This window comes from Enterococcus sp. DIV0187 (genome assembly GCF_051713785.1).
Taxonomy (GTDB): Bacteria; Bacillota; Bacilli; order Lactobacillales; family Enterococcaceae; genus Enterococcus_A; species Enterococcus_A avium.
The window spans coordinates 2,538,701-2,769,386 of sequence record NZ_JBIOQO010000001.1; the positions used below are offsets into that span (position 1 = coordinate 2,538,701).

Annotated in this window: 226 protein-coding genes, 1 tRNA gene, 4 pseudogenes, 1 riboswitch and 1 other annotated feature (1 of these 233 only partly in view); of the genes and pseudogenes, 60 read left to right on the plus strand and 171 right to left on the minus strand. The window is 39.7% G+C overall.

Annotated elements, in window-relative coordinates; all coding sequences use genetic code 11:
• Positions 1-876, plus strand: a protein-coding gene (locus IGI52_RS12405) for an IS3 family transposase (RefSeq protein WP_438781480.1) (it extends 254 nt beyond the left edge of the window). Within the gene, positions 1-876 belong to an annotated coding region that runs on past the window's edge; the region does not span the whole gene.
• 479 nt (positions 877-1,355) lie between these two features.
• Here IGI52_RS12405 and IGI52_RS12410 read toward each other — a convergent pair.
• The 6 genes from IGI52_RS12410 to IGI52_RS12435 all read right to left on the minus strand — a co-directional run bounded on the left by IGI52_RS12410 (position 1,356) and on the right by IGI52_RS12435 (position 7,202).
• The gene (locus IGI52_RS12410) at positions 1,356-1,673 is read right to left on the minus strand and encodes a hypothetical protein (protein WP_438781481.1); all 318 of its coding nucleotides are present in this window, start codon (positions 1,671-1,673) and stop codon (positions 1,356-1,358) included.
• Positions 1,674-2,210: 537 nt separating this feature from the next.
• Positions 2,211-5,039, minus strand: a complete 2,829-nt coding sequence (locus IGI52_RS12415; protein ID WP_438782251.1) for a DNA primase family protein — start codon at positions 5,037-5,039, stop codon at positions 2,211-2,213.
• A 126-nt stretch (positions 5,040-5,165) separates the two neighbouring features.
• Complete coding sequence (locus IGI52_RS12420; RefSeq protein ID WP_438781482.1) at positions 5,166-5,882, minus strand: hypothetical protein; 717 nt, start codon at positions 5,880-5,882, stop codon at positions 5,166-5,168.
• Between the two features lie 144 nt (positions 5,883-6,026).
• Positions 6,027-6,449, minus strand: coding sequence for a hypothetical protein (locus IGI52_RS12425; RefSeq protein ID WP_438781483.1), 423 nt, complete (start codon positions 6,447-6,449; stop codon positions 6,027-6,029).
• 192 nt (positions 6,450-6,641) lie between these two features.
• Entirely contained in the window at positions 6,642-6,950 is a 309-nt protein-coding gene (locus IGI52_RS12430; RefSeq protein ID WP_438781484.1) for a helix-turn-helix domain-containing protein, read from the minus strand.
• A 39-nt stretch (positions 6,951-6,989) separates the two neighbouring features.
• Entirely contained in the window at positions 6,990-7,202 is a 213-nt protein-coding gene (locus tag IGI52_RS12435; protein WP_438781485.1) for a hypothetical protein, read from the minus strand.
• A gap of 215 nt (positions 7,203-7,417) precedes the next feature.
• Between IGI52_RS12435 and IGI52_RS12440 the strand changes: the two genes are divergently transcribed.
• The 3 genes from IGI52_RS12440 to IGI52_RS12450 all read left to right on the plus strand — a co-directional run bounded on the left by IGI52_RS12440 (position 7,418) and on the right by IGI52_RS12450 (position 10,101).
• Positions 7,418-8,110 (plus strand): helix-turn-helix domain-containing protein, encoded by a 693-nt coding sequence (locus IGI52_RS12440; protein WP_438781486.1) that lies wholly within the window; start codon positions 7,418-7,420, stop codon positions 8,108-8,110.
• A gap of 130 nt (positions 8,111-8,240) precedes the next feature.
• Positions 8,241-9,452 carry a tyrosine-type recombinase/integrase gene (locus IGI52_RS12445; protein ID WP_438781487.1) on the plus strand — a complete coding sequence of 404 codons (1,212 nt, stop codon included), beginning with the start codon at positions 8,241-8,243 and terminating at the stop codon, positions 9,450-9,452.
• A 322-nt stretch (positions 9,453-9,774) separates the two neighbouring features.
• On the plus strand, positions 9,775-10,101 hold the full coding sequence (locus IGI52_RS12450; protein ID WP_438781488.1) for a hypothetical protein: 327 nt from the start codon (positions 9,775-9,777) through the stop codon (positions 10,099-10,101).
• Positions 10,102-10,625: 524 nt separating this feature from the next.
• Here IGI52_RS12450 and IGI52_RS12455 read toward each other — a convergent pair.
• The 13 genes from IGI52_RS12455 to IGI52_RS12515 all read right to left on the minus strand — a co-directional run bounded on the left by IGI52_RS12455 (position 10,626) and on the right by IGI52_RS12515 (position 29,291).
• Entirely contained in the window at positions 10,626-10,799 is a 174-nt protein-coding gene (locus tag IGI52_RS12455) for a DUF960 family protein (protein ID WP_438781489.1), read from the minus strand.
• 348 nt (positions 10,800-11,147) lie between these two features.
• Complete coding sequence (locus IGI52_RS12460; RefSeq protein WP_438781490.1) at positions 11,148-12,131, minus strand: nuclear transport factor 2 family protein; 984 nt, start codon at positions 12,129-12,131, stop codon at positions 11,148-11,150.
• Positions 12,132-12,194: 63 nt separating this feature from the next.
• A complete protein-coding gene (locus IGI52_RS12465) occupies positions 12,195-14,261 on the minus strand; it encodes a glucose PTS transporter subunit IIA (protein ID WP_438781491.1) in 2,067 nt (688 codons plus the stop codon).
• Between the two features lie 16 nt (positions 14,262-14,277).
• A complete protein-coding gene (locus IGI52_RS12470) occupies positions 14,278-15,468 on the minus strand; it encodes an iron-containing alcohol dehydrogenase (protein WP_438781492.1) in 1,191 nt (396 codons plus the stop codon).
• A 335-nt stretch (positions 15,469-15,803) separates the two neighbouring features.
• Positions 15,804-16,598, minus strand: a complete 795-nt coding sequence (locus IGI52_RS12475) for an HAD family hydrolase (protein WP_438781493.1) — start codon at positions 16,596-16,598, stop codon at positions 15,804-15,806.
• Positions 16,582-18,021: a glycoside hydrolase family 1 protein gene (locus IGI52_RS12480; RefSeq protein WP_438781494.1), complete on the minus strand. Its 1,440-nt coding sequence runs from the start codon at positions 18,019-18,021 to the stop codon at positions 16,582-16,584. The genes IGI52_RS12475 and IGI52_RS12480 overlap by 17 nt, the downstream gene beginning before the upstream one ends.
• Before the next feature lie 10 nt (positions 18,022-18,031).
• Positions 18,032-19,228 (minus strand): iron-containing alcohol dehydrogenase, encoded by a 1,197-nt coding sequence (locus IGI52_RS12485; RefSeq protein ID WP_438781496.1) that lies wholly within the window; start codon positions 19,226-19,228, stop codon positions 18,032-18,034.
• Between the two features lie 171 nt (positions 19,229-19,399).
• A complete protein-coding gene (locus IGI52_RS12490; RefSeq protein WP_438781497.1) occupies positions 19,400-20,152 on the minus strand; it encodes a DeoR/GlpR family DNA-binding transcription regulator in 753 nt (250 codons plus the stop codon).
• A 75-nt stretch (positions 20,153-20,227) separates the two neighbouring features.
• Positions 20,228-22,159, minus strand: a complete 1,932-nt coding sequence (locus tag IGI52_RS12495; protein WP_438781498.1) for an NAD(P)/FAD-dependent oxidoreductase — start codon at positions 22,157-22,159, stop codon at positions 20,228-20,230.
• 138 nt (positions 22,160-22,297) lie between these two features.
• Positions 22,298-24,361: a glucose PTS transporter subunit IIA gene (locus tag IGI52_RS12500; protein ID WP_438781500.1), complete on the minus strand. Its 2,064-nt coding sequence runs from the start codon at positions 24,359-24,361 to the stop codon at positions 22,298-22,300.
• A gap of 23 nt (positions 24,362-24,384) precedes the next feature.
• Positions 24,385-26,310: an NAD(P)/FAD-dependent oxidoreductase gene (locus IGI52_RS12505; protein WP_438781501.1), complete on the minus strand. Its 1,926-nt coding sequence runs from the start codon at positions 26,308-26,310 to the stop codon at positions 24,385-24,387.
• 118 nt (positions 26,311-26,428) lie between these two features.
• On the minus strand, positions 26,429-27,232 hold the full coding sequence (locus IGI52_RS12510) for an SDR family NAD(P)-dependent oxidoreductase (protein ID WP_438781502.1): 804 nt from the start codon (positions 27,230-27,232) through the stop codon (positions 26,429-26,431).
• Between the two features lie 10 nt (positions 27,233-27,242).
• Positions 27,243-29,291 (minus strand): glucose PTS transporter subunit IIA, encoded by a 2,049-nt coding sequence (locus IGI52_RS12515; RefSeq protein ID WP_438781504.1) that lies wholly within the window; start codon positions 29,289-29,291, stop codon positions 27,243-27,245.
• Between the two features lie 209 nt (positions 29,292-29,500).
• On the opposite strand from IGI52_RS12515, the gene IGI52_RS12520 reads away from it, so the two are divergent.
• The 7 genes from IGI52_RS12520 to IGI52_RS12550 all read left to right on the plus strand — a co-directional run bounded on the left by IGI52_RS12520 (position 29,501) and on the right by IGI52_RS12550 (position 35,803).
• Complete coding sequence (locus IGI52_RS12520; RefSeq protein WP_438781505.1) at positions 29,501-30,289, plus strand: N-acyl homoserine lactonase family protein; 789 nt, start codon at positions 29,501-29,503, stop codon at positions 30,287-30,289.
• A gap of 21 nt (positions 30,290-30,310) precedes the next feature.
• Positions 30,311-31,144 (plus strand): SDR family NAD(P)-dependent oxidoreductase, encoded by an 834-nt coding sequence (locus tag IGI52_RS12525; RefSeq protein ID WP_438781506.1) that lies wholly within the window; start codon positions 30,311-30,313, stop codon positions 31,142-31,144.
• 200 nt (positions 31,145-31,344) lie between these two features.
• Positions 31,345-32,088, plus strand: a complete 744-nt coding sequence (locus tag IGI52_RS12530; protein ID WP_438781507.1) for a DeoR/GlpR family DNA-binding transcription regulator — start codon at positions 31,345-31,347, stop codon at positions 32,086-32,088.
• A complete protein-coding gene (locus IGI52_RS12535) occupies positions 32,075-32,812 on the plus strand; it encodes a DeoR/GlpR family DNA-binding transcription regulator (protein ID WP_438781508.1) in 738 nt (245 codons plus the stop codon). Before IGI52_RS12530 ends, IGI52_RS12535 begins: the two co-directional genes overlap by 14 nt.
• Before the next feature lie 1,572 nt (positions 32,813-34,384).
• Entirely contained in the window at positions 34,385-34,633 is a 249-nt protein-coding gene (locus IGI52_RS12540) for a hypothetical protein (protein WP_438781509.1), read from the plus strand.
• Positions 34,623-35,084 carry a JAB domain-containing protein gene (locus IGI52_RS12545; RefSeq protein WP_438781510.1) on the plus strand — a complete coding sequence of 154 codons (462 nt, stop codon included), beginning with the start codon at positions 34,623-34,625 and terminating at the stop codon, positions 35,082-35,084. Before IGI52_RS12540 ends, IGI52_RS12545 begins: the two co-directional genes overlap by 11 nt.
• 470 nt (positions 35,085-35,554) lie before the next feature.
• Entirely contained in the window at positions 35,555-35,803 is a 249-nt protein-coding gene (locus IGI52_RS12550) for a hypothetical protein (protein ID WP_438781511.1), read from the plus strand.
• Positions 35,804-36,018: 215 nt separating this feature from the next.
• Here the strand turns inward: IGI52_RS12550 and IGI52_RS12555 are convergent, their stop codons facing one another.
• Positions 36,019-36,285 carry a helix-turn-helix domain-containing protein gene (locus IGI52_RS12555; protein ID WP_438781512.1) on the minus strand — a complete coding sequence of 89 codons (267 nt, stop codon included), beginning with the start codon at positions 36,283-36,285 and terminating at the stop codon, positions 36,019-36,021.
• Between the two features lie 172 nt (positions 36,286-36,457).
• On the opposite strand from IGI52_RS12555, the gene IGI52_RS12560 reads away from it, so the two are divergent.
• From IGI52_RS12560 to IGI52_RS12595, 8 genes and pseudogenes are all read left to right on the plus strand, one after another.
• Positions 36,458-38,479, plus strand: coding sequence for a MucBP domain-containing protein (locus IGI52_RS12560; RefSeq protein ID WP_438781513.1), 2,022 nt, complete (start codon positions 36,458-36,460; stop codon positions 38,477-38,479).
• Positions 38,480-38,496: 17 nt separating this feature from the next.
• Entirely contained in the window at positions 38,497-39,378 is an 882-nt protein-coding gene (locus IGI52_RS12565; protein WP_438781514.1) for a hypothetical protein, read from the plus strand.
• Between the two features lie 115 nt (positions 39,379-39,493).
• Positions 39,494-40,845: pseudogene (locus tag IGI52_RS12570) on the plus strand (Y-family DNA polymerase).
• Between the two features lie 24 nt (positions 40,846-40,869).
• Positions 40,870-41,274 (plus strand): hypothetical protein, encoded by a 405-nt coding sequence (locus IGI52_RS12575; protein ID WP_438781515.1) that lies wholly within the window; start codon positions 40,870-40,872, stop codon positions 41,272-41,274.
• Positions 41,274-41,573 (plus strand): DUF5960 family protein, encoded by a 300-nt coding sequence (locus tag IGI52_RS12580; protein ID WP_438781517.1) that lies wholly within the window; start codon positions 41,274-41,276, stop codon positions 41,571-41,573. The genes IGI52_RS12575 and IGI52_RS12580 overlap by 1 nt, the downstream gene beginning before the upstream one ends.
• A 4-nt stretch (positions 41,574-41,577) precedes the next feature.
• A complete protein-coding gene (locus IGI52_RS12585) occupies positions 41,578-41,802 on the plus strand; it encodes a hypothetical protein (RefSeq protein ID WP_438781518.1) in 225 nt (74 codons plus the stop codon).
• A gap of 63 nt (positions 41,803-41,865) precedes the next feature.
• Positions 41,866-42,471 (plus strand): hypothetical protein, encoded by a 606-nt coding sequence (locus IGI52_RS12590; protein ID WP_438781519.1) that lies wholly within the window; start codon positions 41,866-41,868, stop codon positions 42,469-42,471.
• 59 nt (positions 42,472-42,530) lie between these two features.
• Positions 42,531-42,716: a hypothetical protein gene (locus tag IGI52_RS12595; protein WP_438781521.1), complete on the plus strand. Its 186-nt coding sequence runs from the start codon at positions 42,531-42,533 to the stop codon at positions 42,714-42,716.
• Between the two features lie 64 nt (positions 42,717-42,780).
• Here the strand turns inward: IGI52_RS12595 and IGI52_RS12600 are convergent.
• The 12 genes and pseudogenes from IGI52_RS12600 to IGI52_RS12655 all read right to left on the minus strand — a co-directional run.
• Positions 42,781-43,773, minus strand: a pseudogene (locus IGI52_RS12600) (SH3 domain-containing protein); the annotation flags it as partial.
• 205 nt (positions 43,774-43,978) lie between these two features.
• Positions 43,979-44,431: a hypothetical protein gene (locus tag IGI52_RS12605; RefSeq protein ID WP_438781522.1), complete on the minus strand. Its 453-nt coding sequence runs from the start codon at positions 44,429-44,431 to the stop codon at positions 43,979-43,981.
• 266 nt (positions 44,432-44,697) lie between these two features.
• The gene (locus IGI52_RS12610) at positions 44,698-45,144 is read right to left on the minus strand and encodes a hypothetical protein (RefSeq protein WP_438781523.1); all 447 of its coding nucleotides are present in this window, start codon (positions 45,142-45,144) and stop codon (positions 44,698-44,700) included.
• Between the two features lie 15 nt (positions 45,145-45,159).
• Positions 45,160-45,552, minus strand: coding sequence for a hypothetical protein (locus tag IGI52_RS12615; protein ID WP_438781524.1), 393 nt, complete (start codon positions 45,550-45,552; stop codon positions 45,160-45,162).
• Between the two features lie 143 nt (positions 45,553-45,695).
• Entirely contained in the window at positions 45,696-46,262 is a 567-nt protein-coding gene (locus tag IGI52_RS12620; RefSeq protein ID WP_438781525.1) for a hypothetical protein, read from the minus strand.
• 436 nt (positions 46,263-46,698) lie between these two features.
• Positions 46,699-48,198 carry a DNA primase family protein gene (locus tag IGI52_RS12625; protein WP_438781526.1) on the minus strand — a complete coding sequence of 500 codons (1,500 nt, stop codon included), beginning with the start codon at positions 48,196-48,198 and terminating at the stop codon, positions 46,699-46,701.
• Positions 48,188-49,276 carry a hypothetical protein gene (locus tag IGI52_RS12630; RefSeq protein WP_438781527.1) on the minus strand — a complete coding sequence of 363 codons (1,089 nt, stop codon included), beginning with the start codon at positions 49,274-49,276 and terminating at the stop codon, positions 48,188-48,190. The genes IGI52_RS12625 and IGI52_RS12630 overlap by 11 nt, the downstream gene beginning before the upstream one ends.
• Entirely contained in the window at positions 49,269-49,997 is a 729-nt protein-coding gene (locus tag IGI52_RS12635) for an ssDNA-binding protein (RefSeq protein ID WP_438781529.1), read from the minus strand. Before IGI52_RS12635 ends, IGI52_RS12630 begins: the two co-directional genes overlap by 8 nt.
• A 34-nt stretch (positions 49,998-50,031) precedes the next feature.
• Complete coding sequence (locus IGI52_RS12640) at positions 50,032-50,316, minus strand: hypothetical protein (RefSeq protein WP_438781531.1); 285 nt, start codon at positions 50,314-50,316, stop codon at positions 50,032-50,034.
• 106 nt (positions 50,317-50,422) lie between these two features.
• Positions 50,423-50,986 carry a hypothetical protein gene (locus tag IGI52_RS12645; RefSeq protein WP_438781532.1) on the minus strand — a complete coding sequence of 188 codons (564 nt, stop codon included), beginning with the start codon at positions 50,984-50,986 and terminating at the stop codon, positions 50,423-50,425.
• 57 nt (positions 50,987-51,043) lie between these two features.
• Positions 51,044-51,343 (minus strand): helix-turn-helix domain-containing protein, encoded by a 300-nt coding sequence (locus IGI52_RS12650; RefSeq protein WP_438781533.1) that lies wholly within the window; start codon positions 51,341-51,343, stop codon positions 51,044-51,046.
• A 50-nt stretch (positions 51,344-51,393) separates the two neighbouring features.
• The gene (locus IGI52_RS12655; RefSeq protein ID WP_438781534.1) at positions 51,394-51,615 is read right to left on the minus strand and encodes a hypothetical protein; all 222 of its coding nucleotides are present in this window, start codon (positions 51,613-51,615) and stop codon (positions 51,394-51,396) included.
• A 174-nt stretch (positions 51,616-51,789) separates the two neighbouring features.
• On the opposite strand from IGI52_RS12655, the gene IGI52_RS12660 reads away from it, so the two are divergent.
• Both IGI52_RS12660 and IGI52_RS12665 read left to right on the plus strand, forming a co-directional pair.
• Positions 51,790-52,467 carry a helix-turn-helix domain-containing protein gene (locus tag IGI52_RS12660; protein WP_438781535.1) on the plus strand — a complete coding sequence of 226 codons (678 nt, stop codon included), beginning with the start codon at positions 51,790-51,792 and terminating at the stop codon, positions 52,465-52,467.
• A 128-nt stretch (positions 52,468-52,595) separates the two neighbouring features.
• Complete coding sequence (locus IGI52_RS12665) at positions 52,596-53,792, plus strand: site-specific integrase (protein ID WP_438781536.1); 1,197 nt, start codon at positions 52,596-52,598, stop codon at positions 53,790-53,792.
• A gap of 379 nt (positions 53,793-54,171) precedes the next feature.
• Here IGI52_RS12665 and queA read toward each other — a convergent pair whose 3' ends face one another.
• Positions 54,172-55,203, minus strand: coding sequence for a tRNA preQ1(34) S-adenosylmethionine ribosyltransferase-isomerase QueA (gene queA, locus IGI52_RS12670; protein WP_438781538.1), 1,032 nt, complete (start codon positions 55,201-55,203; stop codon positions 54,172-54,174).
• A 427-nt stretch (positions 55,204-55,630) separates the two neighbouring features.
• On the opposite strand from queA, the gene IGI52_RS12675 reads away from it, so the two are divergent.
• The 4 genes from IGI52_RS12675 to IGI52_RS12690 are packed head-to-tail and all read left to right on the plus strand — an operon-like array spanning position 55,631 to position 59,030.
• Positions 55,631-56,803 (plus strand): betaine/proline/choline family ABC transporter ATP-binding protein, encoded by a 1,173-nt coding sequence (locus IGI52_RS12675; protein ID WP_016179556.1) that lies wholly within the window; start codon positions 55,631-55,633, stop codon positions 56,801-56,803.
• 2 nt (positions 56,804-56,805) lie between these two features.
• A complete protein-coding gene (locus tag IGI52_RS12680; protein WP_016179555.1) occupies positions 56,806-57,441 on the plus strand; it encodes an ABC transporter permease in 636 nt (211 codons plus the stop codon).
• 3 nt (positions 57,442-57,444) lie between these two features.
• On the plus strand, positions 57,445-58,362 hold the full coding sequence (locus tag IGI52_RS12685) for an osmoprotectant ABC transporter substrate-binding protein (protein ID WP_049220566.1): 918 nt from the start codon (positions 57,445-57,447) through the stop codon (positions 58,360-58,362).
• A 5-nt stretch (positions 58,363-58,367) separates the two neighbouring features.
• Positions 58,368-59,030 carry an ABC transporter permease gene (locus IGI52_RS12690; RefSeq protein ID WP_016179553.1) on the plus strand — a complete coding sequence of 221 codons (663 nt, stop codon included), beginning with the start codon at positions 58,368-58,370 and terminating at the stop codon, positions 59,028-59,030.
• Positions 59,031-59,084: 54 nt separating this feature from the next.
• Here the strand turns inward: IGI52_RS12690 and IGI52_RS12695 are convergent, their stop codons facing one another.
• Positions 59,085-60,503, minus strand: a complete 1,419-nt coding sequence (locus tag IGI52_RS12695) for a glycoside hydrolase family 1 protein (RefSeq protein WP_049220564.1) — start codon at positions 60,501-60,503, stop codon at positions 59,085-59,087.
• A 26-nt stretch (positions 60,504-60,529) separates the two neighbouring features.
• Positions 60,530-61,840, minus strand: a complete 1,311-nt coding sequence (locus IGI52_RS12700) for a PTS sugar transporter subunit IIC (protein WP_438781539.1) — start codon at positions 61,838-61,840, stop codon at positions 60,530-60,532.
• Between the two features lie 230 nt (positions 61,841-62,070).
• Here IGI52_RS12700 and IGI52_RS12705 point away from each other — a divergent pair, with 230 nt between their 5' ends.
• Complete coding sequence (locus IGI52_RS12705) at positions 62,071-62,796, plus strand: GntR family transcriptional regulator (RefSeq protein ID WP_049220560.1); 726 nt, start codon at positions 62,071-62,073, stop codon at positions 62,794-62,796.
• A gap of 95 nt (positions 62,797-62,891) precedes the next feature.
• Here IGI52_RS12705 and IGI52_RS12710 read toward each other — a convergent pair whose 3' ends face one another.
• From IGI52_RS12710 to IGI52_RS12735, 6 genes are all read right to left on the minus strand, one after another.
• A complete protein-coding gene (locus IGI52_RS12710; protein ID WP_049220558.1) occupies positions 62,892-63,827 on the minus strand; it encodes a sugar-binding transcriptional regulator in 936 nt (311 codons plus the stop codon).
• 40 nt (positions 63,828-63,867) lie between these two features.
• On the minus strand, positions 63,868-64,674 hold the full coding sequence (locus IGI52_RS12715; protein ID WP_049220556.1) for a Cof-type HAD-IIB family hydrolase: 807 nt from the start codon (positions 64,672-64,674) through the stop codon (positions 63,868-63,870).
• 52 nt (positions 64,675-64,726) lie between these two features.
• Positions 64,727-65,032: a PTS sugar transporter subunit IIB gene (locus IGI52_RS12720; RefSeq protein ID WP_048718959.1), complete on the minus strand. Its 306-nt coding sequence runs from the start codon at positions 65,030-65,032 to the stop codon at positions 64,727-64,729.
• 92 nt (positions 65,033-65,124) lie between these two features.
• Positions 65,125-65,589, minus strand: a complete 465-nt coding sequence (locus IGI52_RS12725; RefSeq protein WP_016179546.1) for a PTS sugar transporter subunit IIA — start codon at positions 65,587-65,589, stop codon at positions 65,125-65,127.
• A gap of 14 nt (positions 65,590-65,603) precedes the next feature.
• Positions 65,604-66,644 carry a zinc-dependent alcohol dehydrogenase gene (locus tag IGI52_RS12730; protein WP_049220554.1) on the minus strand — a complete coding sequence of 347 codons (1,041 nt, stop codon included), beginning with the start codon at positions 66,642-66,644 and terminating at the stop codon, positions 65,604-65,606.
• Positions 66,641-68,044, minus strand: a complete 1,404-nt coding sequence (locus IGI52_RS12735) for a PTS galactitol transporter subunit IIC (RefSeq protein ID WP_048718953.1) — start codon at positions 68,042-68,044, stop codon at positions 66,641-66,643. Before IGI52_RS12735 ends, IGI52_RS12730 begins: the two co-directional genes overlap by 4 nt.
• Before the next feature lie 214 nt (positions 68,045-68,258).
• On the opposite strand from IGI52_RS12735, the gene IGI52_RS12740 reads away from it, so the two are divergent.
• Genes IGI52_RS12740 through IGI52_RS12750 form a run of 3 tightly spaced genes read left to right on the plus strand, consistent with a single transcriptional unit; the run spans position 68,259 to position 70,868 of the window.
• The gene (locus IGI52_RS12740; protein ID WP_049220551.1) at positions 68,259-68,912 is read left to right on the plus strand and encodes an L-ribulose-5-phosphate 4-epimerase; all 654 of its coding nucleotides are present in this window, start codon (positions 68,259-68,261) and stop codon (positions 68,910-68,912) included.
• Positions 68,913-68,950: 38 nt separating this feature from the next.
• Positions 68,951-69,856: a transketolase gene (locus tag IGI52_RS12745; protein ID WP_049220549.1), complete on the plus strand. Its 906-nt coding sequence runs from the start codon at positions 68,951-68,953 to the stop codon at positions 69,854-69,856.
• Positions 69,857-69,878: 22 nt separating this feature from the next.
• Positions 69,879-70,868 carry a transketolase family protein gene (locus IGI52_RS12750; RefSeq protein ID WP_049220546.1) on the plus strand — a complete coding sequence of 330 codons (990 nt, stop codon included), beginning with the start codon at positions 69,879-69,881 and terminating at the stop codon, positions 70,866-70,868.
• Positions 70,869-70,910: 42 nt separating this feature from the next.
• On the opposite strand, the gene IGI52_RS12755 is transcribed toward IGI52_RS12750, so the two are convergent.
• Positions 70,911-71,951, minus strand: coding sequence for a 2-hydroxyacid dehydrogenase (locus tag IGI52_RS12755; RefSeq protein WP_049220544.1), 1,041 nt, complete (start codon positions 71,949-71,951; stop codon positions 70,911-70,913).
• Between the two features lie 26 nt (positions 71,952-71,977).
• The gene (locus IGI52_RS12760; RefSeq protein ID WP_204371494.1) at positions 71,978-72,616 is read right to left on the minus strand and encodes an L-fuculose-phosphate aldolase; all 639 of its coding nucleotides are present in this window, start codon (positions 72,614-72,616) and stop codon (positions 71,978-71,980) included.
• A gap of 279 nt (positions 72,617-72,895) precedes the next feature.
• Between IGI52_RS12760 and IGI52_RS12765 the strand changes: the two genes are divergently transcribed.
• Positions 72,896-73,915 (plus strand): DUF4947 domain-containing protein, encoded by a 1,020-nt coding sequence (locus tag IGI52_RS12765; protein ID WP_438781541.1) that lies wholly within the window; start codon positions 72,896-72,898, stop codon positions 73,913-73,915.
• Positions 73,905-74,483, plus strand: a complete 579-nt coding sequence (locus IGI52_RS12770) for a hypothetical protein (protein WP_049220539.1) — start codon at positions 73,905-73,907, stop codon at positions 74,481-74,483. The genes IGI52_RS12765 and IGI52_RS12770 overlap by 11 nt, the downstream gene beginning before the upstream one ends.
• A 61-nt stretch (positions 74,484-74,544) precedes the next feature.
• Here IGI52_RS12770 and IGI52_RS12775 read toward each other — a convergent pair whose 3' ends face one another.
• The 11 genes from IGI52_RS12775 to IGI52_RS12825 all read right to left on the minus strand — a co-directional run bounded on the left by IGI52_RS12775 (position 74,545) and on the right by IGI52_RS12825 (position 91,618).
• On the minus strand, positions 74,545-76,389 hold the full coding sequence (locus tag IGI52_RS12775) for an ABC transporter ATP-binding protein (protein WP_016179536.1): 1,845 nt from the start codon (positions 76,387-76,389) through the stop codon (positions 74,545-74,547).
• 15 nt (positions 76,390-76,404) lie between these two features.
• The gene (locus tag IGI52_RS12780; RefSeq protein WP_049221822.1) at positions 76,405-78,786 is read right to left on the minus strand and encodes an ABC transporter ATP-binding protein; all 2,382 of its coding nucleotides are present in this window, start codon (positions 78,784-78,786) and stop codon (positions 76,405-76,407) included.
• Positions 78,786-79,232 (minus strand): MarR family winged helix-turn-helix transcriptional regulator, encoded by a 447-nt coding sequence (locus tag IGI52_RS12785; RefSeq protein WP_016179534.1) that lies wholly within the window; start codon positions 79,230-79,232, stop codon positions 78,786-78,788. The genes IGI52_RS12780 and IGI52_RS12785 overlap by 1 nt, the downstream gene beginning before the upstream one ends.
• A gap of 206 nt (positions 79,233-79,438) precedes the next feature.
• Positions 79,439-81,262, minus strand: coding sequence for an APC family permease (locus tag IGI52_RS12790; RefSeq protein ID WP_049221823.1), 1,824 nt, complete (start codon positions 81,260-81,262; stop codon positions 79,439-79,441).
• 239 nt (positions 81,263-81,501) lie between these two features.
• Positions 81,502-84,237 (minus strand): YhgE/Pip domain-containing protein, encoded by a 2,736-nt coding sequence (locus tag IGI52_RS12795; protein ID WP_053089566.1) that lies wholly within the window; start codon positions 84,235-84,237, stop codon positions 81,502-81,504.
• 154 nt (positions 84,238-84,391) lie between these two features.
• Positions 84,392-84,709: a hypothetical protein gene (locus IGI52_RS12800; protein WP_102866061.1), complete on the minus strand. Its 318-nt coding sequence runs from the start codon at positions 84,707-84,709 to the stop codon at positions 84,392-84,394.
• A 1-nt stretch (position 84,710) separates the two neighbouring features.
• A complete protein-coding gene (locus IGI52_RS12805; protein ID WP_049221827.1) occupies positions 84,711-85,643 on the minus strand; it encodes an NADP-dependent oxidoreductase in 933 nt (310 codons plus the stop codon).
• Between the two features lie 2 nt (positions 85,644-85,645).
• Entirely contained in the window at positions 85,646-86,104 is a 459-nt protein-coding gene (locus IGI52_RS12810) for a GNAT family N-acetyltransferase (protein WP_049221829.1), read from the minus strand.
• Positions 86,105-86,256: 152 nt separating this feature from the next.
• On the minus strand, positions 86,257-88,137 hold the full coding sequence (locus IGI52_RS12815) for an ABC transporter ATP-binding protein (protein WP_016179528.1): 1,881 nt from the start codon (positions 88,135-88,137) through the stop codon (positions 86,257-86,259).
• On the minus strand, positions 88,127-89,866 hold the full coding sequence (locus IGI52_RS12820) for an ABC transporter ATP-binding protein (protein WP_049221831.1): 1,740 nt from the start codon (positions 89,864-89,866) through the stop codon (positions 88,127-88,129). Before IGI52_RS12820 ends, IGI52_RS12815 begins: the two co-directional genes overlap by 11 nt.
• Before the next feature lie 297 nt (positions 89,867-90,163).
• Complete coding sequence (locus IGI52_RS12825; RefSeq protein ID WP_048720299.1) at positions 90,164-91,618, minus strand: helix-turn-helix domain-containing protein; 1,455 nt, start codon at positions 91,616-91,618, stop codon at positions 90,164-90,166.
• A gap of 243 nt (positions 91,619-91,861) precedes the next feature.
• On the opposite strand from IGI52_RS12825, the gene IGI52_RS12830 reads away from it, so the two are divergent.
• Complete coding sequence (locus IGI52_RS12830; RefSeq protein ID WP_016179523.1) at positions 91,862-92,890, plus strand: sortase domain-containing protein; 1,029 nt, start codon at positions 91,862-91,864, stop codon at positions 92,888-92,890.
• 20 nt (positions 92,891-92,910) lie between these two features.
• Here the strand turns inward: IGI52_RS12830 and IGI52_RS12835 are convergent, their stop codons facing one another.
• The 11 genes from IGI52_RS12835 to IGI52_RS12885 form a co-directional block, all read right to left on the minus strand.
• Positions 92,911-93,126 carry a hypothetical protein gene (locus IGI52_RS12835; protein ID WP_016179522.1) on the minus strand — a complete coding sequence of 72 codons (216 nt, stop codon included), beginning with the start codon at positions 93,124-93,126 and terminating at the stop codon, positions 92,911-92,913.
• A complete protein-coding gene (locus tag IGI52_RS12840; protein ID WP_016179521.1) occupies positions 93,101-93,418 on the minus strand; it encodes a helix-turn-helix domain-containing protein in 318 nt (105 codons plus the stop codon). The genes IGI52_RS12835 and IGI52_RS12840 overlap by 26 nt, the downstream gene beginning before the upstream one ends.
• A gap of 270 nt (positions 93,419-93,688) precedes the next feature.
• Positions 93,689-94,060 (minus strand): type II toxin-antitoxin system PemK/MazF family toxin, encoded by a 372-nt coding sequence (locus tag IGI52_RS12845; RefSeq protein ID WP_016179520.1) that lies wholly within the window; start codon positions 94,058-94,060, stop codon positions 93,689-93,691.
• 36 nt (positions 94,061-94,096) lie between these two features.
• Positions 94,097-95,224 (minus strand): alanine racemase, encoded by a 1,128-nt coding sequence (gene alr / locus IGI52_RS12850; RefSeq protein ID WP_434239955.1) that lies wholly within the window; start codon positions 95,222-95,224, stop codon positions 94,097-94,099.
• Between the two features lie 19 nt (positions 95,225-95,243).
• A complete protein-coding gene (acpS, locus tag IGI52_RS12855; protein ID WP_016179518.1) occupies positions 95,244-95,594 on the minus strand; it encodes a holo-ACP synthase in 351 nt (116 codons plus the stop codon).
• Positions 95,595-95,740: 146 nt separating this feature from the next.
• On the minus strand, positions 95,741-97,291 hold the full coding sequence (gene cshA / locus IGI52_RS12860; RefSeq protein WP_048720287.1) for a degradosome RNA helicase CshA: 1,551 nt from the start codon (positions 97,289-97,291) through the stop codon (positions 95,741-95,743).
• 331 nt (positions 97,292-97,622) lie between these two features.
• Positions 97,623-98,978, minus strand: a complete 1,356-nt coding sequence (locus IGI52_RS12865) for a UDP-N-acetylmuramoyl-tripeptide--D-alanyl-D-alanine ligase (protein ID WP_438781545.1) — start codon at positions 98,976-98,978, stop codon at positions 97,623-97,625.
• Positions 98,979-99,142: 164 nt separating this feature from the next.
• Positions 99,143-100,207 carry a D-alanine--D-alanine ligase gene (locus IGI52_RS12870; protein WP_016179515.1) on the minus strand — a complete coding sequence of 355 codons (1,065 nt, stop codon included), beginning with the start codon at positions 100,205-100,207 and terminating at the stop codon, positions 99,143-99,145.
• A 100-nt stretch (positions 100,208-100,307) separates the two neighbouring features.
• Positions 100,308-100,757 carry a YaiI/YqxD family protein gene (locus tag IGI52_RS12875; RefSeq protein ID WP_016179514.1) on the minus strand — a complete coding sequence of 150 codons (450 nt, stop codon included), beginning with the start codon at positions 100,755-100,757 and terminating at the stop codon, positions 100,308-100,310.
• Positions 100,741-102,087 carry a hypothetical protein gene (locus tag IGI52_RS12880; RefSeq protein ID WP_438781546.1) on the minus strand — a complete coding sequence of 449 codons (1,347 nt, stop codon included), beginning with the start codon at positions 102,085-102,087 and terminating at the stop codon, positions 100,741-100,743. Before IGI52_RS12880 ends, IGI52_RS12875 begins: the two co-directional genes overlap by 17 nt.
• 27 nt (positions 102,088-102,114) lie before the next feature.
• Positions 102,115-103,014, minus strand: a complete 900-nt coding sequence (locus IGI52_RS12885) for a metallophosphoesterase (protein ID WP_438781547.1) — start codon at positions 103,012-103,014, stop codon at positions 102,115-102,117.
• 187 nt (positions 103,015-103,201) lie between these two features.
• On the opposite strand from IGI52_RS12885, the gene IGI52_RS12890 reads away from it, so the two are divergent.
• A complete protein-coding gene (locus tag IGI52_RS12890) occupies positions 103,202-103,603 on the plus strand; it encodes a hypothetical protein (RefSeq protein WP_016179511.1) in 402 nt (133 codons plus the stop codon).
• Positions 103,604-103,649: 46 nt separating this feature from the next.
• Positions 103,650-104,195, plus strand: coding sequence for a TIGR00730 family Rossman fold protein (locus IGI52_RS12895; protein WP_434239968.1), 546 nt, complete (start codon positions 103,650-103,652; stop codon positions 104,193-104,195).
• 34 nt (positions 104,196-104,229) lie between these two features.
• Here IGI52_RS12895 and gshAB read toward each other — a convergent pair whose 3' ends face one another.
• Entirely contained in the window at positions 104,230-106,491 is a 2,262-nt protein-coding gene (gene gshAB, locus IGI52_RS12900) for a bifunctional glutamate--cysteine ligase GshA/glutathione synthetase GshB (protein ID WP_438781548.1), read from the minus strand.
• Positions 106,492-106,663: 172 nt separating this feature from the next.
• Between gshAB and IGI52_RS12905 the strand changes: the two genes are divergently transcribed.
• A complete protein-coding gene (locus IGI52_RS12905; RefSeq protein WP_016179508.1) occupies positions 106,664-106,861 on the plus strand; it encodes a hypothetical protein in 198 nt (65 codons plus the stop codon).
• Between the two features lie 95 nt (positions 106,862-106,956).
• On the opposite strand, the gene ftsY is transcribed toward IGI52_RS12905, so the two are convergent.
• The 4 genes from ftsY to rnc are packed head-to-tail and all read right to left on the minus strand — an operon-like array spanning position 106,957 to position 113,488.
• Entirely contained in the window at positions 106,957-108,339 is a 1,383-nt protein-coding gene (gene ftsY / locus IGI52_RS12910; protein ID WP_438781549.1) for a signal recognition particle-docking protein FtsY, read from the minus strand.
• Positions 108,340-108,351: 12 nt separating this feature from the next.
• Positions 108,352-109,167, minus strand: coding sequence for a Cof-type HAD-IIB family hydrolase (locus IGI52_RS12915; RefSeq protein WP_016179506.1), 816 nt, complete (start codon positions 109,165-109,167; stop codon positions 108,352-108,354).
• Positions 109,164-112,757: a chromosome segregation protein SMC gene (gene smc / locus IGI52_RS12920; RefSeq protein WP_438781550.1), complete on the minus strand. Its 3,594-nt coding sequence runs from the start codon at positions 112,755-112,757 to the stop codon at positions 109,164-109,166. Before smc ends, IGI52_RS12915 begins: the two co-directional genes overlap by 4 nt.
• A 35-nt stretch (positions 112,758-112,792) precedes the next feature.
• On the minus strand, positions 112,793-113,488 hold the full coding sequence (rnc, locus tag IGI52_RS12925) for a ribonuclease III (RefSeq protein ID WP_016179504.1): 696 nt from the start codon (positions 113,486-113,488) through the stop codon (positions 112,793-112,795).
• A gap of 167 nt (positions 113,489-113,655) precedes the next feature.
• Here rnc and IGI52_RS12930 point away from each other — a divergent pair, with 167 nt between their 5' ends.
• Together IGI52_RS12930 and IGI52_RS12935 are read left to right on the plus strand one after the other, a co-directional pair.
• Positions 113,656-114,159: a cysteine hydrolase family protein gene (locus IGI52_RS12930; RefSeq protein ID WP_127978050.1), complete on the plus strand. Its 504-nt coding sequence runs from the start codon at positions 113,656-113,658 to the stop codon at positions 114,157-114,159.
• A 43-nt stretch (positions 114,160-114,202) separates the two neighbouring features.
• The gene (locus IGI52_RS12935; protein ID WP_438781551.1) at positions 114,203-114,808 is read left to right on the plus strand and encodes an HAD family hydrolase; all 606 of its coding nucleotides are present in this window, start codon (positions 114,203-114,205) and stop codon (positions 114,806-114,808) included.
• A gap of 46 nt (positions 114,809-114,854) precedes the next feature.
• Here IGI52_RS12935 and acpP read toward each other — a convergent pair whose 3' ends face one another.
• From acpP to IGI52_RS12960, 5 genes are all read right to left on the minus strand, one after another.
• Entirely contained in the window at positions 114,855-115,100 is a 246-nt protein-coding gene (gene acpP, locus IGI52_RS12940; RefSeq protein WP_034875629.1) for an acyl carrier protein, read from the minus strand.
• Between the two features lie 117 nt (positions 115,101-115,217).
• On the minus strand, positions 115,218-116,219 hold the full coding sequence (gene plsX / locus IGI52_RS12945) for a phosphate acyltransferase PlsX (protein WP_311894367.1): 1,002 nt from the start codon (positions 116,217-116,219) through the stop codon (positions 115,218-115,220).
• 250 nt (positions 116,220-116,469) lie between these two features.
• Complete coding sequence (gene recG / locus IGI52_RS12950; protein WP_438781553.1) at positions 116,470-118,503, minus strand: ATP-dependent DNA helicase RecG; 2,034 nt, start codon at positions 118,501-118,503, stop codon at positions 116,470-116,472.
• Between the two features lie 144 nt (positions 118,504-118,647).
• On the minus strand, positions 118,648-120,330 hold the full coding sequence (locus IGI52_RS12955; RefSeq protein WP_016179498.1) for a DAK2 domain-containing protein: 1,683 nt from the start codon (positions 120,328-120,330) through the stop codon (positions 118,648-118,650).
• 29 nt (positions 120,331-120,359) lie between these two features.
• Positions 120,360-120,722 (minus strand): Asp23/Gls24 family envelope stress response protein, encoded by a 363-nt coding sequence (locus IGI52_RS12960; RefSeq protein ID WP_010742791.1) that lies wholly within the window; start codon positions 120,720-120,722, stop codon positions 120,360-120,362.
• A 323-nt stretch (positions 120,723-121,045) separates the two neighbouring features.
• On the opposite strand from IGI52_RS12960, the gene rpmB reads away from it, so the two are divergent.
• Positions 121,046-121,234, plus strand: coding sequence for a 50S ribosomal protein L28 (rpmB, locus tag IGI52_RS12965; RefSeq protein WP_010747188.1), 189 nt, complete (start codon positions 121,046-121,048; stop codon positions 121,232-121,234).
• Between the two features lie 385 nt (positions 121,235-121,619).
• Positions 121,620-124,214 carry a YfhO family protein gene (locus IGI52_RS12970; protein WP_438781554.1) on the plus strand — a complete coding sequence of 865 codons (2,595 nt, stop codon included), beginning with the start codon at positions 121,620-121,622 and terminating at the stop codon, positions 124,212-124,214.
• Positions 124,215-124,258: 44 nt separating this feature from the next.
• On the opposite strand, the gene IGI52_RS12975 is transcribed toward IGI52_RS12970, so the two are convergent.
• The 6 genes and pseudogenes from IGI52_RS12975 to rihB form a co-directional block, all read right to left on the minus strand.
• Positions 124,259-125,212, minus strand: a complete 954-nt coding sequence (locus IGI52_RS12975) for an ABC transporter permease (RefSeq protein ID WP_016179496.1) — start codon at positions 125,210-125,212, stop codon at positions 124,259-124,261.
• Positions 125,209-126,336 carry an ABC transporter permease gene (locus IGI52_RS12980; protein WP_271819427.1) on the minus strand — a complete coding sequence of 376 codons (1,128 nt, stop codon included), beginning with the start codon at positions 126,334-126,336 and terminating at the stop codon, positions 125,209-125,211. The genes IGI52_RS12975 and IGI52_RS12980 overlap by 4 nt, the downstream gene beginning before the upstream one ends.
• Entirely contained in the window at positions 126,329-127,891 is a 1,563-nt protein-coding gene (locus tag IGI52_RS12985; RefSeq protein ID WP_438781555.1) for an ABC transporter ATP-binding protein, read from the minus strand. The genes IGI52_RS12980 and IGI52_RS12985 overlap by 8 nt, the downstream gene beginning before the upstream one ends.
• A 60-nt stretch (positions 127,892-127,951) precedes the next feature.
• Positions 127,952-129,038 (minus strand): annotated as a pseudogene (locus IGI52_RS12990) (BMP family lipoprotein).
• Positions 129,039-129,090: 52 nt separating this feature from the next.
• Entirely contained in the window at positions 129,091-129,951 is an 861-nt protein-coding gene (gene rbsK, locus IGI52_RS12995; protein ID WP_311871705.1) for a ribokinase, read from the minus strand.
• A gap of 121 nt (positions 129,952-130,072) precedes the next feature.
• Positions 130,073-131,026 carry a ribosylpyrimidine nucleosidase gene (gene rihB, locus IGI52_RS13000; RefSeq protein WP_016179491.1) on the minus strand — a complete coding sequence of 318 codons (954 nt, stop codon included), beginning with the start codon at positions 131,024-131,026 and terminating at the stop codon, positions 130,073-130,075.
• 101 nt (positions 131,027-131,127) lie between these two features.
• Between rihB and yeiL the strand changes: the two genes are divergently transcribed.
• Entirely contained in the window at positions 131,128-131,799 is a 672-nt protein-coding gene (yeiL, locus tag IGI52_RS13005) for a transcriptional regulator YeiL (protein ID WP_311871703.1), read from the plus strand.
• Positions 131,800-131,848: 49 nt separating this feature from the next.
• On the opposite strand, the gene truA is transcribed toward yeiL, so the two are convergent.
• From truA to rpsL, 38 genes are all read right to left on the minus strand, one after another.
• Positions 131,849-132,595 carry a tRNA pseudouridine(38-40) synthase TruA gene (truA, locus tag IGI52_RS13010; protein ID WP_311871701.1) on the minus strand — a complete coding sequence of 249 codons (747 nt, stop codon included), beginning with the start codon at positions 132,593-132,595 and terminating at the stop codon, positions 131,849-131,851.
• 98 nt (positions 132,596-132,693) lie between these two features.
• Positions 132,694-133,266: a DUF6434 domain-containing protein gene (locus IGI52_RS13015; RefSeq protein WP_102872008.1), complete on the minus strand. Its 573-nt coding sequence runs from the start codon at positions 133,264-133,266 to the stop codon at positions 132,694-132,696.
• Between the two features lie 112 nt (positions 133,267-133,378).
• Complete coding sequence (locus IGI52_RS13020) at positions 133,379-134,176, minus strand: energy-coupling factor transporter transmembrane component T family protein (protein ID WP_176674366.1); 798 nt, start codon at positions 134,174-134,176, stop codon at positions 133,379-133,381.
• Complete coding sequence (locus IGI52_RS13025) at positions 134,166-135,035, minus strand: energy-coupling factor ABC transporter ATP-binding protein (RefSeq protein ID WP_048717852.1); 870 nt, start codon at positions 135,033-135,035, stop codon at positions 134,166-134,168. The genes IGI52_RS13020 and IGI52_RS13025 overlap by 11 nt, the downstream gene beginning before the upstream one ends.
• The gene (locus IGI52_RS13030) at positions 135,011-135,847 is read right to left on the minus strand and encodes an energy-coupling factor ABC transporter ATP-binding protein (RefSeq protein ID WP_016179485.1); all 837 of its coding nucleotides are present in this window, start codon (positions 135,845-135,847) and stop codon (positions 135,011-135,013) included. Before IGI52_RS13030 ends, IGI52_RS13025 begins: the two co-directional genes overlap by 25 nt.
• 253 nt (positions 135,848-136,100) lie before the next feature.
• Positions 136,101-136,481 (minus strand): 50S ribosomal protein L17, encoded by a 381-nt coding sequence (gene rplQ, locus IGI52_RS13035; RefSeq protein WP_016179484.1) that lies wholly within the window; start codon positions 136,479-136,481, stop codon positions 136,101-136,103.
• A 27-nt stretch (positions 136,482-136,508) separates the two neighbouring features.
• Positions 136,509-137,447 carry a DNA-directed RNA polymerase subunit alpha gene (locus tag IGI52_RS13040; RefSeq protein WP_010747196.1) on the minus strand — a complete coding sequence of 313 codons (939 nt, stop codon included), beginning with the start codon at positions 137,445-137,447 and terminating at the stop codon, positions 136,509-136,511.
• Positions 137,448-137,526: 79 nt separating this feature from the next.
• Positions 137,527-137,916 (minus strand): 30S ribosomal protein S11, encoded by a 390-nt coding sequence (gene rpsK, locus IGI52_RS13045; RefSeq protein ID WP_016179483.1) that lies wholly within the window; start codon positions 137,914-137,916, stop codon positions 137,527-137,529.
• 24 nt (positions 137,917-137,940) lie between these two features.
• Positions 137,941-138,306 carry a 30S ribosomal protein S13 gene (rpsM, locus tag IGI52_RS13050; RefSeq protein WP_016179482.1) on the minus strand — a complete coding sequence of 122 codons (366 nt, stop codon included), beginning with the start codon at positions 138,304-138,306 and terminating at the stop codon, positions 137,941-137,943.
• An 18-nt stretch (positions 138,307-138,324) separates the two neighbouring features.
• Positions 138,325-138,441, minus strand: a complete 117-nt coding sequence (gene rpmJ / locus IGI52_RS13055) for a 50S ribosomal protein L36 (protein ID WP_010742772.1) — start codon at positions 138,439-138,441, stop codon at positions 138,325-138,327.
• 33 nt (positions 138,442-138,474) lie between these two features.
• Positions 138,475-138,693: a translation initiation factor IF-1 gene (infA, locus tag IGI52_RS13060; RefSeq protein WP_010742771.1), complete on the minus strand. Its 219-nt coding sequence runs from the start codon at positions 138,691-138,693 to the stop codon at positions 138,475-138,477.
• A gap of 177 nt (positions 138,694-138,870) precedes the next feature.
• Complete coding sequence (locus IGI52_RS13065) at positions 138,871-139,518, minus strand: adenylate kinase (protein WP_016179481.1); 648 nt, start codon at positions 139,516-139,518, stop codon at positions 138,871-138,873.
• Between the two features lie 62 nt (positions 139,519-139,580).
• Positions 139,581-140,882, minus strand: coding sequence for a preprotein translocase subunit SecY (secY, locus tag IGI52_RS13070; protein ID WP_049220108.1), 1,302 nt, complete (start codon positions 140,880-140,882; stop codon positions 139,581-139,583).
• The gene (gene rplO / locus IGI52_RS13075) at positions 140,882-141,322 is read right to left on the minus strand and encodes a 50S ribosomal protein L15 (protein WP_010742768.1); all 441 of its coding nucleotides are present in this window, start codon (positions 141,320-141,322) and stop codon (positions 140,882-140,884) included. The genes secY and rplO overlap by 1 nt, the downstream gene beginning before the upstream one ends.
• A gap of 40 nt (positions 141,323-141,362) precedes the next feature.
• Positions 141,363-141,542, minus strand: coding sequence for a 50S ribosomal protein L30 (rpmD, locus tag IGI52_RS13080; RefSeq protein ID WP_010747202.1), 180 nt, complete (start codon positions 141,540-141,542; stop codon positions 141,363-141,365).
• 14 nt (positions 141,543-141,556) lie between these two features.
• On the minus strand, positions 141,557-142,057 hold the full coding sequence (rpsE, locus tag IGI52_RS13085) for a 30S ribosomal protein S5 (protein ID WP_010747203.1): 501 nt from the start codon (positions 142,055-142,057) through the stop codon (positions 141,557-141,559).
• A 20-nt stretch (positions 142,058-142,077) separates the two neighbouring features.
• Positions 142,078-142,434 (minus strand): 50S ribosomal protein L18, encoded by a 357-nt coding sequence (rplR, locus tag IGI52_RS13090; RefSeq protein WP_016179479.1) that lies wholly within the window; start codon positions 142,432-142,434, stop codon positions 142,078-142,080.
• A 52-nt stretch (positions 142,435-142,486) separates the two neighbouring features.
• Positions 142,487-143,023, minus strand: coding sequence for a 50S ribosomal protein L6 (gene rplF, locus IGI52_RS13095; protein WP_048717845.1), 537 nt, complete (start codon positions 143,021-143,023; stop codon positions 142,487-142,489).
• Between the two features lie 31 nt (positions 143,024-143,054).
• Positions 143,055-143,453 carry a 30S ribosomal protein S8 gene (rpsH, locus tag IGI52_RS13100; protein WP_016179477.1) on the minus strand — a complete coding sequence of 133 codons (399 nt, stop codon included), beginning with the start codon at positions 143,451-143,453 and terminating at the stop codon, positions 143,055-143,057.
• Positions 143,454-143,485: 32 nt separating this feature from the next.
• Entirely contained in the window at positions 143,486-143,671 is a 186-nt protein-coding gene (locus IGI52_RS13105) for a type Z 30S ribosomal protein S14 (RefSeq protein ID WP_028020384.1), read from the minus strand.
• A gap of 17 nt (positions 143,672-143,688) precedes the next feature.
• Positions 143,689-144,228 carry a 50S ribosomal protein L5 gene (gene rplE, locus IGI52_RS13110; RefSeq protein ID WP_010742762.1) on the minus strand — a complete coding sequence of 180 codons (540 nt, stop codon included), beginning with the start codon at positions 144,226-144,228 and terminating at the stop codon, positions 143,689-143,691.
• Positions 144,229-144,254: 26 nt separating this feature from the next.
• Positions 144,255-144,566, minus strand: a complete 312-nt coding sequence (gene rplX / locus IGI52_RS13115; RefSeq protein WP_016179476.1) for a 50S ribosomal protein L24 — start codon at positions 144,564-144,566, stop codon at positions 144,255-144,257.
• 35 nt (positions 144,567-144,601) lie between these two features.
• On the minus strand, positions 144,602-144,970 hold the full coding sequence (gene rplN, locus IGI52_RS13120) for a 50S ribosomal protein L14 (protein WP_010742760.1): 369 nt from the start codon (positions 144,968-144,970) through the stop codon (positions 144,602-144,604).
• A gap of 55 nt (positions 144,971-145,025) precedes the next feature.
• Complete coding sequence (gene rpsQ / locus IGI52_RS13125; protein WP_010742759.1) at positions 145,026-145,292, minus strand: 30S ribosomal protein S17; 267 nt, start codon at positions 145,290-145,292, stop codon at positions 145,026-145,028.
• Between the two features lie 21 nt (positions 145,293-145,313).
• Positions 145,314-145,505, minus strand: coding sequence for a 50S ribosomal protein L29 (gene rpmC, locus IGI52_RS13130; RefSeq protein ID WP_010747210.1), 192 nt, complete (start codon positions 145,503-145,505; stop codon positions 145,314-145,316).
• Positions 145,495-145,929 carry a 50S ribosomal protein L16 gene (gene rplP / locus IGI52_RS13135; protein ID WP_010747211.1) on the minus strand — a complete coding sequence of 145 codons (435 nt, stop codon included), beginning with the start codon at positions 145,927-145,929 and terminating at the stop codon, positions 145,495-145,497. Before rplP ends, rpmC begins: the two co-directional genes overlap by 11 nt.
• 2 nt (positions 145,930-145,931) lie before the next feature.
• Positions 145,932-146,588, minus strand: a complete 657-nt coding sequence (rpsC, locus tag IGI52_RS13140; RefSeq protein WP_010747212.1) for a 30S ribosomal protein S3 — start codon at positions 146,586-146,588, stop codon at positions 145,932-145,934.
• A 13-nt stretch (positions 146,589-146,601) separates the two neighbouring features.
• Positions 146,602-146,949, minus strand: coding sequence for a 50S ribosomal protein L22 (rplV, locus tag IGI52_RS13145; protein ID WP_010742755.1), 348 nt, complete (start codon positions 146,947-146,949; stop codon positions 146,602-146,604).
• Positions 146,950-146,970: 21 nt separating this feature from the next.
• A complete protein-coding gene (gene rpsS, locus IGI52_RS13150) occupies positions 146,971-147,249 on the minus strand; it encodes a 30S ribosomal protein S19 (RefSeq protein WP_049220104.1) in 279 nt (92 codons plus the stop codon).
• A 42-nt stretch (positions 147,250-147,291) separates the two neighbouring features.
• A complete protein-coding gene (gene rplB / locus IGI52_RS13155; RefSeq protein WP_016179474.1) occupies positions 147,292-148,125 on the minus strand; it encodes a 50S ribosomal protein L2 in 834 nt (277 codons plus the stop codon).
• A gap of 39 nt (positions 148,126-148,164) precedes the next feature.
• Complete coding sequence (locus tag IGI52_RS13160; protein ID WP_048717840.1) at positions 148,165-148,452, minus strand: 50S ribosomal protein L23; 288 nt, start codon at positions 148,450-148,452, stop codon at positions 148,165-148,167.
• Entirely contained in the window at positions 148,452-149,075 is a 624-nt protein-coding gene (rplD, locus tag IGI52_RS13165; RefSeq protein ID WP_048717838.1) for a 50S ribosomal protein L4, read from the minus strand. Before rplD ends, IGI52_RS13160 begins: the two co-directional genes overlap by 1 nt.
• Before the next feature lie 28 nt (positions 149,076-149,103).
• Positions 149,104-149,733, minus strand: coding sequence for a 50S ribosomal protein L3 (gene rplC, locus IGI52_RS13170; RefSeq protein WP_016179472.1), 630 nt, complete (start codon positions 149,731-149,733; stop codon positions 149,104-149,106).
• A gap of 22 nt (positions 149,734-149,755) precedes the next feature.
• Positions 149,756-150,064, minus strand: coding sequence for a 30S ribosomal protein S10 (gene rpsJ, locus IGI52_RS13175; RefSeq protein ID WP_010756438.1), 309 nt, complete (start codon positions 150,062-150,064; stop codon positions 149,756-149,758).
• A gap of 394 nt (positions 150,065-150,458) precedes the next feature.
• A complete protein-coding gene (tuf, locus tag IGI52_RS13180; protein WP_016179470.1) occupies positions 150,459-151,646 on the minus strand; it encodes an elongation factor Tu in 1,188 nt (395 codons plus the stop codon).
• A 164-nt stretch (positions 151,647-151,810) separates the two neighbouring features.
• The gene (fusA, locus tag IGI52_RS13185; RefSeq protein ID WP_016179469.1) at positions 151,811-153,895 is read right to left on the minus strand and encodes an elongation factor G; all 2,085 of its coding nucleotides are present in this window, start codon (positions 153,893-153,895) and stop codon (positions 151,811-151,813) included.
• An 80-nt stretch (positions 153,896-153,975) separates the two neighbouring features.
• Positions 153,976-154,446: a 30S ribosomal protein S7 gene (gene rpsG / locus IGI52_RS13190; RefSeq protein WP_016179468.1), complete on the minus strand. Its 471-nt coding sequence runs from the start codon at positions 154,444-154,446 to the stop codon at positions 153,976-153,978.
• A 44-nt stretch (positions 154,447-154,490) separates the two neighbouring features.
• Complete coding sequence (gene rpsL / locus IGI52_RS13195) at positions 154,491-154,904, minus strand: 30S ribosomal protein S12 (RefSeq protein ID WP_010742744.1); 414 nt, start codon at positions 154,902-154,904, stop codon at positions 154,491-154,493.
• 410 nt (positions 154,905-155,314) lie between these two features.
• On the opposite strand from rpsL, the gene rpiA reads away from it, so the two are divergent.
• From rpiA to IGI52_RS13210, 3 genes are all read left to right on the plus strand, one after another.
• The gene (gene rpiA / locus IGI52_RS13200) at positions 155,315-155,995 is read left to right on the plus strand and encodes a ribose-5-phosphate isomerase RpiA (protein WP_048717833.1); all 681 of its coding nucleotides are present in this window, start codon (positions 155,315-155,317) and stop codon (positions 155,993-155,995) included.
• A 126-nt stretch (positions 155,996-156,121) separates the two neighbouring features.
• Positions 156,122-156,808, plus strand: coding sequence for a 2,3-diphosphoglycerate-dependent phosphoglycerate mutase (locus IGI52_RS13205; RefSeq protein WP_016179466.1), 687 nt, complete (start codon positions 156,122-156,124; stop codon positions 156,806-156,808).
• A 102-nt stretch (positions 156,809-156,910) separates the two neighbouring features.
• Positions 156,911-156,994, plus strand: a tRNA-Leu gene (locus IGI52_RS13210).
• Positions 156,995-157,043: 49 nt separating this feature from the next.
• On the opposite strand, the gene udk is transcribed toward IGI52_RS13210, so the two are convergent.
• The 3 genes and pseudogenes from udk to IGI52_RS13225 all read right to left on the minus strand — a co-directional run bounded on the left by udk (position 157,044) and on the right by IGI52_RS13225 (position 159,155).
• Positions 157,044-157,670: a uridine kinase gene (gene udk / locus IGI52_RS13215; protein WP_311922371.1), complete on the minus strand. Its 627-nt coding sequence runs from the start codon at positions 157,668-157,670 to the stop codon at positions 157,044-157,046.
• A gap of 70 nt (positions 157,671-157,740) precedes the next feature.
• Positions 157,741-158,427, minus strand: a pseudogene (locus IGI52_RS13220) (YjjG family noncanonical pyrimidine nucleotidase).
• Between the two features lie 11 nt (positions 158,428-158,438).
• Positions 158,439-159,155, minus strand: coding sequence for a 16S rRNA pseudouridine(516) synthase (locus IGI52_RS13225; RefSeq protein WP_311871654.1), 717 nt, complete (start codon positions 159,153-159,155; stop codon positions 158,439-158,441).
• Between the two features lie 482 nt (positions 159,156-159,637).
• Between IGI52_RS13225 and IGI52_RS13230 the strand changes: the two genes are divergently transcribed.
• The 3 genes from IGI52_RS13230 to IGI52_RS13240 all read left to right on the plus strand — a co-directional run bounded on the left by IGI52_RS13230 (position 159,638) and on the right by IGI52_RS13240 (position 162,300).
• Positions 159,638-160,255 carry a 50S ribosomal protein L25/general stress protein Ctc gene (locus IGI52_RS13230; RefSeq protein ID WP_048717826.1) on the plus strand — a complete coding sequence of 206 codons (618 nt, stop codon included), beginning with the start codon at positions 159,638-159,640 and terminating at the stop codon, positions 160,253-160,255.
• 210 nt (positions 160,256-160,465) lie between these two features.
• Positions 160,466-160,789: a DUF960 domain-containing protein gene (locus tag IGI52_RS13235; RefSeq protein ID WP_016179461.1), complete on the plus strand. Its 324-nt coding sequence runs from the start codon at positions 160,466-160,468 to the stop codon at positions 160,787-160,789.
• 122 nt (positions 160,790-160,911) lie between these two features.
• Positions 160,912-162,300, plus strand: a complete 1,389-nt coding sequence (locus IGI52_RS13240; protein WP_016179460.1) for an MATE family efflux transporter — start codon at positions 160,912-160,914, stop codon at positions 162,298-162,300.
• Between the two features lie 3 nt (positions 162,301-162,303).
• Here the strand turns inward: IGI52_RS13240 and IGI52_RS13245 are convergent, their stop codons facing one another.
• The 4 genes from IGI52_RS13245 to rpsO form a co-directional block, all read right to left on the minus strand.
• On the minus strand, positions 162,304-162,837 hold the full coding sequence (locus IGI52_RS13245; protein ID WP_016179459.1) for a hypothetical protein: 534 nt from the start codon (positions 162,835-162,837) through the stop codon (positions 162,304-162,306).
• Positions 162,838-163,013: 176 nt separating this feature from the next.
• Positions 163,014-165,017 (minus strand): KUP/HAK/KT family potassium transporter, encoded by a 2,004-nt coding sequence (locus IGI52_RS13250; protein ID WP_016179458.1) that lies wholly within the window; start codon positions 165,015-165,017, stop codon positions 163,014-163,016.
• A gap of 384 nt (positions 165,018-165,401) precedes the next feature.
• The gene (gene pnp, locus IGI52_RS13255) at positions 165,402-167,525 is read right to left on the minus strand and encodes a polyribonucleotide nucleotidyltransferase (protein ID WP_311871656.1); all 2,124 of its coding nucleotides are present in this window, start codon (positions 167,523-167,525) and stop codon (positions 165,402-165,404) included.
• 395 nt (positions 167,526-167,920) lie between these two features.
• Complete coding sequence (rpsO, locus tag IGI52_RS13260; RefSeq protein WP_010742732.1) at positions 167,921-168,190, minus strand: 30S ribosomal protein S15; 270 nt, start codon at positions 168,188-168,190, stop codon at positions 167,921-167,923.
• Positions 168,191-168,458: 268 nt separating this feature from the next.
• Here rpsO and def point away from each other — a divergent pair, with 268 nt between their 5' ends.
• Positions 168,459-169,022 carry a peptide deformylase gene (def, locus tag IGI52_RS13265; protein WP_016179456.1) on the plus strand — a complete coding sequence of 188 codons (564 nt, stop codon included), beginning with the start codon at positions 168,459-168,461 and terminating at the stop codon, positions 169,020-169,022.
• Between the two features lie 169 nt (positions 169,023-169,191).
• On the opposite strand, the gene IGI52_RS13270 is transcribed toward def, so the two are convergent.
• Genes IGI52_RS13270 through IGI52_RS13280 form a run of 3 tightly spaced genes read right to left on the minus strand, consistent with a single transcriptional unit; the run spans position 169,192 to position 171,307 of the window.
• Positions 169,192-169,719, minus strand: coding sequence for a transcription repressor NadR (locus IGI52_RS13270; protein WP_016179455.1), 528 nt, complete (start codon positions 169,717-169,719; stop codon positions 169,192-169,194).
• A 1-nt stretch (position 169,720) separates the two neighbouring features.
• On the minus strand, positions 169,721-170,554 hold the full coding sequence (locus tag IGI52_RS13275; RefSeq protein WP_016179454.1) for a chorismate mutase: 834 nt from the start codon (positions 170,552-170,554) through the stop codon (positions 169,721-169,723).
• A 54-nt stretch (positions 170,555-170,608) separates the two neighbouring features.
• Complete coding sequence (locus IGI52_RS13280) at positions 170,609-171,307, minus strand: NAD-dependent protein deacylase (RefSeq protein WP_311871657.1); 699 nt, start codon at positions 171,305-171,307, stop codon at positions 170,609-170,611.
• A gap of 356 nt (positions 171,308-171,663) precedes the next feature.
• A riboswitch (Lysine riboswitch) is annotated at positions 171,664-171,837 on the plus strand.
• 124 nt (positions 171,838-171,961) lie between these two features.
• On the opposite strand from IGI52_RS13280, the gene IGI52_RS13285 reads away from it, so the two are divergent.
• Positions 171,962-173,560, plus strand: a complete 1,599-nt coding sequence (locus IGI52_RS13285; protein ID WP_048717818.1) for an ABC transporter permease subunit — start codon at positions 171,962-171,964, stop codon at positions 173,558-173,560.
• A 27-nt stretch (positions 173,561-173,587) separates the two neighbouring features.
• Entirely contained in the window at positions 173,588-174,331 is a 744-nt protein-coding gene (locus IGI52_RS13290) for an amino acid ABC transporter ATP-binding protein (protein WP_438781564.1), read from the plus strand.
• Between the two features lie 17 nt (positions 174,332-174,348).
• On the opposite strand, the gene IGI52_RS13295 is transcribed toward IGI52_RS13290, so the two are convergent.
• Complete coding sequence (locus IGI52_RS13295; protein WP_016179450.1) at positions 174,349-174,954, minus strand: TMEM175 family protein; 606 nt, start codon at positions 174,952-174,954, stop codon at positions 174,349-174,351.
• Between the two features lie 395 nt (positions 174,955-175,349).
• Between IGI52_RS13295 and IGI52_RS13300 the strand changes: the two genes are divergently transcribed.
• Positions 175,350-176,600, plus strand: a complete 1,251-nt coding sequence (locus IGI52_RS13300; protein ID WP_002346915.1) for an IS110 family transposase — start codon at positions 175,350-175,352, stop codon at positions 176,598-176,600.
• A 295-nt stretch (positions 176,601-176,895) separates the two neighbouring features.
• Positions 176,896-178,398 carry a helix-turn-helix domain-containing protein gene (locus tag IGI52_RS13305; protein ID WP_016179449.1) on the plus strand — a complete coding sequence of 501 codons (1,503 nt, stop codon included), beginning with the start codon at positions 176,896-176,898 and terminating at the stop codon, positions 178,396-178,398.
• 1,334 nt (positions 178,399-179,732) lie between these two features.
• Here the strand turns inward: IGI52_RS13305 and IGI52_RS13310 are convergent.
• From IGI52_RS13310 to ispE, 9 genes are all read right to left on the minus strand, one after another.
• The gene (locus IGI52_RS13310; protein ID WP_311871658.1) at positions 179,733-180,452 is read right to left on the minus strand and encodes an ABC transporter ATP-binding protein; all 720 of its coding nucleotides are present in this window, start codon (positions 180,450-180,452) and stop codon (positions 179,733-179,735) included.
• Between the two features lie 4 nt (positions 180,453-180,456).
• Entirely contained in the window at positions 180,457-182,883 is a 2,427-nt protein-coding gene (locus IGI52_RS13315) for a hypothetical protein (protein WP_311871659.1), read from the minus strand.
• A gap of 154 nt (positions 182,884-183,037) precedes the next feature.
• On the minus strand, positions 183,038-184,009 hold the full coding sequence (locus IGI52_RS13320; RefSeq protein ID WP_016179446.1) for a ribose-phosphate diphosphokinase: 972 nt from the start codon (positions 184,007-184,009) through the stop codon (positions 183,038-183,040).
• 97 nt (positions 184,010-184,106) lie between these two features.
• Positions 184,107-185,474, minus strand: a complete 1,368-nt coding sequence (gene glmU, locus IGI52_RS13325) for a bifunctional UDP-N-acetylglucosamine diphosphorylase/glucosamine-1-phosphate N-acetyltransferase GlmU (protein ID WP_438781567.1) — start codon at positions 185,472-185,474, stop codon at positions 184,107-184,109.
• 159 nt (positions 185,475-185,633) lie between these two features.
• Positions 185,634-186,452 carry a pur operon repressor gene (gene purR, locus IGI52_RS13330; protein ID WP_016179444.1) on the minus strand — a complete coding sequence of 273 codons (819 nt, stop codon included), beginning with the start codon at positions 186,450-186,452 and terminating at the stop codon, positions 185,634-185,636.
• A 336-nt stretch (positions 186,453-186,788) separates the two neighbouring features.
• Positions 186,789-187,619 carry a metal ABC transporter permease gene (locus IGI52_RS13335; RefSeq protein WP_016179443.1) on the minus strand — a complete coding sequence of 277 codons (831 nt, stop codon included), beginning with the start codon at positions 187,617-187,619 and terminating at the stop codon, positions 186,789-186,791.
• A complete protein-coding gene (locus IGI52_RS13340) occupies positions 187,592-188,272 on the minus strand; it encodes a metal ABC transporter ATP-binding protein (protein WP_172702532.1) in 681 nt (226 codons plus the stop codon). The genes IGI52_RS13335 and IGI52_RS13340 overlap by 28 nt, the downstream gene beginning before the upstream one ends.
• Positions 188,273-188,289: 17 nt before the next feature.
• Positions 188,290-189,255, minus strand: coding sequence for a metal ABC transporter substrate-binding protein (locus IGI52_RS13345; protein WP_207486499.1), 966 nt, complete (start codon positions 189,253-189,255; stop codon positions 188,290-188,292).
• Between the two features lie 333 nt (positions 189,256-189,588).
• Positions 189,589-190,440 (minus strand): 4-(cytidine 5'-diphospho)-2-C-methyl-D-erythritol kinase, encoded by an 852-nt coding sequence (gene ispE, locus IGI52_RS13350; RefSeq protein WP_218109305.1) that lies wholly within the window; start codon positions 190,438-190,440, stop codon positions 189,589-189,591.
• Between the two features lie 178 nt (positions 190,441-190,618).
• Here ispE and IGI52_RS13355 point away from each other — a divergent pair, with 178 nt between their 5' ends.
• Complete coding sequence (locus IGI52_RS13355) at positions 190,619-191,023, plus strand: Hsp20/alpha crystallin family protein (RefSeq protein ID WP_016179439.1); 405 nt, start codon at positions 190,619-190,621, stop codon at positions 191,021-191,023.
• A 44-nt stretch (positions 191,024-191,067) separates the two neighbouring features.
• Here IGI52_RS13355 and mprF read toward each other — a convergent pair whose 3' ends face one another.
• On the minus strand, positions 191,068-193,629 hold the full coding sequence (gene mprF, locus IGI52_RS13360; protein ID WP_438781570.1) for a bifunctional lysylphosphatidylglycerol flippase/synthetase MprF: 2,562 nt from the start codon (positions 193,627-193,629) through the stop codon (positions 191,068-191,070).
• 371 nt (positions 193,630-194,000) lie between these two features.
• Between mprF and IGI52_RS13365 the strand changes: the two genes are divergently transcribed.
• Positions 194,001-194,300: a bacteriocin immunity protein gene (locus IGI52_RS13365; protein ID WP_311871662.1), complete on the plus strand. Its 300-nt coding sequence runs from the start codon at positions 194,001-194,003 to the stop codon at positions 194,298-194,300.
• 129 nt (positions 194,301-194,429) lie between these two features.
• On the opposite strand, the gene rny is transcribed toward IGI52_RS13365, so the two are convergent.
• The 8 genes from rny to yfmF form a co-directional block, all read right to left on the minus strand.
• On the minus strand, positions 194,430-195,986 hold the full coding sequence (gene rny / locus IGI52_RS13370) for a ribonuclease Y (protein ID WP_311871663.1): 1,557 nt from the start codon (positions 195,984-195,986) through the stop codon (positions 194,430-194,432).
• A 253-nt stretch (positions 195,987-196,239) separates the two neighbouring features.
• On the minus strand, positions 196,240-197,289 hold the full coding sequence (recA, locus tag IGI52_RS13375; RefSeq protein ID WP_216406199.1) for a recombinase RecA: 1,050 nt from the start codon (positions 197,287-197,289) through the stop codon (positions 196,240-196,242).
• 124 nt (positions 197,290-197,413) lie between these two features.
• Positions 197,414-198,661, minus strand: a complete 1,248-nt coding sequence (locus IGI52_RS13380; protein WP_311871666.1) for a competence/damage-inducible protein A — start codon at positions 198,659-198,661, stop codon at positions 197,414-197,416.
• Between the two features lie 123 nt (positions 198,662-198,784).
• Entirely contained in the window at positions 198,785-199,366 is a 582-nt protein-coding gene (pgsA, locus tag IGI52_RS13385) for a CDP-diacylglycerol--glycerol-3-phosphate 3-phosphatidyltransferase (RefSeq protein ID WP_216406203.1), read from the minus strand.
• Positions 199,367-199,400: 34 nt separating this feature from the next.
• Positions 199,401-200,264, minus strand: coding sequence for a RodZ domain-containing protein (locus tag IGI52_RS13390; protein ID WP_216406205.1), 864 nt, complete (start codon positions 200,262-200,264; stop codon positions 199,401-199,403).
• Between the two features lie 124 nt (positions 200,265-200,388).
• A complete protein-coding gene (ymfI, locus tag IGI52_RS13395) occupies positions 200,389-201,114 on the minus strand; it encodes an elongation factor P 5-aminopentanone reductase (RefSeq protein ID WP_311871667.1) in 726 nt (241 codons plus the stop codon).
• Positions 201,115-201,141: 27 nt separating this feature from the next.
• On the minus strand, positions 201,142-202,440 hold the full coding sequence (gene yfmH, locus IGI52_RS13400; protein ID WP_311871668.1) for an EF-P 5-aminopentanol modification-associated protein YfmH: 1,299 nt from the start codon (positions 202,438-202,440) through the stop codon (positions 201,142-201,144).
• Positions 202,433-203,695 carry an EF-P 5-aminopentanol modification-associated protein YfmF gene (gene yfmF / locus IGI52_RS13405; protein WP_311871669.1) on the minus strand — a complete coding sequence of 421 codons (1,263 nt, stop codon included), beginning with the start codon at positions 203,693-203,695 and terminating at the stop codon, positions 202,433-202,435. The genes yfmH and yfmF overlap by 8 nt, the downstream gene beginning before the upstream one ends.
• A 410-nt stretch (positions 203,696-204,105) precedes the next feature.
• Between yfmF and mscL the strand changes: the two genes are divergently transcribed.
• The gene (gene mscL, locus IGI52_RS13410) at positions 204,106-204,552 is read left to right on the plus strand and encodes a large conductance mechanosensitive channel protein MscL (RefSeq protein ID WP_311871670.1); all 447 of its coding nucleotides are present in this window, start codon (positions 204,106-204,108) and stop codon (positions 204,550-204,552) included.
• Between the two features lie 28 nt (positions 204,553-204,580).
• On the opposite strand, the gene IGI52_RS13415 is transcribed toward mscL, so the two are convergent.
• The 13 genes from IGI52_RS13415 to IGI52_RS13475 form a co-directional block, all read right to left on the minus strand.
• Positions 204,581-204,826, minus strand: a complete 246-nt coding sequence (locus IGI52_RS13415) for a Veg family protein (RefSeq protein WP_010782106.1) — start codon at positions 204,824-204,826, stop codon at positions 204,581-204,583.
• A gap of 105 nt (positions 204,827-204,931) precedes the next feature.
• Complete coding sequence (locus tag IGI52_RS13420) at positions 204,932-205,489, minus strand: sigma-70 family RNA polymerase sigma factor (RefSeq protein ID WP_016179427.1); 558 nt, start codon at positions 205,487-205,489, stop codon at positions 204,932-204,934.
• Positions 205,490-205,558: 69 nt separating this feature from the next.
• A complete protein-coding gene (locus IGI52_RS13425; RefSeq protein WP_016179426.1) occupies positions 205,559-206,086 on the minus strand; it encodes an NYN domain-containing protein in 528 nt (175 codons plus the stop codon).
• Positions 206,086-206,916 carry a 23S rRNA (guanosine(2251)-2'-O)-methyltransferase RlmB gene (gene rlmB, locus IGI52_RS13430; RefSeq protein WP_438781576.1) on the minus strand — a complete coding sequence of 277 codons (831 nt, stop codon included), beginning with the start codon at positions 206,914-206,916 and terminating at the stop codon, positions 206,086-206,088. The genes IGI52_RS13425 and rlmB overlap by 1 nt, the downstream gene beginning before the upstream one ends.
• Entirely contained in the window at positions 206,906-207,304 is a 399-nt protein-coding gene (locus IGI52_RS13435) for a Mini-ribonuclease 3 (RefSeq protein WP_048722466.1), read from the minus strand. The genes rlmB and IGI52_RS13435 overlap by 11 nt, the downstream gene beginning before the upstream one ends.
• Positions 207,304-208,713 carry a cysteine--tRNA ligase gene (gene cysS, locus IGI52_RS13440; protein ID WP_102872021.1) on the minus strand — a complete coding sequence of 470 codons (1,410 nt, stop codon included), beginning with the start codon at positions 208,711-208,713 and terminating at the stop codon, positions 207,304-207,306. Before cysS ends, IGI52_RS13435 begins: the two co-directional genes overlap by 1 nt.
• Positions 208,706-209,239, minus strand: coding sequence for a serine O-acetyltransferase EpsC (epsC, locus tag IGI52_RS13445; protein ID WP_016179422.1), 534 nt, complete (start codon positions 209,237-209,239; stop codon positions 208,706-208,708). Before epsC ends, cysS begins: the two co-directional genes overlap by 8 nt.
• Before the next feature lie 253 nt (positions 209,240-209,492).
• Positions 209,493-209,690: a binding site (T-box leader), on the minus strand.
• On the minus strand, positions 209,687-211,144 hold the full coding sequence (gltX, locus tag IGI52_RS13450; protein ID WP_049220166.1) for a glutamate--tRNA ligase: 1,458 nt from the start codon (positions 211,142-211,144) through the stop codon (positions 209,687-209,689). It overlaps the preceding feature by 4 nt.
• Positions 211,145-211,248: 104 nt before the next feature.
• On the minus strand, positions 211,249-212,403 hold the full coding sequence (locus IGI52_RS13455) for a PIN/TRAM domain-containing protein (protein ID WP_048722474.1): 1,155 nt from the start codon (positions 212,401-212,403) through the stop codon (positions 211,249-211,251).
• Positions 212,404-212,494: 91 nt separating this feature from the next.
• Entirely contained in the window at positions 212,495-213,868 is a 1,374-nt protein-coding gene (gene radA, locus IGI52_RS13460; protein ID WP_048722477.1) for a DNA repair protein RadA, read from the minus strand.
• 28 nt (positions 213,869-213,896) lie between these two features.
• The gene (locus IGI52_RS13465; protein ID WP_311871672.1) at positions 213,897-214,403 is read right to left on the minus strand and encodes a dUTP diphosphatase; all 507 of its coding nucleotides are present in this window, start codon (positions 214,401-214,403) and stop codon (positions 213,897-213,899) included.
• 109 nt (positions 214,404-214,512) lie between these two features.
• Positions 214,513-216,312 (minus strand): glycerophosphodiester phosphodiesterase, encoded by a 1,800-nt coding sequence (locus tag IGI52_RS13470; protein WP_311871673.1) that lies wholly within the window; start codon positions 216,310-216,312, stop codon positions 214,513-214,515.
• 602 nt (positions 216,313-216,914) lie between these two features.
• Positions 216,915-217,871, minus strand: coding sequence for a cation diffusion facilitator family transporter (locus IGI52_RS13475; RefSeq protein ID WP_311871674.1), 957 nt, complete (start codon positions 217,869-217,871; stop codon positions 216,915-216,917).
• A gap of 138 nt (positions 217,872-218,009) precedes the next feature.
• Here IGI52_RS13475 and IGI52_RS13480 point away from each other — a divergent pair, with 138 nt between their 5' ends.
• Complete coding sequence (locus IGI52_RS13480; RefSeq protein ID WP_311871675.1) at positions 218,010-218,381, plus strand: TIGR02328 family protein; 372 nt, start codon at positions 218,010-218,012, stop codon at positions 218,379-218,381.
• On the opposite strand, the gene IGI52_RS13485 is transcribed toward IGI52_RS13480, so the two are convergent.
• Together IGI52_RS13485 and IGI52_RS13490 are read right to left on the minus strand one after the other, a co-directional pair.
• Positions 218,371-219,117: a TIGR03915 family putative DNA repair protein gene (locus tag IGI52_RS13485; protein ID WP_137438877.1), complete on the minus strand. Its 747-nt coding sequence runs from the start codon at positions 219,115-219,117 to the stop codon at positions 218,371-218,373. The genes IGI52_RS13480 and IGI52_RS13485 overlap by 11 nt on opposite strands.
• A 5-nt stretch (positions 219,118-219,122) precedes the next feature.
• Positions 219,123-220,418: a putative DNA modification/repair radical SAM protein gene (locus IGI52_RS13490; protein ID WP_311871676.1), complete on the minus strand. Its 1,296-nt coding sequence runs from the start codon at positions 220,416-220,418 to the stop codon at positions 219,123-219,125.
• 258 nt (positions 220,419-220,676) lie between these two features.
• On the opposite strand from IGI52_RS13490, the gene IGI52_RS13495 reads away from it, so the two are divergent.
• Positions 220,677-220,892, plus strand: coding sequence for a zinc ribbon domain-containing protein (locus IGI52_RS13495; protein ID WP_016179412.1), 216 nt, complete (start codon positions 220,677-220,679; stop codon positions 220,890-220,892).
• A 47-nt stretch (positions 220,893-220,939) separates the two neighbouring features.
• Here IGI52_RS13495 and IGI52_RS13500 read toward each other — a convergent pair whose 3' ends face one another.
• Positions 220,940-222,253, minus strand: coding sequence for a C39 family peptidase (locus IGI52_RS13500; protein WP_227131669.1), 1,314 nt, complete (start codon positions 222,251-222,253; stop codon positions 220,940-220,942).
• A 474-nt stretch (positions 222,254-222,727) separates the two neighbouring features.
• Between IGI52_RS13500 and IGI52_RS13505 the strand changes: the two genes are divergently transcribed.
• Genes IGI52_RS13505 through IGI52_RS13515 form a run of 3 tightly spaced genes read left to right on the plus strand, consistent with a single transcriptional unit; the run spans position 222,728 to position 224,572 of the window.
• A complete protein-coding gene (locus IGI52_RS13505) occupies positions 222,728-223,192 on the plus strand; it encodes a helix-turn-helix domain-containing protein (RefSeq protein ID WP_016179410.1) in 465 nt (154 codons plus the stop codon).
• A complete protein-coding gene (locus tag IGI52_RS13510) occupies positions 223,189-223,938 on the plus strand; it encodes an ABC transporter ATP-binding protein (protein WP_218109306.1) in 750 nt (249 codons plus the stop codon). The genes IGI52_RS13505 and IGI52_RS13510 overlap by 4 nt, the downstream gene beginning before the upstream one ends.
• Positions 223,928-224,572 carry an ABC-2 transporter permease gene (locus tag IGI52_RS13515; RefSeq protein ID WP_311871678.1) on the plus strand — a complete coding sequence of 215 codons (645 nt, stop codon included), beginning with the start codon at positions 223,928-223,930 and terminating at the stop codon, positions 224,570-224,572. Before IGI52_RS13510 ends, IGI52_RS13515 begins: the two co-directional genes overlap by 11 nt.
• A gap of 61 nt (positions 224,573-224,633) precedes the next feature.
• On the opposite strand, the gene IGI52_RS13520 is transcribed toward IGI52_RS13515, so the two are convergent.
• Positions 224,634-224,945: a hypothetical protein gene (locus IGI52_RS13520; protein ID WP_311871680.1), complete on the minus strand. Its 312-nt coding sequence runs from the start codon at positions 224,943-224,945 to the stop codon at positions 224,634-224,636.
• A gap of 163 nt (positions 224,946-225,108) precedes the next feature.
• A complete protein-coding gene (locus tag IGI52_RS13525; protein WP_048721189.1) occupies positions 225,109-225,948 on the minus strand; it encodes an aldo/keto reductase in 840 nt (279 codons plus the stop codon).
• A 183-nt stretch (positions 225,949-226,131) separates the two neighbouring features.
• Here IGI52_RS13525 and IGI52_RS13530 point away from each other — a divergent pair, with 183 nt between their 5' ends.
• Positions 226,132-226,425, plus strand: coding sequence for a hypothetical protein (locus tag IGI52_RS13530; protein ID WP_049218795.1), 294 nt, complete (start codon positions 226,132-226,134; stop codon positions 226,423-226,425).
• Between the two features lie 16 nt (positions 226,426-226,441).
• Here the strand turns inward: IGI52_RS13530 and IGI52_RS13535 are convergent, their stop codons facing one another.
• From IGI52_RS13535 to IGI52_RS13555, 5 genes are all read right to left on the minus strand, one after another.
• Entirely contained in the window at positions 226,442-226,825 is a 384-nt protein-coding gene (locus tag IGI52_RS13535; protein WP_167494422.1) for an MmcQ/YjbR family DNA-binding protein, read from the minus strand.
• A 107-nt stretch (positions 226,826-226,932) separates the two neighbouring features.
• The gene (locus tag IGI52_RS13540; RefSeq protein ID WP_225844368.1) at positions 226,933-227,649 is read right to left on the minus strand and encodes an ABC transporter permease; all 717 of its coding nucleotides are present in this window, start codon (positions 227,647-227,649) and stop codon (positions 226,933-226,935) included.
• 1 nt (position 227,650) lies between these two features.
• Positions 227,651-228,571, minus strand: a complete 921-nt coding sequence (locus IGI52_RS13545; protein ID WP_207487550.1) for an ABC transporter ATP-binding protein — start codon at positions 228,569-228,571, stop codon at positions 227,651-227,653.
• A 78-nt stretch (positions 228,572-228,649) separates the two neighbouring features.
• Positions 228,650-229,558, minus strand: coding sequence for a sensor histidine kinase (locus tag IGI52_RS13550; RefSeq protein ID WP_321139490.1), 909 nt, complete (start codon positions 229,556-229,558; stop codon positions 228,650-228,652).
• Positions 229,559-230,260 carry a response regulator transcription factor gene (locus IGI52_RS13555; RefSeq protein WP_311871685.1) on the minus strand — a complete coding sequence of 234 codons (702 nt, stop codon included), beginning with the start codon at positions 230,258-230,260 and terminating at the stop codon, positions 229,559-229,561.
• Between the last annotated feature and the right edge of the window lie 426 nt (positions 230,261-230,686).

Below are 230,686 nucleotides of genomic sequence, written 5' to 3' on the forward strand. Positions count from 1 at the left end.
CACAGTAAAATCATCTTCATCAAAAATGAAAGTAATGAGTATCCGACTCGGATGCTCTTGCGAGTAATGGAAGTATCACCAAGCACGTATTACAAGGAGCTTAAACATAAACCTAGTCATCGCGAGCTTGAGAACGAACAAATCGATCAGGCAATCCTGTCCATCTACACAGACAGCAAGAAGCGCTATGGTGCATGGAAAATTCATCATCAACTGATTGAGCAAGGCTTTGATTTATCGATAAAACGTGTGCAGAAAAGGATGCGTATCCTCGGCATCCATTCGATCACCGTAAAAAAATATCGACCAACCAAGGCTTCTAAAGAGCGTATTGAAGAACGGTCAAATATTTTAAACCAAGATTTTTCAACAACCAGCATCAATCAAAAATGGGCCGCTGATATCACGTATATCTCAACTTCAAAAGACGGCTGGACCTATTTAGCTTCTGTAATCGACCTTTATTCGAAAAAAATTATTGGCTACACCTATGCCAAAGAGATGACAACGGAAATCGTGATGAGTGCGTTAGAATCGGCGATTCAAGAACAACAACCAACAGACGGACTGATCATCCAAACAGACCTTGGTTCGCAGTATACGAGCACCGATTTTGAAAAAGCGCTACGCGAGAACAAGATGACGCACTCCTACAGTCGTAAAGGGACGCCTTATGATAACTCCTGTATCGAATCATTTCACGCAGCATTAAAGAAAGAAGAAGTCTACCAAACGACGTATCATTCGTTTGAAGAAGCCCGATTAGAGCTGTTTCAATATATTGAAGGATGGTACAACCGCAAGCGGATACATGGGGCCATCGGTTATCGAACACCACAACAAGCAGAAGACCAAGCTCGGCAGAAAACGCAATAGCTACTCCCATTTTTTGAACGAATCCACGAGAATTTCTTTTCATGGCTTCAGAGAATGGTCAAACGGTTTTGGTTTGACGATTGTCTGAAACCATGAAGCAACTCGAGAGTGGATTGGTTTCAAAAAAACTCTCGATAAATGCGTCCACTTTATTGACACAGATCCACGTCTCCTTTTTCTCGTTCTTTAAGTAATGTCCCATCATAAATATTAGTAAAATATTGCTTACAGATTGTCACATAGTCTTTTTCAATCTGTTCACACTCGTCGGAACAATCGATACGTACAAGTTCTTCGTAGAAAAATTGTACATATTCAATATATTCAACAAACAAATCAACATATGAATTTTGAAAGCACCAATTTTTCTGTATCAAAGTCTCACATATATCTAGTGAGTGAGATAAATACCAATCTATTAGTTCTACATACGAGTATGAAAATGAGAGTGTTTTTCCATTTTCGCAATCGTGTGGATCCTATACATCTGTTGCTAAATCAATGTAATAATCATCTGTGTCATGAAAACGTAAATAATTTGTTTTTATATTATCTACAATATCATCAACATCATATCGATTTTGGACGGTTAAGTATTCTATATTAATCAACACATCTTCCCACTCTGTTGATTTTCGATGGGTCTGTAAAAATAATCTCATACACCACAAAATCGGAGTAAAATGGTCGATTGTTTGTTGAATTAGTAATTGCATTTTACTTGTCTCATTCATCATCAACATATCTAAATCTCGCTCCTTTGTGTTAAAAATCGAGGTGTCTCGAAAGAATCGCATCATATCAACGTATTTTAACTATTTTTCATTTTGAAGGCACCCCAAGACACCTTTGAAAGTGACAAATATGCTGATATTTCAACTGTTTTGGTAATCGGGGTGTCTCGAATTTAAAATTTACGTTTCGCTTTATATTTCTATACTCTCATCTGTATATGTGTAGTGCTTTTTTATATAAATTAATCTAATATATAGAATATCAAGACACCTCACCCTGAAAGGCCTGTTATTCCAATGGTTACAGCATTTTTCGAGGTGTCTTGGAGGTACCTTGAGGTGTCTCGTCACAAATCAACGCGTCTCTCTGATATGGGGTAAAACATTGATGTGACAACGTTTTCAACCACTTTTAGTATGGTGCATTGAGGTGCCTCAAGTGCCTTTGCTCAAGACACCTTCGATTAAATAACATATACTGACAATATACTGAGTATATTGTAAATATATTAATGCAATTAAATTGTCAGAATATTCAGTCCTCTTATGAATTTCAACAAATCACGTCAAGACACCTCGCGACACCATTTCAATTCTAAATTATCCATTAAACCCAAATTCTTGCCACGTTCCTTGTTTCGCACGTACTGTTCTACCATCAGGTGATGTGATGCCTCTTAGCAAATATCCGGCTTTTTTGATCTTAAAGCCTCTATATCCTTGCAAGACCCGTCCAAAACGTTTAATCCTAGTTTTCTCCATCCCATGAGCACTCATTTCTCGCGCAAAGTTGTTTTCACCAAGTTTTACTTGGCCATTCATATCCATTGTTGTACGATACATGTCATACATTGCTTGATAATGAATAACATCATCAGCATCATCAGTTTTTTCAAAGAACTCATTTTCTTCTTCAATGAATTGACCTAAAATATCCATTGAATTGATCCATTCGTTTGTGTCAGCTTCAACCTTTGCAGGTAATTTCCAGAAGTTCGTATTGTTGTCTTCACACCATTCCACCATTTCACGATACGCAGCCATGGCTGCATTGAAAACGCCTGCAAGCATTTCTGGTGAATTTTGAATTTTTTTGTGGATGTCATGGAATTTAGGATCATTTTGCGATCGATCTGTAGGTACACAGCGCAAGTAATGAAATCTACGTAGTAACGCTGATAGGTTGTCTTTAAACGATAATTCTCCATTTCCGACGAAAATTAATTTTGCAAGATTTGGTCTAAATTCTGCATCTTTACCCTTTTTTTCCATTGAAATGCTGTCGCCACCACTTAAAATCTTCAACATTTCAGAAAACTTATGAAAACCAGATTTTGTATCAGAGTCAATGTTCGCAGTTTTTCCGATCAAACTACCTGCGGCGAACTTGTCTGATGTCAATGACGTTAACTTCACAGCAGAAACAGCACTCAGATCAGGATCAGCATCGTACGCGTTTAGCAATGTTTGTAAAATAGTGATGAACGTACCTTTACCAATTCCGCCTTCACCGTTGATCAGCAAAATGTGTTGGTATTTGTACGTAGATGTCATACAATAACCCATCCATGCAAGCACGAACTCGCGCTGCTCGGGGCCAAACAAATGATCTAAGAAATCTAAGAAAAGTTGGCATTCAGCATCTTTATTGTATTTAATGGTAGGAAAATTCATGATTGCATACAATGATGAGTCAAACTCGTTATTAAATTCACCTGTAGTTGTATTGAAAATACCATTTTTCAACACAATCTTTTCTTCATCCGCCAACGGAAAGCAGACCGAACGTACGTTCTTGTTTTCTTGACGATACAAAGCTCGTGTATCTTTTACTGTCCGCGCAATATCAGCCTCTTTGCCTAAAGCCCATAAATATTGGGTGCGGATCTTGTCATCAAGCCAACTTTGACCGTTTTTTATCCAAACACCTGATTTTTCATCATAGTAATAGTCGTCTTTTTTGCTGTCAGGATTTGCCCAGTAGACACCTTGATTGTATTTATAGAATGTCGCCGCGACAACTGATGGTTGAAAAACGGGCTTGCCTTTTTCATATTGAAGCCACTCGTCTTCATACATGTTTCCGACTTTTGCTTCACTATCACTATCAGTATTTATGCTCTCATTTTGTTTTGCTCTCGCCTCACGTTTACGTTCTTCTGCCAACTTTACGACCTCCTCACAGTTTTCTCGTATAAACTTATTCATTTTTTTCATGGACTCGTCATCATCACCGAATTTGTGGATGCGCACAAGATCGAAACTATTATGTGCATGACCATTGTTTGACGGGTCTGTCGCATGTCGACTGTAAACTAGCTCCGTATCCTGATAATATTGCAACCCGCCTTGTGATGATCCATTGATGTATGTGTATCTATTAATAGTATAATCTGTATATACATCACTCAGGAATTCTTCAATCGCCAAATCTGGTGGAAATGCTGTATTGAAAGCCCCAATCAGACCAGGTTTTTGACTTTGTTCTGTTAACTCACCGTCTCCGCGCCCTTTCGCACTTGCGATGAGTGGTTCAAGAACCTTATTCTCATGTTTTGATTGAGGCCAGTTTTCTCTATCTGTGATGTCTATACCATCATTTTTCATTGCATTAACTAAATCATCTGTTTTCAAAATATCTGCTAAATTTACTGCTGATCTAAACCAACCGTTGCTACAAGTTGAAGGATAATACATCAAACGCGCAACTTCATGACATGTATGATCAAACATATCAATACCAAGTTTGCTTGCAATAAAGCGTGATACTGCAACACTTGTGAGCATATCAGTGTAATCCACAAGTTCACCTTTTTTATTCTTAATCTTAACGTTATCTTCTACGATTTCCCGATCGAAAGGCAACATGATACGCATGCGAGGCTTTTGCTGTGTGGCATTACGAGATGTATATACAAAGAAGAAAACATCGTAGTCAAAAATTGATTTTAAAACTTCTTGAATGTGAGTAAACATTTCATCAAAAGTGCGTTGCGTACCGGATCGTTGCGGTTCGTCAATATCAAATGTCAGCATTGTTCTTGTTCGAATGTTTTCGCTTTTACGATTACTATCATTTACCCATAGCGTTGATCCAACGATTGCAGAACCATTTTTCAAAGCGCCACGTTCATCATCAGACAGTGATTCGTAAGATTTTTCTGTTATTTTGTCAACGCGCAGTTCTGTAGTTGTTTTAAATAATTCAACTAGATCAAACTTTCGAGTATGCCAATTTTTGTCAAATTTCGATTTGCCAACGGTCGCTTCAATTTCAATGTCAGCAAATCTCGATGTCCGCGGATCAGCCGTTTTAACAATATCGTTGCTGAATGAATCAATATCATCTTGCGTACCGTCCATGATCCAACGCGCATTGAGATTTTTATGATGTGATAAATTATCAAACAACATCTCTTGTTTTACCATCTTTCTCAATCCCTTTACTTTCTTATTTCTCAACGTGCGTAATTTTGTTTTCGTATTCATGCTGAGATTAAACAGCGAGAGGGAATCGAACCCACCATTTCGCTACCAAGCCGCTGTGCTGTTTTTCTAGTTTTGATTCAGTAATTCCGCAATCAGTTCATCACGTTTTGCAATTGCTTCACGATATGCTGATTCCATTTTCGAAGTTGCATTAAATTCTGCTTTCGCATATACCTTGTCGCGCTCGATCTTCAAATTTTCGTCTGCCGTATTTTCATATGCTTTTGCAATCTGACTTAATTTTTTCATATGTTTTTCTGCGACTTTTTCGATTTTAGCATCTGCATTTTTTACTTTTTCTTTTAAAACATCAATATTTGTAGCGTCAGCAAAAGGATCAAAAACGGCAGGTAGCTCATGAAGTTCTTTATATTCTTCTTCAACGATTTCACAAATGTCACTATCTAGCTGATCAACATGCAGATACCAATCGTCAGCTAAAATATCAGAATTTTCCTTTTGAAGTGAGTTGTAAACATCTTCCTCGTTTGATTGATATGCCGCCAATTCTGTATCAATTTCTGCTCGTAAATCTCTGATCTCATATAATAATTTGCATCGTTTTTCGAAAACATCGAGCAGTTGTTTTGTTAACATCAACTCACTATCTCGCTTAACATCGATTTCTTGTTGATTGTTCCTTTTCCGCCAAAAAATTGCTGATTTTACGTCAACAAATTCTTTCAGCTCAGCTCTCACTGCGACTTCATCACCAACATTTTCTGCTTCTTTTTCTTCTATTTCATCCATTTTTCGTTTTAGTTCTTCAATGTAATTTTCCATTCTCTTATACCTGCTTTCATTTTTTTTTGGTCGCAGCTTTCATCTTCATCTGTTTTCGTCATATTTGTTTTCATCTCATGTTGCGCCAAAAACGCAGCGAGGAATTGAACCCCGCCTTTTGCTACCAAGCTGCGTCTTTGCTGTTTACCAAAATTTTCTATTGATGTGAGCGACTGTGTTATAAAAGTTTACAGTTCCGAGTCTGCGCATCAGCTTGTTTTTAATCATTTTTAGTTCCGTTGTTGATGCTTCGTTGAATACTTTCTCAAAGCCATCAACGTCCAATTCAACAACAGTTGCTTTCCAGAAGTTGCTTCGTTTGTACTTGTTTAGCTCTTTCAATTCTGCTTCAACTGCTGCTGCGTGATCTTCACGTTTTTTGAACCCTCGAAAATGACTTTCTTCTTGAACGTTACTCCAGCGGTCAACCCACACGATTCTAAAAAGGACGATTGTGTCGAAACCTAGCGCTTTTCGGATCGACACGATTGAATGAATGTCAATTGATTCTGTAATTTCGCTGTAGTCTATAATGTTTGTTTTTGTGTTTGCAGTTGTATTTTCCATTTGGAAAATCTCCCTTCTTGTTTCCGTTTTATTTGCGAACTTTCTTATTCACATATACCGCGCGTAGGAATCGAACCTGCCATTTTTTTTGACACCAGACCGCGGTTTTGGAGCTATTCTGTTGTCAAAGATCAAGCTGCCACAACTGCTACTATGAATTTGACTTCAAGTGACGAATCAGTGTGGTTCCGATCAAGTTTTCGTACCAATTTTGTGATTGCTCATGAATCTGTCGATGTCTTCTCTGTCATACATTGTTCTGCTGCTGTCATTGATCTGAATGACTTGCAGGCCTTTTTGTACGAACGAGTTAACTGTATGAGCTGAAACGTTTAGATACGCGCAAACTTCCTTTTGATTCATGTAACGTTGTTGTTGTGTTTGCACTTTGTTTTCATCATTTGTTTTTATACTTTCGTTTTGTATTAACTCGTCTTTCACTTTTTGAAAAACGATGTTTGCTAATCCGTTGATTGTTTGTTCATCCAATGTGATGTTCATCTTTATCGCCTCTTTCATTTATACGTATATTTCGCATATTCAATCGTAAAAAAATTTGATTTTTTCTGCATCTGTCATCTGTAAAAATTCAGCAATGGTTGCTTTTTCCTTCGTTGTGAATTTAACTTCATTGTTGATCTTTCGCGATACAACTGATTTTGATTTTTTTATCAGATTAGCTATATTTTGTTGAGATATACCAGCTTCACTCATCTTATTTAGTAAAAGCTGTTCTTTGTGTTGTGTTTTCATGTCGTCACCTCATTTGTTTTGTCGTAAACATCTTATCTACATTTATAGTATAGCATCTAGATGTATATTACGCAACTACAATAGAGTATATTTTGTATATTGATTTTATTTTACTTTTCATGATATACTAAAATTGCAAAAACGGCTGAAATATCATCTTAATTAACAGTGTCGCATTTATTAAGAAAAGTTTAAGGAAGGGTTTTGATGTCAAAATGGCAAAGTTAAGTAAAGAAGCAAAGACAAAATATCAGCAAGCACTTGGATACGTGCTGAAGGGTTATAGAGAGATGCGAAATATTACAATGAATGAATTAGCTGATAAAATAGGAAAAACGCAAGCAACTGTATCACGATATGAAACTGGAGAAATTGGTATCACAAAACCCACGTTATCAAGAATTGTCAACATCTTACAGATACCTGATTCTGATCTACCACAAATTTCAACATTTGAGGACTTTAAAGATGATGATGCAGGTATTGAAATGATGTTAGCGATGAATGACAAAAGTGTCGTTCAATTAGATCAAATAGAATCAGTCGTAATACCAAGGTCATTCACAGAGAAATATCAATCAACTATGCTGATGAAGATAGAAACAACAAATTTAGAACCACGGTTATTCCGCGATTCCATTGCTATTATTGATCTCGATGGTGCTGCGAAAAACAATACATTAGTATATTGTATTTATGATGATCAAGAAATGATTTGTAAATATGAAGTGACAGATCAATCTTTTCTTTTAACATCAGATATATCTCAAAATGGAAAGGACTATTTTGAAGCAACAGGTGATTCAAAAACATTTGTGATCAACAAACACGATCCGCGCGAACGCCGTAAACTGAACATTATTGGTGTAATTGTAGGCTATATGTCAGATATTAACAAGCTACCATAAATTTTTTTCTTCTATATATGAAAAAAAGGAGGCATCATGTAAATGATCAAATCATTTTCCAATCATCATCCTGAAGTCAGAGTCTAGCCCACGGCGGGCTGGCTCAAAACCGAAAGGGTGAGCAAAAACCATGGCATCGATTAAGAAACAAAAAAACGGAACGTATACTGTGCAAGTTTCCGCAGGTAAAAATCCAGTTACAGGTAAGTACGCAATAGCAAAACGTCGTAGCATAAAAACCAAAAAAGAAGCAACATTGATTGCTGCTGAGATTGAACGACAAGTAGCCGCTGGCGAATATTGGCAAAACTCAAAAAAAGAAAATTTAACGTACAAAGATGCGTACGAAATATGGATAGAAAAGTTTGAACAAACAAGAGAACCTGCGACGACTAAGAAAGTAAAAGGTATGTATAAGAACCATTTTCTCCCAAAATTTGGGCACATGAAATTAGATGAAATAACACCTTTCATGATCAACGACTACTCAGTAGAGCTGTCGCGACGATTTGTGTGCTGTGATCTGATGTTTCGCCGATTTGTTGAACCATTTTATCTAGCGCACAAATTGGAAATGATAACGAAGAATCCAGCGAAAAATGTTGATACACCAAGAAAAAAAGCAGGTTCAGAGCGTTCCAAAATTGATGATTTTTACGAAGAAGAAGAACTTGATTTGTTCTTAAAAATCTCTAAGCAGTTAGCAGAAAAGAACTACAAGCGAAACTATAAGCAGTATGCATTTCACGTTTTATTAGCACTCTCTGGCGCTCGTTCACAAGAAGTTCGTGCTCAAATGTGGAAAGATCTAAATTTCAAATCAGAAACAATGTACATTCACAGAGCTGTTACAACTAGCGAAAAAGGTGAGTATATTGCTGAACGCACGAAAAATAAATCATCAACGAGACACATTTCGATTGATGCGGAAACGCTTAATGTGATGGAAAAATGGCGCGAAATACAGCAATCAAGATATCCCAATTGGAATGAAAACTGGCTTATTTTCACAAATAATCGCGATACGGATGGTACTCGTTTTTTGAGTACGACTGGCATTCGCAAATGGCGCGTCAGAATTCAGGATTTGATGGACAAAGAAGCTGGTGAAAAGCTGAAAAGAATCGATGGTCACGGATTTCGTCACACTCACATCTCATTACTCGTACAAAATGGAGTCACGCTCAAAGCGGTCGCAGATCGCGTAGGACACGTCGATACATCTATGGTAGGTAAAATCTACGCACACACTACAAAACGCTCTGAGGATCAACTGAGAGGAGCATTAACAACACTGCTACCATCATTTCGCAGTAATGATAAAGACGACGAAAATTTATAAAAATAATTTGAATTTAGCCAAAATTTTAGCCACTAAAAAATTAATATCTCAAAAACGTTGCTATATCAGCATTTATACAAATTGTGCCAGGCTTATCGAGAGCCTGGCTTTTTTGTGTTTATGTTTGTAGTTTGTTGAAACGACAGCGATTCTACGCTGTTTCCAAAAATTCGAATATCAAAAGTTTGCACTGTTTTGCAGAGTATTGAAGGTAAAGTTAAGCCAAAGTTAAGCCACTTTTTTGATCAGCTCTAAATGAATAAATCATGGGCTTCACCCCTATCAATATGGTGATAAACCAAATTATAGGAGCGTGGTATAAATGGCTTTCAACTATGATCAACAACGTAAAATGTATTTGCACAACAAAATTTCCCATGAAGAATTCTATTTGGAATTAGCAGATGCAATTACTTTTGGTGACTTAGAAACGTTAGTCCCTGCTGATGCATGCAAATCTCGTGATCCATATATGAATGATATTCCTCTCAAACTTTGGGATTATAGATTTCCAGCAGTCCGTATACTTCTAAGTCGCGCCATTAATCAAGGACGAGTCATCAAGCGATCAAATGGTTTATCAGTAGCAGAATCTGTATGTATTTTAAAGGCGGTCGCTCGCGAATGCACCGCTTCACAATTGGTATAATTAAAAGATCACGGTATCAATCACCGTACGCATAAGAGGATGGCCATTTAGCTGTCCTCTCTTTTTACACGAGCAAAAAAACTCTACAGTTAATATCGACTCAATTTCTAAAGTCCAGCTTTTCTAATTAAAGGAATAATTATAAATCTAGATTCACCCACTGCTTTCATGATTTCTGCAATAATTATTGAATCAACACTAGAGCGTGAAGCATCTTTAGATGGTTTTTTCACCCTTTCTCATATTTTCCTACGCAATTTCTTCTGCCTTTTTTCATTCTAATATCTGATTAATTATTTTCAAATTGAACCTCTCCTAACATATTTTTCTTAACTTTAGAATATCAGCTTATCTGTTCAATATAACCTTTACTCCTGTTAAGAAAACCACCTTAACCAAACCATTCAGTTTGATTGGTGACAAATCCATAAAGTATTGGCAAAGTTATGTAATTTCACATATATGCGCTCTTCAATTACATTCTAAAACAACCCATTCTATACATTCTTGTACCTTACTTTTTTTCATTTGAAATTTTTTTGTTGATCATCACGATTGAATCCAAAGACTTGTAAGTAATCCACGTTCACTTCTGATTCCTTTAATTTTTCATAACTCAATAGCCAGAAACGTAGCTGCATTTCTTTTAGTAATTGTCCGTTTACCCTTATCGTTAGGTAGCGATTTTCTTGTGTCAAACAATGCTATTTCCTCCTTAAGCATAAAAATAACCCAATCATCGATTAACAAGATTGGGCATCAGGGTAATAATGTATTTATGAAATGAATTTCTTCATAGTTGTAAAAAATGGGAAGCCAGGATTTTATAATCGTCAATGCTCCCGCTGATAATGTATCAGTAATCATATGCTTAATTCCAAATAGAAGATAGCTCTTTTACATTTGATCAAAAATGCCTAAATTATAAAATAGGTCGAGTATGATCATGATGGCAATTACTAAAGCACCCAGCAAAAAAATTACTGAGTGCTTTTTACTATTCTAATATCAGGTTATTGCAAGATGGATACAACAAAATATTTTAGTTAATCACAAAATTCTTTATAACTTCCCAAATCAATCGTTCCTAAGAAATAATCCAATCTGAAAACTTTCCAAATACCATTCTCTTTTCTTAACTTCAACTCGTAACGAGCATCCGCGTAAACTTTCTCAGCATTTTCTTTTGTGATACTGATTGGATGATTACTTTGCTTATGACCTGCCATACGATGAAGCTTCACATACGCCATATCACCTTTAAGTTCAATAGAATCCAAAGTCACTGGATGATCCCAGTAACTATTCGCTTGGCGTTTGAATTTCAGCGTTTGCATAAACTCTCTTTTATCCATCGCACCCCATGGAGCCATATTTACTGTCAAATCATCTGAAAGAGTTTCGGTTAGAAGTGTGAAAGTAAGAGTATCAATGCCAAATGCATATTTTGAAAAGGCTTCAAGAACTTTTTCTTCCTCCACTTTCACATCATCATCTTCCTTAATTCTTTCCCATGGATTGTCAAGGTCTCCAGAAATGACAGGTAAATGAATGCCGAAATAGTACTTTAGATCTTGCTTTTCGAAATACCATTTTTCTACAAATTCTTTGTACTCTCCTTGACATTCGACAATATCTAATCGCATCTCAACAATTCGCCAACCAGTATCTGTCTTTTCCCATTTGTTTGTGACCAAGGCGCTAAAGTCTAATACACGGACGTCATCATATTCATAAACTCCGGCACGACAAACTAAAGTACTTGATTGCTGAGCTATTTTTCCTGATAATCTTGAAACATAGTTACATGGAATGATGTGGAAAAAATCTGGTTTTGGTGTCTCCTCCATAAAATCCTTCATACCTAAAACACCATGTTGACTTCCGCAAGGATATTTCTCAACAGTACTCAAGTAACAGGCCGCTTCAGAAACAAAAACCTCATCTAAAAGATCGCTGTTTTGATTTTTCCATGCTTGAGTAAATTTCTCAAAATTCTCTTTAATTTCTAAATAATCTTCTCTGCTCATAGTTTTTCTCCTATATATTCACTAAAATTCACTGATCAATATTTCATATTAACTCTTTTAAGTCTATTCAAATTTAACATTTAGCGGTTCTCCTGATACCAGATTTTTCACATCTGGTGTCGACACATGTTCTTCATTTAGATTAACGAAAACCACCGGAGAAACCATGGATGGGGCTTTAAACTGAACATCTTCAATATCAACGCGCATTAAAGGTTGGCCTGCTTCAACTACATCGCCTTCTTTAACAAATACAACAAATCCTTCTCCTTTGAGTTCCACCGTGTCTAATCCGATGTGAATTAAAATCTCTTTTCCTAAATCAGAAACGATGCCAATTGCATGTTTTGTTGGAAAGACACTTGAGATTCTTCCATTTACTGGTGAAACAACATTTCCATCAGATAACTTAATAGCAAATCCATCACCCATCATCTTCTTTGAGAATACCTCATCTGGTACATCACTCAGTTTTACTAATTCACCTGTCATAGGTGATACGATAATTTCATCACCTGTATACGCATTCTCAGATTTTTGATTATTCAATGTTTCAATACTGATTGCGTCATCCGCAATTAATTTTCCTTCCAAAATATCATTGATATTGTTAGCGATTTTTGCTGAAGCACTTCCAAATACAACTTGAACATTATTCGCACCAACCTTAATCGCTGCTGTCGCTCCCAATCCTTCAAACATATCCATTTCTACTAAGTTTATATCGTTAATATTTGCTCTCACACGGGTTACACAATTTGTTATTGTCCGAATATTTTCTTTCCCACCTAAATATTTTAAAACACTAACAGCTAATGAACCTTTATCTGAAGACTGCTCAGTAATTATATTGTCCTCCATGATCTTTCCTCTACCAGGAGTTAAGATATTGAATTTTCTAATTAAGAATCTAAATGTAAAGTAGAAGGCCACGGAGAACGCTAACCCGACTGGGATCAGCAAGTACCAATTAGTCGTATCCGGTATGACTCCATATAAGAAGAAATCTAAAATATTACCTGCTAATGACGTTCCTACACGAATATTTAGTAAATCCATAATCGCGTAACCTAAACCGACAAATACACTATATACTACCCAGAGCATTGGAGAAATAAAGAGGAACACAAATTCAATTGGTTCGCTGATACCTGTTAAAAATCCTGTTACTGCCGCTCCTAAAAGTAAGCCAATAATCTTCTTTCTATTCTCGAATTTTGCTTCCTTGTACATCGCATAAGCGATAGCTGGGGCACCGAACATCCCAGCGACGTAGGAGCCTGTCATAAACCCACCAGCAGTCATCGGTCGGAAACCTTCTGCCATCTGTGCAAAGAAGATTGGCAAATCTCCATGTAAAACTTGTCCAGCCGCGTCTGTAAACGAACCAACTTGGAAATAGAAAATTGGCCAAATTAAATGTTGCAATCCAAACGCTTGAACCAAACGCATCACTGATCCGTATAAGAATACCGCTAAAAAGCGTAAATTAGTTGTCGCTACCCAATTTGAGAAACCGTCCAAGACATTTTGAATTGGCGGCCAAACAACTAAAAGAACTAACCCAAGAATAATACCAGCTACTGCAGTGATGATGGGAATAAATTTCTCACCTTGGAAAAACTCAAGAAGTGTCGGGAACTCCACGTCCTTAAACTTTTTGTATAAGTTATAAGCAATAACACCAATAAGTACACCACTTAAAACTCCGGTATTTAATGTTGGAATACCTAATACCGTCCCAAAACGGTTTGATTGTTCAACAGTCATTTCCGTTGTGACGCCGCCAAAAGAACTAATTGTCAGGTTCATCGTTAAAAATCCGACTAAAGCAGATAAACCAGCTATCCCTTTGTTGCCACTTAATACGACCGCGGCACTAACAGCAAACAAAACAGATAGATTTCCAATAATCAAATTACCAAATGCAATCATAAATGCTGAAAGTCCAGTAAAAAATCCATTTGTTAGAAAAGGAAGTGCCTTAACAATTGCCTCTTGCGTCATTCCGGTTCCCAAACCAAGCATAATCCCAGCAATCGGTAGGATTGCAATAACAGGCATAATCGCTGGTCCGATCTTGTGAATACCGGAAGCAACAGTATCTTTTATTTTTTTTACATTCTCCATTTTCTTCCTCCCCCACTTAAACTTGGTTTAAGGTTTCTTGATAGATCGATGTCGCTTCTTCCTCTTTAATCAATCTTGTATTGATTTGACAACACTTTTCTTTTACAGCGTCCTTCACTAATAAAGGAATGTCTTTTTCTGAAATCCAATCCGATAATTTAGGAAAATCAATATCTTGTAATAATTTTCTCAAAGAGTTTACTGCCTCATCTGCTGCTTCTACATCGTTCAAATTGCTTATATCAACTCCCATTGCCTGAGCGATCTTAGCAAATCGATCTGGTGCTGCATACTTATTAAACTCCATCACTTCCGGCAGCATCATACCTACACACTCTCCATGAGGGATATGGAAATGGGCTCCTAGAGGTGTTCCTAACCCATGTGCCCCACCAGAACCAGCTGACAACACTAAGCCTGCCATTGTACTACCTAGCATTACATTTTTTCTCGCTTCATACAAATTACCAAGGCTGCATGCTTGACGCAAATTTTGAGAAATTAGCTTAATCGCTTCAAGTGCAATCGTATCAGAAATGATCGTCGATCCTTGCGCTGTAACGATTCGTTCAGAAGTATACATCTCAATCGCGTGAGCTAATGCGTCGATGCCTGTTGCCGCAGTCATTCTTTTCGGCAACCCCAATGTAAGTACCGGATCAATTAAAGCCACCTTAGAAACAAGGATATTTCCGCCGATTGTTCGTTTCTTATTTTGAGCTTTGTCTGTAATAACACTGTAAGGAGACACTTCACTTCCTGTCCCACTGGTTGTTGGGATTGAAATGACCGGTAGTCCCTCATTTATAAAAACTTTCCCGCCCTCAGGACTGTTATCATACTCTAATATACTGCCTTCATTAGTAACCATCATGGCAATGGCTTTTCCTGCATCCATGACACTGCCACCGCCTACAGAAATAATTGCATCACAGTGATTCTTTTTAGCAATCTCCGTTCCTTTTTCTACTAACTTGCTTGCAGGATCTGCTGTAATTTCATTAAAAACCGTATAGTCATAATTGCTGATAGATAATGTTTTTTTTACATTATCCAGCAACCCATTTTGCTCAATACCTTGATCAGTTACAATCAATGCATTCTTCTTCTTCAAAAGTGACAACTCATTTGCCACTTGATTTGAGGAATTTTTACCTATAGTAATTTTAACACTTCCGATAGTAATAGAATTTGTTTCCTTCAACATAGTTAAACGTCTCCTTCTCAATATAAAGCAACAAGCGTTTTCATTTTCTAATCAACGGCCATTGATTTAATCATATTATAATCATTGAACAATCGATTGTCAATCACCAATTGATCATAAAGGAGTGATTATACTAATTAGCATCTATTTATGATCAATATATCGACGATAGAAATCATTTTCCAATCATTTTAATCTAGATCAATTATTCACGTGTACACTCTTATTAAAAATCGTAAGTTATCTCTTAATTTATTTAGCAAGTTAAAAACCTGCACTCAATTAAGATAGAGTGCAGGTTTCCGTTGATTTGATTGGAAATATCTTTTAGTATCCTATTTAGAAAAGTACTCAACTAATGCAGAAAAAACACCATCTTCATGTACAGGGGCAGTCACATAATCCGCAATTCCTTTTATCTCATTCGAACTATTTCCCATAGCAATTCCTATATCAGCATATTTCAACATTTCATAATCATTATTTGAATCACCGAAAGCAATACAGAAATTGATCGACTTGTATTCCTTCATATAGTTCAACCCGCTATATTTGTTAATGCCTCTTAGCATCAGATCAGCAAAATACGACTCTCCATGAACTACGTTAATCTCGTCAACAGTATTAAATAAATCGAGTTCTTCCTTTTTGCCATATACCATCATGGCGGTTACCTCTGTTGGATCGATAATTGTGTGGCCTAGAACTTCTGGTATCTCGAGTCCAAAGTATTGGTGTGCTATTTTAACCAGATCATCGCATTCACGCGTGAGGTATCTTTTGATGCTTGTTTTGATTTCCATACATAAATCATTTTCATTTGCTATCTCCAATAATCTCGTATATATCGCTTCTGGATAGTTATGGGAAAAGAGCATGCTGCCGTCGCAATCGTAAACCATTTGTCCGTTATTACAAATGAATCCGTCCCACTTAATCGCTTGTTTTATCTCTTTCGGGATTGCTCGAAAGGTTCTCCCGGTATTGATAAAGAGACTGTATTCTTTCTGTTGCATGCATTTTAGCGTCTGAACCAATTTTTCAGACAATTTTGGGTCATTATTATTCCAAAGCGTTCCGTCTAAATCAAAAAACATTCCTTTTTCTGCCATACTATTTTTCACTTCCATTTGTTTCAATCACCTTCTTATACCAATAAAAGGATTTCTTGCGTAAACGATTTCCAGTACCTTTTAACTCATTATCGAAATCCACATAGATAAATCCATATCGTTTGGACATTTCACCTGTTGAGGCACTGATCAGATCAATACATCCCCATGCAGTATATCCCATTACATTTACGCCATCGCATAATGCCTCTTCAATGGCAAGAAGATGTTGTCTAATGTAGTCGATACGGTAGTCATCTTCGATCGAACCATCCTCTTTGATCTGATCAATCGCACCAAATCCATTCTCAACTACGAATAATGGCAGCTTGTATCTATCGTAAAGTTCATTCAGTGCGATCCTCAACCCCAGTGGATCGATTTCCCAACCCCATTCACTGCTTTTCAAAAAGGGGTTCCTTACTCCACCAAGAATATTCCCCGCTACAATCTCCAAACTAGAATCAACCACATTTTTTGTCGTGGACATATAGTAGCTAAAACCAATATAATCTATCGTGTTGTCCTTCAAAATTGCTAGTTCTTCAGAAGTGATATCCAACTTGGCTACATTTAGATCACAGTACATTCTTTTCGCATAATAAGGATATTCCCCGTTGACCTGAACATCAATGCAATATTGATTAAATTCTTGATTACTTTTAAGTCTCTCCCATTGGTTCTCTGGGTGTGAGTCATATGCGTAGGTCGTCGCATAAAGAGCCATACAGCCAATCATCAATCCTTTATCTAGCTCATGTCCTTTTTTTACAGCATAAGCTCCAGCAACAAACTGATTGTGAAAGGCTTGCATCACGTCTGTCATATTTTCTGCTCCATCACCATATGACATCCCTTGACTAAGCAACGGAAAATGGTATGCACTATTGATCTCATTAAAGGTCATCCAGTATTTCACCTTATCTGCAAAACATTCTAGAACCGTTTCTGCATATCTTTTATAAAAACCGATCAATTTCTTATTTTTCCATCCACCATAATCCTTTGCAAGGACGAGCGGCATCTCATAGTGTGAAATCGTAACTACCGGTTCAATGTCATACTTTAAACATTCATCAAATACTTGATGATAAAAATTAAGCCCCGCTTTGTTTGGAACTTCTTCATCTCCTCTTGGGAAAATTCTTGACCAGGCGATGGATAATCGATAACACTTAAATCCCATCTCTGCAAAAAGGGCAATATCTTCTTTGAAACGTTCATAATGATTAATTGCCTTGTGATTGGGATAGCCAAACTTATGCTTGGAAATGTTCCAATCGAAATCCTCACTACCCATGATTTTAAATCTCTTCTTTCCGCCTGGCATCGCGTCCGCGATCGAAGGTAATTTACCATCACTTAGATAGGCACCCTCAATTTGATTCGCAGCCGTTGCTCCACCCCATAGAAAATCTTCTGGAAATCCTTGGTTCTGCATTATTTCACCCCTATGAATAATTCTCGTTGTATACATCCAGAAAAACTTGTCTTACATCCTCGACCGTCATCTTTCTAGGATTATTTTTTAGCATGCTGTTGTTCGCAGCTGTTTCGATAAAATCCTCTATTTCTGCCGGATCATCCATAAAGTCTTGCAGCTTTGCAAAGTTTAAGTCAGACAGCAGTTCTCTAACTACAGCGACTCCCGCTCTTGCTGCCTGCATATCTGTCATACTTTTTGTATCAACACCCAATGCTTCTGAAACCTTTCTAAAGCGATCAGGGCAGCTCACCATATTGAATTCCATAACAGTCGGCAACATCATTCCTACCGACTGTCCATGTGTCATGTCGGAATATTTCGTCTGTAAAAATCCAGATAGCCCATGCACAGCTGCTGCATCAAGATCTAAGACAAAGCCTGCTAACATAGCCGCCCACTGCATATTTTCTCTTGCAGTCAGATCTACATCGCCGGAATAAAATGCACGTCTCAAATTTTCATTGACTAGTTTGATTGCCTCAAGACCGATCGCGTCGTGTAAAGGGGAGGATAGATACGTCATTTTTTTGTTGGTAAAAGCCTCCACGGCATGAGTTAATGCGTCCACACCGGTATCAGCAGTGATATTTTCTGGTAAGCTCATTAATACAGAAGAATCCATCACTACATAATCAGGATAAAATATCTTTTCTTGAATATCTGATTTCTTACGGAGCTTCGTATTGGTAATGACTGCATGGGGACTTATCTCACTGCCCGTTCCTGATGTCGTTGGGATTAATGCCAATCGTACTCGTCCATTTACAAAAGCCTTTTTATTTGGATTACTACGGCCATAATCCATGATGAAGCCATCATTTAAAACGATCCCGCTAATAGCTTTTGCAGCATCCATTACACTACCACCGCCAATTCCAATAATCGCGTCACATTCTTCAGCTTTAAAAGCACTCGAGCCATCCATGATCTCAGAGTCTTTAGGATTGGGGGTGATTCCAGAAAATACCGTATACTGAATATGATACTCCTCGAGCTGATCAATCATTTTCCGAAAGATACTTAGTTCTTTGATTTTTTCATCTGTTACGACCATCACTTTATTCACTCTGTATTCCGAAGTAAAGTCAGTAATTTTTTCAATTGTTCCTAGTCCAGTGACAAAAGTAGTACTCGCAATATGAAACGTTAATTGCTCACTCACAACAAATCATCTCCTATCATTCAATAATCACATTCTACTATTTTTCAATCAAAATATCAATATATATAATCATTTATCGATCAAAAAGATGCTTTTTTAAAAAATGTGAGCTTTTATTGCTCGTTGGAAACTGCGATTGACTTTTAAAAAAAGAAGAATGATCAGATTTGATCACTCTTCTTCGATCTCAATTACTTTTGTCTTTCTTTTGATTTCTTCTGGCGCTTTATCAGTAATGATTTTTGCTTGCTCAAGCGTCGAGAATGTGTAAAACGCATTTACTCCAAATTTTGTACTGTCTGCCAGAATGAAGGTTTCTTTTGAGTTAGCAATCAATTTCTTCTTCATTTCTCCTTCGACTGTTCCATAAGTTGTAAAGCCGCTCTCAGAATCAATCCCATATGCACCTAAGAAGCACTTAGAAAAATTAAGTGTATCAATTTTTTCGATCGTGTCCTCAGCTACGATTGAGCCAGACTCTTCATCGATATATCCATTGAGAACATATGTCTCAATTCCCAAACGCCAAAGTTTTTCCACCAATAAGACCGCATTTGTTACGATAACAACATTTTTTGCGGTAATATATTCAGGAATAAAATAGGTCGTAGATGATGTATCAATGTACACATACTCATTATCCTGAATGGTCTCAGCAGCGATTCGAGATATTTTCCGCTTACTCGATTTCTTCTCTTCTAATCGTTTATCTAAGTCTAATGCTTTTTTTAAGCCTTTGTTATCAGATACAGCTTTTGCACCTCCACGAAATCTTTCAATTTCACCGTGAGTTTCCATATAAGTTAAATCTCTTCGAATGGTTGCAGGAGAAGCATCCAGCCTTTCACATAGTTCATCTACTGACAAATAATCGTTATCTTGAACTAATGTCTTAAGTTTTCTTCTTCTATCAAGTGTTTTCACATAAGCACCCTCTTTCGATCATTATTATATCAAATAATGATCATTTGGTAAAAAACAAATCAGATCGTTGTCAATTTACAGACTGTTGGCCAATTTTGCTGCTTCATAAATTGAGTATTTTGCATCTCTAGCTTTTAAAGCATCGCCAATTGTGTAAATCTTTGCACCGGGTTTTTTAATATTTCCAAAAGGATTATAGTTTATTGATCCCAAAGCAATCACCACTTCATCATAACCATCCAATTCGATCAGTTTTCCATTTACCTCGCCAATAATTCCATTATTTAAAATTTCCATCACTTTTGTATTCGCATATAACTGTGTTCCAGCTTTTTTTAAACGGTCTATCAATACTATTCTGACTCTTGTTGTTGCTTCCTTAGCAAATGTCGGTGCCATTTCAACTATGCTGACATCATTCTTATAAAAATTTAGTAATTCTCCAACTTCACACCCTACCAATCCGCCACCGATGATCAAAACTTTTTTATTTGCAATGACCTTCTTACCTGATAGAATTTCATTTGCTTTCGTACAATTCATCGGATCTAACCCTTTAATCGGAGGCAATAGTGGTTGACTACCCGTTGCTATCAGAATTACATCGCTATTCAATGCTAATAGCATTTCCTCTGTAACTTCTGTATTGTAAACAAGCTTTGCTCCATATTTTTCACACAATACTGTGTACGTATGTATCGTTTTAGCCAAATCCTGTTTCTTTGGTGGCACTGCCGCTAATTTATACATTCCTCCTGGAGTTGACTGTTTTTCATAAACTGTCACATCGTGGTTTCTTTTGGCTAATATCCACGCTGCCTCTAATCCACCAGGACCCGCTCCAATAATAGTGATTTTTTTAGGTTTTTCTGTCTCCTTAATTTCCCATAAGTATTCTTTTCCAGATAATGGATTAATTAAACAGGAGATCCCTTTATCATCTTCATCACATCCTGGCGAGTAGTAACAGCGTTGCATACAGCCTGTACACACAAAGATTTCCGAAATCCGTCCTTCTTTAATTTTATTAGGAAATTCTGGATCAGCAATCGACTGTCTACCTAACGACACCAAATCTGATTGATTACTGCTAACGATTTGGTTAGCCAAATACGGATCATTGATTCTGCCAACTGAGATAACAGGAATTTGTACCGCTTTTTTTACCTCTTTTGCGCTCTTAACATTAAAACCTGGATCGAAGTATAATGGAGTAACGATATTTCCACCCATTCCTGTACCTGTTGAAACATGGATTGCGTCTGCTCCGACATCCTCCGCCATCGTGGAATAGATAACACATTCCTCTATGGAATTTCCACCATCAAGGAATTCCTCTGCGGATATTCTAAAGATAATTGGATAAGTATTACCGCATTTTTCTTTGATTTGTTTGATTATCTGTCCTGCGAACCTAAAGCGATTTTCGAACGAACCACCAAACTCATCTACCCGCTTATTTGTCGCTTTCGATAAAAACTGAGCAACTAGATAACCATGAGCGGCATGGACTTCAACGGCATCGAACCCCGCTTTTTGTGCTCTTACTGCTGCATCAGAATAAGCTTCAATCAGTTCATGGACTTCTTGATTGTCATATTCCCTGACTAATTCAAGATTATTGTTCGCTGCCACGGCACTCGGACCTGCAGGTTGCACTCCTGTATCTTTTTGTTTACACATTAACCCAGAATGGTGCAATTGCGCAGCCACTTTACCATTATACTCATGAATTCTATCTGTTAGTTCTTTCAGATTTGTAATAAATCGATCGTCCCATATTCCGACTTCTTTCGGATTTCCAATTCCTTCTGGTGTCACAGCCATGTATTCGGGAATGATCAATCCAAATCCACCTTTAGCCTTAGCTGCAAAATATTCGATTGATTGTTTTGAAAAAGTATGTTCTACGGTAGTAGTCCCACTATCCATAGCAGGTACAACAAATCTATTTTCAACTCTCATCGTTCCAATCTCAATTGGTTCAAACAATTTTCCAAAGTCCATTCCAATCATCTCCTGATCTATTTTTGATTATTATATCACCTATATAATCATTTATCAATCATTATGTTGATCGGTATTTTTATTTTTTGATTGTTACAAAAAAAGCAGACAGCAACACTGTCTACTTTCTTATTCAAGCTATTGTTTTTTAATAAATCGTAGTTCCATATTGTTCTTGCTTTTCTTTAAACTTCTTTTATCCCACTCTGCTTTAAACCCTAAACGATTCGGAAAGACAATTGGTGAAGTTGTATCCATTCCTTTTTGATTTAAGTATTCTAAATCAACAGTCATAAGAAGTTGACCAGAAGCGATCCTATCACCTTGTGAAACGAAAACGTCAAACCCCTTTCCAGCAAGATTAACTGTATCAATACCGATATGGATAAGTATTTCCTCACCATTTTCAGATACGATTCCTATCGCGTGCTTTGTGCCAAATACAAGATTGACTGTTCCATTTACTGGTGATCTAACTTCACTTTGAGAAGGTACTATAGCAAAACCTGGTCCAACCAACTCTCTTGAAAAGACCTTGTCATTCACCTCTTCAATTCTAATGATTTCCCCTTCAAGTGGTAAGGAAAATGCTTCTTGAAATTCAGATTCGACTTGAACTTTTTCAGACTTCTCTATCGTCTCTAATACCTCGCCTCGTAAGACAGCTTTTATGTTATCCGATAATATTTGCGCTTGAGTACCGTATACAATTTGAAGATTATTTCCCATATCCATTACTCCAGCAGCGCCTAATTGTTTCGTAAATAATTCTTTTTTTACAAGTGAAGGATCTTTTACAGTAATTCTCAATCTAGTTAAGCAGGCACCAATTTTTTCAATATTACCATGTTTACCAAGAGCGCTAATTATTTTTTTCTCAAGTGAGTCCTCGGCAGAAAAACTACTAAATCCTTCGTATTTCTCGATCTCTTCCGTGTTTTCTCTACCAGGAGTTTTAAAATTAAATTTTAATATCATCCATTTGAACGAGAAATAGTACAAAGCAAAGAAACACATTCCTAATGGGATCATTAGATACCAGTTATTGGCATTTTGAAGTATTCCAAGCAAAGAAAAATCAATAAGCCCACCAGCAAAGGTTAAAGCAATGTGAATATTGAATATATAGCAGACTATATAGGCTAAACCTGCTGTAACAACATAAAAACCATACAGCGGTAAGCCGGCAAATAAGATCATAAATTCTATTGGTTCGGTAATTCCCGTTGCAAAAGCTGTAAATGCCACGGAGAGCAACAGCCCGCCTGCTTTTTTCCTGTTTTCTGGCTTTGCACATCGGTACATTGCGAAAGCTGCTCCAGGTAACGCGAACATCTTTAGAAGGTAACTACCTGACATAAACAATCCTGCGGTTATTGGAACTCCATCTGTTAATTGAGCAAAGTAGATATTATAATCACCATTAATTACCTCCCCAGCTTTATTAACATACTCTCCAAACATATACCAAAAAGGAACATTCTCCACATGATGCAGACCTACAGGTATTAGAGCCTTATTTGCAAATCCGTAAACATACATGGATAAGAATTTATTGGACTCTATCGCATTGGAAGACACCCAATTTATCCCATTCTGAATATACGGCCAAATAAATAAGGAAGCGATTCCTAAACCAATTGATGAAACAGCCGTGACAATGATAACTAATCGTTTGCCTTGGAAAAACTCTAAAACAGAAGGAAGCTTCTGTTGGTGAAACTTTTTGAAAAGATATGCCGTCATGAGTCCCACTAGAATTCCAGCAAACACACCCATTTGAAGTGTCGGGATTCCTAAAACAGTTGTGTATTTCCCGCGATTTTCTTCGAGCATAATCATTTCAGGTGTAATATTTCCAACAACACTAATCATTTTGTTCATAATCAGATATCCAATGGCAGCAGCCATTCCTGCAACACCATCATTTTCAGACATCCCCATCGCTACTCCGATAGCGAAGATCAACCCTAAATTACTAAAAACAATATTTCCTGACTCTCTCAAAACAGAAGAAACCATCGGCCATATCCCAGAATCCAGCCACGGAAGCTGTTCAATCAACAAACCTGTCTGTAGTGCCGCACCAACACCTAGTAGAAGCCCAGCCAAAGGCAAGATCGCCACTGGTGTCATAAATGATTGACTTAGCGATTGCAAAAAACCAAAGCTTTTACTTCCTTTTTTTCCCTTCTTTTCCATTAAATATCCCTCCATTAAATTGGTTAAAGTGACAATGACATCTTAGAGGCTTCATAAATAGCATACTTTGCATCTCGTGCTTTTTTAGCATCTCCAATTGTTATCCAATTTTCGGCCTTCGATTCAAACTCGAATGTCTTGCTGCTTTTTGTTCCAACGGCATAAACAATCACGTCAAATTTCATTTTATATTCTTGCTCCGAAGAACTGAAAGTTACCAATCCATCACTGATTTCTGTAACAGAAGTGTTAGTGATAAACTCTGTACCAGCCTTTTTCAAGCGTTCGATCAAGACATTTCGTGAACGTGGAACCGATTCCTCCGCTAAATTCCCCTTCATTTCAACGATTGATACATTATTACTGTATAGATTCAAGTATTCGGAGACTTCACAGCCAATTAATCCTCCGCCGATGACTAACACCTTTTTGCCAGAAATAATTTCTTTTCCATTTAATACCGTATTTGCTTGATAGACATTTTGTTCATGAATTCCCTTTATATTTGGAATGATTGGTTCTGATCCAGCAGCACATATAATGACGTCTACCTTCATTTTACTTAGAAGATCATTATTCACTTTAGTATTAAGAATGACGTCTACGCCATTCTTCTTGCACAAAGTCATTTGTGTATGAATGAGCTTGGATAGATCTTGTTTGTGTGGAGGAACAGCCGCGATTTTGTATGCACCCCCTGGAAATTCTTCCTTTTCAAAAACTGTTACTTCATGACCTCTCTTCGCCAGAATCCATGCTGCTTGTAGACCTGCTGGTCCTGCCCCAATAATTGCGATCACTTTCTTTTGATCCGTTTGCTCAATTCTCCAGATCCCTTCTTTTCCACTGAAAGGATTCATCATACATGATACGCCAACGTCAGATTCGTCACAGCCACCAGAATACCAGCATCTTTGTAAACAGCCTGTACACTGAAAAATCTCTTCATTTCTACCTTCTAGCACCTTTTTCGGAAACTCTGAATCGGCAATAGATTGCCTGCCCAACGCAACAAAATCTGCGCTCTCACTCTTTATAGCAAAATTCGCGACAGCTTCTTCATTTATTCTACCAACAGTGATCACCGGTATATCAACGATTTCTTTGATGGCTTTCGCATTTTCTATGTTAAATCCAGCTGAAAAGTAGTGAGGGGTTACATGGACCCCCCCTTGACCAGTTCCAGTTGAAACATGTAATGCATCAACTCCAGCTTCTTCAGCAAGCAAAGAATAGATCTTGGCGTCATTGATTGTATTTCCTTGTTCAAGAAATTCATGAGCACTTAAACGAAAAATGATCGGAAATGTGTTTCCACATTTCTCCTTAATTCCAGAAATGATCAGCTTAGCAAATCTAAATCTATTTTCATAATTCCCACCAAACTCATCGACTCGCTTATTATGGGCTTTGGATAAGAACTGTGCTACCAGATACCCATGACAGCCATGAATTTCAACGCCATCAAAGCCAGCTTTTTTTGCCCGTTCCGCTGCCTTTATAAAAGAGTCAACGATCGAATAAACTTCCTGGTTTGAATACTCTCTAATTTCTTCTAAATAATTGATCGCTGGGATTGCAGATGGACCAGCAGACTGTTGTCCAATATTTTTTTTAATACACATTAGCCCGGAGTGGTGTAATTGTGCAAATATTTTGGTCGGATATTTGTGTACTTTATCGGTTAAAAACCTCAGATTCTCAATAAATCGATCATCCCAAATACCGACCTCACATGGGTTGCCGATCCCTTCTGCCATCACTGAAAGATATTCTGTAATGATAAGACCAAATCCACCCTTTGCTCGTGCTTCATAATAAGCGATAGATCTATCCGAAAAGGTATGGTCAGGAAGCGTCGTATTACTATCCATTGCAGGCATTACAAAGCGATTTTCAATTATTACCTCTCCTATTTTATGCGGAGTAAACAGAATTGTTTTTTTCACAGAGATTTCTCCTTGCCATAAGGATCCATAGAGTTGAAAAGTCATTTGAACTCTTCAACCCTAATAGTCCTTATTTCGTATCGTATTTTCCCTAACTTATCTTTGTTTGGAAATAGTCTTATCTAGCCATTAATCCGCCATCAACCATGATATTTTCTCCAACGACAAATGAGGAGTCATCGCTTGCAAGGAAAACAGCTACTTTCGCACACTCTTCGGGTTCTCCTACTCGTCCTACAAGCTGGCCTTTTAGAACTTGTTTATCAAATTCACTAAACCCATCATATAAAGCGCTACCATCCTCTCTTAAAATCTGAGAACCAGCAGATTTCCCTACATTTCCTGTCATCATTTTCGTACGTACTTTTCCTGGAGATAAACAATTGGTACGAATACCAAATTTTGCATATGCTTCTGCTAAACTTCGAGTAAATTGCATGATCCCTGCCTTACTAGCACTGTATGCAGCATTCGCTGCACCACCTCTAAGACCATTGTAAGAACCAGTTGTGATAATGCTGGCCTTTTCAATTTTATTCTTTATCATTCTATCTACCGCATGCTTACATGTTAAAAATGTTCCAGTTAGATCAATGTTAATGACTTTATTCCAATCTTCTAGAGGCATTGTATGAATTTCCTGAATGTCTAAGATCCCTGCATTCGCATATACAATATCAGCAACTCCAAAAATTCTTTCAGTCTCGTCAAACAAATGAATAACCTCTTCCTCACTGGATACATCACATTTGATATAAATTGCGTTATCATTGTTGAGTTTTTCCAGAGCTTTTTGACCTTTTTCTTCATTTGAAGAGGAAAGGACTACTCTGGCTCCTTCTTTCAAAAATTCTACCGCAGCCGCATAGCCGATCCCTTCACTAGCTCCAGTAATTACTGCGATACGATCTTTTAATTTCATATTTTTCTTCCTACTTTCCTTTAAAATTTATTTCTTTTCCGCTATTAATAAATGTGTTCAGTTGCTTCTTTTCAATTTCAACTTTTGGCACATTTGTAAAAATGACTGGTGATTGCAACGATAAATGCTTTTGTTTGATCATATCAACATCTACCTCAAGAATCTTTTGCCCCCGTACTACTTTATCACCTGAATTTACTAAACTGGTAAATGGTTCTCCTTTTAATCCAACAGTATCCAAACCGATGTGTATCAAAATTTCTACTCCTTCATCGGAAATCATTGTTATCGCATGCTTGGTTTCAAATACTGATTCGATGGTTCCATCTGTAGGGGCAACTACAATTTTATCAGCGATCTCAATCGCAAAACCTTCACCAACCAGCTTACTAGAAAAGGTTTTGTCTTTTACCAGATCTAATGAAATAAGCTTACCAGATATTGGGGCTACAATTTTTTCATTGATTTCTTTCTCTTTTAATTCAAGCGGATCGTTTTCATTGAACGGCTGACTAGGTGTTTTTCCACTACGAATGTCTCGAATTTGATCCCGCAAAATCTGTGCTTGCCTGCCGAAGATTGCTTGAACATTATTTCCAAAAAACAGTACATCGACAGCACCAAGTTGTTTCAATGTATCTTTTTCGATCACCGAGGTATCATCAACAGTCAATCTCAATCGAGTAATGCATGCATCTACCTTTGAAATGTTTTGATTTCCGCCAAGAGCTTTCAACACTTTATAAGGAAGATCGGTTCCTGCATTTTTAGAGGAACTCTCAATCTCTTCCATCCTTTCATCTTCTCGCCCAAGGGTTTTGTAATTGAACTTTAAAATCAACCATCTTGTTCCGAAATATGCTACTATCCCTAAAATCGCACCAATCAACAGTAGTAACGGCCACCTGGGGGCTCCTGGCAGAACTGTACTTAAAATGAAATCAATCAATCCCCCAGTAAATGTTGTTCCTGCCCTAATTCCAAGAACGGCTGCCAAAACAAACACTAGACCGTGCAAAATATTAATAAAAATCCAAATTGGGAAGGCAATAAAAGCAAATGAAAATTCCAAAGGTTCAGTCACACCAGTTATAAAAGCAGTAACTGCTGACGCGATGAGGAAACCTGATATTTTCGGTCGATTCTCAGGTTTTGCGCATTTATAGATGGCATAAGCCACAGCAGGTAAAATAAATAGACAAAGCGGAAACGCCCCTATGGCAAAAAGCCCTGATGTTGGTGTTACTCCGTCCTGTAATTGAGCAAAGTAAATCGACAAGTCTCCGGTTACTGTTTCTCCAGCTTTAGTGATATAAGTACCGATTTGATAGTAGTAAACAGGATAAACAAGATGATGGAGTCCGAAAATAACCAAAAAATGAATTAAAAAGCCATAGATGAACAAAGCGAATAGATTAGGATTGTTACTATCTAATAGATTTCCGGCCGTACTGTTAAGCACGTTTTGAATAATCGGCCAAATATAAGCAAACAAAATCCCTAAAAATAGACCAGCGAGCGAAGACATAATTGGAACTAATCGTTTTCCTTCAAAGAACGCTAAATATTGTGGAAGAGTTGTCTTATGGAATCGATTGTAAATTTTACTCGCAGCATAACCAATAATGATTCCACCGAAAGGACCATATTGCAATGTTTCGATGCCTAGGTTCATAGTGAAATTATATGGGTCTGAAGCTATTACTTCTGGTGTAATACCTAGAATAAACTTTATGGTGATATTCGTTATCAAAAAGCACACTAATGCTGCTAATGCAGCCACACCATCATTCTCACTTAACCCCAGCGCTACACCGACCGCAAAGATGATCGGCAAATTTCCAAAAATTACACTACTAGCCGATTGAAAAAGATTCGCCAATCCTACCCAAAAATCCCCCGTTAACCAAGGAGCAAGATCTACTAAAGTTGCATTGGTAAGGGCGAATCCTATTCCCATCATTAACCCTGCAGCAGGTAAAAGAGCGATAGGCAACATTAACGAAGCTCCAATTCGCTGAAACTCACCAAAAAACTTGTTTCCTAAATTTCTTATCATGGTTTTCCTCCTAAACACCTGAAATGATTATAAATAATCAAAAAGGAAAGATATTAAGAAATTGATCTAACAGGCCTATTAACCATTTCTCACTACAAATATAATATCTTGATTGATTTTTGTCAATCACTATTTGACATATAAATGATTTTATATTATCATTCTACGTGTAAAAAAGATTATTTAAAATCACAATTGGAGGAATTGCTATGAACGTTTACATTTTAAAAAATGGCCATCTGGAATGTGAAGAAAACTGGATGACCGCAATGAAAACTTATGCCACTATCGACAATAAAGAGTTACCTCGTGTGTGGACAGAAATGCCTATTTACTGTGTGCTGATTGATCATCCAGATGGGAGAATCCTCTACGATGTCGGCTGCGATCCCGAGACAAACAAGATGATGAAAGAGCTTGGAAAACATCACGCAACCTCTTTTCCATATATTTATGAAGAAGAGGAGCTGTTAGAAAATCAGTTTAAGTTGATTGACTTAACATTTGACGATATTGACAAAGTGATCGTTTCTCACCTGCATTATGATCATATCGGTTATTTACCAAAATTTAAAAATGCTGAAATTTACATTCATAAAGATGAGTATAATTATGGTATGGAAAACAGAGATTCTGGCATTTATTTCAGTAAGTATTATGATCATGACTATTTAAACTACCATTTGATCGAAGAAAAAACTGAGATTCTATCGGGAGTCACAGTTATTCCTTTTAGTAGTGGACATTGTGCAGGTATTCTAAGCCTGCTGATTGAACTGAAATCCGGAAATTTACTCTTTCCAAATGATGTTGTCTACTCTGTTGAAAACTATGGTACACCTACTAAAGCACCTGCAAAGGTCTTTAACTCCTTTGATTATTTCGAAAATGTTGAGAAATTACGGCATCTTGAAACAAAGTACAAAGCGAAAATCTTTTTCCCCCATGATAAAGATGACTTTAAAACATACAAAACAGCACCGGAATTCTATAAATAATTTTGAAAGGATCTAACTAATATGAAGACTAAAACATGGTATATCACTGGAGCATCAAAAGGGCTCGGACTTTCCTTAGTAAAAGCATTATTAAAAAATGGGAACTCTGTTGCAGCAACTTCAAGAAACATTTCAGCATTCGATCAAAGTTTACTCGAAGATGATAAATTCCTTCCACTTCAGGTTAATCTTTCAAATGAATCGGCTGTGAAGGATTCTTTAGATGAAACTTCAAAAAATTTCGGACAAATTGACGTAATTGTAAATAACGCGGGCTATGGTCAATATGGATATATCGAAGAGGTCACGGAAGAAGAAGTAGAAAAGCAGTTTCAAGTAAATGTTTTTGCAGTTTTAAATGTATTGAGAGCTGCTTTACCCTATGTACGTGAATCAAAGGGCCACATTATCAACATTACTTCAAAGGGGGGCTTTCATGCTGGTGCAGGTACTGGTATTTATTGTGCTAGCAAATATGCTGTAGAAGGATTATCAGAAGCGCTGTACTTTGAAATGAAACCATTCGGTGTTTCTGTAACAGCGGTCAAGCCTGGTGGTTTTAGAACAAACTTTCTTGAAAAAGGTTCTCTAATCGACACTACAAATCAGCTATCTGTTTATAAGCAGTTTCATTTTGAAGAAGAGCAAGCACGTGAAGATTATCGAGGAAAGCAACCTGGTAATCCAGATAGTGCTGCATTAGCAATCATGACTGTAGCTGAAGCTGACAATCCTCCTTTACACCTTTTTCTAGGCTCTGATTCTTATCGATCCGCTGATAAGAAGTTTAATGAAGTTACTACTGATATGGAAACTTGGAAAGATGTCGCCCTTTCCACTGATTATAAGGATTGAATTTATTTCAACAAATAAATCATTACTGGGAGAGGCAATTTATGGAATTGTCTCTCTTTAGCTATCAGCAATTAGAATAAAAAACAAATGAACCTTTAAATACTTGATGGAAGTTACTAAAAACAATGTCTCATAAATTGATTTCAAAATATATGACATGATATAATCAAAAATAATCAATATAAAGGAGGGAACGATGCTTGAATACTTTTGAAAGACAGCAAAAAATCATTTCACTAGTTAACCAGAATGATTTCATTCCCATAAATGATCTGATCGAGAAAGTCGACTCTTCCCCAGCCACAATTCGAAGAGATGTGAATCAATTAAATGAACAAGGCATGATCGTTAAAGTATACGGAGGTATCAAACCCGTTATATCAAAAGAATCGAGTAATGAAAGCTTTACGATTCCCTACTCTATTCATAAAAAACTCAAAATACAGCAGCAAGAAAAGAAAGAAATTGGAAAGCTGGCTGCTGCGCTAGTCGAGGATAATGATACGATTTTCATTGGATCTAGTTCCACTACTTTATGTATGATTGATTATATAAAATCAAAAAATGTCACCATCTTAACAGATGGTTTTTTCCATCTAATCAAAATTGTTGAACAAGGTTTCCACACTTACACGCTTTCTGGCTTCATCAATGAAGAACGCGGAATGATTATGCTAGATACCGACACAAAAAAGAGGTTAGAATCCTATTCATTCAACAAAGCTTTCCTAGGCACTCAAGGTGTTGATTCTGAGTTTGGTTTCTCCACATCGAATATCAGGATTGCTGAATTTAACTCTCAAATATTGAATCAATCAACAGAAAGTTATATTTTAGCCGATCATTCAAAGATAGGAAAGAAATTTCTTACAAGCTTTGCAAAATACGGAGAAGCTTCTTTAGTAACAGATAGTGTTGGAGGAAGAACAAATGAAAAAGAATGATAGATGGGCCATGATAAAAAACTATTTAGAAGATTATGGAACCGCGTCAGTAAATGACTTACTAAACATACTTGATTCTTCTCCTGCTACGATCCGAAGAGATATAAATGAGATGGATGCGCAAGGACTTGTCGTAAAGTATCACGGTGGTATCAAGAAAAAAAATGATAAAACCATCACTCTTCATACTTCCCTAACCGAAACACCAGAAATAATTAAAGACAGTGATGTTTTCGAAAATGTTTTAATACAGGACATCGAGAAAAAAAGAATAGTTGCAGAAAAAGCTGCCACTCTCATCAAAGATAATTCTCATGTCTTCCTTTCTGCTGGAACAACAACTTTTCTGATGCTAGATTATATTTCTGCAAAGAACCTCACAATAATCTCTGAAGGAATTCCGTTACTGCTAAAGATTGCTCTAAAGGGTTATACAACATTTCTGTTAGATGGTGAAGTAGACCCGATTGGTAAATCAATCCAGCTTTCAGACGCGGGGTACGCTCAACTATCTGAATTTAACTTTGATCAAATATTTCTTGGAGCTCAAGGCGTTGACACAAAATTTGGCTTCTCTACTTCCGCGCCTTTCGATTATCACCTCAAACAACTGTTGATGAAAAAAGATTCCCAAACTTATATCGTTACAGATTCATCGAAACTTGGAAAAAGAGCTTTACTAAGTTTTGGAAACTACGATCAAGACAAATTAATCATTGATTGATGCATTAGAGAAAAATCTTTATTTCTAGAGTTCACAAATTGTGGAAGCCACGACCAAACTAGGTTAGAAGATGCTTCCACAATTTTCTTTAGTTTAAATTCGATTGAACTTCTAAATTTTTTTGTTCATTATCTTATTATGAATAGTTAAAAATACCCTCACTTATGATACGGCTCCTCCACATTGACCTCCAAAATCCGTTATCATATTACATTACAACTACTTTTGATATAGTTTTTAGTTTGACTATCATTAGCTGTTCCAAGTTTTTTTGAATGATTTAACTTAGTAAAATCAGCACACAATTTGTATACTTTTCCCACTTTTCCCTCTAAAAATTGGTTTTGCTTGACTCGATTAAATCCCGGATTTCATACTACCTATAGGAGACTAATAAATTATAAAATGGAGATAATATCGTGTATTTATCATTGAGATCGGATCAAGCAGTATGGGTTGTATTTATCGTGGAGGTAATGTCTGGGGCACAATCAGTATCAGTATTATAAACATAAAATAAACCTGATTACTTATGATTTATTTACAATACATTAAGATGTGGAAGAAAGATACATCGATTTTACTGAAACAATATTTAATTGCCCAGAAATCATTTACTTGTCGGAGTTAAGGATAGCTATTAAGCTGTCCTCTTTTTTTACGCAACTTGCTAACTATTAGATATCACTTTGACAGAAAATTGCTAACACTTTGTTAACACCTTATTCTCCCCTATAATTTTGCTACCAATTTGCTAACACTTTGTTAACTGCCCGCTACCATTCTGACAGAAACACCGCCATCATCACCTTGCGCCAATCATCTTGATAGCATTTTGCTAACACTTTGCTATCTTTCTCCAATCAAACTGCTTGCACCTACATGCAGCCTATCCACTTCTTTTTTATGGCAACATAAAAACACAGCGGGTCCCTCTCATTTCGCGAAATTATTCTTTTAACTTAAACCGAAAAATCTTGCTCACTTCGCCCTCTGCGCTTTTTACATTGTTATTTTTGCGGTCTTGCCAGACAGCCTCTCACACGCGTAAACGCAGCAAATTCATCTAAATCACGCTAACTCCCCGAAACGCTTTGAAAAAATCGACTAAAAACTACCACCCGACGCTTCAAGCGCTTGCGCATACAAAAAATAGCAAATTTTTGACGGCGAAGCGCCTCCTACCTCATGCCACTATAGGTTTACAACAGGTAGGTGACACCTGCGACGCTTCATGTCTCGAAATTATCGCAAACAAGTAAATGTCACAAATGTTGTTGTAACAGTGTTTGCAGCACAGGCGTCAGGTAGGGAGCGCTTTTAGGTGCTATCGAAAGACGCTTCGGGGAAAGAGCATAAGAGGAGTGTATGTCAAAAAATGCTCAGCCGCATTTTCCTCCAGACGGCAGTGGCCGTCCCCTCCTCTTACTGCGTAAAACACTCGGCCGTGTTTTCCTTGCCCTCATTAACATTCGGGTGCTCCATCGGCTCACGCCGCGTTATTTATAAGTGATTTCGCCATCGAAAATGGCGCTGTGAATTGTGTGACAGATGAAGAAGGAGCTGACAATAATGATCTACTGTATTTTAGCTGAATTGATTGATGATGCTGACCTTTCATTTTATATCATGATATTGATTGTAATTGCTGTGTACAATGCCATCAGAATTATTCGTAAAAAGATTCATCAACATCGCCATGAGCGTGAGATCGAAATTGAAGAAAGACAAAAAGCGATCACAGCAAAAGAAGAAATGGCTCGTTTTGAAAAAGAGCAACTAAAAAAGATTGAAATGGAGGATTTTTGGTATGAACGATAACATTGTAATCTGCGAGGAAATTATGACACTCAAACAGGTAAAGAGAAAACGTAAAAATAAAGATATACCTGAAAAAATCACATCGTCTATCAGCTTGGCACAGTGGATGACAAACGTGATTGGTAACGAAACACGTGAGCATTTAATTGTCGTTTGTTTGAATACGAAAAATCAAATTAGTAGCTATTCGACGGTCAGCATAGGCTCATTGAATCAATCGATAGCTCACCCGAGAGATATCTTACAGCGTGCCCTCTTATCAAATGCCGCTAGAATTGCACTACTTCACAACCATCCGTCAGGAAATCCAGCACCGTCCACAAATGATGATGATTTCACGAACAGGATGCAATCAGCTTGCGAAATTGTTGGAATCAGTCTTCTTGATCATATTATTGTGACTGATTCCCCGGCATACTACTCATACAGAGAAGAATCGAGGCTAATTTAATGGCAAATGTTACTGTGTTAACGCCACTTGAAATTAGACGAATTATGCGGCGCAGGCAAACTTTATATCTCTCATATCTTGTCGCTGACAAATACATTAGCAAGTATGACAACAAGTCAGTTACGTTGCTGCGCAATTATTATAAATGCCAAAAGCGGAGTTGGTCGCAATCCTCTAATGACAATACTCACATTTTTATTGTAGAATACGATTTCGAAACACATATTGTATCTGTCCACAGTCGCTTTAATACAAACATCTATTTTACCCACGGTACGTTCAATTTATCAAAAGCTGACGATTTTACACGTGCTCAGTTTTTTGCAGGACTTTACATTTTCGAATACGAGGAAAGATTGGACGAAATGATGAGTAAATTCAAACTCTCCACCTCGTCGAAAATCGAAGATTACGAGTTTCCAATTTGAAACATAGTGTATAATCGAAAGAAAATCGGAGGCAAATATTTTATGAACGAAAAACTAACAATATCTGAACGCAATAAATTGCAACAAGAACTTAATCATATCATGATGAATCAAGAAGACAACACAACACCTGACGAAATCAAAGCCGCATATGATCACGCTGGAGAAATCATGGTGAAATTAAATCTATTAAGCGAAGAACATCAGCATTTTCCCGAGATTGTGGCTCGCGTATACGCGCACTATCTAAAAACAAGAATTGACAAAATCGTTAACAAAACGCGCGATTGACTGAGATTTGACACATGTGTTAAAATTAATTTTGATACAAATTAGAATTATACAAAAACGAAAATTAATTCATCACATCAACTACTATTTACATCCAATTTTATGTTGATTATCATAGACTTAGCCGCCGACGGTTGAGTCTTTTTTTTATCGTCTACGTGGCTTGAAGTTCGAGGAAAAACAAAAAAGCTACTCTTTGCAGAGAGTAACTTTTTCTAGTCGTGATTTAAACTGAGTATACCATTTATCAGATTAACTATTTTGTCTCGTTCTTTCGATTCCGCGATCGTTTGAACTAATTGGAATATTTCCGGCTGTTTCTCCTCAGCTTCTAAAAACGAGAAAAACTGACTCGTTGTCATTGACAGACCAGCGATAATTTTTTCGAGTGTGTTTAACGTGATGTTGATTTCTGCTCGTTCGACTCTTCCAAGGTACGTATCATCAATATCCGTCCTCGCGGACAAATCGCCAAGAGTCATTTTTCTTTCTTTTCGATAATACCTAATTTGTCTGGCTATTTGATCATTCAGGATAGCACATCACCTCTCTTTCATCTATCATAGATTTCTTTCTACTGAAAAAGCAGATGATAAATGTATTATCTTGTTATAGAATATGATATATATGTATTCTTCCTTTTTTGAGAATACATTGATAACAGCAATCTACATTTTTGTCCAAACATCAGCATCACAAAAAAAGGAGGATTTTGAATTGAAAAAGAAAAAGGTATTAACTATTACAGTTTCGATGTTAGCCTTGTCTGCATCGTTAGCATTTGCTGACAAAGCGGATGCTGCCAAAAACATGCACCGTCTTTATAACCCAAATAGTGGGGAACACTTCTACACGGCTGACAACAACGAAAAAAATGTTCTTGTCAACAAACACAAATGGCGCTATGAAGGTATTGGCTGGACTGCCCCAGATTCCGGTGCCGATGTCTACCGTCTCTATAACCCAAACAGTGGCGAACATCACTACACCATGGGTGCCAATGAACGTAACCATCTAGTCAAAGTTGGTTGGAAGTATGAAGGCGTTGGTTGGAAATCAGATAACTTCAAAGGTCAAGCTCTACACCGACTATACAATCCTAACGCTGGAGCAGGAAGTCATCATTATACAAAAGATACTAACGAACGTAACCATTTAGCTCGTGTAGGCTGGAAAAAAGAAGGAATTGGTTGGTACGGGATTAATCCTAATCAAAAGATAAGCATCAAAATCGTTCACAAAGGATCAGATGGGAAAACATTAAATCAATCAACAGCGCAAGTAAAACGCGATACAAATTACACAGCAAAATCTAAAACATTTAATGGCTATACATTAAAAGGTGCAAAATCACAAACAGTAAAAGCTGACAACAACAAAACAGTGACCTTCAACTATACGAAAAATGCAGTTAAGCCAACACCTGTAACAAAATACAACGTAACTGTTAAACACGTCGGATCTGACAATAAAACATTAAAATCATCATCTGTATCTGTTGAAAAAGGAAAATCATATACAGCTAAAGCCGAAAGTTTTACTGGTTACACACTTAAAGGAAACAATTCCCAAACAGTAACAGTAAATAGCAACAAAACGATTACCTTTAATTACACCAAAAATCCAACACCAGCGGCAAAACACACTGTTACGATCAAGCACGTTGGCTCAGATGGAAAAATTCTCAGCAACAATACCGTGACCGTTGATAAAGGGAAAACCTACACAGCAAACGCGGCTGCATTTGTTGGCTATACACTAAATGGGAATAAAACACAGACAGTAACAGTTAATAGTGATACAACCATTACTTTCAATTACACAAAAGATGTAACGCCACCAACACCTGTTACTAAATACAAAGTTACTGTTAATTCTTTATGTGCTGGTCAAATCATTAAAACAAAAACTGAAACCGTAGATAAAGGTACCAAATACACAGCCTTTGCTGAGGACATTGAAGGTTACGATCTCAACGAATACAATGTAAAAACCGTTACTGTAAATAGCGATACTGTTATCACATTCGACTACAAAAAGATCGAACTTGTTGATACGTTTAACTTAAAAATTTATGTTGATGATGTTTACTACACAACAATCGTTAAAACAATCAAACAAGGCGAGTCATACCAGCCTGCTACTAAAAACTTAGGTTTAGACGAAAACAAATATGATTTATCAAACGGCGTCACCTATTCAACAAAAAACTGGATTGGTGGACAAACCTACGATTATGAGTTTGATGTATATACGTTTAAAACTTTATCTGATGCAGAAATAGCAAAATTGAAATCAACGATCATTACGAAAGTCAATGAATTGCGAGCACAAAGTGGCGTAGCTCCTGTTACCGAAGCAACTCTACTCAGCAATGCCGCAAAAGTTCGCGCGCGGGAATTAAACACGGTGTTTGATCACGTTCGTCCAAATCGCACTGGATATTTCACCGCAATCGATGAAGTCGGAATTCCATATGGAGACTCTGGTGAAAACATCGCATCAAAATCTACCAACGAACGCGATGGTGCAAAACTTGGATTGCAGCTATACAATCAGTGGTTAGGTAGCCCAGGACACAAAGCTACAATGCAAAGTGCCCGGTTCACCAAAATCGGCATCGGTGTCTACGTTGTTAGAAACGAAGTGTACGCAACACAGCTTTTTATTGATTAACAAAGGAGTTTTTGAAATTGAAAAAGATAATTTATCTAGCAGGCCTGTTGAGTGTCGTTTTACTTTTAAGTTCTTGTTCTAACAATGAAACAAAATCAGCAGAATCAACTGATACTAATAAAATGACAGTTTCGGAATATATCAAATCAAATAAAAAAGAATCGAAATACATGCTAATCTCTGACGATCATGAAGTCGACAAAGATACGTCAATTGATTATGTTTTAGCTTTTGATAAAGATAAGGCAACAGCTTATACGATAAACAGAGGCAATGGTTTCACGCTTGGTAAAATCGCAAAAATGTCGGATGAAGAAATCGCAAAACATTTGCGAGAAATTGACGAAAAGCAACAGAAAGAAATGCTCGCTCTGATGCAATCGAGTTTAGATGATTATAAAGAATCAGCTAACAAATATTTTGACGGTAACGATAAATATCCGGAATTGGCAAAAGCTGACACAACAAGAATAGCAACTGAAAACTATCTCAGCAAAATTCAAGCGTCGATCAATGAGTACAAAGTTAAGCCACTACCATCTTCAAAAATATCATTAAGCATACAAACGGACGGATCAGGAAATCATACAGAGTCAGAAAGAATCACCTTTGACATTTCTGCATATCGCACTGATGAAATTATCCCTATCAGTATTATGCCGGATAGCGAAATTGATGATCTAGTAGCAAAAAAAGCATATGAAATTGTTTCTACTCGATCATCGCATAGTGAATCGTTCTCCTCTGGAACCACCGAGCGTTGGGCCGAAATTTATGACGCTAACTACAACATCATTCCAACTGAACAAGGTTTTATCGCCATTAGGTCAAAAAAACAAGTTGAATTGGCATTGGATCAGCCTGATACGGCAGACAGCGATATCAAAATAGATGAATAATTCACACTTCTTCCCTCACCTATATTCGGTGAGGGATTTTTTTTCGAATTTTAATATCTGTTCGCTTTACAAATTGGAACGTATGTTCGTATAATGTGGGTGTGAGGTGAATTTTATGGATGATGTCAATTTTAAATATGAGCTAGAACCGAGAGGAGACTACGCTTTTATTGACATGAAGTCTTTTATGCGAGCTGCGAGCTAGTTTCACGTGGACTAAATCCGTTGCGTGACCTATTGATTGTTATGAGCACCGCTGATAATACAAGCGGTCTAATACTTGCTAGCTCACCCGCAGCGAAGAAAAAGTTAGGTATTCGTAATGTCGCACGAAAGTGGGATCTCCCTACTCCCGAAGAAAATCCGGCAGTAAAAAAACTAATTGTTGCGCCACCACGGATGCGTTATTACATCGCAGAGAACTTGAAAATCCAAAATGTTGTACGAAAATATGCGGCTGACGAGGATATCATGTGGTACAGCATTGATGAAGGAGTAGTTGATTTGACACGATCGTTAAACTACTTTGTCCCTGACAAAAGCTTAAGTCGTGCTGAAAAACTAGATATTGTTTCGCAAAAGATTCAACGTGATATCTTACGCGCAACCGGTATTTATTCGACCGTTGGTATGTCAAACAGTAATCCGTTACTTGCGAAATTAGCATTAGATAACGAGGCTAAGAAAAATTATAATATGCGTGCCCTTTGGAATTATGAGGATGTGCCGATCAAAGTTTGGGGAATTCAGGAAATGGATGATTTTTGGGGAATCGGCAACCGGATGAAACGAAATTTGGAATATATGAATATAAAAACCATTAAGGATTTAGCAAATGCTTCTCCAGAAAGACTAAACAACAAATTTGGGATTATGGGGATGCAACTGTACCATCATGCGAATGGCATTGATCGCTCTAAACTTCAAAAACCATACATTGCGAAATCTAAAAATATAGGAAACAGTCAAGTCTTGCACCGTGATTACGCTGGATATGAAATGCCATTACTTGTACGAGAAATGGCAGAACAAGTTGCGATTAGATTAAGGCGTGAAGGAGCTAAAGTCACTACTGTACATCTTTTTATCGGATACAGTAAGGATGAAGGAAAAAAAGGATTTAGTCGTCAGACAAAAATATCTCCAACCGATGACACAAAGCTGTTAGCAGAATCGTTGCTGTTTTTGTTTAACAAATTTTACGACGGACGAAGTTTTATGCGGCACATCGGTGTCACCTACTCTGATTTAGTATATGAAAGTGGTAATCAACTTGATCTTTTCGAAGATCCGTCTGATCAAGAGAAAAGGATCAAAATCGATAAGGCTATGGACTTGATTCGAGAAAAATATGGCTTTATCAGTATAGTACGAGCAAGTTCGACGCTCGAATCTGGTCGTAGTATAAAACGGGCAGGTTTAGTAGGCGGTCATAATGGTGGAGCTGGTGGCTTAGATGGTTTATAGAACACAATGAAAGGATGATTTAAAATGGGCGAAACATTTATGGCGTATCATCCTGACCCCTACGTTCGAAATTACGAGGATCGTGGGATGGCAAAGTGGATGGGCTTCTATTTAAGCGAACATACTTCCGAAATGAAAAAAGACAATAGTAATAGAAATAAAGTTTGGCAACGAAAAGAACCAATGTCAGAGATTGAAATTGGTGAAACCTTGGACACTTCTTTTAGAAATCGTTGTGCAGTAGTAATTCAAATGTCTGAATTAGGCGCTGAAGGGACAGCCTTTGAGGATATCGTCGGCGTCGTTGAGGGGTTTAATGGTAACACGCTTTATGTCTCCGATACTGAGTTGGGTGTGCAATTGGTAGCAATTGATTCGATCAATAATATTCAACTCGCTACGCAAGAGAAATGGAGTTGGATCTCCTAATGCTTAATACTGACGATTTGGAATTTGACTACCACACGGAAAAATCCGAGAAATTTACCAGAGATTTCATGAATTATGTAATTACTGATGCACCGCTGTTCGCCTTGCAAGATGAATTTCTATATCTAATGAATCGACGCAAACTAACATATTTCAGGATACCAGGATATCGCTGTATTGATGGACAAGATCATTATTTTTATTTTAAGTTGAGACGTATCGAAGAAAACCATAGAATCAAGGTTTATTCCTATTTAGGGATTGACCTCGAAAAACGCGGACTTTTAAAAAAGGAGTGATTCTGTGAATCCGATTTTGCAGTATGAACAAGGCTATATCTCCTTTGAAGAACTTGCTGATGCGCTTTGGGATTTAGGACCGAATGCAATTTTTGAAATTGGCGAAGACTGGTTTCGGTTTTACTGTGATAAAGTGAATTGTTTCCATGATTGCGATTACTATATCATAAACTATCACCAGTCAGTCACTTTAGATGATCGCGGCATTTCTATACAGAACGTAGAGTGATGAGCTGGTCGAAATATGTTAAAATCCTAACTAACAGATCAGCTCACCTAAAGGAGAAAAATTATGGATGATGGATTACCATTTAAGGAAGTGGGAAGTGCTTTTGCACAATCTTTAGTAGAAACTGTCCCATATGTTGGTATAGGGATATCTACTTATTTTAAAATGCAAGATGAAAAAAGATTCAAAAGACTTGAAATGTTCTACGAAGACCTTAGTAAAAAATTCGAAAAGCTAGAACATGCTGTTTTGGATTCTAGCGATCCTGAAAGAATGATAGGTATTATTGAATCAATTCACGAGCAAGTAGAAAAGGTGAATTCAAAAAACAAACAAAAATTTTTAGTTAATGCTTATAAAAATCTTGTTTTGCATACTGAAAATAAGGATTTTGATTTGGATGAATATTTTGTTGAACTACTTTCATCACTATCCAATGTAGAATTAGAGGTTTTAGCGTTTTATTTTAATAACATGATTTCTACCACTGAGGAACGCATAACTGACCAAGACAAAGACCAAGATTTACTACGAGGTGCTTGTAACCGTTTGAGTGATTTTGGATTATTTAAGAAAATACAGTTGTCGATTATGATTGGTGGCGAAGAAAACTTTGAGTATTCTCTTTCTATGCTTGGTGAGAAATTTTATCGATTCGTATTAACTTGATTTTAGAAAAAAATACAAGCATTTCTGCGTACCTTCTTTAAAACAAAGGAGGTATTTTTATGTATTTCAAAAATTCAGTTGGTAAAGTCTATATTGAAGGTGACACTGTGTGCGTAGAAACGGAAACTTGTAAGATGACGGTTACACCCAACGACGATATGCCAAAAGATTTTTTCATTAGTGAGGAATATAAATCGCAAGTAGAATCGCTCAAATTTGCGGAAATGATTATTCAAGCTGAATAATTTTTGCGCACAAAAATAGCCCCCACCATTATAACGGTGAGGGCTTCCTTTTCGTATTCACTTTTTAATAGCAATCGCCGTAAACGTACGACCAATCAAGATTTCGGCGCGCAACATAACGCCGTTGTCCGCTGTATGACACATAGCTCACCCACCGGATACCACCCGCATCGACATAGCCATCGTACACGAATGTTTGACCTGATGCGTATGTTGCTACAATACTTGCTGACGTGTTTGGCGCACTGCGAACATTAACAGTATTTCTTGCTCGATAAGTACCATTTTGCGCAATCCTTGTCGGTGCGGATGGCGCGGGCGTTGGAGCTGGTGTCGGGGTTGACGCACTGATCATCGCGACATATCGACGTGTTCCATTGTAACTCACATAACTCAACCAATCATAACCATCGATGTTTTTATAGATACGATCATAGTTTACTGATTGTCCTGCGTCATAGTCGACACCGGAATACTCGCCGTTTAATCCTACACCATTACGGATTTTCGTGTTTACACTAAAAGTGTAACTGCCGCTTTTTTCTTCATAATTTTTTTCTGGTTCTGGCTCTGGACTTGGATCAGGTGTTGGCGCTGGTTTATTTGTATATCCGCTATCCGTAATACCCGTCAAATCAATATTTCCGTCTAAACCACCTGCCACGTATGTGCTGGTAAACTGGTAGATCGCCACGCCATCCATGCTTGGAAAAACGCTCCAAACGGGCGATGGTGTCACATTGTAATTTGGATAAGCTGCCATCCATAGTGAGTTAGGAAACTCTGCTAAAATTCGCTGATAATCAACATATTGCAACGTGAAAGGTTTGTAGCTGTAGTACATCGCCGTATACCCTGCGTCGCGAATCCGGCGCATTCCGTACAAAATTGTGTCCGTGTTTGCTTGTTTATTCGCACTAGCACCATGCTCGAAATCCAACGCTACAATTGATCCCTTCGGCGTTTCGATCTTCGGCAAAAAGTAATCCATCGTCGTTTTTGCGATCGACATACTGCCCCACGTATCGTACCAAATATATGTGTGCGCACGCTTGCCATTTAGGTCTTGCACATATTCCTCCGCGAATTTTCGATGTTTATCATTTTTAATCGACACGAGATCACCCCCAATCCATCTATTTTAGGTACTTTTTACTATTATTGGACATAAAAAAAGAACAGCTACCAACTGTTGTCTGCTGTTTTTGTCCACTTGGAAATTCTATTTTTTTTCAGATTCTAGTGTGATACTGTTCTTCCTATTAACTAATTTGTTTTTTACCAAACAGAGTTGGTAGTATTTCACTTATTACTAGTAATATCAAAATACCGAACGGTAATAGTAATACTGCTGCTGCATTTTTTATAAAAATGTCAATTAAAGTTGTACTAGTTAATGATGCGAAACTAGACGACCAGTTGAAGAAACATGACATTAGTAAATACAGTGTTGATGCGTACCGCCAAATAAAACTTGCGCTGAAAAATCTTTTTTTATCACTTTTTTCTAATGACTTTTGCTTTTGTTCTTTGCTTGATATTAAAAATTTTACGCAAGGCCAAACCATAAAAAATACAAAAAAACATAACACCCATTTCCTATATTCTTCTACGCTATTACTAGCATTTAAATGTTGTGTAATAAAACTACTTAATAAAGCACCCGTTGCAAATCCAACAAACGTAAATATAATACTTTTTACCACTTTTTTCATTATTTATCAACTCCTTTCCAATTGTAAAATATGTTACACTATTAATTATAACATATTTTAATATATATCGCAACATATTTTTTATATTTTTTCAAAAAATGTTATATATATATATAATAAAGGAGAGCGTGATGTCGGAAAAGAAAGAGAAAAACCACCACCACGTCGAGAGAAGGGATGAAAGTCACTTTGTATGGAACTTTCTATACTAAAAATATAACATGTAAATCTGCGTGTTGTCGGTCATGTTTCAGATAGCTTAACGGTCAAACTACCCAACCCAGATACTCCGCGAAATCGCGAACAAGCCGCTCATCATACCGTCTTGCAGTCTTTTCGCTCACGTACATCGCGTCAGCGATGTCGTTCCAACTTCTTACTTGTCGTTGCCCATTCCTGTTCACATCTGCTGTCAAATAACGTAATTCTAATACTGATTGTTCATTTTCATCTAATAATTGAGCTCGAAACTCATCAATTTTTGCGATCAGTTCGCGGAGGCGAACAACCGCGGGGATATCCATTTTTGCGATGTACGAAAATTGTGGAGCGCTCGGATGTACAGCGACGGAACGTGATCCGCCAAAGTTACTATCGTGTTCTTTGTGAGGATATAGCGCCATTTCCTCGTACAATGAAACTTCATGTTTAGTTTGATTATATTTACGCAGCATTGCACGAGCGTGACTAATTGCTACTTTGCTCAATTCCATATGTACAAACCTCCGCTATTTTGTAAAAATGTTTTTGAAACGTGTCAATATCATTTCAATTTGAGATTCACTATTTTTGTTCAAACCATCCTGCAAATTGATCTCACTTTGCTCTTTTTCAGCCAATTCTTTTTGAACTTTATATCGATCGTGCACTGCTTTTTCTTGATCAAGCCGTGCTTCGTCATACATATCTTTGATTTCCAGAATTTCTTTGTGTTTTCGCTCATTGTCTGACTGTAACTCACGTAACAAAATCTGTTGCGTGTTTATGTATGTCGATAGCGAAACAATATGATTTATTAATTCAGCTTTCCTTAATGATCTATAAAATTTTTTTGATTCAGACAACTCAACTGCAATTAGCGATTTTACTTTTTCGTCGTTACTTAATCTTTGATTTGTCATTTTAAACACTCGCCTTTCTTTGATTGAATCTGTTATGAGATGAATTAATCATCTCAAACATAGCTTTCAAATCACTGCATACATCAACATACATCGCTTGCGTATCGTCGTCTGCATTCATCATACAATCATATAATCGCTCGCTATATATATTCAGATATGACAGCCAGTTCGCCGACTGCAACTGCACGATATAGGTTAGAATCATCTGCTTCTTCATAATCCAAATCAGAATCATCTTCAACTAAATCAAATTTAAACAGCTCGTCATATGTTCGTTCTTTTAACACATCAATCGTCTCAAACAACTTGATATCATAAAGATATGATAATAATGCTGCCGTCATATCATGTTCGTTTTGCTCAGCTATCCGAGTCATTAATTGTCCGAATCTATTTAATGGACCAGTTAGATACGCGTAAATGTTTGCGATGGATTCATCTTCTGCTGCGTGAACATATTTCGATGTTAATGGTCTTCCGTTGACGAATTCGATTTCATCTACAAAATCTTGCAAAGTCCATTTGCGGTAGTGTTCACTATCGACAATCGCGATTTCGTGGACATTTTTATCTTTGAAGAATCCTGTTCCGAAAGGTGCAGGGATGTCGACAACATCAACATCGTGACCAGCTGCTTTTAGTCGATCAACCAGTTGTACAAATTCTTGATATTCTGCTTCGTTTTTTACTGTGATTGTTTTTTCCATTTTTCTCACATTCCTTTTTAGGTATTTTTCACTATATGTCTGTATGTTTCCTATTTTTTTGGACGAACCGCTGGTATTTTTGGACGATAAGCATTCTTTTTGGACGAGGATGCCTCTTTTTGGACGAAAGCGTAAATTTTTGGACGGACAGAATGCCTTCACACCGCCGTTTACCGTGATTCCCGTCCAAAAAACCGTTGTTTTTGTGACAAAAATCATATATATGTATAACCCTTTTCTTATATATACTTTTTATAAAAAAAATGGTCATATTTGGGCAAAAACTCTTATAAACCCCGGTATATCAATGTTTTGCCCGTCCGGTTTTTGTCCATTTCGTCCAAAAAAGCTCGTTCTCGTCCATTTTTCCTTGTTCTCGTCCAAAAAAGTGTGCTCTCGTCCATTTTTATAACCGATTTTTAAATCAAATCTGCGGTCATGCTGGTGAATTAGACAAGCCAACGAACACGCGTGGACGAGATTTTTGTTTTGGTATCTTATCTTTCATTTGTCCTGTTTTGTGGATATAAATATTTTCCAGAGTTGGCTTATCATAGACACTAATTTCATTCTTACTTCGTTCTACGCTGTAACCCATGTTTCCAACACGACGATAAAACTCATTTTGACCCATTGCGCTATTTGAATTGTCGTTGAGTTTGTCCCAAACCAGAAAACGGTAGTACAGTTCTTTTTTCTCAATTTCACCATCTTCGCGTTGATACACCATCTCATGCTCAATTGCATCATTGATAAATTGGATAACCTTATCGTTACCATCAAGCCACAGCTCTTTTTCTTGTTCCATTTCCGTTGTAATGTTATAACTACGGCGATTATATGCATCCATGAAGCTTTTCACAGCTTTGTTAAAAATGCCTGACATTTCTGGCAAAATGTCATGATCTACGTGAAATCCTTCTTCTTCTGCAATAACATCGTCAACATCAGAAAAAATACTCAAAAGTATTGCACGTCGTCGAATTTCCCCATTCTCATCTAAAATGTGAAACATTTTATTAAACGATACAACTAGTTTTGCATATGTTCGAAACGTTACATTGTTCTTAAATTTACGTTTGGCACTGATTGCATCGCCACCGGACATTTTTCGTAAAATAGTCGTGTCTTTAATCGAGGGGATCGCGGTGTCAGCATCAATCGCCAAATTTGCATTATGTAAGACATCAACGCCAAAATTGTCTGGCTTCATCTCATTAATATCGACATCTACGGTTGCAGCCTCGCCAATAAGCGCTCTTGCAACTTGTATGATGATGGACTTTCCGCTCCCGCCGTTTCCATAGAGGAACAGAATCTTTTGCATGAATTTCGATCTCATCTCTGTCCAAAACAACGATCCCAACCACTCGTAAATGAATTTCACTTTGCCTTCATCATTGTTGGTTATGTACATCAAGAACTTATCGAAAGCATCGCAAGTGGCGGTTTCGTCGTATTCTATGTTGTGTGCTGTTCTCAGATAGTATTCCGGCTTGAATCCATTTCTCTCAAACACACCTGTTTTCATATCGTACACACCATTTTTCAAAGCGACTTTTCCGATCACAGGTCGAGGAAGTTGCTCTGTGTCATCGCAAGAAACTTGAGCCAAAATTGATGTTTCTACTTCCTTAATCATGTTGTTTTTACGTTCTTTTCTTAGAAATTCATTGCTGACGATACGATTTAAAAAGGGCTCAGTGTTGCTTGTCCAATACCCCAATTTTGGATTATAGATGACAAACTCCATTTGATCTGCCATCGCTGGGCATTTTGCGAGCACATGCTGTGCAAGATTGTAGTAGGAGATTGTGATGTGTCCTTTTGTTTCTTCGAACCAACCAGGCAAATCGGCTGAATTAGGAAGATTAACGACGTTCGATTTTTTATCGTCAGCTTGCTCTTTTGCTTTTTGTGAAAATCTATTTGACATCGCGATTAACCTCCTTGCTCGCAACTTTCTTTACTTTCTTTAATAGTAGTTCTTTTTGTTTCTCAACAACATTCTGTAATTCATCATTGATCCATTCATCCATCATTAATTTTGCTTCGTAATCAGTACCAAAATGATGAGCCATCACAAGCCCATAGGCATCAAAGCTCCAAGGATCACGTGCAGCATCTGTATCATGAAATGAAGCAAACCCACCATCTGAGTACACAGCCAAACCATCTTGAACACCTGAATTACTTAACAGATACGTGTATCTATTAGCGCTTGCATAACAATAAACTTCTGTCAGAAATGCCTCGATTGCTGAATCAACATCGTAGACAGTGTTGAACGCATTTTGCAGCGTCACGGAATCGTCTTCGTTTGTACATTTTGCTACTAACTTTTTGATTCCATAACTCATCTTGCGCTGTTCTTCGCGCGTACTTCGCGGCCATTCATTTGCATCTGTATAGTCCTTATAAAACGATGTCAAAGCAACTTTTGGATCAATCCACTGACCATTCTGATGATTAAAATAGAAGTAACCATTTTGGGAAACTGATGGTAAGAACATAAGACGTTCAGCTTGATAGCTTGTGTCATCGAAAGCATCCATCCCGATGCCGATTACAGCCGCAAAGGCTCGCGCGAGAGGTTCGTAATCGTCTGATGAAACAGGATAAAATAGCGGTGCTACAACCCTCATACGAGGATCATCAACAGTCGCTGAATGTGTAGTGTACACAGCAACTGTTAATCCTGTCGCAGCAATCTTCTCCCAAATTTCCTCTGCCGATTGATCTGGAAAATCGATGTCAAGCGTGATAAGATCACGTCGTAAAATGCTGTGTTTTGATCGTCTTCCATTGAGTAATACGCCACCCACGAACGAGCCTACATCCTTTATTGGACCGCGTTCGCCTTTATCCATTGCTTGAAACTCATCGAACGTTTCGGACGTAATGACTGGTTGTTTGAAATTATTAACTAATGATGACCATTTACCTTCTACGTTATCCCAAACGGATTGCTTCAAGTTTGCAGCGACAGCGATGTTTAGATTTTTATCACTCATTTGTATCACCATCATCAAATGGATTATTGTACGCATCAGCGCTGTCAACACTTTGACTTTGTGCTGATTTATTCATCACTTTATCTAGTAATGTCGTAGCGCTGATCGTATTATTGATTCGTTCGCCTTCATTAACTTTGACTACTCCAATCAACTCACCTTTGATCCCATACTTTCGATCACCGTTCCCAGCTGGAGTAAATGCGTATGCGTAAAGTTTGAACACTACTGATGCGATCACACCATCGTAAACATCATCGATGCCTGTTAGGTTTTGACCATCAAGATCGATTACAAGAGGTTTGGTTTTACTAGAAACACGTAAGTAATAGTGATTAGCCATCGCTTCATTACCTTCTGCGTCTGCGTCATGAAGCGTCGCTATAGCGATCTTCTCTTTTGTTTCATCATCCAGATTTTCGAACTTTCCACCCTTTTCACTTGCTTTTGCGATCACATCGTCAATCGCATCGCTGATTTCAGAAAGCAATGCATCATCAGATTTTGCAATCATAATCACTGTTGAATAAACCCTATCTCCGCCGTAATTTCGCGGTCCGATGATAGCTTGATAGTTCAGCGTGATGTTTCTTGCTACGATTTCCTTATTCGTCATTGTCTTCTTCTCTCCTTTACATAGTAGATTTTTGATTTGATCGCATTCTGTTTGCGTTTTTTGTTTGCGTGCCATGCGAATGCCGCAGATGGGAATCGAACCCATCTCTTGCCACCGGGTGCGGTTGTTTTGCTGTTTTCTAGTAGTAATTCAATGAACGAAAAACTGGGGGAATCTGTTCTAATTGTGCTAATTGTTCTTTGCTTTCATAAAAATCTCGATTGCGATATGAACGTATTTCTTTAGCTTTTTCAAGTGCTTTTTTTGACATCCATCGCCGCGATGGAATTGGCATACAACCATTGTGACTGTGATCATTGACCCACTTTTGGCAGCCATCCCAATTAATTTCTAATGTAGTATACACAGCGCCATCCTCGTATTCATCTAAAACGACAACAACATTCTTTTTTAAAATATCCATGTTAAAAACCTCTTTCTTTGATTTTTTTCGATCCCTTTTTTTCGATCGACACACCGTTGGCAGGAATCGAACCTGCCTTTTGCCACCAAGTAACGGTTGTGCGTTATTACATTGCTAGTAATAAATTGATTTCAGCTAATCTTTTTTCGAGCTTCTGTTTCTCACGAATCAACTCATCTTGTTGTTTAACTTCGTCGTCAATGATCGTGTATAGCTCTTTGTCAATGCCAGCTAAAATCGACAATGGAAAATTAGGAACAATCATTTCAACGTTTTCGTCAGGTTTACAACATGGATATTTCATTGATCCGCCCGACGCTGGAAAATCGCCTTTTGAGACATAAGCGCCATTTTTTAATTGCACTGCATAGTCACGACAGCGACGCACAGCTACAATAATTGTTCCGACGCGAATCGTATCATCATTTACAAAATCTATCGCATTAATCTTAATATCTACGCGCTTGACATCTTCATCTGAAAAAGGTGACTCACCGAAAATTTCTAGCAGCACATCATCAATAATGTCTTGTTTTTTCTTATCGAAAAACCATGCTTTTTTATCTCCATCCCATTTGCCGCCAAGTTTTCTCGCATGTGCAATCCACGTTTTGTTATAATCTGACACAATTCCAATTTTTTTCTCAGTTTCGATTACTTGAATATTCATTTTAAAAAACCTCTTTCTGTTTTTTTTTGCTCCCCTTCGTTGCACTTTGCAACGCTGTTAACACTTTGTTGATATTTTATGATTCGCCATAAATTCGTCTACGTCATCCCGATCGTAGTATGTGCGGCCTCCGTCATCAATCTGGATGATCGGTAAGCCAGCCTGTATGTATTTGTTGACTGTGTGAGCTGATACTTGTAAGTATTCGCAAACCTGTTTTTGATTCATGTAACGATTGTCGTTTTTATCATTTGCAATTGGCTGCTGTTCGTTAAAAATTGGTAATTTCTGCAATACTCGCTCTGTGACTTTTGCTACTAGCTGATTGATTGTTTCTTCCTCTAATGTAATATTCATTATGTGATCTCACCTCTGTTTCATTTTTGAACCATTCGGATTAAAAAAAATTATATTTTCATCAGATGTAGTATGTCTTCATCATTCAGATCAAAAACTGATATCATTTTTTGTCGGTCTTTAAGTGTTACGCTACGAGCTCCGTTTCTTTTTTGCACAGCAGCAGTACGTGAAACATCGAGTAGTTCAGCCAACTCTGTGTTTGTCAAACCGACTGCTAGCATTTCCAAAGCTTGATTTGCAGTCATAGCTTTTTCTATTTTTCTCTTCATCAATCTCATCTCCTTATCTTTATCTTGATTTCATTATATCACACACCGGTTCAATTTCGCAACACTTTTTATCAACTATTTTTATTTTTTCTCTTTGCGTTTCATTTCTGCTGATATATGTGTTAAAATTACGAAAAGAGGTTCAAATATGAACCGAGAAGGGTGTGAACTAGATTGTCGGATAGAAAAACAGATAAGCAAGTATACCGCGAGAAAATCGGAAGTATTGTCAGAACAGCTCGCGAAAGTCGCGGTATATCAGTAAGAAGTTTAGCTCAACAAGTAAATATGAATCACTCGACGCTATCTCGTGCTGAGAGAGGTCAAACAGATATAGATCAACCGACCCTCGCAAGAATAGCAAATCTTCTGAACATTGCTACAGAAAACCTTAGCACAGAACCAATCGTCTCATCAGATGAAGACATTTCACGTAGATTGCTGGTTGATAATAGCAATATACAGATTAAGTATATTTTCGATGACAAGAATGGTTTGCAGGATGCTGACGAGTTAGACACAACCACACTTGCGCGCGAGTGGTTGATAGAAGATTCAGATACTTATGCAGTCATCATGAACAGTGATGTTATAAACAAATCCGCTCCGATGGGCTACATAGTGGCTATAGCACCTAATTTGTTGCCACAGGATGGAGAAATCATACTATTCCAGATTGATGAGGTATATCATATCAGACGTTATTATACGACACCTCGCACGACGATTCTGGAACCAGATAGCAACGATACAACATATGAAACGTTCGTGTTGACTGATAACGAATCACATAAATTTGAGATAAATGGTGTTCTCATAGGTGCTATCAGTAATCAAAACAATCATCTTTAGAAATCTCTACCTATTAAATAGTAAAAAAAGGAGCGAAAACAAAATGATGTACACATCATTCAGTCAACCTTTCGATATCAGGATCGAGCCTTAAACGGCTGGTCACAACGAAAGGACTGACAAAAATTATGGCATCAATAAAGCAAGAAAAAAATGGTACATACACCGCACAAATTCCGCTTGGTATCAACCCCCGCACGGGCAAACGAGCGTCTACTCGCAAACGAGGATTTCGTACTCAAAAAGAGGCTAAGCTGTTTGCTGGCGAAATTGAGCGGCAGGTTGATAAAGGTGAATACTGGGAAAATACTAAGAAAAACAATTTATCTTACAAAGATATGTACGAAATTTGGATTGAAAAGTTTGAACAGACACGCGAGCCTGCAACAACTAAAAAGTTAAAAGGTATGTACAAGAATCATTTCCTCCCCAAATTTGGTCACATGAAATTAGATGAAATAACACCTTTCATGGTCAACGATTACTCTGTCGAGCTGTCAAAACGATTTGTGTGCTGTGATTTGATGTTTCGTCGATTTGTTGAACCATTTTATCTAGCGTACAAATTAGAAATGATAACGAAAAACCCTGCGAAAAACGTTGATACACCACGAAAAAAAGCAGGTTCAGAGCGATCCAAAATTGATGATTTTTACGAAGAAGAAGAACTCGATTTATTCTTAAAAATTTCTAAGCGTTTAGCAGAAAATAATCACAAGAGAAATTATAAACAGTATGCTTTTTATTTTTTGTTAGCTTTTTCGGGTGCTCGTTCGCAAGAAGTACGTGCTCAAATGTGGAAAGATCTAGATTTTGAATCAGCTACAATGTACATTCACCGCGCTGTTACTGCTAGTGAAGAAGGCGAATACATTGCTGAACGTACAAAAAATAGGTCATCTACGCGACGTATTTCAATTGATGAAGATACTCTTAGTGTGTTGAAAGAATGGCGCGAAATACAAAAGGCGAACTATTCAGATTGGAATGAAAACTGGCTTATTTTCACTAATAATCGTGACAAAGATGGAACTCAGTTTTTGTCAACAACCGGAATTCGTAAATGGCGCATCAGAATTCAAGATCTGATGGACGAAGAAATTGGCGAAAAGCTCAAACGAATCGACGGGCACGGATTTCGACACACGCATATATCTCTGCTTGTACAGCACGGAGTCACGTTAAAAGCGGTCGCAAACAGGGTAGGGCACGTCGACACCGCAATGGTGGCTAAAATCTACGCGCATGTCACAAAACGTAGTGAGGATCAATTGAGAGGCGCATTAACAACGTTGCTGCCATCATCAAGAAAAAAAGATGAGTAAGATCGAAATTGATTAAGTTAAGCCAAAATTTAAGCCACCTCACTTCCCAACTCCTTGGAACCGTTGATATATCAGTATTTACATACAAACAGCCAGGCTTATCGAGAGCCTGGCTTTTTTTGCGAGTTCGACTTTTCGCAGTATTTATTATTAATATCCGCTATGATAAAGTTTTAGACTATCAAAAATGTTGAACACTTTAGTCGAATCGTAGGCGTGGCGAGATTAAAACTCATTTTTCATGGGTTTCGAAAAATGAATTCCTTACTTCAAGATAGCTGTCAGTTTTTCTTCCTGCTTTAGCTTCTAAGGCCATGTTTTCAACGACAAAAAGGCACTAAATACTTGTCTGTATCTAGTGCCTTACCTTTTGATCCCTTTACTTCACAAACATCGCATCGCCAAAACTGAAAAAGCGATAACGTTCCTCGATAGCGTGGTGATAAGCAGCCAACGTTTTCTCACGTCCAGCAAACGCACTTACCAGCATCACTAATGTTGATTTGGGCAAGTGAAAATTGGTTGAAAAGGCTTGAACAATTTTGAACTCATAGCCGGGTGTGATGAAAATATCGGTCCAGCCACTATCTGCTTTGATTTCCCCAGAAAATTTCGTCCCGATCGTTTCTAAGGTACGGATCGACGTTGTCCCTACTGCAATAATTTTTCCACCACTGTCACGAACATCATTTAACTGAGCAGCAGCTTCTTCCGTTAAGCGATAAAATTCACTGTGCATTTGATGTTCAGCTATATTTTCAACACTCACTGGTCGAAATGTGCCAAGGCCTACATGTAAGGTCAAGTAAACCAATTTCACACCTTTAGCAGCGATTTTTTCTAGCAATTCTGGCGTGAAGTGCAATCCAGCTGTTGGCGCTGCGGCAGAGCCGTTTTCCTTTGCGTATACAGTTTGGTAACGCTCTGGATCTTCCAAACGTTCTTTGATATATGGTGGCAGTGGCATTTCACCAAGAGACTCCAAGTTTTCTAAAAAGATTCCTTCATAGGAAAACTCAACAATTCTCCCACCGTGCTCTAATTCTTGCTTCACTTCTGCCCGTAAACGGCCATCTCCAAAAACAATCTGAGTGCCGACTTTCGCACGACGCGCTGGCTTGATCAGAGTTTCCCATTCATCTCCTTGGGTGTTGTTCAGCAATAATACTTCCAAGTGTCCTCCAGTTTCAGGCTTCTCGCCATATAAACGAGCAGGCAATACCCGTGTATCATTCATCACTAAGGCATCTCCTGGATTCAACTCTTCAATAATATCATCAAAATGCTTATCCTCGATTTGGCCAGATTCTCGATCTAACACTAATAGACGCGAGCTGTCGCGTTTTTCTAGAGGGGTCTGGGCAATTAATTCTTCTGGTAAATCAAAATCAAAATCTTCTGTGGTTAACATAGCTTCTCCTCTTTTCCTCCGCTATTCTATCATGGGTCAATCCTATTGAAAAGCACTGTGCTGTTTTCTTTCTCACGATACCAATAGAAAAAAGAGCAAATTTGTCAAAATTTTTCTTAAGGTCCAGAAAAATGTTTTTTATGAGTTCTGCTAAACGTTGCGAAGAGTCAAAGTACTCGAAAAAAACATTCTAAAAATGTTATTCTTCTTTCAGTGAAATCAGTTCAAATTGCTTCTTTTTGACCAAAAAGAAGCGGTCTATTTGTTTTTAAACGCTTCTTGTTGCATACTAAAATCATAACTATGTTCATTTTTTTACATTCAATTGATACTTTTTGCTGTTCTCACTTGAGTTCTAACAAAATGTATCGACCGTAAAAAAAGAAAAAATTGGAAGATTTCCAACGATTAAAAAGGAGCACAGAAGATGATTGAATTTGACCACGTTTCTAAAATTTATAATGGAAACAAAGTAGCAGTGGAAGACGTCAACCTTTCTTTTAATAAGGGTGAATTTATTTGTTTGATTGGGACTAGTGGGAGCGGAAAAACAACAACCATGCGAATGATCAATCGTATGATTGATCCAACAAAGGGAACGATTCGAATCAACGGAGAGGATATCCAAAAGAAAAATCCCGTTGAATTACGACGCCAAATTGGCTATGTTATTCAAAATATTGGTTTGATGCCGCATATGACGATTCGTGACAACATTACTCTTGTACAACGACTATTGAAAGTCGACAAGGAAGAGCAAAACAAGACAGCAGAGAAAATGATTGACCTAGTAGAATTACCACGAGATATGCTAGATCGTTATCCACACGAATTATCTGGTGGACAACAGCAGCGAATCGGGGTTGTTCGTGCGCTTGCAGCTGATCAGGATGTCATTTTAATGGATGAACCTTTCGGAGCCTTAGATCCGATTACTCGTGATTCTTTGCAGGATCTTGTAAAGGATTTGCAAGAACGGTTAGGTAAAACGATCGTCTTCGTTACTCACGATATGGATGAAGCGTTAAAATTATCGAACCGGATCGCCATTATGGATAACGGAAAAGTCATTCAATTTGATACACCAGAAAATATTTTGCAAAATCCAGCCAATGAGTTTGTTGAAGAATTATTAGGTGAAGACCGCTTATTGCAAGCAAAACCAGATACCACAACAGTTGGTGAGATCATGATGCACACAGCTATTTCTATCACGCCAGAAAAAAGTTTGCAAAATGCGATTCGTCTGATGCGAGAAAAACGGGTAGATACCTTATTGGTCGTTGATGAAGAAAATGTCCTGAAGGGCTTCGTTGACGTTGAAACAATCGACCGCGAACGCCGCCGAGGAAAAGCAACAAGCATCGGTGATATCATTAATCCAAAGGTATTCTATGTTAAAGAAGCGGCTTTGGTGCGAGATAGCCTACAACGTATTCTAAAACGTGGCGTAAAATATGTGCCTGTTGTAGATGAAGGCAATCATCTTGTGGGGATCTTAACAAGAGTTTCTCTTGTGGATATTATCTATGATGTTCTTTGGGGCGAGGAAGATACTTTCGGAGATGCGGCCGAAAACATCAGTAGTGAGGAGGCGTAATTATGCAAGCATTCATCAATGAATATGGTGGACAAATGCTGACAAAAAGCGCTGAACATTTATATATTTCAGCCATCGCTTTAGGCCTAGGAATTCTCGTAGCTGTTCCTTTAGGGATCGTATTGACCCGTTTGCCAAAAATTTCTAATTTAGTGATCGGGATCGCCAGCGTTTTACAAACCATTCCTTCACTTGCCTTGTTAGCATTGATGATCCCTTTTTTCGGTGTAGGGAAATTTCCGGCGATTATCGCACTGTTTATTTATTCACTTTTGCCGATTTTGCGAAATACCTTTATCGGGATGAAAAATGTTGATCGTAATTATCGGGACGTTGCAAAAGGAATGGGAATGACCAACCTGCAATCGATCTTTACAGTGGAATTGCCTATAGCGATTCCTACGATCATGGCAGGAATTCGTTTAGCAGCTGTCTATGTAATCGCATGGGCCACACTCGCTTCTTATATTGGCGCAGGCGGCCTAGGCGACCTTATTTTCAGTGGACTAAACAACTTTCAACCTCCTTTGATTATCGCAGGTACTGTCCCTGTTATTTTAATGGCATTGATCATCGATCAGCTTCTAGGTTTATTGGAAGATCGGATGACTCCGGCAGCACTAAGGAAGGAGGATTAATCCATGAAAAAAATAAAGATTTTCATTTTAATGGGACTTTCTCTATTGTTCCTAAGCAGCTGTTCCTTTCCTGGTCTAGCCTCCAACGATGACGAAGATACTATCGCTGTTACTGGGGGAATCACCTCAGAAATGCAGATACTTGGAAGTATCACTGCTGGAATGGTTGAACATTATACTGACAAGAAAACGACAGTGATCAATAACTTAGCCACCAATATGATCAATCACCAAGCGATGTTGAAAGACGATGCTTCCATCTCATCCGCACGATATACAGGAACGGATTTATCTTCCATCCTGCAGTTACCTGCAGAAAAGGATCCTAAAAAAGCCTTTACTATCGTCCATGATGAATTTGAGAAGCGTTTTGATCAAACCTGGCTCCCTTCTTATGGTTTTGACAATACGTATGTATTCTTAGTTCGAAAAGACACAGCAGAAAAATACAACCTGAGAAAGGTTAGTGATTTAAAGCGCGTTGCAGGAGAATTAAAAGCTGGAGTAGATACTTCTTGGATCACGCGAAAAGGTGATGGCTACGAGGGCTTTAAACAAGCCTACGGTTTTGAGTTTTCTTCCATTTTGCCTATGCAGGTCAGCCTCGTCTATGATGCGTTGTCCGCGAAAAAAATGGATATCGTTCTTGGCTATTCAACAGATGGACGAATCGCCAGCTATGACCTTGTAATGCTAGAAGATGACTTGCGATTCTTCCCACCTTATGACGCAGCACCGATCGTTTCAAATAAATTATTGAAAACTGATCCCAAGGTCAAAGACGCGTTGGAACGTTTAGCGGGAAAAATCTCTACTGAAGAAATGCAAAGACTTAATTACCGAGCAGACAATGACCTTGTGGAACCACAAATCGTTGCAGAAGATTTTCTAAAAGAACATAACTATTTCGAAGGGAAGTGAGCGTAATGCAAAATCTAAATACATTTCAACAATTCATTCAATATTATCAAACGAATGGCAGTATTATTTTTGCCCAATTTATACGCCACTTTCTGATTTCGATTTACGGGGTGATTTTTGCGGCGATCGTGGGGATTCCTCTGGGGATTTTCATTGCTCGTCATACAAAATTAGCAAACTGGGTAATTCGTTTAGCCAATGTTATCCAAACCATCCCTTCTTTAGCGATGATTTCCGTTTTAATGATTGGAATGGGGCTTGGAGTTAACGTCGTAATTTTGACCGTGTTCTTGTACTCGCTGCTGCCGATCATCAAAAACACCTATACTGGCATGCGTCAAGTCGATAAAAATGCATTGGATGTTGGAACCGGCATGGGAATGACCAATTGGCAGCGGCTATATATGATTGAGCTTCCATTATCTGTTTCGGTGATTATGGCCGGTATTCGAAACGCACTAGTCGTAGCGATCGGAATTACTGCCATCGGTGTCTTTGTTGGAGCTGGTGGTTTAGGTGATATTATTATTCGCGGAACCAATGCAACAGACGGAACCGCCATCATTTTAGCGGGAGCTTTACCAACTGCTTTAATGGCAATCATGACCGACTGGATTTTGAGTATCGTCGAACGCAAACTCGACCCAGCTACAAGGACAAGTAAATAAGCCGTAAAACAAATGCTCTCCAACTATTTATACAAATGATTGGAGAGCATTTTTCTATTTAAAATCTTTTTCATCCTCAACAATAAGCTTCCGATCATCCACTAATGAACGATACCAATAGGCAGATTTCTTCAATGATCGCGTACGTTGTTTATCCAACTCAATGCGAACCAACCCATAGCGATTTTTAAAAGCATTCATAGGTGAAACACAATCAGTAAAGGCCCAAAGCATATACCCCTCACAGGTTGAGCCATCTTTAACTCCTCGCAATAAATGGTAGAGATGTTGCGAGATGAATTCAATACGATAATCATCCTGAACAATCCCATCCTCATTTTTATATAATTCCTCTTGTTCACGTCCCATTCCATTTTCTGTGATCAACCATGGAATTGGGCGATAATTATCTTTTAGATACATCGACATATCATACATAATCTCTGGGTAGATTTCCCAGCCGCGAGAGTTATTCATTCGTCTTCCAGGAAGATCAAAGCTTTCATAATAGGCTTCTGGGTGGAAGGGTGTTTGGTCATTCCAAGCATATCTTGGCGCACGGACGCGCTTTGGATAATACTGATTGATTCCAAGAAAATCAACAGGATTGTTTTTGATAACCTCAAGTTCTTCGTTTGTCGGATCAAAATAAATCTCATGTTTTTTACATACTTGAATCAGCTCTTCAGAATATTCGCCGTTAATCATGGGATCAAAGAACACACGATTAAAGAATAGATCATACATCTTCGCTGCCTGAACATCTTCAACTGAACTTGATCGAGGATAGACCATTTCAGGATTCAAAATGCAGCCGATCCGTCCGTCATCTTGTGTCCGATGATAGCTTTCAACGACTCTGGCTGTTGCTAAGGCCTTATGATAATTCCATAGCATCCATTTTTTTGTGTTTTGTTCATGCGGCCAGCGCGCAGCATCCAAATAGCATCTAGTTTGAACGACAATCGGTTCATTAAAAGTGAACCAATTTTTCACGCGATCACCATATCGCTCAAAAGCAATCTGCGCGTATTGCACATATAGTTCAAGGACGTGTTTAGAAGACCAACCATCATAGGTATCCAGCAAATATGAAGGCACCTCGTAATGCTCTAAACAGATCATCGGCTCTACACCTGCTTCGATCTGCCTATCAATGATCTCATCAATGTGTGCGGCATACTCCTCATCTACGATCAACTTTTCGTAGTCTGTAAAAAAGCGTGCCCAATTGATGGAGGTTCGATAATGAGTCAAATGAATCTCCTTCATCAGCGCGATATCTTTCTCATAATTTTCCATGAAATTCGTCGCCACGGCTGGACCGTATCCTTCGTGCCAAACAAATCTTTCGTTTTTATACCAGCTGTCGATAAAAGAGTCTTGACCTGCTTTTTTACCTTTCCAGCCCTCTGTTTGCCAAGCTGATGCTGCTGCTCCAATTATAAAATCTTTCGGAATTGAAATTTCCATTAGTTACCTCCTAGTTCATAGTAGTTTTACGCATTTTTTATTGCTGCTTTGTTCGAAACTTTAACAAACGGTAAATAGATCAAGATGGATACGATAATACAAATAATTTGAGTAACCACTGCACCAATATCACCTGCTGTCGCAAGATAAGCATTCACGATAGGCGGCATCGGCCAAGGGACCATCACCACCGCTTTTGCCGCAAAACCAAGTGATGTCGCTATATAACCGATCGTCCCGGTGATCAATGGGGTCGCAATAAATGGGATTGCTAAAATCGGGTTAAGCATGATTGGCATTCCGAAAATTACCGGCTCATTGATATTGAAAATTCCGGGAGCCAAGGATAATTTGGTGATTTCTCGCATATCGTCTCGTTTACTAACGAATAAAATTGCGATCAATAAACCGATCGTAACCCCTGAACCGCCCATGCTCATATACATATCCCAAAAAGGCATTGTGATAATATTAGGGATTTCTTTTCCTGCTTCAAAGGCTTCGGTATTCACAGCGATGGCAGCCAACAGTAACGGTTCACGCACAGGCTTTACCATCTGGTTTCCATGGATTCCGATGACCCAGAACACCTGCGCGATAAACATAAGCAGTAGGATTCCTGGCAGGCCTTGAACGATCCCTTCGAGCGGTCGCTGTACAATATTGTAAATAATGTCATACGCGTACATTCCCGTCACCGCTTTTATTACAAAACCCGCAGTTGCAATGATAGCTACCGTTAATATGGTTGGAAATAAAGCTGAGAAGCTTTTTGATACATTGGTGGGAACAGTATCTGGCATTTTTAACTTCAAACGTTCTTGGCGTCCTAGCCAACAATACAGCTCAATCGAAGCAATCGCCACAAACATCCCGAGGAATAATCCTTTCGTATCTGTATATTGTTTCGCTAGAACATTTTCAGCTATGACAGTGATATTATCAGCATTTACATATTCATAGACAAAAGGATTGACTGATAGATAGCTCATCACCGCGACAATTCCCGGAAAAATGCCTTTCACGTTGTTCAACCTGGCCAACTCGATACCGATCAGAAAAACTGCGTAAATCGTTAGAAAACTCAAAGTAACATAACTTACAGCTGATGATATCGGTTTCAATTCTGCTAAAAAGCTCAGTGCCTTGATTCTCGCTAAACCATTTTCATTGTCAAATACCATCGCTGAGAACAAGGTCCCAAACGCTCCGGTAATGATAACTGGGATTAAGGAAGCAAAAGCATTCTTGATTACCATGATGTAACGAAATGAATTGACCTTCGTCGCAAAGTTACCAAGAACTTCCGTAAGTTTTCCCATAAAGCCGTTTTCCATAATACTCCTCCTCGTAATTGATTCTTGCTTTTTTAGTTTTCAACTATGCTATACTCTTTTTACAACTTATAAAAAATCATGATAAAATCGGAATATCAATCTTTTTAGTAATCGATTACATTGCCAATCTAATACAGTTATAAAAATTTGTAAATTCAAGTATCTTTTTCTGAAAAATTTGTAAACCTCAGGCTTATCAACTTACTTTTCAACATTAAGGGAGAAGAAAAATGGCGTTTTATCAAGATATCGCAGTAGACCTAAGAAAGCAGATTATCGATGGTGTTTACCCAAAAAACTCTAGATTACCGAATCAAGCAGAATTAGCGAAGCTTTACACCACAAGCCGCGTAACAATCCAAAAAGCGTTGAAAAGCCTACAAATCGAGGGATTAATCGAAGGACGACAAGGATCAGGTTCTTATGTAAAGGGACCTGAATCGGTCTATGATTATGACGCTAGTATTTATGGCGGCATGACAAAAAAACTGGGGCACCTAGGAAATCTAAACAGTAAAATTATTTCCTTTGGTGTGACCTTCCCCAGTGAAAAGGATCAAGAAAAACTGAAGATCGGTAAAAATGATCCAATCTATGATATTATTCGACTTCGTATGCTGGACGACGAGCCCTTAGCGATTGAATACACGGTGATGCCTGTCTTACTAATTCCAGGAATCAGTGAAGAAATTTTAAAGAGCTCGATCTATCAGTATATCCAAGAGGACTTGCATTTAAAATTTGGTCAATCGCATCGTAGAATCAAAGCAGACAAACCTGATCAATATGACATTGAATACCTTCACTGTCAGCCAGACGACCCTGTCTTAGAAATCGAACAAACGGTGTATCTGGAAAACGATCAGCCCTTTGAATACTCTCAAACACGACATCGTTATGACAAAGGTGATATTACCATCGTAAACAAATCCAGCAGACACATTTATCGGTTGTAAAGCTTTTATTTAGCAAATTCTCCAAAACACAAATAACCTCTTCCTTTTTTAAAGGAAGAGGTTATTTGCTATTCTATAAACTCAGTACAACTAAATTAACTATTCAACAATTCATAACCGACTTCCTCATCACAAATCAAAACATTGATTAATTTACCATTGATTGCACCAAGGGTTGCTGTTGCTCTTTTTTTTGAGCAGACTGCACCAATGCTGATTGGGGATAGTCGAAGTGAATCTAGACCACTAGAAATCGGGAACTGATTACGGTATTGAATTTCTTTTCCTTCGACATCAAAGGCCCGACCAATCATTGTTCCCACAGCTCCTTCAGCGAGTAAATCATTCAAATCACGATTATCTAAGATCCCTGAAGAGACGAGCGTATTCCGCGTCGTTTCGATATTTCCGATTCCGCTAAAAGCCACATCAATCTTGCGTCCCAGCGAAATATTCAAATCAATTTGCGGCTGAGCCAGCAGTTCTTCCTGCAGCTTACGGGAGTTGACAAACGCTGGTGCATTGAAGAATTCATGGCGACCATCTAATTTTTGAGCCAAGCGAAAAACTAGCTCATTCCCATCCATCACTGTTCGGTTCGGACCTAAGCTTCCAGTCAGCTGGACCACATGGACATTTTTCAGCTCATGATCTGGGAAGTATTTAACCATTTTTTCAACGGTTCTCCCCCACGAAATCCCTAAAAGCTTGTCATCCGCTAAAACTCCGTTGATATAATCAGCTGAAGCTTTACCTACATTGTCGAGATTGAATTCATAATCTCCCAAGCTTTTTACAACAATAACCTCCAAAAGATCGAACTTTTCTTTTAATTTCGTCATTAACGCATTGTTACGTTCAAAAGGCGCTTCGATCGTGATTTTAACGATCTGCTTCTCTCGTGCTTCCTCCAGCATTCTAGAAATGGATGGACGTGATACCCCAATTATTTTCGCAATATCGTTTTGATTCATCCTATCTAAATAATACATTTCTGCTACTTTTAATAATGTAGAAATATCATTCGCCATATTATCCTCCTAGTTCAAATACTGGATCAGCATCCTATAATTATGTAATAAAGTTGTCAATCATTTTCAAAGCCAAGACTACACCGTCTTCATCATTCGTCGGACAATGCCAGTTGGCTGCCTGTTTTAATTCACTCGTTGCATTTCCCATCGCGATTGATTGCGAAAAGCGTTCAAAAGAAGAAAGATCGTTGTCATTATCCCCCACGACAAAGACCTCGCTGTCCGAAAATCCATAATAAGCTGCCAGTTTAGCTAAAGAGCTGCCTTTACTGACATTTTTCTTACCAAACTCGATCATCGTCGGATAGCCTTCCACACAGGTATAGTGTTTTGAAAAACGCTGTTCTACTCGACTTTTGTTCTGTTTTATTATATCGGGGTTATCGCAAATAAGCAATTTGGAATATTTTTCAGTCGGCTCACTTTCGCTTATTGGACAAAACCTCAGCAGATTATTTGTCAAAAAACAAAATTCCAGTGTCCCAAGATTTATCGAAGGAAAAGCTGTGATTGCTCCACGATCATTAACCGCAATACAGGTCAAGCCATTTTCACAACAATAATTTGTCAGTTCTTGATACGCCGAAAAATCCAGAAGCTCCTCAACCAGTCTATCACCAGCACCATTTTGAACCAGAGCACCATTGGCGAGAACATGATAATTCTCTGCTATTCCCACTGCTTGAGCATGAGGCAGCACTCCTGAAAGCGGACGTCCAGAACAAAAGGCGAATATGTACTTTTTACTTTTAGCTCTCTGGCGAATTGCTTCTGCAACACTTTGTGACAGCCTGCCATTCGAATCCAGCGCTGTTCCATCAAGATCTAAAGCAACTAATACCATCCGAATCTCCTTTCAAAAAAAGGCTGGACACTTTATCCAGCCTTTTGACATATTATTTTCCCATTTCTTTTAAGGCGGCTAATGCTGCATCTAAAAATGTTTCTTCGTCCAATCCAGTCAGTAATCCCACAGAATTGATTTGCGGAATCCCTTCAGCATCGGCAGGATCAATTGGGCTGGTAAAGGCAATTAAATCAATATCATTATTAGCAACTGCTCCTTTGACCATTCCTGGATTTACTTCCTGAATTTCTACTTCATAACCGTGTTCCTCTAGTAACTCCACGATTCGCTCCCCCACCATGGCAGAACTAACCGTACCAGATCCACATACAGATAATATTTTGATTTCGGTCATCTCAAAACCTCCAATTTAAGTAGTTTTCATGTTCACACTCTGATAAGCCCTTTTATCCATTATAGTATAACGCTTTCATAAAATGGAGTTTTTTAGAATTTAATTTTGCTAGTCACTGCTAAAACCTCTTCCGGTGTTGTCGCAGAGCTGATTGTATCAAGATCTTCTTTGGTCTTAAAAACGTTCATTAATTGTCGCAGTAAATCCAACTGCTTTTTCGGATGCTCCATCGCCAACGGGAAAAATATTTTACTTTGCAGTTTAATATCAGGACTGCCCATCATCGATACTTCAATCGGTTCTTTGGTTACGACGACACCCATACCCGGCCGCAAGACATGCTCCGGATCTGTATGAGGAATCGCGATGTTGTGTCCATCTGCTGCTAGCCCAGTTGGAAAAACTTTTTCTCTAGCCACGACTGCTTCCACATAAGACGGTTTAACTATTTCCGCCTTTTCAAATTCAGCACCGATCAACTGAATGACCTCTTTAAATGAATGAACATCCTGATCAAGTAAAATACAATTTTTTTCAACAAGATTCTTTTCTTCCATCGCAAACCCTCCTTTTATTGTTTATTCGGCTGCAGAACAACTTTGATTTCATTGCCAGCCATCACTTGTTTAATTGCTTCTTCCCATTGCTCCAATGGGTAAATTTTTGTGATCAAGCGTTCCGCGTCGATTTTTCCCTGTTTCATCAGATCTAAAGTCAAATGCCAAGTGGAAGGCTTTTGCGAACGCGAGCCGATAATATTCATCTCACGCTGTACAATCGAATTCATATCCAATTCATTTAAATTTTTGCCAAAAACGCCCATTTGTACTAAGGTGCCCTTTTGCTTCAAATAATCAAAAATCGCTTTTATCGCCGGTGCCGCTCCAGAACACTCAAAACAATAATCCGCACCCTTATCGTTGGTGAACTCTTTGATAATCGCTGTTGCATCTTCTGTCAGCGAATCAATCACTCGATCAGCACCCAATTCTTTAGCTGTCTTCAACCGCTCGGCATCTTGGGTAATCCCTACAACGATTACTTTAGCCTCCACACTTTTCAACACTTGACTTAAGCATAACCCAATTGGACCAGGACCGACAATGACTGCTACTTCATCCTTTTTAACTCGAGCCTTTTCCAAGCTGGCATGAACTCCGCAAGCAATCGGTTCAGTAATCGAAGCTGCCAACAAACTGATTTTTTCATCCAACACATGAATACTTTCCTCACGAGTCAGTACATACTCGGCAAAGCTGCCGTTCACTTGGCTGCCTATGCCTTTGCGATTCAAGCAAAGATTATATTCTTTATTTTGACAAGATTCACATTCTCCACAGGTATCAAAGGTTGTTTCACTAGTAACGAATGACCCTTTTTGAACTTTCGTGACATTTTTTCCAATCGCTTCTACTACACCAGAAAATTCGTGTCCTAAAACTAGTGGCGTTTTTAAACGATCATACTCACCTTTAAACCCATGGATATCTGTTCCGCAAATCCCCGTGTAAATGACTTTGACTAAGACTTCCCGATCTTTAGGCACAGGTTTCTCAATCTCTAATAATTCCATTTTGTTATAACCAGGTTCTGTTTTAACTAACGCCTTCATGCAACCACCTTTTCTTTTGGCGTATCTGAATTTTCGCCTTCCAAGAAGCTCCAAACTGCTTGCTTGTTTTTCTTGAATAAGATATACATTGCGAAGTAAATTACAATAACAATTCCCATCCACAAAAAGTTTCCTGATAAAAATGCTAAGAAGATCAAGGCCATTACAGGATTATATAAAATTCCGAAGCTGGTGATCATCATGGCTCCTTCTGGAATATTTACACCAACTTGTGCAGCAACTTCAGTAAAATATGGAGCTGTTAACGTACATACATACAAACCGATTGTAAACCAAATAATGCCCGAGATCACGCCTTTGAAAATATTTCCCTTTGATACACAAATAATCATTTCTACCATGTAAGGCAATGCGATTAAATCAACTAACGGCAAAGTTTCGTTTCCTGGCAAGATCATCGCCAATAATACCATGATCGGAATTAGAATCAGTCCCGTCATCAAGGTCGCAGGCTCACCATAACCAACTGCGTCGTTAACAGAGAGCATCCATTCACGATTCTTACCGCTGCCTTTTGCCGTTTTCTTACTGGCATTTGTCAAACTAGTAAATGCCGAAGCAAAAATACTCGCAACGCGTGGGAAGATTGCCATAACCGCTGATACTGCTAATCCCATTGTGAAAACACTGCCCCAACCATCTAAGCTCGTTAAATTGTTCAAGTTCCCCATGATTCCGATCAGCAGACCAAGAAATAATCCTAAAGTAATCGGTTCTCCTAAGAAGCCTAATTTCTTTTTCAGCGTTGCAGGGTCCCAATTAATTTTACCAGCACCTAATTTGTCTAAAATCCAATTCATGATGATTGCATACGGCACTGAAGTAACATGGTGCGGTGCAGTCAAGGTTGTTCCTGGTAAATTATAGTAATTCGCCCAACGTTTCGCAATTACCTCACCTAGTAGCATGACGTATAAATTCTGTACGATCATGCAAGCCATTGCCAACGCCATGTTACTGGTGATCAAATAAATCATCGAGCCCCAAACCATGAAAGAATAGTTATTCCACATATCACTTGGCATAAATACATCGGTCCATCTTAATAAGAATAATGCCACTTGCAGAACCAAACCTACTACTAAGAAAACTACTCCGACTTGCGTCGAATACGCAATGACCGAAGTCGCCTGCCAGCCTGTGTCAAATACCGGCAGCTTTACACCCGTTTGCTCGACCATGTTGTTGATGACCGGAGTAACAATTGGTACAAATGAATTCACGATCAAATTGAACCCTGTCAATCCGATCCCAGCATTCAAAGCAGACTGAAAAGCTTTTTTAGGTTTTACCTTCAAAAATAATGCCACAATGAATAGCATTACTGGTACAACAACCGCCGCTCCAAATGAACTTAAGATATTTTGTAACAACTCCACAATAATTCCTCCCTTTATGAACTTTTTTTCACTTAATAGAACTTATGAAAAGTATCGCATGACATTTTATCATTGTCAACACTTTTCTTGAAAACGATTACAGCTAATAAACCATGTAAATATACGCAGATTAATAAAAACGATCCAAAAAACCTTATTGACTTTTGTTCTTTATAATGAAATAATGTAAAAAAACAACATTGGAGGTTATACTATGCTGGAACAATTAAAAGAAACGGTATGCAAGGATAATAAAGCGCTTCCTAAAAATGGGTTGGTTTTATGGACGAGCGGAAACGTCAGCGCAAAAGATCCCGAAACAGAATATGTGGTCATCAAACCCAGCGGCATTCATTTTGACGATTTAACACCAGAGAGCATGATTGTCGTAGATTTGAAGGGCAATGTCATTGAAGGTGATCTGACTCCTTCTGTCGATACAGAATCTCATTTATATGTCTACAACCATTGTCCTGAAGTATTAGGTATTACACATACACATTCTCCTTATGCGACAGCTTTTTCGATTGCCGGAGAATCACTACCTATATATACAACTACTTCTGCTGCCGTTTTTGGCAAAGAGATTCCGTTGTCAGAAATCGCTGCTGTCGGCGAGAAAGCCATTGGAGCCGAGATTGTTCGTTGTTACCAAGAAACCAATTGTCCCGCAATTCTACTGAAAAACCATGGTGTCTTTACTGTTGGAAAGTCTGCGATAAATTCACTAAAAAATGCGGTTATCCTAGAAGAAACGGCTCAAAGCGTCTATTACGCCAGAACTTTAAACACCTCACTCAAACCATTAGAAGATTCCTATACTGCCGAAGTATATGACTTCTACCAAAATAATTACGGACAAAAATAAAGGAATTAAATACATTAATACGAAAAAGGAGTTTTATCATGGCAAATCATTATACGGTCGCTGATGTAGAAAAAGCGGCAAAAAACATTCGCAAACATGTTCTAAAATTGACACTTGAAAGAAACGGCTGCTACCTCTCACAAGCTTGTTCATCAGCAGAGCTTTTCGCGACTCTTTACTTACGTGTATTGAACTTAAGCGAAAGCAAAGCACCTCGTTTACCTGGAAAATTTCCAGGTACACCGTCGAAGGACAATATGGATTACATTCAAGGGGCTGAATATCACGGATCATTAAAAGCACCTTATGATCGATTCTTTATCTCACCGGCACATTATGCAGCACCTGTATATGCAGCATTGATAGAAGCAGATCGTTTAGATGAAGCCGCATTAGAAATGTTCAATCGTGACGGCTATTCAATGGAAATGATTGGTGCAAATCACACACCCGGTTTTGAAAACGCTGCCGGAACACTAGACCAAGCAATCAGCGTTGCAGGCGGGACAGCTCATGCCCGGAAATTACGTGATGAAGAAGGCCGTGTCTTCGTTATGATGTCTGATGGCGAAATGGAAGAAGGACAATTGTGGGAAGCAATTCAAGCGGCGGTCTTCTATCAATTGGACAATTTGGTTTTAATCGTGGATATCAACGGACAACAAGTCGAAGGCGAAACAAAAAAAGTAATGAATATTGAACCTCTAGAGGATCGCTTCACTGCATTTGGCGCCAAGGCTATTTCGGTTAATGGACATGATATTGAAGCGATTGAAGAAGCTGCCAAACAGGGAGAAAAGAACAAGCCGTTAGTGATTCTTTGCTATACCGATCCAACGCAAGGGATTCCGTATTTAAACGAAAGAAGACCGATCCTGCATTTCGTTCGTTTAAAAGAAGGCGAAGAATTCGATAAATATACGAAATTCTATAACGAAATGTAAGAAAAAAGGAAGGAGTTTTACTATGAAAATCGAATCGGATGTACATTCAAAAAATATGATTAAATTCGCACAAGAAAATGAGGATGTGTTAGTCTTATCTGCTGACTTAGGTACCTCCTGTGAGGTCAAAGAGTTTCCAAAGGTCTTCCCTGAAAAATATTTATCAATGGGGATTGCGGAACAAAACATGTTAAGTTGGGCCGCTGGTTTAGCTCGTGAAGGCTTCCGCCCCTTCTTACACACATTTGCAGTCTTTCTTTATCGCAGACCGCTGGATCAACTAGAAATGTCGATTGCTTATCCGAACCTGCCCGTTTCCCTTTTAGGCTTCGTACCTGGGATCACTACTCCCGGCGGTGTTACTCACCAATCAATTGAAGATGTCGGTATCCTGCGAACGATCCCAAACATGACGATTTTTGACTGCGGTGATGCGACAGACGTTGAATCAGCATTGAATATTTGTAAAGAAGTCAATGGACCAATCTATGTCAGAATGCTGCGAGGCCAAATGCCGCGTCTCTTCTCACCTGACAAACCAACAGAGTTCAATAAGGGTCGTGTCATCTCAGAAGGCGATGATGTCGCTTTGTTCTCTAGCAGTATCTGTACCGAAGAAGCAATGCGGGCGACTCAGTGGCTTGAGAAAAAAGGTGTTTCAGTCCAACATGTTCATGTTACGACACTCAAACCTTTCACTGACCCATTAGTAGTTGATTCAATCAAGAAAGTAAAACACGGTGTTGTTACCATGGAAAATCATGTCACCATTGGCGGTTTAGGTACCGCAGTCGGCGAAGTAATGCTAGAGCATCAGCTGCATAAGCAATTAATCAAGGTTGGAATCAACGATGAATGGACACACGGCGCTTCGAAACCTTATTTGTTGAAAAAATACGGGTTAGATGCCGCTTCATTAATCCGAGCTGTTGAAAAAATCCTAGACAAAGACCTCGACTTCAATGAGGATGAGCTAGAAGAAATTCGTTTAGAAGACTACGATCGCGTATAAAACAAAAGAGTTCCTGAGAAAATCAATTCTCAGGAACTCTTTTTAAACGATGAATTCACTAACTCCAGTTTGAAGATAATCCTTTACCGTTTTCGCTAACAAAAGCGGTGATTTAGGAATCGCATCCACAGTATCCCCTGCGATATGCGAAGTAATGACCAAGTTATCCAGTCCGAGTAAAGGATCATCCGCCGCTATTGGCTCCTCCCACACAACATCAATAGCAGCTCCAGCAATTTTTCTCTTCTTCAAAACCTCAATAAAATCCGCTTTAACCAGAATACCAGGACGAGCAGTATTGATTAAATACGCACTAGGCTGCATAAGAGACAACAATTTCCCGTCGATCAAATTTTCTGTTTCAGGTGTTACCCGCATATGCAGAGAAACAATATCTGAATGCTTAAATAATGTCTCTAAAGAAACAAAGGTTAGATCAATTCCAGATGACCGTACGGCTTCTTGATCAACAAAGGGATCGTAGGCGATCACTTTTACTCCAAGATTGACAAGTCGTTGGGCCACCATTTTCCCAATATGCCCCAGTCCAACTAAACCAACTGTTTGACTAGCAAGCGTCGTTCGATAGGCATCATTCGGAAAATTTTTTGGCCACGCTCCCTGCATCACCGCCGCATGAGAAAGCGCAATATTTCTGGTCACTGAATAAATCATACCGATGGTATAGTCTGCAACCGGTTCGGCGTTCCGAATGACATGAATAACTGGAATTCCCATTTCCCGCGCTAACCCAATGTCAAGATGCTCTACCCCACCACGACAAGTTCCAATCAGTTTCAGATTCTGCGCATTTTTCAACAACTTACGAGAAACTGGAGCCACGTGAACGAAGAAATAATCGGCATCACTTATTTCTTCCAGAATCCCTTCAGGAATCGCTAGCGATTCAGAACCGTTTTGTTCAATCAATTTTAACTTTCGCTGAAATTCTTTCGGAGAATCTTCCGGATACCATTCTAAAGAAACCACCTCTACAGGCTCGGGCAGATTCATCATTTCAACCGCTTGTCTCCATGTGTCTACAGAAATAAATGTATCTCCGACAACAATTACTTTACTCATCGCTTCATCTCCTCGCTACACTTCTCTTATTGTCCATAACTAGGAAAACGCTCGTGTACTTCGGCCATGTCTGCATCGTCCAATATTACTGGATCTCCAAATAAAGAAGCACCCACATGTAAACCCGCTAAACGTTCGATCTCACTTGCTACCGAAAAAGCATCGTGCAAATTCGGACCGCATGTCAGCAGTCCATGATTCGCTAAAAAACAAGCATAACGATTCTCCATTGCTTCAAAGGCGTATTCTGCCAACTTCTCCGTCCCAAACGTCGCATATTTAGAGCAGCGAACATCACCGCCTCCTGCAATCGCTATCATATAATTAGTCGCTGGAAGAGGCTTGCGGCAAGTCGCAAGAATCGAACTAAATGTCGAATGTGCATGTACGACCGCACGAATCTCATCACCTCGCCGTTGATAATTAATCAAATGCATCTGCCATTCACTTGAAGGCTTCCTTGCTCCTTCAACAACCTTCCCTTCAAGATCCAGCACAACAATATCCTCTACTGTCATCTCGAAATAATCAATGCCACTAGGCGTGATTGCCATCAGCTGGCTTTCAGGGTCATACATGCTGATGTTTCCGCCAGTCCCTGCAGTCAATCCAGTCGAAATCAATTTTTTGCCATATTCTACCAGCTGTACCTTTTCTGTATCCATCATACGCGCTACTCCTTTTCGAAATTATGTTCATTTAATAGAAAATATTTTCTATAGTTAAAATATCATCTTCTTGTTGATTAGTCAACAAAGAGCAAAAGTTCATTTTACAGAAATATTTCTCTAACCAAATCTCTAGCTATACCAAAAATCTTTGCATCGTCTCTTTTCGCGTTACCTATCCCGTGGTATCATTTATGAACAGTTAGTGTTCTGGTAACATCGAAAACAAAGTTATCTGTCTGAGGGGCTTTGGATAAAATGAGAGGAGTGGTGAAAATGAAGGGCTTGGTCTGTAAATATTGCGGTGGAAATCAGTTCGAAAAAATAGAATCTGGTTATGAATGTAGCTATTATCACGCAGTCTACGAGCTTGATGCACCACCTCTAGAAAAAAGACAGCCGCGGAAAAAGCTGGCTTTCATTATAAGCATCACCTTGTTTCTTATTGTGGGTATTCTTTTTATTAGCAGTATTTTTAATCCCTTTTCATTGAAAGCAACTCCTTCAAAGAGCGGATCGAAGCTGACTACATTTAAGCCTGTCACCAACGCTAAAAGCTCGACAGATTCGACAACCTATTCACCTAGCCAATTGAATAATCCTGAGCGAAATGTGAGAATCGCCGAGCTTTCATTGAACCAAGAGGAGATTGATTTAGCACTTGTATCAGCGGAAGAATACGGCGGCGACGAGACGGAAGAGTTTAAAGAACGAGTATCAGCCGCACAAAAGCAACATGATACTCTTGAAAAAAATCGTCTAAGAACATCTCCAAACGAAGAGATGATCATCGAAAATCCTAATAGCGACTTCGCCATAACGACCTATTATCGAGAAGCTGGATTTCTAGCTGCTTACGGACCAGATTTCGATCAATACTCCAGCTCAGATATTTTACGGATTTGGGGGCAGCCAGATGAGATTGTTACAGATTCCGAGCAAATTCAAAAAAAGCTTGCTCTTAAGTTTGATGAACAAAATAATCCCATCAATTATGAAGCAAAGATGCTTAGAAAGCAGTGGCAGCAAGGAGAATTGACTTGGCGAGAGGTTCGTGCCTTCATCGCCATAAACACGGATAATACTTTTGGTGGATTCACCAAACTATTTGTTTATGAAAAACAGGGAAAACCCAACGTTTATTTTAAAAATGACCAGGTAGGATATGTTACCCCAATCGTGCGTTACATTTACTTTAACCGTCTACCAGAGCAATATTCTCGCGCTGGATTAGGTAAATATCCGGATGACTTCCCTGAAAATTACGGATCGGATGGACTCTATCATGAAAAGTAAAGAATGTATGAATTGCGGTAGCACACATTTCCATAAAGTTGAACAAGGTTGGAAATGTGATTATTGTGGAACGATTTATTTAAAACCACAAAAAAAGGATTTGTCACAAAAAGTGCGGCAACAAACTGCACTCCCGAAGAAATCTCCTAAAAATAAGGTGCTGGCACTGAGTTTCGCTATTTTACTCATCATTGGTTCTGTCATTTTTATGTTTTCTAATACCGTTTCCTATGAACCGATCGATACACAACCAGGAACCTCCAAACCAAAGGAGGCGTTTCCTGGAGAGTGGACATCAGAGATTTACGATAGTATAAAGGTCGCGACAGAGCATTACGATGCTGACAACGAAAAATACTCCTTTAAGGGCGGTGCCAGCTATGAAGAATTAGAAAAGCTAGTTGGCCCACCAGATAGAGTTACCAGCTGGGAAAGAGAAAAATATGGTATGCCTCCAAGATCGACAGCCACATGGGATCAAACTAAAGACGGCGAATATGCCAACGGCTCTGTCACAATCACTTATGATAAACAAACAAAGATGATCACAGACAAAAGTCGCTACTAGTAGACGATTTTTTAATAAAAAAGACCAATCATCCGAAATAAATGGATGATTGGTCTTTGCTTTATTCTGATAATTCTTCAAATTGTGAGTTGTACAACGCGGCATAAAGTCCGTTTTGAGCCAATAGTTCTTCATGGCTTCCTTGTTCTTTGATATCTCCGCCTTGCATATAAAGAATCTTATCGGCATCCTTGATCGTTGATAGACGGTGAGCGATAACAAATGACGTCCGCCCCTTCATCAGATTGTTCATCGCTTCTTGAATCAATCCTTCTGTCCGTGTATCAACAGATGATGTTGCCTCATCCAAGATCAAAATTGGCTTATCAGCTAAGATCGCACGCGCAATCGTCAGCAATTGCTTTTGCCCTTGAGAGATATTGGAAGATTCTTCGTTCAATTCCATGTCATAGCCACCAGGCAATGTCTTGATGAAGTGATCCACGTGAGCGGCTTTAGCTGCTGCGTAAACTTCTTCGTCGGTCGCATCTAAACGACCGTACCGCAAGTTGTCCATGATCGTCCCTTTGAACAACCACGTATCCTGCAAGACCATCCCAATGTTCTTACGCAAATCAGCACGATTGAAATCTTTGATATTGTGACCATCAATCTTAATCGCACCAGAGTTGACATCATAAAAACGCATCAATAATTTAACCATCGTGGTTTTACCTGCACCAGTTGGACCAACAATCGCAACTGTCTGACCAGGATCAACATGCGAAGTAAAATCTTGAATAACGATTTTATCAGATGTATAGCCAAATTGAACATGATCGAAATCGACCATTCCTTTTGCCTTATCAATTTGAACAGGATTTTCAGCCATTTGTTCTTCTTCATCTTCTGCTAAGAATTCAAAGACCCGTTCTGCCGCTGCTGCCATTGATTGCAGCATGTTTGATACTTGAGCTAGTTGTGCGATCGGCTGTGTCAGATTTCGTACATATTGAATAAACGCTTGAATATCCCCAACAGTGATCGTACCGTTATAAGCCATCACACCACCGGCAATCGCCACACCTACATATCCTAAGTTACCGACAAAGTTCATGATCGGCTGCATCAAACCAGAAAGAAATTGAGATTTCCATGCTGATTTGAAGAGAATATCATTTTGTTCTTTGAATTCTTTCAATGAGTTTTCTTCCTCGTTGAATAAGCGTACGATGGTGTATCCACCGATTGTTTCTTCAACTTTACCATTGATCACACCAAGATATTCTTGTTGCGTTTTGAAATACTTTTGCGAATTCTTCACGACAACCATGATCAATAGAAGTGAGATCGGCACGATCAAGATCGCGATACCGGTCATCTTCACTGAGATTGAAAGCATCATCACGATAACTCCGATTATGGTAAATGTTGAAGTAATTAATTGAGTCAAACTTTGGTTCAATGATTGTCCTAAAGTATCCACGTCATTAGTGATTCGTGATAAAACCTCACCAGTCGTCCGACTTTCAAAATAATTCATTGGCATGCGGTTGATTTTTTCAGAAATCTCTTTCCGCATCCGATAAGTAATCTTTTGCGAAATCGTCGACATGATCCAGCCTTGGATGATCCCAAATAAGGAAGCAACTACATAAAGACCTAACATGAAGAGCAGGATACCACCGATTTTATCAAAGTTGATATCGCCAGTTCCCTGATATTTCTTGATCAGACCGTTAAATAATTCTGTGATCGCCTTTGACAGGATCTTTGGTCCCCAAATATTGAAGATCGTTGAAGCTGCCGCAAAGATCATTACAAAGAAAACGGCGATTTTATAAGCGCCAAGATACGAAACCAATTTTTTGATCGTACCTTTGAAATCTTTCGCTTTTTCAACTGGCGCACTCATCCCTCGACCAGGTCCGCCACCACGAGGGCGATTTTGTTTTTGTTCTGCCATTCTTTTCGCTCCTCCTTAATCCGCTTCTTCTATGCCTAGTTCAGCATTACTTAATTGTGACTGAGCTATTTCTTGATAGACAGCTGATGATTCCATCAATTCTTCATGACGACCTTGGGCTACTACACGGCCTTCATCTAATACGATAATGTTGTCCGCATGCAAGATCGTAGAAATTTTTTGCGCTACGATAATTTGAGTTGCATCCTTGATATTCTCAGCTAATGCTTTACGCAAAGCAACATCCGTCTTGTTATCAAGAGCTGAGAAGGAATCATCAAAGATCAATATTTTCGGATTCTTAGCCAGTGCCCGAGCGATTGATAACCGTTGCTTTTGTCCACCAGAAACATTCGTTCCACCTTGGGAAATTGTCCGATCAAATCCTTTTTCATTCGAGTTGATAAATTCATCTGCTTGTGCAATCTCAGCAGCTCGTTTCATTTGTTCATCTGAAATATCAGCATCACCAAATTTGATATTTGAAGCAATGTCACCAGAGAACAGCACACCTTTTTGTGGTACAAATCCCATAATCTCATGTAATTTATGCATGCTCATTTCACGAATATCGATACCGTCAATCGTGATACGTCCGCCAGTTACGTCAAAGAGACGCGGAATCAAATTGACGATCGTTGACTTTCCTGAACCTGTCGAACCGATCAAAGCAGTTGTTTCACCCGGTTTAGCAGTGAAATTAATATGATGCAAGACATCTGCATCAGCATCGCCATAACGGAATTGAACACCTTCAAATTTCACTTCACCTTTGAAGTCATGGTCGTCTTTTGGATATTCTGGATCTTTAATCGTAGGTTCCGTGTTCAACACTTCATCTACACGTCCAGCTGCAACATTGGCACGAGGTAAAATGATTGATACCATTGACAACATCATGAAGGCCATAACAATTTGCATTGTATAAGTAATGAAGGCCATCATATCCCCAACTTGTAATTGACCATTGTCCATATTGTGTCCACCAACCCACACAATCAAGACTGAAATACCATTCATCAACAGCATCATAATGGGCATCATCAATGACATCGCACGGTTAACGAACATTTGCGTCTTCATCAAGTTCGTATTAGCAACATCGAAACGCTCTTCCTCATATTTTTCACGTGAGAACGCACGAATAACTGGTAACCCAGTGATAATTTCACGAGAAACTAAGTTTACACGGTCGACTAAGTTTTGTAGGGCCTTAAATTTAGGCATTGTGGTCAGCAATAAGGTTAGGACTAAAACTAAAACAGCTGCTACAGCCACACCTACGATCCAGCCCATACCAGTGCCGGTCTTGTATACTCTGTAAACACCACCGATACCTAAGATCGGTGCGTATAAAACGATTCGCATGATCATAACGATACCCATTTGAATTTGTTGAATATCGTTGGTATTTCGTGTAATCAATGAAGCAGGTGAGAATTTCTCCATTTCGTTATTTGAAAATTCCAATGTTCGCTCGTATTGTCCAACACGCAGGTTTTTACCAACAGTCGCAGCAATTAATGAAGCAATTAAACCAACAATGATTGCCGCAACAGCAGATACTAAAGTCAAACCAAGCATTTTCGCTCCAGTCTTGATCATATAGTCCGTCTGGATTTTTCCTGTATTCACATCTAACGCTTTGTATTCCGCCAAAGTCAGTTGAATCCCTACCGTTTTCAATGAGTCTTCACCAACATCGCCTAGGCTTTCCTTAGTAGCTTTACGTGCAGCTTCAACTTTTGCTGGCATCGCGTCATTTTTGGCTTTGATAGAATCGCCAAGTTTTTGAGCTTCTTCTCCTTTTGCTTGCGCTTCAGCAGCTAATCTCTGAGCTTCCGCACCTTTTGCAGCGGCAGTTGCACCGTCTGTAGCCGCAGCAGCTTCTTTACCAGCTGATTGAGCTTGCTCACCAAGGGTTTTCGCCTCTTGCCCCAAAGCCTGTGCCTGAGCAGCATCCTTTGAGATAGCTGTATAATCATTGATAACTTCTTTTGCTTCTTTCGCATTGCTTGAATCCTTTGAACGAGTGGAAGCAATCATCATCATCGGTAAATTAAAGATATCTGCTAACTTATCTTTTGTCATACCCTCTTGAAGATCTAATTTATAAATATCAACCTTCTTGCCATCAATCGTTTGGGTGGCTTCTTTATAATTTTCCTTGATTGTTTGCTTCTCTTTATCGGTCATAAATATCTCGATTCCTTGAAGCGTTGATTTTCTAATTTTTTCTGGCGTTGACTGTTCAAGTCCTCCTTGTTGAATACCGATATCAACGATATCTGACGTTAAACTTGGTAAGCTCAAATCACTAGATGCCTGCACGATTAAAAGCATGAACACAGCAATAATTGCGTACCAGTATTTACCAAGATATTTAAAAATCTTCACTATTGATCACTTTCCCCTTCCATGGTTAATTTTTGAGAGTACTTGACAAATTTGGCAGTCAATTCAAGATATTTTTTAGTGTCCTCTTCTCCCATCAGCTCAAATACTCGAATGATTTTATTCCGCATTTCCAGCTTTTCAGCCTTAGCCACTTTTTTCCCGTTCTCTGTTAAACTGACGTTGATTCGTCGTCGATCATTAGGATCCATTGTGCGACTTATCAGCCCGCGTTTTTCCAAGTTTCCCAGTACAGCAGCAATCCGAGCAGTGGATAGATTTAAGGTATCAGCCAAATGTTTTGGATTCGTAGGTTCACCTAATCGATCGAGTACTTTAATGACGATATTAGCACCCTTACTGCTCTTCTCAATCCTGCTAAACGCACCATGGCGATTCTGAAACATCAGTTGCACTAGTTCACGTTCTGCATCTTCTGCGTATGTCATCATACTCCCCCTTCTTTCAAAAAATAACTTTCGTCTCATTAATACCTAATAGTGTTAGTAATTAATGCTGTTTGATATTACCTCTAATAAGAACTAAAATCAACCCTTTTTGCTCAAAAAAAAAGATGAATACGTTTTATCCTTTCTATTTTTTGAACTTTTTTAAAATAAACAAGAGTGTACCTAATATCGGCACACTCTTGAAATTATTTCTTCAAATGATAGTTGTACGTACTAATGATAATATCGTCGCGATAGGACAGCCGGAAACGCAAACGCAACGCTGTTTGATTATGCAACGAACGTTTCCAGGTTCTGTTTGGAACAAACTCTGGAATCAAAACAGTTGTCGTATAATTATGTTCCTTCGCATTTTTACTTACTCGGTCAACATAGCGACTGACTGGATTCACAATTGATCGATACGGTGAGCGAACAACTGAGAAGCGAACATCTGGGAACTTCTCACGAAACTCATGGCGAATCTCGCGCTCTTTCTCTTCATTTTCCTCCAATGAAACGTGCATCGCAATCACGTAATCACCAATCGAACGAGCATAATTAATCGCACCAATATTGACCTGCGTCACATTCCCTACAAGTACGATCACTGTATTGCCTGCATACTCATGTAATTCCACATCATCAACCAAACGTAATTGTTCCGCCACATTTTTATAATGCTCATGTACTTTATAGAAGGCATAGATCAGGATTGGCATAATAATGAAGAAAGGCCAAATATCCGGCAAACGATAAACAAATAAAATCAAGACGATCGCAAAGGAAATCAAAGCACCAATCATATTCGCAATCGATTTTCTAAACCAATGTTGGCCTTCTTTGCGCCATTTCAGAACCATCCCAGTTTGCGATAAGGTAAACGGAATGAATACTCCGACTGAATACAAGGGAATTAAGCGCTCCGTTGAACCTTGAAAAATTAATAACAAGATGATTGACCCTAATGCTAACGTAATGATTCCGTTTGAGTAGCCTAGGCGATCCCCGCGATCTTGGTAGCGATGCGGGAGAAATTTATCCTTCGCTAAATTGTAGGCCAAAACAGGAAATGCTGAGAAACCCGTATTGGCTGCCACAGCTAAAATTAGGGCTGTAACAAATTGCAATACATAATACATGATCCCCTTGCCAAAAACAGCTTCACCCACTTGGGATAAGACTGTCACTTCAGCAGTAGGAACAATGCCAAACCAATAGTTCAAAAATGTGATGCCAGTAAAGAAGAAGCCTAGGATCAAGCCCATCATGGCCAATGTCCCTGCTGCATTTTTGGCACGCGGTTTTTTAAAGAATGGCACCGCATTACTAATCGCTTCCACACCAGTTAATGAAGAGGAACCTGAAGAGAAAGCTCGTAGCAATAACGCCACCGAGATTCCTGGAACAATTGCTCCGACTTGAGCGGTGGAATGAAGCGGTGCTGCTCCGGAAACAATTTTTACTAATCCCACTAGGATCAACACCGTTATCACCGCAATAAAGCTGTAGACGGGTACCATCAGTAACCCCGCACTCTCACGTAAACCACGCAAATTCATCAGCATCAATAATAAAACAATAATGACAGAAATCAGGACGCGATGATGATACAAAGCAGGAATCGCAGAGGCGATAGCTTCAGCACCAGCTGAAACAGATACAGCAACAGTTAACATATAATCCACCAGAAGCGAGCCCCCAGCAATCAAGCCGGCATTCTTCCCCAAATTCTCACTACTAACGACATAAGCGCCTCCACCATGAGGATAAGCATGAATAATTTGACGATAAGATAAAATCAATGAAGCCAATAAAATTAATACTACAAATGCAATTGGTAATGAATACCAAATCGCTGCTGCTGACAAGGTTACCAAAACGACGACGATCTGTTCTGTCCCATACGCAACAGAAGATAACGCATCTGATGAAAGCATCGCTAAAGCTGCGAAACGTGATAAGTTTTGATCATCATTTTCAGACGACTTCAATGGTCGACCAACCAGCAAGCGTTTAAGATAATCCATTAGACTCACTCCTTGTTCCAAATAATGTACTCATTTACTTTACAGAAAAATATGTTTGTTTTTACGCCGCAAATTATTATTTCTATCAATAAAAGTCTTCTAAAAAAAAGCAAACAAGCGAAATATTACTCGTCCTTAATCTAAAAGTCAATGTTTTTTTCAATGACTTTTCATACATTTAGTAAAACACGAAAACAGGTAAAACAACAGCAATACGCTGTTGTCTTACCTGTTGTTTTTTAGTGGAATATTTTACTTTCATGAGCCACTTTTGTCAACTTCGTCAAATGTGGCTGCAAGAGTGGATATGCCCACGTACCTAATGTACCGAATACCACAAACAAAACAATCATGATTATGATATCGCCTGACGCATTTGGCCAATAGATTCCGCCAGCACTCTCACGCAATAAATTGACAGCATGGGTGAATGGCAGCCATGGATTGACCGCTTGAAAGAACTTCCCGGATACTTGGATCGGATAGTTTCCGCCCCCGCCGGAAATGGAGAGCACGAGAATAATAATCGCAATTCCTTTCCCGACTGTTCCAAAGAGCGCAACCAACACGTACACAATCATCATGAAGGCTAGAGCAACTAAAACAGCAAAGAGGACACTATACACTGGATTCTTCACATAAACGCCTAACAAAAACATATTTCCTAATGTAACAATCAGGGCCTGTCCGACACTTACAACTAAATAAGTTAACATCCGAGCACCAAATTGTTCACGTTTCGTGTATTTGCCGCGATCTTTTTTGTCTAAGAAAAACTCAGTGGTAGTAACACTAGAGAATAGTACCGCACCGACCCACAAACACAAAGCCGTGTAGAATGGTGTACTAGCTGAACCGTTATTGGCGATTGGGTACATTGTATTCGTCTGTAAATCTACCGGAGTCGTGAAGAAGTCACTTTCCTTTTGGGCATCCAGCTTCAATAATTTCAAGACCTGACCGAAGTCAATCGTCTGATCGCCTTGTTGGATAGCATTTGCTGCTTTTTGAATCCCTGCTCGCAAGGTTGGATAATCATTTTTGATCAGATCCGTTGCAAGATTCAACGCCCGTTCAACCTCTGGCATTTTATCATTTGCCAGCTTCAAGCTGCTAGTCAAATCTTTTTTCACACCAGGCCAGTCATTTTGCATAAAGTTTGCGGCCAAACCTAATTTTTGTTCTACTATAGGGAGTTCATTGTTGTAGAGGTCTGCACCTGTATTTATTCCATTGACAATATCATTCATATGACCGTTCAATAGAACGTTCGCATCATGAACTTCTTGACCAATCGCCGGCATTTGCTTTTGATATTTTTCTAAAAAGGCAATCGCATTGCTGACGGTGCCTTCCGTCGAATTCAATAATGACGCAAAATCAATTTGCTGAGCTTGATTCAAGACACCTTGCGCTGTAGTAATTGTATTGATTAGCTTATCAAGGATCGTGCTGACTGTTTGACCGATTTGTTCAGCGTTGATGCTGTTTACCACATTCGCTACGTTTACAGCAGCACTATTGATCTCGTTTAAATAGTCTTTTGCTTGATCTGTAGTACCGTTTTGAACTATATCATTTAGATGTCCAAAACGAGTGCTTATATCACCAATAGCATTTTTTAGATTATCTAATCGACTCATAATGGTTGCCAAATTTTGACTGACTTCAGTATTACCATTATCATCAGCAGTCTTCTTCAAATCAGCTAAGAACTGGTTAAGTTTGTCGATAGCTGTTTGCTGCTCTGATAAATTATTTTGGAAGTCGTTAATGATCGAAGCAATATGAGCCTTTTCATCTGGCGTTAACTCTTCTTTATCTAACAGGGCAGATAAATCACTTGTAATTGCTTGAGTAGTTGTAGCCACCTGTCCAATCGCCTGCAACGTCACTTGCACACTGCTGGAAATACTTGGTACAGCTGATTTCAATTGTTCTGCACCATTTTTGGTCGTTGTAGCAAAGTCATCTGCTTGATTCCCCAACTTTTGAATATCCGGTAAAATCGTTTGAACTTGATGAATGATATTCAAGCCTTGTTTTGCTTCGTTAATCCCATCATTCATGGTTTTTTCAATTTCAGCAAAATCATTATCAACTTGTGCCAACTGATTTCCAGCTTGTTGGATTTCTGGAATTTTCTGTTGCAACGTTAAGATGACACTGGCTTGTCGTTTGATTTCAGGCATTTTTTGATTCAAGACGATCAATTTCTGTCCTAGCTCATCGACTTGCGGTACATAGGTTTCGATTTCGTTCGCCTTCGCTAATTTTTCTTTCAGCTCCGGCAGTTTACCTTGCACTTCGACAACTTCTTGCGTGTACTTGTCAATCTCGCCTAAATTGTCGTTGGTCGTCAAAATTAAATTTTTGACCTTGTTAATACTAACGAGGTTCGCATCAATGTCGTAGCCGATCTCGTTAAAAACCTTCAGCAAGGTTGAACTAGCTGTCTTAATGAATTCTTGGCTGATCTCTGTTTGTATTGAACCGGCACCTTTATCAGTGATTTTGGGCGCGATCGCATTGATTTTCTGGTTCAAATAATATTCGATTTTCGGTTTTTGAATATCTCCAGAAGTGAAACTCAATAAATCCTTTGAAAATTCTTTTGGTAAGTAGATTCCTGCGTAGTATTTACCTGACTTAACACCCTCGACAACTTGTTTCTTCGAGTCAACGAAACGCCAGCCGAGCTGTTTATTCTCGTGCAGGTTCTTGATAACCTCGTCCCCGATTTCGACGTCCTTGTCTTGGAATTTTGCTCCGGTATCGGCACTGTAGACCGCAATCGGCAATTCCCCAGTGTTAGAATAAGGATCCCACAAAGCTTTGATATTAAACCAAGCGTAAAGAGATGGGATGACGACTAATGCAGCCATCAGAAAAATGGCGATCGGATTTTTGAAAATACGACGCCAATCTAATATGAACAGACTCCATGTGTGTTTAAGAGATTGAATAACTTTCATTGATTTCACCTACTATTTTTTCTCGCTGAACTAATGTAGCATGGAATTTCGGCTAATTTCAATTCTAGTTAGTCTCTGAAATCACCTTTTTTGACATTCCTTACAATTTGTCATAATTGTATCCCTTTTCAACTAGGAATTGCTAAAGAAATGCTTAAATACTAAGTTTCTTGATCCTGATAAAGCGATTTAAAAGCTGATCTGTCAGTTCCTCGATCGTAGTGGCATCTTCTTTTTCTGATAGGTTCAAAATTGGGGACGTCTCTGTATCTCGCAATCGAATTGGTCGAACCTGATTTCCTTCTTGCCGCAATGTAATCTCGGGATGCGGATTTTTATCACCACAAGGTCCAGCCACCAAATATGCCAATTGATAGCCACCATCAACTTCTCTCAAACGGTAATACCCATCTGCTAAATCCTCTGTTCCATCGAAATTTGCTTTTACTAATAACCACTTCTGCTGATCCATACTAATCCACCTTTTTTATAATAATTTTGCCAGCTGATGGATGCCCCTCCAGCTTTTCATGAGCAGAAACAACACTTGCTAAGGCAAACGGCAGCACTTCTATAATTTTCAACTGGATTTTATCAGACAGCTCTGTGAATACTGTTAATGCCTCGTGGTCAGAATACTCTTTAGATGGTCCAAAAGCTAAATAATTCCCAATTTTCTTTTGTTCACTAGGCAGCTCATTCAATGCCACGAAATTACCGCCGGTTTTCATGATTTTCATGCCTGCTTCACCTGCTCGTCCGCCTTTTGTTGCATCGATCACCGTATCGGCCCGATCTGCAAAAACTTCTCCGGCATCCGTATCATCATAGGCAGCGAAATCGTCAGCACCTAAACTGCGGACCATCGCTTCATTTCGTTTAGAGGCAGAAGTGAGGACCGTCTTTCCCTGCTCCTTTAAAAATTGAACCAGCAATGACCCCACAGCACCAGAAGCCCCCTGCACCATCACCGTCTCACCAATTTTGTCACCCAATAAATGAGTCACTAAGTTATAAGCAGTCAACCAAGGAGTTACAGCGCCTGCCGCAACTTCCCAGGACATAGAATTTGGCTTTTTCACGACCTTTCCCCCAGGCACAACCACTTCTTCACCATAGGTGCCTCCGACTGCATGAACGATTACTTCATCGCCAACTTTAATATGACTGACTTCACCGCCAACCTCAGTTACAACCCCCGCACCATCATTTCCTAAAACGTAAGGAAACTTCAACGTCCGAAAATCACGCATAGCTCCTTGTCTCAGCGCCACATCATATGGGTTAATTGCGAAAGCCGCTAATTCCACTCGAACATGCGTTTCATCCATCGGACGCGATTGTGCCTCGATTTCGATCAATACCTCTTTTGCTTTTCCATAATCCTTCATTGCAAAACGTTTCATCTCTATACATCCTCTCTAATAAAAATCATTGGTTGAAAACGAATCCCTGAGACCGTCTCCTCCTCACCGTTAAGTTGAAAGCCTAACCGCTTATAAGCTGGCACTGCATAAGGGGAAGAATTTACGGTCAATTGTTTCGGCGAAAGTTCTGTCAGCATCGCTTGATACATTTTCTTGGCGATTCCTTGACAATGATAGGCTTCGTCAACAAAGAGCAACGCCACATGCTTACCCGAACGAATCGCTAGAACCCCGACAAGCTGCTGATCGATCTTTGTACCCCAAAGCTGTAGCTGTTCGATTACGATTTCCTTTTCCAGCTCCTCGTCCAAGTACGTCATAAAATGTGCCACACCTTCATCAGAATACTCTGGAGCCTCAAACCTCATGAATACTTTTTTAATCAATTCCTTGACCTCCGATAAATCGGATACATCCAATCGCAAAACCGTCATGGACATAGCAGCACTTCCTTTCTCGAAATCTTTAGTTCATTGTAACGATTATCTTTCAATTGTTCCAACTAAATCATTTCAAGTATTTCTTTTCTAGGGACAAAGAGGCCCCCAATAAAAAAGACGTATCTCGCTTTATGCAAGACACGTCTGTAGGATTAATCTAATTCGACTTTCCCGGTATACAATTGATAATACATGCCGCCTTCAGCTAATAGACTTTCATGATCTCCACGCTCAATGATCCGGCCATGATCCATTACCATAATGACATCAGAGTTTTGAATCGTGGATAATCGATGAGCGATTACAAACACCGTCCGACCTTCCATCAAGCGATCCATCCCTGACTGAACAATGCTTTCTGTCCGAGTATCAATACTAGACGTCGCCTCATCCATAATCATCACCGGTGGATCAGCGATCGCCGCTCGAGCGATGGCCAGCAATTGCCGCTGCCCTTGCGATAGACCCTCACCGTCACCAGTAATCACCGTGTCGTATTTCTCTGGTAAATGTTGGATGAAAGTATCCGCATTTGATAATTTTGCCGCTTGATAAACTTCTTCATCTGTCGCACTTAAATTACCGTAACGAATATTTTCTTTGACTGTTCCAGTAAACAAGTGGGTATCCTGCAAAACGATTCCCAAAGAAGAACGCAAAGAATTCTTTTTGATTTTTTTAACGTTGACACCATCATAACGAATCTTACCTTCTTGAATATCATAGAAACGATTGATCAGATTCGTAATGGTTGTCTTACCAGCACCCGTCGCACCCACAAAAGCGACTTTTTGTCCCGGCTCTGCATATAGATTGATATCATGCAGTACAAGCTGATCGTCATTATAGCCAAAATTAACATCCTCAAAACGGACATCGCCGGTTAAACGAACATAAGAAGTCGTTCCATCCTCATGAGGATGTTTCCAAGCCCAGATTCCAGTCCGTTCTTTCGTCTCGATCAATTCACCCTGAACTTCCTTTACGTTTACCAGTGTCACATAGCCATCATCGACTTCTGATTCTTCATCTAATAATTGGAAGATTCGGTCAGCCCCTGCCAGAGCCATAATTACAAAATTAATTTGTTGAGAAATTTGACTAATCGGGCCGTTGAGTGAACGACTCAGTTGCAAGAAGGAAGCAATCATCCCGACAGTCAATGCTGAAACACCGTAAACTGCGAATAAACCGCCAATAATTGCTACAAGCACATATTGGATGTTCAAAAGATTCATCATAATCGGCATCAAGGTATTCGCAGTCGCATTGGCCTTCGTGGCACTTTCCTGTAATTGATCATTGATTACATCAAATTCCTTTATCGCTGTCTCTTCATGGTTGAAAACCTTCACGACTTTTTGGCCGTGCATCATCTCTTCGATATAGCCGTTGACCTTACCAAGTGAACGCTGCTGCTCACCAAAATAACGGCCACTGCGATTGGTGATAAAACGCAGCATCACAAACATCAAAGAGACTGAGACAATCACAAAGCAGGTCAAGGGAACACTTAATGAAAACATGGCGATAAACACAGAAACAAAAGTAACTAAAGCCATCATCAGGTTAGGAATACTCTGTGAAATCATTTGCCGCAAAGTATCTGTGTCATTGGTAAAATGACTCATGATATCACCATCGGCATTTGAATCAAAATAACGTAACGGCAATGTTTCTAAATGAGTAAACATCTGATCGCGAATTTTTTTCTGGGTACCTTCAGATACTTTTACCATGATCAAGTTGTAAGACAAGGTACCAGCAATCCCGATTACATAGATTAAGGCCATAGTCATGATTGCCTTTAACAATCCTGTAAAATTCGGATTGCTTTGACCAATCAGCGGAGTGATATAATCATCGATCACGACCTGTAAGAACAGCGAACCTCGTACATTGGCAAAGGCGCTGATCAGAATCATAAAAAAGACAATGATTAATTGAGCTTTATGTTCTTTTGCCATGATCTTCAGCAAGCGCTTGATGGTTTTGGTGGGTCTGGATTTGGCTGCGGTTCCTCTATTCATCATGTTCCCCAAATCCTTTCTGTTGAGAATCAAAGACTTCTTGATAGATGACATTGTTCGCCAGCAATTCATCATGGGTCCCGATTCCATTGATTTTTCCGTCATCTAAGACAATAATTCGATCGGCATCCTGAATTGAGCTGACCCGTTGGGAAATGATGAAGGTGGTCGTTCCAGGAATTTCCTTTGCTAGGCCTTCACGAATTGCACGATCTGTTTTTGTATCTACCGCGCTGGTAGAATCATCCAAGATCAAAATCTTCGGCTTCTTCAACAATGCACGAGCAATGGTCAAACGTTGCTTTTGTCCACCAGAAACATTATTTCCGCCTTCAGAAATCATCGTGTCATATTTATTAGGAAACTCTTGGATAAAGGAATCGGCTTGAGCGATCTTTGCTGCGTGAATGACTTCCTCTTCCGTCGCATTAGCGTTACCCCAGCGCAAATTATCAGTGATTGTTCCACTGAACAACACATTGTTTTGCAGAACCATCCCCACCTGATCCCGTAAAGTTTCCAAGTCATAGCTCCGCACATCATGACCGCCAACTTTGATCTGCCCATGGGTCACATCATATAATCGTGGAATCAGCTGCACTAGACTGGACTTGGAACTACCAGTTCCACCGACAATCCCGATTACTTCACCAGAAGCGATCCTTAAATCAATGTTTTCTAAAACGAGTTTATCCATGTCATCCTTGTAGCTGAAGCAAACATTCTTGAATTCTACTGAACCATCTGGAATTTCCATCAGTGGATTTTCCCCATTCTTCAGGTCACTTTCTTCATTCAAGACTTCAGTGATACGTTCGGCAGAGGTACGAGCGATCATTAATTGGACAAAGGTCATAGACATCATCATTAAGCTCATCAAAATCTGCATCGTGTAATTGAACATGCTGACTAATTCACCAGTAGACAGATTCCCTTTATTCACAATCAATTCGGCACCCAACCACGAAAGCAGTAACATACATGTATACACTGCTACTTGTAAAAGCGGCATATTAAAGGCCACGATTCGTTGCGCCTTAGTAAAATTATCAAATACCATTTGTGAAACACGACTGAACTTTTCTTCTTCGTATTCCTCACGAACATAGGACTTAACCACTCGAATCCCTTGCAGATTTTCATGAACAACGTTATTCAAACGATCATATGTCCGAAAAACTTTTTCAAACAACGGATGAGCAAAACGAATGATCAGGCCTAAACCAATAATCATGATCGGCACAATCACTAAATAAATCATTGATAGCTCCCGATTAATATGAAACGTCATTACTAAAGAAAAAATCAAGATCAGCGGCGAACGAACTAATATTCGAATCACCATTTGATACGCGTTCTGAACATTTGTTGTATCCGTCGTCAAACGAGTAATTAAACTCGAACTCGAAAAACGATCAATGTTAGAAAAAGAAAAACCTTGGATTCGCTCAAATAAATTATGGCGTAAATTCTTCGCAAATCCCGCTGAAGCGATCGCAGCTGTCCGACCACCTAACGTCCCCATCGCTAATGCAAACAAGGCACATAAAAAGAGCAAGCCTCCATAACGCAAAATCGCATTTGTATCACTTTTTTCTATTCCGTTATCAATCAGACCTGCCATAATCAAGGGCATGATCACATCCATCAAGACTTCCCCCATCGTAAATAAAGGTGTCTGCAGGCTTTGCTTCTTATATTCACCGACATTTGCCAGTAATTTTTTTAACATGCATTCACGTCCTTTCATTAATAATTGCTTATTCTAGTATAGAGATTTTTGTTCAAAAGTTCTAATAAATTCATCTACTTTTCATAAAAAAGAACCATCCCGAGCTTAGGATGATTCTTTCCTCAAAACGAAACTATCTACACCTCATCACTACCAACGATTGGCCAAGTCCGCTGCTCATCGAAATAGCGTGCCTCTTTCTGAGCCTGATCCACAATTTTTTCTGGGCAATCCATTACCTTTAGTAAAGCAATCGCATTTCTTTAGGTACAAAAAAGAAGACCCAACTAGAGCCTTCTAACGTATTTCTTTTACATAAGAACCAATCGAAGTCAGATCACTTTCAGTCAAAAAATCATCTACAATCTTTAAATTACTATAGGAATAATTTTTGATCGGATAATTCGCAATAACCAAATCATACTCCATGAAGCTTTCATCATGTTCAAAATCCAATGCTGAGCCCTCATGAGTTTCAATCACTACCCGATAATAAAAACGACTTTGAATCAGTTCAGCAATCATTTTCGCGTGGCTTACCCCCGAATCACTCACAACAAAAATCTTCACCTTAGCGGCATGTTCATCCAGTGAATGAGCAAGTCCTTCCCATTCCTTAAACAACACTTGTACCACCGAAAAATAAAATTGACTGAACCAAGGTTCCCCCGTCTTTCGTTCTATTCGTAGCAATAGTTGATGGACATACTTTGTAAAATGCGGATACTGCACCTTTGCATTTCGTGAAAAGTACGCCGCCGAATCAAACAAGATTGATTTTGGATACGGCCATACTTGATAGGTGGTTTGGATCTGTAGTAATTTTTGCAAAAGGTTTTTCCGACCTTTATCTGATAGCGGCAAATCGTATACCTGCTCCAATTCACCTAAAAAATTCTCTAAATAATTCAACGTGATCTGACAGTTCGGATCAAAGCGTGTGATAAAGCAAGGGCAAAATAGACTATTCGCCACATCATAATACCAGTGATCTGTCACTGTATAATTGGTATTTTGAACGATTCGATCCGCCTCTGGACGTAAGGTCAAAATTTGATGAATCAATGCTGGTTTCAAATCATACTTCTCACCTCTTGTCAGCTGAAATCCTTGCGAAGTTCGTACGACAATAATTGCCAGTAAATAACTGCTTTCCAGAATTTCACGATCATTGTAAGCAATATCAAAAGATTGATTGGCAGTTTTAATGAAATGAATCATTTTACTACGCTCCAGCTCAAAGGGCCATTCATTGACGCCATATTTTTCTAAAAATAATTGTACATAAAAGACGCGTACCCAGCGTTCATTTTTTGCAGTAATCCGAAACGGTCTGCGTTCAAGGACTAATCCTCTTTCATTTAAAACTCTATCAAGTTGCTTAATCATACGATAGAAGGTTGCCTCACTGATATAAAGGGCATTGATCCAGTAGTCCATATCCTCATTTGGCTGAAAAAAGAGCCGTTCTAAAAATATAAATGCCTCAGATTCATCCATCAAATTTCTAGCTAGCTGACGTGTTTTATTGTGAAGGGCATCGTTTAATCTTAATCCATTTGTTCGGGAATACTCTATCCCAACGTGCTCACCCCAAAGATTATTGATCGCGTCTACATCTGACAAAATCGTTTTTACCGAACATTCCAACAAATCAGCAATCATTTCCGGATTCTGCCAGCCAATCAAATCTCTTAATACACCGATAATGGCTAAACGTCGTTGTGTTGTATTTTTAAGTAATCTCCGCACAAAAGTACCCTCCTCAGTCAATTGTCACTATTCTTCAAATCGAATATGCATTTTTAAGTTTTTGGATTATAACATTCTTTGGTCATTATATCATAAAATAACCTTTTGAAAACGGAAAAATATTGATATTTATTTAACTAAAATCCACAAATAACAATCACACCTAAATATTATGTTATTTTTATTTCTTATTATCAAGCCATGATTTATCATTTAAGCAAATCAGGAAAAGGGGTGTTTTCCATGAATTCATCAATGAGAAAACGATTCATTTTTTCAGATGTTATTGTATGTCTTTTCTTTCTAGCCAGTCTGATCATTTTTTCTACTATTTCCGATGCTCAGTCTCAATCAAGGAAAGTGACACATGAGCGTCAAGTAAGGATTTATGGCGAAGACAAAGTTACGATCAATGCGAATGACTCATTCAATCCCAACCAGTACTACAAAGCGGTTGGTGATGACCACCATCCTGTTAAACTAAATTACACAAATATTAACACAAGCAAACCTGGTCGCTACGCTTTAACCTTGTCTGCAAAAAACAAACAAGATTACGACAAAAGAACTGTTCTGATTATCATTGAAGAAGAAAAAAGCGTTCAAAAGCCGCAGGTTGAAAAAGAAGCTCAACCAAATCAAACACCTGCCTCCTCTTCAAAAGAAACGTCACAAGAAACAGCCAAAAGTTCAGCCACTCAATCTTCAGTAACAAGCGCCCCAATCGAAACACCACAATCAGAAGAAAAGTCTCAAGAGCCCCTTCAACAAGAACCCGTCGAAATTGCACAAGAAACATTACAAGTCACGCCTGAAGCGGCAAAACCAATAAATGAAGCTCCTCCTCAACAAAAATCCGTACAGCAGCCAAATCAAATTGCACTTTTAGGAACTTCTATCCCTTATCAAAATGCTGGTCAAGGTAATGGTCAAGGAATCATCAACAGCGGTTCTGTCGCAGCGACTTGGGGCGGGAATCCGATACAATCTGGCACAGATAACCAAAATACTCATTTTATTGGTCATAATCCAGGCGTCTTTTCCTCAATTTTTTCACTTAGTGCGGGAAGTCCAATTATAGTTACAGATAGCTTAGGTAACGCCACGACATATATAGTGAATGGTATCATTCAAGTCGATGACAGCGGCAGAGATATCCATTCTGGACAAGACAACTGGGATCAAATCACATCAGCAGGCGGTGGTGAACGCATTACTTTACAAACCTGTATCACTGACACAGTCAATCTCATCGTCTTTGCACAAGCATAAGAAAAACAGGCTGATTCATGTCAGCCTGTTTTTTTCAATCCTCTTTCTAAAAAATAGCGAACAATGTGCGCGATAATCATGGTTCCAAAAACAATTCCAGTAGCGATCTTTATCCCCATCGGAACATAACCAGGAGGACCGGGCACCCCGACCATTGCACCAATCATCATCAAGCAGATACCACCTAAATTATAGGTAATCAAAAGCAGTTTATTGATTTTGCGAATCCTCTCCATGATTTTCCCTCCCTTCAGTGACACGCATTCCATAAAAGGCGATTTTATCTCTAACATTCTGTGAATCAGCTAAATAATCTAAAAAACTAGGCTTCGCCTGTCCTAAAAGCTCATCAATACTTTTTCGATAAATTTTGCTAAGAACAATTAGCTGGTCATAATCCGGGGCACTCTTATTTAATTCCCACTTAGAAATGGTTTGCGGTGTGACGTGTAAAAGCTCAGCAAGTTGTTTCTGACTCATTTTTTTCTTTTGGCGAAAATACCTAAGCTGTTCACCGATTTCAACCATCCTACTCCCTCGTCTCTTCTTTCTTTATCCCTAGTATACAATGAGAAACTTCTGGTTTACTACAAATCATTGATAGATAAATCGTTGAACCGCAAAAAAAGAGACACAACGAATCGTTGTATCCCTCGATAAACTAAGATAAATTACAGTATTAAGAATCCAAACCCAAATTTTATCATTATAATTAAAAAATTCGAAAAAATGCAGTATGATCAGACAGATAAAAAATAGCAACAAACCGCATCTTGGCTAACCAACAAAAAGTTGATTTTATGTAAGATTCGTTGTGACCGCAGCCATCGTTTCAATGCCGATACTAATACGCAAAGCTGCGTCAACTTCTGCCATCAGACAACGATCCAAATGACAAACCTTTTCCTTTAAACGAGATTTGTCGATCGTCCGAATCTGCTCTAATAGGATTACCGAATCTCTTTCAATTCCGGTTCCATTTGATTTTATTCCAATATGTGTTGGTAATTTAGGCTTCGCCATTTTCGCCGTGATCGCTGCAATGATGATCGTTGGACTGAAATGGTTGCCCAAATTATTTTGGATTACCAACACCGGCCGAATGCCTCCTTGTTCAGAACCAATAACTGGCGATAAATCTGCGAAATAGATATCACCACGCTTAACCATAATTTTCCTCCTGAGCTTCAGAATTTTTTTATATATTTACTCTTGATATATTCTTGGTACACGTTCCGAAAGCATACAACAAACTTCATAATGGATTGTCCCTAAGTGGTCGGCTACATCCTGCATCGTAATCTCTTGCCCATTATTTTCACCGATCAATGTGACTTTAGTTCCAACCTTAAAATCACGCGGCAGTCGGATCATTAATTGATCCATACAAACGCGGCCGACAATCTCACAAAACTGGCCCTCTACTAACAATGAAAAACCCTGCATTTTCCGTAGCCAACCATCTGCATACCCGATTGGAACGGTGCCAATCCATTCTTTCGCAGGTGTGTCATAGGTTTTTCCATAGCCGACACCCTCACCAGCAGCCAATTCCTTCACCTGAATCAATTCAGATACTAATTCCATTGCTGGTTTCAATGGATAAGATTCAGGTAATTCATGACCCGAAGGATTCAATCCATACATCCCAACACCGTAACGAATCATATTTCCCGGCATCTCTTGATTATGCCAAAGGGCAGTTGCGCTGTTGCTTGAATGCACATAACGAGGAAGATGATCTAGTGCTTCGATCACGTGTTTAAAGCGATCCGCTTGCTTGTGCCAATAACTTGTATCCTTTTCATCTGCTGTCGCAAAATGAGTAAACAAACCTTCCCAAACCATATTAGGAGAGGCTTCAATAATCTTAGCTGCCTCTTTGACTTCTTCGGGTGTTAAAAAACCCAGCCGGCTCATACCTGTATCTGCTTTGATATGAATTTTTATTGGAGTTGTTGCCTCCTCTAAATCTCTTAGTACCTCTTGTGCTTCAATTAACCATTCCTTTGTTGCTACAGTAATTGATAAATCATAATCAATCACCAATGATAAATAACTTGGAAATACAACGCTCAATACTAAGATGGGTTCAGTGATCCCCGCTTCTCGTAATTCCATCGCTTCATCTAGAGTTGCCACACAAAATCCGGTTGCGCCAACTGATAAAGCTTGTTGAGCGGTAGCCACCGCTCCATGTCCGTAGCCATCTGCCTTCACGACTGCGAATAATTCTACCCCTTTAGGTAATCGATCAATTTCATTTTTAATATTCTCTCTCAATGCGTTTCTATGTATAATAGCTCTCGTTGGTCGATGATACGTTACAACCATAAACTTAGTGTCCTTCTTTCTATTCCTCCAGCAATACTTGTGCGATTGCTAGTTCCTCCGTATGGGTCAAGCTGACAAACACCTTTCCCTGATGAGGTGATTTTGTAAAGGCGGGTGCACCATTATCATCGCGTAATATTTCTAAATCTTGAAAACTGACTTTTCCAATGCCTGTCCCCCAAGCTTTAGAAAAAGCTTCTTTGCATGCATACCGTCCTGCTAGAAATTCTACCTGACGATGTGGAGAATGGCTAGCAAAAAGGGTCTGTTCCGCTGGAGTTAATATCCGTTCCACAAAATGCGGCCGGCGTTCAATGATTTTTGCGACCCGTTCAAGCTCAGTCGCATCGATCCCGATTCCTTTAATCATGCTCTCAACCCTTTCAAGTAACATCTTTATTTTACCAAAGACTTCTTTAAATGCTACGATTTTTTTTTAATAATCCATGAAAAGTCCTTCATAACAAGAAAAAACCATCAATCAAAAAGATCGATGGCTTTGATAGTTCTGAAAAACTAATCGTTTGAGTTAGTGCGAATAACAAAACCGCGTTTTTTATCATTGCTGCGGTTCGTATTTTTATTGTTGCTACGTGATTTATTGCCGCCGTAATTTTTATTTTTGTTACGATCACGATCACCACCGCGGTCTTTACGGTAGTTGTCTTTTCCACGTCCGCCGCCACGGTTATTTCCACCGCCGCGTTTGCCGCCACGATTGAAGCCGCCTTTTTTATTTGAAGGTAATGGACGTTCAGGCGTAATTTTTACAGGAACCGCATCAGCAGGATCTTTGGCTGTCGTCTTCAATAATAAAGCAGCCAGTTCCTCCGGTGAATAAGCAGCTAATAATTCTTTTGCTGATTCGTTGTATTTTTCTAGGCTGTCGGAATTCTCCTCCATTTGATTTTGGATTTGTTCCATTGCAGCGCCTAGTTGACCTTTAAAGGCTTCTTTTTCGGTTGGTGGACGCATTGGGTTCATGCGTTTTTTCGTTAAGTTTTCGATCACATGCAAGTAGCCCATTTCGTTTGGTGTAACAAACGTTACAGACATCCCACCTTTACCAGCACGACCTGTACGGCCGATACGGTGAACGTAGCTTTCTGGATCTTGCGGAATATCATAGTTGTACACATGGGTAACACCTGAGATATCCAAGCCGCGAGCAGCAACGTCTGTCGCTACTAAAATATCCAAATCACCACGTTTGAATGAACGCAAAACGCTCATCCGTTTTTGCTGTGATAAATCACCATGGATTCCTTCAGCTTTATAACCACGAGCTTCTAAGCCACGAGCCAATTCGTCAACACGACGTTTTGTCCGACCAAAAACGATGGCTAAATCTGGTGTTTGAACATCAAACAAACGTGTCATAACATCAAATTTTTCGTAATCTTTTGCTCGAACGTAATATTGATCAATCAAATCAGCCGTCATTTCTTTAGCTTTAATCTTCACGTGCTCTGGAGTTTTCATAAACTTCACGCCGATTTTTTTAATTGCATCAGGCATTGTTGCTGAAAACAACAATGTTTGGCGTTCTGCAGGGACTTTACTGATAATTTTTTCGATATCTTCTAAGAAGCCCATGTTCAACATTTCGTCCGCTTCATCCAAGACTAATGTTTCCACAGTTTCTAGTTTCAAGGTGTGGCGATTAATATGATCCAACATCCGGCCTGGGGTTCCTACAACGATATGCGGACGGTCCTTCAAACCGCGGATTTGACGACCAATATCTGCTCCGCCATAAACAGCTTGTACGCGAATTTTTTTATCGCGGCCTAAGCGAAACAGTTCTTCTTGTGTTTGGATCGCAAGCTCACGTGTTGGTGCGATGACAAGTCCTTGTAATACATTTTTCGTTGTGTCGATCTTGTTCAGCATAGGCAAGCCAAAAGCAGCCGTTTTACCTGTACCTGTTTGTGCTTGTCCGATTACATCTTTTCCTTCTAAAGCTAATGGAATTGTTTGCTCTTGGATTGGCGTTGCTTCTTCAAAACCTGAGCGCTCGATTGCGACTAATAGTTCTGGTGCTAATTTTAGTTCTTTGAATTTCAAATGATATCCTCCTAATGTCTGTTGACCTTATCATTTAGAGCGTATGGTTTGGTATCTGCGTTTGGTCTGCAACTGTCCCTTTAGTTGCCGTCCTTGGCGATACTACCGAAAAACCGCTCCGCGAAGTCAGGCGGAAGGATCATCTCTCACAAAAAGGGGCTGAGACATCATTCAACTGAAAAATGCCCCAACCGCTTCTCAAAATAATTGGTAAGCCAGCGAATCTTCCGCTAGCGAATCTTTAATTTATTAGATGACTCGTTCAATCATTACTTCAATTTCTCGGCAATGGCTAATTTTAGCACATCATTTCGTTTTCTGCAAGTTTTCATTACTTCTGCAATGCTTCAACGACTTCGGACAAGCCCATCCCATTACTGCCTTTTAAAACAATACTGTCATCAGCTTGCAAACTGTTTTTGATGTCTTCTACCATTTGCTGTTTATCCTCTTTGCCAAAGTAATGTACAGCTAATGCTGGATAACGATCGGCTAATGCTACCTTCAGACCTTTCATTTCATCGCCATATAAAAAGATTTCATGAAAATCTTGATCATTTATATGTTCTACCATGCTCGTATGTAATGAGAAGGAATCGTCACCTAACTCCAACATATCCGCTAAAACGGCTAAACGACGACCGTTTGTTGGTAATTTCGCAAAAGTATCCAATACCAAGCCCATAGCTGTTGGATTGGCATTATAAACATCACTTAAAATGTCTGCACCATTGCTGGCTTTCAACCATTGCGTACGATTTTGCGTCACTTGAACATACGCCAAGCCTTGGAAAATCTCGTCATTATTTAACCCGAACCAGCGACCAATCGCCATGGCGATCAATGCATTTTGTACATTGTAACTCCCTGGCAACGGGATCTGATAGCCATTGTCATCGACAGAGAAAACCGTCGCACCTTTACTCTCGTTCAGGATCGTAGCAGACAGCTCTCCTGCTTGAATGCCGACTGTTTGAACCGTTTGAGACAATGAAGTTATCCGGTCTTCCAGTAACGGTTCGTTCGCCGGGATCACCAGCAGACCATCCGAGGCTAAGCCTGTCATAATCTCCATTTTTGCATCTGCGATTTTTTCTCGTGAACCTAAGTTTTCGATATGGGCTTCACCAATAATTGTAATTGCCGCAACATCTGGTTCAGCCAGTTCAGATAACACGCTGATTTCCCCTGCATGATCCATGCCCATTTCCAAAATCAGCTTTTCAGTACCTTCTGGCATATGTAAGATCGTGTACGGCAAACCAATATCATTGTTGTAATTCCCTTGTGTTTTATATGTCCGAAACTTTTGGCTAAGGACTGATTCAGTCATATCTTTTGTCGTGGTTTTACCATTCGAACCTGTAATCGCGATCACATCTGGATTTTCTTCCAGTAAATAATAGCTTGCTAATGCTTGAAAAGCCAACAAGGTATCCTTCACTAAAATCACTGCGATATCTTCAGGTGCTGTAGCTGGATCACGGCTCCATAATGTTGCTGTCGCTCCATTTTCAATTGCTTTTGCTACAAACTCATGGCCATCATTCGTTCCCTGTAGCGGAACAAATAAATCGCCGGCTTCAATTTTTCGTGAATCGAATTCGACACCAGTAACGGTCACCTCATTTTCCGCCAATACTTTACCTTGAACGGCCTTGCTGATGATTGTCGTTGTAAAATTCATGGTGTTCCTCCCAAATTTTTGTTTCTGACTTTTGCAAAGGCTCCGCAAACCCGTTCATTTTTGAGTACTGAACAGATGCGATAAGCCGGACGCTAAAAGGAACTTGAGACATCATTCATTCGAATCATGTCTCAAGTCCTGTTTGTGACTAAACAGCTACTTGATTATTCAAAACGCGCCTGTTGTTCGTAGCGCTTATTTCCTAATTGAATCAATTCTTCAATCAGATCGCTATACTTCAAGCCCATATTTTCCCATAACAATGGATACATACTGAACTCAGTAAATCCGGGCATCGTATTCAGCTCATTCAAGAATAATTCATTTTTATTTGTCAAGAAAAAGTCGCAGCGACTTAATCCTGATCCACCTAACATTGTATAGGCTGATTTTGCAAAATCGCGAGCTTTTTGCATCACATCTTCCGGCACATCCGCTGGAATTGCCATTTGAATCGTATTATTGATGTATTTAGCATTGTAATCATAGAATGCTTCTTCCTTTACGACCTCACCAGGTAATGTCGTCCGCACATCGTCATTGCCTAAAACCGCAACTTCAATCTCACGAGCATCGATGCCTTGCTCAACTAAAGCTCTTGAATCATAGCGATAAGCTTCTTGCAATGCGTTTTGCAGTTCTTCGCGATTTTCAGCACGTGAAATTCCTACGCTAGAGCCCATATTCGCCGGTTTGACAAACATTGGATACAGTAACGTTCCCTCACATTTATCAAAAATTTGTTTAGGATTTTCTTTCCATTGGTTTTTTAGGACTGGAACGTAAGGAACCTGCGGGATGCCAGCTGCCTGCAAAATGTATTTCGTCATAATTTTGTCCATTGCACAAGCACTCGTCATTACACCCGCACCAACGTAAGGCATATCCAATGTCTCTAAGAACCCTTGAATCGTGCCATCTTCACCATTAGGTCCGTGCAAGACTGGAAAAACAATCGCATTATCTTCTTTGATATCGCCAGGAGCGATTACTTTGCCGCTGAAACCTTCAACTTCATTTCCAGTCGGATCCCACGTCAAACGTAACGTTTCATCTGTTTCTGGCGCTTCTGTCAACAAGGGGCCTTTGACCCACTGGCCTGTTTTATCGATATAAATAAGCTGTACTTGATAATAATCAAAATAAACCGCAGAAATAACTGAAAAAGCCGATAAAATCGCAACATCGTGTTCTGGACTCTTTCCACCATAAAGTAAAATTATTTTCACCTGAGTATCCTCCATTACTTTCTGATCCCTAACATTTTAGCACAAAAATCAAAATCCCCAAAAAGAAATTTTACAATTATTACAATGCTTATCATTTAGATTACATCAAAGACTGTTGAACCAGGCTTTCTAGAACGCTTCTAAAATGCTCGCGATCCTCATTTGTAAAAGGTTTTGGTCCTTTTGTCCGTTGTTTTGCCTGACGCATTTTACTACCAATAAAACGTTGCGTCAGCAGAGCGTCAATATTCATCTGCGTATATTCCAACCCTGTCTGATGTAAAACATGGGCTGCTTTTGCCAACGTCAAAGAAGCCAACCCGTAATCTTGGGTAATCAAAATATCTTCCGGCTGAATGACCGAAACGATTTTAAAATCAGCAGAATCCGCCCCTCGATCAACATAGATGAACTCCACGAAATCGGGGTATTCTTTTTTCGAGTAATGATCGATACTCGTTACGATTACTACTGGTAATCCAAATTTTTTTGCAACGGCGATCGTCGTATCTTTCACTGGCGAACCGTCGCCATCAATGATCAAACGCATGTTTTCCAACCCTTCCAATCCAGCAAAGACCAATCAATAAAAGAATGATCGAAGTAAATTTCACTATATCCATTGTTGCAAGGATCTCCGGTGTGTGCAAGCTGCGCAGTAAAAAAATATCTTTGATTGGTAGTTTTTTTAATTGCAGCGTGATCAATAACAAAAACATCAAGATAAACTGGTGAGTGATACTGCCCTTATTTGATGTTGAATACTTCGCAGTAAGGCGTTGCTGCGGTTCGATTGTTTCCGTTTGATAATATAAGCGATTTAACCACGCACTTGTACCTTTTTGAAAAAAGGTCAAGACAAAAATCGCGATTGGAAACATGAAGCGAACACTCAACAATACTAACCCTGCAGCTAAACCCACAAGTTGAACAAGCAAATCATTTTTGAAATAGCGACGTACGCTGCCAGCCAAAACTAGCGAACTGATTACACCTAACAAATATGGTAAAAACAAATACGTTCCTTGCGCGGCGGCACCTTTATAGACAGCAACATAAAAGGCTCCGAAGAGAAAAATAAAGTTGCCCAGCATACCATTAAGAAATGTTAACATATTTTGCCAAAGTGGTAGTTTCCAATGATCTTTTGCTTGATTCACCACAACAATAGCTAACATAAAAATACCAGCGAATAAGATAATCGCATAATCCAGCATGGACTCATTAAATAGCAAACGACCGCTACGAAGTAAAAAGAGTGCCGCAAAAAACAATAGGAACCAAATTAGTTCTGAAATAGAAAAAAACTGTTTTGTTAACTCCTTAAAATCCATTTCATAATGCGGATAGTGCTTTACAGTATGATATGCACAAACAAAATAAAACGTAACGATACTCGGTACAATCACCGCTTGAAGCGTTAAGGAGAGCGTCGTTCCAAAAAATAAAGGAACTAAAACGATCAGTGCTGCCAAATAGCGGTGACTACTCATCGTTTGAAAGCCTTTAGACTTTTCAAGATAAGTTACGCTCGTATTTGCTGGGGGCAACCATGCTGCGCTTAGTCCTAAAAAGATACTGCCAAATAAATAGAAAGTAAAATGTAATGCTCCAATTAATGTTAGAAATGAACCAATTCCACCTATTAAGAGTGACACCATCAATAACGTATATTGATCAATCGAGCGATACAATCCTCGTATCAAAAAAATCCCAGTTACTCGAAAAGTATAAAACAAAACAAACTGCAATACCGTAACGGAAGATTGATAATTGATAAGATGCATAAAAAGTAAATACGGTATAACAATCATCGTATTGGCTAATACGAATGGTGTCGTCTGAGTAAATTGTCTAAAAAAGCGTTTCATTGTTTCCATAAAAAATCCCTTCCCATTAATACAAAATCAATAAGCAATCAACGTCACTGCTTTTCGAAATTCTTCGATTAAGTGAGCCTCTTTATAAGCGGCAAATTCCGCTTGATACTTATTCAATAGGCTCCGCATTTTCATGGGAATAAAGACTTCTGCTAATTGATTGTCCAAAACGAAATCCCGTGTGATTCCCCATTCATAATAATACCCTAATGGCCGACAGCTATAGGTCGTTCCTTGAATCTTTTGATCAGCAAAGCGCCGATGAGTATGTCCAAACACGACCTGCTGAATATTGGAATATCGATCCAATAATTCTCCTAAACCTTGAGAACCTAAAAAAGCGTTCAATTTATTCCAAATCTGATATTTTCCGTTGAGGTGCACGATAAATTCTTCCTTCGGCACAAAATGCGTTGCTAAAATAATTTGATATTTTTTTTGCTCCAAATCATCTAAGACAGTGCGCAATTGACTTAAGATAGCTTGATCCACCGTCTGATCATCAGAAAAGCGTTCAATAATTCGATCGAACCAATAAATATTCTTGATCGAACGAATTTGCTGCGGATCCCTAAGCTCAGAAAAGCCATAATCGTACCAGCCATTAAAGCCTAATAATACGGTTTGCTGATTCAACGGTACATAGCGTAAATTCAGAAAATGGCTGTCAGGATAATGCTCAATCATCTGCTCTCCTTTAACATTTCCCATCTCATGATTTCCTAAATTAAAGGTTGTTGGCAGCCCACGTGAGCGAAAAAAATGATTAATCGCTAGTGTCTGGTCGATCTTATTTGCCGTATCACCAGCAAAGTGTAAGCGGGTTGCTCCATATTCCTGCAACAACTCAAAAAGCTTGGTCAACTCTGACTCGCCAAGGTGATTGATATCGGCATGTAAATCTGTGATCACCGCTAATTTTCCCATCTCACAGCCTCCTTCTTGGTCTACTTTACACAACTCACCACAATAATGCGAGTCAAAAGCTGAAATGTTGATTTGGAAATTTTATGTCTGTGCTATACTTAAATAAGAGAAATTATTCAAACTGTTTATTTACAAGTTTTATTAAACAGATTTATTTTTTCTGGAAGACAAAAAGGAGGGGATCTAAATGGTTACTTATCACAATTTGCAAACTGATTTATTGCAAGCGCTTGATCTGCACATTGATATTTTAAAGGAAGTTGATGATATCGAAAGAGAAGAACTACCAGGCTTCTTATTTATGATGCGAAGTTTAGGTTTCATGCTTGATCGCGCGGCGCTAGTATTGGCTAGCGGTGATGATGAAGAGATGTATTATATGATGTTCCAATACTACAGCCTGCTGAAAGAATTGAAATTCAATCTAGCTATGAACTTTCCCCACGCGAAGATCCAAGGCGAACCCCTGATTGATACCGTCAATCGCTTCCCCGATAATTACGAAAAAGAAATGAAAGCTTGGTGGGAAGAAAAGACTGGCCTGACGGTCGAAGAGACAAAACAAACAATCGAGTTGGAAGAGCTCTAATTTCACCCGAATAAACGGATTCTTAAATCCAATAGGAGGCGATCATATGCGCATCGCTGTATACTGCGGTGCTCACCTTGGAGCAGATCCTGCCTACCTAGCGGCCGCAAAGGAATTAGGACAATGGATTGTCGAAAATAATCACGAGCTCATCTATGGTGGCAGTAGACTAGGCTTAATGGGCGTAGTAGCTGATAGCGTCTTGGCTGGAAATAGAAAAGTAATTGGCATCATGCCAAAATTTTTACAAGATACCGAACGTATACACACTGGACTAACAGAAATGATTACTGTTAACGACTTGGATGAACGCAAAAAGGCCTTGATGCAGCATAGCGATGTTTGTCTGGCATTACCAGGCGGTGTGGGAACTCTCGAAGAAATCAGTGAAGCCTTTTCGTGGGCACGAGTTGGACAGAATAATAATCCCTGTATTTTCTTTGATGTAAAAAACTACTATCAGCTGTTGCAGGCATTTTTTGATCAGATGGTGGAGCAAGCCTTTTTATCAAAGGAGGATCGGCAGTTGGTTTTATTTTCTGATTCATTGTCAGAGATTGATACATTCATTCACAACTATTATGCAAAATAAATCCACGTTGCCAATGCAGCGTGGATTTATTTTTTTAGATTGTCATTTCAGGATATAAGAAACGCAGCACATCCAACGTTAAACGCCGACTCTTCCCAGCATAGGGATAGATATGCATGTGCATCATCGGATTGAAATTTGCTTCGATAATTCCATAATCCTCGTGTGTCTCATATGGCTTGTCCTTATCAGGGATGATCAAATCAATGCCGCTGATGCTGGCGCCTAGTACTTCTACTGCATCAACCGCCAGCTGCTTATAGCTTTCATGAATATCATCCGTAACATCAATGGAGTCTCCGCCGGTGGATACATTTGAATTTTCTCTCAAGAAGACCTGTTGACCTTTTTCAGGAATACTGTCGATTCGCAATCCTTGTTCTTTCAACATTAACTGCTCCAAATCACCTAATTGGATTTTCTCTAATGGTGACCGATGATTCGTCCCTCGTAAAGGGTTGTCATTCTTTTCAGCAACTAATTCTTCGATTGAACGTTCACCATCACCAATTACATTCGCTGGTATTCGCAGTAAAACGGCCTTTACTTGATGATCAATCACAAAAAATCGGTATTCCGTTCCTGGCAGAAATTCTTCAATAATGATTTCATCGTCTTCTGCAAAAGCCATTGCTAAACCTGCATTGAAATCGGTTATTGACGTTTCACCCTTAAAGATCGTAATGCCTAAGCCATAATTCGTTGATTTTGGTTTAATGACAAACGCTTTTTGAGCAAATCGCGGATAGGCCTTCTTCGCGTCATCCATCAAACCAAACGTTTCACCATCTGGCACACGAAAACCCGCTCGAGCTAGTACGATTTTAGTGACTGTTTTATTTGCCATCAATAATGGCGCAATATATGTGTCTTTGCTAGTCATATTGCCATTTTTGACAAATTCCTGATGTTCGTCGTGCTGTAGTTTCACAAATTGATCTTGTCGATCCAGCACTTCTGTTTCGATCCCCTTTTGAATCGCATCAAATAATAAATTCTGTGTTGACAGTTCCATTTCTTGAAAGCCCGCCAATTGATACGGATACGCCCAAGCCTGTTCATAAAACTTACGCCCCAATTCAGTTGCTACAGCAGCTTGACCGTTTGCTTCATCCAGGGCTAATATTCTTGCAGCTAGCGTTTCTTCCGGATAATCCAGCCATGCTTGATATTTCTTCAGCAGGTCGGCACCTTCTATTTCTAATTCATTCACCATTTGCAGCATTTCAGCAAAAATCGCTTGTCCTTCTGTTAAATAAGCCGTTGTTTTTGCAGGATGCTCTAAAGAAACCGCATCACTAATGCGATTGCCTTCAGCTACCCATTCATCTGCTGGTAATTTTTCGTCTGTCCATAGTAAATAGAGCATGAACAAATGGATGAATTCAATCTCAGCTGCATCAATTCCGACGCGGTCAAAGGGATTCAAATCAATATTACGTAATTCCACATAACGAATTCCTGTATGAAATAGATCTGCAACTTTTTTGCCTCCACGCATCCTGATTGGCGCATAAAATTCTTTTTCTTCCGATAAACGACCTAAGGCAACATTCTCAGCGAGATCTTCACTATATCGCGACAAAGTTTCATAAGAGACCTGCACATCTGGCTTATTCACATACCCATAATGACTGGTACGAATACTACGGACAGGCTCCTTTGGACGATCTTCATCATCAAAATAGCGTGCTTCGCTAAGTGGACTTGCTCCAAATAAATAGGTCAGCAGCCAACGATAACGTAAAAAATTGCGGGCGATTTTCATATATAAACGAGTCTTGAAGTCCTCCATTGAAACCTCTTCCTCGCATGCTAAATGCAATTGCCGAATCAAATCTAAGCCATATTCAAAATTAAAATGAATCCCACTTACCATTTGTTTCCGCTTGCCGTATTCACGAGCTAGATACCGACGATACAAAACATCCGCGTGTCGTTCTAATTTCGCTATCTGAATATCTCCTTCATTCTCCGGAAGTGCTGGCGGCATAGAAAATGGCCACATCATCTCATCCTTTGGCATACTCCGTTGCGCCACATCATGAATCGCTTCTAAATAAGCCAATACTTCGTCAACAGACTCAGTAACTGGCGTAATCAACTCCAATTGTGTTTCAGAAAAATCTGTTTGAATATAAGGATGAAAGCTCCGATTTCCTACAGATGTCGGATGATCGGTCTGTACAAGATCTCCGTCTAAAGTCACTCTTTGGCTTTCCTTTTCAATTCCATAACGCGCTTGCAGTAAAAAAGGCTTCACCTTTTCTTGTGTCATCATTTTTTTTGTATTCATTTGTCCATAGCCCTCCCATGCTACATTATATAGAAGAATATCCAGAAACAGAACGAAAATGCTTAAAAAAAGATAGTATTAAATATGATAATATGATTAAATATTAATAACAAAAAGATTAATCAAAAAAATCACTACACGTCTTTTATTAAAAAGAATGGAGGCCTAGCTTATGCAGGAAAAAAATCAATCGATGACAAACGATCCCTCTCATCTAAGTCAAAAGAGTGGGACTAAAGAATTTGTAATGCTGCGCCCACATCGTCAGCACCAATTTCATTGCGATGATATCCAGAAGATAATGGACGCGAATGCCCGACAAAACAAGGTCAGTCTACACGTTCCACCTTACTTTCAAGAAAAGCACTAGCCCATTTTGCTAAACAGCCAATCATTATTTGTAACTAACATCTATACTTTAAAAATTGCAAAAAGAGCTGTTGAGGTGGACTCAACAGCTCTTTTTTACTCTTCTTTCAATAATCCTTTAAACAGACCGACTGCGAAATCATTTGGGTTAAAAGCTTCCAGATCATTTAAGCCTTCTCCTAGACCAACTAATTTAACAGGCAAATGCAACTCATTGCGAATTGCCAAAACAATACCACCCTTAGCTGTTCCATCCAATTTCGTTAAGACCAAACCAGTAACGTCTGTTGTTTCTTTAAATTGTCGTGCTTGAACTAGCGCATTTTGTCCTGTCGTCGCATCTACGACCAATAACACTTCATGAGGAGCTGTTGGAAATTCTCGTTGAATGACGCGTTTGATTTTCTCCAGCTCGTTCATTAAATTGACTTTATTCTGTAATCGTCCTGCAGTATCAATCAGCAGAACATCATAATTTTCCTTCTTAGCTTTATCAACGGCATCAAATACTACAGCTGCTGGATCACCACCGGCATTGCCGCGAACAACTTCAACACCTGAACGCTGTCCCCAAACAACTAATTGATCGATCGCACCTGCACGGAACGTATCCGCTGCAGCCAGTAAGACTTTCTTGCCTTCGTTTTTGTATTGGTTCGCTAATTTTCCGATACTGGTAGTTTTCCCAGTCCCATTCACACCCACGAACAAAATCACACTCAATCCATCGTTTTGCAGATTAATTGCATTATTCTCGTTGATGCCTTCCGCTTCATAAATGTCGACCAATTTCTCAATGATGACATTTTGAACTTGAGCCGGTTTCTTAGCATTTTTCAGCTTGACCTCTTGCCGTAATGAATCTGTTAGTTTGATAGCAGTATCAAAACCAACATCGGCACCGATCAAGGTTTCTTCCAAATCTTCGAAGAAATCCTCATCCACTCGACGGAAACGAGCAAACAACTCATTCATTCGTTCACCAAATGATTTTCGAGTCTTCTCTAGACCTTTGTCGTACTTCTCTTGAACGGTTTCTTCCGGTTGCTCAGGTTCAGCAGGAACTATGTTTTCAGATTCCAGCTCTGAAACTTCTATCGATTCCGATTCTGTTTTCAGTTCTATAGGTGTGGATTCAATTTCTGTCTGTTCAACCTGAACTTCTTCACTACCAATTGCTGAATCGACAGGCTCTTCTTTTACTTCTAAATCATCACTTTTTAATTCTTGTGTTGGTATTTCTTGCGGAAGCTCCTTTGATTTCTCGATTTGGTCAGACGATTCTTCCGGTTCCCCTTCTTGCTCCTCATCCGTATCAGCAGTGGCTTCTTCATTGCTTGGTGTTTCAACTACTTCCCCGGTTTCTACCTCATCGCGATCCTCGGAGACTGATTGATCTTCAACGACTTCTTCTTGCTTTTCAGGTTCTTCATTCTGTTCACCACTAAAGGCTTTTTTTATGCGGTCAAATAATCCCATGTAAAATCCCCCTTATTTCCATTCATCGAATACGAATTTTTGAATGGCATGTGCCACCCCATCCGCTTGATTCGTTCTAGTGACAAAATTGGCCGCCGTTTTAACGCCGTCAGTAGCATTCTCCATCGCTACACCCATACCAGCATAATTAATCATGGATAAGTCATTGGCTTCATCACCTAAGGCCATCATTTCATTCGCTGCAATCCCGAGATGTTCTCCTAAAACAGAGAGACCAAAGGCTTTAGTCACGCCCTTTGGCATAAACTCTAGTAAGTTTGGTCGTGTTTTAAATATCTCAAAGCGCTCATATTCTTCTGCTGGGATCAACGCCATCTGCTGATCTAAATAATCCACATCCACAGCTGAGACAACTTTATTGTATAGCGCATCCTCTTTTAATGCTTCTATCGTTTTCGAAACGTAAGTTAAAGCCTTGTTCATCGTTGGATAGATTGAAGGATGAGCCGCTGATGTCTCAAGCTGAAAACATAAAGCATCTGATAAAACATCCATCGGTAAATCAATTTTTTCTAACAGCTGATGGATATGTTTTACATCTGCCAAATCCATCGCTGTCTTGCCTAAAATCTCACCGGTATTGGTCTGGATTAACCCGCCGTTGAAAGTGATCGAATAATCATCTGCATCAAGCAAATTTAGCTCTGCTAAGTAATCCTTGATAGCGATCAAAGGACGGCCTGTACAGATCACAATCTTCACACCCCGTGCTTTCGCTTTTGCCAATATTTCTTTATTTGTATCAGAGATTGTTTTAGCATCCGTCAATAGCGTACCATCTAAGTCAATCGCGATTAATTTTATCATTTCCGAAGTTCCCCTTCCTTCACTTGAAATTTCCCATCTTCCTTCACTTCTTCAAGGCGCACTGAAATAATTTTCGAGACGCCGGATTCTTGCATTGTGACACCATAAAGCACATCTGCTGCTTCCATCGTTCCTTTGCGATGAGTAACCACGATAAATTGTGTATCGTTTTGAAAGGCACTCAGATAGCGACCAAAACGGGCAACATTTGCTTCATCCAACGCCGCTTCGACTTCGTCTAACACACAGAACGGTACGGGACGGACTTGGATGATCGAGAATAGTAACGCAATCGCCGTCAGGGCCCGTTCACCACCAGAAAGCAGGGATAAACTTTGCAGTTTTTTACCTGGAGGCTGAGCTTCGATTTCGATCCCGGTATTCAATAAATCATCAGGATCTGTCAATACTAATTCCGCTCGACCGCCGCCAAACATATTTGGAAAAACCACATTGAATTTTTCACGAATCGCTTGGAAGGTCGTGAAGAAACGCGTTTTAACTTCATCATCCATTTCATCCATCGTTTCGAACAGCTGCTCCTTCGCCGATAATAAGTCATCTCGCTGCGTCGTTAGGAAATCATAGCGTTCTTCCACTTGCTGGTATTGTTCGATGGCGTTTAGGTTGACTGGTCCAAGCTTTTCAATGGCTTGCTTCAAGCGACTAACTTCCGTTTGCGCAACCTGCTGATCAATTTCAGGGTCCGCTTGTGCTTCCGCACCTTCAAAAGTCAAACTATATTCTTCTTGCAAATACGCCAAAGCATTGTCCAATTTCAACTCGTAACGGTTTTTTTGGACATCGGCTTGTGATTGACGTGCTAATAACTGTTTCTGCTCGCGATTGGCTTCAGTCAACTCACTATCTGCTTGATCCACTTGCTGCTGCAGACTTTGCCGCATTTCTTTCCAAACAGCCAGCTGCTCCTGCAAATGTTCTCGTGCTGTAGCTAATTCTGTCAAACGCTGGGTTAGACTTTCTTCTGATTCTTCATGATCCGATGAATCACTTGAAAGTGCTAGTAATTGATTTTCTAAGTTTACAATCTGATTGGTCAATTCGTTAATCTGTTCTTCAAAACCTAGTGCCTGCCGCTCTAAATACAACAGCCGTTCATCTAATACTGCATAGTCCGCCTGTAAGCGACTCAATTCTGCATTAATATCGGCACGCTTTTCTTCTAGCTGGTCGCTCTCTTCATTAAGCTGTTGAATTTCTTGATTGATCTTATCTTGCTGGGTTTTCAATTCGACTTGCTTAAATTCCAACGTTTCTTTTTGTACTTGATAATCATTCAAGAAGCTTTCCAGTTCTTTCGCTTCATAAGAAAACAAGCTCTGTTCCTTTTGCAAACGTGTTAATTCCGTTGCGACACGTTCTTCACTACTTTGCGCTTCTTGAAATGCCAACCGCGTCTGTTCACCTTGTGTCCGCAATGTTTCTAGACTTTCCGTCTGATCCGCAACCTTTGCTTGCAAATCACGGACAAATGCTTCTTTTGCCTGTAACGCCTGATTGATTTCTTCATAACGTTTGGTCCATTCAGCTAATTCGTGTCCTTGATTAAACAAATTCCCACGATTTCCTTGCTTCGTAGCGCCACCGGTCATTGATCCGCCAGCATTCATCACATCTCCATCTAAGGAAACTACACGAACTTGATAACGCAGTTGACGAGCAAGCAGATTAGCACTATCAAGATCTCGAGCAATAACAATCGCTCCTAATAAATTTTGCATGACTGGAGCAACATTTTCTGAAAAAGAAACTAATTCGCTGGCAACACCTAAAAAGCCGTCTACGTCTTTAATTGCTTGATAGTGATGAGCCCCTAAACTACGTGGTTTAATCGTTGTTAACGGTAGAAAGGTGCCACGACCGCTACGTTGTTTTTTCAAAAATGTGATTCCTTGCCGTGCATCCTTCTCATTTTCTACGATAATGTGCTGTGCCGATGCTCCTAAGGCCGTTTCGATCGCCAAGGTATACTTTTCTGGAACCTCGATCAGCTCTGCTACTGCACCGACGATCCCGCTTAATTGTTCTTTGTGCTGTAAAACACTGCGGACACCTTGATAAAAGCCGCTATAATTTTCCTGAATCTCTTGCAGACTTTTTTGTCGCGCACGCGCTTGTTGAACCTGACTCATCATGTCATACATTAACTGCTGTTCTTTTTGCAATTGCTGCTGTACCGCGTTTTTCTCTTCCGCTAAGCGTCGGTAGTTTTCTTGTTCTTCCGTCAACTGAGCTTCAAGCGTTTTAGTTTTCGTCTGTGCCGCGCTCTGCTGCTCCGTCAATTCTTCTAGTTGATCTCGCAACGCTTCAAAGCGTGTCACACTCTGTTGGTTCTTAGCAGTCTCTTGTGTGTATTGACGTTCTAAATACTTTAATTCATTGCTGACATTTGCAGACTCTTGCATCAATTCAACATAAGTACCACGCAAATCCTCCAAGAGTTCCTTCGGCGATTTCTTGTATTTCTCCGCTTCATTTGTCAGCTGCTGGATTTTTTCTTCTAAGGCGATCTTTTCAGTTTGCTTATCCGCCTGTTGCGTTTGAACTTCCTGCAAGTTCGCTTGTGCATCGGCTTTTTTCTTACGTTGCTCATTCAAAGTTTCACGATATTCAGCGCTGGTCTTTTGCGTATTCTTTGAGCGTTCACTTAATAATGCCTTTTGCCCTTCAGTCTGCTTCAACGCCTCGGATAAATGCAGCAATTGCTGCTGCCCAGTTTCCAGCTGCTCATCCAATGAACCGCGTTTTTCTCTCAACATGCCTAACTGCTGTTCAGTTTGCTGGATAAAATGGCTTTTTTCTTCAACTGTTTTGGAGAGTTCTTCAAAATCTGTCTTCGCTGACTCCCAAGAATCACGTGTTTGTTTAATCTTCGCAACTGTTAAACTGACATCCGTCGCAGTTAATTCTTTTTTGAGCGCCAAAAACTCCTTGGCTGCTTCGCTTTGAGCAGCTAAAGGAGTCAGCTGATCTTCTAATTCATAAATGATATCCTGAACACGGCTCAAATTATCTTCCGTTTCAAAAAGCTTCTGCTCCGCTTTGCGTTTTCGCTGCTTGTATTTCAAGACGCCAGCCGCTTCTTCAAAGATTCCTCGGCGATCTTCCGGCTTACTGGCAAATATCGCCTCGACTTTTCCCTGCGAAATAATCGAGAAGGATTCTTTCCCTAAACCAGAATCCATGAATAAATCTTGAATATCTTTCAAACGACAGGCTTTTTTATTTATGAAAAAATCACTTTCACCTGTTCGGCGATAACGTCTTGTCACACTAACTTCACTAAAGCCTAGCGGTAAATAATTATCGGTATTATCCAATACTACCGTTACTTCGGCAATATTCAACTGCTTTCGTGATTCTGAACCAGCGAAAATAATATCCGGCATCTTGCCGCCACGTAGACTTTTTGCCGATTGTTCTCCGAGTACCCAGCGAATTGCTTCAGTGATATTACTTTTTCCGCTGCCGTTTGGCCCAATGACCGCTGTCACGCCTTCTTCAAATTCGATCTTGGTACGATCAGCAAAAGACTTGAAGCCAGCGATCTCAATTCGTTTTAAATACAAAATGTTCCTCCTAAAATTTTCCCAGGAAATATAAACTAATTTGCAGCGATCTTAATCAATGCTTTTTCCGCTGCATCTTGCTCTGCTAGTTTTTTCGATTTACCTTGTCCTGAACCAATCAAACGATCATCCGCATATACATCAATTGTAAAAATCCGTTCGTGAGCCGGACCTTCTTCATTGACTAAACGATAATCGATCGTCACATCTCCGCTTTTTTGCAACACTTCCTGCAGGCGTGTCTTGTGATCCATTTCCCGCGTGAAAACACCTGCTTCGATTTTTGGAAAAACGACCGTTTGAATAAAACGTAGCGCCACATCGTAGCCTTGATCCAAATACAAGGCCCCTAAGAAAGCCTCGAATAGATCACACAATAACGCTGCACGATCACGCCCGCCAGAATTTTCTTCGCCCTTACCTAACATAATATAGTGATCAAAATGACATTCTTTTGCAAATTTTGATAAGCTTTCTTCTCGCACAATCGCCGAACGCAAACGCGTCAAACGTCCTTCCGGTAAGTTTGGATAATGGTGATACAAATAGTCCGATACTTGAATTTCTAAGACAGCGTCCCCTAAAAATTCTAACCGTTCATTATCTGAAATATTCATATTACGGTGTTCATTCACATATGATGAGTGGGTAAACGCCTGTTCCAATAAGTTCACATCGTGAAAGACGATGTCGTAGTTTTCTTTCAATTCATTGATCAACTGTGTATCCATGGGCTCATTCCTTTTTTTGAGATTTCCATCACGCTCTATTATACTGTTTTTTCTGTGAATTTTAAATCAGAAGTCGTTATAGTAAGAAATTTTCAAAGATTCAACAAACTTTTCTCTTCTTACATCTAAAAAATGCTAAAGTAAAGAAAACGACCGGAGGAATTTCGATGGAAAATCTTTCTGATGCATTATTGATTATTGATTTACAAAAGGGCGTTTGCTTTGACGGAGAAACGATCAACCATTTTTCAGAGTTAATTACTACTGTCAATCTACGTATCAAGCGTTACCGAGAACAAAATAAAATGATCCTCTTTGTTCAGCATTGTGACGAAATTTTGGTTCCACATTCAGAAACCTGGGAAATCGTAGAGGAACTTGATCGCAAACCGAACGATCTTACTCTTCAGAAGACTCACGCAAACTCCTTTTACCATACTGATTTACAAAAAAATTTACAGCAGAAAAACATCACCAGCTTGGAAATCTGCGGCGCTCAAACCCAGTACTGCATTGACGCTACTGTAAAATTTGCCCATGGCTTAGGCTATCAATTAACCATGCTGAAAAATGGGTCAACCACCTATGACAATGATTTTCTCTCTGCTGAAGAGACCATCGCTTTTTACGAAAATATTTGGAATAAACGTTTTTTGCAGCTTGTTCAATAAAAGGATTTTAATAGACGTTATCTACTTGTTAGGAGGGCTTTGAATGATAAAAAATATTGTGTTTGATTTAGGAAATGTTTTAGTTGATTTTGATCCACCACGTTTTGTCATGGAAAAAACTGCAGATAAGGATCAACAAAAGATGCTTATGTCCGAAATTTTTGGTTCCGTGGACTGGCTGCGTTTCGATAAGGGAACAATGAATCGGGAGGAACTTTTAACCTCCGCAAAATCACGGCTTCCAAAAGAATTGCATGCTATCGCCGAAGACTTGCTGGACACTTGGTATATCGGGCTGAATGCTATACCACAAATGGAGGAACTTCCTAAACGGTTGAAAGAAAAAGGTTTGTCTCTCTATATCCTTTCAAATGCCCCGCAGGATTATTATCTTTATGATGATAAAGTCCCTAGTCACAGTATTTTTGATGGTATCTTTATTTCCTCAGATTGGAAACTATCTAAGCCAGAGCATGAAATCTTCCGGACCTTTTATAGCCATTTCCGCTTAAATCCTGCCGAGTGCTATTTCATCGATGATTCAGCAGCGAATATCTTAGCCGCTGAAGAAACCGGGATGGACGGTTTTCACTTTAAAAGAAATTTTTCAGCACTAGAAAAAGCTTTGACTGCCCTTGGGGTTTTATAACTGTAAAAAAAGGTGCACCAGCAAATTGCTGGTGCACCTTTTTTTGTTAAGCTTGGTTGTTTTCCATAATGTAATCAACTGCAGCTCCAACTGTTTCAATTTTTTCAGCGTCTTCGTCAGAAATTTCTGTTCCGAATTCATCTTCTAATTCCAAAACAAATTCCATGATACTGATTGAGTCTGCATTTAAATCGTCTTTGATACTCAATTCAACCGTCACTTTATCTTTATCGATTTCAAAGTGATTTGAAATTATTTCAGCAACTTTGCTAAATACTTCTTCACGAGTCAACAACATTCACCTCCGTCTGATCAACTATTATTCGTCTATGTTTTACCAGAAGGTCACAGTTCATTTTACTGATGTTTGATTGCTTTGTCTACCTTTTTCACGAAATTGGCGTGGTTCTTATTCATCCTTAGGTGCTTCAAAAAACTGGACCAATTGCCCAACAACATTCGTGTCTAGCATCGTGTAAATTTGATCGATGGTATTTGCCACTGCTTCAGGTCCGGTAGATCCATGGGTTTTAATCACAGGAGCCTTCAGTCCAAATAAAACGGCACCTCCATGAGAGGAATAGTCCAATTTGTCTTTTAGACCGTATAATGTATCCTTCAGCATAAGAGCACCCATTTTCCCTTTAACCCCAGCATCACTGATACTGCCTTTGATCAAGCTCATCAAGCCCATAGCTGTTCCTTCAATCGTTTTTAAAACAGCATTTCCAGTAAATCCGTCTGTTACAACGACATCGGCAGCACCGTTTAACAGTTCACGTGCTTCTACATTTCCAATAAAGTTGATACTCTCTTCTGCTTGTAAAAGTTTGTAGGCTTCTTTCGTTAACTCGCTGCCTTTGGTTTCTTCTGTACCATTGTTCAATAAGCCCACACGAGGATTTTCAATTCCACGAACGTGCTTCGCATAAAATGATCCTAAAATTGCATATTGATGGATATGCTCTGCTTTATTTTCTGCGTTCGCGCCTAAATCAAGCATATCAAACCCGCTATCTCCATTTAAAACCGGCAATGTGGACATCAGGCCTGGACGTTCGATTCCTTTGATTCGTCCCACTACAAACAAACCAGCAGCTAATAGCGCCCCCGTATTTCCTGCTGAAAAGATCGCATCCGCTTTGCCCTCTTTGACTGCTTGAGCTGCTAAAACCATTGAGGCATTTTTCTTACGACGGATCGCCTTCACTGGTTCGTCATCGCTATTGATCTTTTCATCCGTATGAATGATCGTAATATTCTTTTCATTTGTTATATATTGACGAATCGCGTCTTCTTTTCCATATAATTGAAATTCAATTTCCGGATGATTCTTTTGCGCTAACATTACACCTTCCACGATCGCTTTTGGTGCGAAATCGCCACCCATTGCGTCTACAGCAATTTTCATGAGAAAAATCTCTCCTTTTTCGTTTTAATGTATTTATTTTTCTTTCTGAAAAATAAGTTTGATTCTCAAGCCGTATACTATTCCTCTATTGTGCTAAAGCACCAAGGGGAACTAGCATCCTTTTTCGTTTTAATGTATTTATTTTTTCTAGAAAATAAGTCTGAGTTTTAAGTCGTATATCCGCCAGCTTCTCTGATAGAAACAGGGCATAAGACTGACTGCTTTTTAATTTTTCTACAGTATAGCACACTCAATCGAAATATGTTTCTCCAGTTTCAGTAGGCTTCAACGCTCCTGCTAATGGTGCGAAAGCTGGCTGCTCACGCCAATTTTCTACCTGCCAAATTTGATTGGCTTCATCTCGTGCCACTTCTAAAACATTTGCATCATTTACCAAATCAGCGATCAAGAATTGCGGCAATCCAGATTGACGGAAGCCAAAGACTTCACCAGGTCCGCGTAATTCTAGATCTTTTTCACTCAATACAAACCCATTGTTAGTCTCAGTCATGATTTTCATGCGCTCTTTCCCCATGTCATTTTTGGGGCTTGCTACCAATATACAATAAGACGCATCCGAACCACGTCCGACCCGTCCCCGCAATTGATGCAGCTGGGCCAAGCCAAAACGATCCGCATCCATAATAAACATCACCGTTGCGTTTGGTACGTTGACTCCGACCTCAATAACAGTCGTTGAAACTAAAATCTGACTTTGATTCTCTTTGAATTCTTCCATGATTGTTTCTTTTTCTGCATTCTTCATTTTCCCATGTAGCAAACTGACCTGATAAGTAGGTGCATAGTATTCCTTTAAATGCTCATAAATCTCCGTCGCATTTTTCACATCCAACGCTTCTGATTCTTCAATCAAAGGACAGATTACATACAGCTGATGCCCCGCCTGTAACTCCTGCTTCGCCCAATCCAAGGTATGCTCCAGTTGTTTAGGTTTGATCCAGCTAGTTTTAACAGGGATTCGGCCTGCCGGCATTTGATCGATGATTGATACGTCCATTTCACCATAAGCAGTAATTGCCAAAGTTCGCGGGATCGGTGTTGCTGTCATGAATAGAACATCTGGATGCAGTCCTTTTTCTCGCAAAACTCTTCGTTGATTCACTCCAAATCGATGCTGTTCATCAGTAATGACCAATCCGAGTTTAGCAAACTGTACATCATCTTGGATCAGCGCATGAGTCCCGATCACCACATCAATTTCCCCATTTTCTAAACCAGCTAAAATCTCGCGTCGTTCTTTGGTTTTGGTAGAACCAGTTAGTAATGCAGTTGTTAATTCGAATGGATCAAATAGTTGATTCAAACTTTCTAAATGCTGCTGAGCCAAAATTTCTGTTGGCACCATCAACGCTCCTTGAAAGCCAGCCGTCATAGTGGCATATAAGGCGATTGCCGCCACAACTGTCTTCCCACTCCCCACATCTCCTTGCAATAAACGCTGCATGTGCTTCTTGCTGCGTAAGTCGTAGCAAATCTCATTGGTCACACGTTTTTGGGCGTCAGTCAATTCGAAAGGCAGCTTTTGCGTAAACTGCTTCAAGCGTTCGACATCATAACGGATCGCGATTCCATTCTTCTCGCTACGTTCACTTTTCTTCAACCCTTGCATCCGCATTTGAAAGAGGAAAAACTCTTCAAAAACCACTCGTCGTTTTGCTTGCTGATTTTCCTTTGGATCTTTAGGAAAATGCATTGCCCGAATCGCTTGCTTTCGTGGCATCAAGCGATACTTTTCCAATAAATAATCTGGCAAGTTTTCTGTTACCTGATCACCAAATTTTTCAAATCCTACTTTGATTAAATCAACTAAGGTACTTTGACGGATAGCCTTAGTCACGTGATAGATTGGCGCGTATTCTTCCGTCTGCTTACCACCTAAAATCTTCATTCCAGTCAGCGATTTTCGCTTAGCATCCCATTTTCCATAAACCGCCAGCTCTTCACCAACTTCGACTTTGTCTTTCAAATAGGGTTGATTGAAAAAGGAGACCATAAAGACCGCGTGATCTTGCATCATTCGAAACTGCAACCGGCTTTTTTTGTAGCCAAAACGACTAACCACTGGCGCCGAGACGATTACACCTTTTAATGTAACCTTTTCCTGGTCATTGATTTCTAATAAATTTTTTTCCTGAATATCTTCATAACGAAAAGGATAGTAGCTCAATAAGTCCTCGATCGTTACGATTCCTAAATCAGCTAACGTTTGTGCACGCTTCGGTCCTACACCAGGCAGCACCGACACAGATTCTTGAATCGGCATAAACAGCCTCCTTTCAATTAAAATACGTTTTTCAAATGCTAAGTTCTGTCTATCGGCAATTATTTCGGAGATAAGGGTGTCATTTTCCTAAAAAAACAGGAGCGAGCCAGATATTCTTGGCCCACTCCTTCCGACTTTTTCATATTATTCTGCTGAAAGCAAGTATGGATAGACCGGTTGTTTTCCTTCGTGGATCTCAACTTCTAGGTCTGGGTAGCTTGCTTCGATCGCTTCGCTTAATTTTTCAGCCTCAGCCTGTGTTCCTTCTTCACCAACAATGATCGTAATGATTTCGATATCTTCACTAATCATTTTGTTTAAAGTATCTAACGTCGCTTGGTATTTATCCGCTTCAGAAAGAATGATTTTACCATCGACCATACCTAAATAGTCGCCTTCGTGGATTTCTACACCATCAATCGCTGTATCGCGAATCGCATTCGTGATTTGACCACTAACTACAGAGTCAAGCATTTCAGTCATTGCTGTTTTGTTTTCTTCTAGGCTTTGTTCTCCATTGAAGGCCAACATCGCAGTCATCCCTTGAGAGACTGTTTTACTTGGAACAACTGCCACAGGAACGTCAGCAACTTCTGCTGCTTGATCAGCTGCCATAAAGATATTTTTATTATTCGGCAAAATGATTACTTGATCAGCGTTAACCTCTTTGATCGCCTTTAAGATATCTTCGGTACTTGGGTTCATCGTTTGACCGCCGCTGATTACGTAGGCTGCTCCTAGGCTCTTGAATAACTCTTGAACACCTTCACCAGCAGCAATAGCGATCACTGCATAGGGTTTACGTTCTGTTGGAGCGGCTTCGAATTCAGCTACTTCTTCGTCATGTTCCAAAATTGTTTCATGTTGCAAGCGCATATTATCAACTTTGACCTTAATCAAAGCGCCAAATTTTTGGCCATAATTCATGACTTCCCCTGGATGTTCTGTATGCACATGCACTTTGACAATCTCATCATCATTAACAACTAACAGCGAATCACCAATTCCATCTAAATAGTTGCGGAAAGTATCATAATCAAAATTGCTATCAACAGTTGGACCTTCACCTAAACGCACCATAATTTCAGTACAATAACCAAACTTGATATCTTCTGTTGCTAATTGACCTTGCACACTGCGATGATGTTCGGCATTGACCATTTCGTCCATTTCAGCCGGACTTGGTTCATACGTATCATCTGCTTGGAACTCACCATTAAGGGCGTTCAAAAAGCCTTCATAAATAAACAATAAGCCTTGACCACCACTATCGACTACGCCAACTTCTTTCAAAACTGGCAACATGTCCGGTGTTTTATCTAATGCTTTCTTCCCATATTTGACAACAGCTGACATCACTTCGACCACGTCATCTGTTTGTCTAGCTTTGCGTTCCCCAGCCTTCGCTGATTCACGTGCGACAGTCAAAATTGTTCCCTCTACAGGTTTCATGACTGCTTTATAAGCTGTTTCTACCCCATGAACTAAGGCTTTCGCTAAATCCTCTGCATTTAATGTATCCACATCTAAAATTGCTTTAGAAAAACCGCGGAATAATTGTGACAAGATAACGCCTGAGTTCCCCCGGGCACCCATCAACAAACCTTTCGCCAAAACGTTGGCTAATTCACCAACTTTATCTGAAGCAGAGTTGACTACAGCAGTCGCACCGCTGGTCATCGATAGATTCATATTCGTCCCAGTATCGCCATCGGGAACGGGAAAAACGTTTAACGAATTGACATATTCTGCATTAACTTGCAGACGTTTAGCGCCAGCCTCAACCATTTCTTGGAATTGACTCGCGCTGATTTCTGTTACCTTCACTTACTTAGTCCTCCTTAAGAACGCTGCCTTTAGTCTGGCAGAACACGTACGCCTTGAACATAGACATTCACTGAGTTAGCTGTTACCCCAAGCATCGTTTCCAAATTGTATTTCACTTTTTCTTGGACATTGCGCGATACTTCTGAGATCTTCGTGCCGTAGCTGACAATCGTGTAGACGTCGACTGCGATACCATTCTCTTCTTGACGTACAACGACGCCGCGTGAATAATTTTCTTTTCTTAAAATTTCTGTGATATTGTCTTTGATTTGATTTTTGCTAGCCATACCGACGATACCAAACACGTCAGTAACTGCACCGCCGACAACCGTCGCGATGACGTCGTTTGAAATTTCGATCATACCAGTCTGTGTATTAATTTTCACAGCCATAGTTGTTAGCCTCCTTAAATAGGCCTAATTGCCCATTTTTTCTACTATAATAGTTTATCATAGCCCTATGACAAATAAAAGAAAGTTCCATTGTGATTTGCTAATAGGGCGCTCCCTGCGTTGACGCAGATTTCTGCTAACTTTCTTGCATCAAAACTTTTGTTAAAAATTTTTACGCTAACAGAGTATAATTTACCTGCAAATCCTTAGAATGTCAATCTTTCTAAAAAAATTCACTTGCCAATCTTGTCAATTTGTGCTATTTTATTTTAGTATGAGCCAAAGAAGCGCTCCAATATCAAGGCTAAAGGAGGAAACTACACATGGCAAAAGTTTGCTATTTTACTGGTCGTAAAACAAGAAGTGCAAATAACCGTTCTCACGCTATGAACGCTACGAAACGTACTGTAAAACCTAATTTACAAAAAGTTCGCGTTTTAGTGGACGGAAAACCTAAAAAAGTTTGGGTCTCAACTCGTGCTTTGAAATCTGGAAAAGTTGAGCGCGTTTAATATTATCCAATCAAACAATATCAAACCGTTCAGTTACGAACGGTTTTTTTGTTTCTTCTATTTTTCACAGAAAGCAAAGTTCTGTCTTCGCTTACTTTATAGTTTCAGACTGTTTTTTAAATCATCAGAAAGATGTGAACTAGCTTTCAATTTCAGCATGGTTTTAAGTATTCGTAGAACCCTAAGTGTTTTAACATTACTATTTTGTAGATAATTTATTAATTCAAAGAGCCGATCGATTCGGCTCTTTTTTGCTTGCTTATTTATAATAGAGCAAGCTCATTTTTAAATTCTTAGCTTTGGCTTCACACCTCTTTCACATTATTTTCGGCACTTATATGGTAAAATTTGAATAGTCTGTTGAAAGAAGTTTGGTGATTTTTATATGAAGAACTACCTTAAAGAAAACCGTTGGTATTTACTGGCCAGCTTTTTCCTGCCATTTTTAATTATGGTGATTGTTTACTTGACGATCGGTATTTATCCCGGATCAAGTCGTAGTATTTTAGCCAGTGATGCCTTTTCACAGTTTTCGAATTTTCATGCAAGTTTTCGCAATATGCTTTTAGGTAAGCAAGGCTTTTTATATACCTGGAATGCTTCTATGGGGTTAAATTATTTATCACTGGTTTCCTATTATCTCGGTGGTTTTTTTACTCCGTTAGTAATTTTCTTTCCTAATCAGCTGATGCCCGATGCGTTGTATTTTCTTACGCTGTTAAAAATCGGGGCAGCAGGATTAGCTTTTTGGTTTTATGCGAAAAGTAGCTTCAAGCTGCCTAATTGGTCACGCGTGGCTTTAAGCACTACTTATGCATTGATGTCTTTTGCTATTGCCCATTCAGAAATTATTATGTGGCTGGATGCGTTTGTCTATCTGCCTCTGATCATCTTGGGAATCAATCGCGTGATGGATCAGAAAAAAACGATCGTTCTATTTGTTTCCTATTTAATGCTGTTTTTGACCAGTTTTTATATGGGCTTTATGATCGGTGTCTTCTCGGTCCTCTATTTCATCGCCCGTTTGATTACCAATTGGAAAAGCTACAAAAAAAGTATTATTCCCTACGGCTTCACTTCGCTATTAGCTGGCTTTGCATCTATGATTATGATTTTACCGTCAATTCTAGACCTTCGTGCTAACGGTGAGGAATTGACACAGATCACGACCTTTAAAACAGAAGCGACAAGCTGGTGGGATTTTATTGCTAAAAATTTCGTTGGATCGTATGATACGACGAAATATGGTTCGATTCCTTTTATTTATATTGGACTTTTGCCATTAGCTTTCTGTCTATTTTTCTTTATCTGCAAAAAAATACCGTGGAAAAATAAACTTGCTTATGGAGCAGTAGCCGCAATCTTGATCGCAAGCTTTTATATCCAGCCAATGAATTTATTCTGGCACGGGATGCATGCGCCAAATATGTTCCTATTCCGTTATGCCTACCTGCTCTCATTTTTAGTGATTACATTAGCTGCATGGGGATGGGAGAAATTAGATCGAGAAAATATTTTGCAATTAGTCGCTGCCTGTCTGATGCTGATCGCTCTCTTTGCGATTTTCTGGGGTATGAAGGGAAAAGACTACGATTATCTCAAAAATAGTTCCTTATATATCACACTTGGTTTCTTGGCTGTCTATGCGCTGATTTTTACCGCACATCATTACAACAAGATTCCATTAAAAGCGCTAAGTATACTATTACTGCTATTGATGTCTTCAGAGGCATTTATTAATAGTAGCTTTATGACACAAGGCATTTTAAAGGATTGGAATTATGCGTCGCGCAGCCTTTATACGGAGCCATATCCTTCGATCAAGGCTTTAGTCGACGAAACGAAAAATGAGAATGATAGCTTTTATCGGCTGGAAAATCTGGATCCTGTTTCCTCTAATGATGCCTTTAATTATGGTTATAGCGGTATCAGCATGTTCTCTTCGATCCGTAACCGACATTCTTCTGGTTATATGGATCAGTTGGGCTTCCGCTCGCGAGGAACTAGTCTCAATATTCGTTATCAAAACAATACGTTATTAGCGGATGCCTTTACTGGAATTAAATACAATATTGCCAAAACGAAAAACTTGAATAAATATGGTTTTACTAAGAAAAATAGCGCCGGCGAGTATAATCTTTTCGAGAATAATTATGCCTTGCCATTAGCCTTCACTGCACCGCAGAGCATCGATAAACTACAGGCTTCACCAAATGATAATCTAGGTACACAAACACAATTATTTAACGCTTTATCGCAAGAACAGTTCCAATACTTCCAGTTTTTACCGATTACGCAAATAGACACAAAAAATGCTAACGTCACTAACGCGGGGAATATTACAACAATTACCGAAAAACAAGGAAACGTGGCAAAAGACGTTACTTGGAAGGTTCAAGTTCCCGCAAATACACAAGCTTATCTGAGTCTCTATCCTTACGATTTCGCTGAATTAGAAAGCTCAACAGCGACCGTCACCGCTAACGGCCAAACGCGGCAAGCGCAAATTGGGATCAGCGGACAATATTATGATTTAGGCTATTACCAACAAGCAACGATGGTTACCTTTACTGCCAGCTTCTATGGAACAAAATCCATTAGCTTCCAGAATCCACAAGTTTTAGCTTTGGATACAGTCGCTTATCGACTAGCAGTAGATAAGATTAAAGATAACGGTGTAGACATGAAAGTCGGCAAACACAGTGCTGAAGGAACTGTAAACAGCAATAAAGCCCAAACATTGATCACGACTATTCCATATGATGAAGGCTGGTCTGCCAAAATCGATGGTAAAAAAGTCGAGACAAAAGCCTTCCAAAACGCTTTTGTCAGTATCCATGTACCAAAGGGCAAACACAAAGTAACTTTCAGTTATATGCCAAAAGGCTTTATTGCCGGTGCTGTTTCCTTCATAGTAGCGATCGGGATGTTCGTTCTTTATCTGCGAATGTTGAAATCGAAAAAAGATCAACGTCAATAAGCAAAACAGGAGGCTCAACATGAGCCTCCTGTTTTTTATACAAATTATTTTGATTTGATATAGTTGACTCCCCCTGCTTTTGGCCCGGTAGCTTTACCTAAGAAGAGCACTAATACAAGGATTGTTAATACATAAGGAGCCGATTGTAAATAAACATCTGGAATCTGCGAAATAACCGGTAGATTGGCTCCAGCAATACTCAAATTTTGTGCAAAGCCAAAGAACATCGCTGCACCCATAGCCCCTAGCGGATTCCATTTTCCAAAGATCATCGCTGCCAGTGAAATAAATCCTTGTCCTGCGATCGTCGTTATCGCGAAACGGCCTGCGATTGATTGAGCAAATACAGCACCACCCACGCCGCCAAGAAAACCTGAAATCATTACTCCTGCATAACGCATCGCATAAACGTTGATTCCTAGCGTATCGGCTGCCTGCGGATTCTCTCCGACTGAACGTAAACGCAGTCCGAATTTTGTCTTATAAATAATGAACCAAGCAGCTAAAGCGACAACAATCGCAAAATAAGCAGGCAAGCTGGTCTTACTGAAGAATAAATCACCAATAATCGGAATCTTACTTAATCCAGGAAAATCGAAATAACCAAACTGCTCTTGGATCGTATCGGTTTGCCCTTTTCCATACATTACCTTGATAAGAAAAATCGTCAATGGAGGAGCTAATAGATTCATCACGGTTCCGCTAATTACATGATCCGCTCGAAAATTTATCGTCGCCACAGCATGCAACAATGAAAATAATAATCCGATGATTCCTCCAACTAATACCCCTAACCAAGGAGTAAATGCTCCAAAGTGGTTCGCAAAACTTAAATTAAAAATAACTGAACTAAACGCTCCGGTCACCATGATTCCTTCTAGCCCGACATTGACAATACCGCTGCGTTCTGAGAACACACCACCTAGCGCCGTCAAAATCAATGGGGCAGAATAAACGAGTGTTTGGGAAATCAGCGAGCCTAACAATTGAATGTTCATTCCAAATCAACTCCTTCTTGCTTTAGCGTCTGCATTTTTACCTCTTCGCTCTTTTCTTCTGCTTTTTTTGCCATGCGAACTTTTGTCAAAGCAACGCGAACCACATAATTAATTCCCACAAAGAAAATGATCAGCGGAATGACACTATTTGCCAGTTCACTAGGAACACCAGCAAACTGCATTCCCTGTCCACCAAGTTTCAAAATACTGAATAACAAGGCCGACAAAAGAATCCCGACTGAACCGCCATTTCCTAATAACGAGACTGCCATACCATCAAATCCAATACTGATAGAAGAACCCTGAACAAAATAATTCCCAAAAGTGCCTAACCCTTGAACCACACCCCCTAAACCTGCTAGCAGTCCAGAAATAATCATCGAGATCACGATCGTACGCTTGCTGCTCATTCCTGCATATTCAGAAGCGAATGGATTGATCCCGACAGATCGGATCTCAAATCCTAAAGTCGTTCGTTTCATCAAAAACCAAACCAAGCCTAAAAAAATCAGAGCCAAAACAAATCCCAGATTGACCCGCGACCCGCCAAAAAGATTGGTCAACCACGGTTCTCGCAACAAGCCGTTGGTTCCTACGATTTTCGTCACGCCCTTATTGGAGATGATATCCGGTGACATGACATTGTTCACCAGATGATTGGCCGTATACAACAATACATAATTCATCATGATGGTGACGATTACTTCGCTCGTTCCGAAATAGGCCCGTAGCAGTCCTGGGATCGCCGCCGCTACAGCTCCCGCCAACGCTCCTGCAATAATTGCTAATGGTACAACGACTAATTTGGGCGCTGTCGGCATGCTCAGCGCGACCCAAATACTTGCTACCCAGCCGCACAAAGCTTGCCCAGATAGCCCAACGTTAAAGAACCCCGCGGAATTTGCTACCGAAAAGCCTAAAGCTGTAAAAATCAAAGGCCCCGCACCAACTAATATTTCACCGACTGAGATACTGCTTTGAAACGCCGAGCGGAACATCGCTTGATACCCCATGATCGGGTTATATCCTGTTACTAACATCAATAGTCCGCCAAGCAAAAAGCCTAGAATCACTGAAATAATCGGAACCAAAGCATTTCTGATCTGTGCTGAACGATCATTCATTTGTTTCACCAACCTTTACTAACTCTTTTCGCGCATCATCCAAGCTATAGCCAGCCATCAATAAGCCCAATTCATTTTCCGATGTTTCCTTTGGATCAACGATTCCGACGATCTCACCTGCATGGATAACGGCAATACGATCAGAAACATTTAGAATTTCATCTAACTCAAAGCTCACCAGCAGAACACCCTTATTTTTATCTCGCTGCTCTACTAAACGCTTATGAATATATTCGATTGCCCCGACATCCAGACCGCGTGTTGGCTGTGCGACAATCAATAGTTCTGGATCACGATCAACTTCCCGGGCGATGATCGCTTTTTGCTGATTCCCGCCAGATAAAGAAACTGCTGGTGCCTGTTCGCTTGTCGTCCGTACATCGTATTCTTCGATCAAACGCTTAGCGTATTGTTGAATTTCGTTAAAATTTAAAATACCTTTTTGACTGAATGGCTCTTGATAATAAGTTTGCAACGTAATATTTTCGGACAAAGGCAAGGGTAGAACCAAACCGTATTTGTGCCGATCCTCCGGCACGTGTCCAACACCCATCTCGGTAATTTCTCTTGGCTTATTATTCGTGGCATCTTTACCATTAATGGTGATAGTGCCGCTTTCGATCTTACGCAATCCAGTCAATGCTTGGATCAATTCTGATTGTCCGTTGCCATCAATACCGGCGATCCCTAACACTTCTCCGCGATGAACCTCCAGGCTTAAATTTTTCACTGCATCAAGTCCGCGGCTTTCTTTCACAACTAGATCTTTGATCGACAGAACAACATCGCCGATCTTTGCCGCCTGTTTGTCTGTTTTAAAAGAAACGGAACGGCCAACCATCATATCCGCCAACTCCTGCGAACTAATATCCTCCACATCAACGGTTCCGATGTAGCGTCCCCTTCGAATAACTGAACAACGATCCGCTACCTTTTTGATCTCATCCAGTTTATGAGTAATCAAAATGATCGATTTTCCTTCTTTGACTAATGTCGCCATGATTTCGATCAGCTCGTCAATTTCCTGCGGTGTTAAGACGGCTGTTGGTTCATCAAAGATCAAAACATTTGCACCGCGATACAACGTTTTCAAAATCTCTACCCGTTGCTGCATCCCGACGGATATATCTCGGATATACGCATCTGGATCAACCTGCAAGCCATAATCATTGGACAAACGAGTGATTTCTTCCTTGGCTTTTTGCGTATCCAGCATACCGTTAGCGCTGATTTCACTACCTAAAATAATATTTTCCGTAACCGTAAACGCATCGACTAGCATAAAATGCTGATGGACCATTCCGATTCCCAGCTGGTTCGCTCTAGTAGGACTCGTGATTTTGACTGCTTGGCCATCCATGTATATCTCGCCGGAAGTCGGCTGCAATAACCCTGACAACACGTTCATCAGCGTTGATTTACCTGCACCATTTTCTCCTAATAAAGCATGGATCTCGCCTTTACGAATTTTCAGATTGATCTCGTCATTCGCTTTGAAATCACCAAATTGCTTGGTGATCTTCCGCATCTCAATGACATATTGCTCTTCTGTCATTTTTAATTCACACCTCTCCTGTTCAAAGAGTGCCCGCCAAGATCAGCGGGCACGATCAGACTAATCTTCCGGTGTTTCCGGAACCTTTACATCACCAGCAATAATTTGTTCCTTGGCATCTTTTACTGCCGCCTTGGCTTCATCACTCAAATAGCCGTCTGTCATCTCCACGCCGCCATCTTTCAACCCAAAGGATAAGTGTTTTCCGCCTGGAAATTTATCCTCCAGCGCTCGAGTTGAAATATCCTGCACGACCACGCCAACCGATTTGATGGTTGAAGCTAAACAAAAATTACTTTCCTTCCCATCTTTTGATTTATAGCCGCCTTCTTCTTGTTGATCACGATCCACGCCAAGCACCCAAACTTTGTCTGCTTCGTTTTTATCCTGATTCAACGCTTTTGCTTCTGAGAACACCCCTGCACCGGTACCACCAGCAGCTTGATAAATAATGTCTGCTCCACTTTGATAAATATTCGCAGCTAAGGCTTTCCCCTTGGCTGGATCGCCGAAGGAGGCCGCATATTTCACGTCAACGGAAATATCCTTATTTAATTTCTTCGCAGTATCCTTTACACCTTTGGTAAATCCAGCTTCATAACGATCAATGACTTTGCCCTCTTCTCCGCCAATAAATCCAACCTTATCGGTTTTGGTCGTATAAGCAGCTGAGACACCAGCGAGATAGCCGACTTCGTTATCTCTAAAGGTCGCCGAAACGACATTATCCTTTCCTTCGATCACCGTATCAATAATGACAAAATTCGTTTCGGGATTTTGTCCCGCCGCTGCTTCGATCGAATCCGCTAAAAGGTATCCGATCCCGAAAACCGTCTTGAAGCCATTCGATACAGCCGTGTCAATGTTAGAGGCGAACTGGGCGATCTCATTGGATTGAATATAGTCATACCCGCCGATCCCGCGTTTGAACTTCTGCTCTTTTCCCCACTTCTGCAATCCTTCCCAAGCAGATTGGTTGAAGGATTTATCATCTATCTACCCCGCTGACATCCGTAACCATCACAACACTATGATCGCTATCCTCTTTGCCTGTTGCACTGCTCTTATTTCCACCACCGCACCCGCTGATCGTCATTAAAGCTGCCATTGCAACAACACCTAAAGAAAAAAGTTTTGTGTTTTTCATTTTGAAATCCTCCTATTTTTGTTAGCGCTTACTTTATTGCGCACTTTTATCGTTAAACTAGCTCTTCGATTCTTGGCATCGCACTTTGCGCTCCTAGCCCTTGAACCGTCTTACTGGCAGCAAGATTAGCAAATGTGATCGCCTTCTCCAATTCTTGATCCTTGGCATACGCCACTGCAAATGCCGCATTAAAAGTATCTCCAGCTCCAGTCGTATCAATCACGGGCACCTTATAGCTTGGGACCTCCATTAATTTTTCTCTATCATGATATCGAACACCTTTCGCACCATACGTCATAATGATCTGATTGGGATGCTCCCGCAAAACAGTCTGAGCATCCTGCTGAAACAATTGATTGATTTCAATCTCATTCGGTGTTAAAAATGTTACTTTAGCTAAATATTCAGGCGCGATTTCTGGAGTTGGCGCTGGGTTTAATATCAAATGCACGTCATTTTCCGCACAAAAATCAATTAGGTATCTGATCGTTTCGATTGGAATCTCACATTGCGTGATCACAATATCGGCAGCTAAAATTTGTGCCTGATACTTATCAATCAATGAACGATCAACACACGCGTTAGCCCCTTGCACGAGAATGATCGAATTATCATTTTCTGCAATCGTGATGTAGGCAACGCCCGTTGGTTCAGCGACCTTTTTGATGCATGACGTATCGACCATATTCTCTTGAAAATTTTTTAAGACAATCTCACCATAAGCATCTTCGCCGACACACCCAATCATCGTCACATCTGCACCCAATCGTGCCGCAGCAACCGCTTGGTTAGCACCCTTTCCTCCTGGCAGCATTTTACTATCGGTGCCAAACATCGTCTCGCCAATCTTAGGAAAACGGTCTGCTTGAACAACTAAATCCAAATTGATGCTTCCAACAACAACGACTTTCATTTAAACTCACTCCTCGTTTGTATTCATTCACACATCTCGTTTTTAAATCGTTTACAAATTTTCAAAGAGAAACAACCGATCTCAATTTTTAAATAAGTTGCCTCTCTCTGGTTTCATCTATCTATTTTGCTTCTGCATAGACATCTGAATACATTCGGATACACTCTTCAACCAGATCCCAAAAATGCTCCGCATTGATTTTCTTACCTACTTTGACATTCGACGGCTGACCTAGCACATACAGCTCATCACAAACGGTCCGACCATAGCAAGGTCCACGATTGATATCGATTTCGACATACATTTCCTGTGTTTCAAATATCTCTGGAGAAATTAGATAACCCACACATGTAGCATCATGCAGAGGACCCGCAGCTAACCCAAAGCATTCAAACTGGCTTTTCAACGTGAAGCGCATAATGTCACCAAATAGCTTCCCTGCGACATTCCCAACGCCTTCCATACGTTCGATAATATCTTCTGTACAAATTGTTTGATGCGTTAAATCAAGCCCCATCATAACAATCGGTGCACCAGAACTAAAGACGACATGGGCTGCCTCTGGATCGGCAAAAATGTTAAATTCAGCAGATGGTGTGAAGTTCCCTGTTCCATAAGCGCCGCCCATCAAAACAATTTCTTTGATTTTTGGAATAATCAATGGCTCCATTCGCATTGCCACTGCAATATTGGTCAACGGACCAACTGGAACAAGTGTGATATCCCCATCGCTCGCCAACAACGTATCAATGATATATTTAACCGCATGTGTTTCTTCTACTTGCCGATGTAATGGACCAAAAACAGGACCATCCAAACCAGATTCCCCGTGAACGTTATCAGCTACTACTTGTTCCCGCACCATCGGTTTTGGCATCCCTGCATAGACTTTCGCATCAATGCCCAGCAGTTGACAGACATTCAATCCATTCACCACTGTTTTGTCTAGCGTTTGATTTCCTGCTACAATAGTGATCCCTAACAAATCAATTTTCGGATGTGCCGCTGCCATTAACATCGTAATCGCATCATCATGTCCCGGATCGCAATCTAAAATAATTTTCCGTTTCTCCATTTTATAGCCCCCTAAAAAATTAATTTCCTTTATCTATTTGCATTATAGTAAGTTCCTGCTTATGATAAGTATGAGAATTCTCACATAAGGAGGTAGAAAAAATGAAGAAGTTGCAAAACGAAAAATTAAAACAGCAATTCATTCGATCATCTGACTACCTTGAGCAGTTTTCCTTCGATGTCAGTTTAGATACGCAATTATTTTTCTTTCCGGCCAACAGCTACATCGTCAAGGAAGATCACCAACCTACGCATTTATTCTACTTAGTGAAGGGCAAAGCCAAATTATACGACACCTTAGCCAATGGAAAAGTCGCTCTGATTGACTTCTTTTCCCCACCTTGTTTTATCGGTGAGATGGAGCTCGTTGATGAAAACCAAACTGCCTTTAGTGTCCAAGCAATCGAGGACTGTTGGTGCTTAGCCTTATCGAGAAAAGACTGTCAGAAACGATTACTAGAGGATGCGCTTTTTCTCCAAAAGCTCTGCATCTACTTTGCTCATAAAAATTATCGAAACATCAAAGCTTCAACTCAAAATCAGGGCTTTCCGCTTTCACAACGTTTAGCGGCCTTTATTCTTTTAACACAAAACGAAGGGACCTACCGTGAGAAACACACTCAAGTCGCCGAATATTTAGGTGTTTCCTATCGTCATCTTCTTTTCGTGATTGCACAGTTTGTGGAGGATGGCTACCTGAAAAAAATAAAAAAGGGGTACCTTATTCTAGACGTTCATAAGTTGACCCAACTCGCCGCTGAAGTAAAAGCCTAAAAAAGCATCCAGCAACAATCACTTGTGATTGTTATTGGATGCTTTTTTGCTATTCATATTTTACTTCGGCTAAATACAAGCCTTCTGGATGAGCAGTTGGTCCAGCAGCATTACGATCCTTTGCTTCAATGATCGCTGGAATACTCTCCGCCGGGATACGTCCATTCCCAATTTTTAATAAGGTTCCAACTAATATCCGAATCATCTTATACAGAAAACCATTCCCTCTAAAAATAAAGGTCAATTCCGTCTCATCCTCATTCACAACCAAATCCGCTTGATAAATCGTCCGGACCTTATCCTCGATCGAACCACCTGTCGCACAAAAAGAGGTGAAATCATGCGTACCTAATAAATCTGGCAACGCCCGACGAATCAAATCTAAGTCTAATGGATAAGGGTAATAGGCCGCATAATAACGGCGAAAGGGACTTCGCGGCTTAGCTATTTGAACTTTGAAATGATACGTCTTCTCGACGACATGATACCGCGCATGAAAATCGTCCGCTGCAATTTCTACTGAAGAAACCGCGATATCTTCAGGCGTCTGGGTATCTAATGCGAACCGCATCCGCTCCAACGGTCGTTCCTGCGGATAATCAAAATGAATCACTTGTCCGATTGCATGGACTCCAGCATCTGTTCGTCCGGAACCAAAAATTGTCACCGGTTGTCCATTATTCATTTTTTGTAGCGTCTTTTCGACTTCCTCCTGTACCGTTCGCCCATTCGGCTGTCGCTGAAACCCATTAAATTTTGTACCATCATAAGCAATCACTGCTTTATATCTGACCATGCTATTCTCCTATTTCCTATTAATGAACCCGATTGTTAAGGTTAGAACTATGATCCATCTCCTCAACTAATTTCTGCCGAAGTCATTATAGCAGCTTTTTATTCGAAATCCAACGCACTTAAATCCTCTGATTGATAGTTGTTACTACCCGGGAGTGACTTTTTATACTTCCAACAAACAATCGCCTCTTGCAAAGAGCGACCTTGATTGTCAGCAAAAAAATCACGAATATAGGTATTGTATTCAAATTGTGCATCAATTTTTTGTGGTTTTTTCGCTACGATTTCAGGATAGATCGCAATCGCTTCGCGGTATGTTTTTCCAGTATTTGCCTTCAGCCATTTTTGAAAAGCAACTTTAAAAGTAAAAGAATTTCCAAGTTCTCTTTTAAAAAAAGCGCGATGAACTTCTGAAAAAATAATATTTTCTTCAATCAAACTTTCCAGCGTTAATTCCTCTGTACGAACCGACCGTTTTTCCTTCATTGGTCTTGCTAATTGTTCACCCGTTCGTAAAAAATATTCGATCCGTTCATTTAGTTCTGCTTTACTTCCTGATTTAGATAATCCATGTTCCTGACAGAAAGTTTGTAGTTCTGCTTTCAAATAATAATATTCTCGAAATATTTCTGGCTTCAATCCAATTTGCAGTTTTGGACGTTCTTCAGTCATTTTTTCTCCTCCAATTGCTTACTCCTTCATTCATCCTATCATAAAGAAACGACCATCGAACCAACAAGTTAAAATTACCAAAAGCTCAAAAAAAGCCTGGATCACTCCAAGCTTAACTGCGTAAAAAGATTAAAATGACTGTTGCAATAGCAAAAACAACGAGAACGATTGTATCTCGTGATGCCCACTTTAATTTACGATACTTGCTTCGACCTTCACCGCCGCGATATCCGCGAGCTTCCATCGCAGTTGCCAAATCTTCCGCACGATTGAAGCTGCTGACAAATAAAGGAATCAATAACGGTACGATTGCTTTGACTTTCTGAATCAAATTCCCATCACTGAAATCAACACCACGAGCACGCTGAGCATTCATGATCTTTTCCGTTTCATCCATTAATGTCGGTACAAACCGCAAAGCGATCGACAACATCAAGGCGATCTCATGTACTGGCAAATGAAATCTTTTTAAAGGATTTAACAATGATTCAATCGCATCAGACATTGATAGCGGCGGCGTTGTTAATGTTAGCAACGTCGACATAAAAATGATTAGAACAAATCGGCAAAAGATAAATAGCCCGTTTTGGATTCCATAAGAAGAAAGACTAAAGACGCCCCACGACCAATACAAGGTTCCGCCTCGCGTAAACAGCATCTGCAACGCGACTGTAAAAATAATTAACCAAATTAGTGGTCTAACACCCTTCAAAAAGAAGTTCAAATTAATTTTAGATAGGAATACTGCGAACATCGTAAAAGCTCCTAGAAATAGATAGCTTTGCCAATTATTCGCCAAAAAAATAATTCCGATAAAATAAAAACTTGCGACCAATTTTGCTCGTGGATCCAGACGGTGAATCAGAGAATCACCTGGAATATAACGACCAAAAATCAATTTATTCATCATGAGCAGGACCTCCTGCAAATTTTACGATCCAGTCTGCCAACTCATTTTCAGTTAAAGGTAACGCTTCAAAATTCACGCCGCGAGCCTGCATTTTTTCAGCAAAAGCAGTTGCTTGCGGTACACCTAATTGCTTTTCCTTTAACCAGGCAACATCTTCAAATACCGTTTGCGGATCACCATGTTTTGCCACATGTCCTTTTTCTAAAACATAAACATAATCAGCAAAATTCGCGACGTCATCCATTAAATGTGTAACTAGGACGATCGTTATGTTTTTTTCCTTATGAAGACGCCAAAACATTTCCATCATCTCTTTACGGCCTAGTGGATCTAAACCCGCTGTCGGCTCGTCTAAGACCAAAACCTCAGGCTCCATAGCCAGAACACCAGCAATCGCTACACGGCGCATTTGACCGCCAGAAAGCTCAAATGGTGAGCGTTCAAGATATTCTTCATCTAGTCCAACTAATTTTAAGTTTTCTTCTGCTAATGCCAATGCTTCTTCCTCACTAACACCGAAATTCTTCGGTCCAAAAGCAATGTCCTTTGCTACAGTTTCTTCAAAAAGTTGAGCTTCTGGAAACTGAAAAACAATTCCCACCTTTTTTCGTACAGGTTTTAAATTCTTGTTATCTGTCGTAGGTGTAATCGTTCGTTCCCCAATCATAACTTGACCGTCAGTTGGCTTCAATAATGCATTCAAGTGTTGTAACAAGGTCGATTTCCCACTACCAGTATGCCCTACCAATGCTGTGTAAGAACCTTCTTTAATATTCAAATCAATATCATAAAGCGCCCGTTGTTCAAAGGGAGTATTCGGTTGATAAACGTAGCTTACTTTTTCAAAACGGATGTCCATAACCAGTCCATCATCCCTTCTTCATCCAAATAGTTCGCGGGTACATTTATACCGCGATCCTTTAATGCTGATTTTAACTTCTCAGGAAATGGTAAATCTAGGCCCAACGAAACTAATTCCGGTCCAGCAGAAAAAATTTCATCTGGGGATCCTTCTTGATACAGTTCTCCGTCTCTCATCACTAGGATGCGATTGGCACTAGCTGCTTCATCAATATCATGTGTGATAGAGATAACAGTCAAATCACTTTCTTCTTTAATCTTACGAATTGTTGCAATAACATCATCTCGACCTTCAGGATCTAACATGCTTGTTGCTTCATCCAAAATAATGATGTCAGGGCGCAAAGCTACTACTCCTGCGATTGCCACTCGTTGCTTCTGACCACCAGAAAGGCGGGCAGGCTCACGCGTTGCAAACTCTTGCATTTTTACTTTTTCCAATGCATCTTGAACACGTCGCTGCATTTCACTTCGTTCGATTCCCTGATTTTCCAATCCGAAAGCTACATCATCCTCGACCGTCGCTCCGACAAATTGATTGTCCGGATTTTGAAAAACCATCCCGACCATTCGACGAACATCCCAAACAGACTCCTCAGATAATGTCATTCCTCCGACAGTAACCGTTCCTTTTTGAGGCAAATGCAGACCGTTGATTGCTTTGGCTAATGTTGATTTTCCTGATCCATTGTGCCCAACAATCGCGACCCACTCGCCTTTTTTAATCGAAAAGCTAATATCCTTTAAAGCAGGAGTTGCTTCTTCTTGATAACTAAATTCAATTTGATTGATTTCAATAATTGGCTTCATGGTTACACCTTTCCGCTTCATTGCAAATATGTACTAAGACTAGCAAAAAAGCTTCACTTTATCAATCCTTGATACTCAATAAAATGCTTTTGTATACCGATCTGTCTTGACAGTGTTTTTGGGTATAAAAAAACACTTTATGATGAGTGCCAGCTTCCCAGACATTCTGGGAAGCGGCGCTGAGCTAGACTCGGAGAAAATCTCCAACATCATAACACTCTAAAAGAATCATCTATAAAGTGAAGAGTGATTATTATACAAGTTCTAAAACAACCATAGGGGCGTTGTCGCCGCGACGAGGTTCAGTTTTCAAGATACGAGTGTATCCACCTTGACGTTCAGCGTAACGAGGAGCAATATCGTTAAATAATTTTTGCAATGCAGTTTCAGTAACGATTTCTTCGTTTTCTTCGCGAACATCAGCGACTTCATTACGTACAAAGCTTGCAGCTTGGCGACGTGCATGAAGATCCCCGCGTTTTCCTAAAGTAATCATCTTTTCAGCAGTTGAACGAACTTCTTTCGCACGAGCTTCAGTCGTAACGATGCGTTCGTTGATAATTAAGTCAGTTGTTAAGTCACGCAACATTGCCTTACGTTGGCTAGATGTGCGTCCTAATTTACGATAACTCACGTAGGTTTCCCTCCTTTGTCAACAATATTAATCGTCTTTACGTAGTCCTAAACCAAGATCATGTAACTTAGCCTTCACTTCTTCAAGTGATTTACGTCCTAAATTACGTACTTTGATCATTTCAGGTTCAGATTTATTCGTTAATTCTTGAACCGTATTAATTCCGGCACGTTTCAAGCAATTGTACGAACGTACAGACAGGTCTAGTTCTTCGATGGTCATTTCCAACATTTTTTCTTTTTGTGTTTCTTCTTTTTCTACCATGATTTCAGCATTTTTCGCTTCATCAGTAAGATTTACAAAAATATCTAAATGTTCAGTTAAAATTTTCGCTGCAAGACTCAATGCTTCTTGAGCAATGATCGATCCGTCAGTCCAAATTTCCATCGTTAATTTATCGAAGTCATCACGACGACCAACACGTGTATTTTCAACTTGATAGTTGACTTTACGTACCGGTGTATAGATAGAATCGACTGGAAGGACACCAATTGGCATATCTTCCTTTTTATTTTCGTCTGCTTGAACATAGCCTCGACCAGGTTTTACTGTTAGGCGAGCATGGAATGTCGCACCTTCAGCAACAGTACAAATGTACATATCTTTATTCAAGATTTCAACGTCGCTGTCAACGATAATATCGCCGGCAGTTACCGTAGCTGGTCCAGTAATATCGATCTCAAGGGTTTTTTCTTCTTCCGCAAATAATTTCAACGCTAAACCTTTGATATTCAAGATGATTTGTACAACGTCTTCTCTTACACCTTTGATGGTTGAAAATTCGTGTAACACCCCATCGATTTGAATATTGGTAATGGCAGCGCCTGGTAAAGAAGAAAGTAGAATACGACGTAGAGAATTACCTAAAGTAGTTCCATAACCTCTTTCCAAAGGTTCAACAACGAACTTGCCATAATCTCTGTCTTCATCAATTTTTGTGATTCTTGGTTTTTCGAATTCAATCATTCTTGTCTTTTACCCCTTTCAAAACGAAAAGTGTCTTGTTCAATGACGTTCCTGTAAAACTCATAGAGTTGGGCACTCATTAAACACGACGGCGTTTTGGAGGGCGGCATCCATTATGAGGTACTGGAGTCACGTCACGAATTGCAGTTACTTCTAAACCAGTTGCTTGCAATGAACGAATCGCTGCTTCACGACCAGAACCAGGTCCTTTAACAGTGACTTCAACACTTTTCAATCCATGTTCCATTGCAGCTTTTGTTGCAGTTTCAGCAGCCATTTGAGCAGCGAAAGGAGTTGATTTCTTACTACCTTTGAAACCTAATGAACCTGCAGATGACCATGCTACAGCGTTACCGCTAGCATCAGTGATCATGACGATTGTATTATTGAAAGTCGAATGAATATGAGCAATACCTGTTTCGATATTCTTCTTCACACGACGTTTACGATTGACTTTCTTTGCTACCATGAAGATTTATACCTCCTTCACTAATTATTTTTTCTTGCCGGCAATAGCGCGAGCTGGGCCTTTACGAGTACGAGCGTTGTTCTTAGTGTTTTGTCCACGTGTAGGCAAGCCACGACGATGACGAATTCCACGGTATGAACCGATTTCCATCAAACGTTTGATGTTTAAGTTAGTTTCACGACGAAGATCGCCTTCAACTTTTAATTTATCAACTTCAGCACGGATAGCGTCTGTTTGTTCATTCGTTAAATCACGTACACGAACATCTTCAGAAACGCCTGCGTTGGCTAAAATTTGTTTCGCTGTAGTATTTCCAATACCGTAAATATAAGTAAGTGAAATTACCACGCGTTTATCACGAGGAATATCTACTCCTGCAATACGAGCCATACTTAATTACACCTCCAATTATCCTTGACGTTGTTTATGTTTTGGGTTTGCTGGGCAAATCACCATAACGCGTCCATTACGACGAATTACTTTACAATGTTCACACATTGGTTTTACTGATGGTCTTACTTTCATGATTATACCTCCTGAAGTTTTACGGAGTACAACTTACTTAAAGCGATAGGTAATGCGACCACGGCTCAAATCATATGGAGAAAGTTCTACTGTAACCTTATCTCCAGGTAAGATTCGAATATAATACATCCGGATTTTACCAGATACGTGTGCAAGAACTTCGTGTCCGTTTTCCAATTCGACTTTAAACATTGCATTCGGCAAAGTTTCGACGACTGTTCCTTCGATTTCAATCATATCTTCTTTTGCCACGCAGAGTACCTCCTTGTAGTTGTTTCGCATTTTCACACGATAAAATGGCGGAAACTGCAGTTCCCACCGTAATTCTAAAGTTAAACTTCTTAAAAAAACTAGAAGTCGGACTGACAAATTCTATCATAAAACATCGAACTTGGCAAGATAAACTGCATCTCAAGTCGGCAGGCAAAATTATTTTTCGATAATCTTTTCTACATCCGCAAATACGGCATCAATTTCACGATCTCCATCAACTGGATATAACAGACCTTCTTCATTATAGTAAGCTAAAATTGGTTCGCTGTTTTTAACATTTACAGACAAACGATTTTTAACTGTTTCTGGCTTATCATCTTCACGTTGATAAAATTCATGACCACCACAGCGATCACAAGTACCTTCTACTTTTGTAGGATTGAAGATTTTATGATAAGTCGCACCACAGTTGCGGCACATGAAGCGTCCTGCCAAACGTTCAACTAACACTTCTTCTGCTACTTGAATTTCAATCACAGCATCAATCTTTTTATTCAAGTCCGTTAACATTTCAGCTAATGCTTTGGCTTGATCTAAAGTACGAGGGAATCCGTCTAACAAGAACCCTTTATCAGTGTCCTTTTGCGCTAAACGCTCCTTCACGATACCGTTAGTAACTTCATCTGGGACCAAATCCCCTGCATCCATATATGATTTTGCTTTCAATCCGAGTGTTGTCTCGTTTTTGATTGCTTCTCGGAACATATCCCCCGTGCTGATATGCGGAATATTGTACGTCGCAACAATTCTTTCTGCTTGTGTTCCTTTTCCTGCGCCTGGCAGTCCCATTAAGATCAGGTTCATTGATTTCCCTCCTAAATATTTGAAGCGAGAACGGCGTTGAGGATGACCCTCAACACACGAATCTACTCTTCATCCATGAATCCGACATACCGTCGTTTCAACATGAGTCCTTCTAATTGTTTTGCAGTTTCTAACGCCACACCAACGACGATCAAAAGACTTGTTCCACCTAAACCAATTGATTGAGGTAAATTCCAAATCATTTGTGCGATAATTGGAATCAAGGCAATCAAACCTAAGAAAATAGCTCCGACTACGCTTAAACGCATTAAAATTGCAGAAACATATTCTTCTGTTCCTTTACCTGGTCTCACACGAGGAATGTAACTTCCTTGTTTTTGTAAGTTCTCTGCTAATTTTTCAGGATTAACCTGAACAAACGCATAGAAAAAGGTGAAGGCAACAATCAGAACAGTATAAATCGCAGCACCCGGAACGGTATCATAACTGAATAGCTTCGTTAACATATCGTACCAGCCTTCCGCACTATACTTGCTAGCTAATGCCTGCAACACCGCATTTGGAGTCGCAATAAATGAGCTGGCAAAGATAACCGGAATAACTCCGGCAGCATTTACTTTTAGCGGTAAATAACTGCTTGTTGGTGCACCAACGACTTGTTTTGTATATTGAATCGGAATTTTTCTTTCCGCTTGTTGAAAGTACGTTACAAAAACGACAATCAACACGATAGCGATAAGTAAAATCACAACAAAAATAACAGATTTCCAAAGATCACTAGAATCGATGTTCACGAAATAATCATCATAGATATCTTTGATGCTTTGTGGCAATCGCGAAATGATCCCCGCAAAGATAATCATTGATACACCGTTACCGATTCCCTTTTCAGTGATCTGTTCTCCCAACCACGTAACAAACATTGTACCAGCAGTAAGGATTACGCCGATTGTAACAAACGTCTGAACATTACGGTTTGGAACAAAACCAAATTGCGCAAAATAGTCAAATCCAGCTGTGATACTTACAGACTGGATGAAAGCCAAGACTAAAGTTAAATAGCGAGTTGCTTGATTTAGCTTTTTACGACCGACTTCCCCTTGTTTTGACCATTCAACAAATTTAGGAATGATATCCATCTGCAACAATTGAATAACGATTGAAGCAGTAATATATGGAGAAACCCCCATCGAGAAGATAGAGAAGTTTTGCATAGCTGAGCCACTAACCATATTCAACATTCTGAAAAATGGCATCTCACTCAGGCCTTGCAATCCATGCGCATCAACTCCCGGCACAGTGATTTGTGCACCAAGCCGGAATACTAACAGCATTGAGACAGTAAACAATATCCGTGATCGGATGTTCTGAACTTTGAATGAATCCTTTAAAAGTTTGAACATTAAATCACCTCGATTGAACCACCAGCAGCTTCAATTGTTTCTTGAGCATGTTTAGAGAATTTTGCTGCTTTAACGGTTAGTTTTTTATCTAATGATCCGTTTCCTAAAACTTTGATTCCAGCTTTTTCGTTTTTCACGATTCCAGCTTCAACTAGAGCAACAGGTGTTACTTCAGTTCCATCTTCAAAACGATTTAAGACATCTAGATTGATTACAGCGTATTCTTTACGATTCACGTTAGTAAATCCGCGTTTTGGTAAACGACGGAATAAAGGAGTTTGTCCACCTTCAAAACCTAAACGTACACCACCGCCTGAACGAGCCTTTTGACCTTTTTGACCACGTCCAGATGTTTTTCCGTTACCTGATGAAGTACCACGTCCAACGCGGTTGCGAACTTTACGTGAACCTTCGGCAGGTTGTAATTCATGAAGTTTCATTATATTGGCACCTCCTTAGATTTTAATCATCATTGTCTTATTAAACTTCTTCTACGTCCACTAAATGAGACACTGTATTAACCATACCTTTGATTGCATCATTGGCTGGTTTAACAACTGTGCTATTCATTTTTTTTAGACCCAACGCTTTAACAGTGTCACGTTGGTTTTGAGGACGTCCGATAATACTGCGTTTTAAAGTAATTTTTAATTCAGCCATTTCATTCGTCCTCCTTAATTAGCTAAGTTTTCAACAGAGATGCCGCGTAATTGCGCTACTTCTTCTGCTTTTTTCAATTGAGTCAAGCCTTCAACAGTTGCACGAACAACGTTGATCGGTGTATTTGAACCTAAAGATTTAGAAGTTACATCGGCAACCCCAGCTAATTCCAAGACGGCACGAACTGGTCCACCAGCGGCAACTCCAGAACCTTCAACGGCTGGTTTCATTAAGATACGTCCGCCGCCGAATACACCAATAACTTCGTGAGGAAGTGTAGTTCCTACCATTGGTACTTCGACTAGGTTTTTCTTAGCGTCTTCGATTGCTTTACGAATTGCTTCAGGTACTTCTTGAGCTTTACCAGTACCAAAGCCTACGTGACCGTTTTTGTCACCAACAACTACTAGTGCTGCGAAACGTAGACGACGTCCACCTTTAACAACTTTAGTAACACGGTTGATCGCTACAACGCGGTCTTCTAATTCCAAATGTTTTGGATCGATATAAACCATGAATGGTGTTCCTCCTTCTCCTAAAATTCTAGTCCATTTTCGCGTGCTGCTTCAGCTAAAGCTGCTACACGGCCATGGTAAAGGTATCCACCACGGTCAAAGACTACTTTCTTAATACCTTTTTCTGAAGCACGTTCTGCTACTAATTTCCCAACAGCTTGTGCTTGTTCAGTTTTTGTTCCACCTGAAATTTCTTTATCCAAGGCAGAGGCACTTGCTAGCGTCACACCCGCTACGTCATCAATGATTTGCGCGTAGATGTTCTTGTTAGAACGAAAAACGTTCAAGCGTGGGCACTCAGCAGTACCAGAGATTTTTCCGCGAACGCGCATGTGGCGTTTTTGGCGTGTTTTATTCTTATCTGGTTTTGTAATCACAATTGTCACCTCTTTAATTAAGCTGGCCTAAGCCGCGTGTAGGGTCAACCTACTATTTACCAGTTTTACCTTCTTTACGACGTACGTATTCGCCAACATAACGAACACCTTTGCCTTTATAAGGTTCTGGCGGACGAGTTCCGCGGATTTTCGCAGCTAATTCGCCTACTACTTCTTTGTTAGATCCTTTAACAACAATTTGAGTGTTTGAAGGAACTTCGATCGTAACACCTTCTGGAGCTACCATTTCAACTGGATGTGAGTAACCAACGTTCAATACAAGTTTTGATCCTTGTAATTGTGCACGGTACCCAACCCCGATTAATTCTAATGCTTTTTGGAACCCTTCTGAAACACCAACAACCATGTTATTGAAGTTTGCACGAGTTGTTCCGTGGATTGTTTTCATTTCTTTGCTGTCATCTGGACGCGTGAATGTTACTTCGTTTCCTTCGATGTTCATTTTGATATCAGAAGAAAAAGTACGAGTTAATTCACCTTTAGGTCCTTTAACAGTTACTTCGTTTCCTTTTTGAGTTACTTCAACTCCTGCAGGTAAAACGACAACTTTATTACCAATACGGCTCACTTAAAGACACCTCCTCATGGATTGTTTGATCTTACCAAACGTAAGCTAGCACTTCGCCGCCGACGTTTTTACCTCTAGCTTCTTTGTCAGTTACTAAACCTTCAGAAGTAGAGATGATTGCGATACCTAAACCGTTTAATACTTTTGGTACTTCGTCAGCTTTGACATAAGCACGCAAGCCTGGTTTAGAAATACGTTTTAAGTTCGTGATAACACGTTCGTCATTTTTACCGTATTTAAGGAAAACACGGATCATGCCTTGTTTGTCATCTTCGATATATTCAACATCACGTACGAAACCTTCACGTTTAAGGATTTCGGCGATGTCACGTTTGATTTTTGAAGCAGGTACTTCTACTGTGTCGTGTTTTACCATGTTGGCATTACGAATACGAGTTAGAAAATCTGCAATTGGATCTGTCATGACCATTGAACTGTTTACCTCCTTTATGCGAGTTTATTTTACCAGCTAGCTTTCTTCACGCCGGGAATTTGACCTTTGTAGGCAAGTTCGCGGAAGCAAATACGGCAAAGATGAAATTTACGATAAACTGAATGTGGACGTCCGCAACGTTCGCAGCGAGTATATTCTTGCGTTGAATGTTTAGCTGGGCGTTTATTTTTAGCAATCATTGATTTTTTAGCCAATTTTTTCGCCTCCTTGATTATTTTTGGAATGGCATTCCAAGTTGTGTTAATAATTCGCGAGATTCTTCGTCTGTTTTAGCAGTTGTTACTACAACGATATCCATACCACGGACTTTATCAACTAAATCATAATCTACTTCAGGGAAGATCAATTGTTCTTTGACACCTAAAGTAAAGTTACCACGGCCATCAAAGGATTTTTTGCTTACTCCGTGGAAGTCACGTACACGTGGAAGTGATACAGACACTAATTTATCTAAGAATTCATACATTCTTTCTCCACGTAGTGTTACTTTCGCACCGATAGGCATTCCTTCACGTAAACGGAAACCAGCGATTGATTTTTTAGCTTTAGTGATGATTGGTTTTTGACCAGAAATCAATGCTAATTCTTCAACAGCTTTGTCTAAGTTTTTTGCGTTTGATACCGCATCACCAACACCCATGTTGATGACAATTTTCTCAACTTTAGGAACTTCCATAACTGAATCATAGTTAAATTTTTCCATCAAAGATGGTGTAATTTCACTTACAAATTTTTCTTTTAGGCGGTTCATCTATAAGATCCTCCTTCCTTGTTTAATTATTTATCTAGAGCTTCGCCGGTTTTCTTAGAAACGCGGACTTTCTTTCCGTCAACCACTTTGTAGCCAACGCGTGTCGCTTCTCCATTTGAAGGGTCGATCACCATTACATTAGAAGCATGAATTGGTGCTTCTACCTCAACGATTCCGCCTTGAGGGGCTTCTTGAGAGGCTTTCTTATGTTTCTTTACGATATTGACGCCTTCAACAACGACTTTGTCTTTTTTAGGAAGGGCTTCTAATACTACGCCTTCTTTATTTCTGTCTTTACCAGAGATAACTTTTACTTTATCGCCTTTTTTAACGAACATTACTGTTGCGCACCTCCTTTGGTTGAATCTTTCGATTATAATACTTCCGGTGCCAATGAAACGATCTTCATGAAGTTGCCTTCGCGTAGTTCACGAGCGACAGGTCCGAAGATACGTGTTCCTCTTGGGCTCTTGTCATCACGAATGATAACAGCTGCATTTTCATCAAATTTGATATAAGAACCGTCAGTACGACGAGCGCCTGATTTAGTCCGAACGATAACGGCTTTAACAACGTCACCTTTTTTGACAACACCACCTGGCGTTGCTTGTTTAACCGTAGCAACAATCACATCACCGATATTTGCAGTTTTGCGACCAGATCCGCCAAGAACTTTAATAGTTAAAATTTCACGAGCGCCTGAGTTGTCCGCGATTTTTAAACGGCTTTCTGCTTGGATCACTTGTGTATCCTCCTTTCAGATTTAAGAAACATCTATATAGGAAAATCTCGTGTGATTAGATAATCACTGCTTTTTCAACGATTTCAACCAGACGGAAACGTTTGGTAGCTGATAATGGACGAGTTTCCATAATTTTCACGATATCGCCAATTTTTGCTTCATTGTTTTCATCGTGAGCTTTGTATTTTTTAGAATATTTCATACGTTTACCGTAGATTGGATGGTTCTTTTTGGTTTCAACGACAACAGTGATCGTTTTGTCCATTTTGTCTGATACCACACGTCCTTGATAAACCTTACGTTGATTTCTTTCTTCAGTCATACTGGAAATGGCCTCCTTCCACTATTTGTCAGCTTGTTCACGCAACACAGTTTTGATGCGTGCAATCGATTTACGTACTTCTTTAATACGTGCAGTGTTTTCTAATTGACCTGTTGCTAATTGGAATCTAAGATTGAACAATTCTTCTTTTAATTGTTTTTCTTGATCTAGCATTTCGGCAGTGGTTAATTCTCTGATTTCTTTAACCTTCATTCGATTCACCACCCATTTCCTCACGTTTTACGATCTTAGTCTTCATTGGTAATTTGTGAGAAGCAAGACGTAATGCTTCACGAGCAACTTCTTCAGGAACGCCGGCGATTTCAAACATGATCTTACCGCGTTTAACTGGTGAAACCCAGCCTTCAGGAGCACCTTTACCAGATCCCATACGTACACCAATTGCTTTGGCAGTATAAGATTTGTGAGGGAAAATTTTAATCCATACTTTCCCACCACGTTTCATGTAACGAGTCATTGCAATACGGGCAGCTTCGATTTGGCGGTTAGTGATCCAATGTGAATCAACAGCTTGTAAGCCGTATTCTCCAAATGCGATTTCTTTACCACCTTTAGCTTCCCCACGCATTTTTCCGCGGAATTCACGACGGTGTTTTACACGTTTAGGTACTAACATGATTATTTCCCTCCTTTCTCAGTGTTTTTCTTTGTAGGAAGAATTTCTCCACGATAAATCCACACTTTAACTCCTAGTTTTCCGTATGTTGTATCTGCTTCTTCCCATGCGTAGTCGATATCGGCACGCAATGTATGAAGAGGAACTGTTCCTTCAGAGTATCCTTCTGAACGAGCGATATCCGCACCATTCAAACGACCAGATACTTGAGTTTTAATTCCTTTAGCGCCTGAACGCATAGTGCGTTGGATCGCTTGTTTTTGTGCGCGACGGAAAGCAACACGGTTTTCTAATTGACGTGCGATTCCTTCTCCGACTAATTTTGCATCTAAATCTGGTTTTTTGATTTCAACGATGTTGATGTGAACTCGTTTACCAGTTAATTTATTTAATTCTTTTCTTAGGCTCTCAACTTCAGATCCGCCTTTACCGATAACCATACCAGGTTTAGCTGTGTGGATTGAAATGTTTACGCGGTTTGCAGCGCGTTCGATTTCAACAGTTGACACAGCGGCATCAGCAAGTTTCGTTGCGATGAACTTACGGATTCTCAAATCTTCGTGTAAAAATTCAGCATACTCTTTTTCAGCATACCATTTAGCATCCCACTCACGGATGATGCCTACACGCATTCCAATAGGATTTACTTTTTGACCCACTGATTATCCCTCCTTATTTTTCTGATACCACAACGGTAATATGACTTGTACGTTTATTGATTGGTGAAGCTGAACCTTTTGCACGTGGACGGAAACGTTTCATTGTTGGTCCCTCGTTAACAAATGCTTCAGAAACTACCAAATTTTCAACATCTAAGTCAAAGTTGTTTTCTGCGTTAGCAACTGCTGACATCATTACTTTTTCAATGATTCCTGCAGATTTGTTTGGTGTGAATTTCAAGATTGAAATTGCTTCTGCTACGCTTTTTCCTCTAATAAGATCGATTACTAAACGTGCTTTACGAGGAGAAGTGCGAACTGTTTTCGCAGTTGCCTTAGCTGATGTAATTTGTTCTGCCATGTTAATATCCTCCCCTCAAAATTAACGTCTTGTTTTCTTATCGTCGGCGGCATGTCCACGATAAGTTCTTGATGGTGCAAATTCACCTAATTTATGTCCTACCATGTCTTCTTGGATGTAAACTGGCACATGTTTGCGTCCGTCATAAACAGCAATAGTAAATCCTACAAAATCAGGAAAAATTGTTGAGCGACGAGACCAAGTTTTAATAACTTTTTTCTTTTCAACACCTTGTTGTGCTTCGATCTTCTTCATCAAATGATCATCAGCGAAAGGTCCTTTTTTCAAACTACGACCCATGGTGTACCTCCTCTCAAAATATGCGACACATAGTCAATGATTTTATTTAGTCTTACGACGACGTACAATAAGCTTGTCTGAAGCAGCTTTCTTGTTACGAGTTTTGTAACCCAATGCAGGTTGTCCCCATGGAGATACTGGAGCCTTACGTCCGACTGGAGCTTTACCTTCACCACCACCGTGTGGGTGATCGTTAGGGTTCATTACGCTACCACGTACAGTTGGGCGTTTACGCATCCAACGAGAACGTCCAGCTTTACCGATGTTAATCAATTCATGTTGTTCGTTACCAACAGAACCGATAGTAGCACGGCAAGTAGCTAAGATCATACGAACTTCGCCAGAGTTTAAACGTACTAATACGTATTTTCCTTCTTTACCAAGTACTTGAGCACTTGTACCAGCTGAACGGATCAATTGTCCGCCTTTACCAGGTTTCATTTCAATATTGTGGATTACAGTACCGACTGGAATATTTTCTAGTGGTAATGCATTCCCGATTTTAATATCTGCATCTGCTCCAGATACGATTGTCATGCCAACTTCTAAGCCTTTAGGGGCTAAGATGTATGCTTTCACTCCGTCTGAATAATGAACTAATGCAATGTTTGCTGAGCGGTTTGGATCGTATTCGATCGTTTGAACTGTAGCAACCACGTTATCTTTATTACGTTTAAAGTCGATAACACGATATTGACGTTTATGTCCGCCACCTTGATGACGTACAGTGATGCGACCGTTGTTGTTACGACCGGCGTTGTTTTTCAATGGTTGTAATAACGTCTTTTCAGGCGTTGAAGTAGTGATTTCAGCGAAATCAGAACTTGTCATATTACGACGGCCATTTGAGGTAGGTTTGTACTTTTTAATCGCCACGTCTAGTTTCCCTCCTATTTACTAGTGATTTTTTAACGCTTATTCAGCGTCAAAAATTTGGATTTCTTTTGAATCTTCAGTTAAAGTCACAACAGCTTTGCGACGTTTTTTAGTGAAGCCTTGGTATTTACCCATACGTTTTGCTTTTGGTTTAGCATTCATAATGTTTACATTCTTAACTTTAACGTCGAAAGCAGCTTCAACCGCTTGTTTGACTAAAGTTTTGTTTGCGCGAGTGTCCACTTCGAAAGTGTATTTCTTTTCATCCATGTCTAACATAGATTTTTCAGTGATCACTGGGCGTTTAATTACGTCTAGTAAGTTCATTATGCAAGCACCTCCTCAATTTGAGTAAGAGCAGTTTGCGTTGCTAAGATTTTGTCATTAGCGACTACATCTAATACAGTAACGTTGTCTGAAGTAGTAACAGTTACGTTTGCTAAGTTACGAGCAGCTAAGCCTGCAACTTCGTTTCCTGTTTCCAATACAACCAATACTTTAGAATCAATAGACAAGCTAGTTAAAACTTGTTTGAATTCTTTTGTTTTAGGTGCGTCAAAGCTTAAAGCATCAACAGCAACCAAGTTATTTTCAGCAACTTTTTCTGATAAAACAGATTTAATTGCTAAGCGACGAACTTTTTTAGGAAGTTTGTAGCTGTATGAACGTGGTGTAGGTCCGAAAACAACGCCACCCCCACGCCATTGTGGTGAACGGATAGAACCTTGACGAGCACGTCCAGTTCCTTTTTGACGCCATGGCTTGCGACCACCGCCACGAACTGCGCTACGATTTTTCACAGCGTGTGTTCCTTGTCTCAATGAAGCGCGTTGCATAACGATTGCATCGTAAACAACACTTTCATTTGGTTCAATTCCGAAGATTTCTTCATTTAAAGTGATGTCACCATTTTGTGTTCCATCTTGTTTGAATAATGCTACAGTTGGCATTCCTTAGTTCCTCCTTTCCTCTAACTAATTATTTAGCTTTCACAGCTGATTTGATAGTAATTAAAGATTTTTTAGCTCCAGGAACATTTCCTTTTACTAAGATAACATTGCGGTCAGCGTCAACACGTACAATTTCAAGATTTTGAATCGTTACGCGATTGCCACCCATACGACCAGCAAGTTTTTTATTTTTAAATACGCGGTTTGGTGCAACAGGACCCATAGATCCAGGACGACGATGGTAACGAGATCCGTGTGCCATTGGGCCGCGGCTTTGTCCGTGACGTTTGATAACGCCTTGGAATCCTTTACCCTTAGTCGTTCCGGTAACATCAATGATGTCTCCAGCTTGGAAAGTATCAACTTTCACTTCTTTACCTACTTCATAGTCTCCTAGCTCAACATCTTTGAATTCTCGAATGAAGCGCTTAGGAGCCGTGTTTGCTTTTGCAACATGACCTTTCGCAGGTTTGTTAGACAAAACTTCACGCATATCTTGGTAACCTAATTGAACAGCTTCGTAGCCATCGTTTTCCATTGTTTTTACTTGTAAAACAATGTTTGGAGTAGCTTCGATAACAGTAACTGGAATAAGTTCGCCAGATTCAGTGAAGATTTGAGTCATTCCCACTTTTTTCCCTAAGATTCCTTTGGTCATGATTACACCTCCATCTTCTTAATTATAGTTTGATTTCAATATTCACACCTGATGGTAAGTCAAGCTTCATTAAAGCATCAACTGTCTTCGGTGTTGGGTTCACAATGTCAATTAGACGTTTGTGAGTACGCATTTCGAATTGTTCGCGTGAATCTTTGTATTTGTGAGTCGCACGGATTACAGTGTAAAGACTGCGTTCAGTTGGTAATGGAATTGGACCAGATACGCTAGCTCCAGTTCTCTTTGCAGTTTCCACGATTTTATCCGCTGATTGATCTAAAATACCATGTTCATACGCTTTTAAACGGATACGAATTTTTTGTTTTGCCATCTTGTTCCCTCCTTCGCCTATTTTAAAAGTAGACATAGCTCCACGAAAATCTCCGTCACGCTCGTTCGTGGCAAAGCGTCCGGGCGTGTCGCAACCTCTCGTTTCAAAGCCGACGGATTCTTTTCAGAACCCCCCAGTGATATTTACACTCCTGCAAACAGCACCTTTATGATTATATTACATGGGACCTATGATTGCAAGGATTTTCTAAAGTTTTTAGGATTTTCTGTTTTGTTTTCAGAAAGTTTAATCTTTTAAACAGAATAAAAGTTTTCTTCTATATAAAAACAGCAATGTATCCCTCTCGCGACCAATGAATAATCCTAAAAAAGAGTCACCGATAATCGGTGACTCTTTTACGTCCGAGCATAATAAATTTGAATTGTAAGGTTGATTAAGCTTTGATTGAAGTTACAACGCCTGAACCAACTGTACGTCCGCCTTCACGAATAGAGAAACGAGTTCCGTCTTCGATCGCGATTGGGTGGATTAATTCAACTTCCATAGTTACGTTATCACCAGGCATTACCATTTCAGTACCTTCTGGTAGATCAACTACACCAGTTACGTCAGTTGTACGGAAGTAGAACTGAGGACGGTAGTTAGTGAAGAATGGAGTATGACGTCCACCTTCTTCTTTAGTTAGAACGTAAACTTCTGCAGAGAATTTTGTATGTGGAGTGATTGAAGCTGGTTTAGCCAATACTTGTCCACGTTGGATATCTTCACGTGCAACACCACGTAACAAAGCACCGATGTTATCGCCTGCTTCAGCGTAGTCTAACAATTTACGGAACATTTCAACACCTGTAACAGTTGTTTTAGCAGTTTCGTCAGCGATACCTACGATTTCAACTTCGTCACCAACGCGAACTTGTCCACGTTCAACACGACCAGTTGCAACAGTACCACGACCAGTGATTGAGAATACGTCTTCGACTGGCATCATGAATGGTTTGTCAGTATCACGAACTGGTGTTGGGATATATTCGTCAACAGCAGCCATTAATTCTAAGATTTTTTCTTCGTATGAAGCGTCGCCTTCTAAAGCTTTCAAAGCTGAACCTGCGATAACTGGAGTGTCGTCGCCTGGGAAGTCGTATTCAGTTAATAAGTCACGAACTTCCATTTCAACTAATTCAAGTAATTCTTCATCGTCAACCATATCCATTTTGTTTAAGAATACAACGATGTAAGGAACACCAACGTTACGAGATAACAAGATGTGTTCACGAGTTTGAGGCATAGGGCCATCAGCAGCAGATACTACTAAGATAGCTCCGTCCATTTGAGCAGCACCAGTGATCATGTTTTTAACGTAGTCCGCGTGTCCTGGGCAGTCAACGTGAGCATAGTGACGGTTGTCAGTTTCATACTCAACGTGAGCAGTGTTGATAGTGATTCCGCGTTCGCGTTCTTCAGGAGCTCCGTCGATTTGAGCGTAATCCATAGCTTGCGCTCCGCCTTGTTTAGCAAGTACAGTTGTAATTGCAGCTGTTAAAGTAGTTTTACCATGGTCAACGTGTCCGATAGTACCAATGTTAACATGGGGTTTTGAACGGTCAAATTTTTCTTTAGCCATTTAAAATGTTCCTCCTAAGTAAATGAGTTTAGTTTTTTATCTGATAGGTCCGCATCACAAAAGCGATGCGAGCCCATATCATCAGTTAATTATTTTACATGAAACGTTGTTAAAAATACAGTTCTTTTGGAAAAAGCCGTCAAAAATCAATTGACTTTTAAGAATTATTCAGCTTTACCGCCATTTTTCTTAATGATTTCTTCTTGAACTGATTTCGGTACATCTTCATAGTGGTCAAAGACCATCATAAATGTTCCGCGTCCTTGTGTAGAAGAACGAAGTGTTGTAGCGTAACCAAACATTTCAGCTAACGGCACAATAGCGTTAACGATTTGTGAGTTACCATGTGCTTCCATACCTTCAACACGTCCACGACGAGCAGTTACATGACCCATCACATCACCTAAGTAATCTTCTGGAACAGTAATCGTAACTTTCATCATCGGTTCAAGGATTGATGGATTAGCTTTCTTCGCAGCAGCACGTAGCGCCATAGACGCGGCTACACGGAAGGCCGTTTCATTTGAATCGACATCATGGTAAGAACCATCATAAAGTTTAGCTTTAATATCAACTAACGGGTAGCCAGCTAATACACCATTAGCCATCGCATCTTCTAATCCTTTTTCAACAGCTGGGATGTATTCACGAGGAACCACACCACCGACAATTGCGTTTTCGAATTCGAAGCCAGCACCTTCTTCGTTTGGTGTAAATTCGATCCATACGTGACCGTATTGACCTTTACCACCAGACTGACGTACAAACTTACCTTCCGCATTTGTAGCAGAACGGAATGTTTCACGGTAAGATACTTGAGGCGCACCTACGTTAGCATCTACTTTAAATTCACGACGCATGCGGTCAACCAATACGTCTAAGTGAAGTTCACCCATACCAGCGATTACAGTTTCGCCAGTTTCAACGTTTGTTTCAACGCGGAATGAAGGATCTTCTTCAGCAAGTTTTTGTAAAGCAACACCCATTTTATCTTGGTCAGCTTTTGATTTAGGTTCAACAGCAACTTCGATAACTGGATCAGGGAATTCGATTGATTCAAGGATAACTGGCGCTTTTTCGTCACACAATGTATCCCCAGTTGTTGTGTCTTTCAACCCAACAGCTGCAGCGATATCGCCTGAGTAAACTGTTTCGATTTCTTTACGCGTATTCGCATGCATTTGTAGAATACGTCCGATACGTTCACGTTTACCTTTAGAAGCATTCAATACGTATGAACCAGAATTTAGAACACCTGAGTAAACACGGAAGAATGTTAAACGACCTACGAATGGGTCAGTCATAACTTTAAACGCAAGTGATGAGAATGGAGCAGAATCATCAGCTGGACGTTCCGTTTCTTCGTCTGTTTTAGGATCGAAACCTTTGATCGCAGGTACATCAGTTGGCGCTGGAAGATAGTCAATAACTGCATCCAACATCAATTGAACACCTTTGTTCTTGAAGGCTGAACCACATAGTACTGGGTAGAAGTCTACTGCCAGAGTTGCGTTACGAATTCCTGCTTTCAATTCTTCTTCAGTGATTTCTTCACCTTCCAAGAATTTCATCATTAGGTCTTCATCAGTATCAGCGACTGCTTCAACTAATTTTTCACGCCATTCTTCAGCTTGTTCTTGATATTCAGCAGGAATTTCAGTTTCTTGAATTTCCGTACCTAAATCGTTTGTATAGATTTCAGCTTTCATTTTGACTAAGTCAATAATTCCAGTGAAATCATCTTCCGCACCAATTGGTAATTGGATTGGATGAGCATTTGCTTGCAAACGATCATGTAAAGTGCTTACTGAGTAAAGGAAGTCCGCACCAATTTTGTCCATTTTGTTACAGAATACGATACGTGGAACGCGGTATTCTGTTGCTTGACGCCAAACCGTCTCTGTTTGTGGTTCTACACCTGATTGTGAGTCCAAAACAGTTACTGCACCGTCAAGTACACGTAATGAACGTTGAACTTCGATTGTGAAGTCCACGTGTCCTGGGGTATCAATGATGTTTACGCGGTGACCCTTCCATTGCGCTGTAGTAGCGGCAGATGTGATTGTGATACCACGTTCTTGTTCTTGTTCCATCCAGTCCATTTGAGAAGCGCCTTCATGGGTTTCTCCAATTTTATGAATTTTACCAGTGTAGTATAAAACACGCTCTGTTGTTGTTGTTTTACCAGCGTCAACGTGAGCCATGATACCGATATTACGAGTGTTTTCTAGAGAAAATTCTCTTGCCATTTCTTAGTTTGCTCCTCTCTTAAATTAAATTTAGCGTTGTTTGGTCAGAAATCTGTTGACCTTTGTCAGCAGAAAAAATCTTACCAACGATAATGAGCAAATGCACGGTTGGCTTCCGCCATTTTGTGTGTATCTTCGCGTTTTTTCACAGAAGCACCAGTATTATTAGCAGCATCCATGATTTCTTTTGCTAAGCGTTCTTCCATTGTGTGTTCACCGCGTAAACGTGCGAAATTCACAACCCAACGCAAGCCTAAAGTAGTACGACGCTCTGGACGCACTTCAACGGGAACTTGATAGTTAGAACCCCCAACACGGCGAGCTTTAACTTCTAATACAGGCATAATGTTTTCCATTGCTTGTTCAAAAACTTCCAATGGATCATTTCCTGTTGATTCTTTAATAGTACTAAAAGCGTTGTATACGATATTTGAAGCAGTACCACGTTTGCCGTCAACCATTACACGGTTGATTAAACGAGTTACTAGCTTAGAGTTATACATAGGATCTGGCAAAACATCACGTTTTGCAATCGTTCCTTTACGAGTCATACGTAACTCCTCCTTCCGAAAATATGTCTTATCTATTCGTTTGATTAAGCTTTAGGTTTCTTAGTACCGTATTTAGAACGGCTTTGTTTACGATCGTTAACACCGGCAGTATCTAGTGCGCCACGAACGATATGGTAACGTACCCCTGGCAAGTCTTTTACACGACCACCACGTAATAGAACAACACTATGTTCTTGTAGGTTATGGCCGATACCTGGAATATAAGCTGTTACTTCGATCAAGTTTGACAAACGAACACGAGCATATTTACGCAATGCTGAGTTGGGTTTCTTAGGTGTCATAGTCCCCACACGTGTACAAACTCCACGTTTTTGTGGTGAGTTCACGTTTGTTTGAGCTTTTTTAAAGCTGTTATATCCTTTGTTCAATGCTGGTGAATTTGATTTTTCCACCTTTGATTTACGAGGTTTACGTACTAATTGATTAATTGTAGGCATTCCTTGTTTCCTCCTTCCTCGATCCGCTTTCTAGTACCACACATCCTGGTGGTTCTTTTTCAGCGATAAAAAATAATGCATCCCTGCATTCTCTATCAAGCGTACTTCGACACAGTCAGCACGTCTCTATCGAGAGACCTGTTCACAAAGCACCTTTGATAGCATACCATGATTGATTTTCACTGTCAACAAACTACTTAAAGTTTTTTTCTTCTTTATTAATATCGTATTTTTGTTTTCGAGATGGCTCAAAATAAGAAAAAATTTATTCTTTAAACTATACTCCCTATCACCTGAAGGAAAGCTGTATAAAGCGCATCCACTTTTTTGGTCTTTTTTACTGAAAAGGCTATCTTTTTTCTTTTTTTGCGATTACAATGGACATAACTTAGCAGAAGGTGGGATTTTCAATGAATTTGAAAGAGTTAGTTGGGATCGAGGCAGCAAAGTTTGTCAAAGATGGAATGACCGTTGGATTAGGAACTGGGTCAACAGCTTACTATTTAGTGAAGGAACTTGGGCGTCGAGTAAATGAAGAAGGTTTAAAAATCACTGGTGTCGTGACTTCTTCTAAAACAGAACAACAAGCTAAAGAATTAGGAATTCCGTTAAAAGCAATCGATGATGTAGAATCAGTCGATCTTACTATTGATGGCGCGGATGAAATCAGTGATGATTTCCAAGGAATCAAGGGCGGAGGTGCTGCACTGCTTTTCGAAAAAGTAGTAGCAACTTATTCCAAAGACTGCATCTGGATCGTAGACGAAAGTAAAATGGTCAATAAATTGGGAAACTTTCCCTTACCAGTCGAAGTAGTGCCCTTTGGTAGTCACAATGTCTTCCGTTTATTTGAATCAAAGGGATATAAACCAACATGGCGGATGACTGACTCCAACGAACTTTTAACAACAGATGGCGGACATTATATCATTGATCTACATCTAGAGGTTATCGAAGATCCTCACGCCTTAGCAGCAGAACTGGATAAGTGCGTCGGGGTAGTTGAGCATGGATTGTTTATTGATATGATCTCACGCGTAATCGTCGGGACACCAGAAGGTCCAAAAACTTTGGAAGTTCCAAAGAAATAATAAAAAATCCTTGTAAAGCTTGTGTTTTGATAAAAAACACACTCAATTTAATGGAAATCACGGCAGAAACATTGTACAATGAATCAGGAATTGAAAATTTCAGAAATTTCAAAAGGAGAGAATGTTATGCCAAAATTAGTTTTTTCTCGTCACGGCTTAAGTGAATGGAACAAGTTGAACCAATTTACAGGCTGGGCAGATGTTGATTTGGCTCCAGAAGGTGTCGAAGAAGCAAAAGAAGGCGGACGTAAAATTAAAGAAGCAGGAATTGAATTTGATGTAGCTTATACATCTGTTTTAACTCGTGCAATCAAAACTTGTAACTATATTCTTGAAGAATCTGATCAACTTTGGGTACCAACTGTAAAATCTTGGCGCTTAAATGAACGTCATTATGGTAAATTACAAGGATTGAACAAAAAAGAAACCGCTGAAAAGTATGGTGACGAACAAGTTCATATCTGGCGCCGTTCATACGACGTATTACCTCCATTAATGGAAGCAACTGACGAAGGTTCAGCAGCTCAAGATCGCCGTTACTCTATGTTAGACCCTCGCGATATCCCTGGTGGCGAAAACTTGAAAGTTACTTTGGAACGCGCGTTACCTTTCTGGCAAGACGAAATCGCTCCTGCTTTGAAAGACGGTAAAACTGTTTTAGTTGCTGCACATGGTAACTCTTTACGTGCATTAGCTAAACACATCGAAGGTATTTCTGACGAAGATATCATGGACTTAGAAATTCCTACAGGTCAACCACTTGTTTATGACTTGAACGACGACTTAACAGTTGCTAAAAAATACTACTTATAAAATTTTCTCCCGACTCAATAGCGAGTCGGGTTTTTTGAGACTTATCGACGTTATCTCTGGCACAAAAAAATTTTTGTGCTAAAATAAATAAGTAATTCCCTTGCGGTCGTGGCGGAATTGGCAGACGCGCTAGCTTCAGGCGCTAGTGGTAGCAATACCGTGGAAGTTCGAGTCTTCTCGGCCGCATAACAAATACGTGAAAAGAGCAAAGCAGGAAGTTTCTGCTTTGCTCTTTTTACTCATGATTCAAAAAACTTGCTACTTTAGTTGCAATCAAATCGATCGCTACGTGATTTTCGCCGCCTTCTGGCACGATTATATCCGCATAACGTTTTGTTGGTTCGATAAACTGATGATACATTGGCTTCACCACTGTCAAATATTGATCAATAACCGATTCCAATGTTCTTCCGCGCTCGTTCATGTCACGTTTAATTCGGCGAATAATCCGAATATCATCATCTGTATCTACATAAATTTTGATATCCATTAAATCACGTAAACGTTCATCTTCTAAAATCAGAATCCCCTCTAATATAATGACTTCTTTAGGCTCCTGTACATAAACCTCAGCGCTGCGCGTATGCGCCACATAGTCGTATATTGGCACTTCCACCGATTGATATTTTGTTAAATCCTTTAAATGTTCAATCAATAAATCTGTATCAAACGCAAAAGGATGATCGTAATTTGTCTTTAATCGTTCTTCAAAGCTGATAACGCTTTGGTCTTTGTAATAAGAATCATGCTCCAACATCATAATTGAATGATCGGGAAACCGGTTGTAGATCGCACGGCTAACACTCGTTTTCCCACTACCTGAACCGCCCGTTACACCAATGATGATCGGTTTGTTTTTCATGCAAGTAAAACCTCTTTCGTTTTTCATTAGTCCTATTATAGCGAAACAACGTCAAATTGCTATATAAAACTTAAAAATCATCTAAAATCTGATAGAGGTCCGTCAATTTTTTTATCTGAAACGTTGGTCTAATTTCTTTCGTTTCATTTTCATGGGGATTCATCCAAATCGTGTCGATCCCAGCAACCTGTCCACCTTTAATATCTGAAGTTAAAGAATCACCGATAATCACGGTTTTTTCTTTGTCGAATCGAGGAATTTCCGCAAAAACGATGTCGAAAAATTCTTTCATTGGTTTATGAACACCCATTTCTTCAGAGATAAAGAATTTTTTGAAATAAGGTGCAAGTCCTGATTTTTCTAGACGCTGATGCTGAGTTACAGACACACCATTTGTTACTACATAAAGATCTTTTTTCTGACTCAGACTTTCTACAACTTCTAGGCTGTTTGAAATCAACTGATGTCCTTGATTCAAATAGTAGCGATAACGCGCCTCTGTCTTTGGCCCATCAACTTCTCGTTCATATTGTTCAAAAAATAGGCGGAAACGATTGTCTAGTAATTCTTGGCGTGATAGCAGTCCTGCTTCATGATCGCGCCAAAAACCTTGGTTCATTTTTTTGTAATTGTTCTTCACAGATAAAGAAGGCTCCACTCACATATCTTGAAACAATTGACTTAATGCTTGTTCTTCTGCTGCTTTAAAATCCAGCAACGTATCGTCGATATCAAATAAAATTGTCTCGTATCCCATCTTCAAACCTTCTATCTAAAATATGATTTTAATTGTTTAAGCTCTGCCAATGTTAACGAACGGTAATTACCTACTGCTAAATTTGCTGGCAAAACTATTGGTCCCATCGCAATACGAGTCAAGCTCGTAACTTTTTTCCCACAAGCCAAAAACATTTTTTTGACTTGATGAAATTTTCCTTCTTTGATCGTAAGTAAAACTTCCGACTGGTCTGGATCAGATTGTAAAATCGCTAAACGCGCTGGCTGACAACGAATTCCTCCGTGAAAAACAATCCCTTTTTCAAAAGCTAACACGTCCTCAAATGTCACTGTATCGTTGATTGTGGCACGATATGTCTTTGCAACTTTAGCATACGGCTGTAAGAGATCGTAACCTAGTTGACCATTGTCAGTCAATAACAACAACCCGGTCGTATCACGATCCAAGCGACCTACTGGATATAAATCTGCTGGACGCTCTCCTTCTTTCACCAGTTCTATAGCTGTTTGAAATTTATTATCCCTTTTCGCTGTTACAACGCCGGCTGGTTTATTTAATAAGTAATACACGTGATCCGTTTGCAACTTCTGCCCATCTACTTGAATCTCATGGAGTTGACTATCGACGTTGCGCCACTGGTTCAGCTCAACTTCACCATCGATTAAAACCTTTTTCATTAGAAATAAACGTTTCATTTCTTTTCGTGTTGTTTTTAAGTTCTGCTCAATCACTTTGTCTAATCGCATGGTAAAACTCCTTCAATATTGTTGGACTCATTATACCGAATTTCAAAAAGAGACAAAACCCTCACACTCTTTCTTGATGTTTTTATTCACTTTCTAAAACAAAAGTATTGCTATCAAGAAAACAACTCTCAAAAACTAATGACACATTTGGACACTTAGCTCCGTTAATATAGTATTTACCAACTACGAAAAATTCCTTACTTAAATCGTCAACAGACATTATACTTGCATTTTGATTAGATAAGTCCTAGAATTTAATTATACGAGTCAGAGATTCGTATGATTAAGTGAATCAAAGGTTTCTCATACACAGCGTTATGACCTGGTAGAGAAAGTTGAACGTAGACTTTTTTTGGACAGTTGTGTAGACGACTGTCTTTTTGCGTTTTTTCGCAAAGCCATTGTGCTGAGAATAACCCGTCACTTAAATAAAATCTGTCTGAACAACCACAGACAGTCACATTTTAAGGAGGAATTTGGTTATGGCAGTATCATTGAAAGTAGAAGAAAGAGCAACTCGTCCCCGTTCCATTCGCAACAAATTACGTCACGAAGGAAAAGTTCCTGCAGTCGTTAATGGGTACAAGATAGAAAGTACACCTATCTCAATTGATGAACGTGAATTTTCAAAATTGTTACGTGAAAACGGTGCGAATACTGTTTTCGCCATTGAAATTGGCGGTAAAAAGGTGAACACACTATTACGCGACTCACAAGTTGATACCTTTACTCGTCGTTTAACGCATATTGAATTATTATCTGTAAACTTGTCAGAAGAAACTGAAGCTGAAACAGAAATCAACTTAGTTGGTGAATCTGTTGGTGTGAAAGCTGGCGGTGTATTAACTCAAACGCTTTACACAGCCACTGTTTCTGCAACACCAGAAAAATTACCAGAAGGCATTGATGTAGACATCTCTGGATTAGAAATCGGCCAATCAATTTCTGTAGGTGATCTACCTAAGAATGATGATTACACAATCGTAACTGATGCAGAAGAACAAATCGTTGCTGTCCAAGAAGCGCAAGAACTACCTGAAGAAGATGAAGCTGCTGAAGGCGCTGAACCAGAAGTTATTGGTGAGTCAACAGAAGAATAAGAATTTAATGCGATGGCCTGCTTTTCCAGCCGGTCATCTTTTTTTAAACTACAAAAGTCTGGTTCCTTCCTTTAAAAATTTAGAATTTTTTACTTTTTCTTATAGACTAAGCGTAATAAGTGGTTTTTTCTGAAAAAAAGAATTACAATAAGTCACTACAAAGCTTACTCGTACTTTAAGTAAGTGATTCCAACTAAAGGAGGAAAATCTATGTTTGAAACATTTGATTCTAAAAAAAGTCGTTATGCCTCTGTCGGTGTGGTATCCAGCTTGCCAGGCGAGCTGATTGATAGTATCTGGTATATCATTGACCTAGACTTAAAGGGTTTGATCCCATTAGACAATATCTTAAGTTTTGACCTGATCAATAATGATGGTCGTGTTACGATGCACTTCTCCCAAGAAGGAAGTAGCGTCGAAATGGGAATAGATCTCCCATTTGGTTATTCTAATGACTTCCCTCAAGAAGTTTATGCCTACGATGACGGCAGCCGTCAGACGATCCTTTTGCCGCACGAGATCCGGCAACGTTAATTTCAGAGACAACCTTTCTTAAGGGTTGTCTCTTTTTTCTTAACTTTTTATTCAAGACACTTGCTTTCAGAAAATTTTATGGTAATATCAATCAGAAAATTTTATTAGAAAGCGGGAAAAAGATGAAAGAATTAACTCGAGGAAATCCGGCAAAGCTGATCATTTTGTTCGCCTTGCCTTTGTTTATAGGAAATGTTTTTCAGCAATTTTACAGTATGGTTGATATGATCGTTGTAGGTCAAACGTTAGGCAAAGATGCTTTAGCCGCAGTTGGAGCTACTAGTAGTGTCAGTTTTTTGATTATTGGTTTTGCACAAGGTTTAACTTCTGGTCTCTCTATTATTACGGCTCAGCGTTTCGGTGCTAAAGATGCTCAGGGCGTGCGAAAAAGCTTTGCTACTTCGATTTTGATTAGTCTTGGTGTTACAGTTGTTTTGACAACATTAAGCCTGCTGTTCTTACGTCCCTTATTATTGCTCATGCAGACACCGCCAGAATTGCTAGATCAAGCGCAAGATTTTATCTCTATTCTTTTAGGCGGGATCTTCGCATCAATGGCATTTAATCTTTTGTCAAATATGGTACGTGCCTTAGGAGATAGTCGTACACCGCTATTCTTCTTGGCCTTTGCGGTAGTAATCAACGTTGTCTTAGATCTAATCTTCATTATTTATTTCCATATGGGAGTTGCTGGTGCGGGTTATGCGACGGTCATCGCTCAAGTTGCAGCAAGTTTGATGTGTGTGTGGTTTATCCGAAGAAAAATCCCTATATTACAAATCAATCGTAAACATTTTTCTCTTAACAAAGAGGACTTTCGCATACACTTGAACTCAGCTTTGCCTATAGGATTCCAATCATCAATTATTGCAATTGGTGCTGTCATTTTGCAATCTGCATTGAATACGTTAGGAACAGACGTCGTTGCTGCGCAAACTACTGCAAGTCGAATTGATCAGCTTGCAATCTTACCAATGATGTCATTCGGAATTACTATGGCAACTTTTACTGCTCAAAACTATGGGGCAAAAGAATATGGACGAATTTTACTTGGTGTTAAGCAATGTTTGGTAATGAGCGGTATATTTAGTATTTTCGTTGGTGTTTTAGTGATTACCTGCGGACATTATTTCGTCGCTCTTTTCGTTAATCCTAGCGAAGTACACGTATTTCAACTGACACAAACCTATTTTATTATTAATGGTTCCTTGTATTGGGTCTTAGCAATATTGTTCATCCTCCGCTATACTCTGCAAGGATTAGGGCAAGCAAAAATCCCGACTATTGCCGGGATTATGGAACTTGTTATGCGTTCCTTCGCTGCCATTATTCTGACACACTCTTTTGGTTTTGCTGGAGCAGCCTTTGCGTCACCATTGGCTTGGATGGGATCAACTGCTGTCTTGTTGACTTCCTACTTTAAAGCAATGCGCCACTTGAGAAAGTTAGATCAAGAACAGGCACAAGAACGAGCAATGCAACTAGAACTAGAAATGGAAGGTGAGGCCTAGGCCTCACCTTTTTGCTAACTGTTGATACACATCCAGCATATCCTGTGAAAATCCTGAGGTGAAACCTCTTGCAACATCAATAATTTGGTTACATTTAGCAAAATAGTGGTGGAAAAAAAGTTCCGAACCATCTTCTAAAATCCGCGCTACCGCTGAAGCGTAGTTCGTAATCAGTAATTCTTTCATCTCTCCATCTGATTCTCCAAAGATGCCGAGGAAATCTAGTCCGCATTCGACAAAAAACAATTCAATTTCGATCAATGCTCGCTGATTTTGGCAATTCTTACGAAATTGACGCAACAGCTCTTTAGCTTGTGTCAAAGAACGATCAATTTTACCGTGTGGAAAAAAAGCCCGTTCTAGTTTTTTCTTAGTGGTTTCAGCGAATCGCATTCCATAATCATCATCCAAAAGAGTTGAATCCACGATTTGTTGAGCAACTTCTGAATGTTTGTATATCTGACAGATTAATTCACTTAATTGTTTTTCATCGGCTTCTTGCAGCCTTTCTCGTAACCCCGAAATTGTCATTTCCATCTCTCAGCCCCCTTTGTTCATTCTATTTTAATCTTAATTTAACTTATTTCAAATAAAAAGAAAAGAGTTTTTGACTTCTATCTCAGCCAAAAACTCTTTATTTGAATAAACTTTTTGAACAAATCTTCTAAATAGATGATTCGAATGAGCAAATTATACATTAGACTAGGGACTCACTATTCTTTTCGTTCTTTCAGCCATGTTTTTTTCGTTTCGCCGACAATTAACGGCACTGTTTCATAAGTAACCTCACTATACTCAATACCGAACCAGCGTTCAGGCGTAACTGTATGACGTTTGATTGCTAAACGTGCTTGCATAACTTGTCGATCCCATTTGTCGATTCTAGTCGTATTGGATAATTCTTCCTGAATCATGACAAAACGAAAATCCCCTACCTGACGTCCAGGAGTTAACGAGTAATGCTGCGGTTGTTTAGGCAAACGGCCTTGTTTCATCAAATCATGAATAACTTGACGCAAATAGACGTTTACATCCTGAGCGATTCGAAAACCTAGATACAATTTAACCTTTACAATAAAATCAGTTCCCATCATATCAATACTATATTCTTCTGTATATGGTTCATCTGTTACTTCTACATTTACAAACCAGTATACTTTTGCCCGTTTTAATCGTTTATCCAAAATCGAATAAATAAATTGCTGCGGGATTGCATCGCCTTCTAAACGTGGGACCAAAAAAACGACGTTGGTTTGATAATAGGGAATTCTGTCATCATCATGAAGCTCTTGTAATTGCGGCAGATAGTCTTTGAAATAAACATCTTGGCTCGCATCTTCTTGAACTTGATTACTGCGATGCCAAATATACATCACACTTAATATCAGCAATGCCATTGCCACCGCCACAAAACCTCCATGGAAGAACTTGGTGACGCTGGATATAAAGAAGAAGCCTTCCAATATACCAAAAAAGAGTAGCATTAAACCAGCTAAAATGCGCGAGGTTCCACTTTGTAATAGATAATGATACAACAAGAAAGTCGTCATTAACATCGTTACCGTAATTGATAGACCATAAGCCGCTTCCATATGACTTGATGTGCGGAAAGTCAAAACAATCAATGAACATGCAGCCCACAAGATCATATTGATCGCCGGAATATACATCTGACCAATACTTTTTCCTGGATAAATAATTCGCATTCTAGGCAACAGTTTCAGCTTAATCGCCTCAGACACTAGTGTGAATGACCCAGAAATCAAAGCCTGAGAGGCAATGATAGCAGCAATCGTCGCAAAGATGACACCAAAGATCATCCACCCGTCAGGTAAAATTTGGAAAAATGGATTTAAATTTTCAATTCCTTCAATCGAGGCATTGCCCTTTGAGTGTAAAATCCAGGCTGCTTGTCCTGCATAATTTAACATTAAGCAAAGCAAAACGTACGGCCAGCTAAAATGGATATTTTTCTTTCCCACATGCCCCATGTCAGAATATAAGGCTTCGGCACCGGTCGTTGCTAGGAAGATACTTCCTAAAATAAAGATTCCCATCTTATTGTCAGGATTGAATAATAGGTGGATCGCATAATAAGGATTCAACGCTTTAATTACGCTAAAATCATATGGGATATTTAAAATACCCATCAGCCCTAAAAAGGTGAACCATAAAAACATGATCGGTCCAAAAGCTTTCCCAACAAAATCCGTACCAAAACGTTGAATTAAAAATAGGAAAAGCAAAATAACTAACGTGATGATTACGATGATATTTTGATTGTTCCCAAACTCCTGATAAAAATCAGGAATCCCCCGCAGTCCTTCAATCGCTGTCGTTACCGTTACCGCAGGTGTTAATACGCCATCAGCCAACAGCGCGGCACCACCAATCATAGCTGGAACAATTAAGTATTTTCCACCTTTACGTACTAATGTATATAAAGAGAAGATTCCTCCTTCACCATGGTTATCCGCTCTCAAGGCAATCAACACATATTTGACCGTAGTTAACAGCATGACGGTCCAAAAAACTAATGAGACTGCACCTAGTACAAAATCTTTAGTTACGGTGCTCAGTCCACCATTTTCCTCTAAAATAGCTTTCATCACATATAACGGACTCGTCCCAATATCGCCGTACACGACTCCCATCGCAATCAGCAATCCCGCCGCTGAAAGCTTTTTGATATGATCATGATCTTTCTTTTTTTCCATTCCGCACACTCCTGTTAAGCAACTCATTGAATCGGTATTGATTCTCTATTAAAAAAGTTTCAGGTTTCTTCACCAAAATAGACAAGTTCTTCACATATTTAGACAATAGTTTCTTATCCTCGTACTAAACCTCAACTGAAAACTATTAAATATTTTTTAGCTGATATCACTTAATTACACTGCAAAAAGTACGACTGACAAAAAAAGACCTAAACAACAGTTTTCACTATTGTTTAGGTCTGGCAAATTATCTCTTAGACCAGCGCTGCGCACTAGTTGTTGATCTAAAAGCATAGAGCTTACTCTATGTCGCTACTCCCCTAAAACTTATCAGTATTATCCAGTTTACAGCGAGAATTGTCAAAGAATAACCTCAATGACATACTATTTTTCTGCTTTTTTGCTTTCTTCTTCCTTCAATAAGGCTTTACGAGAAGCATTTACACGACCTTGACGATCGATTTCTGTCACTTTTACTAATACTTCATCGCCTAATTTTACGACATCTTCCACTTTATTCACGCGCTCATTTGCAAGCTGTGAAATGTGAATCAATGCATCTTTGCCTTTAATCAAGTTTACAAAGGCTCCAAATTTCTCGATACGAACAACTTTTCCTAAGTACACTTCGCCGACTTTGACTTCCTTAGTTAACTCTTCAATGATCTTAATCGCTTTTTTGATCATATCTGCATCAGAAGAAGCAATGCTAACGTTACCCTCTTGATCAATATCAATTTTTACACCAGTTTCTTCGATAATACCATTGATTGTGTCTCCGCCTTTACCGATGACTGTTTTGATCTTATCTGGATCGATTTGGATCATTTCAATCTTCGGTGCGTACGGACTTAATTCTTTACGTGGCTCAGCAATCGTTTCAGTTAGGACTTCTAAGATTTCCATCCGCGCTTGTTTTGCTTGCGTTAATGCTTCAGAAAGAATTTGTTCAGTGATTCCTTGGATTTTGATATCCATTTGCAAAGCTGTGATTCCATCTTTTGTACCAGCAACTTTAAAGTCCATATCGCCAAGATGGTCTTCCAATCCTTGGATATCTGTCAAGATCGTATAGTTTTCACCATCGGAAACCAAGCCCATTGCGATACCAGCAACTGGTGCTTTGATTGGCACACCAGCATCCATTAACGCCAATGTACCAGCACAGATACTTGCTTGAGAAGAAGAACCGTTTGATTCCAATACTTCCGCTACTAAACGGATGGTGTAAGGGAAATCTTCTTCGCTTGGAATAATTTGGGCTAATGCACGTTCACCCAATGCTCCATGGCCAATTTCACGACGACCTGGTGAACCAGCACGTCCAGTAGAACCAACAGAGAATTGCGGGAAGTTGTAATGATGGATGAATCGTTTACTTTCAACTGTTCCTAAACCATCAATGATTTGATGTTCACCTAAGGGTGCCAAAGTACAAGCAGATAATGCTTGCGTTTGTCCCCGTGTAAATAAGCCTGAACCATGAACACGTGGTAAAATACCTGTTTCAGCAGCCAACGGACGAATTTCATCTAATTTACGTCCGTCTGGGCGAATTTTATCGATTGTAATCAATTCACGAACCACATCTTTTTCAAGATCTTCCGCGATTTGTTTTACTTCTTTTGTTAATTGCGCTTCATCTTCATGATCCGCAAATTTCTCAGCGTAAACTTCTTTGACCGTTTCTTTGACTTTTTCGATTTCGTCTTCACGTGCCAATTTATCCATTGTCATTACAGCTGTTTTCATTGTTTGATAGTAGCCGTCAAAAATTTCTTTTTTCAGTTCAGGATCAACTTGTAATAAAGAAACTTCCATTTTCTCTTTGCCGACTGCAGCTACGATCTCAGCTTGGAAAGCCACCATTTCTTTGATTGCATCAAATCCGAATAGTAATGCGCCAAGCATGTCTTCTTCAGAAACTTCTTTGGCGCCAGATTCTACCATGTTAATGGCTTGTTTGGTCCCAGCAACTGTTAAATCGATATCTGATTCAGCGTGTTGCTCGACAGTCGGATTCAATACATATTCCCCATTCACGCGACCCACATCGACACCAGCGATTGGTCCGTCAAACGGAATATCTGAAATGGCTAGAGCCAACGAAGAACCAAACATCGCTGCCATTGCTGGAGAGCAATCCTGTTCTACACTCATCACAAAGTTCGTTACTTGGACTTCATTACGGAATCCATCTGCAAACATCGGACGAATCGGACGGTCAATTAAACGGGCAGTCAAGGTTGCGTCTGTACTTGGACGACCTTCACGTTTGATGAAACCGCCAGGGATTTTACCCACTGCATACATTTTTTCTTCATAGTTAATGGTTAATGGGAAAAAGTCGGTATCTTTTGCTTCTTTTGAGGCAACAGCTGCACTCAATACGACTGTGTCGCCATAGCGAACTAAAACTGCGCCATTGGCTTGTTTAGCAAGTTGACCGATTTCAACTTGCAGAGGGCGTCCGCCCCAAGTGGTTTTGAAAACTTGTTTTTCTGACATAACTTCTCCTTTTCCCTTTGACCAGTGCGACGCTACTAAACAAATGGAAACAGCGAAAAACTTCGCTTCTTGCATTTGGTTAGTAGAGTGACAACACGCCAATCAAAGGTTTTTTATTTTTTCTGAGTCAAGCTCAGGATTGTCTCTGCTAAATTTACTATAATCAAACCTTGCGAACTGGGGAAAGTTTAATTAGCAGCTAGCTCATTACTACTGTATGAATTTTTCTAACGTAAAAATTCAGTTGGTTTTCGTACGCATAACATTAGGCTAAACTACCTGTTCAATACAATGGCATAAAACTATTGCTAGAACTCACACTTTCGCTACTGCGAAAAGCCTAACTGTCAAAAAAAGTGAGATTCCTAGGAACCTCACTTTAATAGTAGTACGAATTAACGACGTAGTCCTAGACGTTGGATTAATTCACGGTAACGTTGAACTTCGTTCTTACGTAGGTAAGCCAACAAGTTACGACGATGACCAACTTTTTTCATTAGACCGCGATATGAATGGTGGTCTTTTTTGTGGACACGTGCATGCTCATTTAGTTGATTGATTTCTTCCGTTAATACAGCGATTTGTACTTCTGGAGAACCAGTATCTCCTTCATGGCGAGCAAAGTCATTGATGATTTCGTTTTTACGTTCTTTTGATAATGCCATGTTTTTTCACCTCTTCCTTTTTTTCTTCCTACGACTGAGTAGAGCGTTGGTGAATCGCCCAACCAAGTGATAGGTGGTGCGCTATGCACACTCTAACACTTTACTCGATTTGTATTAAAAAATCAAGCTGTATACCAATTTAACGCTTATTTCTAGAATCATTACAATTTTTTTAAAGAACCGTATTCATGAAAACAGTTTTTTTACCTTACTTACTTTTTGTGTTAAACTAACGTGATGAAATCATGTCTTGAGAGGAGATTTTTTAATGATCACAATGGATGATATTATTCGGGAAGGCCATCCGACTTTACGGGCAGTTGCCAATGAAGTCCCGATTCCTCCAACTGCTGAAGATGTGGAGCTTGGAAAGGAAATGCTGCAATTTCTAAAAAATAGCCAAGATCCTGTAAAGGCAGAAGAATTGAATCTACGCGGAGGTGTGGGTTTAGCAGCTCCCCAATTAGATATCTCAAAACGAATTATCGCAGTTCATGTTCCTAGCGTTGATCCTGAAAAACCGGAAAACGGCATTAGTACGGTGATGTATAATCCAAAAATCTTGAGCCACTCAGTTCAAGAAGCTTGCTTAGGAGAAGGCGAAGGCTGCTTATCAGTCGATCGTGAAGTGCCTGGATATGTCGTTCGTGCCGCGCGTATCACTGTTTCTTATTTTGACGAAAAAGGCGAGAAACATAAAATTCGGCTAAAAAACTATAATGCGATCGTGGTCCAACACGAGATTGATCATATCAATGGCATCATGTTCTATGACCATATCAATGAAAAAAATCCGTTGCACTTAAAAGATGGCGTCTTAGTTATCGAGTAACCGCTAATTCGTTTTTAAGGTGTTCATTTTCCGATGAACTTTGAATACTTTTCTCACTACGCATATCATCGAACTAAACCACTTGTTTCTTTTAAGGGACTTAAACCGTTAAATTAGTCTCACCTAAGAGATAGCTGTAAAAAAGTTCGACTGTCAAAAACCGTCACGTTTACACGTGACGGTTTTCTTCATATAAAATACCCTTTTCTGAAAGTGCTTGTTTAATTTCGGTTAAATTCTCTATTGCTTCATATGCGATGGTATGTAGATGAATCCCTGCGGTCAACTCAGACAAAAGAGTCACTTCGAGTCTTTTTGCTTCTGCAACAAAGGCCTCCACATCTTGTTGAGTGGTCAAATGCAAGCCTCCAACCAGCTCTCCATACAACGGATGCTCAACTACTACATCAATAACTTCACCACCGTGTGCAACGATTGTGTGTAATTCTTCTGCCGTCTGTTCAGGAGAATGCTGAACGGCAATTTTGCTGATTAATTTCGCCGATTCGCGTTCTAACAAATACCCTCGAGCAGTAGCGATGATATTCTCCCCTGCGGCTCGTAATAAGGCCACATCGCCGACTACGATCTGACGACTCACACCAAATTCTTTTGCAAAGCTTGTAGCGCTGATCGGTTTTTCAGCTTGTTGCAGCGCCTTTAAAATCTCGGCTTTACGTCTATCGCCGTCGATCATATTATCTCAACCGCCCTTCTTGATAGTTTCTTGACTGTTTCATAATGTCTTTGAAGGTTTCAACAATTGTCTCACGATAATTCTCATCTTTCACTAAATCCGAAACCTTTTGTAAAACCGCCTCTTCACGACTAGTATCTAAAACAGCTTTCTTTGTTTCAGCTTTATACGCAGTGACTTCGCTGACAGCTGACATCCGTTTTTCTAAAAGCGTCACGATTTCTTGATCAATCCGATCAATTTTTTTTCGTGCATTAGTCAGTGCATCGTCTTTGTTTTCCTCTTCGATCGTTTTGATGATTCGCGCCGGATTTCCACCAACCACTACATTATCTGGGAAAGATTTAGTTACAACAGCGCCCGCGGCTATAACTACATTATCCCCTACTGTTACTCCTGGAGTCACTATGGCTGAGCCACCAATCCAAACATTATTGCCGATAGTGATCGGCTTGCCAAACTCCTGACCGCTATTACGTTTTCCAGGTTCCAACGGATGACTTGCCGTATACAATTGAACATTTGGTCCAAACATACAATTATCACCGATTGTAATCGGACAAATGTCTAAAAAGACGTTGTGGAAATTACAATAAAAATTCTCACCTACAAAAATATTGTAGCCATAATCAAAAGAAATCGTTGGTTCTACATAGACATGGTTCTTTGTCCCGCCAAACGCCTGTTTTACGAATTCTTCACGTTTTTCTCTATCTGATTCTTGATTAATCGCACGTAATCTTAAACGAGCATCTCTTCGATCGGCCACTAATTCAGGATCGCCTGCAAAATACAATTTTCCAGCAATCATTTTTTCCTTTTCTGTTAACTCCACACAGTTCCCTCCCAATTGATCATAAATCGTTGTTATCCCGCTGCGACAAAATCGCTATACTTTTTCAAAAACCGCTGTTCCATCCGTCTGGACAAAATAATATTCGCCAGCTAATTGAATCGGGGTTTGGTTGATTACAACTACTTTCGCATCTTTGCTTTTTTCATAAATTAAATCACAAAATGGATGAACTTGAAAGCTTGTTCCTGCAATCACTATAAGTTCGGCATTTTTTACAGCTCCGATTGCCTGCTGGATGACTGACTCTTCAAATCCTTCGCCGTACAAAACAATTTTCGGACGAATTTGACCACCACAGTCTTTGTGACGATCGCTTTGCAGATAATCCTGCCACGCTACTGACTGCTGACACTTGCGACAATAGCACTCGTAAAGCGAGCCATGGAAATTCACCAAGTGTTGGCTTCCAGCAGCCGCGTGCAGGCCATCGATATTTTGCGAGACTACCCAGACATCCTTCGTCTTCTCCATCTGTGCCATCTCACGATGAATACTATTTGGTCGTGCTTCTTTATGATACAAATGTTTGACGAACTGATAAAATTTTTCTGGTTCACGAACTAAACACTCATTACTTAATAGGTATTCTGGTGCTTCAAGACCATGATAAACGCCTTGTAACGATCGATAATCCGGCACACCTGAAGGGGTAGAAACGCCTGCGCCTGTTAAAAATGTAATTTTTCTGTTTTCTTGAATTATTTTTACTGCTTGATCAACTGTGATCTCCATTTTCGTCACCTCAAGAATCAGTATAGTATAAATTTAGAGGAAAATAAAAAGTCCTTATCTGAATAAACGAATCCTTTGTTAGCGATTTACGATTTTATCCCTTAATCAATATTTTTTTAGAAAACCGCTCTCGATTAGTCGGTTAAATGGAGAAGGGCTGTCAAAATGATAAAAGTTATCTTTTTATTCTTAAAAAGCTTCTTTAACGTATTTCTTTGTCTTTCTGAACAATTCGAATGGAATAATTTAAAAAATTCAACCACCTTTTTTGTTTATTCCAAATGATTTCCATTGACTTTTTCATTCTCAGCCTTTAGACTGTGAAACATAATAACTGAATACGAGATGCCTCAGAACAATGAGGTAGAGGTCGCGAACCTTATTAACCCTATGGAGTGTAGAGACACGTTGAAATAGGACTAGGAAGTTTCGCCGAAATGTACAAAATTCTCTTTATTTTGTATGTTGGGACGCAAGCGAATAACTTGCGGACTGTCTTAGCAGTGATGCTAAGTTGCGCTATGTTTTTGTGAGAGGGAACATCATCTTCTTATTATCTGCAAGCGGCCTTATACACGAATCGGCGGCTTTTTTTGTTGCAGATTTTCAAAGACAGCCCTACCCAATCTCGTAATTTCAAGAAAGGGAGAAATTATGAATAGAAGAAAATTTTCAGTTATCGCACTCATCGCATTATTTATTTCATTTCTAGGAGCCCCATTAGTCACTCGGGCAGATGAAAAAACACCTGAAGGAGAATTGCGGGTCGGCATGGAGGCTGGATACGCTCCTTTCAACTGGACACAAAAGGATGATCGGAATGGCGCCGTGCAGATTCAAGGCGATAAAGCCTACGCTGGCGGCTATGACGTACAAATGGCGAAAAAAATCGCTGATAAAATGAATCGTAAACTAGTCGTGGTAAAAACCGAATGGGATGGTCTGTTACCAGCACTTCAATCTGGAAAGATCGACGCGATTATTGCTGGGATGTCTCCCACAGCCGAACGGCGTAAAGAAGTTGACTTTTCTGATCCATATTATGAATCACAATTAGTTATTGTCACCCGCAAAGATACTAAATATGCCAAAGCAACTTCGATCAAAGATTTTGCTGGTGCAAAGGTCACCGCGCAATTGAGTACGTTTCATTATGATGTTATCCCTCAAATCCCTGATGTCAACAAACAGGAAGCCATGGATAACTTCCCAGCAATGCGGGTCGCTTTGGAGTCAGGCACAATCGATGGGTACGTCAGTGAACGACCTGAAGGCGTGACTGCGGAAAGTGTTAACCCTGATTTAAAAATGGTCGAATTCGACAAAGCCAATGGATTCCAAACTAACCCAGAGGATGTGCAAGTTTCTGTCGGGATGCGAAAAGGAGATCCTGATATGGCCCAAGTTAACCAGATCCTGGCGGACATCTCACAAGACGAGCGTGTCGAAGTTATGGACCAAGCCATTAAAGATCAACCAGCTACCGATGAAACGCAAAGCGCTTCAGGTAAAAAAGAGAATGTATTTGTTCGTATTTTGAAACAGAACGGTTCGATGTTCTTGCGTGGTACGGGTATGACCCTATTACTTGCAATCGTTGGGACGACTGTTGGTACATTGATTGGTTTACTTGTCGGCGTCTTTCGAACCATTCCAGAATCAGACAACAGCGCAAAACGCGGGCTGCAAAAAGTCTTTGGCTGGTTACTAAATGCCTATATCGAGATTTTCCGTGGAACACCCATGATCGTTCAATCTGCCGTAATTTATTACGGAATTGCGATGGCTTTTGGAATTGATTTAAACCGAACCGCCGCTGCCTTATTTATCGTTTCAATCAATACTGGTGCTTACATGTCTGAAATCGTTCGTGGCGGAATCTTCGCTGTCGATCAAGGTCAATTTGAAGCTGCACACGCCATTGGTATGACCCATGGCCAAACGATGCGTAAGGTTGTCCTACCGCAAGTATTACGAAACATTTTGCCAGCGACTGGAAATGAATTAGTAATCAATATCAAAGATACCTCCGTTTTAAGTATCATTTCTGTTTCCGAATTGTTCTTCCAAGGAAAATCAGCAGCTGGAACAAACTATATGTTCTTCCAGACCTACTTCATCATTTGTGTGATCTATTTTGTATTGACCTTCACAGCGACTCGAATCTTGCGAGCAGTTGAGAAAAAAATGGATGGTCCATCAGCTTATGTGCGTTTAGACGATGTTGATGTAGCTGTTGGGGAAGATAAATAATCAGTAAATCATTAAGGAGGAACAGTTATGAGTAGTATCATTGAAATCGAACATTTGAAAAAAAGCTTCGGCGATAACCTCGTCTTAAAAGATATCAGTATGAACGTCAACAAAGGAGAAGTTGTAACCATTATCGGTGCGTCTGGTTCGGGGAAATCAACTTTCCTACGCTGTATCAATTTATTAGAAACTCCTACAGATGGTAAGATCATGTATCAAGGAGAGAATGTTTTAGCTCCAGGATACAATTTACCAAAATATCGGACCCATCTAGGAATGGTGTTCCAGTCGTTCAATCTCTTCAACAATATGAACGTTTTGCAAAACTGTATGAGTGGACAGGTAACGGTTCTAGGTCGCAAAGAAGCTGAAGCGAAAAAGGTCGCATTAGATAATTTGGAAAAAGTAGGCATGGATCGATTTGTCGATGTAAAACCCGCGCAACTATCTGGTGGTCAAAAACAACGAGTTGCAATTGCCCGCGCTTTATCCATGAACCCAGAAGTTATGCTGTTTGATGAACCGACATCTGCCCTTGATCCAGAAATGGTTGGTGATGTGTTACAGATTATGAAAAAATTAGCAGAAAGCGGTTTGACGATGGTAATCGTTACTCATGAAATGGCTTTTGCTAAAGAGGTTTCTGATCGTGTCATCTTCATGGATCAAGGTGTGATCGCTGAACAGGGAGCGCCTGAAGACATTTTCGGCAATCCTAAAGAAGCACGGACTAAAGAATTTTTACACCGTGTATTACATCCACAAGCTTAAAAAAACGGCAGAAGTTCTCAGCTTCTGCCGTGATTTTTTTGCCCCGATACCTTTTGATAGTATTCATCTGCTTTACGATAAGAAACCACCCAAATGCCAGAAACCAAAAAGCGACCAAAGATTCCAATTGGCGGAAAAATAAAAACACCTGCCAAAACAGCTAAGTTAATCAACATGGATAATTTGCTTCGTTGATCTCGTTTTAAAATAGTCGCCACGTGGCTAGTAGGGCTATTTGCTTTAATCAATTGCTTTGATAATATACCGTATGAAAAGCTCCACATCGTGAAGACCACTACATAAGAAAATTCCGGCCAAAAATGGTTTGGATTACGACCCACCCAACTGGTTACTGCTGGGCATAAAGTCAGCCAAAATAACCAAAAAATATTTGCCCAAATAACACGATAATTTATTTTTTCAGTCATTTGCATCATGCGATGGTGGTTTACCCAGATGACAGCAACAAAAATAAAACTAACAATATAGGCGAACAGTGTATTGGTTATGCTTAATAAGGAAGCTAGTGATGGCGCATCTGGTATTTGAATATTTAAAACCAGGACGGTCAAAACGATCGCAACGACACCATCGGTAAATGCTTCTAAACGCGACTTTGTCATTTTTTCACCTTCTCGTAATATATATTTTGAAGAAACTTTCATTCCTTCAATCGCCCTTAGGGGCTATTCCTAATATGTTTAAATAAAATAACGATTACTACTTGGATACTGTAGGATATTCCTGAATAATAAGTCTTGGAAAGGACTTACGGGAAGACGCTATCACCTTCTGCAGTTTTACTGCGACAGAAAGTCTGTGACCCGAACCGTTGGTATAACCTCCAACACACTAGCTGAGTCCATTGACCTCTACCAATCCTAGTAGAGATTGGGTGGCTTAGAGGTTTAATGAATGAAACTCTATTATGCGAGGCTGTCGTTAGACAACGTGATTCTGGGATATCCCACAGTACCCAAGCAATTTCCGAATAATCAATGAAAGGAGGTCCTTCCACATGAAACTATTTGTCGGTTTAGACGTTAGTTCTGAAAAATTAGATGCTTGCTTTATGACAGACGATTCAACTTGCTCTGTTTTAAAAGAAGCATCTTATGGAAATAGTCAACTTGGCGCAAGCCAGATCAAAGAATACATTCTCGAATTTTCTCAAAAATTTGAGATAGAGAGCTTAGTGATTGGAATGGAGGCCACATCTTTATATAGCTTTCATCCAGCTATGTTTTTTAAAGAAGATCTTGAGTTAAATCAATTGAACCTTATGGTTTCAGTTGAACAACCAAATAAAATTAAAAAGTATCGTGATATTTTTGAAGAAAACAAAAACGATCAAATTGATGCTTTTTATATCGCTGACTATTTTCGCATCCAAAGGCAAGTCAACTCCATCATTAAAGAGGAAGAATACCTTGCCCTCCAACACTTAACTAGAACGCGTTATCAGCTAATTAAACAGCTGGTTCGTACAAAGCAACACTTTATCGAAAACATTTATTATAAATGCAACACGCTTTCTAAAGAACTAAAAGCAGAAGGTGGATCCGTTTTAAGTGCCACATTAGTAACTCTAATGACGGAAGATTACACAATGGACCAACTTGCCGAACTGTCATTAGAAGAGTTTGCGAACCTAATTCAAAAACTAGGGAAGTATCGTTTTAAAAATCCCGAAGGAATTGCAAAGGCAATTTCTAAAGCCATACGTAGTTCCTACCGGTTAGGAAAAGTCCATCAGGACTCTGTAGATATTGTTTTGGGTGTTCTAGCCAAAGAAATTCGTAGTCTTGAAAAGTTAATTAAAGACTTAGACAAAGCCATTGACGATTTAGTCGTTGTGCTACCTGAATATCAATGTTTAACCAGTATTCCAGGAATCGGTCCTGTTTATGCTGCGGGTATACTCGCTGAAATTGGCCCTATCAATCGCTTTTCAGATGAAAGCAAATTGGCTAAATATGCCGGTTTATATTGGCGACAGAACCAATCAGGTAACTCTGAGTATGAAAATACTCCTATGGCCAAACGAGGCAATCGTTATCTCCGTTATTATCTAGTTGAAGCCACCAACTCCGTAAGGAGATACGAGCCTGAGTACCATGCGTATTATAAGAAAAAATACGCTGAAACACCCAAGCATAAACACAAACGAGCCATCGTACTAACCGCAAGAAAATTTACGCGTCTGGTGGATACGCTACTACGTAACCATCAACTCTATATGCCACCAAGGAGCGTGATAGATAAATAACAGTATGTTATTGACGCTAATCCTTGGAAGTACCCGAAAAAATTTTTAATTTTGGTCGGGTTTAGTTCAGTGCGCTTCAAAAATTAACTACCTTTAAAAATCTTTTGAAAAATTATCTTGACTTATTACCACTAGACTTTCTTAGAATAGCATGAAAATTGTTTTTCCCTATATAATATTACTCACTTTTTATCGGTTAATAACTGACAGGTTTTGGTAAATAAAGTACAATAAAGAAGAAATATGCTTAAAAAAATTCAGATTAATGACCGAATTTAATAAAGGAGGAAAACAGATGTTATATGAGGAACTTATGTTTGATGCGTCGCTCCTCTTGCGTTTTAATATTTTTAAATACTTAAACCAATCTACCAAAAAGATTTTAGCGATTAGTCAATTGTCAGAAGATTTAGATTTAAATTACCAGCAAAGCGTCATTGAACTGAATGAAGTAGATCAGGAATTAGCAGAAATACGACCGGATCACGAAACAATTATGATGCGTGCCGGCAAACTGAATCTAGAAAACCTCAATGCCACGGTTGATGAATATCGTTATCACTTACTGCAGCAAGCAGTGCCATTCCAGTTCATCCTATACTTCTTAAATGATGCGAATCCAACAATCGAACAATTTTGTGAAAAGTATTTTGTGAGTCGTTCCACAGTTTCTCGGAAAATCGATAAATTGAAAAAACACTTGAAACGATTCAATATTCGCTTTACATATACAGAGGCCGGTATGTCCGGCGATGAACGTTTGATTCGTTTAGCTTTATTTGATCTTTTATGGCTGGGAACTCGTGGAATTGAATGTCCAATAAATGTTGACAAACATCAATTAACTAAAATAATTGATACCTATAAAGACTATTTTCCGTTATCACAAACTTACTTTGGTACTCAAGAAATCAAATTATTTACTAGCATTAATATGGTGCGAGTACAGAAAAAGAAATTCACAAAATATGATCCTCGCTACAATTTTTTGATGAAGGATAATCCATATTATGATTTCACATCATTACGCGATCTAATTGACATGCCAATGACAACACGTCAATTAAAGGGTGAAACCAGTTTTATTTATTTCTTAGCTCATTATTCACCTTTCTATACGATTCGTGACGATCAAAGTATGAAACAAGCACTCCATGATTTTGATTCACGTCCAAATCCAGTAAATGATTTTGTAACGGAATTTCGGAACTTTGCTAAGAAAGTCTTATTCCCGGATCGGCCCGACATCATGGATGATCCATTGGTTGTTTCAAATATGTTGAATATCACCTTTGGTTACTTTATTTTCCGCCAGCCATTCCCAAGCATGATTGAATTAGTCTTAGACCCAAATGCTAAACAAACTCGCGGTGAATATATTTTATTCCAGAACATTCAAAATTTCATGCAAATGACGAAGGAAAATCCATCCTACAGCTTTATAAGTTCGGTTCATCCGATGATTACTCGAGCCTTTAAGCGTTTGTTATTGCCTTACTTTAATCAATTTCCTTACGCACATAATCTAAAAGTTGGTATTGCATTAGAGCATAATGCGATTTTCGTTCGTGACTTGTATCGTTTCCTTGAGGATCTGCGCTTCATTGATGCTGAGCCATACGATGTATCACTGAAGGATGATTATGATTTGATTATCAGCTCTTCCTCACTATTAAGAAAGGAAAAACCAAATATTCCGTTATTCCAACTGGATTTTCCTTATACAAAAAACGAGCTTGTTCCATTATATTTAGAATTGCGTAATATTTACGACAAGAAAAACCGTGTTTATGAATAACTACTATTAAAACGAGGGAGCCATGACAAAAGTCTTGTCATGGCTCTTTTTTCTGAATAAACGAAGTTCTTGATGTTCCAGAAGTAGCTATTTAGAAAAATAAGCCAAAATCTCACATAAACTCGAAAAGCAACGAGTAGGTACCATTCAACATCCCTTCCTACGTCATTGTATTTTTGGAAACTCCTTTTTAAGCTGACCACTTCAGTCACAACCTCTTTACCTTTTATTTTTCATTTCATAAAATTATTGGGATAAAGAATTATAACAACTCCTTTTAGTTAATATAATTGGATAATTTATAAAATTCTAAAATAATGGTGTGAAACCCTATAAGTTTTTCTGTATTTTATTTTTTATAAATTAATGGTTTCGCTAGTCTTTCATCATATTTTATTCATAAGTAGTTGCTATTATATAAGCATACCAACAAACAACCCTAACACTTTTTCATTTTTTAACTCCTTTGCTCGTCGGCTACCCACCGATGAGCTCTTTTTTTGAAAATAAATTATAATATTTTTGTCGAGTTAATTAATATTCAATTTTTTTATAAAATTTTTAATTTTCAAACAATCATCGTTCACACTTTTTTCACATATCGTTGCTATTATATAAGCATACCAACAAACAACCCTAACACTTTTTCATTTTTTAACTCCTTTGCTCATCGGCCACCCACCGATGAGCTCTTTTTTTGTTTAGATTTGTTCTATGATTCCTTTAGAAGTTTAGCTGCGCAATGAAATAAAGCTTCAACATATGAATGAAATAACTATATAAGGGGATTTAATTATTTTTTTTGATCTAACTATTAATGAATAGCTCAACTTTATTTCAACCTATTTTTTTAAATCTTCTACCAAGCTTCGTTCATAAATAATTCACATATCGTTGCTATTATATAAGCATACCAACAAACAACCCTAACACTTTTTCATTTTTTTAACTCCTTTGCTCATCGGCCACCCACCGATGAGCCCTTTTTTTGTTTGCTCCTTCAAATGATCAACAAGGCTAACTAAACGATCCACGTATACTACGGAGAAACCTCATTTATTTCACTGTTTACTGCTCAATGTCTGCTGAACTTTATTTCGACCTATTTTTTTTAATCTTCTGCCAAGCTTCATTCATAAATAATTCACATATCGTTGCTATTATATAAGCATACCAACAAACAACCCTAACACTTTTTCATTTTTTAACTCCTTTGCTCATCGGCCACCCACCGATGAGCCCTTTTTTTTGTCTTTTTGACAGGTTGCCAGTAGTAGTAATAAAAACAAGAGAGCGCCTGATATTCAGGGCACTCTCTTGTTTTTATCTTTCAATTAAACTTCCAACATTTTCTCTGCGATTTGAGCTTCGCTTCCAGCAGTATTGATTAGTCGATCATAGATTTGACCGTCCTTTAAAAAGATGACCTCTCTAGCCGCCTGAGCAACTTTGCTGTCATGAGTGATCATGACAATGGTGATGCCTAATTCTTGATTAATACGCTGAAAAATGTTGATTACTTCGGCTCCCGCATTGCTGTCTAAATTCCCAGTTGGTTCATCCGCTAAAATAATTTGCGGCTGATTTATCAATGCTCGGCAAATCGCAGCTCGTTGTTTTTCTCCTACTGACAACTCGTGAGGAAGTTTTCCCAATAGATGTTCAATTCGCAGCACTTGAAAGAATGGCTGCATTCGTTCTTCCGATTTTGTAACGTCTTGCTTATCCAAAATTGCGGGTAAAAGAATATTTTCCCGCACAGTGATACTTTCCATCAAATTAAAATCCTGAAAAACGAAGCCAATCTTTCTTCTGCGAATGTCAGAAATTTCATCTGGAAAAAGTTCATGAGTTAGTCTTTCCTCAAAAAAGACATCTCCAGTGGTTGGTGGGTGCATCAGCCCCAATATTTTCAATAATGTGGTTTTCCCACAACCAGAACGCCCCATGATACAAATAAAATCCCCAGACTCGATTACCAAGTCGATTCCTCTTAAGACTTCTTGTTGGTCATAATTTTTAGTAATACCTACGGCTTTGATAATTGGCTTCATTGGTTTACCTCCACTTTTCAATTCTGCGGTAGATCAAACTTGCGATAGTTCCCCATACGAATAAGTAAATCCCAAAATCCAATAAAAAGATACCTCCGAACTGCAGCCATTCTGACATCGAGAAGAAGCGCAGTCTTCCCATGATTCCGATAAAACCCAGACTGAGCAGAAAACCAACAGCTAATGGCAAGACTGTGAAAAATCCAACCTGACGTTCCAAAACACTTCGCTGTTCTTTCTGTCTCATACCTAATTGATCCAACAGTCGTCTGCGTTCGATCAAACGAGTTTCTTCGCTTTCAAATTTGGCTACTATCAATCCCACACTCATGAAGATGCAGATGACTATAGTAAAGATTAAAAGCAAGACTTGTAGATAATTTTCAGAGACAACATTACTTTTCCGTTGCGTCTTTTCGTATACAGGTTCGATCGTGTCATCCCAACGCTTGTCGTCTACATATTTTTGATTTAAAAAATTTAATGCATGAGCAATTTTTTTATCTCCGTGAATCAAAAACAACTGATTTGGTTGATCTTTTTTAGATAAAGTCGCAAATTCTTCATCTGCAACAACTAGAATATTTTCCTGTAACCCACGTTGAAACATTCCAGTTAGTATCAAGCGTTCTTGGCTTTTGATCGTACGCATCGGGAAAATCACATCGACATTGGTTGTGTTGTAGCTCTCTAATGGTGTCCCAATTCGTAACCGCGGTCGAACGCTTTGCGGGTCCCAATCGATCGGTTGTCCACGGATACTAATTGCCTGTTGATAAACGACATGCCACTGCCCTTTTTTTAAATGTAAAGGTTGTTTCTCCAAATCATTTGCCTGTCGTAGTTGTTGATAAGTTGTTTCAGACACTCCAATATGCTGTCCTTGAATAAACATCACCGGCCGCACCGTACCAAAAACTTCCCATTCCGGATCACCGTCCACAGACGTTACTGGAAAGAAAGGATAGCTTTTCCACAGGGCCTTTTCCTGATTCAACGATGTTTCAACTTGTTGAAATTCTGTTGATTTGACCTTCGCTACCACATCATACGGAAATAAATTGTCGACAGCAGTTTGTTGAAAAGTGACCACGCGAGGCAGAAAGATCCCCGCTATCAAAACTTGTAAAAGGGACACTAACATGAGAACATTGATACTTTTGTGAAAACGATAGAATAAATCATTGCGAGAAAGCAGGAGGGTGATTTTTTCCCGTCTACGTTTTACATAAAAACCGCCAATACCAAGGAAAAGCCCCCACAAAGCAATGATTAGCGTACTAATAACTAACAAGGTTTCAGCAGATTTCCTTCGATGAAACCACCAGAAAGTAACAGCTAACGCCAGCAAACCGATTAACAGAAATACTGGTGACAATCGATGATTTGGACGGTCTGCTTTGGTTTGCTCCCGAGGTTTAAATTGAATTAAGCGTAAGATTTTTTCCTGATGAAAAGCCATCGCTAAAATAATTAACCCTGTGTAAAACAATAAAGCCCAGCCAATACTAGTAAATGCTCTAGTAATTAGCAACCCAAGGCTTCCCCCAAACACCACACCCGCAAAAGCACAAAGACTAAACTCTTCAATCAACATAATTAGAAACGTTTTTTTGCGGATTCCCAGCTGAATGAATAATTCCATGTGCTTTGCCTTAAAATCAATATATAAGCCGTCCATAAATGATAAGAACAATAATAACAAGATTAGAAGAACACCACCGGATTCGATTAAAATACGTAGGAGTCCCGTTTTATTGAAAACTGTCTCTTGGGTGTGACTGGCGCTAAATTTCTGATAGGCGAAAAAAAGAATTACTAATGCAAAGAAAACTAAGGTATTCGCAAAAATCAGTAAGAAATAGTTTTTACGATAGAAACGGAAATTTTTTCGAATAATCTGATGGAATGCCGGTGGATATTTTCCTGGAAAAGCCAAACGTCGCTTACGATCTTCATTATAGTGCTTCTCAATTTTCTGCGACTCAGCGTATTTTCGATCTCGTTCGATTTTATCATCCAAATAGCGATTTAAAAGAAATTCTAACGCTCCGATTATAAGAAGCAGAACCAACCAAATGCTGCTTGAATAGAATTGAATGAAAATAAAATAGAAGAACATTGTGAAATAGAGCCAGGCAACTTTAGCAGATTGCAAGAGGACGTTTTTTCGATGGCAGGTTATCAATAAGCTGTCAAAGACGTAGGCTAGCAGTAATAACAGAAACGCACCCGTGCCAACTAATACACCGATGCCTGAAGAAAACTCCGTTTGCCAAAAATGCAGAAAATTTCCGCTAATCAAGCTGCGAATCCAGACCTCAACCAAGCTGAATCGTTGATTCACACCACCGATTATTTTAAGAAATACAGCGATGATTAACATTCCATAGCCAGCTGCCATAGAAATCCGATCCATTCTTTTTTGCATGTTGTCCTCCCCAGTTTCCTTCTTCTACTTATTATCATATCAGAAGAAATCAAGTGAGAAAGCGTTTAATCAAATTTCTTTGATCAACAAAATTTTCAAAAATAGTTTAGACACAAAAAGAGGCACCCCAGCTGGAGTACCTCATACAATAGATTTATTTTTTATGTGTTTCAAATAGTGGGCTAACTGGTTTGTTCTCGTGGATACGTTTGATTGCATCTCCCATTAATTCACCCACACTGATTTCATCGATCTTATCGATTTTACGTTCGTCAGATAAGTAGATTGAATCTGTTACGACTAAATGCTCGATCGCAGAATCTTGGATTCTTTGCATTGCTGGACCTGATAACACCGGATGAGTACATGAAGCGTAGACCTGTTTTGCGCCAGCTTCTTTCAACGCATTGGCAGCTAGAGTAATCGTTCCTGCAGTATCAATCATGTCATCGATAATGACACAGGTTTTGCCGTCTACTTTACCAATAATGTTCATCACTTCCGCAACGTTCGCTTTCGGACGGCGTTTGTCGATGATGGCAATTGGTGCTTTTAAGAATTCTGCTAATTTACGTGCACGTGTAACCCCGCCATGGTCAGGTGAAACAACCACGACATCGTCGCCGCAAATACCTTTTTCTAAGAAGTAATCCGCAATCAATGGTGCACCCATTAAATGATCCACAGGGATATCAAAGAACCCTTGGATTTGCGAAGCATGGAGATCTAAAGTCAATAAACGTGTCGCACCAGCTTTTTCGATCATGTTTGCAACAAGCTTAGCAGTAATTGGTTCCCGCGCACGTGCTTTACGATCCTGACGGGCATAACCATAATAAGGCATTACGACGTTGATTGTTTTGGCACTCGCACGTTTCAAGGCATCAATCATAATCAAAAGTTCCATCAGATTATCATTTACCGGACTACTTGTAGACTGAACAACATAAACATGACAGCCACGAATACTTTCTTCAATGTTTACTTGAATTTCACCATCGCTAAATTGGGTAACAGAACTTTTTCCTAGTTCAACACCAACTTCTTCAGCAATTTTCTCAGCTAAGGGACGATTTGAATTCAAAGCAAAAATTTTCAATCTTGGATCAAAATAATGTTTCGACATGGGGACCTCCACTTTCTTTTTAAGCATACGTTACCGATTATATACCATTTCAAATAAAATACTAGTCATTTCCTTTTAAGAAATCAAGAGAATTCCCTTAAAATGGCAATCGACTCGCATAACCTTCTTTGTTTACTTGGCGAGCACGAGCAATTGCCATGTCGCCTTCAGCAATATCGTCAGTAATCGTTGAACCTGCTGCTGTCACACTATTCTCAGCAATAGTAACTGGCGCAATAATATTGGTTCCCGAACCAATAAAGACGTGATCTCCTACGTTGATGTGATGTTTGTTCTTTCCATCGTAATTAACAAAAACAACACCGCAGCCGACATTGATATCTTTTCCAAGAGTTGCATCACCAACATAAGTTAAATGGCCTACTTTGGTATTTTCACCAATCGTGGCTTTTTTGATCTCTACGTAATTCCCGATATGAGCATTTTCACCAATATCTGCTTTTGGACGCAAGTGTGCGTGTGGACCAACGTCCGCATTTTTTCTCACAATTGCTTCTTCGATGACAGAAGATTTGATTTCCACCTTGTCTTCAATTGTGCTATCAACAATTTTCGAGTGAGCACCAATAACACAGTCAGAGCCAATCACTGTATTTCCTTGGATTTGCACTCCTGGCTCGATAATGGTATCAGAACCGATCTCGATACCAGCATCAATATATGTCGTCGCAGGATCAATGAATGTCACGCCATTAACCATGTGCTGCTTATTAATACGGCGACGCATCAATTCATTCGCATTCGCTAAAGCGATTCGATCGTTGACACCCAGCGATTCTTCAAAATCATCCGTTTTATAAGCTGCAACCGTTTGACCGTCATTTTTTAAAATTTCAACAATATCGGTTAAGTAGTATTCACCTTGTGCATTATTGGTGCCTATTTTTTCTAATGCCGCAAATAACTGTTCATTATCAAAGCAATAGGTTCCTGTATTTATTTCTTGAGTTCGCGCTTCTTCTGGAGTCGCATCTTTTTGTTCAACAATTTTTTCCACGATGCCGACATGGTCGCGTAAAATGCGTCCGTAGCCTGTTGGATCTTCTGCATGAGCAGTCAGAATCGTCGCACTAGCCTTTTTGCCCTGATGATAATCAAATAGATTATTCAATGTTTGCGTGGTAAGTAATGGTGTATCTCCGCTAATGACTAAAGTTGTCCCTTGTTTGTCCTTTAAAAATTCTGCCGCTTGCATCACCGCATGGCCTGTTCCAAGTTGTTCTGCCTGTAACGCATATCGGCTACGATCACCCAATTGTTCCTTAACCATTTCCGCGCCGTGACCAACAATCGTTACGATGTCTGTTGGCTGTGTCTCAACCACCCGTTCAATAATGTGTTCCACCATTGGTTTTCCTGCAACTGGATGCAAGACTTTGTATAATTTTGATTTCATGCGGGTTCCCTTACCCGCTGCTAAAATAATCGCATAACGGTTTTCCAAAAGAAGTCACTCCTATTTCATTCTATTCATTTTAAATTTACCATTGATATTTGAAATCCGTAGTCCATTTTACTAGCCACACGCAAAAAAGGCTAGCTCATTAGACTCTCTCAAAGAAAAAAACTAGAGAGAGTCTTAAAAACCTAGCATTCTTATTGTCTATTTATTGAAGCAATTACCAGGTACAACACTGATAGTTTTCGTACTAGTATCAACGTCTTGAACAAATAGCAACGAATTATAGTCGTCAATAGCCCGCTCGCCTTTAAACTTAGACTCAGCAAAGACAGTAATTCCTACAAGTTCTGCTTCAAATTCTTCAATCAGGCTCTTCATTCCATTGACGGTACCTCCGCCCTTCATGAAATCATCCACAATCAAAACCTTTGAACCGCGTTTTAAGCTGCGCTTTGACAGCTCCATTTTTTCGATCCGTTCTGATGAGCCAGAAACATAGTTCACACTAACTGTCGAACCTTCTGTAATTTTCGAGTCGCGACGAACGATTACGAATGGGGCATTCAAATAATAAGAGACTGCTTGCGCGATTGGTACGCCTTTAGTAGCAACCGTCATGACTGCATCAACTTTTTTATCTAAATATTGCGCCGCAATGATTCGTCCAACTTTACGTAATAAGTCAGGCTGACCCAACATATCAGATAGATATACATATCCGCCTGGCAATAAACGATCCTCTTCAGACAAACGCTCAGCCAAAGATTCGATATATTCCTGTGCTTCTGCATCCGTAATACTTGGTGTAAAGACAACACCGCCGGCAGCACCAGGAATCGTTTCTAGAAAGCCTGTTCCTCGTTCCTTGAAGGTTTTCTTTACAATTGCTAAGTCTTCACTGATAGAAGATTTGGCTGAACCGTATCGAGCCGCAAAAAAAGTCAATGGGATCAAGTCATGTGGATGATCCAACAAATATTGTGTCATGTCGATTAATCGTTCACTTCGACGCACTTTCACGTAATTCACTCCTATTTCGTATTAATGTATTTTTTCTTGGTGAAAAAGGTTGATGCTCAAAACGAATACCATTCCACTAATGAACTAAAGTTCAAAGTGGAACTGGCATCCTATTTCGTATTAATGTATTTTTTCTTGATGAAAAAAGGTTGATGCTCAATGCCTATCATCGCTTAACTCTTATAAAGAAAAAGCAGATGGTCGCCTATTCTGATTTATCGTTTCCCATTATAAGGGTTTAGCTGATAAAATTCGAGCATTTTCTTGTTTTAAAGTTTAAAAGTTCGGAATTTATTAATTATTTTGCAAAAAAAGAGGAAAAGCTTTCGCTTTCCTCTAATTTTGCATCTGTTTTCGTTGAACCAAGATCCGCAACTGACGGATTCCATTGATTACTAAAAACAATAAGATAAAACCAAGTGTGATCGTCGCACCCGGCGGTGTATCTAAATAATATGAACCAGTCAGACCACCAATCATTCCAATAAAGCCAACAAGCACGCTGACGAAGATCACAATGTTAAAACTTTTTCCTACCCGCATACCGATTGCCGCTGGCAATACCATGATAGCTGAGATTAACAAGGCTCCTGCGATTGGAATCATAATTGCAATAGCTACTCCCGTCACAACATTGAAAATCATCGACATCATACGAACAGGCAGACCATCAACAGCCGCGATATCTTCATCAAAGGTCAATACATACATAGGTCGCTTGAATAGCAGGAATAAAATACCGACTAAAACAAAGAGAATTCCTAAAAAGATAACCTGTTGCCAAGTAATCGTCACGATCGAACCAAATAGATACGATTGGATGCTGACTGCCGAGCTTCCCGGAGCCAGACTCATTAATACCAATGCGATGGCTAGGCCGGCTGCCATTAAGATCGCAATGGAAATTTCCGAATAAGAGCTATACATATTCTGTAAATATTCCATGATGATTGCGGCAACAACCACTACTAACAACGTTGTTCCCGTCGGATTCAAATTCAAGAAGAAGCCTAATGCTACTCCTGCCAGCGAAACGTGGGATAGAGTATCCGCCATTAACGACTGTCGTCGAATCACTAGAAAGACTCCCAGCATTGGAGCGATTCCGGCGATAAAAATCGCTGCCAGGAAGGCACGTCTCATGAATTCATATGAAAGCAACGCCATTTTGAATTCTCCTTTCGCACCAATCGAATGTGGCGATCAATATATTTTTTGGTGTCCTCATGATCGTGGGTAATCATTAAGATACTTTTACCGTGCACATGAGCACTGTGGCGCAGTAAATTATAAAAATCATTGCGGGATTTTTCATCCATTCCCGTTGTCGGCTCATCTAGAATAAATAAATCCGGATCTTTAGCAAATAACCGTGCCAAACTGATTCGCTGTTTTTGCCCACCAGATAATTCTCCTACCTTCTTGTGACGCATATTCCACATATCTACTGACTCCAACGCCTTTTGTACATGTTCATGGTCGCGTTCAGATAACTTTTTGAACCATTTTCCTTGTGGATAGCGGCCAGATTCCACCAATTCTAAAACGGTACTAGGAAAACCGGCATTGAACGATGCTACTTGTTGTGGAATATAGCCAATGCTCAATTTTTTCCCTTCGGCATTCTTCTTTGCAATCATAACTTTTCCGCTACTCGGCTTTAATAGCCCTAATGTCGCTTTGATCAATGTCGATTTTGCGGCACCATTTTCTCCCGTTAAAATGACAAATTCGCCAGGGTTCACATGATAGGACACATTTTCTAATACAGGTTCGTTGTCATAATAGAATGAGAGGTCTTCTACCTCGATATACGACATTCTTTTCGCTCCTTTTACTAATGAACACTTTCCTTCAATGCGGCCAAATTCTCTCGCATAACAGAAAGATAGTCTTCACCATCTTTGATTTGCTTATCTGTCAAACTCTCTAATGGATTCAAGACTTCCAATTTCACGCCAGTTTCTTTAGACAAAGTCTCGGCAACTTTTGAAGAAGCATTCTCTTCAAAATAAATAACCTTCACTTGGTTGTCATCCACATAATGTTTCAACTCGCTCAGACGACTTGGTGACGGTTCTTGATCGGGGGAAATGCCGGCAATCGCTTCTTGGGTTAACCCATACTGGTTAGCTAAATAGCCAAATGCCGCATGCTGCGTCACAAAGGTTTTATTCTTCGCGTCCTTAAATGCTGTTTGAAACTCTTCATCTAATTTCTTTAATTCATCAATATAGCTTGCCGCATTTTTTTCAAATGCTGCTTTGTCATCTGGATATTTTTTACTTAGCTGATTACGGATTGTTTCGACTTCCTTGATTGCCAAAGCAGGATCCAACCAAACATGGGGATCTAATTCATGTGAATGTCCGTGTTCTTCATGTTCCTGAGTGTCATGATCGTGTGCTTCTTCGTGGTCATGCTCTGTGCCTTCCATCAATTTGATATCTTTAGAAGCTTGAATGATTTTCGTTTGTTTCGTATCAATCGTATCCGTCAAATTATCTGTCCACGTTTCTAGCTCTGGACTATTATAGACAAAGACATCAGAATCTGAAATTTTTGCCAAATCTTTGGCTGATGGTTCAAAATCATGGGGTTCGGTACCTGCAGGAATCAGCAATTCTACATCGCCTTTATCTCCTACCACCTGTTTGGTGAATTCGTACATTGGGTAAAACGTCGTCATCACCTGAATTTTTTCATTGGATGAGGCCTCTTTTTTCTCTTGTCCACCGCAAGCAGTCAGCAAAACAGATAGTACCACAGTTCCTAGTAAAAGTAGTCCTTTTTGCATCTTCATCTATCTAAACACCTTCTCTTCTCGTTTTAAGACAAAGATTAATTTAACAGATGTTTTTCTATCCGTCAACACAAAACGTAAAAATTACGATTTGAATACGAATAAGGCTGATAAACCGTAATATAAATGATATTTCATTCATATGAAGGATCAAACCTGTATTCGTTTTTCTTTTCTCCGAACGTTATTTTATCCATTAAATGAAACTTTATCTAACACATCATAGAAGATAGCCGTCTACTTTTTTTGTTTAAAAGCCACTTTGTTTCAAAACTGTAAAAATGAAAAAAGCATCTTTCCAAAAGTTGGAAAAATGCTTTAGTCGCAGATTTTTTACTTTAATGTCCGCACTAGATATACTTCATCACAAAAACCTTTCAGCGCATTGAACACATGCTTCGCGCGGGAATACTTATGACACAGCGCATACACCGTAGGACCACTGCCGCTCATCATCGCAGCATCTGCGCCATATTTCAGCATACGATCTTTTAGCTGCTGGATGATCGGATGCTTTTTAATTGTTACGACTTCCATCGAATTCCCTAAGTTTTGGGTCATCTTCTGGTAATCATTTTCTTCAATAGCTGAGACCAGCGCTTGAATATCCGGATGATATAAATCCTCCATTACAATCTTAGCAAAAATCGTGCGTGTCGATACACTCATCCGCGGCTTAACCACCACTACCCAACACTGCGGCATTGGAGCAATCGGGGTCACTTTCTCACCAAAGCCTTCGACTAACGAGGTTTGTCCATATACACAATAGGGAACATCTGAACCAACCTCAGCACCTAAGCTAGCCAATTCCTTAACTGATAATCCCAAATTCCATAAACGGTTTACCGCTCGTAAAGCCGCCGCTGAATCCGTTGAGCCGCCGCCTAAACCGGCCGCTACAGGAATTTCTTTATGAATTTTGACCCGTAAGCCCTGTTTTATCTCAAAGCGCTCCTTAACCAGTTCTAGCGCTTCATAAACATGATTCTTTTTATCGGTGGGTAAAAAAGCCTTATTGGTCTCAATGATGATTTTGTTTTCCGGAATTTCTTCCAAATACAAACGATCTGCTAGGTCGATGCTGGCCATGACCATCGCCAATTCATGCAAGCCATCTGGTCGTTTGCCTAAAATATCGAGGCCCAAATTGATTTTCGCTGGGGCTTTCTCCATAATTTCCATTTTCTCACCCGTTCAAATTTTTCACTAGACGATTCTATCATAGCCCATAATAAATGTATAGATAATTCATTCTAGCATAGGCGCCCTAAATTAGTTGAATAATTCCACCTGAGGCTTTACCATGAAAGAAAGAGTAATGTTGCATGCTAGGATAATATAAAAATAGGAGGGATACTATATGAACCTACTGCCGAAAAACAATTGGTTAGATGGAGAAGAATTAGTAGGCAAGCTGATGAACACGTTTTGGGATGACCGAAAAATGAGTGTCGATATTCGCGATATGGATGATCACTATGAAGTCAAAGCGGATCTGCCAGGATTTGAAAAATCAGAAATTTCCGTGAACTATACTAATGAGATACTTTCGATTGATGCCGAACACACGAGCGAAAATGAAGTTAAAGATGATGGTCGTTTTGTCCGCCGAGAACGCTCTAGCAGTGCATACCACCGTCAATTTGTAGTGAAAAGCATTGATGAAGAAAAAATTAGCGCAAAATTTGAAAATGGTGTGCTCACGTTGATACTCCCCCGAACGGATTACGAAGAAAAAAAAGGTACATCTATCACGATTGATTGAAGTACGCATGAATGAAAAAGACGAGCCGTAACGGGCTCGTCTTTTTATACTTCGATCATTTCTTCTGAAATCGTGACACCTTTGTTCTTTCCTCGACCAATTAAATAAAGTAATTGTAAGGCTGAGAATAAAAAGCTGCTATCCTTCATATAAGCGAAATATCTTGGTCGCCATCGATCCACATAAACCGTTTTTTCCTCTGTAACTTGTTGAAAAGCATAAATCGAATGACCATATTTATAGATCAAATTCATGATCCGCTCTCCTAAAAAAGCAAAAGAAGTCTCGCCAACTTTGGCTAAAGGCGCCATGCCTTGATATACTTCACAATATCCTTGTCGTTTCAACTCATCCATCAAATGCAGCTTTAGAAAAGTCGGCAGCTCATTCGGTACATCGTTTCGGAAACGTAAAAGATCAAAGGACGCCTTCTCCTTATTGATTGGCTGTTCAGTGATAAATCCGACAATCCGATTTTGCGGATCACGTGCAATTCCGACATTACTTGTTTCAATGTACCCACGATCGAAGCGGCCTACTGAGAAACATTTTTCCTTTTCACCATTCAACCATTCATCTGAAATTTCCTCTAGCTCCTCAAAAACTTCCTCTGGCAGATTTTCAAAATAAATAAATTGATACCCCTCGTTTGTCAAGCGTTTAAATTCAAAGCGATCAGAAAAAACATCATGTTTATGACGAGTGAAATCCGTAACCCCCGTCTCACCGATCTTATCAAAATGAAAGCCTAAATCATGTAGGAGTAGAACATACTCTTCTGATATTTTATAAAAGGCCAGCTGATAGCCCAACTTATCTGCATGTTCCATAAAGGCAAAAGTAGCCGCCTGCCATTTTTCAGGATTGCCCACAGGATCGCCCAGAACAAAACACTTATTTGCTCGCGTCTGAAAACCAAAAACGATTTGATCGTTGCCGTTTTCTTGATAATAAAAATACTGATAGCCCGATACACGTAAATAATGACTAGCAGGCGTGCCGCCATAGCGATTGATTAAATAGTTGAAGCGTTTCTCATCCCAAGCAGCTCTCAGTTTTGTCTCACTTTGCGTTAAATATTGATAGAGGATCGCTAAACATAAAATTGATAAAATCAATCCGACTAAACCGGAGAACCAAATTTCTTCTGACGGGAAGGCGAAATATTTCGCCGATAACCGTTCCGTACTCCAGATCTGACCACTGTGATAGCCTGCTACCGCATAAAAGATAAACAATAATCCGAATAGAATCCCATCAAAAACCAACGCCCCCCAAGAATACACAAACCGTTCTCGGTAAAATTCCCGTCGAGACATCCAGACGATCAATAAAATCACCAGATAAACAACAATCAAACGAACAGATGCTGTCCGCGCTACCGTATTAATAATCCCAAAGATCAATAATAAGATTGTTGGCCAAAATGCCCGCTTTACTTTTTGCGAGATTCCTCTAGCAAATCCCAGAAGCAAGAAACCAATCAATAAGTTCAGTGTCTGATCCAGAAAATCAAAGGAGAACGGCAGTAGCACTTGAAATAGGCGGCTGATATTAGATAAGTTTGTTAATGTAGATAATAGAATCATCATAATCCCAGCAAAATAAACGGCACTGACCATAATGACATGAGCAAATTTTTGTGAAAGCACACGTGGCAGATTATCAAAATAACGATTCATTTTGACACTGGTATTAGTCAAAAAAATTATGATACCCGTTATAAAAGGAACTAGGTAATAAAATATTCGATAAAATAAGATCCAAACGACCGCTGTACTTTGATTCAACCCGAGATGCCCCAAACCCAAAATCATCATCACATCAAATGTTCCTGCGCCACCTGGCACCATCGTCAGCATCCCTAGACCAGTCGCAATCACAAACATTGGATAAATATCACCGATATTCAATTTCACACCCATCAAATAGCCAACCGATAAGAAGACTATCAGCGCACCTAACCATTGGCCCAATGATGCTAGATACAATTCAAAAATTTGTTTCAGCTGAAACTCTTTAAAAATCGTACGGCGTCGACTATAAACAAAAATGAATAAAAGCGGCGCAAAAGCACCACCTGCTAATAACCAAAAACGATAACGCACAAAGGGATTTTGTGTTCGAAAAATAATCAAATCTAAAGACGTAATGAAGGCCATGATGGAAAGCCCTGCTAGCATGAAAATAGCAATCTTGGAGATCACAGCCAGTACTTTTTTCTTCTCCATCCCCTTACCGTAAAAACTAGAGCGCAGACTCACTCCGACCACACCGCCGAATCCGGCCAAATTATTGATTGTATTAGTGGTCCAGGCAGAAACTAGCCATTCTTTAAAGTTCATTCGCGGACGTCCCGTCGCTTCGAGTGTCATGATTGCTACGTGATCATATAAAAGCATGGGCAGAACACCACAAAGGCCGATCCCAAACATACTTAATAATGCTACTTGATCCTGTTGCTTGATCGTTTGCCAAACGGTTTGCCAACTCATTCCATGAGCGATATTTTTCACTTGATTCGCCACGAAAAATAAAACAATCCCAAAGAAGATGATTTTTAATAATGTAGCATGCCGTTTGAACCAGCGACTGATTGTCGTCATCCTTTTACTCCCATTCTTTCTTTTCTTGTACTCTATTTTAAATGAATTCTTGCTTTGAAGCTATCCTTTTAAATAGCAGTGGCTATTTTTTCTAAAAGCCCTTGTTTCTTTGCTGCTATAAGCAACATCACACTAATACAGCGGCTATTTATTAGCATAATGACAGTACTTTTTATTTTAGAATAATTTTCTGACGTTCAAGATATTTGAGTTGAAGCTTTCTCCTAAAATATTGAATAGGCTAACAGTGGCAAATAATGAGGAGTTAGCGTATCTTGTGATTATATCCTTACTCAAGAATTTAGGCAAAGCCAGCAGACCAAAGAGTAATCTACAGTCTCCTCCTTGAGTAAATAATTAAGGAGTGAAACATGATGTCAAAACTAAACTGGTTCTCAGGTGGAAAAGAACGCAGCGATCAAGCTCTCGCACTCATTACAGAAATCCTAAGAGAATTAGACACAGATCAAAATAGTCAAGCACTACAAAAAGCATTAGCTAACTATCAAAATGAATTAAGAAAAGAAGAACGCCCTGTTCCATTTATTCTGAGTCAAATGAATGTAGAGATTTCCAACATCTTAAACAAAAAGGCTATTTCCTTATCCACTACGCAAGCAAAGAAATTAAAGCAGCTACTTACCTTATCATACATTCGTTATGGCTATTAATAGAGATTTTTTTGCTTGGTTATCAAACACTGAGCTATCCCAAGCTGAAACGTCTAGAACGAAAAAGAAATAAGAGCTCAATCTTTCCCATAGGCGATTGAACTCTTATTTGGTTACTAAGTCTGTTGACTATTTTGCATAGTCGGTTGCTCGTGTCTCACGAATAACTACTACTTTAATATGCCCCGGGTAATCCAACTCGTCTTCAATTCTGCGACGGATATCGCGAACTAAACGAACAGAATCCAAATCAGAAATTTCTTCTGGTTTGACCATGACGCGAACTTCACGTCCGGCTTGAACTGCGAAGCTAGAATCAACACCATCAAAACTATTTGAAATGTTTTCTAAGTTTTCTAAACGACGGATATAGTTTTCTAATGACTCGCTCCGTGCCCCTGGTCGAGCAGCTGACACTGCATCGGCAGCGGCTACTAAGACAGAGATCACTGAAGTTGCTTCTGTGTCTCCGTGGTGAGAGGCAATTGCATTAATCACGACTGGATTTTCACGATATTTCGCGGCTAATTCAGCCCCGATTTCAACGTGAGACCCTTCAATCTCGTGGTCTAGTGCTTTACCAATATCATGAAGCAATCCTGCGCGTTGCGCTAATTGAACATTTTCACCAAGCTCTGCGGCTAATACACCGGTTAGTTTGGCTACTTCAATTGAGTGATTCAACACGTTTTGACCATAGCTGGTACGGAAATGCAAACGACCTAAAATCTTGATCAAATCTGGATGCAGGGTATGAGCGCCAACTTCAAAGGCCGCTTGTTCCCCGTATTCGCGAATACGTTCATCCATTTCTTTGCGAGATTTTTCAACCATTTCTTCGATCCGCGCCGGATGAATCCGACCATCTTGAATCAGTTTCTCTAACGTCATCCGAGCAATTTCCCGTCTGATTGGATCAAAGCCGGATAAAACGACTGCTTCTGGTGTATCATCAATAATTAAATCGATCCCCGTCAATGTTTCTAATGTCCGAATATTCCGGCCTTCACGTCCAATAATGCGACCTTTCATCTCATCATTTGGCAATGTAACCACCGAAACAGTCGTTTCAGAAACCGCGTCAGCACCACAACGTTGAATCGCCATCGCTAAAAGATTCTTCGCTTTGCGATCAGCTTCTTCCTTAGCACGTTGTTCAGATTCCTTGACCATAACTGTTAACTCATGGTTCAATTCCTCTTCGGTTCTCTTCATAATTACTTCTTTCGCTTCATCCTTCGTTAAAGAAGCAACCTGTTCCAATTTTGTTTGTTGTTCATTAATCAGTTGTTCTACATCTTTTTCTCGCTCGTCAATTAATTGCTGTCTAGCACTGATCTTTGTTTCTTTTTCTTCCAGTGAGTGCTCACGCTTCTCTAGAGAATCATCTTTACGATCTAAAGTCTGTTCTCTTTGAAGCAAGCGATTTTCTTGCGATTTTAATTCTTGTCTGCTTTCTTTCAACTCACTTTCAACTTGTGCGCGATACTGCTGGTTTTCTTCCTTGGCTTCCAACAAAGCTTCTTTCTTCAAGGTCTCCGCTTCTTTATTTGCATGCGTAATGATTCCTTTAGCTGTGTTTTGTGCCCCATCAATTTCTTTTTCATGGCGTGACTTTGCGACCATGAAACCCAAACCAAGACCGACAATTAAACCGATGATAGCGAGGAGAATAGGAACTAACATTAAATCCACCTCCGTACTATCTTATTTACCTATCTGTAGTTTTTTGATAAACGAATGTCAAATTATCAATATGCCTACTTGCATATGTGTGAGAGTCACACAACTTTATTCTAATGTTTGTCTGATAGCGTGTCAACTTTATTTCTCTTTTGCCATACTCAACAATAAAGCGCTTTGATTCGCTGTAAAATAGTCCGCAAAAAAACACTAATGACTAGGCAAACAAGCCTCATCATTAGTGTCGATTTGTTTTTTATTCATCTAAAGGTAGCTCTTCTTGACCCGCTTCTTCAGCCTCAGTCACATCGACTTCTTCACCGATACCGTAAGCTGCACGTACACGTGTCGCTACTTCAGCCATCATTTCTGGATGATCGGCCAGATATTTCTTAGCATTTTCGCGACCTTGTCCAATCCGATCTTCTTTATAGCCATACCAAGCACCGCTCTTATCAACGATGTCTTTTTCCACTGCCATATCTAGCAATTCACCCTCTTGTGAAATACCTAGACCATACATAATGTCCACTTCAGCCACTTTAAATGGTGGAGCAACTTTATTTTTCACGACTTTGATCTTCGTGCGGTTACCTATGATGTCTGTACCGTTTTTCAATTGCTCAGCACGACGAACTTCCAAACGAACCGTTGCGTAGAACTTCAAAGCTCGTCCGCCTGGTGTTACTTCTGGATTACCAAACATAACACCGACTTTTTCACGAATTTGGTTGATGAAGACAGCGATCGTCTTCGTTTTATTGATAGAACCTGAGAGTTTACGCAAAGCTTGTGACATCAAACGAGCTTGCAAACCAACGTGTGCATCACCCATCTCGCCATCGATTTCGGCACGTGGAACTAAGGCTGCCACAGAGTCGATAACGATAATATCAACCGCACCACTTGAAACTAAAGCATCCGCAATTTCTAGGCCTTGTTCACCAGTATCTGGTTGTGATAGCAGCAACTCATCAATATTTACACCTAAACGTTGTGCGTATTGAGGATCCAATGCGTGCTCGGCATCAATAAAGGCTGCCGTGCCGCCATGCTTTTGGACTTCTGCGATTGCATGCAATGCGACCGTTGTTTTACCAGAACTTTCTGGTCCATATACTTCGATGATCCGTCCACGAGGGTATCCGCCAACACCTAGCGCAACATCCAATGCCAAAGAGCCACTTGGAATCGTTGAGATTTGTTGATCGACCTTTTCCCCTAATTTCATGATCGAGCCTTTACCATAATTCTTTTCAATCTTCTTCATTGCAGCATCTAAGGCTGCCTTGCGATCATTTGCCAATAGCTGATCCTCCCTATTTCTTATAATCAATATGCTTTTCACATCATTATTGCTTTTTCAATATCCCTAGTTTATCGGTTTGAAATCAAAAAAGCAAGCAAAAAACGAACAAACATTCGCTTTTTTAACTTTTGTTTAGAATTGCGCGACGCACCATGTCTAAGCCCTTCATGACGGAGCTATGACGGACATACGAACGATCCCGAGTAAAATGATTTTCACTGATCAGCGTCTCACCATCTTTTTGAGCCAACGCAATATAAACCGTTCCTTTAGGTTTGCCTTCTAGCTCGTCAGGACCTGCCACTCCAGTAAAGGACAGAGCAAAATCTGTGTCTGCTAAACGCAAAGCTGCTTCTGCCATTTCCTTCGCACATTCTTCACTCACCACGCCGACACGTTCTAACAGCGCTGGATCGATGCCTAGAAAGCTCGCTTTCGTTGCCTTGGAATATGTGACAAAACCACCAGGAAAGACCTCAGAAACGCCAGGAATCGTCCCTAGCGTTGCTTGAAACTCACCCGCAGTCAAACTTTCCGCTGCTGTGATACTTAACTGTTTTTCTTTCAGCAAGTCCACCACGACTTCGACTAAGCTGTTCTCCTCTCCGTAACCATAAAAGAACTCGCCAACTTTCGCCATGATCTCCGCTTCTGTTTGATTTAATAAAGCATTCGCTGAGATCTCATCCTCTGTTTTCGCGGTGATTCGCAACGTTACCTCGTTTGGCTTTGCATAAGGTGCAATTGTAGGATTTGATTGGTGTTCGATCATCTCTGCTAGGTCGGTCACTAATTTCGATTCTCCGATTCCGAAGAAACGTAGTACTCGAGAAGTAAGTTTTTCCGTTGTCGGAAATTCTTTTTCTAACAATGGACGCGCTTGTTCCAAGAACATTGGCTTTAATTCGCTCGGTGGGCCTGGCAATAAAATATAATTGTTTTTCTCGCCTTTGTATAAACAGCCAATAGCTAAACCCGTACGGTTCGGTAACGGAATCCCATCCTGCAATGTTTCAATCTGACGTAAGTTATTTGGCGTCATCGTGCTTTGACGTTGGATAAAAAAGCTGTTAAGAGCTTCTAAACCTTCTTGATTTTGTACTAGCGGTACGCCTACATGATCTGCTAAAACATTCTTCGTTAAATCGTCATCCGTTGGTCCTAAGCCGCCGCATAAGATAATCAATTCGCTACGTGTATCTGCTAATTGCAGCAGCTCCTCTAAACGTTGCGGGTTATCTCCTACAACTGTGTGAAAATAAACCTCAATTCCCATATCCGCTAATTTTTCTGATAAGAATGTCGCGTTAGTATTCACGACTTGTCCTAATAAGAGCTCTGTGCCCACGGCAATGATTTCTGCTTTCATTTATTCCTCTTCTTTCTAAGATACGCAATTTTTCTCCACTATAACAGAAAGCACAACAGAAAAAACAGAAAAAACGACCAGTAAGATAGATTTTCCTATCCTACTGACCGTAATTTTGATTTTTTACATGGAGCCTTTAAAGATCGCTGTGTTTTTAGCAAAGTAGTCGTAACCTGAATAAACAGTAAAGAATAAGCAGATATACAACATAATTTGATCCATTGGGATGCCAATAAAGTTAAATGGTACATTGTTTAAGTAAAGCAACACGATTCCGACCATTTGTGTCGCAGTCTTGATTTTTCCTGGCATCGCAGCTGCCATAACTCCGCCGCCTTGTTCAACGATCAGTAAACGTAACCCTGTTACTGCCAACTCGCGGCAAACAATAATAGCAATTACCCAAGAAGGTGCTTTTCCTTGTTCGACTAAAATAATAAACGCCGTCATCACCAGCATCTTATCTGCCAAAGGATCCGCAAATTTCCCGAAGTTAGTGACCAAGCCATCACGACGAGCAATTTTCCCATCAAGGTGATCAGTATAGCTGGCTATCGCGAAAATAATCGCACCCACCAGTTGAGTCACTGCTAAATCAGTATTACCAATCTGCAATGTGCCCCAATCCCACGGAGCTAAGACGACGATCATAAAGATTGGGATCATGAAAATCCGAATGACGGTCAATTTATTTGGTAAATTCATTATGAATTCCTCCTAGTTCATTTTAAACACGGCCCTAAGATGCGTAGGCGATATTCAATGTAATATTCTTTTGTAACAACGAATCCCCTGGTTGGAAATCGAGGGCCTGATCGTTGATTTTTACTTCCGCATATTTTGCCATACCAACAGTGATGACTGCTTGAGCCGTATCAGCAGGCAGCTCAGTCGTTTCAGATTCACCTTTCTCCAAGGTCTTCTGATACGTCAATGCACCATTGACTTGAACACCGACCCATACTCGTTCTGTTCCGGTAAAACTGATTTTCAACGGTTTCTCCGCATGCTCCACTTTCATTGTCGCCGCGTTGGTCGTATTGTTTTCCATCGCAAAGGCCATTTTTGGTTTTTCTGGCTCCTTCGAGGATTCTACCGGTTTCGGTTGTGAAGATGAAACTTTTTCCGCCACGGATGATGAAACATCTGAGCGTTCAACTTGAACAGAACTATTTTCTGGAATAATTGCAGTTTCTTGATGGTCCAGCCAAGTCATATAACCGACCACCGAAATAATTGCTAATGCCACCAGTCCTAAAAGAATCATCGGCAAAGTCGCTTTGAAACGAGCTCGCGTCGGACTTTCGACATGCTTATTTTTTCTCAGACCATCAACCGTTTCTAATTCGGGATAACTCGGCAGCGGACGGTCCTTACCATCCAGCACATCAATTAAATGATCGCCGTCCAGCTTTACCTCATCAGCGTATTGTCGAATAAATGTCCGCAAATAATAATCACTAGGCAATTCATGGAAGTCATTTTCTTCAATTGCCAGCAAATAACGTTTTTGGATTTTCGTGCGCTGCTGCAGCTCATCTAAACTGATTTTTTTATCGATCCGGGCTTTGCGTAGTGTTTCTCCAATATTAATACTAGCCACTTGGTTCTCTACTCCTAATTCATATTAGTGAGATTATCTTATTAAGAAAATAATCTTAGTTTTTTATCACGTATACCATTTTTTAGCCTATCTAATTAGCTAAGTAAAATTGTTATCCTGGTTCTTATTCCATCCAGCCACCAGCGACAGGCAATACAATGCCCGTAGTATAGCTAGCTTCTTTTGAAAATAAGTACTTGCAGGCTGCGGCGACTTCTTTTGGGTCAGCCAATCGTCCTAAAGGAATTTCCGACATCAACTCTGTCAGCTCTTGCGGCTCCCAATTGTCATTCATTTTCGTTTGGACAGCACCTGGTGCTACGACATTGACAGTGATTCCTAAAGTTGCGACCTCTTTGGCGTAGGCTTTTGCAAATGCTTCTTGCGCACCCTTTACAGCACTGTAGACAGTCTCCATGCTGCTTCCACGATGTCCATAGACCGATCCGATAAATACGACGCGCCCATTTCCATTTTTTGCCAATTTCCCCTGCAAACTCTGTAATAAAAGTAGCGGTGTCTTCAAATGAACTTGCCATAAAGCCTCCATTTGATCCGCTTTTGTCTCTGGCAGCAACTCGTAAAAAGTAAAGCCCGAGGCAAAAACAATGCCATCCACTTGAAACAGTTGTTCAAGAAAGCCTGAAACTTCTGTTTCCTTCAACATGTCTAAGGATACCATAAAAAAATCTTGCTGAGGATAACGTTTCTGTAAGTCTGAAACGAAATTTAAAACTTTTTCTTTTTGCTGATTATAGTGGCAGTAGAGGGACCAGCCTTGCCCCGCTAGTTTTTCGCAAACAGCTTGACCAATATCCCCGCTCGCCCCCATTACTAACGCATAAGGCATTCTATCCCTCCTTTATACTAATATTTTTTAACTAGGAATATTCTTTTCCATATAAAATCGTGTGAAGGCTTCTTCTTTGATAAATAATTTACCCGCAGCTAAAACATCTGCCAATTCGATTTCTTGAATGATTTCCGGCATATCAAACAGCGTCCATTCACCATATAATGACTGGGTAAATTGATTGGCAACATACTCTAATGAGTTCAGTGATTGGAAATATTTTCCTAACATTTTTTTCTTCAAAAGCGTCAGATTTTTCTCATTAACTTCTGGATCGCTGTCAAAATGCAGTAAAATTTCCGTCAACCGGTCTGCTAGTGTTTGCGGTTTTTCGCTATCCCCACCAAAGTCCGCAAAATAAAAGCTGCGGTCCAAAGAAAATTCATAGCCAAAACTGTCGTCTAATAATCCCTCATTATACAAGCGTAAATAGTTTTGTGAAGTCGTCCCTAATAGCATTTGGAATAAAAGATCCATCGAAATTTTGAAGATCAGGCGTTCCTTATTGTCTTGTGGTAATTCTGCCAAACCTTTAATTCCAACAATTGCTTTTGGCATTGTGATTGGCATTTTTTCTTCACTGCGTTTAATGATCTCATCAGGTGATTCCAGCGGAAATCGACGTTGGATCGGTTCTGGCGCTTCAAAAGTTTTCTTCGCTTGGTTTTCCCGAATGAAGGTCATTAAGGCTTCCGGCTCCAGATTTCCCACGACAAATAGCGTCATATTGCTGGGATGATAAAACGTATTGTAGCACGTGTATAGATCCTCAGCTGTGATTTCTGCAATCGAATCAATCGTTCCTGCAATATCAATATGCAGCGGATGCTTCGGATACATATTTTTTAAAATAGCAAAAAACTGCTGCCACCCCGGATCATCTTGATACATTTGAATTTCTTGCCCAATGATTCCTTGCTCTTTCTGCACAGACTCTTCCGTAAAATAAGGAGCTTGAACAAAATCTAGCAAAGTTCCTAAATTCAATTCCAATTGATCAGTCGTCGAAAATAGATAGCTTGTGCGAGTAAAGCTGGTAAAGGCGTTCGCCGATGCCCCTTGTTCACCAAATTTTTGAAACACATCGCCATCTTCCTTTTCAAACATCTTGTGTTCTAAAAAGTGAGCGATCCCATCAGGAACTTTGATGTACTCTGTTCCGCCACGTGGGATAAACTCATTGTCGATCGAACCGTAATTGGTGCTAAATAGGCCGTACGTCTTGTGATATCCAGCCTTTGGCAACAAATAGACCGTTAAGCCATTTGGCAAAATTTCCTTGTATAAGGTTTCGTTGATTTTTTGATAGGCTACTTTATCCATTCTGTTGTCCTCCATCTAAAAAGAAGATCGCCTGCAGACGAATTTTTTTCGCGACTTTCTGTACATCTTTTGGTGTCACAGCATCTAAACGTCTCAGCCATTCTTCGTCTGTTAGTTTACTTTGCGGCAGCCACTGCGCCAAGTAAGTCGTCTCGATCGCATTTTGCATACTGTCTAAGCCTAGTAAGTAATGATTTTTTAACATCGCTTTCGTTTGCTGGAAAGCCAAATCAGTGAAATTACCAGCTTGTAATTCGAGTAGCTGTTCCTCAATCAAACGTAAAACTTTCTGACGGTTGTCGCTATTAATTCCGGTTTGCACCTGCAAATAACCGCGGAATGTATCAAAAGAGCTTGAGGCATAATAAGCTAAGCTTGCCTTTTCTCTGACATTCATAAACAATTTTGAATGAGGAAACCCGCCGAACAAGCCATTAAAGACCAGCAGTGCAAAACGGTCAGTATCTTCGTAATAAACATCGGTTGAATAAGCTAGATTCAGTTTTCCTTGTGTCACCGTTTCTTGAACTTGCTGTTCGCGAATCACATTATCACTGGCTTGATAATAATAAATAGCCGGGAAGCTTTCTTTTCGCTCGGCAAAAGGCAGCTCTTTGAACAGCTCGGCCATTTCCGCTTCCTCTACATCACCAATCACAAATAAATCTACTTGATCTTGTGTAATCATCTCCTGATAATATGCCGCAAGACCTTCGTTTGTCTCACGCTCTAAATCATCTACTGTACCAAAGCTTGGTAATTTTTGCGCCTCATCCGTAAAATAGGTCTCTTTGATCTTTAAGGAAGCCATTGTCTGCTTGTCTTCCTGCAATGTCTCGATATAGCTTTGCAAATTTTCTTTTTCCAGCTGAAACGTTTGTTCATCGAATTTTCCATCCTGGATATTAGGGTAAAATAGAATCTCCTTCAAAAAATCCATTGCAGCGGGTAACAGCTTTGGATCATCAACGTATTTTCCATTGACAATGCCTAAACCAATGTCTAACCAATGCAGATTCCCTTTGCGTCCAACATTCAACCCGAAACTGGCACCGTAAAGCTCGGCTAATTGTCCGCTCAATTTGGTTTGATCTGGATAGCGCAAAGAATTGGTCTCCAATAAGTTCGCCAAAAGGGCTCGTTTAGTCATGATTTCTTTGGTTAAACGGGTGGTAAAGCGCCCGTAGATTTGAATTGTTTTGTATTTCTTTGTCGCAATAACGTGCAGCCGCACGCCCTTCTTAAGTTCGATCATTACAAAGCTCCTTTTTTATGCTAATCAATTATTTTTTTCAAAGAAAAATAAGCTTGATTTTCAAGCTAGATATTCTCCGCTAAAAGGAACCCTCCCCAATACTTCTATAAAAACGAAAAAAGGGTCTTCCTTTGTCTTTATCACTAAAGCTAATTATAGCACAGGCGAGCTCCAAGATTCGAAATCTGCGCTGACCGATAGTCTGTTTTATTTCAAATTTTTTTCTTCTTTCGCTATACTAAAAATTAAGGAAAAATTCTCATCCAACTTCGCTGGCTCCATTTCTGTTTTTTGATTATACGAAGTGATGTCTATCGTAAAAAGGAAAGTATATTTTGGAATAGCTTATCTGATAAGAAGATAGTAAAACGTTGGATGGTATACAATTTGCAAACAAGGAGGAAGACCCTATGATTAAAGAATTTAAAGATTTCTTGATGAGAGGCAATGTCATTGATCTTGCTGTTGGTGTTGTAATCGGTACTGCATTTACTGCAATTGTGACAAATATTGTTAATGGATTAATTACACCGTTGGTTGGGCTGATCGTGTCATTGTTTACGAAAGGAAAAGATTTGAACGAGGCGATGTCCGTTTTGGATTGGAAACCAGTTAAAGGCGTGACCTTTGCGTTTGGTGATGTAATTAGTGCATTGATCACCTTTATTATTACTGGTTTTGTTTTATTCCTGATTGTTAAAGCTGCAAACAAAGCAAAAAGCAGTATTTCTAAAGAAGAAAAAGAAGAGGATGTACCTGTACCGACAGCCGAAGAATATTTGGCAGATATTCGTGATCTTCTAGTTGAACAAAATAAAGCAGCTAAAGAAACACAAAAGAACGTCGAAGACAAATAAAAACCATGGAGCATACGCTCCATGGTTTTTAAATTGCTTCTGTTAAAAATTCGATCTCTACTGTGCGAGTCAATACATCGGAATAGCTGTATGAAACACGTTCGAAAGAATTTTCTTCTGGGTCCAAATCAACCACAAATACGGAAGGATATGTCTCAGTTAAGATTCCCTTGCGTTGCGTTTGACGCTTGCGTCCCGTCTGAGCAACAAGCATAATCGGAGCACCAATACGGTCTTCCAAGTTTTTCTTGATAGACGCTAAAGTTGTTGGCATACAGTTCACCTCAAAATACATTATAGCACAAATCTAAAACTTTTCAATGTTATCATAAGATAAAAAAATATGCAACTTTATACCTTATTAAGCTGAACGCAGCCCTTATTCATCTAAATCATATAGTTTTTTCTTTAATTTGTTCTTTGCCCGATTCAACGCGTTACGGATCGCCTTTTCTGATTCATTTAGAAGCTGAGCGATCGTCGAGGGCTCCTCACCCTTGAGATAGTAATACAAGGAACGATTTTCTAATGAAGACAGTGGAACTTCTCCAGCTAGTAACATCTCACTAATAAACAGATTTTCTTCCATGTACTCATGGTATTGAAAGTGTTCATCAAAAGCCTCCATATCAGCTTTATCCATTGATACAGCCTGTTGTTGGGCAAATCGTTTTTGAGCTTGCTGACGACGCAAGAGAGAACGAATTCGATTTTCAAATATCATCTTGTAGTATAAGCCAAACGTTGTTCCACGACCCTTACAGTAGCTCTGCAGGGCATCATTCAGTGCGATTCGTCCCTCCTGCAGCCAGTCATCAAAATCAAAATCACGAATCGAATAACGGGATTGCATACTATAGACAATCGGTAAATATTGACTAAACATTTCTTCAAAAGCGGCACCATCAATTTTTTCATAACGCGTTGATTCTTTCATTTTTACACCCCTCTCAACAAATAAAAGCATACACGCTTTATAAGCCAGAGAGGGGTGTCGACAATCAATTTATTTTTTTTTGCTTAATTCGTCCAGTTTTTGTGACAATTTTTGCAATTGTTCATTATTCCACGGGGAATTACGTCGAAAATTTTTAAAATGCGTATCTTTTGTATCCCCAGTAATCACAGCCTCGGTTTGCTGGACAGACTTGTACAACTCACGCGCAGAAGTTCGCAATGCCCCCTGCGAGAAAATGGTCCATTGTTCAGCAAGATCACTCGTTGCTACCGTTACTTGAGTCAAGCGATCATTCAATTCCCCAGCAATTCGTTCAATATAACTATCTGCGGTCTCATCCTCTTTTGTGAAAACAACAGTCAGCTGATACTTCTGGTAGCTTTGGGTAATTCCTGGAACAAATTGCGCATCGAAAACAACAATTGTTTCCAATCCTTGGTACTTAGCATAGTTAGACAAACGAAATAGCAATGCTTCGCGTGCTTCTTCTAGACGCTCTTGGTTTTTTAATGCGGTCAACTCAGGCCATGCACCAATCATATTGTACCCGTCAACGATCAACAATTGCCTTTTCATTACAATTCACTTCGCTTTCGGAAAACTTCATACATCAATAGACCCGCAGCAACTCCTACGTTTAAGCTCTGCACATGTCCTGTCATAGGGATCGTTAACATCTCATCAACTTCCTTTTTCAGTCCAGCACTCATCCCTTTGCCCTCATTACCGATGATTAAAGCGATCGGTCCTTCCACCTTCCATTGACGATAGTCCGTTCCTTCCATGTCTGTTCCGAAAATCCAATATCCTGCATCTTTTAACTGCTTAATACTTTGGGCCAAATTCGTTACTCGAGCAATCGGCACGTATTCTACTGCACCGGTCGAAGCCTTCGTCACAACTGGTGTAATACCTACTGAGCGATGTTTTGGAATAATTACGCCTGACACGCCACTGGCATCGGCCGTCCGCAAAATCGAGCCAAAATTATGTGGGTCTTCCAAACTATCCAAAATCAACAGGAAGGGCGCCGCTTCTGAAGTATTTTTTGCTAACAAGTCCTCCAAGGACAAATATTCATAAGGAGTAATTCCTAAAACGATTCCCTGATGAACACCGCCGTCGCTTAATGTATCCAGTTTTTGTTTAGGTACCCACTTCACCGGAACCGCTTGTTCCTTCGCTAAAGCTTTCAGCTGTTCAATCTTGTCTCCACGCGCATCCTCTTGCATAAATAATTTATTGCCTCGACCAGCTTGAAGTGCCTCCACACTGGCGTGATGACCAAAAACAAAATTATTCTCTTCTGTTTCAACTGTTTCCGTCTCTTTGCGGCGATCTTTAGACCGATCATTTTTCCGCTGATTCCGTCGATCATTTCCTCGACGCTGCTTCTTATCCTTCATTTGTTTCGCCCGCTTTCTCTAAACACCATGCGATCAATTCTTCTAATCGCTCTTTTCGTTCCAATAAGTGTAGATAACCCATTAATGCTTCAAAACCCGTAGACATACGATAGGTCATGATGTCGGTATTTTTTGCAGAAGTATAACTTTTCGCATTTCGACCACGCCGATAAATGCCTTGCTCTTCTTCTGTCAGCATACCATCATCGAGCATTTTTTGAATCAACGTTGCTTGAGCTTTAGCGGAAACAAAATGAGTCGCCATATGATGCAGCTTATTTGGGCGTGTCTGGCCTTCTCGGACTAGAAAATCCCGCACGTAAGTTTCATAAATGGCGTCACCAACATACGCTAGTGCCAGTGCGTTTAATTGTTTATAGTCTGTCATTATGCTCGTCTCCAACGGACGCCTTGAGGGGTGTCTTCTAAAATAATTCCTTGTTCTTTTAATTGATCGCGGATTTCATCACTGCGAGCAAAGTTTTTATCTTTACGGGCTTGATTACGTTCTTCAATCAATTGATCAATCTCTTCATCTAATAAGCCAGCTGTTTGGAATTCGATCCCAAAAACATTCAGCATGTTTGTAAATTCTTCTAATGCCGCAGTTAAAATCGCCGCTGAAACTTTTTCTTGGTCGCTGTAATTGTTCAGCCATTTTGCTAATTCATATACAACCGTGATCCCATTGGCCGCATTGAAATCATCGTCCATCTCTTCAACAAACCGATCCTTCAGCACTTGTAGCTCACTCGTTTTTTCTTGGTCATCAGCCAACGCTGCTTCCGCTGTATCTTGACGGAAGGCCGCATTTTCAAAGGCAGTACGTAATTTTTGCAGATTGGCCTGAGCATCCTTCATGGTTGCTTCACTGTAGCGAATCGGGCGACGATATTGTGTCGTTGCCATAAAGAAGCGTAAAACCTGAGGATCGATTTCTTTGACTAAGTCGTGAACAGTTACAAAGTTTCCTAGCGACTTGCTCATTTTCGCATCGTCTTCTCCAATGGTTACATAGCCATTGTGCATCCAATAGTTCGCAAAACGTTGCCCTGTTTTGGCTTCACTTTGGGCAATTTCGTTCTCATGATGAGGAAATTCCAAGTCTTGTCCACCGCCATGAATATCAATCGTGTCTCCCAAGTGTTTTGTCGCCATCACTGAACATTCGATGTGCCAGCCTGGTCGTCCTTCACCCCAAGGAGACTCCCAAGAAATTTCATCCGGCTTCGCACTTTTCCATAAGGCAAAATCCAATGGATCCTCTTTAATTGCTTGCTCCGCACCAGTCCGTTGGCTCGCGCCAACCTCTAATTCATCAATCGATTGATCACTCAATTCGCCATAATGTTCGAATTTCCGAGTACGGTAATAGACGTCCCCGTGTGCTTCGTAAGCATAGCCCTTTTCAATCAGGGTCTCGATAAATGCTAAAATATCAGGAATATGATTGATTACACGCGGATGCAATGTCGCTGGCTTTACATTCAGCGCTGCAGTATCCTCTTCAAAGGCTGCAATAAAACGATCAGCTACTTCTGGTGCACTAATGGATAATTCCTTCGCAGCTTTGATAATTTTGTCATCAACGTCGGTAAAGTTCGATACAAAATTCACCTCATAGCCGCGATATTCAAAGTAACGACGAATGACATCAAATGCAATCGTACTACGGGCATTCCCGATATGAATATAGTTATAAACAGTTGGTCCGCAGACATACATTCGGACTTTATTTTCCTCGATTGGTTTAAAAATTTCCTTTTCACGTGTCAACGTATTGTGTATTTTAATCATGTTGTACCTTCTTTCCATGTAATCTTGCTACTTTTGCTGGTACACCTACTGCAGTCGCATCCGCTGGTATATCTTCTAAGACAACAGCCCCCGCACCGATTTTACTTCCTGCCCCGATTTCGATTGGTCCTAAGATCTGAGCATTCGCCGAAATAAAAGCACCTTGACGTACAGTGGGATGCCGCTTGCCAGTATCTTTTCCTGTTCCGCCTAATGTTACGCCATGAAACAACACAACATCTCGCTCAACCTCTGCCGTTTCACCAATCACCACACCCATTCCGTGATCAATAAAAACACCAGGAGCGATCTTAGCACCAGGATGAATCTCAATCCCCGTTAAAAAACGCCAAAATTGCGAATGGATTCGAGCCAACAAAAACCACTGATGCCGATAGAGAAAATGTGAAAACTTATGAAAAAACAACGCGTGAACACCTGGATATGTAAGCACAACCTCTAAGCCAGTCCTAACTGCCGGATCATTTTTCTTCGCTGCTGCAATCGCTTCTTGCCACCATCCCATTTACCTCAACTCCTTTTTTATTTTTAGACTTTTATCCATAAAACATTCAACACATTTCCAATTCCCTGCTATTAAGCTATCTCCAGTTAAAGAACTCATTTTTCCAAAAATCAGAAAAATGATCTTATAGTCGTTTCGCATACGATTCCGCTAAACTACGCATCTGTTAGTTTAGTTAAAAATCCTTATTTACCCCTGCACCACACAAAACTGCAAAAAGCGTAATTCGCAAAAAAGCGTCTTTTGAGTTTCCTCAAAAGACGCTTTAACGTGGTCCCACTTTTGTTTGCAGTATCTGCCTCAAACAGGTAACGTCTGTGAAACGTCCTTAGCTACATATCGCTAAGACCACTCGGAGGTGCATTTCATAAGTGCTGATTTGACTGCTTCCACCACCCGCAGTCTCTCTGAAAAATCGTCACCTACTACTTCTTCTCTTCTTTGTGTTTACATTACTTGATCTAAATGTGCTAGGGCTTTTTCTCTGCCTAAGATTTCAACTGTTTCTGGCAATTCTGGTCCGTGTGTCACACCACTGACAGCTACACGAATCGGCATCCAAAGGTTTTTCCCTTTTATTCCTGTTTCTTTTTGAACAGCCTTAATTGAAGCCAAAACGTTAGCAGCGTCAACTGTTTCTAAGCTTTCTAGCTGAGCTTTGAAGGCAGCTAAGACAGTTGGGACGCCTTCGCCGGCTAATACTTCTTTAGCAGCATCGTCTAACTCAAGATGATCTTGGAAGAACAAGCTTGAAACTTCGGTAATTTCCGCAGCGTAGCTCATTTGCGGTTGATATAAGCTGACTACACGTTTCACCCAATCCTTACGTTCAGGCGTTGGATTTTCTTCGACTTTACCAGCCTTGATTAAATATGGCAAGCATAATTCAGTTAATTTATCCAAATCCATCGCTTTGATGTAATGGTTATTGACCCATTCTAATTTTTTCTGATCAAATGCTGCTGGTGATTTACTTAAACGATCAGTATCAAAAATCTTGATCAATTCATCTTGCGGGAAGATCTCATCTTCACCAACTGGCGACCAGCCAAGCAACGCAATAAAGTTGAACATCGCTTCTGGCAAATACCCTAATTCGCGATATTGTTCAATAAATTGCAAAATGCTTTCATCACGTTTACTTAGTTTTTTGCCGGTTTCAGTATTGATAATCAAGGTCATATGACCAAATGTTGGTCGCGGCCAACCAAAGGCATCGTAGATCATTAATTGTTTTGGTGTATTGGCAATATGATCATCACCACGCAGTACATGCGTGATTTTCATTAAATGATCATCTACTGCTACTGCAAAGTTATATGTTGGCATACCATCACGCTTTTGGATGATAAAGTCGCCGCCGACATTATCCGATTCAAAGCTGATCTCGCCTTTAACCATATCATCAAACGTAAAGCTGGTATTGCGAGGGACACGGAAGCGAATAACTGGTTCTAGACCTTGTGCTTCTTTTTCTGCTTGTTCCTCAGGTGTTAGATTGGCACACTTGCCTGAATAATGAGGCATTTCGCCGCGTGCACGTTGCGCTTCACGCTCAGCCTCTAGCTCTTCAGAAGTACAGTAGCATTTGTATGCCAAATTGCTCATCAATAATTGATCAATTAACGGCTGATAAACGTCGCGTCGTTCTGATTGACGGTAAGGACCATATTTCCCAGGATTTTCAGGGGATTCATCCCAATCAATCCCTAACCAAGCCAAGTTTTCTAATTGGCTTTTTTCGCCGCCTTCGATATTTCTTTTTAAGTCAGTGTCCTCGATCCGAATGATGAATTCTCCATCATTGTGGCGAGCAAATAGATAATTGAACAAGGCTGTTCGGGCATTTCCGATGTGTAAGTGTCCTGTTGGACTTGGTGCGTAGCGCACACGAATTTTCGACATATAATAGTTCCTCTTTCCCGCTTATTTAGCAAATGGATTGATTGTACAATTTGCTACTCAACACAAATTGTACAATCAATCCATTGTTTAGTAAAGCTACACTGCTATTTTGCTGCTTTCTCATTTGTGTAGTCTAACTTCTTTTCAGGTGAATCATCTTTAATGTTGCGGCTAGAATGAGCCGGTTTAGCAAAAATCATTCGTCCGGCAGCCGTTTGCAGGGCACTTGTTACGACAACTTCGATGTGTTCATTCATATAATGTTGTCCATCTTCCACCACTACCATTGTGCCATCATCCAAATAAGCGACTCCTTGTTGTCGCTCTGTTCCGGCTTTTACAACTAGGACGTTCATGTTTTCGCCTGGGATCACAACTGGTTTCACCGCATTCGCTAAAGCATTGATGTTCAAAACAGCGACATTTTGGAACTCTGAAACCTTATTCAAGTTGTAATCGTTCGTTACGATGACCCCATCCAACAATTTAGCCAGCTTGATCAATTTACTATCGACTTCGCTAATATCTTCAAAATCGCCATCGTACATTTCAACGGCAATACCTTCTTCTTTTTGCAAAGCATTCAGGATATCCAGTCCGCGTCTTCCGCGTACCCGCTTCAAACTATCCCCAGAATCAGCAATATATTGCAATTCATACAAGACAAAATTCGGAATCATCAAGACCCCTTCTAAAAAGCCGGTCTTCGCAATATCATAAATACGTCCATCAATAATAACGCTAGTATCTAAGATTTTATACTTATGAAAATGATCATCCGCTTTGCGCTCAAGGACTTCACCTTCATTTGTCTCAGCCTTTTTATTGCGGCCGCTAAAGAATTTTTTCAATTCATCAATTCTAGTCGTTCCCATTCGGAAGCCTAAATAGCCCAATAGCAGCATAATCAAAATCGGCAATGCGCTATTAATGAAGGGAATCGGAATCTGGTACAACGGGGTCGTTCCGATCAATCCCAAGGTCAATCCTAAGATCGCACCGATCACTCCAAATAAAATATAAGTCAAGCTAAGCTCATTTAATTGTTTCTCAATTCTTTTTACCCCAATTGTGATTGGTTCTACGATAGCCAAAGAAATAATATAAAAAATAATTGCACCAATCAGGCCATTCGTAAGTGAATTATTCAACCACATGTTGTCTGCATTGCCAATTGCTGTCCAGGCTGTTGGTAGGAAAGTGACTCCTAAACTAATCCCAACAATCAGGATAATTACTGTTAACACACGTTTCTGCATGCCATCCCTCCTAAGTTCTATTAATCTATTTTTTTTATGCAAAAATCTTAGAATAACAGTTGTGCCAAAGTATTTCTGGCACAACCGCTCATTAACGGAATACTTTTCTTAATGTTTCACCTAGTGTCGCCACCGGAATCAATTCGATCCCCTTTGGCGGCGTCCAATCTCCCATGTTGTTCTTAGGGAGATAGATTCTTTTGAAACCTAACTTACTGGCTTCTTTGACGCGCTGCTCGATACTGCTGACCCGACGAATCTCACCAGTCAAACCAATCTCACCGATAAAACATTCAGTCGCTTCCGTGCCATTTTCTTTGTAGCTAGAAGCGATCGCCACGGCTACCGCCAAATCTATTGCGGGCTCGTTTAATTTCACACCGCCCGCAGCCTTTAAGTAGGCGTCCTGATTCTGCAAAAGCAAGCCGGCGCGTTTTTCTAAGACCGCCATGATCAAGGATACGCGATTAAAGTCTAATCCAGTTGTCGTACGTTTCGCATTTCCGAAGACTGTTGGTGTTACTAACGCCTGTACCTCAACTAAAATCGGTCGACTACCTTCCATTGCCACCACGATCGCTGAACCAGTCGCACCTTCTAAACGTTCTTCTAAAAAGACCTGAGAAGGATTAGCCACTTCCACTAAGCCGCTTTCTCGCATCTCAAAAATTCCAATCTCATTAGTAGAACCAAAACGATTTTTTACGGCCCTTAAAATCCGAAAACTGTGATGTTTTTCGCCTTCAAAGTACAGCACAGTATCCACCATATGCTCCAACATTCGAGGCCCTGCGATGTTTCCTTCTTTTGTCACATGCCCGACGATGAAGATCGCGATACCGTTGGTTTTCGCCAGCTTCAATAATTCTGCCGTCGTTTCACGAACCTGACTGACTGACCCAGCTACACTGGTAATGTCAGGCTGCGTCATAGTCTGGATCGAATCAATGATGACATAATCTGGTTTCAGATTTTCAATCGTCCGACTAATCTCGCCCATATCTGTTTCAGCATACAGATAAAAGTCTGTCTCACTCGAACCAAGCCGCTCTGCTCGCAATTTTATCTGCTGAGCACTTTCTTCCCCAGAAACATATAATACATTTCCGCCAGTTGCTGCTAATTGGTGCGAAACCTGTAAAAGTAATGTAGATTTCCCGATGCCGGGGTCTCCACCAATCAAAACCAATGAACCTGGAACTACACCGCCGCCTAAAACCCGATTCAATTCTGCTAATTCCGTTTGAATGCGCGTTTCCTTTTTAAAGACAACATCTTTTAGCTTCGTCGGTTGTGCGCGTTCCCCTGTCAAACTCACCCGATTGCGGCGATCTTCAGGGTGATTTTGCTCAATTTCTTCTACCATCGTGTTCCAGTTTCCGCAGTTAGGACAACGACCTAAATACTTCGGCGAAACATAGCCGCATTCTTGGCAGATAAATTGTGTCTTGGATTTTTTCGCCAAACCCTTCGCCTCACTCGTTGATTAAAATTTATTGTTTGTCTGAAGAACCAAATCCACCAGTTCTTTCAGCACCTTCTTTATCATTATCGGCTTTAAGAAATGGCAAGAAAATTCCTTGCCCGATCCGTTCGCCTTTTTTTATATGAACATCGGTTAAACCAAAATTTGAAAATTGGAACATAATATGCCCTTCATTGTCTGGGTTATTATAATAATCACTATCGATCACACCTACCCCGTTACTTAACGTCAAGAAACGTTTCAGTGGATTGCTTGAACGATTCGCTAATTGCAAATATTCATCATGCTCCATATACGCCTTGATCCCTGTAGGTACTAAAACTGGTTTGACAATCTTTTCAGATACCTCAGTTTTTTTAGTAAAGTGGTTGATGATCTTTTTCCAAACTGCTGGGATCACGATATCCTCTGCAGCTTCAAAATCATATCCTGCCGCATTTTTCGTTGCTCGTTTCGGCAAATTGATGTTTTTATCTTGATAAGCTGTCGTAACTTCAAAACCTCTTTTTTTCATGTTGAACTCCTTTGTGAAATATATAGCTATTCTACCATAGAGCAGGCGGCTGTTCGAAAATCTTTTACGAAAACTCTATGGAAATTTAATGAATTTTTTTCGCTTTACTCTAATTCTCGCTGATCCGCTCATCCAACGCTGGCAAACGATTGATATACATCTCAATTCGCTTGGCATAAGATGGATTTTCTTCATATGTTTTAATCTGTTCTTGCAATGTTTGAAGGTCGTCCGTTACGATTCCGTTAACATTCAAGGAGACCATTCGATCCATCGAATCGGCATCATTAACGGTCCAAGCATAGACATCTTTATTTTCTTCATGGGCACGACGGACAAAATCGCTGGTTAACGTTGTTTCTTCCATAGTATAAGCATTCGCAGGCGTTTGCGGGAATACTAAATTATAAGGCAAGACATAACTGACATACAACTTTGGTGCCTTCTCCTTTAGCTCAGCTACCACATGATAATCCAAAGAATGTATCCGGTGATGATTAGCCAGAATCGTTGCTTGGTACTTATCGATGAATCTATCCATCATCTCTTTAGAATCAGCGGAAGTTGTTTTGATCTCAATCAGTAATTTTTGATGATGCTCATTAGCAAAAGCTAAGTAGTCATCAAAACTCGCGATAGGTGCCACGTGCCCATTCTCAACTGCTTGCAGCTCTTGAATTTCACTTAACGTCAGTTCATGAGTAGTCTTGTCTCGTCCTGTCAATCTTTTTAAATTTTTATCGTGGAACACGACAAACTGACGATCCTTCGTTTCTTGGATATCCATCTCAATATAATCAGGTTTTTCTTTGATAGTAGCCGCCATTGCTGGAATTGTATTTTGTACGCCGTTTCCATTATCGACTCCTCGATGTGAGATGGTTAAGGGAATCGAATCCTCAAGTCCGGTTAGATAAAGAACATTGCTGAGTAAGGTCGTTCCGCCTAAAAAAATGAATAGTATCACTGCGGCGATCCGTGTCCACAAACTTGGCCGAACTAATCGCAAAGGACGTTCGCCACTAATTACTAATGGATAGAATTTTTGAACCAACACACTAAAATACAAAACCGTTGCCCATGCCAGCATTAATTGACTAAACAATTGGATACTCGATAAGGTAAGCATAGCACCAATTGCTGGAAAGGGCTTCGGAAGTAAATCAAAGCCTACCTGAAGCCCATAGCTTATCCCATATCCAACATAAGAAACCAAGGTCAAAATACCTGTTAAAAAGAAGATTCGCCAGGCATAATGCCAGTACCGATGATGAGTCAGCTTTAAACTTTTTTCAATGGCAGCTTTCGGTGCTGCATCCGAAAAAATCATTAGCGGCAATACAAACAGCAAACGAATTCCAATATAAGAGACAACAATCGAAGCAACTATCAGCAATAGGAGAAACAAAAAATTTTCACTCAAGGCTTCTAAAATAAAAATCGGAATCGTCACTTTGCTTAGTAATGGTGTTCGAAAAATAGCATTTGCGAAGGGCAGAATCAGTAAAAAATAGAAAAGAAAGAAAAAAAATGTCTCTGGTCGCAAGTGTCGCATGTGATAAATCGACTTTTTAAACAAATCCCAAAGAGACTGATTCTCTTTTGTTTGAATACTCTTGATACCAAATAACTGAAAAGTGAACTGGAGAAAAACCAACGCTAGAACAAATGCTAAAAGCAGCAACAATGCTCCCAACACCGCGGGGTGCTTTGTTAGAATTGTTAAAATATTCGTATTTGAAACATAGGGAATATTTCCTTGCTTCAAAATGAAAGCAATCAAAAATTGAACTAATGGAATGACTAGCATTTCTAACGCAATATTTGTTCCAACGATCAGAAGAATATAGCTTCCCCAATGACGAAGAAACTCTCGTGAATAAGTAAAAAAGAAGCGCAACGAAGACATTTAATCTCCCTCCTTTTATCCAACAATTTGTGTCAATTGTTTATAAATGGCTCATTATGTTGATGCTCTTACGAAAAAAAGATTTCAAACATCGCAGACAGCGAAATACATAACTAACAGCTATCTCTTTTTAAGGTTTTCATTTTTCAAAAAACGTGAAAAATGAGTCTAATTTCGCCTCGCATACCATTATGTTAAACTGCTTGCCTACAATTTTGTTGTAACTGTAAAATTGTAAGCCAAACATAATAACCTGCGAAAAGCATAACTGGCAGCTATCTCTTTTTAAGGTTTTCATTTTTCAAAAAACGTGAAAAATGAGTCTGATTTCGCCTCGCATACCATTATGCTAAACTGCTTGACTACAATTTTATTGTAACTATGAAAATGCAAGCCAAACATAATAACCTGCGAAAAGCATAACTGGCAGCTATCTCTTTTTAAGGTTTTCATTTTTCAAAAAACGTGAAAAATGAGTCTAATTTTCGCCTCGCATACCATTATGCTAAACTGCTTGCCTACAATTTTGTTGTGACTGTGAAATTGTAAGCCAAACATAATAACCTGCGAAAAGCATAACTGGCAAAAATCGGACACAGGGGTTATGTGTCCGATTGGGTTTGGCGTTTCCGATCATAGTCTGGATCAAACTCATCGGTCTCGATATAGATATATGCTTTTTTATCTGGCAAAGCCTTGCGAATTACTCGCTCGATCTGGTTTACCACATCATAGCTGATCCCTTCATAAGAATCTGCGATGTCAATCTTCGCAGCAATCATCACTTCTGTGGGGCCTAAATGGACCGTTTTGATATCGATCAACTTTTTGACTTCATCACGTTTGAAAGCATTTTGAATTTTTACTAAATCATTTTTAGACACGCTTTCTCCAATGATCAAGCTGTAAAATTCCCGAGCTAAAAAGATCGAGGCAAACATCAGCATCATCCCGATCAATAACCCGCTTAAAGCGTCAAACATTGGATTTCCTGTAAGCATTGTCAATAACGTGCCAATGATCGCCAAAACTAAGCCGATCACTGCACAAAAATCTTCTGTAAAAATAATCAATATCTCACTATGGCGACTTTCGTGTAAAAATTTGAACAGCGGCAGCTTCTCTGTATTTAATTCATGAATTTCTTTGATCGCTATTTTTAATGAACTGCCCTCAACTAAAATACCGAAAACCAAGATGCCTAATACGATCAATGGATTCGCAACTTCATGACTGGGATGGAATAATTTTTCCACCGCCTCCCAAATACCCAGGGCGCCACCTCCGAAAAACAGCATCGTCGCTACAATCGTACTAAAAAAATACTTCGCTCGTCCTTCGCCAAATTGATGAAGCTCACTCTGACCACGAGCGGCTCGCCGATCGCCGAATAACAGTAAGATTTGGTTACTGCAATCCACCACACTATGAATACTTTCATTCATCATTGCGGCACTGCCGCTAAGCATGTAGCCGACAAACTTACTGACAGCTACCAGCACATTCGCCAGTAATGCTGCTAAGACCGCCATTGATCCATGCACTTTTTTCTCTTCCATGTGATTCACTCGCTTCCTAATGCCTCCTATTATAAAGCAGAATGGAAAAATCATAAAAGCAAAGCACCTAGAGCAAATCATTCGTAAATCCCAACAATATATGAAAAAATTCAGTTAACTAAGAACGGAGGAGAAAAAATGCGTCTTTGGCATGAAACGTTAATTCCGCTGCTCCCTAGACAGCAGCTACTTGGCCAACATCGAGAAGTGGCTGCCTTGCGAGGAAAAGGCTGGGGTAAGAAACACGCTACAGTAGATTATGTCTTTACTCACTCTTACTACAAATTGTTTCAATTTCATCTTTTGGTCCTAGCTGAAATGGAAAAACGCAACTATACGCCTGATCCTTTGTGGTATGACCCATTATACCGCGGGAAAAATCTGCCTAGGACAGATACTGTTGCTCCAGTACCACTTACGCACCCTATCTATCCTGAACATAACGACTCCTATTTAGCAGAATGTTTACTTAATCTAGAACAAAAAGGCATTCTTCTTCCTAGGACTTAAACTCTGTCATGTTGCCGCGAAAACGCAAAGGCAAATGATTTCGCTGTGCCACATAGTTGGCCCGTTCATTAATCGTGACTGAACGCAAAAAGGTTTTCCACTGCTGACGAATTGCCTGTTCATTACTCGCTTCAGCAAATTCAGGACAGCTGGTATGTTCCATCAAATGGATATCGCCGCGATCAATGATGCCTAACAACTCATGAGTCTCGTCATAGATCATGAGTTTTTCCTGCGGATAACGCTCCGCAAAATGCGGGCAAAGATAAGGCATCACATAGTGTTTCGGATTAATTTTACTGAATAGCACGTCACCAACGTATTCAAAACGAACGAATCCTGTCAGTAGATGGTTCTCTCCTAACATCGTTCGAATGCTTTTCCGTAAAGCTAAGATGGAAGGATGTCCTAAATGATTTTCTAATAAATCCTTCGTCTGCAAAGCGATCTCGATGGCATCCAATAAATAGCGTTCTTTTCCTTCAAGAGTGGCATAAAACCCATTTTGAATAAAAAGAAAATTTTCCGGCCTTAGTCGTTGACGTAAACGACGATAGATTTTTTCCCCACGTTCGGGATTTGTTTCGATCCATTCTGCAAAAAACAGACTTTCTACGGCTGTCTCTGGGGTTAAAATCATGACTGGAAATTGCTTTTCACGAAAACTACGATCAACAACCGTCATAAAACCTAGAAAACTCCCATCATATTCCCAATACTCTGTTGATTCTCGCAATGCTCTCACCTACTTTTTGCATGTTCAAACCGTTCTACATCAAAGAGCGTCAATTGCTCGCTGGTCGATTGGGTATTGTGTTTTTTCAACACCTCGTATTGCTTCGAAGAAATTAATGACGTGATGATCCATTCAGGGTCCTTAATCAAACCTGCTGGCGTTTCATGATTACAGGCAATAAAATATTGCGCCCGCTTAATCACGATCCCTAGTTTCTTTAAATCTGTTAAATGCAGTCGGTAGTATTTTCGTGCCTTTACGATATTTTGTGCACTTTTAGGTCCAATACCAGGAACTCGCAGCAACTGGTCATAAGACGCAGTCTGCACGTCAACGGGGAAGCGTTGATAATTCTGAACTGCCCAATTGGCTTTGGGATCAAGATAAAGATTGAAATTGGGTCTATCCTCAGACAATATCTCATCAGCCGTGAATTTATAAAAGCGCAACAGCCAATCTGCTTGATACAAGCGATGCTCCCGCAATAATGGCGGTTCGGTCGTGACTGCCGGCAATAAATTATCCTGATTAATCGGAATATAGGCTGAATAATAAACACGTTTCAACTGGTATTTTTGGTACAAATTCTCTGAAATCTTGACAATAGAACGATCACTCTCAGGACTGGCTCCGATAATCATCTGAGTGGACTGCCCCGCTGGTACAAAACTAGGACCGCGCCGAACTGCTGGTAAAAATTCCTGTTCCTTTTTTACCGTCGTGATCTGCTTCATGGGTTTATATAGGTCAAACGGATCTTTATCCGGAGCCAGTAATTTCAAGCTTTCGCGGGAAGGCAGTTCGACATTGACGCTCATACGGTCCGCCAAAAAGCCTAACTCCTCAATTAACTTTTCATCCGCGCCGGGAATCGCCTTGACGTGAATATACCCGCGAAAACCTTTTTCTTCACGCAAAATTTTCAAGGTCTTAATCAAAAGCTCGCATGTGTAGTCCGGATTTTTGATAATCGCAGAACTCAGGAACAGCCCCTCGATATAATTACGCATGTAGAAATCCATTGTTAAGTCCGCTACCTCTTGCGGTGTAAAGGTCGCTCGTGGAATCGCGTTTGATTTTCGATTAATACAATAGTGACAATCAAAAATACAAGCATTAGTAAATAATAGTTTCAATAGCGAGACACAGCGACCATCCGGCGTGAAGGAATGACAGATTCCTGAAACTGCGGTGCTGCCTACCGTTCCTTGACGTGTATTATTCTCCACACCACTGCTAGAACAAGAAACATCATATTTTGCAGATTCCGCTAAAATTTCTATTTTTCTTTCCAGCTCCATCTAAAACCAACTCCTTAACCGAACGTATGTTCTTATTTAACCAAACAAACGATGATTTGTCAAAAAAGATTTCAATAGATACTCCTAAAGACGGAGGAACAAAGCGCTAAATTTGTTATAATTTTAACTATCAAAGAGGATACAAGCCTAGCTTGTCGCAGTTTATAAAATTGCAGATAGCAAACGTGTGACTATCAATGATTGAAACACATAGCTAGATTGTATACGGCTTGAAAATGAAAAAGGAGTGGAAAAGAGATGGAAAGGAAACAATTTGTTTGTGATAAATGTGGGTGTCAACATTATACTTCTGACCAGTTCCAAGCAACTGGCGGAAACTTCGCCAAAATTTTCGATGTTCAAAACAAAAAATTTACCACTATCAGTTGTAAACAATGCGGCTATACCGAACTTTACCGCAGTGAGACTTCTGATGGCTGGAACATTCTAGACTTCCTAATGGGTGGAAGCTAAACAAAAAACGGCGTAGGCCGTTTTTTTGTTTAGCTTGAGGGATAAGTCTATCTCACAACTACCGCAAATTTTCTTGCATTATAAATCGCTTCAAAAGTCGTACGACTCAACCAATAAGAGCCACTGATCGGATCAGACACATGTACTTGATTTCCTGCCTTATTAAACCCATCTAAAGTGACTGCATGGTTATTATTTGCAGCAACCCCAAAACTCCAATTTCCCCAACGAATTGGCTGAAAATTAATTGTCACCCACGCCACAACAGGATTCCCATTTTTTACTTCATTTATCAAGGTATTCATTGAACTACCAGATATATTTTGAACATTCCCATATTTTTGGCCCCAAGTTGTAAGCGGTGCTGGATAGATAGCAGAATAAGTATACGCATTTTCAACAAATGGTGAACCAACAAATCCATTATTGGGATTTCCATTTGATGACTTCGGAATGGTATTTAAAAACGAGCGCAAACTCCAGCCGCTTAATTTGCCTTTGTATTGTAATGCTTGTAGTAGTGATGCGCCTTCACAGCCACTTGGTGCGCCTAATGCATACTGATTATAATTTCGCACACCTAACAAACGATAATCCTCATGACTCTGTTCTCCATTGCCAACCGCATACCAGGCAATCCCTTCATAACGCCAGCCAGCCTTTTTTAAATTATCTCGTTCAGAAGTAATCGGTGTGTAGTGATGGGACCCTGCTTTGGCATTTGGATTATATAAGCGATATAGGGGTATCCCTGAATTTGGCGAGTACCAAGAGATCCCTTCATCGCGCCAACCGACCTTCTTCAGATGATCGCGCTCGCTCGCAAGTAACGTATAGTGGTGATCTCCTGCGTTCGGATTGTACAAGCGATAAACAGGATTTCCGTTCGTTGGTGCTTGCCAACCAATCCCTTCATAACGCCAACCAACCGATCGCAGGTGATCTCGCTCACTCACCGTCTTCGTGTAAAAATGTTCCCCGCTATTAGGATTATATAAACGATACATTGGAATGGATGAGGCAGCAGCCCTAAATGACCGCGCGTTTCCTTGGTCTAAATCTTCTTTGGGCGCTTCGGTCGCATTGGCTTCGGCCTGACCTTCTTTAACCGGAGGCTCCAATTCTACCACTTCACCATTCACCACTACCGTTTGTTTTTCAATAGAGTTTTCTATATTTTGACCATTAAGTTCACTTGAATTTGATGAAAAAATAGTATTGTTATTTTCACTAGCTGAAGTTGAACTATCTCCAGATTCGATGGGGCTTTGTTCTTGGGTTGCTTCTTCTGCTTTGATAGCAGTAGAGGCACTGAACACAGAAAGTATCGTTAAGCTGATTAATAAAACATTCTTTTTCATTTAAACTTTCCTTCCTTAATTTGACAAAAACAATAAGTTACCAAAGATAATGAATTAATAATTAACACTCTTTTTCTTCTTACTGTTATATTTTACGTTCTCCCTATTATTTCGTCTTTTAATCAGCTTGTTCATTTATATGTAAGCAGAACCTATCGAATACATCTATTAATTCAAAACACTCTACTGCTCGCTTCTTAAAATCTTATCCGAGTTGTCAGCTGCCGCATTTTTCAGCGCTCTTTTTTTAAAGTAGTCTTATTTTGAAGTTTGCATAGACTCTTTCAAGAAGACTAGGTATTTTTTTCACAAGGGAGTTGAATTTATGATAACTACGCCTTCTCACTCCTATCTGAACCTTGCCTATTCAAAGCTTTGATATCAATGCAACCAAGCATAACCAAATTCGTTATAAACAGTTGGTTCTTTTTTCTATTTAAGTACGATAAAGTGTAATCAAGGAGGATGAAAAGTATGAATAATCAGAATAATCCGATCGCAAACAACTTGCGATCATTAAGAAATCGAAATAATTGGTCTTTGGAATATGTGGCAGAACGTCTAGAGGTATCTCGGCAGGCCGTTGCTAAATGGGAGAATGGGGATTCTTTACCTGACGTAATGAAGTGCGATGCGTTAGCTAGTCTGTACGATGTTACATTAACCGATTTGATTCGTCATAATGAAGAAACTGAAGGCATCCCGATTGGCCCGGCTGGCAAACACATCTTTGGAATCGTTCCAGTAGGAGCTCGTGGACAGATTGTCCTGCCTAAAAAGGCCCGCGACCTTCTCAATATCGAAACAGGAGATACATTGATTGTTCTTGGGGACACGAACCCTGCCTCTACAGGAATTGCCTTGATTGATAGTGAGGCCTTTATGCGGATGACCGGAAACATGATGGAGAATATTTTTGATCAAAAGGAGGAATCATGATGCATTTACTTGAAGTAACAGAACTTACTAAAAATTATCCGATGTTTTCATTGAAAAATGTCAGCTTTCAAATACCAAAAGGCAAAATTGTCGGTCTGATCGGAGTCAATGGCGCAGGTAAAACGACTATCTTAAAAGCACTGTTAAACTTGATTCCTTTAGATCATGGACATGTCAGGATGTTTGAAACGCTTTTTTTAGAGAATGAGCTTTCCTGCAAACAAAAAACCGGCGTTGTTTTAGGTGGCATCGATTTTTATAAGGAGAAGAAAATCAAAGATATTACTAAAGTTACGAAACGATTTTACGCAGATTGGGATGAAACCGCTTATCAAAAATATTTGAAGCTCTTCTCTTTGGAACCGAACAAAAAAGTCAAAGAACTTTCTGCTGGGATGAAAGTCAAATATTTGATTGCCTTGGCTCTTTCGCATCAAGCACAACTATTTATTTTTGATGAGCCCACTAGTGGTCTTGATCCGGTTTCGCGAGATGAACTGCTCGAAATTTTTCAACAGATCGTTAAAAATGGGGATAAAAGCATTCTTTTCTCTACGCATATTACATCGGATTTAGAGAAATGTGCAGATGCGATCATTTATATCAAAGAAGGTGAGCTGATCAAGGATGCGCCTAAAAAAGAATTTATCGATTATTTTCAGTATTTGAAGCAGCCTGATGAAATGGAAGCTCTTAGCCTAGAAGACATCATGGTACGAATGGAGGGAAAACATTATGATTTCTAACTTACTATATAAGGAGATTCGCTTAGCGGCTCACCCAAATTTATTTGTCTTCACCTTAATGGGACCGCTGGTGTTAATTCCCGGTTATCCCTATACGATGGTCTTTCTCTTTAGTCTGATTGGGAACTTTGTAAATTTGATGTACACCCGTGAAACCAATGATATCTATTATTCCACCCTGCTGCCGTTGAAAAAGGCGGAAGTCGTCTTGGGAAAATGGCTGGTATTACTTGTTTCGCAGCTGCTGACAATCTTGATTTCAATTCCGTTTGCCTTTCTACGCCTGCAGCTGTTTTCACAACCTAATCCAGTGGGGATTGAAGCAAATACTGCCTTCTATGGGTTTGGGTTGATGATCTTCGCCTGCTTCAATTTGATTTTTCTAACGACTTACTTTAAAACTGGTTATAAGGTAGGTGCTTCTTTTCTAAAGGGATTATTTCCAGCGACCTTATTAGCAATAATCTTAGAAGTAATCGTCCACTTCCCTGCTCTTAAATGGTTGGACTCAGTCACTTTTAATGGGCAAATACAGCAACTTCCAATTTTAGCCTCAGGAATCCTGATTTATATCGTTGCGATGTGGGCAACCTATAAAATTTCTGTTCAGCGATTTACTCAGGTGAATTTGTAGCTTCATCTAATTCTTGTAGAACAAAAAAACGTCTTGATCAAAAAATTGATCAAAACGTTTTTTATTTTTCGAAATAGGCTGTCCAAGAAAGATCCTCGCCGTTCGCTTTTGCTCCAACAAATTCCTTATGCGTCGACTTTCTGACTAACTTTCCCTCTCCAGTCAAATCATCCATCATCTCTTGATGGCGTGAATAGGTCACCATTTCCAGCTCATTCAAATCACGATTAGTAAAAAAATCTTCGCTCGGTTCGACTTGTTCCGGTTGCGAAAAATCCGCTGTCACCTTCTCTTCTACTTCACCCTTTTGATTGAACCAAAAAAATAGTAATATCGCCGCCAACACACCCATCAATGCCACTACTTTTTTCATTGTGTCCTCCTTGCAGCTTCCTCTTACTTTTCAGTATGCCACAATTGAAAACGTTTTTGAATGAAAAATTAATTGTTCGTAGAATAAACTTTGTCCAGATAAGAATAGGCAGCGTTGGCGTTAACTTCTTATTAAAGATAATACAAAAAAGTAGCGATGCTGCTTAGTCAAACTCTTCGTATTCATTTGGATCTTGTCCTTCGATTCGTCCGTCGGCTTTTTCCAATAGATTGATGCGTTCAATTTCTGTTTGCGTCAATTCAAAATCAAAAATAGCCAGATTCTCTCGTTGGTGCTGTAAATTCCGTGATTTAGGAATGGGAATAATTCCCCGTTGCGCATGCCAGCGTAAAATGACTTGTGCGGAAGTTTTCCCATATTTTTCAGCCAATTCTGTAATCACTGATTCCTTCAGTGCATCGCTGCCGCGCCCTAGAGGACTCCAAGCTTCAGTTAGAATTCCACGCTCTTTATCGGCCTCTACCATTCGTTCCTGAACCCAATAAGGATGGATCTCAATTTGGTTGATTGCTGGAGTCACACCCGTCTCATCAATAATTTTATCTAAATGCTCTGGTTCAAAGTTCGATACTCCGATAGAACGGATCAAGCCTAGTTTCTGCGCCGTCACCATAGCCTTCCATGCTTCCACGTACAAGCCACGTTTTGGGAGTGGCCAGTGGATCAGATACAAATCAAAATAATCCAAGCCCATTCGGAATAATGATTCCTGAATCATCATCAATGCATCCTCATAGTGATGATATTTACCTGGCAATTTTGTCGTCACAAAAAATTCAGAACGTGGAATTCCTGAGCGGCGAATTGCCTCACCAACGATTCCTTCGCTATCATAATTGGTGGAGGTGTCTAACAGACGATAGCCATCCTGAATCGCCGTCAAGATTTGATCCAAACCTTCCCCTCCGCGAATCTGATACGTACCCAAGCCAACTGCCGGTATTTGGTGTCCATCATTCATAGTAATCAATGGTGCTTTCATCAGTGAATTCCTCCTTATATTTTTTAAATTTAATTCTTTCTAACCATTTCCACCATAACATCAATTTCTCTCTGCTGTTAAATTCTCTGCTCAGCCGCCTATAAGTTTTTTTAAGAATAGGGAGAAAAATTAGAGTGAAAGAGGTATACTACAGGATGAACACGTTAGAAGGAGATCATTGCGATGGATTCGATTATTTGTATAGTTCTAGGCATGTTGTTTGCCAATGGCGTTCCTCATTTTGTTAAGGGGATCACTGCAGAAAAATGGGATGTTCCATGGAAAAAGCCTGCTTCCGCTTCTACAAATGTATTGTGGGGAATTGCAAATTGGCTGGTCGTCGTGATCCTTTATGCGCTCTTCAAGCCAGATGTCAATAGCTTCGACGCTGCCTGCTTTTTAATTGGGATGGGGATTACCGGCTACTACTTGGCTTTACATTGGTCAGAAAAAACAAATGAAAATGACGCTGCATAATTCGCAGCGCCATTTTTTATCCTTCAATTTCCGCCTTTTGTTTCTTTGTCAGCTTCTGATAAACCAGTTGATAAGAAACCTCGATCAATTGCTTGATGACATCATCGGTTAATTCTTCACTCGTCAATTTGATCGAATTCCAGTGATTCTTATTCGTGTAATACCCTGGAATCACTATACCAACATAAATTTCTCGCAGCTCTTCATTTTTTTCAGGTAGATTTTTCAGCGTTATGATGGCATCCTCACTTGCTTGGTTGCTCATCATGCCAAACATCTTCCCCTGCAAATCAAAATAAAGTACTCCCCAATCTTCGCGAAAATAGACTTTCGCACCCTTTAACGTCTCACCGAACACTTTAAAGGTTTCAATCCGCTGCTGCAACACCTTATTCTCCATAGTTCCTCCTTGATCGTACGTTAGAATGATTCACTATCTTATTCATTCTTCTGATATACCTAGTATAGCGTTTTCAGATGTGCACTGCCTACAAAAGAAACCTTTTTTTACAAATCCTGTTTCTTAAATAACCAATAAGCCGCCAATAAACCCACGATACCTGTCAGAAAAATACTCCCCAATGTTAATAGATCATCTTTTAAAGTCAGTTCCATCAAGCTTTGAACAACCACCGCTGACCATGGAATGATTCGCGCAAATTTGAAGGGTATATTCAACGCAAACGTCTGGATTCCGGTAAAAACAAGCGCAACCATGATCGTTGGATAAAATAATTTCCGTTGCACAACGCTAATCGTTAATAAAGGGATAGCAGCAACAAATCCAAGCAAACAGTATTTTAACAAGGTCGAAACCAGTATTTTTGTTCCAGTTAAACCAAAAGTATCCGGATAGATCAGCCAGCCGCCAATCGTATAAATGGTAACCACACCGATCAACGTCCCAAGATACCAGATAAACCAAATCACCAATTTTCCAAAAAGATATCGCCCTCTAGAGGTTGGTGCGGTCAATACATTGTTGATGGTTCGATCTTCATACTCGCGCTGCATCAAGAAGGTAATAATGAAGCCGCTCATAATGGATAAAACCATCCCTACAACTATATAGATACTAGGCAGCCACATTTGGTAACTTTCAGGTGGATTATCAACAATGACCAAATCCCTAAATACCATGAAGGCTGAGGTGAGTAATGTGAGCAGAGAACATACGGTAAAGATTCTGTTGCTCCTAAGCTTCAGCCATTCAGCAGAAATCACATTAAGCAATGCCAACACCTCCCGTAATCTCCCGGAAATGCTCTTCCAAATTTCCCGAACCGATAAATAAACTTGAAACCTCAATTCCATTTTTCCCAAATAAGTGATTGATCTCTTGCGGCTCGTAAGTGAATTCGAAAATTTTGATCGTATTGTTTTCAGCGACCGAATAATTAGTTAGCTGCATTTCCTCTTCTAATAAACGAGTCGCTTGATGTACATCTGATACGGTAATATGGATGAAGCGTTGATTATGCTGCGCAATCTGGCTCATGTCACATTCTTCTAACAACGCACCATCATGTAAAATACCAATAATATCAGCGATTTGCTCAATCTCCGACAATTGATGGCTAGAGATTAAAATCGTTTTCCCGTGAACCTCCGCTAATTCTTTCAATAGTTTACGAATTTCAGCGATTCCGATCGGGTCCAAACCATTTGTTGGTTCATCCAAAATCAACAATTCCGGATCATTCATCAAGGCATTGGCGATCCCCAGACGTTGCTTCATACCTAATGAATAATTGGCAAAGCGTTTGTGACCTGCTCGAGATAAATCTACCAACTTCAGTGCCTTTTCTACACTGCTTTTTTGAATCTGACCTTTCAGCTTAGAAAAAACACTTAAATTTTCTGGACCTGATAAATAAGGGTAAAAACTTGGCGTTTCAATCATGTTTCCGATCCGTGAATACACTTCAGGATGCTTCTTTGGCGATTGGTTAAACAATCGGACCTCCCCAGAGCTTGCACTTGCTAAACCTAACAGTATTTTCATGATCGTCGTTTTCCCTGCACCATTCCGACCTAAAAGTCCATAGATTTTCCCTTTAGGAATTGACATCGATACATCTTTGACAACGATCTGATCGCTGTAGCGCTTCGACAGCGCGGCGGTCTTTACAATAAATTTTTCCATAGCGACCATCCTTTCTATACCTTTAGCTTAGCAGCGCTACCTTGTCCTAACCTTGCCGAATCCTTATTTTTCTCTGGTTTATTTAGGTAACGTCACGTAAAATTTTGTTCCCTCACCTAATTTACTGCAAACGTTGATTTCTCCATGATGCGCGGTAACTAATTCCTGGACGATCGCCAGACCCAAGCCATTGCCCTTCGAACCGCGCGCTTCATCGCCTTTATATAAACGGTCAAAAATCCTTGGTAAATGTTGTTCTGAGATTCCTCGTCCATTGTCGGAAATTTCCAGTCGTACTTGCTGGTCCTGCTCAAATAATCTAATCGTCACTCTGTTTCCCCGACTGTGCTTCAAGCAATTTTCCAATAAATTATCAATGATTCGGCGAAATGCTGCTGCATCAATCGTACAACGAAGTTCCTTTTCAGGAATCTGGATATCAAAACTAAACCGCATTTCCATTCGAGGAATCCACTCACTGACAATCTCTCTTAACAGCTCACTGATATCGGTTGCTTCAAAGTGATAATGCCGTTCACCAGATTCGAGCTTGACCCATTCAAAAAGTGTGTCGATATAGGTTTCTAATTCAAAGGCCTTCGTTTGAGCTGCCTGCAAATACTCCTGCTGCTCCGCTTCTGTAACCAAACCGTCAGTAATCGCCTCTAAATAACCAATCAATGAAGCCAATGGTGTTCGAACATCATGGGATAAGCTAGTGATCAGCTTGCGATATTCATTCTCCGAAACCCGTAAGCGGCTAAGCTGTTGTTTGATTTCTGAAACAATCTCATTTAACCGAAAACAAAGTGCCGCTATATCAGAGTTTTCATCCACAACAATTTTTCGATCGAGATTGCCCTCTCCGATATCCTCTAATACAACCATTGCTTGTGCAATCTGACGTCTATTTTGCCGCAGCCTCACAATCAGCAACAAACATACTACCGCCAGCAATAAGCAAATTATACTCAACACCAACATCATTTATCCCTCCTGATTAAACCGATAGCCCACACCTCGAACGGTTTGAATAAAAAACGGCTTCGCTACATCTGGCTCGATCTTCTTCCGCAGCTTGCTGATGAAGGACATAATGTTGTTATCATCAAAGGCATACTCCGCGCCCCAGACTTGTTGATATATTTGCCGCTTCGTAAAAATCTGCCCCTTGTGAGATGCCAGAAAATATAACAGCTCAAACTCTTTTCCTGTCAGCTCCAACGATTTCCCCTCCAATAAAACAATCCGTGTTTGTCTATCAAGGGTTAAATGCTTCAACACTAACGCCGTTTCATTAACAGCTACTCGACTAAATTTCGTATAGCGTCGAACCAATGACTCAACCCGCGCCATCAGTTCCGCCATGCTAAAAGGCTTCGTCAAATAATCATCCGCCCCCAATTGCAGTCCCCGAATCTTATCCGCCTCTTCATTTTTAGCTGTCAACATCAAGATCGGTACCACACTTTGCCTGCGAATCTCCGCTAAAATACTCATACCATCAATTTGCGGCAGCATGATATCCAAGACAATCAAATGATGATCACCCGACAGTGCCAATTGCAGACCACCAGCACCCGTATGAACAAGTTGCGTCTCGTAACCAGCATTTTTTAAATAGCGATCTATAATCGAACAAAGCTCCTGATCATCATCAATGACCAATACCTTAGTTTTCTCCTGCATAAGCCTTCTCCTCATGAAAAATAATTATTCTATTGTTAATTCTAGCAAATATCTTGAACGTTTCGGACGAAAGTTGCAGAGTTTAGGAATAAAAGAAGAACGGGAAAAGAAAAACACCTTCCTATGTTGGAAAGTGTCTTGAATAAGTTAAGTAGGGTAGGCGGCGACCATGGATTTGATTTTCAGATAATAAGCATCGCTAACTGCTATTTTAATTCGTTTTAGGTTTGAACCGTTCCGAAAAGGGCAGGCGTTCAAGGGCATATGAGATTTACGTTCCACTATTTTAGATTTTGACCTGATTGTTGCTAACAACTTTGCAGAATCTTTGTCATTTACATTCCACTGTTTTAGATTTACCCATCTTAAATTATACCTGTTACCACTAGGCTTTAGTAACCTATTTCTGTCGATCTCTGCTTTAGA

Coding starts and splice junctions, on each gene's coding strand:
- IGI52_RS12495 (WP_438781498.1), bottom strand. CDS start 22,159: ATGGACTTTGGAAAATTGTTTGAACCAATTGAGATTGGAACGATGAGA.
- rpsO (WP_010742732.1), bottom strand. CDS start 168,190: ATGGCATTATCAAAAGAACGTAAAAACGAAATCATCAATGACTTTGCT.
- IGI52_RS12470 (WP_438781492.1), bottom strand. CDS start 15,468: ATGTTGAAGGAAACAAATTCTATTACTATCGGAAGTGTTAAAATTACT.
- IGI52_RS12685 (WP_049220566.1), top strand. CDS start 57,445: ATGAAAAAAATAAAGATTTTCATTTTAATGGGACTTTCTCTATTGTTC.
- IGI52_RS12785 (WP_016179534.1), bottom strand. CDS start 79,232: ATGACATACGCAGAAGATGCAGAACGTGAACTAGTGCAACTGATGTTT.
- truA (WP_311871701.1), bottom strand. CDS start 132,595: ATGGTCAGATATAAAGCAGTGATTGCTTATGATGGTACAAAATTTAAT.
- rpmD (WP_010747202.1), bottom strand. CDS start 141,542: ATGGCTGAATTAAAAATTACTTTAAAACGCAGTATTATCGGACGTCCT.
- yeiL (WP_311871703.1), top strand. CDS start 131,128: ATGAAGAAGTTGCAAAACGAAAAATTAAAACAGCAATTCATTCGATCA.
- IGI52_RS13545 (WP_207487550.1), bottom strand. CDS start 228,571: ATGGAAAAATTTATTGTAAAGACCGCCGCGCTGTCGAAGCGCTACAGC.
- epsC (WP_016179422.1), bottom strand. CDS start 209,239: ATGGGATGGTGGCAAGAAGCGATTGCAGCAGCGAAGAAAAATGATCCG.
- IGI52_RS13300 (WP_002346915.1), top strand. CDS start 175,350: ATGAAACTATTTGTCGGTTTAGACGTTAGTTCTGAAAAATTAGATGCT.
- IGI52_RS12500 (WP_438781500.1), bottom strand. CDS start 24,361: ATGGAAAAGAAGGGAAAAAAAGGAAGTAAAAGCTTTGGTTTTTTGCAA.
- IGI52_RS13335 (WP_016179443.1), bottom strand. CDS start 187,619: ATGGCGTTGCTTTCATATGAATTCATGAGACGTGCCTTCCTGGCAGCG.
- IGI52_RS12705 (WP_049220560.1), top strand. CDS start 62,071: ATGGCGTTTTATCAAGATATCGCAGTAGACCTAAGAAAGCAGATTATC.
- IGI52_RS12830 (WP_016179523.1), top strand. CDS start 91,862: ATGAATTCATCAATGAGAAAACGATTCATTTTTTCAGATGTTATTGTA.
- IGI52_RS12905 (WP_016179508.1), top strand. CDS start 106,664: ATGCAGGAAAAAAATCAATCGATGACAAACGATCCCTCTCATCTAAGT.
- IGI52_RS12590 (WP_438781519.1), top strand. CDS start 41,866: ATGGATGATGGATTACCATTTAAGGAAGTGGGAAGTGCTTTTGCACAA.
- IGI52_RS12410 (WP_438781481.1), bottom strand. CDS start 1,673: ATGCGATTCTTTCGAGACACCTCGATTTTTAACACAAAGGAGCGAGAT.
- IGI52_RS13435 (WP_048722466.1), bottom strand. CDS start 207,304: ATGACAGACTATAAACAATTAAACGCACTGGCACTAGCGTATGTTGGT.
- IGI52_RS12430 (WP_438781484.1), bottom strand. CDS start 6,950: ATGAACATCACATTGGATGAACAAACAATCAACGGATTAGCAAACATC.
- IGI52_RS13340 (WP_172702532.1), bottom strand. CDS start 188,272: ATGTCGTATATCGAGGTAGAAGACCTCTCATTCTATTATGACAACGAA.
- rplV (WP_010742755.1), bottom strand. CDS start 146,949: ATGGCAGAACAAATTACATCAGCTAAGGCAACTGCGAAAACAGTTCGC.
- IGI52_RS12425 (WP_438781483.1), bottom strand. CDS start 6,449: ATGGAAAATACAACTGCAAACACAAAAACAAACATTATAGACTACAGC.
- queA (WP_438781538.1), bottom strand. CDS start 55,203: ATGTTAACCACAGAAGATTTTGATTTTGATTTACCAGAAGAATTAATT.
- secY (WP_049220108.1), bottom strand. CDS start 140,882: ATGTTCAAACTTTTAAAGGATTCATTCAAAGTTCAGAACATCCGATCA.
- IGI52_RS12610 (WP_438781523.1), bottom strand. CDS start 45,144: ATGGAATTGAGCAAAGTAGCAATTAGTCACGCTCGTGCAATGCTGCGT.
- IGI52_RS13535 (WP_167494422.1), bottom strand. CDS start 226,825: ATGGAGAATAAGGTGTTGCAGCAGCGGATTGAAACCTTTAAAGTGTTC.
- mprF (WP_438781570.1), bottom strand. CDS start 193,629: ATGACGACAATCAGTCGCTGGTTCAAACGGCATGCTACATTATTAAAA.
- IGI52_RS12915 (WP_016179506.1), bottom strand. CDS start 109,167: ATGATAAAATTAATCGCGATTGACTTAGATGGTACGCTATTGACGGAT.
- IGI52_RS12440 (WP_438781486.1), top strand. CDS start 7,418: ATGGCAAAGTTAAGTAAAGAAGCAAAGACAAAATATCAGCAAGCACTT.
- rpsQ (WP_010742759.1), bottom strand. CDS start 145,292: ATGACTGAAGAAAGAAATCAACGTAAGGTTTATCAAGGACGTGTGGTA.
- IGI52_RS12520 (WP_438781505.1), top strand. CDS start 29,501: ATGAACGTTTACATTTTAAAAAATGGCCATCTGGAATGTGAAGAAAAC.
- IGI52_RS12450 (WP_438781488.1), top strand. CDS start 9,775: ATGGCTTTCAACTATGATCAACAACGTAAAATGTATTTGCACAACAAA.
- IGI52_RS13015 (WP_102872008.1), bottom strand. CDS start 133,266: ATGACTGAAGAACGTCCAAAACTGCAAATTGGATTGAAGCCAGAAATA.
- IGI52_RS12420 (WP_438781482.1), bottom strand. CDS start 5,882: ATGGAAAATTACATTGAAGAACTAAAACGAAAAATGGATGAAATAGAA.
- IGI52_RS12960 (WP_010742791.1), bottom strand. CDS start 120,722: ATGGCTGTGAAAATTAATACACAGACTGGTATGATCGAAATTTCAAAC.
- recG (WP_438781553.1), bottom strand. CDS start 118,503: ATGCCGATTCAAGAATCTGTGTCGGTGCTGCCTGGTGTAGGACCGAAG.
- IGI52_RS12805 (WP_049221827.1), bottom strand. CDS start 85,643: ATGAAACGTTTTGCAATGAAGGATTATGGAAAAGCAAAAGAGGTATTG.
- IGI52_RS12435 (WP_438781485.1), bottom strand. CDS start 7,202: ATGAAAACACAACACAAAGAACAGCTTTTACTAAATAAGATGAGTGAA.
- IGI52_RS13455 (WP_048722474.1), bottom strand. CDS start 212,403: ATGCAGAAACGTGTGTTAACAGTAATTATCCTGATTGTTGGGATTAGT.
- rlmB (WP_438781576.1), bottom strand. CDS start 206,916: ATGAAGGATAAGAAGCAGCGTCGAGGAAATGATCGACGGAATCAGCGG.
- IGI52_RS12515 (WP_438781504.1), bottom strand. CDS start 29,291: ATGATAAGAAATTTAGGAAACAAGTTTTTTGGTGAGTTTCAGCGAATT.
- IGI52_RS12635 (WP_438781529.1), bottom strand. CDS start 49,997: ATGGGTTCGATTCCCATCTGCGGCATTCGCATGGCACGCAAACAAAAA.
- IGI52_RS12885 (WP_438781547.1), bottom strand. CDS start 103,014: ATGGGAAAATTAGCGGTGATCACAGATTTACATGCCGATATCAATCAC.
- IGI52_RS12415 (WP_438782251.1), bottom strand. CDS start 5,039: ATGGTAAAACAAGAGATGTTGTTTGATAATTTATCACATCATAAAAAT.
- IGI52_RS13380 (WP_311871666.1), bottom strand. CDS start 198,661: ATGAAAGCAGAAATCATTGCCGTGGGCACAGAGCTCTTATTAGGACAA.
- IGI52_RS13320 (WP_016179446.1), bottom strand. CDS start 184,009: ATGTCGAAACATTATTTTGATCCAAGATTGAAAATTTTTGCTTTGAAT.
- mscL (WP_311871670.1), top strand. CDS start 204,106: ATGATTAAAGAATTTAAAGATTTCTTGATGAGAGGCAATGTCATTGAT.
- IGI52_RS12790 (WP_049221823.1), bottom strand. CDS start 81,262: ATGGATTATCTTAAACGCTTGCTGGTTGGTCGACCATTGAAGTCGTCT.
- IGI52_RS12545 (WP_438781510.1), top strand. CDS start 34,623: ATGAACGATAACATTGTAATCTGCGAGGAAATTATGACACTCAAACAG.
- IGI52_RS13510 (WP_218109306.1), top strand. CDS start 223,189: ATGATGCATTTACTTGAAGTAACAGAACTTACTAAAAATTATCCGATG.
- IGI52_RS12675 (WP_016179556.1), top strand. CDS start 55,631: ATGATTGAATTTGACCACGTTTCTAAAATTTATAATGGAAACAAAGTA.
- rihB (WP_016179491.1), bottom strand. CDS start 131,026: ATGGAGAAACGGAAAATTATTTTAGATTGCGATCCGGGACATGATGAT.
- IGI52_RS13315 (WP_311871659.1), bottom strand. CDS start 182,883: ATGCAAAAAAGAATGGATCGGATTTCTATGGCAGCTGGCTATGGAATG.
- IGI52_RS13555 (WP_311871685.1), bottom strand. CDS start 230,260: ATGCAGGAGAAAACTAAGGTATTGGTCATTGATGATGATCAGGAGCTT.
- IGI52_RS13520 (WP_311871680.1), bottom strand. CDS start 224,945: ATGAAAAAAGTAGTGGCATTGATGGGTGTGTTGGCGGCGATATTACTA.
- IGI52_RS12715 (WP_049220556.1), bottom strand. CDS start 64,674: ATGGTATTAGTTGCTTTAGATCTTGATGGAACAGCGCTGGATTCGAAT.
- IGI52_RS12865 (WP_438781545.1), bottom strand. CDS start 98,978: ATGAATTTTACAACGACAATCATCAGCAAGGCCGTTCAAGGTAAAGTA.
- IGI52_RS12980 (WP_271819427.1), bottom strand. CDS start 126,336: ATGAATGATCGTTCAGCACAGATCAGAAATGCTTTGGTTCCGATTATT.
- IGI52_RS12655 (WP_438781534.1), bottom strand. CDS start 51,615: ATGAAGAGAAAAATAGAAAAAGCTATGACTGCAAATCAAGCTTTGGAA.
- IGI52_RS12555 (WP_438781512.1), bottom strand. CDS start 36,285: ATGACTCTTGGCGATTTGTCCGCGAGGACGGATATTGATGATACGTAC.
- IGI52_RS13305 (WP_016179449.1), top strand. CDS start 176,896: ATGTTATATGAGGAACTTATGTTTGATGCGTCGCTCCTCTTGCGTTTT.
- IGI52_RS12845 (WP_016179520.1), bottom strand. CDS start 94,060: ATGGTTAAGCGTGGTGATATCTATTTCGCAGATTTATCGCCAGTTATT.
- rpmB (WP_010747188.1), top strand. CDS start 121,046: ATGGCAAAAGTTTGCTATTTTACTGGTCGTAAAACAAGAAGTGCAAAT.
- IGI52_RS12645 (WP_438781532.1), bottom strand. CDS start 50,986: ATGAATATTCAAGTAATCGAAACTGAGAAAAAAATTGGAATTGTGTCA.
- IGI52_RS12970 (WP_438781554.1), top strand. CDS start 121,620: ATGAAGAACTACCTTAAAGAAAACCGTTGGTATTTACTGGCCAGCTTT.
- IGI52_RS12445 (WP_438781487.1), top strand. CDS start 8,241: ATGGCATCGATTAAGAAACAAAAAAACGGAACGTATACTGTGCAAGTT.
- IGI52_RS13205 (WP_016179466.1), top strand. CDS start 156,122: ATGCCAAAATTAGTTTTTTCTCGTCACGGCTTAAGTGAATGGAACAAG.
- IGI52_RS12930 (WP_127978050.1), top strand. CDS start 113,656: ATGGAAAATCTTTCTGATGCATTATTGATTATTGATTTACAAAAGGGC.
- IGI52_RS13505 (WP_016179410.1), top strand. CDS start 222,728: ATGAATAATCAGAATAATCCGATCGCAAACAACTTGCGATCATTAAGA.
- IGI52_RS12620 (WP_438781525.1), bottom strand. CDS start 46,262: ATGGAAAAAACAATCACAGTAAAAAACGAAGCAGAATATCAAGAATTT.
- rbsK (WP_311871705.1), bottom strand. CDS start 129,951: ATGAAAGTCGTTGTTGTTGGAAGCATCAATTTGGATTTAGTTGTTCAA.
- IGI52_RS12720 (WP_048718959.1), bottom strand. CDS start 65,032: ATGACCGAAATCAAAATATTATCTGTATGTGGATCTGGTACGGTTAGT.
- rpsM (WP_016179482.1), bottom strand. CDS start 138,306: ATGGCTCGTATTGCAGGAGTAGATATTCCTCGTGATAAACGCGTGGTA.
- IGI52_RS12640 (WP_438781531.1), bottom strand. CDS start 50,316: ATGGATATTTTAAAAAAGAATGTTGTTGTCGTTTTAGATGAATACGAG.
- IGI52_RS12840 (WP_016179521.1), bottom strand. CDS start 93,418: ATGGTTGAAATCGGTGAACAGCTTAGGTATTTTCGCCAAAAGAAAAAA.
- IGI52_RS13025 (WP_048717852.1), bottom strand. CDS start 135,035: ATGGACATCCGTTTTGAAAAAGTAAGCTACGTTTATCAACCGAATACT.
- rplX (WP_016179476.1), bottom strand. CDS start 144,566: ATGTTCGTTAAAAAAGGCGATAAAGTAAAAGTTATCTCTGGTAAAGAC.
- IGI52_RS13515 (WP_311871678.1), top strand. CDS start 223,928: ATGATTTCTAACTTACTATATAAGGAGATTCGCTTAGCGGCTCACCCA.
- IGI52_RS13065 (WP_016179481.1), bottom strand. CDS start 139,518: ATGAACCTGATCTTAATGGGACTGCCAGGCGCAGGAAAAGGAACACAA.
- IGI52_RS13250 (WP_016179458.1), bottom strand. CDS start 165,017: ATGGAAAAAAAGAAAGATCATGATCATATCAAAAAGCTTTCAGCGGCG.
- yfmF (WP_311871669.1), bottom strand. CDS start 203,695: ATGATCGAACTTAAGAAGGGCGTGCGGCTGCACGTTATTGCGACAAAG.
- IGI52_RS13240 (WP_016179460.1), top strand. CDS start 160,912: ATGAAAGAATTAACTCGAGGAAATCCGGCAAAGCTGATCATTTTGTTC.
- IGI52_RS13295 (WP_016179450.1), bottom strand. CDS start 174,954: ATGACAAAGTCGCGTTTAGAAGCATTTACCGATGGTGTCGTTGCGATC.
- IGI52_RS13345 (WP_207486499.1), bottom strand. CDS start 189,255: ATGAAGATGCAAAAAGGACTACTTTTACTAGGAACTGTGGTACTATCT.
- IGI52_RS12535 (WP_438781508.1), top strand. CDS start 32,075: ATGAAAAAGAATGATAGATGGGCCATGATAAAAAACTATTTAGAAGAT.
- rplC (WP_016179472.1), bottom strand. CDS start 149,733: ATGACCAAAGGAATCTTAGGGAAAAAAGTGGGAATGACTCAAATCTTC.
- fusA (WP_016179469.1), bottom strand. CDS start 153,895: ATGGCAAGAGAATTTTCTCTAGAAAACACTCGTAATATCGGTATCATG.
- IGI52_RS12795 (WP_053089566.1), bottom strand. CDS start 84,237: ATGAAAGTTATTCAATCTCTTAAACACACATGGAGTCTGTTCATATTA.
- IGI52_RS13290 (WP_438781564.1), top strand. CDS start 173,588: ATGAGTAGTATCATTGAAATCGAACATTTGAAAAAAAGCTTCGGCGAT.
- IGI52_RS13235 (WP_016179461.1), top strand. CDS start 160,466: ATGTTTGAAACATTTGATTCTAAAAAAAGTCGTTATGCCTCTGTCGGT.
- IGI52_RS13030 (WP_016179485.1), bottom strand. CDS start 135,847: ATGAAGCCAATTATTGAAATCAATCAAATTGAATTTAGTTATCAAGAA.
- rplD (WP_048717838.1), bottom strand. CDS start 149,075: ATGCCAACTGTAGCATTATTCAAACAAGATGGAACACAAAATGGTGAC.
- gltX (WP_049220166.1), bottom strand. CDS start 211,144: ATGTCGAAAATTCGTGTGCGCTACGCACCAAGTCCAACAGGACACTTA.
- IGI52_RS13245 (WP_016179459.1), bottom strand. CDS start 162,837: ATGGAAATGACAATTTCGGGGTTACGAGAAAGGCTGCAAGAAGCCGAT.
- IGI52_RS13530 (WP_049218795.1), top strand. CDS start 226,132: ATGGATTCGATTATTTGTATAGTTCTAGGCATGTTGTTTGCCAATGGC.
- IGI52_RS12820 (WP_049221831.1), bottom strand. CDS start 89,866: ATGTTAAAAAAATTACTGGCAAATGTCGGTGAATATAAGAAGCAAAGC.
- ispE (WP_218109305.1), bottom strand. CDS start 190,440: ATGGAAATTATGGAGAAAGCCCCAGCGAAAATCAATTTGGGCCTCGAT.
- IGI52_RS12475 (WP_438781493.1), bottom strand. CDS start 16,598: ATGGAAGTGAAAAATAGTATGGCAGAAAAAGGAATGTTTTTTGATTTA.
- rplO (WP_010742768.1), bottom strand. CDS start 141,322: ATGAAACTTCATGAATTACAACCTGCCGAAGGTTCACGTAAAGTTCGC.
- IGI52_RS13420 (WP_016179427.1), bottom strand. CDS start 205,489: ATGAAAGAATCAACGCGTTATGAAAAAATTGATGGTGCCGCTTTTGAA.
- rpsJ (WP_010756438.1), bottom strand. CDS start 150,064: ATGGCAAAACAAAAAATTCGTATCCGTTTAAAAGCGTATGAACATGGT.
- udk (WP_311922371.1), bottom strand. CDS start 157,670: ATGAAAAACAAACCGATCATCATTGGTGTAACGGGCGGTTCAGGTAGT.
- IGI52_RS12595 (WP_438781521.1), top strand. CDS start 42,531: ATGTATTTCAAAAATTCAGTTGGTAAAGTCTATATTGAAGGTGACACT.
- IGI52_RS12880 (WP_438781546.1), bottom strand. CDS start 102,087: ATGGAAACAATGAAACGCTTTTTTAGACAATTTACTCAGACGACACCA.
- IGI52_RS12740 (WP_049220551.1), top strand. CDS start 68,259: ATGCTGGAACAATTAAAAGAAACGGTATGCAAGGATAATAAAGCGCTT.
- IGI52_RS13020 (WP_176674366.1), bottom strand. CDS start 134,176: ATGATGAATAAATTGATTTTTGGTCGTTATATTCCAGGTGATTCTCTG.
- IGI52_RS12710 (WP_049220558.1), bottom strand. CDS start 63,827: ATGGCGAATGATATTTCTACATTATTAAAAGTAGCAGAAATGTATTAT.
- IGI52_RS12525 (WP_438781506.1), top strand. CDS start 30,311: ATGAAGACTAAAACATGGTATATCACTGGAGCATCAAAAGGGCTCGGA.
- IGI52_RS13495 (WP_016179412.1), top strand. CDS start 220,677: ATGGAAAGGAAACAATTTGTTTGTGATAAATGTGGGTGTCAACATTAT.
- IGI52_RS13475 (WP_311871674.1), bottom strand. CDS start 217,871: ATGGAAGAGAAAAAAGTGCATGGATCAATGGCGGTCTTAGCAGCATTA.
- IGI52_RS12760 (WP_204371494.1), bottom strand. CDS start 72,616: ATGGATACAGAAAAGGTACAGCTGGTAGAATATGGCAAAAAATTGATT.
- rplE (WP_010742762.1), bottom strand. CDS start 144,228: ATGAACCGCCTAAAAGAAAAATTTGTAAGTGAAATTACACCATCTTTG.
- IGI52_RS12985 (WP_438781555.1), bottom strand. CDS start 127,891: ATGACAGAAGAGCAATATGTCATTGAGATGCGGAAGATCACCAAGCAA.
- tuf (WP_016179470.1), bottom strand. CDS start 151,646: ATGGCTAAAGAAAAATTTGACCGTTCAAAACCCCATGTTAACATTGGT.
- IGI52_RS12575 (WP_438781515.1), top strand. CDS start 40,870: ATGGGCGAAACATTTATGGCGTATCATCCTGACCCCTACGTTCGAAAT.
- IGI52_RS12835 (WP_016179522.1), bottom strand. CDS start 93,126: ATGGAGAGGATTCGCAAAATCAATAAACTGCTTTTGATTACCTATAAT.
- IGI52_RS12615 (WP_438781524.1), bottom strand. CDS start 45,552: ATGACAAATCAAAGATTAAGTAACGACGAAAAAGTAAAATCGCTAATT.
- pnp (WP_311871656.1), bottom strand. CDS start 167,525: ATGTCAGAAAAACAAGTTTTCAAAACCACTTGGGGCGGACGCCCTCTG.
- IGI52_RS12810 (WP_049221829.1), bottom strand. CDS start 86,104: ATGTCCATGACGGTTTTGCGATTGGATGTATCCGATTTATCGGAGGTC.
- gshAB (WP_438781548.1), bottom strand. CDS start 106,491: ATGAATACAAAAAAAATGATGACACAAGAAAAGGTGAAGCCTTTTTTA.
- IGI52_RS12875 (WP_016179514.1), bottom strand. CDS start 100,757: ATGCGTTTGATCATTGATGGCGACGGTTCGCCAGTGAAAGATACGACG.
- IGI52_RS12975 (WP_016179496.1), bottom strand. CDS start 125,212: ATGAACATTCAATTGTTAGGCTCGCTGATTTCCCAAACACTCGTTTAT.
- IGI52_RS12935 (WP_438781551.1), top strand. CDS start 114,203: ATGATAAAAAATATTGTGTTTGATTTAGGAAATGTTTTAGTTGATTTT.
- plsX (WP_311894367.1), bottom strand. CDS start 116,219: ATGAAAATTGCTGTAGACGCAATGGGTGGCGATTTCGCACCAAAAGCG.
- alr (WP_434239955.1), bottom strand. CDS start 95,224: ATGGTTGTAACGTATCATCGACCAACGAGAGCTATTATACATAGAAAC.
- IGI52_RS12680 (WP_016179555.1), top strand. CDS start 56,806: ATGCAAGCATTCATCAATGAATATGGTGGACAAATGCTGACAAAAAGC.
- IGI52_RS13280 (WP_311871657.1), bottom strand. CDS start 171,307: ATGGAGATCACAGTTGATCAAGCAGTAAAAATAATTCAAGAAAACAGA.
- rpsH (WP_016179477.1), bottom strand. CDS start 143,453: ATGGTCATGACAGATCCAATTGCAGATTTTCTAACTCGTATTCGTAAT.
- IGI52_RS12690 (WP_016179553.1), top strand. CDS start 58,368: ATGCAAAATCTAAATACATTTCAACAATTCATTCAATATTATCAAACG.
- IGI52_RS12750 (WP_049220546.1), top strand. CDS start 69,879: ATGAAAATCGAATCGGATGTACATTCAAAAAATATGATTAAATTCGCA.
- IGI52_RS13365 (WP_311871662.1), top strand. CDS start 194,001: ATGATGTCAAAACTAAACTGGTTCTCAGGTGGAAAAGAACGCAGCGAT.
- IGI52_RS13355 (WP_016179439.1), top strand. CDS start 190,619: ATGAACCTACTGCCGAAAAACAATTGGTTAGATGGAGAAGAATTAGTA.
- acpS (WP_016179518.1), bottom strand. CDS start 95,594: ATGATTAAAGGAATCGGGATCGATGCGACTGAGCTTGAACGGGTCGCA.
- IGI52_RS12765 (WP_438781541.1), top strand. CDS start 72,896: ATGAAGGGCTTGGTCTGTAAATATTGCGGTGGAAATCAGTTCGAAAAA.
- pgsA (WP_216406203.1), bottom strand. CDS start 199,366: ATGAATTTACCAAATAAATTGACCGTCATTCGGATTTTCATGATCCCA.
- IGI52_RS12890 (WP_016179511.1), top strand. CDS start 103,202: ATGGTTACTTATCACAATTTGCAAACTGATTTATTGCAAGCGCTTGAT.
- rpsG (WP_016179468.1), bottom strand. CDS start 154,446: ATGACTCGTAAAGGAACGATTGCAAAACGTGATGTTTTGCCAGATCCT.
- IGI52_RS12650 (WP_438781533.1), bottom strand. CDS start 51,343: ATGAATATTACATTAGAGGAAGAAACAATCAATCAGCTAGTAGCAAAA.
- rpiA (WP_048717833.1), top strand. CDS start 155,315: ATGAATTTGAAAGAGTTAGTTGGGATCGAGGCAGCAAAGTTTGTCAAA.
- rpmC (WP_010747210.1), bottom strand. CDS start 145,505: ATGAAGGTTAAAGAAATCAGAGAATTAACCACTGCCGAAATGCTAGAT.
- IGI52_RS12730 (WP_049220554.1), bottom strand. CDS start 66,644: ATGAAGGCGTTAGTTAAAACAGAACCTGGTTATAACAAAATGGAATTA.
- IGI52_RS12480 (WP_438781494.1), bottom strand. CDS start 18,021: ATGCAGAACCAAGGATTTCCAGAAGATTTTCTATGGGGTGGAGCAACG.
- IGI52_RS13270 (WP_016179455.1), bottom strand. CDS start 169,719: ATGATCGACGGCGATAGACGTAAAGCCGAGATTTTAAAGGCGCTGCAA.
- IGI52_RS12540 (WP_438781509.1), top strand. CDS start 34,385: ATGATCTACTGTATTTTAGCTGAATTGATTGATGATGCTGACCTTTCA.
- IGI52_RS12800 (WP_102866061.1), bottom strand. CDS start 84,709: ATGGATCAGCAGAAGTGGTTATTAGTAAAAGCAAATTTCGATGGAACA.
- def (WP_016179456.1), top strand. CDS start 168,459: ATGATCACAATGGATGATATTATTCGGGAAGGCCATCCGACTTTACGG.
- IGI52_RS13230 (WP_048717826.1), top strand. CDS start 159,638: ATGGCAGTATCATTGAAAGTAGAAGAAAGAGCAACTCGTCCCCGTTCC.
- IGI52_RS12510 (WP_438781502.1), bottom strand. CDS start 27,232: ATGAAATTAAAAGATCGTATCGCAGTAATTACTGGAGCTAGTGAAGGG.
- IGI52_RS12625 (WP_438781526.1), bottom strand. CDS start 48,198: ATGTCAAATAGATTTTCACAAAAAGCAAAAGAGCAAGCTGACGATAAA.
- IGI52_RS12725 (WP_016179546.1), bottom strand. CDS start 65,589: ATGGAAGAAAAGAATCTTGTTGAAAAAAATTGTATTTTACTTGATCAG.
- ymfI (WP_311871667.1), bottom strand. CDS start 201,114: ATGCCTTATGCGTTAGTAATGGGGGCGAGCGGGGATATTGGTCAAGCT.
- rpsE (WP_010747203.1), bottom strand. CDS start 142,057: ATGGTTTATATCGATCCAAAACATTTGGAATTAGAAGACCGCGTTGTA.
- IGI52_RS13525 (WP_048721189.1), bottom strand. CDS start 225,948: ATGAAAGCACCATTGATTACTATGAATGATGGACACCAAATACCGGCA.
- IGI52_RS13285 (WP_048717818.1), top strand. CDS start 171,962: ATGAATAGAAGAAAATTTTCAGTTATCGCACTCATCGCATTATTTATT.
- cysS (WP_102872021.1), bottom strand. CDS start 208,713: ATGATTAAAATACACAATACGTTGACACGTGAAAAGGAAATTTTTAAA.
- rnc (WP_016179504.1), bottom strand. CDS start 113,488: ATGGATACACAGTTGATCAATGAATTGAAAGAAAACTACGACATCGTC.
- ftsY (WP_438781549.1), bottom strand. CDS start 108,339: ATGGGATTATTTGACCGCATAAAAAAAGCCTTTAGTGGTGAACAGAAT.
- IGI52_RS13465 (WP_311871672.1), bottom strand. CDS start 214,403: ATGAAAAAAAGAGGTTTTGAAGTTACGACAGCTTATCAAGATAAAAAC.
- IGI52_RS13490 (WP_311871676.1), bottom strand. CDS start 220,418: ATGGAGCTGGAAAGAAAAATAGAAATTTTAGCGGAATCTGCAAAATAT.
- IGI52_RS13470 (WP_311871673.1), bottom strand. CDS start 216,312: ATGTCTTCGTTGCGCTTCTTTTTTACTTATTCACGAGAGTTTCTTCGT.
- IGI52_RS13040 (WP_010747196.1), bottom strand. CDS start 137,447: ATGATTGAATTCGAAAAACCAAGAATCACAAAAATTGATGAAGACAGA.
- IGI52_RS12745 (WP_049220549.1), top strand. CDS start 68,951: ATGGCAAATCATTATACGGTCGCTGATGTAGAAAAAGCGGCAAAAAAC.
- IGI52_RS13415 (WP_010782106.1), bottom strand. CDS start 204,826: ATGCCAACAACTTTAGCGTCTATCAAGAAAAACTTGGAAGACCGTATT.
- rpmJ (WP_010742772.1), bottom strand. CDS start 138,441: ATGAAAGTAAGACCATCAGTAAAACCAATGTGTGAACATTGTAAAGTA.
- rpsS (WP_049220104.1), bottom strand. CDS start 147,249: ATGGGTCGTAGTTTGAAAAAAGGACCTTTCGCTGATGATCATTTGATG.
- IGI52_RS12665 (WP_438781536.1), top strand. CDS start 52,596: ATGGCATCAATAAAGCAAGAAAAAAATGGTACATACACCGCACAAATT.
- IGI52_RS13550 (WP_321139490.1), bottom strand. CDS start 229,558: ATGATGTTGGTGTTGAGTATAATTTGCTTATTGCTGGCGGTAGTATGT.
- IGI52_RS12770 (WP_049220539.1), top strand. CDS start 73,905: ATGAAAAGTAAAGAATGTATGAATTGCGGTAGCACACATTTCCATAAA.
- rpsL (WP_010742744.1), bottom strand. CDS start 154,904: ATGCCTACAATTAATCAATTAGTACGTAAACCTCGTAAATCAAAGGTG.
- rpsK (WP_016179483.1), bottom strand. CDS start 137,916: ATGGTAGCAAAGAAAGTCAATCGTAAACGTCGTGTGAAGAAGAATATC.
- IGI52_RS13425 (WP_016179426.1), bottom strand. CDS start 206,086: ATGAAAAGGCAATTGTTGATCGTTGACGGGTACAATATGATTGGTGCA.
- IGI52_RS13225 (WP_311871654.1), bottom strand. CDS start 159,155: ATGCGATTAGACAAAGTGATTGAGCAGAACTTAAAAACAACACGAAAA.
- IGI52_RS13160 (WP_048717840.1), bottom strand. CDS start 148,452: ATGAACTTACTAGACGTAATTAAACGCCCAGTGATCACTGAAAAATCT.
- IGI52_RS13500 (WP_227131669.1), bottom strand. CDS start 222,253: ATGAAAAAGAATGTTTTATTAATCAGCTTAACGATACTTTCTGTGTTC.
- rplP (WP_010747211.1), bottom strand. CDS start 145,929: ATGTTAGTACCTAAACGTGTAAAACACCGTCGTGAATTCCGCGGAAAA.
- IGI52_RS12460 (WP_438781490.1), bottom strand. CDS start 12,131: ATGAGCAGAGAAGATTATTTAGAAATTAAAGAGAATTTTGAGAAATTT.
- IGI52_RS12580 (WP_438781517.1), top strand. CDS start 41,274: ATGCTTAATACTGACGATTTGGAATTTGACTACCACACGGAAAAATCC.
- rny (WP_311871663.1), bottom strand. CDS start 195,986: ATGTTAGTTCCTATTCTCCTCGCTATCATCGGTTTAATTGTCGGTCTT.
- IGI52_RS12605 (WP_438781522.1), bottom strand. CDS start 44,431: ATGAAAAAAGTGGTAAAAAGTATTATATTTACGTTTGTTGGATTTGCA.
- IGI52_RS12895 (WP_434239968.1), top strand. CDS start 103,650: ATGCGCATCGCTGTATACTGCGGTGCTCACCTTGGAGCAGATCCTGCC.
- IGI52_RS12465 (WP_438781491.1), bottom strand. CDS start 14,261: ATGGAGAATGTAAAAAAAATAAAAGATACTGTTGCTTCCGGTATTCAC.
- yfmH (WP_311871668.1), bottom strand. CDS start 202,440: ATGGATAAAGTAGCCTATCAAAAAATCAACGAAACCTTATACAAGGAA.
- IGI52_RS13480 (WP_311871675.1), top strand. CDS start 218,010: ATGCGTCTTTGGCATGAAACGTTAATTCCGCTGCTCCCTAGACAGCAG.
- IGI52_RS12815 (WP_016179528.1), bottom strand. CDS start 88,137: ATGATGAATAGAGGAACCGCAGCCAAATCCAGACCCACCAAAACCATC.
- IGI52_RS13310 (WP_311871658.1), bottom strand. CDS start 180,452: ATGAAGCCAATTATCAAAGCCGTAGGTATTACTAAAAATTATGACCAA.
- IGI52_RS12755 (WP_049220544.1), bottom strand. CDS start 71,951: ATGAGTAAAGTAATTGTTGTCGGAGATACATTTATTTCTGTAGACACA.
- IGI52_RS12550 (WP_438781511.1), top strand. CDS start 35,555: ATGAACGAAAAACTAACAATATCTGAACGCAATAAATTGCAACAAGAA.
- IGI52_RS12775 (WP_016179536.1), bottom strand. CDS start 76,389: ATGGCAGAACAAAAACAAAATCGCCCTCGTGGTGGCGGACCTGGTCGA.
- IGI52_RS12700 (WP_438781539.1), bottom strand. CDS start 61,840: ATGGAAAACGGCTTTATGGGAAAACTTACGGAAGTTCTTGGTAACTTT.
- IGI52_RS12695 (WP_049220564.1), bottom strand. CDS start 60,503: ATGGAAATTTCAATTCCGAAAGATTTTATAATTGGAGCAGCAGCATCA.
- IGI52_RS12630 (WP_438781527.1), bottom strand. CDS start 49,276: ATGAGTGATAAAAATCTAAACATCGCTGTCGCTGCAAACTTGAAGCAA.